Here is a 224617-nt window from a genome sequence, read left to right on the forward strand (position 1 = left end):
TTTCGATCCGTTCCAATCGTTGTCTTGTCAGATTCAGATGAACTGCCGCATGTCCTGCAGATGTTGGAACACGGCGCCCGCGGCTTCATCCCATCATCTGTCGGTGTCGCCGTTTGCATTGAAGCCCTTAGTCTTGCAATGGCAGGTGGCATCTTCGTTCCCGCCAGCACCGTGCAAGCCATGCGGCACCTGGTCAGCGACCCCGCGAGCGCCGGACCGAGGCCGATGTCGGGGATGTTTACTCCGCGTCAGGAAGAGGTCGTTGAAGCCTTGCGCAGGGGCAAGGCGAACAAAATCATCGCCTATGAGCTCTGCCTGAAGGAAAGCACTGTCAAGGTTCATATTCGAAACATCATGAAGAAGCTGAAAGCCACCAATCGCACCGAAGTCGCCTACAAACTGAACGACCTGTTTAAGGGTTCAGGCTCTCAGTCTCCTGCCTGATGCAAGCAGCGGAATACCCGTGGCACAAAGCCCGTCAGTTCGCACTGAGGGGCTTTTTCTTTAAGGTCTAAGCCTTTTGGAGGACGTCGCCTCGGGCTCAACCCTTTGGTTGATACCGTACGACACCATCTCCACCAAAGGGACGGTTAATAGATAATTTCCTTTTTATTACTAGATGTTAGGTTGTTATTACGTGACTTAGTGCCGCTTCGGGGCAGGGTCGCCCGCCAAGCGGGCTCAGTCTGCGCCTGCGTTCTGAACTGTTTGCACCGGCTCATCTCGATTTCAACTGCGGCAGGCCCGCCGCGGTGGGTGGACCTGTGCCGCAATTGGGGGATGAAAATCGCATGCCAGTCTTTCTTATCTCATTTGATCTGGACCGCATTGGAAACAACTACACATCGCTGCGCAAGAAGCTTGTCGGCCTCAACGCGCTTCAAGCGCAAGGATCGGTATGGTTTGCCAGACACGACGGAAGCGCCGAAGTTCTGCGAAACCACCTGCAGGAATCACTGGATAACAACGACCGGCTGTTTGTCGGGATGATCAACGATGACTGGTCCGCCTTCAACATGAGCGCCCCCGGCCGTTGGCTGCGTGAGCAGGTGGCGTCGGCGAGCGAATGATCGCCAGGTCTGGCCTGACGGTTTGGTGCGTCCTCACTGTGCTGGTGATCCGTGGAATTGGCCACTTCAATTGGCCGGCAAGGCTGCCCCAAGAGTGGACTGGCAGCCGGCGGAGATGCGTAGCAGCCTGGGACTGCTGAAGGCATCTGCGACAGGCGGTCAGCGGACCTGCCGCGAGATCTGGTGCTTGCTGGGGGGGTAGACATGACGCGCCGTGGACGCAACTGGTTGTTGGCTATCGTGGTCTCTCTGTCGATCTGGTTGCTCGTCGCCGACGGCTTGCTGTCGATCCTGCGTTGAGACAGCGTCGCGTGCCGTCATCACGACAGCCGCTCAGGATCTGGCTTATGGCTAGTCTGCCAGCACTGCGGCAGGACGTGGAAAGGCGACATGGCCCCTCGCCAGCAGGTCCGCCGCCTCATGCCCTTCCTCCAGCAGCCGCTGCAAATAGGCGCCATAGCTGCTCTTTGCATGCCGGTCTGCACAAGCCTCCAAGTCGAACCGGTCGATGAAGCCCATGCGGTATGCAACTTCTTCGGGGCAAGCGATCTTGAAACCCTGGCGCCGTTCAAGGGTGGCAACAAATTCCGCCGCCTCGAGGAGACTGTCGGGGGTTCCGGTATCGAGCCAGGCGAAGCCGCGCCCCAACCGCTCGACCGAAAGATTGCCCTGTTCAAGATAGAGACGATTGAGGTCGGTGATCTCAAGCTCGCCGCGCGGGGAGGGCCGCAGGCTTGCGGCAAGATCGACGACCCTCTCGTCGTAGAAGTAAAGCCCGGTCACTGCCCAGTTCGATCGCGGACGCAGCGGCTTTTCCTCGATCGAGCGCGCCTGCATGCCGGCGTCGAATTCGACCACGCCATAGCGCTGAGGATCGCTGACATGGTAGGCGAAAACAGTAGCGCCGGCACCCGGTCCCGCAGCGGCGGCGCCCAACAGCTCCGGCAGGCCGTGGCCATAGAAAATGTTGTCACCGAGGATAAGCGCCGAGCGGGATCCGGCAATGTGATCGGCTCCGATGATCAAGGATTGCGCAAGACCGTCCGGGGTCGGCTGTACCGCGTAGCGAAGATCGATTCCCCATTGGGCGCCATCGAGCAGAAGTCTTTGAAAGCTGTCCAGATCATGGGGTGTCGTGATGATCAAGATGTCTCGTATCCCCGCCAGCATCAGTGTCGTCAGTGGATAGTAAATCATCGGCTTGTCGTAGACCGGCATCAGCTGCTTCGAAACGGCCTGCGTGATCGGATAGAGGCGCGACCCGGTGCCACCGGCAAGGATAATTCCCTTCATGCGACGACCTCCTGCAGCGCTTCGCTCAAAATGTGATCGACAACAGCTTGCGTCGACCATTGCCAATGCGGCAGCGAAATCCCGTAGATCTGCGCGATCTTGTTTGCGTTCAGCCGCGAATTGGCGGGGCGCTGCGCGGCGGTCGGATAGTCGGCCGTGGCAATGGGATTGATCCTCGTGTCGCGCCCGGTGATGGCCCGACGGCATTCCATGATGGCCGCTGCAAATTCAGCCCAACTGGCATCACCGGCCGGTGCAAGATGATAGGTGCCGCGCAGCTCGCTGCTGACATCTTCGGTCAGACGCGTGGCGAGCGTGACCAAGACATTGGCAAGATCGATTGCAGATGTCGGTCCGCCGCGCTGGTCGTCCACCACAGCGATCTCGCTGCGGGTCGTTGCCAGGCGCAGCATGGTCCTGAGGAAATTGCTGCCATGGGGCGAATAGAGCCACGCTGCTCGCAAGATAACATGGTTGTCGGTGGCGGCCCGCACCCGCCGCTCACCCTCGAGTTTCGAGGCGCCGTAGACCGAAAGGGGCGCCGCGACATCCGCTTCGTCATAGCCGTCGAGTTTGAAGCCATCGAAGACATAGTCCGTCGACAGCTGGATGATGGGTACGCCAAGTTCCCCTGCAGCTGCGGCAACGGCGCCCGCGCCAGGACCGTTTACCCGAAGCGCCACCGTCGGCTCCGCTTCCGCCTTGTCAACCGCGGTGTAGGCTGCAGCCGAGACGATAACATCCGGATACGCCTGACGCACTGCAGGCAAGACCGATGAAGGATCCTCAAGGTCAAGCTGAGGTCTGCCAACCCTGACGACTTCGACACCACGGCTGGTCGAGACATCCTGAAGACACTGCGCCACCTGTCCGCTGTTGCCCGTCACCAGGATGCGCATCACACCACCTCCTTGAGAAGGCCAAGGCGCTCGTCTGCGCAGGCCGGCTGCCGCAACGGCTTCCACCACCATTCATTGTCGAGATACCAGCACACCGTCTTTCGCAAGCCGGAAGTAAAGTCGTGCCTTGCATGCCACCCCAGTTCGCCTTCAACACGGCTGGCGTCAATTGCGTAGCGTGCATCATGCCCGGGGCGGTCCGCGACCAGGCGGACCAGACGGTCATGAGGCGCTCCTTCGGGATGGAGCTCATCCATCAACGCGCAAATGGCGAACACCACATCAATGTTGCGCCGCTCGTTGTGTCCGCCGACGTTGTATGTTTGTCCCGGACGCCCCTTTGCGGCGATCAGCACCAGCGCACGGACATGATCCTCGACATAGAGCCAGTCACGGACATTGTCGCCCTGGCCGTAGACCGGCAGATCCGAGCCCTGCAAGGCATTGAGGACCATCAGCGGGATCAGTTTTTCGGGAAACTGAAATGGACCGTAGTTGTTGGAGCAATGGCTGACCACCACCGGCAGTCCGTAGGTCCGGTACCAGGCGATCGCCAAATGATCGCTTGCTGCTTTGGAGGCCGCATAGGGCGACGAGGGATCATAGGCTGTCGTCTCATGAAACCGATCGTAGTCCCCCAGCGACCCGTAGACTTCATCCGTTGATACATGGACAAAGCGGAAGCTTTTTTTGGCGAGCTGGGACAGCCCCATCCAATAGGCACGTGCCGCCTCAAGGATGGAGAAGGTACCGACGATGTTGCTTTGGATGAAGGCCGACGCCGCGGCAATGGAGCGGTCCACATGAGTTTCCGCCGCCAGATGAATGACCTGATCGGGACAAAAGGATGCGAACGCCGCCGCCATCTGCTCCATGTCGGTCACATCGGCGCGGAAGAAACGAAAGTTATGCTTGCCCGAGACCGAGGCAAGCGAAGCCAAGGTTCCGGCATAGGTAAGCTTGTCGATGACCAGGACTTCGGCGCCCACCTGGTCGACGAGATGGCGCACCAAGGACGATCCGATGAAGCCCGCACCTCCGGTCACGATGATACGCATCACGCGGTCACCTTCAAGGACTGGAAACAATTGGCGGCTCCATCGCGCAGGCGCGGCAACTCGGCATCTTTTGACGAGATATGGATCGCGCGGCCGCCCAGCGGCCAGGATATCGCCAAGTCCGCATCATTCCAGATGATGCCATCTTCCTCGGCGGGGCTATAGGGTGCAGTGACCTTGTACTGAACCACTGTCTGGGGCTTCAGACTCAGGAAACCATGCGCAAAGCCCGGCGGGATCCACAACTGCGCACCATCTTCTTCGCACAGCTCAACGGCGGTCCACTGACCAAACGTAAGGGAAGACGGACGGATATCGACGGCAACATCGAAGATCGCGCCTGCAACAACCCGAACCAGTTTCCCCTGGGCTGCAGGAGGACGCTGGAAGTGCAATCCTCGCAGCGTTCCCTGGCGCGACGACAGAGACTGGTTGTCCTGCACGAAATGGACGTTTGCTATCTCCGATCGAAACCATTCTTCCCGATAAAGCTCGCAAAAATAGCCGCGGTCGTCTTTGAACTGCCTTGGTGTGATCTTGACGACATCGCCAAGTGAGGTTGACTCGACATGCATCGCTTGCTCCTTACGCTGCTGACCGCGGTCGCCACGCCCTTGTCTGTCTCAGATGAGTTTGGGAGCAAGAACAGACCGTGCCGATGCGCCGGCCTACCTGTGCTCGGCGTGGAAGCTGGTCCATTGCGCCCTTACCTCGCAACGCTATCAAAGAGGTGCAGAGCAGCACGAGTTGACCGAAAGGCGATACCCGCACGTCTTTCGGATAGGGGCAGGTCAACGTCTTGGCTGCCGCAATCCAGCATCCCGCTGCTTGGCCACCAGGATTGGCCATCCCAGGAGACGGGATGCGGTTGCTGACAGGCGAGGCCGGATGCGGCGCCGTGAGACCATTCGTCGTTGAAGGAGAAACCCCGGCAGCTGTCCGCTGCAACGATCACTTTGGGAAATCGTAGCGATCGGTGATCTGCCAGAAGATACGATTGATCCCAACGAGGGCCTTGATGCAATCCTGGATGCGCGCGAGCTCGACATCATCGAGCGCCTCGACCTTGCCATATTTGACGGCATCTCGACTTTCAAAAATCCGCATCGATTGGGTGAGGCCGCTTTCGCCGTCGGCATCGAAAGAGTAGATGCAGTGATTGTATTTGTTTCTCAACTTGGCTTGCTCACCCAGGCGACGGGTGGCATCAAGAACGTCAGCGCGGCAGCTGGACTCCGTCCTGCTCAGTTTTGCCAGGCGCTCTACCAGATCCATGCGCGCTCTTGGCGTGTTCAATGTCAAAAAGATGACGATGGCCGTTTCCTTGTCAGTGCCGGCCAGCCCGGCGATCATATGGATCAGCAGGCTTTCTGTGTTTGTCCAGGTGTAGTTGAGTTGGCCCACCAGAAGCAGAACGTCCTTGAAGCGTGGCATTGGACGTCTTACCCGATGTTGCGGGGTGTCTGCGGCAGATGATCTTCCCTTGTATCTGTTTCGCGCAGAAAGATTGCGGCAGCCTCCGTCCGATTATGGACGCGAAGCTTCGTGATGACGTTATGGAGATGAATTTTCACCGTGTGTTCCGACAGTCCCAGCACTGCAGCGATGTTCTTATTCTGGCGACCGCGCGCCACATGCGCAAGGATTTCCAGCTCCCGGCCGGTCAGCCGCGACAGCACGCAAGGCCGCAGCGCGCCCTGATCGCCTTCGTCGGCACGGTCTGTATGATTCTGTCGTGACTGCAGCGCAAGGCGATCGAGGTTCAGACCGGGATAGTGGGTGCCGCCGTTCAACACGATTGCAAGGCTGGAGAGGAAAATGTCGAGCCTGACGTCAAGTGCCAGCACACCGCGCATCTGCCGCGGATCAAATCGTCGTAAAACTGCCGGATCGATGCCGCCTTCGCCTTGCGACAACAGGGCCACCCGCAACCCGGGAGAATGCGCGCGCAGCGCCTCGGCATAGTTTTGGAACCTGTTCACGAGCGACAGATCAATGAGGATCAACTGGACTGGCTCGGCCTCCTCCGCCAGCAGCCTTTCGAGCGCGTCAATGAGGTGCACATGAAGCCAAGGAAACTGGCGTTCGATCGCGGCGCAAAGGGGAGCAGAGACTGTTCCAGGCGGCGCTACGATTGCTACTGCCCGGGAGTCCGGACGTGATGCCGTCGCGGACCATATGGCGAAGAGGTCCTGTGCGGTGACAGTGGCCGTAGGCGTCATGATGGGATCCTCCCAAGGAATTCAGGGGCATCCATGCCCTGCTGACGGTGACGGTGGACGCTAGCTCACGAACCTCGCTTTTCAAATAGCTCCAACGGGGGAGGGCGGCGGGATAGGCGCAGGTGCCGGCGCAGGCTGCCCCTGACAAGCAATGCTCTGTCATACTCTTGTTTGTCCTAGCTATTTTCACCGAACTCCCTGACCAGGACCGACGTTGAACGCCCATGATCTGGAGCGACCATCACACTTACGGCGGGGCCGGTTCCACCAATGGTGTAACCCGTCCGAGCAAAGCCGGCAGATGCTCTAGCTCGAAGTGTCATCTTACCCGATCGCGCCCGGAGCCGCACAGTAGCTCCCATGGCTCGGCCAATCCCGAGGAGGGTGACCGTTCCGTGGTTCAACCAGCACAGGAGGAGTGTGCAACCGATCAGGCAAGAAGAGCCCCGGCGCACGTCGAGACGTGCCGTCGTCCAACCTCACCTCGCGCAGCAAAGACCCCAAGGAGATGAATGGTGGCCACGCTGTTGCGACCAACTGAAGGACCAATGCTATGTCGACCAGACGTACAAACAATGACACCCTCGTTGCTCCCTACTTCTTCGATGACGATCAGGAACAGCAGCAGCAGCAGCAGCAGACCGAGAACCAGAGCCAGGACCAGAGCCAGACGAGCGACCAGGCCCAAACAAGCGAGTCTGTCAACGAGAACCTCAACGGAAGCGCCAACCTGAACGGCAATGCCAACCTGAACGGCAACGCCAACTTCAATGCCAGTGACAACATCAACGAGAACATCAACACCGCCACGGTAGACGTCGGCGTCACTGTCGATATGGCGATGGAAGGCTATCTTCCCGATGACAATGACTTCGCCGAGATCGATGTGAGCGGCGGCAGTTCGGTGGACGGCGTCTTCAACATCAAGTTCGAGGATATCCTCGGTGGTGCTCTCGCAGGAGAGGGCAATGATGTCGGCAATGTCTTCAGCCAAGTGGCCAATATTCAAGACAACGACACACTCGAGAACGCTGAAGTCAGCAACGATGGCGACTTTTCGCTCGACATGACCGCTCACGGTGGGCTGGCGTTTGCGAGCGACGGCATCAATGCCGGTGGCGAAGGTGGCAGCAGCAGCGGCGATGCCGATGCCGACGGCGGTGACGGCGAAGAAGGCGGATCGGCCGATGGTGGTGGTGCCACAGCCGGTGACGGGACTGGTGGTGAGGCCATCAGCCTGGCAGCCGGTGGCATTAGTGCCGGTGGTTTTGCAGCTGGCGGCAACGCAGCCAGCGGCGACGCAGCCAGCGGCGACGCTGATGGTGGACGCGGGGAAGGCGGACGCGGTGGCAGCGGCGGCGACGGGCTCGGCCTTGGGCTTGGACTGGGTCTCGGCCTTGGTGCCGGCCTTGCCTTTGGCGGAAGCGGCGCCAATGGCGGCGACAACACCGCAGGTGACGGCGGCAGCGCCGGCAGCGGCGGAACAGCTGATGGCGGTGATTCCGGCGACGGCGGTGACGGTGGAGCGGGCACCGGTGGTGATGCCACGACGAGCGTCGGCGACATCATGGGCTTGCTGAACCCGCTGTATATTGACAGCGATGGCGGCGGCGACAGTGACGGCGGTGCAGCAGGCGATACCGATGGTGGCGCCGGCGGCGGCGGTGGCGCTGGCGGTGGCGGCGGCATGGGTGGCGGCGCTTCAGGTGCCGGTGCCGGGGGTGCAGGTGGCGCAGGCTCGGGTGCTGGAACCGGCACTGGTAGCGGCTCCGGCATGGGCTCGGGTGCCGGTGGCGACGGTGGCGACGGAGCCGACGGAACCGGGGGCGAAGCGACCTCCGGCGAAGCAATGAGCGGCGACGCGGCCGGCGGCTACGGCTGGGCCGGTGGCGGCGATGGCGGCGCGGCATTGAGCGGCGCCTGGGCCGACGGCCTTGGTGGTGACGCCTTCGGCGGCTGGGCCATGGGTGGCGCTGGCGGTGCCGGTGGTGCCGGTGGCGTGGCCATGACCGGCGCGGGTGGCGCTGGCGGTGGCGGCGGCTCCTGGGGCTCCGACAATGGCGACGATGGATATGTTACCGGTACAAGTTCCGCATCGGCGGATGCCGGTATCGACACCTCCGCGTTTAACCAGGACATCGTGATGGGCGCAAACCTGCAGCAGAACGCGATCGACATGACGATCGTCGGCGGCAGCCTCACCAGCACGACTGTGGGTGAGGATGACGATGGCGTCTAAGGGTTGGTCTTTTGCCCGACCTTGATATCGAAGCCGAAGGCCTGCGCGGGACATCTCGCGCAGGTCTCTCAAAGCGCACCTCATCCACCTGCGATGAAGTTGCCTAAGGAGTGCGTGCCGTGGCAGTCTTGGATCAGATTACCGAAGAAATTTCCCATTTTGTGGGATTCTTTCACCTCAGCCTTGAAGACGCCAGACTGCGCGAAAGCTACCAAGATTTTTCGTTCAAGACCACGCTGCAAAGTGCTGATGCACGCTTGATAGAAGAAGCGCCCTTCTCTGCGCCGCATGTCCTTGTCGATTACGATCCGGCGTTGAGCTATCGACCCATTGCTCCGGTTTTTCCCTCCGTTCCCGCAATTCACCTTCCGCCTGCACTACTAAAAGCTGCTCGCGAAGAAGTGGAAATCGATGTGCTCGCCGAAGAGATGCCTCCGCGCATGCAGATGGCGTTCTCCATGGGCGGAAAGGCTAAGGCGCCGGCCTTGGATCCTCCGGGGTCTATTGTCACCTATGCGCAGCAAATGGTCGTTCTAGCTGATAACGACGTCTTTTCGGTCGGTGGGCACGGGTTGAGCATCGCCGGAACTCCGGTACCCTTGGCGGACATACTCCCGCTTGCAGAGACAGTCCTTTCTGTTTCGCCTCTTCGGGAGCTTGAGGCGCCCGGTTCCGCTGTCGAATTGGTCAACTTCGTCGAGACGATCGCCGAGACCCTGGGGGACCTCGTCAATGATGCCGGTAGTGCTACCGGTTCCCATCTTGTCGCACAGGCGGTCACTCTGTCGGGAACCTACGTCAGTGGTTTGGCTGTCGAGCAAGCTCCTTCTTTGGACGATTATCACTCCTTCGACGACGAAGGAGCCGTCGTAGAGGCGTCCTGGGGAAGCGAGGAGAGCCAGCTGCCACAACCGCAAGTCAGGATCTCGATGGGGGACAACACGCTCGTTAACGATGTGCTCGTCAAAAGCCTGTGGACAGCCGCGAAGGTGACCGCGGTGCTGGGTGATCATGTGGAGGTGAACGCTATCGTCCAAATAAACGCCATCTGGGACGACGATAGCATTGGGACCGGAATTGCCGCCTGGCGTGCTCTCGGGAGCGCCAATGACCTCTTCAATATAGCAAGCTTCGACCGCGACGATGCCGCTGGATCGCAGACTGTCGGCACCAGCGGCGTCGACCTCTATCCATCCTATTGGAGTGTCACGACCATCACGGGCGATCTGATGATCGTAAATTGGATCGAGCAGATGATCTTCATGAGCGACGCCGACATGGGAATTGTTTCGGCATCGGGTGCCTACAGCACGATCATCAGCGGCGGAAACACTGCCATCAACCACACCACCATCGCCGAACTCGGCTTCGGCTACGACCTGATCATCATCGGCGGCTCTGTGTATGACGCCAACATCATCCAGCAGGTCAACGTTCTGTTCGATAGCGATGCGGTGACCACCACTGACGGATTTGCGCACGCGGGAGCGGGGAGCGTGAGCACCGCCAGTAACCTGTTGTGGAACCAGGCGAGCATCTACACGATAGGTGCCGCCGAACGGTTTGGCGAGCTGTCGGATGCCTATCGGGAGGCCGTTGCGTCGCTGGCCAACGGCACCATGACTCTATCGGACGAGATCCTTCAGGACCCTGCCTTCGCCGGGCTTGCCAGTCTGCGTTTGCTTTACGTCCAGGGCGACTTTATCAATGTGCAGTACATCAAGCAGACCAGCATCATCGGCGACGATGACCAGGTCCTCTTGGCGATGGACGCCTTGACACCTCAAGACGGAGCATCATGGGCTGTGGAAACGGGCTCCAATACCCTCGTCAACAATGCCGCTATTGTTGATCTTGATTCCTTCGGCAAGACCTATGTCGGCGGCGAGCAATACTCGCAGGAGACGTTAATCCAGGCAAACTTTATATCGTCGCAGCCGGAGCTTGGCGGCCAGGATCCCAGCATACTGGCAAGCGAAGCTGTTCTGTTTCTGGACGACACCATGCTTGCGGCTGATCCGACACCGGAGGGAGGCAATTATCTGCCTGCCGACTCTGGAGGAGGTCAGAATGACGGCCTGCAGACAATGCTGGCCTAACAGGAGAGTGCCCCGTGAATATGCGCCCGACCAATGCCTCTGCCCGTCACGAAACAGCAGTTCCCGGACCGTTTGTTCTGACACCTCCCGATCCCGAACTCGATCAGACGTACCGTAAGATAGAACAGGCCGTCGAGGCTTGCCTTGAGGCGGCAGGACCACATCCGCAAGATCAGCGGGAGAAGACACCGCAAGCGCTATCGCGGGCTGTCGCAGACGGCACGGCACAAGAATCGGAGGATCTGGACCGCGTTGCTTCTGACGATCCGTCAGGGTTGTTGCCGGAACTGGAACGTGACCTGCAGCAGGCAGCGGAAGAGGAGCTGGCCGAAACATCGGCAAAGGCGGCCGAGCCCATGGTCGCCAAAGCAGCAGAAGGGATCACGACCATAGACGGCGATTGTGGCCCGATCCTCGCCAAGGACGATCGCAGTAGCGGTGGCAAGGGACAATCCAACGGCGGCGGCCGGGGGTCTGGCAATGGCGGCGATACCTTCCACCGGCGCCTTGGTCCCACCGATTTCGATGCCAGCCTCAAGGCAGGTCTTAAGGCCGTTCGGCACAATATGGCGATCGTCATGCTCTTTACGGTCGCCAGCAATGTGCTGGTGCTGGCAATTCCCATCTACCTATTTCAGATTTCCGACAGGGTCTTTACCAGTCGCTCCATCGAGACCCTGGTGATGCTGACTGTCATCATAGTCGGCGCCATCCTGTTGCAGGCGATGTTCGACGCTCTTCGCCGCTTTATCCTGATGCGGACCGCCGTAGAGGTGGCGGTGCAGCTTGGCGCGCCAGTCCTCAGCGCTGCGGCGCGCGCATCCCTGCATGGTTCGGGGCGCGAATACCAGACGCTGGGTGACCTTCAACAGGTACGATCATTTCTCGTGTCGCGCACATTGCTATCTTTCCTGGATGCCCCGATTGCCCCTTTGTTCGTGCTCGCGGTTTTCCTTATTCATACCGATCTCGGATTCATTGTCGTCGGGACAGCGATCCTGTTGCTGATCTTCACGCAGATCAACCAGCGATTGACTGCAACACCATTTTCGGAAGCCAACACCGCGCAGGTGAAGGCAAACCTCCATTTGGAGTCCATGTCGCGCAACTCCCAGATCATCAATGCGCTCGCGATGATCCCCGAAGCTGTATGGATTTGGGGTCGCGACACCGCGACTTCACTTCGCGCGCAAGTCATTGCCCAGGATCGCAACATTGCGATCGCCGCGGTGTCCAAGGCCATTCGTCTCTTGACCCAGGTGGCGCTTTTGGGTTGGGGAGCGTATCTGTCTTTGCAGGGAGAGATCACGGGCGGAATGGTCATCGCCGCTTCGATCATTGCCGGCCGTGCGCTTGCGCCGATCGAAGGTGCCATCGAGGGATGGAACCAGTATAGCCAGGCGCGTGCGGCCTACGGGCGCATCAGCACGCTGTTACGCTCTTCACCGCTTGCCTTTGAACGATTGACGCTGCCAAAGCCTCAAGGGCGGCTCGACGTGGAGCGGCTCCTCTACGTGCCCCAAGGAACCAAACGGGTCGTCCTCAACGGCCTGTCGTTTGGGCTGCAGCCGGGCGACTCTCTGGCCATTATTGGAAATTCAGGGGCGGGCAAGACAACGTTGGGGAAGATGCTTGTTGGATCGATCCTCCCGACCTCCGGAAACGTGCGCCTTGACCTCATGGACCTGCGCAACTGGGACCCCCGGCAGTTTGGAGAAAACATCGGCTATCTGCCGCAGGATGTGCAGCTTTTCCCCGGCACCATCAAAGCCAATATTGCTCGTATGCGCGAGGATGCAGATGACGAGGCCATTTATCGCGCGGCGGTACTGGCTGACGTTCACGAGATGATTGCCAATCTCCCCCACGGATACGAGACGATTGTCGCAGCCGACGGCGCCCCGTTGTCGGGTGGCCAAAAACAGCGCGTAGCGCTGGCGCGGGCCTTCTTCGGCGAGCCACGCTTTGTAGTTCTCGATGAACCCAATGCCAACCTGGACAGCGCCGGTGACGCAGCCCTCCTGCAAGCGCTTCGTCACGCCAAGGAGAAAAGCATCACCGTCGTTACGATCACGCAGCGTCCTTCCCTGCTCGCCTGCGTCGACAAGATCTTGCTACTGGTCAACGGTACGGTGGCGCTGTTCGGCATGCGCACAGATGTGATCAACGCCCTTGAGGGCCGTGGCATTGCCGTTGATGCCGGCTCTTTCGGACATCAGCTACACTAGGGGAGGGGCGATCATGAGCAACACGACAAAACCACTCAACACCGACTGGTTTACCGAGGTTCCACGAGCGATCTGGAAGCAGACAATTGTCGGGCTTGTCCTGATCGCCATCTGCTTTGGCGGCTTTGGCACCTGGGCAGCCACAGCCCCACTGGCCGCCGCTGTCATTGCACAAGGAAGCTTCGTCGCGACCGGCCGCAATAAGATCATTCAGCATCTGGAGGGCGGGGTGATCAGCGAGATTCTTGTCAAGGAGGGCGATCGCGTCGACGAAGGTCAGGCACTGGTGCGGCTGGACGAAACCGCAGCAAAGGCAAAAAGCCGCGAACTCTTCCTGCGGAAGATGCGGTTGGAAGCGATTGCAGCGCGACTGACCGCGCAATCACAAGAGCTTGCCCGCTTCGAGGCGCCTTCGGTGTTTGCAAAGGCCGGGGACGACCCCGAACTCCAGTCTATCCTGTTAAGCCAGCAACTCAATTTCAAGGCGCAGCAGATCAAACTGTCTGGTGAATTGTCACTTCTGGGCCAGAACGTGGAGGCGCTGGTTTTTCGGGCGAGAGGTTACGAACGCCAGGCAGATGCCTATCAGCAGCAGCTAGCTTTGCTGACGACGGAGTACGAAAGCAAGGTTCGCCTTCACAAGAGAGGCGTCATTCGGGCCAATGATGTCAAAGCATTGCAAAGAGCGATGGCGGACGCTGAAGGCCAAATTGGGCGGCTTGAGGCTGAAGTTGCCGAAACCCAGGCACAGATCATCAAGGCCAAGCAGGAGATTGAGCGGGCTCATCAGCTTTATCGCGAAGATGCACTGGACCGTTTGCAGGAGATCCAGGGGGAAAGCGATCAGGTCCGTCAACAGCTTCGGCAGGCTGAAAATGTTCTCGAGCGCGCGATCATCCATGCTCCGGTGGCAGGGGTGGTGGTGCGGACACATTATCACACCACCGGGGGCGTTATCGAAAGCGGCAAAGGTATCCTGGAGATTCTCCCTTCCGGCGTGCCACTGATCATTGAGGCCCAAATTCCGCGCACGGCCATCGATCGGGTTAAGGTCGGGCAGGCTGCCACAGTGCGGCTGATCTCGCTTAACCAGCGCACGACGCCCGTTCTTCGTGGAAACGTTATTTATGTGTCGGCGGATGCGCTGCAGGATGGAGACAAGCAACTGCGGCAGGAGGTCTACGTGGCACGCATTGACGTCACATCTGATGAACTAGCGCGAGTGAACGGTTTCAAACCGACGCCCGGGATGCCCGCGGAGGTCATGGTGCAGACAGAGTCCCGAACATTTCTAAGCTACCTTGCCAAGCCAATAACCGATAGCATGTCGCGCGCCTTCACAGAGCGATGAGGCCGATCGGCGCAAACCGTCAGTGAAAGGTTGCCGAAGAGGTGTACCACCCGATCCCATCCGGTGATCCCTCTCGCTTCAGCCACTCAGAGATGATGTCCGCGGCATCGAGGAGATAGATTTGGATGAGATCGCGTGGAAGTGACGCGACCGTTCTCGGCGAAGTCAGTAGCGTAATCAGTTCCGCACGGGTTGCATCGTCTGGCGAGGTTTGGGACGGATGGATGTCCTGGATGAGCCCGATGGCGCGCGTCAGCATGACAGTCAGTTCTTTCTCGGAGATGCTGTCCAAAGAGGACGCCGTACGTACCAGTTCCCAGATGAAATCGCTGATACCCATCATCACCATCTCCTCATATCCCATGGATTGACACGGTTCTGACACAGGAAGTCAAGAGGGGTCGCGCTGATCCTTCAACGGAAAAGTCACGGCATTGGGTCTTTAGGGACGCGGTGTGCGCCGGCCGATTTTGCCGCAGACGCGACGGCTTCCTGCCGCGCTCAGCCCTTCCGCCAAATCACAAGATGTGCGGGACGATCAGGTCAAACCCTTGTGGTGGGACGGTCGCCACATGTTCAACCAAGGGAATAACAGGATGCTTTCGCTGTCACGCCAAGACGTGTGCTTCGATCGCCGCAGACAAGAACAGCTCCCGTGCTTCTTCGGCAGGCACGTGCCCGATGGTGGCGGCTCGGCATCTCGCCGTCGCGAGTTTATGGTAAGCGCCGTCGACACACGGCCAACGTTGCTCAAGATAGTAGCAGGCCTCCGTCGGACCATAAACCGGTTCAGAGCATCCGTAGCCAATTCTGATCACGACAGGGGTCCTCCAACGGGGACTGGAACGTAAAATTACTTCGACTGCCATTCCGCTTGCCCTCCGCAACTCAATGTCGGTCAGGACTATCCCACGGGAGTAGCGCCTCATCTAGACCCGTCCTGCTCCATCATTATGCTTAGATGCACTCCAAAAGGTTAGCGCCTCAGTTTGGGTGTTCTGGTTTTGTGAGTTCATGCTGAAGCGCGACTTGCGGGCAGGGTGAGGCTAACTGGCATGCCTCATCTGTGCGAGCAATTTGTTGCGGAAGACTTCTGCCGGTGTCCGGTAGCCGAGGCACTTGCGCGGCGTCTGATTGAGCTGGCTGCAGATCTCGATCAGGTCAGCGTCGGTGACTGACAAGGGATCGACTTCTCTCGAAAGCCATTTCCGCGCTCGCCTGTTGGTGTTTTCCACCGTGCCTTTTTGCCAGGGGGATTGGGGGTCGCAGAACCACGTTTGGGTGCCGATGCTTGCTTGGAGATAAGGCCAATCGGTGAACTCGGTGCCACGGTCGAAAGTGATGGAACGCCGGGCGAGGTGAGGCAGTGCTTGTAGCGCTTGCACAAGTCCATTCATGACTGGCCGGGACTGCCGATCATTGTTGCGCAGGAAGATTGCAAAGCGACTGACGCGCTCAACGAGCGAAGTCACATTGGCCTTGCCGAACTTCTGGCGAAACTGGATCAGATCGCATTCCCAGTGCCCGAACTGCTTGCGATCAGCCACGACATCCGGGCGGCGCAGGATGTTCAGTTCCGGGCTAAACCTCTGACCATGCTTGCGTCTAGCATGTCGCGGTCTGCGTCGAGCTCGATGCTCCGGCAAGTGACGCCACAGCTTGATGGCATGGCCGTCTGCCGAGTATGCGAACTTGTAGATCGTCTCGTGACTGACCGAGATCGGATGCCGTTCTAGGCGCATCCGGCCAGCGATCTGCTGCGGCGACCAACCATGCATGATCCTGTCGATAACGGACTGCCTGACGTGAGAGAAGCGCGCCAGCTTGCGGAGCTTGGCTCTTCGTCCGCAGGCCATGTCGTGTGCCGTTACGCAGTAGTAGCCACTGAGATCTCGGACGACCTTATCGACGAACATGTTGCGCTTGATCTCACGAAAGATTGTTGAACGGTGTCGTCCGAGCTTTTGGGCAATGATCTCAACACTGAGGCCCGCCATTCGCCAACGGGCGATCTTACGTCGTTCGTCCAAATCGATATGGGAGTAGGTGCGTTTCATTGCAGCTTCCTTGCGATTGACAACCCATTGGTATCATTCGCAAGTCGCACTTCATCCTTGAACCCACCCGGCTACAAACAAAGATCGCATAACTTTTGTTATGGAACTTCCGGGGATCACGGCCTCAGATATGAATAAGGCCCTCGGACAAAAGAAATTTAGATCAATGGCTGGGGCGCCAGGATTCGAACCTGGGAATGCCGGTACCAAAAACCGGTGCCTTACCGCTTGGCGACGCCCCACCATGGCTTATCCGTCAGCGGAGGAAGTAGCGCCGCCGAGCAAGCGCAGTTGCACTAGCAAAGCTTCGACGAGGATGCAATCGGTGGCGTTAGGTTTCTGTCGGTTCGGCAAAAATTGCCGCAAGTGTAGGAGGCAGCTACACTTCCTAGCCAATGTGGCAGGAATAGCCCGGCGCAAGCCTGCGTCGAGCTATTCCTGGCTTCTATGGGATTAGTTGAGCACCTGCACCACCGTGTATGTCTGCGGGTCTACGATGACCCGTTGCTCGTTGACGTAGGTGTAGGCGTACTGCGGTGCCTCAGGAACCGGCGTAAGGACGACGGTCTTCGGCAGAGGCTCCCCAACCACGATGTCCTGCTGGACCACGATCGGTTGGGCCGGCATCGGCTGCTCACGAACATAGGTAATGACCTGCTCCGGTGGCGGATCAATTGCTGAGCCAACGACCGCCCCAGCGATCCCGCCAACGGCCGCGCCGACTGGTCCGCCGACGATAGCCCCTGTGACTGCGCCGCCCGCCATACCGCTCGCTGTACCTTCTTGGGCGAAAGCTGCGGTTCCCATCAATGCGGCTGTTGCCGCTACGATAATGATTGTCTTCATGGCCATCTCCCTTTGGTTTGGCTGCCGGTCAAACGTGTGCTCGCAGCCTCCGTTCCCTTGTCAGACTTATGAGACTGATAGGTACGACTTAGGTCGGACAAACAGCCGCTGTAGACGATCACGCATCTTGGTTATCTGTTAAATAGCTCCAGGACTAGCCGCTGACCAAATCAGGCCGGCCGAGCTTTCAGCCCCCTATGAGGCGCAGCTGCGGGGTGCGCCCGCATCCTTTGAAAGAAGAGTATCTCTCTGCTTGAACTCATCAGACTACGGCAAGCTATGCGGCTATACGGCGCCGGACGCATCTGAATTACGGCCGCGGCTGTAACCAACCGAAGCGCAGTGAAAAAGAGGAACGAACCCAAATTGATGCGCGCCGCTCCCTGCTTGCAAATAGATCGCGACGGGTGAACCGTCACGTACCCCTCACTACGAGGACGCCAGAGCCACCCCTAAGAGCAGCCCCGCGACGAACAGAAGACCGGTATAGCCCAAAGTTGCATGCGATAAACCTGGCGCCGGCGGTGGGACTTGTGCTGCCCCTACATTGGAAAAGGCAGCAGCTTGGCCTTGTGAGGCACCCTCTTCCTGATCTGCCGTTGCACCTGCCTCATGCGAAGCGTCCAGTACCTGCCGTGGTGGTGCATCCACAACGACTTGCTTGCTGCTGTCTTGATCAATCGTCACGGTAAAGGTGACCGTCGCGGCATCTTGAAGGGCAAGCAATGTTGCCTCGGCTGCGGCTATCTCACTGTCCGCCTCGATCAGCGACTTGTGGCTCACCAAAAAAAAGGGCATCGGCAATTGATCTCGTATTATTAGAGGGTTGTATCAGCTCTCTTCAGGTAATGGGCTAGACGGACTCAGCTGGTGGGACGCCCGAGAATGCCCCAAGGTCTTCTGTCACACTCGCCGCTCTCTTTCCTTTAAAATTGCGCATCAGGATGCGCAGCTGACGCTTCCGAGCCACACAAAGTCGGGGTCCTTTAGAGCTCGCGCGCCATGAAAAGTCCAGCCCTTGACCCGAATGCGGACGATCCCACATAGGGGCCCGTTACGTAAGAGCCGAGCACCTATGCGTTCATTTTTTGAGACTACTTTTGGTTCAGCCGAGCTGGAAATTTTGGACACGGTGCTGATGGAGTGGTGTAAGAGGCACCGGCTTTCCAAGAATGATCCCGATGCGGGTCTGGCCGGGGCCATCTTGATCAACCTGTTTCGCGAAGGAAACGACACGGTTCCGGCATTGCGTAAGGCAGCTCACGCTCACAAGGGCCTTAGCAGTCTTGTTGCAGTCGAGCAGCGGCTCCGGCCGCCGGCTTCCGATTGAGTTGCAGGCCCACCGTCGAATGTCCCCGCCCCCCGCGATCAGCCCGTTGCAGCTCTAGCGATCCGCGCATCGATGGTGAGAGAGAAGCGCGCAAAATCGGCGGCCGCTGAGAGTTCAAGATGCGCCGCGATAACCGCGGCTCGATGGGCGCTGCGCTACGCACCGCACACAAGTGACTTGCAAGGCGCAGGGTTTTTGCCGACGTTGGAGAAATCCGCAAGATGTCCAGCGGCAGGGATAACCGCTAGTCCGCCCTAAATCGCAATAGCATTCGCCGCAGCTGGCGGTTCTGCTGGAGCAGTCTCTGAGACAGCAGCGACCTGAGGCGCTGGTTTTCTTCTTCAAGTTCAGCCAGATCATCGAGAGGCTGCTTGCCCACAGCTGAACCATGGGCCTCTGGCAACTTGGCTTTGTCGCGACGACCCGCCGATCTGCTGGGCCCGCGATCGCTCTTCTTGGGTTCAGTCGGACACGCAGCAACCTGTAGACGGAGCACAGGCTCGGCAGCCGGTGCAATCGCGGCATTTGCCGGTCCGGGCGTTTCTCTTTCCGCTTCGTTGTTTTCCACCGGCTGCACATCGGCAGGACCAAGGCTCTCGAGTATCCGGGGAGCTGTTCCAGTTGCTTGTCGCCGCTCCTCTGGATGATCGTGAGCGTCACGGTTTACAGCAGGATCAAACAGATGAGGAGCGTCCCGTTCTGCTTTGCGTACCAGCGCTTTCAGATCCGTGTTGCCCCAGATAGAGGTTGGCTCCGGACCTGACCGTCGCCGTCCCGATTTGAACTCAACCGTAAAATTTCGTTGTGGCGTCTTCATAGGTCTCCGCTCATGTCGCTTTGTCTCTCAGCTTGGTCGGTTAAACCGCTCCAGCATTTTCCGAAGCTGTTGGTTCTGCATGCGCAGCTTGTCTGCCAGATGCAGTCGCAGTTGCTGAACTTCCTCGTCAAGATTGGCCATCTGCTCGAGGAACGGGTTGTCGGCAGCCGCCGGCTGGGGCGCGACAGGACTGGAAACAGCTCCAGCTAGGCCTTTGTCGCCGCCGATGCTCTTCGGCCGGCCTGGCCCTCTCGTTCTGCGCGCCTGTGGAAGCGTCGCGTTCGACTCGACAGACGGCTCTTGTTCAACCTCGGCAACTGCCATGGTCTCCGCTTGAACAACCAGCGCCGAGGCATGCTCTTCTCCATCTGGAGACGAGGCCTGCGCAGCAACTGGCGAATCATCAGCATCATCGACAGCAGGATCTGGCACGTCGAAAACGGCTGGCGCCTGCTGATCATCGCTGCGGGCGGCCGAGGGCGGTGAGACCTCGCCGGCCGCCTCTGTCTCTTGGGCTGGAGATACGTCGCTGTCGGATGTGGGAGCGGGCGGTGACGTTTCCCCCCCCGCACGCGCATCTCTTCGCCGGGAAGCAAACCCGGCGAGGAATTTCCATGGTGACTTTTTCATGCGCATCATCCTTGACGGCCTGGCTGAACCTTACCGCAAATTCCGCTCGCCGACTGCACCTCAGTCAGGCGAGCGTCACGTGTAGAAAAGCAGCAATGGTCGCCGCTTCTAAACCGGCTCGCGCTGTTTTTCTAGCACCTAAACGAGATTGAGCCGCTTGCGCAGATCTGCGTTCTCCTGACGCAGCTTCTCGGCAAGCGTCTTGCGCAGCCGCTTGTTTTCCTCTTCCAGCTGGATCAGGTCTGCCATGTCATCCATGCCGCTGTCGCGCGTTGTTTCCGACTGCACGACCTGTTTGGAAGCTTTGCCTCGACCGCGGGCTGGCGCTGCCTTCTCGGATGTCGCGACCGTCGCACCGTTTTCTGCTGCCTGCGCCGCCGAGCTGTCAGCCTGGTTGCGGCGCTTTCTGCGTTTTACGGGAACCGCCTTGGCTGCATCTACAGCTGCTTTCTGGCGCCGTGGTGCACGTTGCTTCTTTGCAGGAGCCTCAGACGCAACATCCGTTGCTGCGATATCGCCGGCGGCGCCTGCATTGTTTTCTTCAGCCATTAAACTCTCCATCTGTGGGGAAATCCTTTTCGACCGAGGGCTGGATGGAAGTCAACATGCAGGCTCGCCCGTACTTGGAAGTAGTCTGTCTAGCACAAGTTGCAGATCGACGGAAAGTGCTGTGTCTATGTCTTCGGCACTATCACCTGCAACAACAGTTCTATGTCCGCACCGCACCTCTGATCAGTCTCACTGTCAGCTCTTCGCAAAGGCAAGTCAGGGCGGATTTGCTCCAGGAGCAGCGCTACGATGCTGCAGCAACGCACCCCATTGAGCATCTATCCAGACTTTTTATGATGTTTTCGATGGTCAAGCTTGTTCACCTTGACGACCAATAAATCGCCCGTAACGCATTAAGTCTCGCGATCATCTTGGGTCGTTTCTCGTCCTAGTTTCGATCTTGTGTGGGGTGACTTGCCATCCCGATGCCGCTTTGCCCTCTCGCCTCCACGACTTTCGGTGCGTTGCGGAAGCACCCGGTGATCTTGATCTGGCGAGGTTTCTGCCTCGTGTCTTCCAAGCGCCTGTTCTGCCTCTTTGGCATCGGGCTGTCGACCGCGGCTTGCCTGCTGCAGCGATCGACGTAGATCTATATTTCCCTCGCCCGCGCTGCGGTCATTGCGCCTACCGACGGTCTTCCTGCGAAGCTCCAGAAGGTCATTGAGTGCACGCCGCAATACACGATATTCGCGGGCCGCGTTCGCTACCGATCGACTGTCGGTGTGGTCCACCGGTCGAATAGCCCGCTCCACCTCAACCTTCTTGGGGTGGAGACTGCCCTGCCGCGCGCGTGGCCAGTCAGCGTCCACGCGCTCCGCTCCAGAGCGCCTGTGGCTTGGACCGTAGCTCATCAACCGCCCGATTTGTTCCTGAACCCATCGTCTACCGTCTCCTGCGAGCGACAGTTCGATGCCCTGCCAGGCTCGAAGAGCCGCGAACCGATACTCAACGCTCTTGCCTGCAAACACCACAGTATCGCGCCGCTTGTCGTTGTAGCGCAGCGTCGCTGCTTCGCTGGTTCCAACGTGAAGCGTCCTGCCAGCTGTTAGCGTGGGGCGGACACTTCTTCTGGAGTAGGCTGGTGCACTGGCACGATCGCGCCTGTCTGTCAGCTCCATGTCGATGCCGTAGGCCTGCGCCTTGTCTGCCATTAGACTGCGCCACTGCCTGAACAGGGAAATCGTCGTCGTGATCCTGTCGCCGCTGTCGGACCGCAAGGAAACGATTGCGTGCAGATGGACATGTGGGCGCCGGCCTCCAGATGATTCCTCTCGGGGATCACTGAGTGGCTCGTGAACTGAGAACGCATAACGGTGCCCGGCAAATTGTGCCGCGAGGAATGCGCGGCCGGCTTTTTCAAAAGCGCTTGGATCCGTGCCGGGGCGCGCCGACAAGACAAGATGCATGACATCCCGGGACTTGCGGCTATGCAGTTGGCCCCGCCACTCCCGCTGAACCAGCTCCCCCGCGGAGGCAAGACCTCCAATCAGCCTTCCGTCCTCATTCCAAACCTCACCCGGGAACCGTCGCACCAAAGCGCGTACGTGGCGGCTGCCATAATCGGTACCATTGCCGTAGCCGGTGAACCGAAACCTGACGGCATTCGCTGGTCGGCCTTCACCCAGCCGCCGCTGGACGATCTCGCTCGCTTTACCGTCACCCGAAAGTCTCTCGCCGGATCGACTTCGAAGTACCGTCACGCCGTCGATGCTTACCTGGCCATTCGCTTCCTTCGCGATCGCAAAGACAAATGACCGATCGCCCAGTGCCTGCATTAGCAGACGTCGCACTAACTCCTCAATGCCCCGCCGCTCCTCAGTCTGGATTTGAATTTCGAAGGTTCCGATGTCGCGGCTGGCAGACCTGTTCTTGAGAACAGGACCCCAATCGCGAGCGAGCGCGGCATGTTGGGGGGAACCGTACAAGGCCTGGCCTCCCTCGGTCTCAACACCGATGGCGCCTTGCCGAGATATATAGTTCAGCATCGCCTTCAATCGCCCGCCGCCGCCAAACGACGCCACCTTCACCACGGCCGGCTGGCCGCCGGCAGCAAGCTTGGAAAAGCGCACCGCCATCGGCCGCTCCGATGCCGATGTCCCGGTGGGCGATTCCCGTCCTGCATTCGCCCCGCCAGGGTACTGGCGCAACGACAAGCTTTTTCCCGCCACCGGTTGTGTAGTGTTGGCAACGGCCCGCCTGCGGCGTTCTTCCTCTTCGGTCGTCGGGCGCGGTCGGTGGGACAGCTCATGAAGAAGAGCAGCTCTTCGTTGCTCCCAGTCAGCCGTGAACACACCGTAGAACACCTCCATCACGACACCTGACGGCGGCGGCGAACGGCGCGCTGCGCAAAGAAGCTGATCTCGGTGCAAAGCGCGGCAACAACACGCTGCACATCCTCTATTACCGCCTGCTCCTGCGCGGTGCGCGCGTCTCCTGCATTCGATTGCGACCGCAAAAGCAGATGAAGGCTGGCGCGAACCGACTTGAGATCGGTCATTATCTCAAGCCAGAGCAATTGATCTTCTTCGGCGAAAAACGGATCGACCCCTGCCCCCTCTAGCATCAACGAACGCATAAACGCGGACACTGTCATACCTGCATCGCGTGCAGCCGCTTCGACCCGCACCCACTCTGCAGGATCCATCCGAAAGTGGATGACCTTGCTCTTTCGCATCCGTTGACGACGATCCACCATAAAGCTCTGCACAGGATCAGACATCGACCTCGCCTTCCACGCCGCAGGCAGACCAACGGCCGGTCCGTTGGGCGAAGCAAAATTGCATCACAATTTTGCGTATCCTGCCATACAAGTCCATTACCAAATCGGTAACGTATTATCAAGCGCGCGCGATGGCTTCAACAGGGCCTGCGGCGGTGGCCGCCATACCGCCTCTGCACCTGACGCCGCTATTGGTCGCAAATTGCTCCGGCTACGGGCATGGCAGCTTCACACGGATGTGCTGCTCTGTTCAAAAGAATGCAGCAGCCATGAGCTGTAAATGATCATCCGGCCGCTGCAAATGCTTTGTTGTTCACACAGCTACATCTCAACAATTGAACATGTTATGTTCTTTTTTCGTTGCAATCTTTGCATCATCTGGCAGGATCGGGTGATGATCGTCGCGTCGGAGAGCGGTTATGACACGGACTTATGCAGCCGTGAGCAACAAGGGCGGAGCGGGAAAGACCACGCTGGTGACCTTGCTGGCTGGCGAATACGCCTTGCGGGGCGAACGGGTTTTACTGATCGATGCCGACGCTCGCCGAAACCTCTCCGGTTGGTGGCGGTTGTGCGGCGAAAAAGACAATAGGCCGGACCGGATCGAGCTGGCATTTGCCGCAACGCAGCGTGCCATCGAAGAAACGATCAGCATGTCTGGACACGGCTTTGACCGGATTATCATTGATGCTCCCGGTGTCGACAGCGTGCTGCAGACAACCATAATCCGCTCTGCTCAGCTGGTGCTCTCTCCTGTACAACCGGCCATCAAGGAGCTCGAGGCGGCAGGACAGGCCGTGGCTTTGGTCAGCGAAATCAACGACCGCTATGACCTCCAGGTTTGCCATTTCAGCGTCCGCACGCGCATCACTGTGCCCGGCCGCAATCTCGAGGCCTACCGCTACATCAGGCCATTCGTAGCCGGCCTGGTCGCGGCCGACTACCAGACCCGCCTGCTCGACACGGAGCTTTTTGAACGCAACATCTACCGGGAGATCCAAAATGGCCTCGGCACCTTGCAGATGCAGGAGCTCACCGCGCCCGTACGCAAGGCCCGCCTTGAGGTTCAGGCACTGACCCTTGAAATCGAAGGCGCCGCCAGCCGCAGTGCGCCGGAGCTGTAACGATGGACGCGCGCCAACTCGAGCTCCAGAATTTTGCCATTGCCACCCGCAAGACCACGCCGGAAGCGCCGGTCAAACCTGCCGAAGCTTCGCCTGCGGACGCAACCGACCCACCGCATCAGATGCTGTCGCGACCGGCGGAACCGGAGCGACGGCGGCGCTCCGAGGAGCGCGCCGCTGCGCAACAAGAGGTTGCCAACAGCCTCAAGAACCTGAAGCGCGCCAACCAGCGCAGCATCAAGTTCTTCGTCAATATCGCGCTCGACTACGACCTGAAGGCACGCCTTCGCCGGGCGGCAACAGAAAACGATGTGAAGATGACGTCGGTGGTAAAGGCTGCGCTCGACTCTTACCTGACCGAGAACGGCTACTGAGAGCCGCAGGGCTGCAACTGCACCGCGTTGAACAGTACTCATCCCTCGCTGCCTGCACATCGCCAGACGGCAAGACTGGAGAACCCATGGCGCGGCAGTTGCAGATTGGAGCAGAGATTGTTGCGGAGGATGACGACCGTTTTGCCGGCTGTCTGGCACATGCCTATCATCTGCGGCGGCGCCCCTTGTGTCTTTGCCGCCCGGACGGGGTGGCACTGTATGTTGCTCGCATCGGTGCGCAATTCGTCGCCAAACGCATGCCCTTGACGGGCAAAGACCATCATCCCAGCTGCCCGTCGTTCACTGCCGCGGACGACCGGACAGGGCTTTGCACCGCGCTCCGGGCAGCGGTCACTGCAAAGGACGGCTGTGAACCCGTTGCCATCGACGTGGATTTCGCGCTCGCCACCGGCCGCACCTCCACGTCGACTGGCGCAAACGACACCAGAGGCAGTCGCAAGAGTGCGCTCAGGATGCGGCTGTCGTTGCTGGCCCTGCTGCACCTTCTGTGGCACGCTGCCGGACTGGCAGAATGGACCGGCTACTGGAACGGAAAACGCCGCTGGTGGCATGTCCATCGCTATCTGGTCAAGGCAACGCAATGCATATCCATCCGAGGTGAGCCTCTGTCGGAGCGCGCGTTCATTCCCGAACCGTTCAAGGTCGCCGACAAACTGGCGATCGAAGGACGCCGGTCGAAATCTCTGGCGCGGATCTTTCAGCGCGACGCAAAGCAAAAGATGTTGTTGATTGGCGAGGTGAAGGAGCTTCGAACCGCGTCCGAGAGACACGAAATCACGCTCCGGCACATGCCAGGCGTCCGGCTGCTCCTGGAGGCGCCACAGTCACGTCGGTTGCAGCGCGGTTTTAAAACGCCGCTGACCCTTTGGAGCAACGACCAAAGCCTACACTTGGTTGCCATTGCGACCGTCGAAGCTGCAACCGCAGGCGCGCTCATTATCGGCGATATCGCCGTGATGACTGTCACCGAGCATTGGCTTCCCGTAGAAGACGCCCACGAGCTTCAGCTTGTGAACAAGCTGGCGCGCAGGCGAAGCAAGCTGGTCAAAACCTTTGCTTCGATGCCCCAAAGCGGCACCCGATAGCAACGGTGACCCTGCCAGACGCGAGACCCCTTCCCTGAACGCTCTACCGTGTGCCTGTCGATGCCGGCACTGAATTTGAGACGCTTCTTGCTCAAAGTATCCTCGCCCACCCAGAGACACGAGCCTGGGTATGGCGTCCTCACGACCGTGCTATGCCGCCGCTGCCTTACGGCGGCGTCAAGCGAGCGTTGGTCGATGGCGAAGACGATTGATGAACCATCCGGCGAACGCACCCGTTGCCGCACCAGCCGCCTTCACCAAGGCATCATCCAGGTGGGGATGACGGGACGGCGACAGGAACTGCAAGACCTCGATGAAGCCAGCCCCCAAGATCCCCAGACATGCGCAAAGCAAAAAATGCCGGGGATAGCTGAGGGCGAACAGCATCGTCACGACCATGAACGCCAGGGCGCGATCGACGTCGACCGAGAGGATGTCGTCAGGGCGCAGCCCGATCGGCGAGATTGTCACGGCAACGATGGCGGCAAGTACACCCCAGGCGGCGCATTGGATTAGTCGGTCTGTCATCAGGCTGTCATAATCAATCGGTGACGCACCGGCAAGCCCTCTACGAGAGCCACCATGAACACGAGCGAGTAGGGGATCAGCCTGAGGCGAGCGACAAAACGATCCAGACCGGCCTGTCGAAGCAGGCGTAATCTGTGGACAGCGGCACCAGGCAGTCCAATCTTTGCTGCCGGCATGATGACAGCCGATAGGCCAGATGGAATGGTTAAAGCGAGAAACAAAAGGGAACTACGATGACCAACACCAATGAGATTGCGGACAAGATTGCCGCCGAGAACAATCTGACGAAGCAACAGGGCAAGGCCGTTGTCGAGGCTGTCTTCGCCGCCATCACCGAGTCCGCCGTCGCCGGCAGCGAGACCTCGATTCCCGGGTTCGGGAAATTCAAGGTCAAGGATACGCCCGAGCGCGACGCGCGCAATCCGTCAACGGGAGCGACCATTAAGGTCGCCGCCGCCAGAAAGCTCACCTTCGCGCCCGCCAAGGCGTTGAAGGAGACGCTGAACAAGTGAGGATTGACTGCCCCACTCGTGGGAGCGGGGCAGCCAGTTCCTGTGCATCAGCGGCGCACGTTGCGTGACCAGATGAGCTGCCGCTCACCATCGCCCAGCGCCTCCGCCAGCGTTGCGTAGATGGGTGCGCGAAAGCTTGGATCGTCGAGTTTGACCGAAATGTAGGCGCGCTCGCTGTCGCGGGCTTGTCTTTGCCAGCCGACCCCGATTTCGACGTCGCCAGTGAGGACCCGGAAGTCGGGAGCGCCTTTGGCAGCCCGCTCCGAGCGGACGATCTTCGCCTTGACGTAGAGGTTGAGCGTCTTGATGGTGCCGGTGAAACCAGTGTCGGTTGCTGTGAAAGAGCCGATCGTTGCCATGGTCCTGTTCCTTGTCGGTTGCTCGAGCTGCGCCTATCGCGGCTCGATGGCCGTCGCACGACCGGAAATGATCAACACGCACCCGAAGGGCCATAACGCAGTGGAGGACGGCGACCGCCTCGGCTTTGTTGTGGGCGAGGACGACCGCAGTGCGGGCGGGGGAAGAAAGCCGACCAGCCGTTGCGGTAAGACGATCAAGCCGTTTTCGGCGCGTTCCGGTCAGACAGAGCCATGAGCCCGAAGACGCACGGTTCATTCCGACTGCAACAGGACATGGCGACGCGGCTCGCCACCGTCGCCACCTCGCCGCGCTATCATCCTTGCTCGAAATACCGGGGGGAGGACCGGCACAGAGATAGCTGGTTGCCGCAACCGACCGCCAGAGCGCACTGGTCTATGTCCGGCTGTCGGCGGGCGATCCGCATCCATGGCGGCGCAGGTCTCCCCGGCCACCGTCATGCGGGCCGCTGGCGAAATCGTTGGCTCACTCGTGGCGGAGGAGCTGCTGGGAAATGTCTTCAACCATGACGTCGCGACAGACGCAAAGGCACGGTCAATGGCCTCAACCAGCCGCGCTCGAGGCGGTCAACTTGTCGATCTCCAGCACCAGTTGATCCTGACTGTAGGGCTTTGGCAGCCGCGCCACATCCAAGATCATCCCAGGCGGCAGTTCTGCGTAACCGGACGCGATCAGGATTGGGAGTTCTGGATAACGCGTGCGAGCAATCTTTGCGAGTTCTCCTCCATTCATCCCTGGCATCGAGAAATCGGTTATCAGAAGATCGAAAGGCGGTCCCTCGTCCAGGCAGTTCAGAGCCTGCTGCCCCGAATGCGCCTCGACCACATCGTGGCCCAGGTCGAGCAGCATATCGACCGAGCTCATCGCGATTAGAACATCATCATCAACGAGCAAAATACGTTTGGGGCCAGATTGCATGCCACCTCCTGCCGGCGGCGCGGTCATGAACTCCGGCCCAGTGTCGGCGGCCGTGGAAATCGGAATCAGCAGTTCTGCAGTGGTTCCTTTGCCAGGCGCGCTCTTCAACCACAGATCGCCTTTCAGCTGCAGCGCCAGACCGTGGATCATTGAAAGTCCGAGGCCCGTACCCTTCCCCAGCTCCTTGGTCGAGAAAAACGGCTCGACGGCTTTGCGCAGCGTCGCCTCGTCCATTCCATGCCCTTCGTCGGATACGGACAGCACCAGGTAGCGGCCAGGAGCCAGGTGGCCACACCCCACAGAAAGTTCCAGGTCATCCAATCGGATGCGGATCTTGCCGCCATCGGGCATGGCATCGCGCGCGTTGACGGCCAGATTGAGAAGCGCCAGCTCGACCTGATTGGCATCTGCCGAGACCAAGGGCAGGTGATCGGGCACCTGGGTGTCGATCACCACCGTCGACCCCACCGACCGCTGGAGAAGTTCCTCCATGCCGCTCACGAGGCGAGCGAGATCGACAGGCCCCACCTGCAGATCCTGCCGGCGTGCGAAGGCCAGCAGCCGTTGAGTCAACGAGGCGCCGCGTCTGGCGCCCTGCAAGGCGCCGTCGATCAATCGGCTTGCCTTGGCATCGCCGCTGAGGTGCTTGCGCAACAGCTCGAGATTTCCGAGGACGGCCATCAACAGATTGTTGAAATCATGCGCGACGCCGCCGGTCAGCTGGCCGATTGCTTCCATCTTCTGCGACTGGCGCAGCTGTTCTTCAGCCCTTTCGCGCTGGCGCACCTCGGCCATCACCGTCTCGTGGGCCTGCTCCAGTTCGCGGGTGCGATCGGCAACGCGGGCCTCCAGCATCTCATTGAGAAGCCGCTGATGTTCCTCGGCCTCCAGCCTGTCGGTGATGTCGGCCGAGACCCCGATCACTTTGACCGGCTTGCCGGCTGCATCCCTTGACACCTGCGCACGCGCTTCCACCCAATGGACCGAGCCGTCTTTCCAGATGGTACGGAAATCAGCCGCATACTCCAACCCATGTTCCAGTGCAGCGGCAGTCACCGCCTTCACCCGGTCGAGATCGTCGGGATGGACGGAACTCAACAAGTCGGCGTAGGAAAAATCGTTGTCTGGCGACCGGCCGAAGATCGCCTTGCAGGTCGGTGACAGGGTCAAGGTGTCGGTCGCAAGATCCCGTTCCCACGCGCCAAGCCGACCCGCCTCCATGGCCGTTCGCAATCGCCGTTCACCGTCATCCAGTGCCTGGATGCGGAGGCGAGCGTCGTACTGGCGCCGCCGGCCGCGCAGCGCCGAGCGGGCGACACTGACGAATGTAGTGGCATGAAACGGACGCTCCAGAAAACTGACATTGCCCAGCACCTCCAGAAGCCTCGCTGCGGCCGGATTGCGTTCCGGTCCTCCGCCCCGGTGGGTGAGGACGAGGAAGGGCAGATCAGACCAGCTGGCCTGGGCTTCAATCCAAGCTGAGAGCGGCTTCAGATCGGCCGACCGCAGCGCCTCCTCCGTGACCACCGCAACTCCGATGCTGTCATCGAGGCTGGCGACGAAGTCGCAGAGCGTGTCTGCGGTGACCGATGGCATTCCGGCTTCCTGCAGCAAGGATGACGCAATCTGCGCGTCACGTCCGAGCGGCGCATAGATCAGTCCGATGGGGTTGCCGTCAGATATGGCCGTGCTCTCCTTCTGGAGGATCCAGCAGCGATTGTGTATCGCCCACCAGCGTCGGCACTCCGCGAAGGACGCCCTGGAAGCCCGATATCGGCTCCCCCAGAATCAGCCCGCTCCGATCGATGCGATATTCGCGAATCGTGTCTTCATGTGCGCCGGTGCGCTTCTTGATGACGGAGATGGCCCGCCGCACCTTGCCGTAGGCCTCGAAGTAGCGCAGCAGGATCACCGTGTCAGCAATATAGGTAATGTCCACCGGCGACTTCATGTCGCCGACGAGCCCATGCTGCGCAACTGTCAGGAAGGTGTTGGTGCCTTGCCGGTTGAGAAACTGCAACAGCTCGTGCACGTGGAGAATCAGGGCATTTTCTTCCGGCATCGAGGCCTGATAGCCATTGATGCTGTCGATGACCACGACGCCGGCATCGAAGTCAGCAACCCGTTCTCTCACCCGCTGGGCGAACTCGCCCGGAGACAGCTCGGCAGCATCCAGCTGCTCGATATGCAGGCTACCCTGGTCGCGCATCGCCTCCAGGTCCAGCCCGATGGCCTTGGTCCGGGCAAACAGCAAGCCAAGCTCTTCGTCGAATACGAAAATGGCTGCCTTGCCGCCGCGTTCGATTGACGCCGCCACGAATTGAAGCGCAAAGAGGCTCTTGCCGGTACCGGCCGGACCGATCAGCAGGGTTCCAGAGCCACGCTCGACACCGCCGCCCAGCAAGGCGTCCAACTCCGCAATACCACTCGTGAGCGTCGTGCGCTGAAACGCCGTCTTGTGTTCTATCGCCCGCAATCGCGGGAATACTGTCACGCCACCGGTACGGATGACGAAGTCATGGTAGCCGCCGCGAAATGCCTGGCCGCGATATTTGACGATCCGCAGTCTTCGCCGTTCCGCACCGTAGTCGGGGACGAGCTGCTCCAGGTGGATGACGCCATGGACAACACTATGGACCGTCTTGTCCAGCGTGTCGGCCGTCATGTCATCGAGAAGCAGAACCGTCGCATCCGATCGCGAGAAGTAATGCTTCAACGCCAGGATCTGTCGTCGATAGCGCAGCGAGCTTTGTGCCAGCAGGCGGATCTCCGACAGGCTGTCGATCACCACCCGATGCGGCTTGACGCGCTCGAAGCTCTCAAAGATCAGCTTGGTCGTCTCGCCCAGTTCCAGGTCGGAGGAGTAGAGAAGGCTCTGCTGCTGGTCGGCATCCAGCAGGCTCTCGGGCGGAACCAGCTCAAAGATTTCGATGGCAGCGTTGATCTCAATTCCGTGGGAGCGTGCACTGTCACGCAGCTCTTGTTCACTCTCCGAGAGGCTGATGTAGAGACAGCGTTCCCCCTGCTCTGCACCCTGCGTCAGGAACTGCAAGGCGATCGTGGTTTTCCCGGCTCCCGGAGAGCCCTCCAGCAAAAAGACATGACCGCGGGTCAAGCCCCCGGCAAGAACATCATCCAATCCGGTCACCCCGGTCAGGGCCTTATCATCAGTATGTTTCGTCATGTGATCCTCAAACTGCAGGAATGACATAGCGCGTTGACCAGGTAAAGCGAGGGCACCAGACAACGCCCTGTTGCGACTTTTGTTCTTCTTTGGAAGACAATGGCGGCTCATGCGGCCCCCATTGCGCTGCCTCTGTTAACACGGAGACAAGACGAGGCGAGGACCGGCCGTGGCCACCGAGCGGTTATGGTGAGCAGGTTGCTGGTTGCGAAGACTTGACGACTGCGGGACCACATCTGGCCAGCGAGAAAGCTCTTGAAGGGAACGGTGGCTGCCATAGTTGTTTCCCTAGGGATTGGGGACCGGCGAGCTTCTGAAGGACAACGACATGGGCGGTAGAAGCAGTACTTCGATGGTGACGCGGCTGGTGTTCGGTCAGGCGCCGCTCCTTGCCGTCCTCATCGTCTCAAGTCTTGTCGGCGCCTACAGCGACGAGGGCAGTGAAGCCGGTTTCATGCTCGGCTTTTATGCCTGGAGTGTGCACTCCCTTTGCACCATTTACGCTCTGACCCAGTGGGGCGGCCTATGGAAGGCCTATGCGGTCGCCTCGCTTGTCGCTGCCGTGGGCCTCGACGCGGGAACGCCGTTGAGCGCTCTGGTCAAGATAGGCAGGATCCTGATCGCTGATGGCGCCCTCGGCTGAACTCTGCCAGTCAACCCTAACCTTGCCGGCAGGCCCGACGAGCTGACCAAGCAACCAGGCGTCTGCCCCAAACTGTGGCCGCTCGTCAAGCAGCTCCGCTGGCAGCAGCAGCCACCGCAGCCGCCGGCCGGCACGCCTGCCGTGTGCCCGACGGCAGGCTGGGCGAGATAGCATGAAATGAAGAGTATCGGAGACATCAGCATAGCGGCGCCCGATTTCGGGCAGGATGTCGGGAATTCTCGTCACGTCCCGCGCGGACAAAGGGATGCCGCAGGAGCCTCAGCATAGCGACCCGCAGGGAGAGGCGGGGCCGACTTCCCCCGCGCGGGGCGTTCCGCATGACCGTCCCGCTCACGTCCGGAGCTTATGGGATGCAGATTCTGACAGTCCCTCGCAATGCGGCCAATGGTATACCACGACTGGCGCAGACTGCCGCTGGGATGACCCGGGCTCAGCCGCTAGGTAACACTCGGCCAAGACGCAAATCCCGAAGAGCCCGCATGGGACAAAGGGGTACGCGAACCTTGGGTGCCGTCTCCGAATCAGCGTATGATCAAGGCGCCAGTTGCAGTGGAGCCGGGCCTTATGAAAATAGACGTACGGCGCGCCGTCTACGCGAAGGTTTCTGCACGGCTCAAGGCAAGCGGCACGCCATTTGACGATGATCCGCGTTTTCTCGCGGCCGTTGACGACTGGATCAACGGCATCATCGACATCGGCGAGCTCCGCGCTCGCTACCTCGACATCCAACGTAAGAAGAAGCCGTCACCGTCTGATCGCGGCGAAGCCTAGGCCACGGTGCGATATCGAAGACATCGGCAATGCCATGAGGCTCGGAAAGTCTGGGTGTTGGACCCTGACCAACACCCAGAGGGTGAACACAAGCCTGCGAAGAGGCTGTGCGAAGTGTCCTGCTACCAATCCCGGCCGGCGACGGGACCCGAGCCGTTCGTGCCCGTGTGGACACCGGCTTAGATGAGCGGAATGACCGTGCTGTTGCGAAACCAACTACCCCACGACACAAAGATGCTGTTGCTATTCTAGAAACATACGATTGCCTAGGAGAGACACAGACCGTACAAAATCAATGTTTGTAGCAGCCGGCGCCACGAGCGCCTCAGCTTGGAGAAGAGAGATGCAGCAGATCGATGCGGTGGATGCAACGTCGGCCTCCTGGCAAACGGTCGCCACCTATGTCCTGACGGTATGTCAGGAGCGAGACAAGGCATCCATCTACAGCTATCTGCAGGTTGCCACCGATCTGGTCGAACCCACAAGGAGGCTGGTCGCCGAGATGAACAGCGACGACTCCTTTACAATTGTCGCCGCGGGCGACGCCTTCCCCTGCGCCGCGCCAGCCCAGCGGCTCCTCTCGCCCACCCCTTCGACAGGAGCCGTTTCGATGGCTACGAGTGCCCTCCTCAAGGCATTAGGAATTCGGAATTGACGTCTGATGGCGTCGCATAGGCGAATGGCGCACCTTAGGGCCAGTGCTTGCGGCAAAGGCCGATCGCCTGCCAATGCCATTTTGCTGGCCGCAACCGGCCATCAGTGTCTTCGTTGGGCCTACTTCTGCAGTGTCTTTTGCGCCAAAGATCGTTGCGGATACCGTCGCGATCGCGTTCGTCTCAGCTGAGACATCGCGAAGCTCTGCCTTCACCACCGTCTAAGCGTCTCGCGAGCAGCTTCAATGTCTGATCACAGCGCAAAGGAAGTGATAGCGCAGGTCCGAGCGACCGTCGGTTGCCGGCCCGAGTTCGCTGAAAAGGTCGGCTTGTCCAGATCCGTACAGCCGGCTCGATTGCTTCCTCTACGATTGAACGACCGGCTTAGACACTGCGTGGGCAAGCGTCCATCAACCAAAGATAGGCAACCGCAAAGGCGGCCTTAAAGATGTTTGTCCTGCGATCAGCGCAACATACCCCCGCGGGTCATCCGAGAGTGTTTGCGACTGCACAACTGCAGCTGAGCCTTGTCCAAAGCACTATGTCCGCCGTCCTCACGACGTCTCCCAAAGCCCCGCTTCCGTTCCCACTGCTCGCAGAAACCCTGTGTTCTCAGCCGACTGCAGAAGCGGTGCCTGTAACGTCATGTGTCTGCGAAGACTTGACATCCGGGCAGTGACCGGTTCTGTTGGTCGGATGTCAGACCAATTCCGGACGGTGTTGTGAAGATCTCCCCGCTGCCCTCTACCAGTCGAGCCAGGCAGGTCACGGACGCCCTCATCGATTACGTGACGAGCGCGCAGCTGAAGTCAGGAGACCGACTTCCGGCAGAGCGCGAGTTGATGGAGGCGCTTGCGGTGGGCCGCTCAACGATCCGCGAGGTGCTGCGCCACTTTCAAGCGCTCGGCGTCATCGAGACGCGCAAGGGCAGCGGCAACTATCTGCTCAAGTCGGTCTCGCGGGCAACGATCCACATGCCATTGTCGCTCGACAGCACCAATCTACGTGATGGCCTGCTGCAGACACTTCAGGTCCGGCGCGCCCTCGAATGCGAAGCGGGCATGGTTGCCGCGCAAGTCCGCACCCCCGACGATCTTGCCGACATTGAAGCGAAGCTGACAGAGATGGAGCGCGTTCATCACGAGAAGGGCGCGTCGGGGCCCGAGGACCTTGCCTTTCACCTGGCCGTCTACGACGCCACCCACAACCCGCTGTTTCGACAGTTGCTGGAGCAGATGCGCGAGACCTTCGAGCGCTTCTGGAGCCATCCTTTCGAGCGCTTCGACTTTGCACGCCGATCCTTCCCGTTTCACCGCACGCTGTTTGAAGCCATTGCCGCGCAGGACGTTGAAGCAGCCAGAGCCGAGACCCTCAAGATCCTTGAGATCGTTGAGGAAGACATCAAGGAAATGTCGAAATGAATGCAGGCCATCCCGCTGATCTTGCCTCGTTGATCGTTGCCCACGACGAGGGCAACGCCTATGACGCGGTTGTTCCACCGATCGTCCAGACATCGCTGTTCACCTTCAGCGACTACGATCAGATGATCGCGGCCTACCGCGGCGAGATCGTCAGGCCGATCTATACGCGCGGCCTCAACCCGACGGTGCGCGCCTTCGAAGAGATGCTGGCAAAGCTGGAATGCGCCGAGGACGCGCTGGGATTTGCCAGTGGCATGGCAGCCATTTCCGCCACCGTCTTGAGTGTGGTTTCGCCCGGCGACCGCATCGTCGCCGTGCGCCATGTCTATCCGGATGCCTTCCGTTTGTTCGGGACAATCCTCAAACGGATGCAGATCGAGGTGACCTACGTGGATGGCCGCGACGAGATGGCGGTTGATGAAGCGCTGGCCGGCGCCAAGCTGTTCTACATGGAAAGCCCCACCAGTTGGGTCATGGAAGCGCACGACGTCGGTACCCTGGCAAAGTTGGCCCGGCGCCACGGCGTCGTTTCGGTGATCGACAACAGCTGGGCCAGCCCGATCTTCCAGCAACCGCTCACGCTTGGCGTCGACCTCGTCGTCCATTCCGCCTCGAAATATCTCGGCGGCCACAGCGACGTGGTCGCCGGCGTCGTTGCCGGATCGAAAGAGATGATCGCCCGCATCCGTTCGGAGACCTATCCCTATCTCGGTGGCAAGCTGTCACCCTTCGACGCCTGGCTGCTGATCCGCGGGTTGCGCACCTTGCCGATCCGGATGAAAGCCCACGAAGCATCGGCGCTTGAGATCGCACGACGGCTGCAGGCGCACCAGGCGGTCGATCAGGTCTGCCATCCGGGCCTGATGAACCAGCTGCCGCCGGGATTGCGCGGCACCTCTGGCCTTTTCTCGTTCGTCTTTGCCGATGGCGTCGACATCCGCGCCTTTTGCGATCGCCTCAAGCTCTTCAAGCTGGGTGTCAGCTGGGGCGGGCACGAAAGCCTGATCGTGCCGGGCCAAGTGGTCCTCCAGCAAAAATCGCAGCCGAATTCCGCACATGCCTTCGGCATCAGTGCAAGATCCGTTCGTCTCCATGTCGGTCTCGAGGGAACCGAGGCGCTATGGAGCGATCTTCAGGAGGCCATCGACGCAGCCACCTGACGACAGTCAACACCAACTGGGAGAAAGATCATGATCAAGACGCTGATAAGTGCCGCCCTGTTTACGTCGCTGCTCGGCAGCGCCGCCTTTGCCGAGACGCTCAAACTCGTCGAAGTCATCACCAGCCCCGAACGCACGCAGACCCTGCGGTCGATCGTGTCGACTTTCGAGGCGGATAATCCCGGCACCACCGTGGAGATCATCTCGCTGCCATGGAACGAGGCGTTCCAGAAGTTTGCCACCATGGTCTCGGCCGGAGACACGCCCGACGTGATGGAGATGCCCGACACCTGGCTGTCGCTCTATGCCAACAACGGCATGCTTGAAAGCCTCGAGCCCTATCTGGACACCTGGGACAACACCAAGGAGCTGACGCCCCGCGCGCTGGAACTGGGCCGAGAGGTCGACAACACCGCCTATATGCTACCCTACGGCTTCTACCTGCGGGCCATGTTCTACAACAAGAAGCTGCTTTCCGAGGCCGGCATCTCGGAGCCGCCAAAGACCATGGACGACTTCATGGCCGCCTCCGCGGCGGTGTCAAAGCTGCCAGGCAAATATGGCTACTGCATGCGCGGCGGCGCCGGCGGCCTGAACGGCTGGATGATCTTCGGCGCCTCGATGGCCGGCAACAACAGCTATTTCACCGAAGACGGCACCTCGACCCTCAACACGCAAGGGTGGACGAAAGGGCTGCAATGGATGGTCGACCTCTACCAGAAGGGTTACGCGCCAAAGGACAGCGTCAACTGGGGCTTCAACGAGGTGGTTGCTGGCTTCTACTCCGGGACATGTGCCTTCCTGGACCAGGATCCCGATGCGCTGATTGCCATTGCCGAGCGCATGAAGGCGGAAGATTTCGCTGTCGCGCCGCTGCCCAAGGGGCCTGATGGCAAGTCCTTCCCGACTATCGGCTACGCCGGCTGGTCGATGTTTGCCGACAGCGACAACAAGGATCTGTCCTGGAAGCTGATCTCCACACTGCAAAGCCGGGAAGGCAATTTGGAGTGGAACAAGCGCATCGGTGCGTTGCCGGCCTACACCTCGGCAGAGCAGGATCCCTTCTTCGCCGGCGAGCAGTTCAAGGGATGGTTCGAAGAGCTTGCCGATCCCGACACGGTGCCCACCGTGATGCCGACGTACCTGGAGGAATTTGCCTTCTTCAAGGACTCGCTGGCCATCAGCAGCTCGCAGGAAGCGCTGCTCGGCGACATCAGCGCCGAACAGCTCGCCGACCAGTGGGCTGACTACCTGACGAAGGCGCAACAGAAGCATATCGCCAAGCAATAGCAGGCTTGCACACGGCGGACACCGGCGGCCAGGCGCCGCCGGTGGCTTTCAACAGGAACGCGACAGCGCAAACGGGAACGACCGCGATGAACCGGGCTGCCACAATGGGAGGGTACAAGCGCAAGCCGTGGCTGAAGCGGCTGGCCGATGGCTCAGAACCATACCTGTACAGCGCGCCAGCGCTGATCCTGATCGTGACCGTGATGCTGGTCCCCCTCACGCTTGGGATTTCCTATGCATTCCGCGACATCCAGCTTCTCAACCCGTTCTCCGGTGGCTTTATCGGTCTCGATCATTTCAAGGCACTCGGCCAGGATACCGGCTTCTACAGGGCGCTGAAGAACACGCTGTGGTGGACCGGAGCCTCGGTCCTGCTGCAGTTCACCTTCGGGCTGATCCTTGCGCTTCTGCTCGACAAGCCCTTCTGGGGCCGCGGCGTGGTGCAGGCGCTGGTCTTCCTCCCCTGGGCGGTGCCCTCTTTCCTGGCGGGTCTCAACTGGGCATGGCTGTTCAATCCAGTGATCGGTCCTTTGCCACACTGGCTGTTTGCCCTTGGCCTCATTGCTGAGCCGACCAACCTGCTCTCGGATCCGCATTATGCCATGTGGGGGCCGATCATCGCCAACGTCTGGTGGGGGATCCCCTTCTTTGCCATCACTCTGCTGGCTGCCCTGCAGGCCATTCCGCGCGATCTCTACGAGGCCGCGTCGATCGACGGCGCCAACGGATTTCAGCGCTTCACATCCATCACCCTGCCGTTCCTTGCGCCGACGATTGCCATTACCGTTCTGTTGCGCACGGTGTGGATTTCCAACTTCGCCGATCTCATCGTGGTGATGACCGGCGGCGGCCCGGCAGACCGTACCCAAATCGTCGCCAGCTATATCTTCACCCAGGCCTTCAGACGTCTGGACTTCGGCTATGCCTCCGCCATCGCTCTCGTGTTGCTCGGCCTGCTGATGGCCTATTCGATGGTGATCATTCTGTTGCGCCAGTCGCTGATGAGCAAGGATTAGACGATGCAAGCCGGCCTCCTCCCGACGATCGCCCACCGGCTCGCCATTCTCGGCTATGTCGTCTTTTCGCTTTTCCCACTGTTCTGGCTGCTGAAGGTCTCGGTAACACCCAACGACCTGCTCTATTCAGAAGGGGTCAGGATGTGGCCGTCGGCCACGACCTTCGAGCACTATGCACACGTTTTGCGCCACAGCGCCTTTCCGACCTTCTTCAAGAACAGCGTCATCGTCTCGGGCTCGACGGCCGTGATCGTCACCTTGCTGGCCTCGCTGTCGGGCTACGCGCTGTCCCGCTTCAGTTTCCGCAGCAAATACTGGATCGTCGCCTTGATGCTTCTCACCCAGATGTTTCCGCTGGTCATGCTGGTCGCACCGATCTTCAAGATCCTGTCGCCGCTGGGGCTGACCAACAGTCTGACGGGGCTGGTGATCGTCTACAGCGCCTTTAACGTACCGTTTGCGACCTTCCTGATGCAGTCCTTCTTCGACGGCATCCCCAAGGATCTCGAGGAAGCGGCGATGATTGATGGCGCAACGCGGTTCACAGCGTTTCGCCAGATCATCCTGCCGCTGACACTGCCGGGCATTGCCGCAACCCTGGGATTTGTCTTCACCGCCGCCTGGAGCGAACTCCTGTTCGCGCTGATGTTGATCAACGGCAACGATGCGGCCACCTTTCCGGTCGGACTGCTGACCTTCGTGTCAAAGTTCTCGGTGGACTTCGGGCAGATGATGGCGGCTGGCATCCTGGCGCTCATCCCCGCCGGCTTCTTCTTCCTTCTCATTCAACGCTATCTGGTGCAGGGCCTGACGGCCGGCGCAGTCAAAGGTTGATCTTATGGCTTCTATCTCGATCAAGAACCTCAAGAAGGCCTATGGCACCTTCCTCGTTCTACATGGCGTTGATCTCGAAATTGCCGACGGCGAGTTCGTGGTGCTGGTGGGACCGTCGGGCTGTGGCAAGTCGACGCTGCTGCGGATGATTGCCGGTCTGGAGGGCGTCACCGACGGTGAAATCCAGATCGACGGTGCGCGCGTCAACGAACGCCATCCAAAGGACCGTGACATCGCCATGGTATTCCAGTCCTATGCACTTTACCCGCATATGACGGTCGCAGAGAACATGAGCTACAGTCTGAGGCTTCGCAAGGTGGCCAGCGATGTCGCCGCAAAGGCGGTCACGGCGGCCTCTCAGAAGCTTGGTCTCGAGCCGTTTCTAGCCAGGCGCCCGAAGGCCCTGTCGGGGGGACAGCGCCAGCGGGTTGCCATGGGACGGGCCATTGTCCGGCAGCCGAAAGCCTTTCTTTTCGATGAGCCACTGTCGAACCTCGATGCCAGGCTGCGCGAGCAGATGCGCGCCGAAATCAAGAAGATGCATGCCGATCTGAAGGCGACCTCGATCTATGTCACCCATGATCAGATTGAGGCGATGACGCTGGCCGACCGCATCGTTGCCATGCATGGCGGCATCGTCCAACAGGTTGGCAGCCCGCTCGACCTTTACGATCGCCCCGCCAATCTGTTTGTCGCCGGCTTCATCGGATCGCCAGGGATGAACTTTCTGGAGGGACAAGCAGAAAAGCACGGCATCCGTCTGAGAGACGGCACCTTCATGCCCATGGATGACGTGCCGGAGGGCCTGACCAGGGCGCAGGTCACGGTCGGTATCAGGCCGGAACACGTGGTTCTTGATGGACACGACAAAGGCATGCCGGCGCACCTGGATCTGATCGAGCCGACCGGCTTCGGGATCATCCTGCATCTGACGCTGAACGGCATGCCGCTGAAGGTGTTTACGCTGGATCGCGCTGTGCTGCAGGCCGGTCCGACGGTCGCGGTCACGCTCGCGCAGGAGCATCTACATCTGTTCGGACCGGATGGAGCAAGGGTTGGCGGCACGTCAACTCCAGCGACAGCGGCTTGAGGCGCTGGTGAATGACGGTCCAGTAGCGGCACCGGTGGGAAGCTCGCCGGGACACCCAAGGCTACAGGACACCAGAGCGTTCTTGCGGTTGATACCCCCGCGGCAACTGGTCACGAAACAGCCTCACGGTGAAATCGGCTGGATCAAGCCCGCCTCCTAGAACAAGCATGGGCTTGCCCTCGCCAGATTGATCAGTCGCAGGGTTCCGGCACGCGCTTTGAGAGCGCATGATGAGCAATCGTGACCGCCGCCAGGGGGGTGGCTACCCGCCGCCCCGACCGCTCGCGACCCACAGATTGGGCGGGCGCCCTGGTCGGCGCCACGCTTGCGGCGCTGGACCTTTGATGTCTACGGCCTGGGGTCTGCAGGCCCAGCCGGAAGAGACTCTTCCGTGTTGCCGCGATCCGGCGGAACTGGGGGGGCTGTCTCAGTTCCCGACATCACCCACCAAGCCAAGCCTGCGCCAATGGCTACGACGACAAGGGCCCAGATAAGGACTGTAGAACCACGTTTTTTGTCCATCTTCTGCTCTCCGCTAAGAACGACTGCAACTGGTACTCAGGGCTTGAAGTTCCTCACAAAGCCAAAATGGTGCTCCTTTGCACGCCTCGTCGGAGAGGGCAGACCACGTTGCGCCGAACTCTTGCTCATGATCACCAGCACTGACTTCAGCACCCGCGCCACTCCCGTCGCCGTTGCAGATGGTGCCGGGCATGCCTGCATCACCGCAGCCGCTAGCTTTCTTTAAGTTATACGGTCTGGGCGGTGCTCTTTGCACTCACCCTGTTTTGCAGCGGCTCACATCCCATCACTGCGGGAACGGATCTTGCGGGCAGAGCGGCATTGTCGCTAGGCCATCGAGGAACTCAGACAGCTCCCGAAGCTTGCGGGCTATCTCGTTCAGGGCGGCAACCTGTTGAGACGTCCTGGCCTCATCTAGAAGCCACACGTCACTCTCTGGTGCATCCAGATCATCCATTGGATCTTACCCGCTCCGGTCAAAAAGCGGCTTAGGTAGGACTTCATTAACCATCGGCAAGGGCCGAAAGAATCCTCTTCGCAGCGCGCTTCCGCACCTCCTTTTGAGGAAATTCGCGCGACATCCACACCTGCGGCGATTGTCTTCGACATCAGGCGCAGCTTTTCATGGCTCAGACCCGCTTCTTGTGTAGAAACTGAACTGCCCTTTCCGCTGCGGCGGGTGACATCGTGTGGTCCACGGTTGGCATGACACCCAGTTCAACGCTGAAGTCGCCTTGGCGATAATGGCTTGCGGCAACGGTTGAGGCCGCAGACGGGATCGTACGGTCGTCCTGTCCGTGGACGAGCCGGATCCGTCCTGGCGCTTTTACGTGAGAGCGGCATCGGCGCAAGAAATCCCGCAAATGACACCAGTGCTCCAACCTGCCACCGACCGGAGGCGACCGCGTCCCATGCAACAATCGCACCTTGGGAGACGCCGACGAAGGCGGCGAAAAAAGTCGCTTCTGCTGCCGGCTCTTGCTTTTGATACTTATTTGATCCCCGCCAGACCTTGCCGAAGAGTGTCAGGAAGCGTGTCCTCCATACTGTCCTCAAGTGCTGCGTGTTCCGCCTGCCAGACCTCCACGGCCTGCCGCATCAGTGCCACGCCCTCGGGTGTGATGCGCAGCCGGCGGAAGCGGCCGTCTTCAGGGTCAGGTTCCACCATCAGCAAGCCACGTCGGGCGAGCGGCTTGACGGCTGCGGTCAGCGTCGATGCGTCCATACCGAGAAAGGGCGCAAGACGCCCAATCGCAGGTGGCTGCGGTTGGTTCAGCGCCATCATGAGAGAGAACTGGCCGTTGGTCAGGCCAAACGGGCGCAGAGCGGCGTCGAACCGCCGGGCGAGCAGGCGCGCCGCGCGCTGGGTGGCCAAGCAGAGGCAGGTGTCGCGAACGTGGCGAACCGTCGCCTGAGGAAGACCGGGGGGGATTGTATCGCTCATATTATTTTGATATCAAAGTATCCGCGTGAACACAACGGCTCAATCTGCCGCAGGGGAGGATCCAATGACAGAACCAAACTGCATGCAGGGCGTCATCCCGTACCTGGCCATGAACGGCCAGGCGGGTGAGGCCTGCGACTTCTACGCTGCGGCATTCGGGGCCGAGGATCGTGGCAGGCTGCCCTTCCCCGATGGGCAGCCGGGCCTGATGCATGCTCAGGTCCAGATCAACGGCGGAATGTTGATGTTGACCGATCACAGCGGTGACGGTGCGCCGCCGTCCGCCAATTTTGGCCATCTGCAACTGGTCGTCGCCGATGGGCACCTGTGGTGGGGCCGCGCGGTCGCCGCAGGCTGCAAGATGGTCATGCCTTACGAACGGCAGTTCTGGGGCGACGACTGGGGGCTTCTTGAAGATCGCTTCGGGATCAGATGGGCGATACTGCAGACAGGTGCACGATCGGGACAATCACCCGAGCCGGAGGCCGTAGCATGACGATAGAGATCAGCGCCTTCGCCTGGGTTCCGCCCTTCGCGCAGGGCTTCGTCAAGGACATTCGGCCGCGGTGGGCGCTGGCAGAGGCCGGGTTCGACTACGGGGTACGCGCGTTGTCCCCGGGCGACAGCGACGCGCTGGAGTATCGGCACTGGCAGCCGTTCGGCCAAGTTCCCGCCTACCGCGACGCCGACGTCGAACTCTTCGAATCCGGCGCAATCCTGCTGCGGATCGCCGACCGCTCCGACGCATTGCGACCGCGCGATGCGCAGGAGGCTGCACAGACGCAGGCATGGGTGTTTGCTGCGCTGAATTCGATAGAGCCGAAGGTCGACAACCTTATCCTGCCGGGCACCTTCCATGCCGGAGAGGACTGGGTTGCCGGTTTCAAGCCGCATGCCGAGCGGCTGGTGGACCTGCGGCTCAAATCACTCGCAGGCTGGCTTGTCGGGCGCGACTGGCTGACGGGTCGCTTCGGGGTTGCCGACATCGCTATGGCGACGGTGCTGCGTGGCTTGCAGGAGGAACCGGTGCTGGCCCGCCACCCTATTGTCTTCGACTATCTGGAGCGCTGTTTGGCGCGGCCAAGCTTCGGGGTGGCATTGGCCGCGCAATTGGCAACCTTCGCCGAGAATGAAGCGGCATGAGCGCGCCCGATAGCGTGATCCGATACCGATATCGCATGGACAGCTACGACCACCACCCCAGGACATGATCGACCAGAGGGAGCCGGATGGCAGTTGGCTCGATACCGCTGGCTCGACCCTGCGCCGTTGGAGCAGGCCTGCAGAGACAATACACGCTGGCAACCACCCATTGCCAGCGCCGCGGCATGGCAATGCGGCGACCGTGACGATGCGTCTGGCTTCAAGGAAGGAAACGCCATGACAGCGAGAATCGTATTCGGAATGAACCAATCCCTCGATGGCTACGTCGACCACACGGCGTTTGGCCCCAGCGCCGCACTCTTTGCTCACTTCATAGAAGACGCCAAAACCCAAGTCGGTAGCATCTATGGTCGCAAGATCTATGAGATCATGCGCTATTGGGACGAGGATCATCCACAATGGGGAGAAGCGGAGCTCGCGTTTGCCACCGCCTGGCGAAGGCAACACAAATGGGTCGTTTCGCGGACGCTTGATGCTGTCGGGCCAAACGCTTCGCTGGTCAAGGGCAATCTTGAAGACGCAATCCCTGCGCTGAAGGCACAATACAGTGGCGATATTGAAGTTGCCGGCCCGGATCTGGCGGCAAGCTTCACGGCGCTGGGCCTGATCGACGAATATTGCATCTACCTGCATCCGGTCGTGCTGGGTCACGGGACGCCCTATTTCGCTAGAGGCCGCCCGCCCCTGCGGCTGATTTCTCATGACCTGATTGACACGGACGTGATCAGGTTGCGTTACAGGCCCGAATGACCTGCGATAGCCTCTCAGTGGCGAATGGAAGCGATCAGCAGTACAGCATCCCCATAGGAACGATGTAACAATGGTAGGAGCGGTACGATAAGCCGGATATGCCGCTGGCGTCAGGGTTAACTATGTCTGTTCAGTTGCTCTTAATCTGAACCTCTTAATTTAGAGGGCGTTAACGCGAGGGTTTCAAATGCACTATCAGGGTCCAGCTTTCGTGATTGCACTTTCCATCTTCCTTGCAGGCGCGCCGCTCGTGGCAAAGCACGCGGACAGCGACAGGCACAGTCGGACATTGACCGTCGCGTCCGCCTTCTAAGCACGCACGGTAGCTCAAGTCGGGACGGGTGACGGTGTCCTGAGTTGCACCGGGAAAGGTTTGGGTCGCGCGCGTGCGCAGAAAAACCTGTCAATCAGGGGCTTCAGGACAGACATGCCGCTTGCAGCCCAACGCGCTGGAGCGATTTCAGACAAAGCCACCGCCGAGCCTTCCCCACCGATGGAGGGTCAGAACATGCCGCATCGGCGAGCTTCCCGCAAGTTGCACGGTTTGCCGATCAACAGACCCTAGGCATCGCGCCGGTGATGCCTTGCATCTCGCCGTCGCAGTCGGGTGATCGGCCTGTTGCAACCACGCGTGCGTTCGACAGGATTCGCCTGCCGAAGTCAGACCTTCCCAACCGCCCAAGCGGCGCCCGCCGTACCGCCGCAAGGCAGCGGCCACGGGTGGTCGAAAGGTCCATCAACGGCCGGCTGCGGCCCGATCACAGGCGCTGGTGTAGGGGGTGTTGGCGGGTGCAGGCCGGCCCAGATAGTAGCCCTGCCCCAGATCAACCTGCAATCTCTGCATCAGCGCCAATTGCTCTTCAGTCTCTATCCCCTCGACCAAGATCTTTGCCCTGGTGTTGCGCGCCAGCACGACGATGTCTGCCAGCATCACGGATCCCTTGGACGTCTCGCAGTCGTGAAGAAACGACTTGTCGATCTTGACGCAGTCAAAGTCGATCAGCCGCAGCCACGAGAGGCCGGCAAAGCCGGTGCCGAAGTCGTCGAGCCAGATCTTGATGCCGAGGGCCTTGAGGTTGCTGATACAGTGCAACAGGCTGGAGTGGATCTCCATCTCCTGGCCCTCGGTGATCTCGAACGCCAACCTGTCGCCGCAAATGCCATATTCGCTGAGCGTCAGCGCTACCCAGGCAGCGAATCCTGGCATCTGCAACTGCTGCGGCGAGATATTGACGCTCACGACAGGAGCCAGATCCTTGGCCAAAATATCTGCGCAGACCCTGCGGATCGCCCATTGCCCAAGCTTGAGTATCGCACCGGTGCGCTCGGCAGCGGGAATGAAGGCGCTGGGCAAAATCGGCGTCCCATCCAACATCCGAAGCCGCATCAGCGCCTCCACAGCGACGGTCTGGCCGCTGAAGACGTCCTGTATCGGCTGATAGACCATCGAAACGAGATCCCGTTCGATTGCAATCTTCAGCAAGGCCGCGATGTTCTCGCTGTCGTCATTGTGGTTGGGATCGCCGGGATCAAACAGTCTGACACAGTTGCGGCCGGCGGCCTTGGCACTGTAGAGCGCCCGGTCAGCCTGGTGGATGACCTTCTCCAGTTTCGACGGGAATTCATCTTTGGTCAGCGCTGCGCCGACACTCACCGTCACGATGGCCGTTCCATCGCGCCGGTATTCGTGGCTTAGCGCGAGATCTTCAACAGCGCCGCGAACAACTTCGGCGAAGGCTACAAGGTCCTCGTCGCTTGTCAGATCGATGACCAGTATGAATTCCTCGCCGCCGTAGCGGCCAATGGCGGCGCCGTGACGGGCGGCCAGATCCTTTAGAGCCCCCGCCACGCGTACCAGGCAATGATCCCCATCCAGATGGCCATGGTAGTCGTTGTATCTTTTGAAGAAGTCGACATCCACCAGGACGACGGCAAACGGGCTTCCAGAACCCCGCCATTGGTTCCAGTGCTCACGCAAGGTCTCATCAATGGCACGGCGGTTGGCAAGACCCGTCAAAGGATCTGTGTTGGACAGTCTCAACAGGTCTTCCCCTCGCTCTGCCGCCTCCTCTTGCCGCGCTTTCGCCGCCATGGCGTTGAGAAACACATGGTAGCGCTCGTGGTTGAGCTTCCAGTTGACGTAGGAGGTAAAGACGAAACAGCAGAAGCAGAAGAGCCCGAAGATCAGCTTGTAGGCATGATAGTCCTGGGGAAATGACCACAGCGCGACGAAGAACAGGAGGACTATGGCCGCCGATGCCACCACGGAAAGCCGGAAGGAGAAATTGAAGAAGAGGTTGATGCTCATCATGAAGATCGCACCGAACACCATGTAGTAGGCCATGACCTCGATCTGGGACGTCATCAAGGCACTCGACACCCAGCCACCGTAGGCGAGGACAAGAGCCAGTGCTGCCGTGGCGTCTATCGCACCTGCACTGCCGCCGCGGCGTACCTGCCATTCCATACCCAAGAGCATGACGGCAGAAATGGCAAACCGCGTTACGACCGTGAAGGGGGCGACATCGGCTATCAGCATGATGTCGCTGATCGAAAACAGCAGATAGACCAGGACCGCAATCCACAGCCCCTGTCTCGTCGTTTGCCGTCGCAAATTCACTGCGTGCTCTCGGTAGAGAGCCTTAAGCATGACATTTGGCTGCCCACGCAGGTCGCGTGGCACATCAATATAGTTGGCGTCTGTCACTGTGTGCATCATGCACGATCCACCGCTTTCACTGCCGTGGTTGGTACTGTCGGGGTCGCCTAGGAGCAGTTGCATTATGTCACCTGCACCATCGTTCGACGGCATGGTCTATCAGACGAATCTAATGCTGGAGAAAGATTGACAAAACAGGCTTAACGTATCGCTTATAGCCTGCTTCGGCACGTCTTCCGGGTTAAGCATTTCGCCGGATATATCGAGCGCGATCCATCTCGTTCAGGGACAGCTGCGCCGCAATTTTCTGGCTTGCGGGAAATGCTGCTGTGATCCGCCGCCAAAGCTGCCGCTACCGTACGCAACGCTGCCCGGGGGATGATGTGCGTCGCCAATGGGAACGCGGCTACCGCATGGCAACCGGCGCTTGCTTTTAACGCCCCTCGGCGGCAAGCCATTTGGGCCGTGGCACGGCGTTGAGCAGCACGCGGGTATAATCGTGGCACGGGTGTGCGAAGATCGCCTCGGTGCCACCCTCCTCGACGATCTTGCCTGCTTTCATGACGAGCACCCTATCGGCGAATTGGCGCACGATCGGAAGGTCGTGGGTGATGAAGATATAAGACAGGCCGAGCGATTGGCGAAGCTCCGCCAGGAGTTCGATGACCTGCATCTGGATGGAGACGTCAAGCGCCGAGACGGCCTCGTCGCAGACGATCAACTCCGGGTCGCTGGCGAGCGCGCGGGCAATGGCGATGCGCTGTCTTTGCCCGCCTGAGAACTGATGCGGATAGCGCCCGCAATGCTCCGACTTAAGCCCGACACGCTCAAGAAGCTCCACCACCCGTTCATGCCATCGCGGCCTTTCGAGGATGTCACGGTGGATGGCCCAGGGCTCGGAAATGATCTGCGAAACGGTCATGCGCGGGTTCATGGAACCGAACGGGTCCTGGAAGACCATCTGCACCCGGCGGCGATAGTCATTGAGTGCCCGCCCCTGCAGCGTAAAGATGTCTTCCCCTGCAAGCAGCGCCCTGCCGGCCGTCGGTTCGCTCAACCGCAGCAGCATGCGCGCAATGCTGGATTTGCCAGAACCTGACTCGCCAACAATGCCGACGGTTTCCCCGCGCCCGACGGTGAAGCTGACGTCATCGACCGCCCGAAACTCCCGTTTCGCTGCAAACGGCCCTGCCGCCAGCGTGAAATGCTTGCTCAGGTGCTCGACGGTTAGCAGAACCTCCCGGGCCGCCGGTTGCCGTCCTGGCCGCACGGCGGGAGCGGCATGCGGCACAGCCGCCATCAGGCGTTTGGTGTAGGCATGCATCGGCCGGGTGAAGACGTCCTCGGCTCGACCGGTCTCAACCACCTTGCCGCCGTTCATGACGATGATCCGGTCGGCCATGGCCGCGGCCACCTCCAGGTCATGGGTGATCAGGATCAGCGCCATGCCGGTCTCCCGCTGCAGATCCTGGAGGAGCTCGAGGATCTGCGCCTGGACGCTGACGTCGAGAGCCGTCGTCGGCTCGTCTGCGATGAGGACATCCGGCTTCAGCGCAATGGCCATGGCAATCATGATGCGCTGCCTTTGGCCCCCGGAGAACTGGTGCGGATAATCGTGGAACCGTCGCGCCGCGTCGGAAATTCCCACGCGCTCCAAAAGCCCAACCACCTTGCTGCGCACGGATGCTGCGGTGCCACCACCTTGATGGCTTTCAAACACTTCCTCAATCTGGCGACCGACGGAAATCACCGGGTTCAGATAGGCAAGCGGATCCTGGAAGATCATCGCCATGCGCCGGCCATTGAGTTGCCGTCGCCCCTCCTGTCCCAGCGATGTCAGGTCGATGCCGTCGAACACCAGCGATCCGGCGACGATGTCGCCGGGAGGGCAGTCAATCAAGCCCATCACCGTACCGGTACTGACGCTTTTTCCCGAACCGCTCTCGCCCAGGATGACCAGCGTCTCTCCTTCGCAGACGTCAAAGGAAACGTCATCCACCGCTCGCACGGCTGCGTCCTCCGACAGAAAGTCCACAGTCAGTGCTTTGATCGTCAAGATGGGTTTGCCTGCAGCACTCATCGGGCAGCCTTTCGTCGCGATTGCAGACGCCAGCGCTGCTGTGGGTCGGCGACGGTGCGACCCCAACTGGCAAGGATATTGAGAGAAAGGGTAGTTAGCAGGATGAGGAGGCCAGGCCAGAAGGCGATCCACCACGCCGACGCCAGATAGCCTCGGCCGTTGGCCACCATGGCGCCCCAGGTGAAATCCGGGGGCTGGATGCCAAGGCCGAGAAAGCTGAGCGACGATTCCGCCAGAATGACCGTGGAAAAGTCGATCGCCGCGATCGTGACCAGCGTTGGCAGCACCAAGGGGGCGATGTGGCGCAACAGGATGCGGCTGGTGCTGGCGCCCATGGCGCGCGCAGCACTGACGAACATACGCTCACGCAGTTCAAGCACCTCGGCGCGTGCAGTGCGGATGAAGACCGGCAAGCGTGTGATCGCCAGCACCACGACAAGGTTGGTGACGCTGGGCCCCAGCGTGTAGAGGACGATGAGTGCAAGCAGCAGCGACGGAAAGCTCATGATGACGTCGGCGAGCCGTAAGATCACGTGGCTGTACCAGCGCTCCGAGTAGCCGGCCACCAGGCCAAGGGTGCCGCCGACAGCCATCGAACAGAAGACCGCGGCGGCTGCGATGCCAAGCGTCGTCTGTGCGCCAACGATCAGCCGCGCCAGGATTGGGCGCCCAAGCGTGTCGGCGCCCAGGACGTAGACAGGGCCCTGCTCCCACGTGAAGGGCGCCAGGTTTCGGTGCCTCAGCCCCAGCTTGCCTGCAAGGTCGCCAACCAGCAGAGGTCCAAGGAGGGCACACAGGATCAGGCACAGCAAGAACAGAGCGGCGCAAAGCGCCAGCTTGTCGCGCGTCAGGTAGATGGCGAGCTGCCGCAGCTTGCCAGACGGTCGGACCAATGACGGCGTAATCTCAGCCATGCGGCCTCCCTCAGTAGCGGATGCGCGGATCAAGGACCGCATAGAGAAGATCGATGGCGATGTTGACGGCGAAGATGGCAAGCGCCGTGACCAGAATGGTCGACTGCACGACAGCAAAATCCCTCTGGATGATGGAGTCGATCATCAGTTTGCCGATACCGGGCCAGCCGAAGATCGTCTCGACGACCACGGCGCCGTTGATCAGTCCTGTCGCCAGGTCGCCGGCAACGGTGATGACCGGCAGCAGCGAGTTGCGCAGCGCGTGGCTGAAGATAATCTTGCGGCGCTTCATCCCTTTGGCTTGTGCGGTCTTGATGTAGGGAGAGGCGAGCGCCGAGATCATCGTTCCCCGCACCACCTGCACCAGCAGCCCGAAGGGGCGCAGCATCAAAACGGCGATCGGCATGACCCAGTGCAGCGGCGTGCCGGTCCCAGAGGTTGGCAGGACACCGAAGCCGACGGCAAAGACCAGGATGCCGACGATGGCGATCCAGAAGTCGGGGGTGCTGGCGCCGCCTAGGGACAAGAGCCCCGCCACCCGGTCAAACAGGCTACCGGGCCGGGCCGCCGCCAGGGCACCGACGACGACGGCCAGCACCACGGAAAGAGACATGGCAACGGCTGCCAGCTTCAACGTGGCTGGAAACGCCTCCAGCGCCACCTCGATGGCCGACCGGTTCTGTCGCAGCGACTGACCGAAATCGAGCGACAGGAGGTTTTGCAGATACTGCAGGAATTGCAGATGAACCGGCTGATCAAGGCCATTGAGTCGGGCAAAGGCCTGGCGCGCCTCGATGCTGGAATCGAGCGGCAGGTAGAGCGCCGACGGATCGCCGGTCAGACGCGTGAGGAAAAAGACAAGCGTCAACAGGCCGATCATCGAAATCAAGCTGTGATACGCCCGTCGGCCGATAAAGCCGAACATCATACGAAGCCTCGGGTTTGGCTGGGACGGCAGCAAGCGCTGATTATCGCCAGCGCTTGCACGTCGTTATCCTGCTCAGTTGTTAAGGCCGATATTGGCGAGCGGGATCTCGCTGTTGGTGGTGATATCGGGCTTCCAGTCCAGACGCGCGCCCACGCGGGTGTAGCCGATCATGTGAAACATCGGGATGTCGAGCGCCAGATCGTCGTGAACCTTGGCAAAGATCGCCTTGAACTTCTGCGTCCGCTCGTCGCCGGTTGCCGCCAAGGCTTCTGCTATCTGCTCATCGAGGTCGCCGTTGTCGACCGTCGAGTAGCTTCCTGCCGAGGAATAGAAGATCGGGACGGTAAAGGCGGCGTCGCCCTTGTTGTTGTCGTGCATCATCTGTAGCAGATTGGGACCACGACCATCCGGAAACGGCTTTTGCAGGTAGCGCAGCCAGTCGTTGACATCCAGCATCGTCAGCTTGACGTTCAAGCCCACATCCTGCCACATCGCCGCCATCGCCTCCATGGCTTCTGATCCATTGGGATAGATGCCATTGCGGCCGATGAGCTCGATCTCGGTGTCGACGGGGACACCGGCAGCCTTTGCCTCAGCCACCAGCGCCCGCGCCTGCTCCGCATCAAACGTCCACGGCGCCAGCGTCTCGTTGTGACCATTGATGCCGGCCACCACCATCTGCGACGCCCGCTGGATGTCATCGCCAAACAACTGCGCCAGTCCCTCCCAGTCGATCGCCAGGTTGAGCGCCTTGCGGACCCGAACATCGTCGAGCGGCGCAAACCCGGTATCGATACGCATGGCGGTGGTTTCGGAGTTCAGGTAGGAGAAGTCCGTCTGCGGATTGGTGGCATCCTGGATGGCGATCGACGGCGTCAGATCGGCCTCCCCGGTTTCGACCATGGCAGCGCGGATCGACGATTCCGGACGCCAGACGTAGCTTGCCTTGGTGATGGCCGGCTTTTCGCCCCAGTAGCCATCAAAGGCTTCAAGCTCAACTGTCTCGTTGGTAAAGCGCGCCAGGGTGAAAGGGCCGGTCCCGATCGGATCGTTGACGGCCGTGTCGGGCGGCGTGTTGGGTGAGACGACCATGACGACGCTCAGCAGCGTCGGCAAGATCGGCTGCGGCGTGTCGGATTTGATCTCGACGGTGTGGTCGTCGACGGCCGTGACGGCCAGTTTCGAACTGCCGAATTTGGCGGTATTGCTGCAGGTGACCTTGCCGCCCGTCATCCGCTCGATGGAGCTTTTCACGGCGTCGGCATCGAGCTTCTCGCCGTCGTGGAAGCTGACGTTATCGCGTAGCGTGATGCGCCAGGTATTGGGATCGGTCTGCGTCCATTCTGTCGCCAGCCCAGGCGTCGGCTGACCGGTGCCGGCATCGATGATCGTCAGCGGCTCCACGACATTGCGGCTCAGGATCTGACCGACATTGGTGATAATGGTACCGCAGGGTTCAAGATTGGCCGGCTGCTCCGGCAGCACCACGGTGATCTGCGATCCGTCTTGCGCTGCAACCGAGCCAGCAAGACCGACTGCCGCCACCGCGCCTGCGATGACCCACGATTTGTTTTTAGCCATGACACTCCTCCCAAGTGAAATAGTGATTGATGGATGATCTGCGACGCCAAAAACATTTTGACGTCGCAGGCTGGACTAAGCGCGCGCCCCGTCGATCAGGCCGCGCAGGATGTCGCGCTCTTGCGCCGTCAGATCGACAAGCGGTGGACGCACCGGGCCGGATCCGAAGCCGACCAGGTCGACGCCTGCCTTGATGATCGAGACGGGATACCCGGGCTTGCGGTCGCGCAACGCCGCGAAGGGAAAGAAGAACGAATGCAGCAACCCCTCCATCACCGCCCGGTCACCGGCGCGCATAGCGCGATAAAAGCGCTGCGCAAGCTCCGGCACGAAGTTGAAGACAGCGGAGGAATAGGTTGTGACGCCGACGCCGTTGAAGCCTTCGGCAAAAAGCTCATGGGTCGGCATGCCGCCGATGTAGCAGAGGCGATCGCCGAGCTTGGCAGTGACGTGGCGCACCAGGTCGACCTTGCCGGTGCCGTCCTTGAAGCCGATGAGATTGGGGCAAGCTTCGGCCAGGCGCGCCACCGTGTCGGCATTGGCGACCGAATTGGCGCGGTTATAGAGGATGACGCCAAGCTCGGTGGAGTCGCACACCGCCTTGACGTGCGCGTAGATGCCCTCCTGCGGCGCTTCCGTCAGATAATGGGGAAGTAGCAGGATGCCATCGGCGCCCGCTTTTGCAACAATCGCTGCCGTTTCGACCGCAAGCGCGGTGCCATAGCCACAGCCGGCGATAATCGGCACCGTTCCCGAGACCTCCTTGGCCGCGCGGGTCACTTGTCCGACTTCCCGAGGCGACAGCGAGAAGAACTCGCCGGTGCCGCCGGCCGCAAAAAGCGCAGCAGCATCAAATCCCGACAGCCAGGCGACATGACGACGATAGCTGTCCAGGTCCAGCGTCAGGTCAGGGGTGAAGTGAGTGACAGGAAAGGACAAAAGACCCGACCCGACCTGCAGCTTTAATTCTTCCGGCGACAATGCGTCCTCCCGCAATCCAATTCGATGACTGCGAGATTCATATGATGACTTTTGGAATGAGTCAACCAGTCATTGACTCGTTTGCACCCGAATTCCAGGAGGTCAATGACCGGTAGCGCTTGATCCCGGTGACGAGATGGCGGCGCATGGCCTCGCGGGCGCGATCGGGATCGCGTGCAAGAATGGCTTCGGCGATATCGCGATGCTCCTGCAAGATCGGCAGGTCTCGGCTTGGAAGTGGATCAACGCCGCCCATCACCGTCTTGAACTTCACCCGCGGAATCATCCGACGCCCGACATGCTCCAGGAATGTGCGAAACCGTGCATTATTGGTGGCCGTGGCGACGGCCATGTGAAATTGGAAGTCGGCCTCGTCGGTGGGCTTGCCGTCTTTGACGAGCTGGGCGAAACGGTCGACCTGCGCCTGGATTTCCGCCTCTTGGGCCGGCGAACTGCGCGCTGCGGCCAGGCCAGCCGCTTCTACTTCGATACCGATGCGGAGTTCCAGCTCTTCAATGATGTCGGAGATTTTGTCGGTTTCGCCGGTAAACAGCGGCAAACCTGCATCGTTGGGGCGCATGGCCAGGACAAAAACGCCCGATCCCTGTCGTGATTCCACAAGTCCATCGGCACGAAGTGCGGCAATGGCCTCACGCACCACCGTGCGACTGTGTCCAAACTTATCGATCAGCGCCGGTTCCGTCGGAAGCTTGTCGCCAGGCGCATAATATCCCGCTTCGATCTGCGCCCGCAAAGCGTCCGCGACCTGGGCCGATAAGGAGCGGCGACCGCGGCTGTTCAATATCTCGGGCATGCGTTCTCCTGGTTCGCCCACGGACTCATCATCATATGTATCAAGATGACCTTGCCATCCTATTGGATCTCGCATGGCCGGTACAGAGGAAAAGCAGAAGCGGGAGGTGGCACCAAGTTGCAGGTGCCACGCACCAAACCGGGCCCGCGATGTTGAGAGGCGAGGACTTGCAGGAAGTGGGGACAGGAGCCGTCCCTGATGGCGCCACAGCGACGCGTCTTGCGCCGTTGCCGCAAGCGAGGCGACGCTAACGGTCGCCGGTGAGCGCCGGCCACAGTCGGCGGTTGAACTGGGCGGCCAGCAGGGGCGCTGCAGCAGCGCCAAGCATGCCAAGCGGCAAACGGCGCACAATTGCCCCCACGAGGATGGTCGTGGCAACCGATCCAACAATCTGAGACAGGCTTGGAGTGCCAGACGCTCCGGCCGCGCGGTCGGCACCGCGCAGCCGGATTGCGGTGATCTGCACGTCCAGTTCGCCAACTTGCTTCTGAAGCTCGGCAAGTTCGCGCCGTACGTCCCGGTTGCCGCCAGCGGCAGCGCCGCTCTCGCGAGCCGCAGCCTTGCCCCGTTCCGGGCTCACGCGTGGCTTTGGCTGCTTCGTGTCGTTGGCGCTGCTGGCATTTTCAGGTGTCATTGATCGCTCCACGTGGGTCCCTGCCGCTTTCCCTGTGCCATCTGGAACGCGAGAAAAAAGAAAAGGATGCATGCGACAGCGGTGCCTGTCCTCCTGATCAGCAGCCATGGCCAGCAGCCATCATCCTCCCGATCTGGCCAGGCAGCTTGCGGACCGTTGCGCGCGTAAAGCGATGCACTGGGGTCCCCGCGCCTCGTCGCCCCCGCCTGCCAGGCGCCGGGCCAGCCGCGCACGCGAGCGGATCGAGATGAGGTGCGGCTTTTAAACAGGCATGAGCGCCGTGCTCAGTGGCTTCGCCTTCAATTGAGGGCATCCTGCTCGAGGATCTGTCGGATCTGGGTGTCAGACGAGTGGGGCCTGCCTTCTCTGTCTCGTCGAGTAGACTTTGATTTCAGACTGGGCGACGGCGAAAACGGTGAGTGCAGGACCGGCATTACGCCGGGCGGTAGACTTCAGGCCGCGTGAGGTGCTTGTCCGGTTTTTGCGATCAGACTGAGCCCATTCTGCCAACCGATGACTGCAGTCACGTCTCGCGGCGCCCTCGAGCGCTCCTCTGGATGAGCCCGGACGCCGCATAGAACGCGCGTTTCTGCTCGTACATGGCCCGATCGGCACGCTTCATCAGCGCTTCCATCGTTTCTCCGTCTTCGCTGGTGGCAACTCCCAGAGATATGTTCAGCGGAGCGGTGGAGTAGAACTGGTTGTTGATCTTGAGCAGCTCCTGGATCGCTTCGGCCATTGCCGCTGCCGCCACGCGATCGGCGCCCGGCATCAGCAGCGCAAACTCGTCTCCACCGATGCGCGCGGCCCGATTGGGGGCTGAGACAGCGCCATTGAGAACCTCGCCGAGGCGTCTCAGAAGTGCGTCGCCGGCATCATGGCCAAGTTCATCATTGGTCTCCTTGAGACCGTTCAGGTCAACGACAATCGCCGAGACCGGCCGCAGAGATTTCCGTTCCAGCCGGTTGAGTTCCTCCATATAGAAGGCCCGATTGTGCAGTCGTGTCAGCACGTCATGCTTGCCCAGATATTCCAGGTAGGCCTCCGCCTTTTTGCGCGCTGTGATATCGGTCAAGGCAACCTGAACCAGTGACCAATCGTGCTCATGGCCGGGGAACACCGAGAACTGCAAAAGCACGTGTCGTTCGGAACCATCGAGAGCGTAGTTTAAGACTTCCCGCTGATGAAACAGGTTGCCATTCCAGAGGTCGATCAACTGTTCGCGAAACGGCTGCATCATTCCATCGCGGAAGATGTCGCCGAGCTGGCGCAACAGTGTTGCACGATCAGAGGCAGCAAACAGTTCGAGAGTTGCCCGGTTGACGTCGATGACGCGGATCTCGCTCATGCACTGCTGAACGAACTCGGGATGCACATCCAGAAAGACACGAAAGTCGATGATCCCACGGTGGCTTACATCGTCGAGTAGCGTCTTGATGGCGCTGAAGTCCTCCATCCACAGCGAAACCGGCGAATGCTCGAACATCGCCTTTGCATGATGGTGATTGGCTTGCTCCTGCCGTCTTGCATCCTCGCGCGCGGTGACGTCCTCCGTTGTGACCAGCACCCGTTCCCACGAGCCTTCATAGCCCGGAAGCACGACGCCACGCAGTTGGATATCCAGTCGCCGGCCATCGAGCGCGTAGTTCACCGCACTGCTGCAAAACGCTCCTCTGCCCTCCCATAGGTGCGTCAGCTCAGTGATGTGGGTGTCCAACATGTCGTCGCGAAATATGCGACCGAGGTTCAAGATCAGATGATCGAGATCTTCTGCTGCAAAAAGCTCGAGGGTCTTCTGGTTTACCGCCAAGACGCGGATCCTCTGAGAGCACATCGCCACCCGGGAAAGATCTTCTCGCAGGTATGATCCCAGATCCGTCACGCCGTCGCTGCGCCATTGCCTGAAAAGCGCATGCACCTCGCTGAAGTCTTCAAGCCACATGGCAACCGGCGCCAACTCAAAGATGCTGCTCGTGGCCAGAAGCGTTTTCATGAAGACCTGCACTGCGTTAGCCGCCCGAAGGGGGAGCCGAAGACGCCGCGACACTATCTTGAATTGGTAAACCTTTCATGCCTGAAACCGAAGTGCAGGAAAAGCGTGGGGCGAAGTGAGCTGCGGAGACAGGCGCGCGGCCATGCAATCAAGGGACCATTGGCGACCTTCACGGGCTCATCATCATCGGCATTTCGGAAGCAGGATGATGCCACGGCGTCTGGCGCAAGACGCGGCAACGAGACGCGCGTGGGATTGGCCGCAGGCCTAATGGAGACTGCGGCGAGCCACCTCCGCTACCGGATGTGTTCCAGCCAAGGGAATAGCTGTAGTTTTAGATCGTGCTGACGTTTTCAGCCTTCGCCTTGCCTGTCTTGCGGTCCTGGCCGACATCGTAGCTGACCTTCTGGCCTTCGCGAAGCGATCCGCCCGACACAACACCGGAGACATGAACGAAGACGTCAGCGCCGCCCCCATCAGGGGTGATGAAGCCAAAGCCCTTGTCTTCCGCGAAAAATTTTACCGTACCAGTTGCCATGTTGTCCTCGTTGACTGCTGCCCGTGATCACTTCAGTAGCGTGCAAGGCAGGCCACAGCAAGGTTGTAAATCACCGGTACCAGCACGTGCAAGCTGGCGCACGATAGACAGGCTTAAACCCAGGCGCCAGTTGGGAGACCCGGCATGGCACCTAGACCGATGGACACGAGTAGCGACGAAACGTTGACAAGGCGGAGGCAGAGCAGGTTGATATCCGTCGCAGGGTGTGATGCTACGGTTCAGCCTTACCAGCCAGACTGTGCTCGTGCCCCCTGGTAGCAGCTCCCCATCCAGCCGCACCTGCTCCTCCTATGTAGCAGTAAACATATCCTAACCAGTTTCCCGGATAGTCCCAGGGCTTCACTTTGTGAGAGACGTGAAGTTTCGGACTGCTCTACTTGCTCGACCAACCAATCTGGTCGAGCATTTTTCAGGTCCCCGCGGCCTTGTCGCAAAAGCTGCTGCCACTCGGGCGCCGATCTCACCTGCCAAAAGCCGCGTCTGGTCATGATCTTGGCGCAAGTAGGATTAACCCTACAAAGTAAGCTTACTTTGAAAGTCTCGTTGAGCCCGAAAACCGGACATGCTTTAACTTGACGATACAGGAGAGAACGAACATGGCTGAGACAATTCCGCAAAGCGTCTTTGATAAGCTTGAGCGCGAGTGGCGTCTGATCGATGCTGATCGTCCGCAGCCTGCACCAAAGGACGCCTCACCCCAAGGATTGCCGGTGCGCCGTCTTCGGATCGGGCGTGTTGACTGACCGTTGCGCCCCACCCACAGCTTTTCTGCTCCCTGGGCGGTTGCGCAACCAAGGAAGCCGACGCCGGTCCCGGTCGCTGACGAGACTGTGACCATGACAAATGCGGAGACTGGCAGCCAAACCGCTTTTCCGGAACGCCTGCCGCAAACTACCTGCGTTGCTGTAAATCAGCCTTCACCGACCGAAATGGCACGGGAACGGGCCTGATCGTGTGGTTTTTCTGTGAACGCCATGACTGCGCCAGCGATCACCAACGTCCAGATCGCGGCTGAGAAGATGAAAGCCGAGATCATGGTGCGCATTCTGGTCGTCATGACTGCTCCTGGACAGGTAAATTGATTCGCCGGCTGAGATTGCCACGACGTGACCTTGCGGGGCGTAAACCTGCAGTCACAATTGGGTGAGCTTTGGTCAGGATGTGTCCACCCTGCGCGAATGCGTCTTTCGAGGATCTTGCTGGGGAAGACAAGGAGGCCAACGTCGAGAGGTGGCGCTTCCAACGACCTTCGGGAGGCTCAAGGCCAGGAAGTTCCAGCGAGACGCTGGATGTAGTCGCGTAGGATTGGCCGGTTGTTCGTCAATCTCCGGACCGTGACCTCTTGATCCATTCAATCACCACAACTGCCCGAATATGAGGGTTCGCAGGGCTGCAGCAAATGCGGGGTCTTTTTGTTGGCGTGTGGTGTTGATCGTTGAAATCATGTCCGGACGGCTTCCTATCCTTGTCGGGCGGAAACCATGGCCCCTCACCGAGGCTTGTCGGTTCAGGCGCGCGGAACCTGAACCGACTGGCGAGGTTTAACTTCTTACTGAGTGAGAGGACGAACCATGAAGAAGATCAAAATCCCAAAAACGGTCGCCGGATACAAGGTTCCCAAGACAATCCGTAAGAACCCTGTCCTCAAAGCACTGCTGAAGAACAAGACGGGCCGCGACGTTTTGGCGAAGGCCCTGGTCGCAGGCGCAGGCGCTGCCGCGGCGGTATTGGTTGAAGACCGCAGAGACGTCGCCGGTGCCGCAAAGTCGGGCGGCAAAAAGAGTGCAAGAGCTGCTGGCATCGTCGGCGAGGCATTTCATCGTGGATCGGAAGCCGCGATGGACGTCGCCCGTGAAGCCGCTGGATCATTTCTGCCAAAGAAGCCGCGAAAGGACAATCCAAAAAACCCTCAGAAGGGTGCCGCCGTTCATTGAACTCGACGTCACCCTCCAAAAACAAAAAGCGACGACGACTCGAAAAACTGGCCCGCCAGCATACCGGCAGCGGCATCCTCGACCAGGCAAAGACTGCAGCTGGCGCCGAGATGGCCGGCAAGTTGGTTGGCGAGCATCCGCTTATCGCCGCGGAGCTGGTTCTTGCCGGCGCAGTTCGAGGCATCTCGGTTGCAGTACAGGAAATGGGGCATCGCATCGGACTGGGGATTAACAACGAGCAGACGAAGACGCTAGATAAAGAGCAGGCGCCCTGACAGCCTCGGAAAACGCTTCACGGGATCAGGTAACACATCAGGGAAGAGAACAAGCAAGACTTCACCGCAGCCGGACAGCGCGGGCGGTTGATGCTTCCTCTGCCGCGCCGCAAAAGATGGTGCCTCGCCAGTGGCGACCGTCGCGATTACATGCGCCTCGTCTGTCTGGGAGTGCGCGCCGGCGCCCCATGGGATCTTGAATCCGGACGCTCTGTCGGTATATGTGGCGAATGACCGATCATTCGTCCCACCTCGCTGAGCCGTCACGAATTCCGATGGACTCGTTAAGTGAGATCCTTCAGGACTTTCGCCTCAGCGGGGTCAACTACGGCCGATGTGAACTGCGTCCGCCCTGGAGCCTCGCGTTTCCGCAACAACAGCTGCTCCGTTTTCATTTCGTAAGTCACGGACCTTGCTGGCTATTTACCGACGCGCAAGGTTGGCAGGAATTGCGTGACGGCGATCTGGTGCTGCTGCCACAGGGCACCGAGCATCGATTGTCTAGTGCGCCGGATGTGGTCGCCGATTCCCTGGATGAGTGCCAGGTGAAAGATCTGGGTAGCAATGTCTGTGAAGTGGTGCAGGAAGGCGCTGGCGCCACCAGCACCCTGTTCTGCGGCTCAATGGCTCTTGGCGCCTATGCGCTCCACCCACTGATTGCTCTGATGCCTCCGATTATCAAGGGCTGTGACGTCGCTGGCAATGACCCGATCATCGGACCGCTGCTGGCGGCAATGACTTCGGAGGCCGCGCAGTTGCAGATGGGTAGCGCGACCGTGCTGTCGCGTATGGCGGACTTGCTCACAGCCCGGTTGATCCGCTGCTGGGTCAATTGTACCGGAACGTCGACGTCCGGATGGCTCGCGGCCATTCGTGACCCTCATATCGGGCGCGTCTTGGCCGCAATGCACCAAGACCCCGGCCGCAACTGGACCCTTGGAAACCTTGCTGCCGTGGCCGGTCAATCGCGCTCGGTTTTTGCCGATCGATTCAGCACCGTCTTGGGGGAAGGCGCAGCACACTATCTCGCCCGTCTCCGGATGCAGCACGCCCGCGAGCTGCTGGGAGCGGGCGGCCTTTCTGTTGCTGAGGTCGCTTCCCGTCTTGGTTACGAGTCCGAGAGCTCCTTCGCCCGTGCATTCAAACGGATCACCAATGTGTCTCCCGGCATGGTGCGGCGCACAAGTTCCGGACGAATGGACATGAATTTCGGATCTTGAGATACAGATAATCTGGGAATGATTGCATATCAGCTCTCCTGAACGCAGGAGACAGTGCGATGACGGACATAACAGCACAACCAATCGACGTGGATCCCGAGCTTGATGTCGCTGAGCCGCCCGTATGGAGTGCAGCGACCTGGCTCGCTGTTCTCTCGATGGCCGCGACAAGCTTTGCTCTGGTGTCAGCCGAGTTCTTGCCGGCAGGCCTGTTGACGCCGCTGGCCCACGATCTTGGCGTCAGTGAAGGAACGGCCGGCCAGGTTGTCACCGCCACCGCTTCGGTCGGCGCCGTTACTGCCTTGTTGAGCAATGTCCTCATCGGCAAGTTGAACCGCAAAACGGTTCTGGTGTGTCTGAGTGCGCTGGCGATCGGGTCGAACATCATTTCGGCCGTAGCGACGGAATTTTGGCTTTTGCTGCTTGGACGGGCCGGGCTGGGTATAGCACTCAGCGCTTTTTGGGCGCTTTCAGTTTCCGTCGTTGCACGGTTGGTGGGCGCCAGTGCCACAGGTCGCGGCATGGCGATCGTCACCCTGGGCGTCTCTCTCGCCACCATAGCGGCCCCCTCGTTGGGTGCGTTGATCAGCGACTGGCTGGGCTGGCGGACCGCGATGGCGATGACAGCCGGACTTGCCGCGATTGCCATGCTGCTGCAGTTGCTCAGCCTGCCGACGCTGCCTGCCAGCGCAAGCACCAGTCTGGGCGACATGCTTCGGCTGGTGCGGCGGCGCCATATCCAATTGGGCATGCTGGCGATCCTTTTGTTAATGACGGGGCATTTTGCCGGGTCAGTCTATGTGCGGCCCTTCCTGGAGCAGGTGACGCAGCTTGCAACCGGTCCAATAGCGCTGGTCCTGCTTGGTTTTGGGATCGCCGCTGTGATCGGCAATGTTGCCGGAGGTCGAATGGCCGATGCCAACGTCCGGACCGCCCTTGTGGTTACGGCTGTACTGATGACGCTTGCGGCGCTGGCCCTGGTGCTTTGGGGCGCAAACACTGGCGCTGCCTTTGGGTTTTCGATTGTCTGGGGGTTTGCCTTCGGTATGGCCCCGGTGGTGCTGCCGACCAACCTGTCGCGAGGGGCGCCTGACGCGCTCGAGGCAGCGGGCAGCCTGATGGTGGTCTCCTTCCAGGTCGCCATTACCATCGGCGCCTTGATTGGCGGTTATGTCGTTGACAGCTATGGGGCAACCGGACCTTTGATCCTGACCGCCGTGCTTGCTGCATTAACCGTGGTCTTGGCAATCTGGCAGCCGCGCAACTGAGGCTGCAGCCGTGAAAACGCTGTCGCATAGGACCTCGGGTGTGGGGAGCCGCGGGAGAACCATCGCCACACGGTAATGTGCCCCCAAGGGAGATGCATGGCATCTGCAGCCTTCCGTGTGAAAGGGATCGAACAGCGTTGTCTGGCTTCATGTTCGCACGGCTTGCAGTCCTCAGACCTCAGGCAGCGGACTAAAGAATGTTGCTGAAAAGGTCCGGCTCGTCCATATACCGGTGATGACGTCTGCTTCGAAGATCTTCGTCGGCCTTAACTCCGTTCGCAAAAGCGCAGCTCCAGATAGCGAAGCCCATGGCCCGAAATGCCAATGGGATGGCTGTGAAAACACGGGGAGGCATCGCGCCCCTGTCGGTCGCGGCGCAGAAGGATTGTATCTTCTCTTTTGTCTTGATCATGTGAGGGAATACAACAAGCGATATGACTTCGTCAGCGGGCCGTCTGATGCAGAGATTGCCCGCTTCCAGCGGGAGGCCGCGGCTGGAAGCCGCGCGACGTTGGGGAGCAGCGTCAGCCAAGCGGCGGAACCTCCCCTTCCCTCCACCGCGCGGTCCGGGTCTGCAAAGGCCGTCAACGCGCGCAAGACCGCCCAACAGCGTCAGCTACAAAGGGCCGAATTGAAGGCGCGAAAACTGAAGGTACTTGAAGCCAAGGCCATGGAAACCCTGGGGCTGCCGGAAGATGCGTCCCCGGAAGAAATCAGAAGGCGCTACAGGGATCGGTTGAAGATGCATCACCCGGATGCCAACCAGGGAGACCGCGCAGCTGAAGGCGAACTTGTGGCCGTCATTCAGGCGCACAAGATCCTGAAGCTCAACGGGTTTTGCTAAGCCTCGAGCAAGAGGAATAGATGCTGGATCATCGTTGAGTTGCCACAATCATCCGGGCCGTGCCGCCGAACGGGACACTTCCCTTTCCCTGTCGGCGGTGCCGGAGGGGTCGCGCTACCCGAAGCCGGCAAAGCGCTTTCATCGCCGGATCGGCATCTTCACAGAAACACACAACCGGACGATCGCCGATCAACCCTCCGACCAGCACTGGGCCGTCGAATGGGTCCTTGTTGCCTTTTCCGATCCGCCGGAATTCGCCGGTCACGAATTCCCCGGCGTTGAGCTTTTCCCAGAAGTCCTTGTAATCGGGCGAGCGCGCCAGATCGTCATCGACGAACATCCGATGATGCTTGCCCTGGACCTCGTGTCGCTGGTAGCCCAGCAAAGAGAGGAAATTGTCGTTGGCATCGATGATCTCGCCAGTGGGTTTGAATTCGATGACGCCCTGTACACGGGAGATGGCAGCCAACTTGGCCTCAAAGGCTGCGTTCCTTTGGTGAGCCTCTGTCGTATCTGTGGCCACTTTGACGACTCTGACAACCTTTCCTCGCCGATTGACCACCGGGTTGTAGGACGCTTGTATCCATACCTGTCGACCGCCCTTAGCAACCCGACGATACTCTTGCTGATCAAATTCTCCACGGCCAAGCTTCAGCCAGAATTCGCTGTAGTCGGCGGTACTTGCGTAGTTGGGATCAACAAACATGCTGTGGTGTTTGCCGATGATTTCAGAAGGCGAGTAGCCGACGACCTTGCAGAAGCACGCGTTAGCCCAGAGAATGTTACCCCGCGGATCAAACTCGATGATGGCGAGGGACTTGTCCAATGCGCTGAGCAGACCCGCGGCTTTGGAATTGAAGAAGCTGAGTCTACCTCGCATGCCGTTACGCCCTGGTTGCCGCTTGTCCGAGCCCCGTTGCTACTTTAGGCGTCTTTTATTTACGCACCTTTAATATGCAAAGCAGGCATCCCCGCAGATCATGGGCAATTGATCAAGACCCATACGGCCGCTTCGGGAGCTATACCGCTAGCGTCCAGGGAAAGCTGAGCCGTAATGCAGGAAGGGACAGAACAGACAAACGGACAAGCCGGATTAATGCAATGATCGGCCCTTGAACATCTTGAGAGCGTCGAGAAGACGTCAACGAGGTGATAGGCTTCTACTGGCATCCCAGTCGTGGGCGGAGGAAAATCAGATTTTCGGCTCGCCTTGACGCAGGCGGCTTTCGCGCAGCATTCCGCTGTCGTCGAGGATCGGGTGGGCGACGGAGACCAGGTGGGCGTTGATGCGCTTCAGGTCGCGCAGGATATCGAGGTGCAGAGAACTCGTCTGCAGGCTCTCGACCCGGCCATCGCGAAGACGTTCCAGATGCCGCTCGGCGGAAAGCTTTTCGGCCTTTCGTACCTCGACCTTTATCTCCATCAGGCGCAGTGCCAGGTTCAGATCACCTGTGACGATGATGGTTTGCGCCGTGTGCAGGTTCTCGATCGTCAGGTCGAAGAGGTTCTTGAGCTCGTGATAGCCCGCCTCGGAGAATTTCAGGTTGCTTGCCACCTTCTTGCGAACCTGCTCGCTCAGGCCCTTTTCGATGATGTCGCCAACATGCTCCAGATTGATGGCGTAGTCGATGATAGCGATCGAACGGCGGCCGTTGTCGCCACCGGCCGATTCCCGGTCAAGCTTCGACAGGTAGACCTTGATGTCCTGCTGCAACCGGTCAACCCGCTTTTCCAGTGCCTCGATCTCAGACAACGGCGCCAGATCATTGTTCCTGAATGCGCTTTCGACCCTGACCAGCATTCTTTCGACCAGATCGCCTACCCCTAAAACTTCCCGGGTGGCGTTGGCCAGCGCCACCACCGGAGTATAAAGCGCCTCCGGATCCAGGAACTTTGGACCGGTGTCGGGTTCGTCCTCTGCGGGGATCCAGCGCTCCATGGCGTCCGACAGGAGGCCGGAGATGGGCCAGGCCAGGAGGGCGAGCGCGATGTTGAAGGCGAGATGCGCATCGACCGGCAGGCCTTCCCGTTCCAACGGCAGCATTTCGAGCCCCTGCGCGCCGTAGCCGACAAGCGGCAGCGCGATCAGGCATCCGACGGCACGAACGACCAGGTTGCCGGTGGTGATACGTCGGGCCGACGCAGGGGCGGACAGCGTGGCCAACACGGGTGGAACAGCGCCGCCGAGATTGGCGCCGAGGATCAGCACGATGATGAGCTCGGTGGACAGGATACCGGTCGAGGCAAGCGACAGAACCAGCACGACAACAGCCAGGCTGGACGAGGAGATGATGGCAAGGCCCGCCGTCAGCGCGAACGCCACGGGCCAGGCGCCGCCAAGCAGCTTGACGAAGGCCGCGAGAGCCGGAGAATCGCGCATGGGCTCGGTGGCGGCCGAGAGCAGGTAGAGCGACAGGAGCATCAAACCGATGCCGATCAAAGCCGCGCCGCCACCCTTGCGCGCAGTCGAGCCACCCTTCTGGAGAGCGACGCCCGCGAGGATCAACAGCGGCGACAGCCATTCAATGCCGGTGGCAACGATCCAAGCGGTGACGGCGGTGCCAACATTGGCGCCCAGCAGCACGATCTGCGCCATGCGAGCCCGGATCAGGTCGCGCTCGACGAAGGATGCAACGGTCAGGGCAGTGGCCGTGGAACTCTGCAGTGCGATCGTGGCAACGAAGCCTGATACGAAGGAGCGGAGGCTGCTTTGCGTGCCGGAGGCGAGCCCTGTCCGCAGCTTGGTTCCGAAGGCCCGGGTGACGCCATCCTTCACCTGGGCGAGCCCGAAGAGCAACAGGGCGACAGCGCCGAAAAGATTGATGATGACGATCGTCGATTGCATTTCGTATTCCAGTCGATCGGCCAGGGAAAATCAACTGCTGGCTAAGGGATTATGTCCTATCCGCCGGATAAGGAAAGGTGCTTTACGGCCATTCGCGCCTCTGTTGCGTTCCCAGCCCAGGTTGCGTTCCCGAGTCTCGATCGAAAACCGCGCTCGCCAATCCAGCAACGAAAGCCTCACGCCTGGCACGGTGCAAGAGCAGCACGTCGGCTGATGCCATGAACGCCACCAAAGGGGATGCCCTGCTTCGGCACGAACGTCCTGGACCGGAAGCGGCATCGCTGTGCAGGCGAAGACTTGTTCAAGGTGGCGCGGGAAAAGGCCCCAGGCCCGTCCCCGGATGCCCTTTCATTCTCACGTCGCAAGAGTTCACGGGGTCAGGCAAGACGCTTGCCGACCTCGTCGAACATATGAATGTTGGTTTGGGCGGCCGCGATACGAAGGGTTTCGCCGATGCCAATGCGCGAGCGTCCCGGCACACGAAAGACGATCAGGCTGCCGTCGGCGAGTGAGGCATGGACGTAGCTCTCGGCTCCAACCAGTTCCACCGCGTCAACCTGCACCTGCCCGGTAAAGTCGGAAGGGGAGTTTTCGTAGGCAATCACGATGTCTTCGGGGCGGATGCCGACGGTCGTAACGCTCGCCGCGACGCCGGAGTTCGTGCCCAGCATCCAGCCGCTGCCCTCGACTGCCTTGCGCTTCAGAAGATTCATCGACGGAGAGCCGATGAAGGTGGCGACGAAAGTGGAAGCCGGGCGCTCGTAGAGCTCGATCGGTGTGCCGACCTGCTCGATGCGCCCGCCATTCAGCACCACCAGCCGGTCGGCCAGCGTCATGGCCTCCATCTGGTCGTGGGTAACGTAGACGCTGGTTGTAGCGAGCGACCGCTGCAGCCTGCGGATCTCGACGCGCATCTGCACCCGGAGCTTGGCGTCGAGGTTCGACAGCGGCTCGTCGAAGAGGAAGGCCGCAGGCTTGCGAACGATCGCCCGGCCCATGGCCACGCGCTGACGCTGACCGCCGGACAACTGGCGGGGCTTGCGCTCGAGGAACTGCTCGATCTCCAGGGCCGTCGCGGCTTCCGCGACGCGCCGGTCGATCTCATCCTTCGGCGTGTTGCGGTTCTTCAGGCCGTAGGACAGGTTCTGCCGAACGGTCATGTGCGGATAGAGCGCGTAGTTCTGGAAGACCATGGCAATGTCGCGCTCGGCCGGTTCCAGATTGTTGATGACGCGGCCACCAATCACGATTTCGCCCGAGGAGATTCCCTCCAGGCCGGCGATCATCCGCAGCAGGGTGGATTTACCGCAGCCAGAGGGGCCGACGAGCACGATCATCTCGCCGTCGGCGATATGCAGCGACACGCCCTTGATCGCCTCGATATTGCCGCCATAGACCTTGCGGACATCCTTGAGTTCAATTTCGGCCATTATTTTTCAGTCTCCACAAGACCTTTGACGAACCAGCGCTGCATCAGCACGACGACCAGAACGGGCGGGATGATGGCGAGGATCGCGGTAACCATGACGTAGTTCCACGGCGTGGACGCGTCGGTGAAATCGACCATGCGCCGCAGGCCGATGATGATCGTGTTCATCTTCGCGTCGTTGGTGACGAGAAGCGGCCAGAGATACTGGGTCCAGCCGTAGATGAAGAGGATCACGAAGAGCGCGGCGATATTGGTCTTCGAAAGCGGCAGCAGGATATCCTTCATGAAGCGGAAGGGGCCGGCATTGTCGAGACGAGCCGCTTCCACCATCTCGCCCGGGATCGTCAGGAAGAACTGGCGAAAGAGGAAGGTCGCCGTCGCCGACGCCATGAGCGGCAGGGTGAGGCCGGCATAGCTGTCGAGAAGGCCGAGATCGACGATCACCTTGTAGGTCGGCAGGATGCGGACCTCCACCGGCAGCATCAACGTGATGAAGATCATCCAGAAGAAGCCCATCCGGAACGGGAATCGGAAGAAGACAATGGCAAAGGCCGACAGGAAGGAGATGATGATCTTGCCGATCGCGATCGCCATGGCGACCACGAAGGTGTTGAAGAGAAGCCGCTCCAGGCTGACCCCCACGACCCGCTCGACGCCGCCGGACAGCGCTCCGGAATAGTTCTCGATGAACTGGTCGCCCGGCAGCAGCGACATGGGCGGGCGGATGATGTCGATCGACGTCATCGTCGAGGCGATGAAGGTATAATAGATCGGGAAGGCCACGATGATGATGCCGAGCACCAGCACGAGATGGCCGAGGAGTGTCGCAACGGGGCGATTTTCAATCATGACCGGTCCTCACCCATAATGCACCTTCTTCTCCACGAAGCGGAACTGGAAGGCCGTCAATGCGATCACGATGATCATCAGCACGACCGACTGGGCCGCGGATGAGCCGAGGTTCAGGTTCACGAAGCCGTCGTTGTAGACCTTGTAGACCAGCGTTTCAGTTGCTTTGGCCGGCCCCCCGCCGGTGACGGCGTGGATGATGCCGAAGGTATCGAAGAAGGCGTAGACCGTGTTGACGACCAGCAGGAAGAATGTGGTGGGCGCCAGCAGCGGGAAGACGATGGTCCAGAACCGTCTTGCTCCCCTCGCCCCGTCGATTGCCGCAGCCTCCAGGAGGGACTTCGGGATGGCCTGCAGGCCGGCGACGAAGAACAGGAAATTGTAGCTGATCTGCTTCCAGGCGGCCGCCGCGACCACCAGCGTCATCGCCTGGTTTCCGACGAGCAACGGGTCCCACATGATGCCATTGCGGCGCAGCAGATAGGCAAAGGTGCCCATGGCGGGGTTGAACATGAAGAGCCACAGCATGCCCGCCACGGCAGGCGCCACGGCATAGGGAATGATGAGGAAGGTGCGGTAGACGCCGCGCCCGCGCACCACCAGATCCGCAGCCGTTGCCAAAAATAGGGCCATGCCCATGGCGACGGCTGCCGTCAGCACGCTGAAGACAAGTGTCACCTGGAGCGAGTGCAGGTAGTTCGGATCGGTGAAGATCGCCTGGAAGTTTGCCAGCCCGACGAAGGCGCTGCGCAGTCCAAAGGGATCCTCGCGCATGGCCGACTGGTAGAGCGCCTGGCTTGCCGGCCAGAAGAAGAAGATCACCGTCAGAACGATCTGCGGGGCGACCAGTATGTAGGGAAGAGTCTTGTTGGGAAAGACGACGTTCTGCAAAGCAATGCCCCCGCCAGATGAAAAGACCGCCCGGACACGGATCCGGGCGGCATTGCGAGAGTGCTTTTAGTTGCCGAGTGCCTGCTGAATGGCGGCGTTGCCGCGTTCGACGGCCTTGTCGAGTGCCGCCTTGGCGTCCTGCTGTCCTGCCAACATGGCTTCGAACTCCTCGTTCATGATGTCGCGAACCTGCGGCAGGTTGACGAGGCGCACGCCCTTGGAATTCTCGGTCGGCTGCTTGCCCATCATCTGCTGGATCGGCGTCTCGCGGCCCGGGTTCTTTTCATAGAAGCCGGACTCCTTGGTGGCATTGTAGGCTGCCATGGTGACCGGGAGGTAGCCTGACACCTGGTGCAGGCGAGCCTGGATGTCCGTCTGAGACAGGAAATTGAAGAACTGGGCGATGCCCTTGTATTCTTCGTCGCTCTTGCCGCCGAAGACCCAGAGGCTGGCGCCGCCGGGGATGGTGTTCTGCGGTCGGCCTTCGCCTTCGTAGTAAGGCAGTTGACCGATTCCATAGTTCATGCCGCTCTTGACGATATCGCCGAGACCGCCTGAGGATTCCGTCAGGATGCCGCATTCACCGGAGAGGAAGAGGTTCTTGGCTTCGGAGGTGCGACCGCCGTAGCGGAAGACGCCGTCCTTGGCGAGATCGGCAATCGACTGGAAGTGCTCGACGAACTGCGGCGAGTTGAACTGCAGATCGACGTCAGTGTCGGCCAGACCATTCTCGTTATTGGCGTAGGACAGGTTGTTCCAGGCCGCGAAATTCTCGGTCTGGATCCAGGTCAGCCAGGTCGAGGTGTAACCGCACTCGGCAGCACCGCTCGTCTTGATGGTACGGGCGGCTTCCCAGACTGCCGGCCAGGTCTTGGGCGGATTGTCGATGTCCAGACCGGCCTTCTCGAAGATGTCCTTGTTGTAGTAGAGGATCGGCGACGACGAGTTGTAGGGGAAGGACAGCATGGTGCCGTCGGGCTTGGAGTAATAGGCAACGATACCCGCCAGATAGTTGGCCTTGTCGAAGGTGAAGCCACCCTTCTCGAGCACGTCTGCAACCGGCATGACGGCGCCTTCGGCACCCATCATCACGCCGGTGCCGACATCAAAGACCTGAATGATCGCGGGCGTCTGCTTGGCACGGAACGCAGCGATCCCGGCGTTTAGGGTTTCTGGGTACGTTCCCTTAAAGACCGGGACGATCTTGTATTCGCTCTGCGACTCGTTGAACTCTTTCGCCAGCGTGTCGACGACCTCGTTGTTGGCGCCGGTCATGGCGTGCCACCACTGCAGTTCCGTAACTGCTAGCGCGCTCGACGCTGAAAAAAGCGACATGCTGGCCGCGACTGCCGAAGCAGCGATAACGTTCGTGGACATGGTTCCTCCCCTTTGCCACTCACCTATGGTCTTGGGCCTCCCTTCAGCGATCATCCCGATGGGGTTGGCGCCGATATTTGAAGCCTCAAATCAACTAAACCTAATTTAGGTGTGATGACAATGGACTTTTGTCTGCCCCCAATTGGACAAGTGTGCCAGATGCGAAACACGGGCCGCGTTCGGCTTTGCGATGCTTGAAGCTTCGCCTTCGCTTCGAGCAATCTGGTATCCGTTGGCGCGTTCATGGCGTGATCAAGCGCTAAGTTTGATCCATTGGAGCGCGGAAGAGCGACCCTCACCCATCGGTTTGACGTCTCGTGCGAGACGCCGCACGTCAGTACCAGAAAATTGTGATATCGAATGAAGCATCATACCTTGATTTTGATGCGTCACAAAACATCATCTTGAAAAAGCAGAGATCTTGATGATATCGTAACCGACATCAGCTGGAAGAAGTGATGTGGAAATAGACATCGATGAGATATGAAACCCAAGAGATCGCGGACCGCCTACGCGAAGCCAGAGAAGCCAACCATCTCAGTCAACGCGAATTGAGCCGGTTGGCTGGCGTGCCGCAAGCGCAGATTTCGCGGATCGAATCCAACAGCGTTGATCTGCGTCTGTCGAGCCTCGTCGCGATTGCCAGCGCGCTTGATTTGGAAATTGCCCTGATACCACACAAGGCGGTGCCCGCGGTCAAATCAATCACGCGCCAAACGACCGATCGTACTGTGATCCAACCACCCGCGATCAGCAAAGAAATGCAGCAACTGCAAAAGGCGGTCCGTACTCTTCAGATTGATGCGCCGGCCCTGCCGGAACTGGATGAGCTGCGCAAAGCTACGGCATCACTCCAGCGCCTCCATATCGACATGCAATTTTTGGACAGTCTCCGCTCGCTGCGGCACACCATTGAACGCGCCAATATCACAGAGCAGGGTATCTTAGAGGCAGCCAACAGCATGAAGGCGCTCCGCAACCAGATTGCCCATTTCAAGCCTAGAAGCGAACAACGACAAGCCAACCGTCCAGCCTACTCATTGAATGATGAGGAGGAAGACGATGCCTGATGTCTCTGTTCTGAGCGTGCGCCTTTATGGCGAAGAAATCGGCACGATAACCTCTGTCGGAGGCGAAAAGACGCTTTTTGCGTTCAACGATGCCTATGTCGAGAACCCAGAAAGGCCGACCCTCGGTCTCCAATTCAAGGACAACTTTGGCGAGCTGATCACGGATTTTCGGCTGTATAAAATCAAGCTGATGCCCTACTTTTCGAACCTCCTCCCAGAGGGTCACTTGCGCCGGTACCTGGCTGAGAAGGCAAACATCCATAGTGACCGCGAGTTCTTCCTCTTGTGGGTGCTTGGGCAGGACCTGCCCGGCGCGATTACCGTCGTTCCAGAGGACGGCGATGAACGGCCAGACGAGGCACATAGCGTCCTTGAAGGTGAAGCCGCCAAAGAAGCGGCAGAAGATGCCATGCGATTTTCATTGGCAGGTGTGCAGCTGAAATTCTCGGCGGTACAAAGTGCCAGCGGTGGCCTGACCATTCCGACAAGCGGCGTCGGTGGCAATCGGATCGTCAAACTCCCCTCTCGCGAGTTTGGCAACGTCCCGGAAAACGAATTCTCAATGATGAGCCTTGCCAGGATGGTCGGGATCAACGTGCCAGCGATCGGGCTGATCGATGTTCGAACGATCGGCAATCTGCCGGACGGGATTGAGAAGATCGGGCAACAGGCCTTCGTCATCGAACGCTTCGATCGCAATGATGATGGCAGCGTCACTCATATCGAGGATTTCGCACAGGTCTTCAATGTCTATCCCGAGAACAAGTACAAGAGAGCCAGTTACCGCAATCTGATATCGGTGATTGCCTCGGAATCCGATCAGGATGATGTGACGGAATTCATCCGCCGCCTGACGTTCAATGTCCTAATCGGCAACGGCGATATGCACCTGAAAAACTGGTCGCTCATCTATCCTGATCGCAAAAACGCACGCCTCGCTCCAGCCTATGACTTCGTGTCCACGATCCCGTATATCGCGAACGACAAATCCGCGCTAACCTTCAGCCGGACGAAAGAGTTCACCGGGTATACGTTAGACGAACTGGCGTATCTGTCGGCAAAGGCACACCTGCCCAAGAAACTTGTGCTCGACACAGCCAAGGAAACCGTCGCGCTGTTCATGGAGCGGTGGGAGACCGAAAAGGCCAACCTTCCCATGCACCAAGATGTTGTCGGGACCATCGACAAGCATCTTACGACTTTACCAATTGTAACCGGCAAAGTGTGACTGTGTTTTGGCTGCAAGATGGCGCCGCGATCTTGTGGAGGTCTATCCCCGCGCAGGATGCTCGTCCTTACCGTCTTGACGAACAGCGTTAGCAGTCTCTGACACATGCTACGTTCGCGTGCTGGCATTGTAGAGCGAAAGAGGCCCATCACCAAGGGCAGCCCCCCGTAGTGCGTCGTCAGCGCATCGTGGCATCAGGCCTGGGACGGTACCCCAAAGCTCACCCTTGGCGGCAATATGTGATCGACCGATTGAACCGCAACGGCGTCAACCTCGCCTCCATCCACTCCATGCGCCGCCACTTCGATCCTGATTGGCCAGGGGTCGGCGAGTGGCTGGACGAGGTGACGCCGGCGTACAATCGCCTCGTCAACGCCCCGCGGGCCGTTGCCGACACGCAGGCCATCGTCTTCAGCGGCCAGATACCGCCGGATCTCGCGCAGATGCTGCGGATCGAACTCGGATCTTCGATCGGCCCGCTACGGACTACACCGACAGGAGAATTAAGTATTGCTGATGTGAAAGCCGGCATTTAAGCCTGTGAGAACCAAGGGCGGACGATCAACCACCCCAGATTCCCTTGGTGGAGAGGAAACGATAGGAACCTCTCACTTACATACTTTCAGATCGCATATCTTCATCCGGAGTGGTACCCGCCATCGACCGGCAGGGTGACGCCAGTGACAAAGGCTGCGGCCGGCGAGCAGAGGAAGAGGATCGGCCCGACCAGATCTTCGCTCGTGCCCCACCGTTTCAGGGCGGAACGATCCGCGATCTTCTTTTCGCTTTCCGCCACCGACCAGAGCGGCTTCGTCATTTCCGTCCTATGATAACCGGGGCCGACGGCATTTACGCGCACGCCATCGCGGCCATACTTGTGGGCCAAGGCGCGTGTCAGTCCGACGATGCCGGTCTTGCTCGCGGTATAGGAGGGCACGCTTTCATCGGCGAGATAGCTCAGCATCGAGGCAAAGTTGACAATGCAGCCTTTTCTTGCCTTCAGCAGGGGAAAAGCGGCGCGTGACAGACGCATGGCGCTGTTAAGATTGACGTCCATGACGTCGAGGAAGACCTCTTCTTCCCATTCCGCGTCGGGCCGCGCGATCCCTTGGCAATTGACCAGAACGTCGAGGTTACCGAGCCCGGCAAAGAAGCGCGTTACGGCTTCGCCGTTTCGAACATCAAGTTGCTCGAAGCGAAGGCTCGCCGGAATATTTCCCGAGGCCGCTGCCTGCAGCTTGTCCTGCGAACTGCCGGTGGCAATCACGCTGGCGCCGGCTTTTGCAAAACCCTCTGCAACGCTAAGCCCTATCCCGCTCGTTCCGCCGGAAATGACCACGCTCTTGCCTTGCATAAATGGACCGAATGCCGAAATCTCTTGCATAGTCTCTTTCCCATCACGCTTTCAGATAAGTGCCTTCAAGGCAGCGACGACCATCCCCTCGGTGACAGGAATAGGCTCGTTGTGAATGATTTCGCCAGGTCGGCAGGCACGGCTTGCGACAATCGCCAGCTTCTCCTCGCAAGCGTCGACTATGCCAATATCGGCAAGCCGCGTCGGCAGGCGCACGGATTGGCAGAAGTCGCGGACTCTTCGAAATTCCTTATCCTGTCCGTGAAGCTTCAGGCCCGCCAGAACGCCGATCGCGACTTTTTCGCCGTGCAGATGGTGGTGAACATCCTCGAGTTCGCACAGTCCATGGTGGATCGCATGCGCGGCCGCGACGCCGCCGGACTCAAAGCCTATTCCTGAAAGGAGAATATTTGCCTCGACGACCCGCTCCAGCGCGGGGCTCGCCTCACCGGCATCGCAGTCAGCCAGTGCCATGGCTCCAAATTCGAAGACCGTATCGCGGCAGGCCTTTGCAACTTCGAAGGCAAGGCTGACGCCGGGCATTTTCATGCAGTTGAAGGCACCACTGCGGCGGCAGGAATCCGCCTCGTAGAAAGTCGCGAGCGCATCGCCTATTCCGGCCGCAAGAAAACGGGCCGGCGCCTTGGCGATCAGCGCCGTATCGACCAGAACGAGGTCGGGGTTTCTCGGTAGGAACATGTCATAGGCGACGGTTCCGTCATCGTTATAGACGACAGCAAGTGCGCTGCAGGGCGCATCCGATGCCGCAATCGTCGGAAAGATAATGACCGGCAGGCCGAGATCGCGGGCTGCGGCCTTCGCCGTATCGAGCGCCTTGCCGCCGCCAACACCGATGATGACTTTTGCAGCGCTCTCACGCGCCGAGGTGGAGAGCGCAGCAATCTGGTTCTCGGAGCACTCGCCGCCGTGGCGGATCAGTTGGACTTCGATATGCCCTTCCATTGCCGAAAGGAGTGCGCCTTCCAGCATGTCATAGATGCCGCGATCGACAAGAACCGCGGCGCGACGGCCGAAACCGGCTGCCTGCGCGCCCAACATCCCGATTGCGCCGGCCGCCTGGATATAACGCCCCGGAAACCGCGCGCCGCGGGCGGTACCGGCATAAGATGTCACCAGCATACATAACCTCCGTCCGCAAGCACGATCGAGCCGGTCATCAGGCTGGAGGCTTCGCTGGCGAGGAACAGAATCACTGAGGCAACCTCGTCGGTGCGGCCGAGACGGTTCATCGGCGTGCCGCCGACCCAGTGGCGGTACATTTCCGGATCGTCATACACATATCTGTTCATCTCGGTGTCGATATAGGTCGGCGCCACGCAATTGACGCGCACGCCGCGTGCACCCCATTCGGCCGCAAGCGACTTCGTCAGGTGATGAACGGCTGCCTTGGAGGCGTTGTAATTTGCCTGTTCCTGCGGACGATTGACGATGAAGCCGGACATCGATCCGACATTGACGATGCTGCCGGCTGACTGCTCCAGCATGGTCTTGCCGAATGTGCGGCAGCACCAGAACACGCCGTTCAGGTTGACGTCGATCACCTTGTTCCAGACCGCGTCGGCCATGGTTTCAGCCGGATGATTGCTGATGGCGATGCCGGCATTGTTGACGAGAACATCGACACGACCGTGGCGAGCCAGAATGGCGTCGTGGACGGCTTTCACCCCTTCGACATCGGTAACGTCGAGCACTTCGCCCTCGACTTTGAAACCCTTGGCGCTGAGTTCGCTGACGGCCTTTTCCAGCAGTTCGGCGTTCATGTCGGTCAGCACGACCGTCGCGCCGGCCTCGCAAAGGGCTTCGACGGCGGCCCGGCCGATTCCTCTCGCCGCTCCCGTCACGACGGCGATCTTGTTGGTCAGCTTGAATCTATCGAGGTACATGGACGATTTCCTTTACGGGTGGTTTCAGTGCCGCGAGGCAAGCGCTCAACGCCAGCATCAGGTCATGGGGGTCGGCGATGATTGCGCCGTGCGAAAAAGGCGAGAGCGTCGCGGCCTGGCTCCGGCCAGGCGACTGCGGTGATGCCCGCGGCAAGACCAGCAACGCAGCCAGGAAGGTTGCCTTTCACGACGATGCAATCCACGGGATCGAAGCCGAGCAGTTCGGCGGCGCAGAGAAAGGCTTCCGAATGAATTCTACCGTCACGCGTGTCGTTGCGCTTCATGGTATCGCTCACGGCCGCAGCCGATGGCCGCAATGATTGCGAGGCGGCCATTTCCAGACAGCCAGCATATGTGCCGGCGGCATAGTCGCTGACGAAAAGCCCAAGCATCAGCCTGTCGCGCAGCAGCGCATGGCGTGTCTTGCCGGCCGTGCCGCTAGTCTGTTGCGAAAGCCCGTCCAGCACCCCATGGCCGTGGTTTCGAAGCACAGCCTCCATGTCGGCATCAGGGGCCAGCATGCTATCATCAAGCGCCCCGTCCATAGGTGAGAGTACGGCACCCATTGTCATTGCGGCAGCCTGTCGAGGTCATCGTAAAGCACCTGGCTGTGCTGATACAGCTTCTCGAAAAAGGACTGCATCGGACGATAGATATCCGCCCATGCCGGATCAGGGCGGATTTCCTCGTCGTAGGAGACATAGGCATCAGCTGCCGCCTGCAGATCCGAAAACTGTCCCATGGCGGTCGCGGCCATAATGCCGCAACCGACCAGACCGCATTCGGCTTCCCGCGGCACCAGGATCGGGATGTCGTAGACGCTCGCCTTGATCTTCAGCCAGAGTTTTGTCTTCGCGCCGCCGCCCGAAGCAATCACCCGCTCCAGCGGTGCGCCGGAAATCCTGTCGAGGATGTTGATATGCCGCTTTACCGCAAAGGCGACGCCCTCGAGGATCGACCGGTGCATATGCGCAAGGCCGTGGGTGGCCCCGATCCCAAAATATTGGGCCCGGGCGTTACGATGATCGCCCAGCCTTTCTCCGGCGAGATAGGGCATGAAGAACAGTCGTTCGGATCCGGCCGGCGCTTCGTCCGCCTTTGCGACGATATCCTCGTAGGAAAACTGCTTGTCGTGAAAGGCGCGGCGCGCCCAGCGCATGGCATCACCGCCGGATTCCAGCAGCATGAACGCTCCCCAATTGCCCTCCACGGTGCCGACATTGCAGACGGAGGGATCAAGCAGGGGCTGGCTGGCGATCGCCGTGATGATGGCAGATGTGCCCATGACTTCCGACCCGACGCCCGGCCGGCATACGCCGGAGCCGAGGAGTGCAACCGGATAATCGGCACCCCCGACCAAAACCGGCGTGCCCTCCAGAAGGCCGGTCTCCACGGCGGCCTGCGCCGTGACGGAACCCAAGATTTCCACTGGATTGCGCAACGGGGCAAGTTTTGCCTTATCAAGGCCGAGCAGCCTGACCATCTTCTGCGACCAGTCGCCGGTGCTCGGATCCATGAGAAAACTCGCACCGCCATCACCGCGATCCATGGCGATCTCGCCGGTCAGGCGCAGATTGATATAATCCTTCGGCATCAGCACGGCAGAGGTTCTGCTATAGGCCAAAGGATCATTGTCGCGCAGCCATTGCAGCTTGAAGCCCGGCCAGGCCGGGGTCGGCGGATTGGCGCAGTCGGCAAGGTAGGTGTCAGGATGGTTGGCCGTCTCGAAGGCCATCACATAATCGACCGTGCGCTTGTCGTTCCAGAGTGGTGCCGTCTCGCGCACCAGCTCGCCACGATCATCGATCAGAACCGTTCCATGCATCTGGCCGCAGGCGGCGATCACCGCAATCCGGCTTGCTGCATCCGGCACTTCGGCAAGCACCGAGCGCGATGCGGCGGCAACGCCGGCCCACCAATCCCACGGTCGCTGTTCCGACCATCCAAACTGCGGGACGATCTGGTCGTGTTCGCGGCTGGTGACGGCAAGGATCTTGCCGCGCGTGTCAAGCAGCGCCGCCCGGACGCTGCCCGTCCCGACATCGATTGCGAGAAAAAGGTCTTTTGACATGTCTTTGCTTGGGATTGGCTGCTTACTTGCGGAACCAGTTTGAGGCGTATTGCAGCAACATGGCACCGATGATGATGGATCCCATCAACACCTGCTGATGGTAGCCGGGCACGCGTGCAAGGTTCATCATATTGGCAATGATGCTGAGCACAAGCACCCCTATGAAGGTGTTGATCACGCCGCCGCGGCCGCCCATCAGGCTGGCGCCACCGATGACCACGGCCGCAATCGCATCAAGCTCGGCGCCAACGCCGATGTTGGCCGAGCCGATGCCCGTGCGGCTGGTGGAGACAATGCCGGCGGCGGCTGCAAGAACCCCCGAGACGACATAGACCGCGGTTGTGTAGAAGGCGACCGGGATGCCGGAGAGACGGACCGCCTCGACATTCGAGCCGATCGCTTTCACCAGTCGGCCGAAGCGGGTCAGGGACAGGACGATGCCGGCAATGGCGAAAACCGCTGCCATCAGCCACACCGGATAGGGTAGACCGGCCGCCGATTGCGACCCGAAATTGACGATCATCGCGCCCGCATCCCCCATCTGGATGGGCTGGCCGGAAGAGACGATCAGCGACAGGCCGCGCGCCACCGTCATCATCGCGAGGGTCGTGACGAAGGGGGGCAGTTTCAGGAATGCTATGAGACCACCGGAGGCCAAGCCGCAGACGCCGCCAGCCAGAAGTGCGGCGCCGACCGACATCCCCGTCCCCAGTTGCGGAATGAGCAAAGCACAGATCACGCTGCCCAATGCAGCAATCGAGCCGACCGATAGGTCGATACCACGCGTCAGGATGACGAAAAGCAGGCCGACGGCCATCAGGCTGGTGCCCGAGCTCTGGCGCAGCACGTTGATGAGGTTTCGCTGAGTCAGGAATACGTCCGACATCAGGGTTGCAACGATCAAAAGCGCGATCAGGATCGCCACCGTGCCGTAACGGTGCAGCAGATTGCCGATGTTGAGCGAGTGGGAGCGAGGAGCGGTTTCTGCTATGTCTGTCACGGCGTTACCCAATCATGGAATCGCAGCGGTCTTTAGCCCCGGTCAAGGAATCGACCATTGCGAGCCGCAGCAGGTTTTCTTCGGTATAATCGGCCGGCTGAAGCGATCCGGTCAGCTGCCCCTCGCGCATGACCAGGATGCGATCGCACAGCCCGAACAGTTCCAGATGCTCGGATGAGATGACCAGGATCGCGCGGCCCTCTGCGGCCAGCGACTTGATCAGCGAGTAGATTTCCGTCTTGGCACCCACATCGACGCCGCGCGTCGGCTCGTCGAAAATCAGGATGTCGCCATCGGCATGAAACCATTTGGCGAGCACAACCTTCTGCTGATTGCCGCCGGAGAGGCTGGAAACGGGGTCGTCGAGGCTGCCGGCCTTGAGGCGAAGGCGGGATGCGAGCTTCTCCACCGCCGACTTCTCGGCAGACCTTCGAACGAAGCCGAACATGTTGACCAGAGGCGACAGCCTTGCCATCGTCGCGTTGACGCGGATCGGGAAGTCGAGAACGAGGCCCTGTTCCTTACGGCTTTCCGGCACGAGGCCGATACCCGCCTTGATGGCATCACGGGGGCTCTTGATCTTTACCTCGCGGCCGCGGATGAAAATCTTTCCGGACTGAGCCTGCTCTGCTCCGAAAATCATGCGCACGAGTTCGGTACGGCCGGCCCCCACAAGCCCCCCAAGGCCGACGATTTCACCTGCGCGAAGGCTGAGCGAGGCGCTCTTGATGCGGCTGCGGTCTGAAAGATTATCGACCCTTATAATTTCGTCGCCCACCGTGCGGTCGGCACCCTCGCCAAACAGTGCCTCGAGCGAGCGGCCAACCATCATGCGAATGACGTCATTGATTTCGACGTCCGTCCGAGGGACGGTCGCAACTGTTGCTCCGTCTTTCATGACCGTGATGCGGTCAGCGATGCGGAAGACTTCGTCAAGCCTGTGCGAGATGTAGATAATTCCAACGCCGCGCTCGCGAAGCGTCGAGATGATCTGCAGCAGCCGATCGGCATCTTGGGTGGACAGCACGGCCGTAGGCTCGTCGAAGACCATGACGGCGGCATTGTGGGAGAGAGCCTTGGCAATCTCGACCACCTGCTGATGGGCCACGGACAGGTCGGCAACGGTGGCCGACGGTGAGATGGAGAAACCGAGGCTGGAGATCAGCTCCTTTGCCCGGCGATTGAGATCCCGCCACAAAATCAGCGAGGGGATTTTGGCGAGAAAGATGTTTTCGGCCACGGTCAGATCCGTCGCCAGCGCCATTTCCTGATGGATGATGGCGATACCCTTGTCCAGCGCATCCATCGGACCGCGAAACTGTTGTTGTTGGCCGGATACGACGACCGTGCCGGCATCCGGCGCGTGTTCGCCGCCGAGAACGCGCATGAGCGTCGATTTGCCGGCGCCATTTTCGCCGATCAGCGCATGAACCTCACCGGGCCGCAGGGTGAAATCCACGCCCTGAAGGGCTCGCACACCACCGAAGGATTTGCGGATACCGCTGAGATCTACCAGATTTTCCATAGCCGAATTCTGATCCCTGTGCCGCCGGGCAACTGCCGGCTGGGCATCGTGGGAGGCCTTGCGGCCTTCCGCGCAATGACGAGGGTGCGGCCGGCATCACGCCATGCCGGCCGCCTTGGGAGGAGGATGGCGCTTAAAACACCGCGTCCTTCTTCAGATAGTTGTCGACGTTGTCCTCGGTGATGGCAGTCGGCGTCGTATAGGTGATCTTCGACATTCCCTCGGGAAGCTCGCCGTCGATCGCCTTCTTGGCGAGGTCCACAGCGGTTGCGGCGACGATGGCTGGATCGTTGAGGCCGGTTGCCCCGTATGTGCCATCCTTGATGGCCTGGAGCGCTTCCTTCTGGCCGTCGGCGGCTGCGAGCAGAAGCACATCCTTTGTATCGCCGAGCGCCTTTTCTGCACCGAGAACCATCGAGTCATTTTCACCCAGAACGACATTGATATCCGGATTGGCCGTCAGGAGGTCTTCCATCGCCTTGAGGCCGCCTTCATTGGTCCAACCGCCCCAGCCCTGACCGACGACTTCAAAGCGCGCGCGGCCTTCGTTGCGCAGTTGGCCCTCGAGCAGGCCGGCCAGCACGCCAAGGCGCCGTTCCTGGCCGACTTCATTGCCCTTGTCGCCCGAGATGAGCGCAATCTTGAGATCCTTGCCCCTGGTGGCATCGGCCAGCCATTGGCCGACCAGAAGTCCGTTCTGCGAATTCGAGGACTGCACAAGCGTTACAAAATTGGCCTGTGGATCGATGGTCGAGTCGATCACGAAGACATGCACACCGGCAGCCGTCGCCGCATTCACCGCCGGAACGAGGCCCTTGCTGTCACGCGGGTTAATGATCAGGGCCTGGATACCCTGGGCTACCATGTCCTCGACATCCGCCACCTGCTTGTTGAGGTCGTTCTGGGCGTCAACCGAGAGTACTTCGCAGCCGAGTTCGCCCGCCTTCTTCTTGGCTGAAACTTCCTGGGCAGCAAAATATGGCGCGTCCAGCGTCTTCATCGAAATGCCGATCTTGCAATCGGCGGCCTGGGCTGCGGAGATTGCCAGCAGCGAACCTGCGGCGACCAGTGCAAACCGCAACGCGGCAGTCTTAACAGTCTTCATGATGTCTCCTCCTTAGGGGCAATCTGAGCTCCCACGACCCTGCTGGGTCCGCCATTTCTCAAAAGCCAAATGTAGCGTAATTACCAACTGATTGCGCGTCAACGCCGATTTCGTCCAAAAACCGGACTTTTTGATGCTGCGCCGCAGCAGGAATTAGGGCTTGCACGTTTCAATCGGTCATTTTATGTACTTTTACTACCTACTGGAGGGACCGAGATGTTGCGAGAGCCTGTTACGAGCGTGGTGGACATAATCGCCGGGGGGATGAGCGGCAATACGGGCCGTTACGAGAAGCGCTTAAGCGACCTGACGGGTCTTTATGCCGATGCCGATGCCCATCAAGCGCTTGTTGGATCGACTGGCGATCCGATCGTCTACGACGTGGAGGACTTCAAGCCCGGCACCCATAGCGGCGATCTGATCTACGGCGTTACCCGCATGAACCCGGGCCAAATCGGCCGTGAGTATTTCCTGACCCGCGGCCATATCCACGCAAAGGCGGACCGGCCGGAGATTTATTACGGCCAGAAAGGCCGCGGCCTGATGCAGCTCGAATCGCCCGAGGGCGAGACGCGAATCATCGAGATCGGCCCGCAGACGATTTGTTATGTCCCGCCATTCTGGATCCACCGCTCGATCAATGTCGGCACCGAGGATTTGGTCATGGTCTTCGCCTACCCGTCCGACAGCGGCCAAGACTACGGCATTATCGAGAACTCGAATGGCATGCGCCATCGTGTCTATGCGACCCACGCGGGCGGCTGGGAACTTGTCGAAAACAAAGCCTACACGCCGCGAAGCAGCGAAGTCGCCCGCGGCCTGATAAAGACCTATGCCTGATCAGCGCGACAGCCAGGAGTTTCCCATGAACGATCCAATCAACATCATCGCCGGGCTCGGCGTGGTCCCGGTCATTGCCATCGAGCGTGCAAGCGATGCGGTTCCGTTGGCCGACGCGCTGCTTGAGGGCGGCCTGCCGGTCGCCGAAATCACCTTCCGCACTGAGGCCGCCGCCGATGTGCTCGCTGCCATGCGCGATGCACGTCCTGAACTGTGCATCGGTGCCGGCACCATTCTCGACAAATCAAGCCTTGACCGCGCGATTGCATCAGGCGCCCGCTTCGGACTGGCACCCGGTTACGACCCGGATATCGTTGATGCTGCGAAGGCCGCAAACCTTCCCTTCTGCCCCGGCATCATGACGCCGTCCGACCTGACGCTTGCGGCGGCACGCGGTGTCCGCCTTGCCAAATTTTTCCCGGCTGGCGTTGCCGGTGGCCCGAAGGCGCTCGCTGGCATTTCGGCACCGTTTGCGCATCTTGGCATCCGCTTCATTCCGACCGGTGGCGTCACCGAGGCGACGATCGGCGAATGGCTGGCAATCCGCCAGGTCGTTGCCGTCGGCGGCACCTGGATTGCCAAGACCGAGGACATTCGCGAAGGCCGTTTTGCCGAAATCGCGAAGAATGCCAAGGCGGCAGTGAAGGTCGCCCAGGAAGCGCTGGAGAAACGCCAGTGACCTCTTATCAGCCGGCCACACAGCCGACGCTCTATTTCATCGGCGTGACCACGGGCAAAAGCTCGATCATGAGGGTTTTTCCTGCCTGGGCCAAATATCTCGGTCTCAAGGATGCCGTGATCAAGGGCATCGATTTTAAGCTGCATGACGATCCTGCAGCCTATCGCAAGGCGGTGGAATTCATCCGTGATGATCCGCTTTCCCTTGGCGCGCTTGTCACCACTCACAAAATTGACCTTTTTCATGCCTGCAGCGACCTCTTTGACGTGATCGACCAGCATGCGCTGCTGATGGACGAGACAAGCTGCATCTCGAAGCGGAACGGCAAGCTGATCTGCCACGCCAAGGACCCGATCTCCTCGGGTCTGGCCATCGATGGTTTTCTCGGCGAAAAATATTTTGCCGAGCACGATGCCGACCTGTTTTCGATGGGTGCAGGCGGCTCGACCATTGCCATCACTTGGCATCTGATGCGCAGCAGCCGTGGCCCTAACGTCCCGAGCCGAATGGTTGTCACCAATCGTAGCCAGCACCGGCTGGATGAGATCAAGCGCATTCACGCCCAGGTCGAAAGCGACATGCCGGTCGAGTATCTTCTGGCTGAGACGGCGCAGGCCAATGATGCGGTGCTGAAGTCACTGAAGCCCGGATCGCTGGTGATCAATGCCACCGGTCTCGGCAAGGATGCGCCAGGCTCACCGCTCACCGATGCGGCGCAGTTCCCGGAACAATCCGTCGTCTGGGACCTGAACTATCGCGGCGATCTCGTCTTTATCGACCAGGCTCGCCGGCAGGAAGCAGAACATTCGCTGCAGGTGGAAGACGGCTGGACCTATTTCCTGCATGGCTGGACGCAGGTGATCGCCGAGGTCTTCGACGTGACGATCCCGGCCTCCGGCCCGACTTTCGACGAGATTTCGAGGATCGCGTTAAAGGCTGCGGGGAGATAGGACATGAACCAGCGCATTCTCGTGACCCCTCGCTCGCTCACCGCCGAACCGCATCCCGAGGTCGAGCGTCTTCGCAATCTCGGCTTCGAGATCGTCTATTCCTCGGCCGGCGTCATGCCAACCGAGCAGGAATTGATGAGGCTCGTTCCCGACTGCGTCGGCTGGCTGGCGGGTGTCGAACCGGTGACGGCGAAAATCATCGCCGTAGCCGAACAGCTGAAGGTCATCAGCCGTAACGGCGTTGGCGTCGACAACTTGCCGATCGAGACCCTCAACCAGCGCGGCGTGCAGGTGATGGTCGCCGAGGGCGCCAACTCGCTCGGCGTCGCCGAGCTGACGATCGGCATGATTTTCAGCGCCATGCGCTCCATCCCGTTGACTGATGCTGGCATAAAATCGGGAGGCTGGCCGCGCGTTCGCGGCGCGGAAGTGCACGGCCGCACGATTGGCATCATCGGCTGCGGCGCAATCGGCCGTGAAGTTGCCCGCATGGCGATTGCAATCGGCGCCCGTGTCATTGCCTTCGATCCTGCGAGACCGAACCTGGACCTGCCCTCGGCGTCCTTCGCCTACGGCGAGATCGACGAGATCGTCGCGCAGGCGGATATTTTGTCCCTGCATTGCCCGCTTCCCCGTGACGGCAGCGCGCTGTTGACCAAAGAACGGTTGGCGATGTGCAGACATGGTCAGGTGATCATCAACACGGCCCGCTCCAAACTCATCGACGAGGCCGCCCTCATCGATGCGCTGGAGGATGGTCGTGTCGGCGCCTACGCAACGGATGTCTTCGATGAGGAGCCGCCGACCTCCCTGACGCTCGCTTCCCATCGGCGTGTTATCGCAACGAGCCATATCGGCGGCTTCACCAGTGAAAGCGTCGAGCGCGCCACGCGCATTGCTGCTGACAATCTCCTTATCGCATTGAGGGCATAACCGTGGCAGGCCGGCTGGTTGAGACCGGTTTATCTGGTGCCTTGGCCGAGCAGCTTTCCGGGCCGCCTGCCGAAGTTGTCCGTTTCTACTGGCTCGGCCAGGCCGGTTTCGTCCTCGAAATGGGTGAGCGGCGGCTTGTCGTCGACCCCTATCTATCGGACTCGCTGGCGGAGAAGTATCGCGGTAGCGCACGTCCGCATAAAAGAATGATGCCGCCACCCATTCTGCCCGAAAGCCTTGAACGGGTGGACCTCGTCCTCTCTACCCATGCCCATAGCGACCATATGGACCCCGGCACGCTTCCTCCCCTGCTGAAAGCCAATCCGCAGGCAAAGCTTGTAGCCCCCCGTGCCGTCCGTCAACAGGCGCTAGACCGCTCGGGTGTTGCGGCAGAACGATTGATACTCGTCGACGCAGGTCAGGTGATTGAACCGTTCCCCGGACTTTCGATCACGGCAACCCGCGCAGCCCATGAAACGTTGGAAACGGACGGCGAAGGGCATCATCGTTTTCTTGGTTATGTTGTCGAGGCCGCCGGCATTCGTATCTGGCATTCGGGCGATTGCATCCCCTTCGACGGCCTCATCGAGGAGGTCGCGCCCCTCGCCACCGATATCGCGCTTCTGCCGGTCAACGGGCGCAGGCCCGAACTCTCGGACAATGGCGTGCCGGGCAATTTTACGATCGCCGAAGCGATATCGACCGCCGGCGCCATCGGCGCCCATACTCTCGTCGCACATCATTACGGCCTCTTCGATTTCAATACCGAAAATCCGGCAAACATCGATGCCGCGGCAGCCTCAAGCCCGGCGACGGATGTTTTCCGTGCGAAGGTCGGCATATGCTACGAATGGCAGGGCGCGTGATGCCAAGCGGCCGGTTCCATTTCCATCACACCGGACTTGGCTTATGAGCGGGCTGGCACAGAAGGGCTAACTCGATGGATACCGAAGTCATACGCAATAGCGGCCGCAATATCATTGAGATCATCAGGACGATGCGCCCAGAGCTTCGCAAGTCCGACCGCAAGGTCGCCGACATCGTGCTCGACGATCCGCGCCGCATCATGAACGCGACGGTCGGGGAGACCGCGCAACTGGCGGATGTCAGTCAGCCGACCGTGCTGCGCTTTACCACGGCGATCGGCTGCAGCGGCTTTCAGGATTTCAAGATCAAGCTTGCCCAGAGCCTCGCCTTCGGCACGCCCGCGACCCATTCGGTGCTGCTCGATACCGACGAGCCTGAAATCGTCGCCGAAAAGATCTTCGATTATACGATGACCAGCCTCGACTGGGCACGTTCGCGGCTGAACAAGGAAGCGCTGCACAAGGCGATCGATATCCTTGCGACGGCCCGGACAATCGTCTTTTTTGGCTTTGGCGCCTCCGGCATCGTTGCACGCGATGCACAGCAGAAATTTCCGCTGTTCGGTGTGCCCTGCGTAGCGGAACTCGATTCCCACCAGCAGTTGATGGTGGCCTCGATGATGAAGCCGGGCGATGTCGCCTTCGTCATCTCCAATACGGGCACGACCCGCTCGATCATCGAAATCGCCCGGATCGCCCATGAGAACGGCGCGACCGTGATTTGTCTGACCGGTTCGGATTCGCCGCTCACCCATTATTGCGATGTCTCGCTGATCGTCGAGACGCTCGAAAACACCAACATGTACACACCGACGATTTCGCGAATCGCGGCATTGGTTGTGATCGACATTCTCTCGACCAGCGTGGCCCTACGACGATCGCCGGAGGACCAGGCCCGGATCCATCAGATGAAGCGGCAGTTGAGCGACATGCGAAAGATGCAGCCGATCTGATGGATCCAGCTACTCAAACCTATAGCCTTGGAGAAGAGGGCCGTCTGCCCCAGTGTGCTGCTTCACCGAACGCACCGTTGGAGCGCGCTGAAGGCTTTGGGGCTTTGGCTGAGCGCACATCATCCCACGCGCTGGGTTTCGCGCTTTATGGCCGGGTGCAGGCCCTGTCGCGACCTCCGAGATCTCAGTTGAACGCCTTGATAGGACCGAACCGACGGCCCCTTAGTTGAAGTTCTGACCATTCCATGGATTTATGACTTTCAATCCAACCGCCGCGAATGGACTTGTGTCTCTCGTTGCCACCACCAGACCCATCTCTGCAGCTGTAGCAGCAACCAATCCATCAGCCCTGCCGATCGCTTTACCGGATGCTCGCGCGTCCGCCATCAGTCCGGAGTAAAAAAGGGACGTGCTTAGGGTGAAGGGCAAAATACGCTCAACAAAATGTGGCAGCACCTCATCCTCAAGACGGTTGTGGAGGATGGTTTGACGCCGCCCGCCCGGCATGGACGCAATACCAAACCGAAGCTCCGCAACCGATATCGCAGAGATAAAGAGGGTCTCGATAGTTTGGGCATCCAGCCAAGCCACAACCTCTGCATCAGGAGCCGGCTTCCACGGCTCTGATATCACGTTGGTGTCAATCAAGATCATTCAAAAGTCATCGGTTCAGCTTGCGTCTTATCGCGCTCTTGCAGAGCTTCGACGTCACGGTTGGAAAGTTCGGCCTCACGACCGATCGACGCGAGCAATGAGCCGAGCTTTACGCGTTGAGACGGGCGAACAGCAGCCTCGAGGATATCGCGGATCTCCGCCTCCGTGCTATCATCCCCGTTTGCGACGTTGGACGGCACCACATCACTCGCAGGACTTCCAATGGGGCTGGCAAAGCCCCGCGTTCACGCCTAACCAAGGTGTACGGTACGTTGTCGCTCCAATAGGTGGCATCCCGCAATGGAACGGTGTGCTTCATCGGCGAACCTCCTGCTGGAATTCTTAGCTCGATCTGCTATATGACTACCTACATGGTCAGGAGGATGACATGCCGACAATCAATCTGGCAGATGCCAAAGCACATTTGAGCGAATTGGTCGACCGGGTTGAAGCGGGCGATTCAATCAACATCACCCGCCGCGGCAAGCCCGTCGCTCGGCTCATCGCGGTGGAAACACCGCGCAAGCCGATCGATGCGGCACTGCTTCAATTGCTGACGGCGGCGATGCCGCCCCAGTCCCAGAGTGCTGCCGATCTCGTGCGGTCGATGCGCGATGGCGATCGCTACTGATGCTTTATCTCGATACATCGCTGATCGTTGCGGCGCTCTCCAACGAAGCAACGACGCCGCGCGTTCAGGCCTGGCTGGCCGAGCAGGACCCGGCGGGGCTCCTGATCAGCGACTGGACCGTTACCGAGATGTCGTCGGCACTAGCGATCAAGCTGCGTACTGGACACATCACCCTCGAGCAGCGCGCCGCGGCGCTCGCCATGTTCAGCAAACTTGTCGCCGAGAGTTTCATCATGCTGCCCGTGATGGGCGGTCATTTCCGGGCGGCGGCAAGGTTTGTTGATCAACATGCTCTTGGGCTGCGTGCGGGAGACGCGCTGCATCTCGCTATTGCGTCGGAGCATGGCGCCACTGTGTATACGCTTGACCAGCGGTTGGCTGAGGCCGGGCCAGCGCTTGGTATCCCAGCACAGTTACTAGCATGATCCGGACCTTCTCCAGCTTGGCCAGTCCGTTCCGGAGCCGCCATCGCCGGTGACTGGCCGACGAGCAGAACGACGCGATCGTGGCGGACTATTTCGCGATGCTCGCTGACGACATCGCCGGCCCCCCCACCAGCAAGTCTGGACATAACCGCCTTCTGCAGGGATGATCGATCGTCCTCGCGGCTCGATCGAATACAATCATCAGAACATCAACGCCGTGCTCAAAGGCATCGGGGAAGTCTCTATCCCAGGCTATAAGCCGGTCTTCAACTTCCAGGCATCGCTCCTTGACGCTGGGGTGCGGCTGGCTCGATCGCCATCCGGATTGGGTCGCACCGGCTGCGTGCGGTCCAGCACCTTTCGCCGTTCAGGTAGCCGAAGCCGACACCGCTGTAGCGAATGTCGCCGCACGGCCGCGGCAGATCCGTTGCACCGGCCGATCGGCGATGTCGGGACGCGTGGCAAGAACCTGCAAATAGCGGTGAAAGCCGGCAATCCCCTTCGGATAGGGCTCGATGAATCATGGCGTTCCATCGGCACGTTCAAGCCGGCGTCCTGCGGCTCAGCAGCCACAGCAGATAGGGACCGCTGATCAGGGCGGCAAACAGCCCCAGCGGGATTTGATAAGGGTAAATCACCAGTCGGGAAAGCCAGTCGGCGGCAATCAGGATCGCTGCCCCCAGGATCAGCGATGCGGCCAGTTGGTGCCCCGGCTGCTGGAATCCTGCCATCCGGGCAAGATGCGGGGCGACAAGTCCGGTCAGGCTGAGCGGCCCGACGACGAGCGAGCCTGCCGCCGTCAACAGCGCCGCGAGCACCGCCAGCAACAGCCTGGTCCTTGCGACAGGTAGCCCGAGCGAACGCCCCACCTCCGGGCCGAGGGGCAGCAGCGAAAGCCAGCGCCCTGTCAGGAGTAGCGGCAGGACCAAAAGGCCAAGCGCGCCCATCGCAACGCCGGCTTGCAGCGGTCCGGCATTGTTGGTCGATCCTGAAATCCAGGTGAGCAGGATAAAGCTGCGCATGTCGCCCTGCGCCAGCACCAGTGTGATCAGCGCCATGGAGAGGGCACCAAGCGCAACGCCCGCCAGCAGCACACGCTCCGGCGAGAACCCTGTGCGCACCGTCAGCGCCATGATCAGCAGGAAGCTCGCAAGCGCGCCCAGTGCCGTGCTTGCCAGCATGACCGGGAGAGATGGAAACGCCACCAAGAACAGCGCCACCGTCAATCCGGCGCCACCCCCGGCACTGACGCCTAGCACCTCCGGGCTCGCCAACGGGTTGCCGGTGATCCGCTGCATGATCAGGCCGGCAGCCGCCAGCATCGCGCCCGCGCCGCCCGCCGCTATCAGCCGCGGCAGCCGGAACGGCAGAAGTCCGTAGAGATTGCTGCCGAGGCTGAGCGTCAGACCAGCTTCGGACGGGCCTACGACAATAGCCAGCGCCAATAGCACGGCAAGAACAACAACCAGCAGCACGATACCCCTGCCCGGTCGCGACAGCCGTCGGCCCGGCGGGACGGCCGCGACCTTCGCCGTCAGCACGCTGCGTACTTGCGGCAGAAGCAGAAGCAACAGCGGACCGCCAAAGAGGGCGGTCGCGGCACCCGCCGGCGCAAGATCGGAGAAACCCGCCCCGAGCATTTGCATCAGCGCATCCGCGACAAAGAGAACCGCGCCGCCGATGACAGCGGCGCCGGCGACCACCTCGCCGGTTGTCCGCGCCCCGCAGTAGCGCGCCAGCGCCGGCGCGGCGAGGCCGAGGAAGCCGATCACGCCGACCACCGCGGTCACGGATGCCGCAAGCCAGACTGCAAGCGCCAACACCGCAAGGCGGATGGCATGGATGGAGACGCCGAGACTGCGGGCAGCGGCATCGTCGAGCGACAACACCCGAAGTGGTCGCATCACCAGCATCGTCGCGACCATGCCGATGATCAGTCGGGGAAGCAGCGAGAGCACGCCACTCCAATCCTGCTGGCTGAGCGAGCCCGAGCCCCAGATGAAGATCGACATGGCGTACTCGCCGCGCGCCAGGACGACTGCCACGCTCGCCGCCGAGGCGATCATGGTCACGACCATGCCAGAAAGCGCCACCGTCAACGGGTCCAGCTGCCGCCGCCAGCTGAGCGCCAGCACCAGAAAAAGGGCGCCGAAGCCGCCGGCAAAGGCGATCAATTCGCGCGGCAGGAACAGCAGACCCGGCGACAGTCCGAGCGCCAGGGTCAGCGCCAGCTGCGCCCCGGCGGCGATCCCGAGGGTGGAGGCATCGGCAATCGGATTGCGCAGCACATGCTGCAACAGCGCGCCCGAAAGCCCGAGCGCCGCGCCGGCAAGAACGGCGATTGTCGCGCGTGGCATCAGGCTGTGCCAAAGCAGGATGGACGAGAGCGCCGCCGCCTCGGCCGCGGGTCCGGGCACCGGAGGCATTAGCAGCACCATCAGCAACAGCATTACGATGCAGGTGATCAAAAGCGCCATCGACGCAAAGCAAAATCTTGGCCAGGAAGGCGCGCTCATCTCAGCCGTTGCGGGCATACAGCAGACCTTCCGTCAGGAGATCGGCAAACCGTGCCGCCGCCGGTAGCGCGCCATAGGGGTTGACCGGACCGAGGGTGAGGACGCGCCCTTCCCGCACCGGCGGCAGGGCGTTCCAGAATGCACTTGCTGCAAGCGTCTCGACCACGTCCGCCGGCTGCGGCAGGATGAGGATAATCCACGCTTCAGGCATCGTCGCCAGCGTCTCGATGCCGATCGGCGCCATGGCCGAATAGGCGGTCGCACCGGTCCAGGCATTGTCCAGCCCGAGCCGCACCAGCACTTCGCCGAACATGCTGTCACTACCGAAGACACGGTAATGCCGCGCATCGCCGAGATTGATCGGCAGTACGGGCCTTCCGTCGCCGCCGGGCGCGAGGATCTGCCGCTGGCGCTCCAGCTGCGCTTCGATGGCCTCGATCAGCTGTCTGCTGGTATCGAGACCAAGGCGCTCGCCCATGGCTCGGGTCGCCTCCGATGAAAGAGCGAAAGCACTCTCTCCCGGCACATAGACCGAGTGCGTCTCCACCGGCGCGATGCGGCGCAGGGAAGGCTCGCTGGAGAGGTAGAAGTTGGAGTTGAAGATCAGCTCCGGTTGGGCGTGTATGAGCGCCTCGAAGCTCGGCATGCCGCGCAGGCCCAGATCCCGGACCTTCGGTGGAACCGGCGGCGCCACGGCCACCTCGCCAAATTGCCGGAGCTCCGCGCCGGCCACGACATTTGCTCCAATCGCCAGAAGCGTTTCCAGAAGCGCCCAGTCGAGCGTCGCGACGCGCGGCCCATGGGCTGCATCCGGCGCAGCATGCACGGCATTTGGCATCACGAGCGTGGCGGACAACGCGGCGAGAAGCTGGCGCCGCGTCCATGGAGAGGGCGCAGCACTCATAGCAGGTAGCTGACTGGCTGCTTGTGGTGCGGATGTCGAAACACGCCCATGCGAGTGCCGAAGATCGCCTGCAGTGCTTCCTCCTGCATGATCTCCTCCGGCGCGCCGCTCATCAGCACGCGACCGCCGTTGAGGGCGATGATCGTATCGCAGTAGCGGGCAGCCAGATTGATGTCGTGTAGCACGACAATCACCGTCAGCCGGCGTTCTTCGGCCAGCGCGCGCACCAGTGCAAGAACGCCCGCCTGGTGTGCAAGATCGAGTGCCGAAGTCGGTTCGTCGAGGATCAGGCAGCGCGCATTCTGCGCCAGCATCATGGCGATCCACGCCCGCTGCCGCTCGCCACCCGACATGCCATCAACGTGCCGATCCGCGAAGGAAAGAAGATCGGTGCGGACGATCGCTTCCTCGACGGCCTGACGGTCGGCGTCAGCAAACCGGCCGAGGGTGCCGTGCCAAGGAAAACGCCCCAGCGCCACCAGTTCGCGCACGGTCATGCCGTCCGCGCCGGGCGTGAACTGCGGCATATAGGCGACATGACGGGCAAAGGCGCGGTTGTTCCACGCCCGTGCCGACTGGCCGCCCCAAGCAATCTCGCCGGCGCTCGGCCTGACCTGCCGGGCGATGATCCTGAGCAGGCTGCTCTTTCCGGAGCCGTTCGGCCCGACAAGGCCGCAGACGGTGCCCGTTTTGAAATCGAGGTCAATGCCGGAGAGGATCGTCTTGCCGTCCACGCAGAAGCCCACGCCTCTCAGCGACAGGAAAGCCTCCGGCACGGACTGCTCAACCATGGATACCCTTGCCTACCATTTCTTGCTCAGCTTGAACGTCACGGTGCGCGCCTCGCCGTAGCCGCAGGCTCCAACGCCGCCGCAGCTTTCCACATAGTCCTCGTCGAGCAGGTTCGCGACGTTCAGCGAGGCGGTCCAGTCGTCCTTCCGGTAGCGGATCGCCGCATCGACGAGCGTCGCATCCGGCACCTTGAGCGTATTGGCCTCGTCAGCCCAGGATTGGCCCTTGTAGCGCAGGCCGGCACCGACGCTGAGCCCTTCGAGCGCTGCGTTGGCGAAGGCATAGTCGAGCCACAGCGACGCCGTCACGTCCGGGACGATATAGGGTGTTTTGCCGACCAGCGCCGGGTTCGGATCGTTTTCCGTCACCACGACATCCGCATAGGTGAACGAGCCAAGCATACGCCAATTCTCGTTGAGGTTCACCTTGCCCTCGAGCTCGACGCCCTGCGAACGGACCTCCCCGAGCTGGTCCTGCCAGGGCGCCACGGCCACCGAGACGACATTATTCTGCTTGTTGATGTGGAAGACCGAGGCCGTGAACGAGGCATCCAGGAAACCTGGCTCGAACTTGACGCCCGCTTCGAACTGCTCGCCCTCTTCCGGCACCAGCGGCCCCTGCAGGCCAAGACCCACCAGCGGGTTGAAAAACGTCGCGGCGCTGACATAGGCCGTCACGCCATTGTCGAACTCATAGGCAAGGCCAGCACGGCCACTCCATGCTCCCTCCGAGGAGTCATAGTCGTCGTTCGCCGCCAGGCGGTCGTCCATTTCCGTATGGACAAAGTCGTAGCGGCCGTTCAACGTGACGATCCAGCCGGCGCCGAAGCGGATCTGATCCTGGGCGTAAAGGCCCAGCTGGTTCATCTTCAGCTCCTGGTCGTAGAGCGGGTTGAGGCTCGGCTGCGGCAGTCCGTAAACGGGGTCGGTCGGACTGATCGAACTGGCGCCGAACAGCGAATTCTGCACGTTGTCGAGCCGGTAGTAGCGGTAGTCGATCCCGGCCAACACCGAGTGCTCCGCACCGCCGAAGTCGAACTGGTTTTCCAACCGGTTGTCCCAGGCGAGCGTGTCGGCCGACGTATCCCCCTCGAACCCGATGCGGTTCAGCTGGTAGTAGCCCGGAGCGGCGGGATTGGTGGTGTTGACATAGAGATAGGGGTAAGGCCCGTTCTCGTACTTGTCCAAATGGCCGTAGCGGAAGTTGGAGGTGAAGTTCCAGCCGTTGTCGAAGTCATGATCGAACTCGAAACCGAGCATCTGCTGGTCGTATCGACCAGTGTCGAGATCCGGCTCGCCGAAGAAGCCTTCCCGGTCGATACGCCCGAAGGGCGCGTCCACCACCGTCCCGACATAGGGCAGGAAGCCGTTGCTGGTATGCACCTGGTCGAGCGCGCCGGCATAGCCCCACAGCGTCAGGCTGGTGGAATCGTCCGGTGCGATCGTCAGCTGCGGCATCACGAAGCCGCGCAGGTCTTCGGAATAGTCCGAATAATTGTCGCCGCCGGCGATCTTGCCGGTCAGGCGATAGCTCATAGTGCCGTCTTTGCCGATCGCGTCGGATAAATCGAACCCGAAGAAGCCATTGCCGTTCGAGTTGATCCCTGCCTCAGTGTAGTAGAGGGGATCGTCGGTCGGCCGCTTGCGGATCATGTCGACGATGCCGCCGGCATTGGCCCCACCATAAAGGACCGACGCCGGTCCCTTCAGCACGTCAACCCGCTCCAGCATGAAAGGGTCGATCTGGAAACCGCCGAAGCCGTAGCTGAAGAGGTTCAGGTCGTCGAAGTAGACGCCGGTCTGGGTCGCGTTGAAGCCGCGGATGAAATACCAGTCGGTGTCCGGGTCGCTGCCATAGGGCTGCGCGACAATGCCCGGCGTATAGCGCAGCAGCTCGTCGACCTTGTTGGTGATGCCGCGGTCCTGGAATTCCTGCTGGCCGATCACGGACACCGACTGCGGGATCTCGCTGACAGGCGCATTGCCCTTGGAGCCGGCCGACGAAGTTTTCGCGACATAGCCCCTGACCGGCGCTACCGCTGAGGGTTCGCCTTCCCCCTCGATCACGATCGTCTCGAGCTGCGTTTCCTGCGCCAGCGCCGGCACCGCTGCCGTCATGACCGCCAGTGCCGCACCGGTCTTGAGGAAACCCGCCATCAACTTCATACGACCTGTCGTCATCAACAACCCCACCACTGCCGCAGCCCTTGCAGCCTACAATAACATGAGCCACTAACTCATATTTATGGGCACGGATTGAACGCATGTGCGACTTTTGAACGCTTCGGTCAATTTCGACGGATTCTCGCCTTACTTCTTGGCCTTTCGCCAATGGGCCGGCGTAGCGCCGGTCATCTGGCGGAAGATGCGCGTGAAATGCGCCTGATCGGAAAAGCCGGTTACGCTCGCCACCTCGCTGATGGACGGTCCTCCGGACAGCAGCAATTGCTGGGCGCGTTGAATGCGCATCTTCATCTGGCACTGGTGCGGCGCGGTCCCGGTCGAAGCCTTGAAGGAGCGGCTGAAGTGGGATTGCGACAGCCCCGTCAGCGCCGCCAGCTCCTCCAGCCGGATGCTGCGCAGGCAGTTTGCCTCGATGAAGTCGAGCGCTCGGCGCAACTGCCAAGCCGCAAGCGCGCTTTTCTGGCGCGGTTCGGAGCGGCCGAGCTTCATCGCGTCAATGATAAGCGCCAGGGCAAGCCCATCGCCATAGAGATCATGCAGCGGCTGCGGATTGGCACATTCGGCTGCGATCAGCTGCCCGAGCGTCAGAATCCTCTGGTCGCTGAAGAGCAGGAGCGGGTCACCAAGCTGCTTCGGGTCAAGGTCTTCCCCCAGCCGCTGCAGGATGGCCTCTGCATCAAAATGGATGTCGAGGTGGCGCATCGAGCGTACGCCGATCACATCGACCCAGAGGTCCATGGCCGCGGGCACGAAGGAAATCGGCCGGTTCTGGATATCCTGCGGCATGCCCGCTCCGTCTGCCGTCATCTTGACGAGCGGCTGCCCCTCGCCTTCCGCATCCAGCAGGATGAACAGCCGCGGGTCCTGCGCCACATAGTAGCCGCCCGCATAGGGAGCGCACTCCACCTGCGTCAGATCGGCGGTGATGCCGTTCCACTGGCGAGTGTGGATCTTGCCAACGACCGTAAATCCGTCGATGCGGTTGTTCATCCGAGGCTGAAAGGTCACCAGGCATGCCATAAGTGGAGCTTTAACTGAAGCTTTGATGCGCCAACCCATTGTCGCTGTCAATAAGGCGAGCACCGACAGATGGAAGCTCCTCGTACGATCCTGGTGCAACCAAGGTGAAGGAAGGAGAAGATGTATTCGTCTTGGGCATCTTTGCCCGCGGCCAGAACATCACCAAGGACATCCTGGAAGAACAAAATCAGAGACCAATCCAGCCGAAACGAATTAGCGAACTGCCTGACCGGCGTCTTCGCTCTTGAACGGATATGAACCATTGCTTCCTATAACGTCACAGCTTCCTATTGATTAATTTGCTTTCGGGTAGGCCTGATGTCGTTCAATAGCACCGTGGAAGCAGCATGAAGAGCTGTGTCAGACAAAGGTTGGGCCGAGCGCGACCTGATGCGAATGAGGATTGTCATAGGGCCTTCCTTTCGAACAGGCCTAACCTTTATTTCTTGAGAATGCCGACCATTCGATTGATAGCGCCCCAGTATTCCTTGTGCATGGTTTCAGCTGCTTCCGAGATCGCCAGCTTCCAAGCAGGTCCGCGATCCCATGCCTCTTCCAAAGCGTCAGCCAGTGATGGCCCATGGCCCGTGACCGGCAGGGCGTCGAATAGTATTCCTGCCTGTCTAAGGTCTTTATCCCGTTTGGCCTGGCCGCCGGCGTCATTCTGGCGACGGCCAGCAATGATAAGCTTGTGCACCGCGTACCTGCAAGGATCAGGGATAACAACTGAGATACCGGCACCGTGTAGCAAGATCGAACGAACGGGATCGCGGATCAAGAAATCCATGTATCTCAGCGGTTCGGCTGACGCACCACCGAGAGCGGGCATGTTGGCGGGCTTGTCCGAATATTCTTCGGCTCCCCTGTTTGTCGTCATGAACTCGACCCTGTAACCACTCTGATTCCGGAAGGCATGAGATCGAGAGCTGCCGCTGATATGCGGCACTGCGCGGAACGTTGGATCAAGCCCTTTTAGGAGATCGAGGATCGGCGGCAGCGAATCTGCCACCTCGGCGGAGATCGCGAAATCCTGGGCCAGGTCTGCATCACCTGTTAGGATCGCCGCCGAAGGCAGACGGATTCCAAGATATGCCGAGTAGCATTGAAAAGCGACAGTGCCGATGAGAACACCGCGCAGCCGGAAGAGACCGGCCTTTGCAAGCGCCTGTACGATATCGCCGGTAAAGCGATCAGCGGCAATCAAACCGGCTTCACGTGTGAGCGTAGAAACGTACTTGCGGCGTGCCTTATAGTCAGACTTCTCACCCTTGAAGGTTTCGACCCGTTCCGAAATCAGGGGGTCCTCGGCAGGCCCGACATACCGGCGCTTCTGCCCACCCTCACCGTCGGGTTGGTCGAAATACCAGTAACGCCGACCCTCAACTGCCACCGGCACGAATCTACCCGATGGGGGGAAGTCTTCCGCCCAATCATCATCAAATGCCCGTTGCTGCAGTTCCGCGACCATGGTGCGAAACATGAGGTCGATCTGCTTAATCACGGCGGCCCCTATATCGTCCTCACAAAGCTAGTATAGCTTTATCCTGTAAGCAAGCCTAGCTGCTTTACCCAGTGGACGCTGCCCGTGCCCGCTCCGCCAATGCAAGACACTACCCCCCGTGATCCTCGCTATACTGTTTTTTCATAACTGGTATATGACTGCTGTCGAGATACCCGCCTTGAATGGACTTGAACCGCCGTGCCCCGGGCACTTTAGCTACGCTTCTGCTCGCTCTGCCTTTTCTACAGCATAACGCGCTGTCAGCTAGCTGGGTGGAGTCCGCGGTCATCGTCTCATGACCGGTACGGTCGGATCCAATCCTCAGATATAGAACCGAATGTCCAACGGCGGCCGAGGCGAGCTCCAAGGTTTTGAGTCACTAAGAACACGGTCGCGCTGCATGATCGTTCGGCAACTGGTGTGGTGAGACCATGCTTCCGTCCAGGAAGCTCGAAGGCCGTAGAGCTAGCCAGCACGTGAAGAGCATCAGAATGAGATAGCTGTAGAGCTCAAGAACCTCTTCAAGGGGCACTAGGTGCAGATCTTCTGCTATTTGGCTCACACCCACCAGCCCCGCCGCTAAGGCTAACGGCCAGGAGAGCCGGGGGTGGATCGCTTTCATGACCGTCCCACGGGTGTGAAGCTCAAAAACCACCGCGGCGAGCACGAGAGACAGGGCGCCGGCGGCCATCAGGGAGCCGCGGGTCGTGGAATCCGCGCAGTAAAACAAGACGTCCCCCCGGCAACTCGGCATCTCGCGAAAGAGACCTATGTAGCTGATCAAGCCAATGGCTAGTGCTGCGAACCGGGCCAAGCACCTGCACAAGATCAACGCAATAACACTGGCAACGACCGCTGACCCTAAAACCACAGACTGCAGCAGTTCATGTGCAGCGTTCTCCGCGAAGATTTCAGGAAGAGCCATTCCGCGGGCGTTGCAAACTGCCCAGGTCGCTGCCGTGAGGCCGATGACACCAATTAAGGCATGCAACCATATGCGAAGATAAGGCCAGCGTGGCCCCTCGGTTCTGAGCCAGGCTGTAAATGGTGTCGGCATGTTCGTTCCCTATTATCTGGTGCAGCGATGGGGCTGACAAGGCTTGTCGAGTAGGTCGTCGGCTGCGGCACATAGGTCGTCCATGCAATATGACAAGTTTGCATTCAGATCAGCGCCGTTGCTAGCAAGCTCGTGCGCCGGGGCGATCATGCACCGGACACCGGGTAACATCACGGTCGTCAATTAACGCTCACTCCGTCATCGGTTTCGCTTCACGCCATGTGATCGGTTTAAGCCGACGACACCTCCTCAGACTCTGATGGCGTGCGCCTTGTGATATCAGCCGGCTTGGGAGCTGAAGCGAAACCGAGCGCTATGTGACGGAACAGACGTTCGCCTGGTCACGCTCCTGCCTCTGCAATGAGGCTATGGTGGGGTCGTCAACAGGCAGGCATCGCGGCACAGCTGATCGTACCGCGATGATGTAACTGGCTCAGAAGCGGTAGCCTATACCCAACATAGCGAAGGGCTGGATGTCATCCTTCACAATTGGGCTATCTTTGGCGTCTCCAAGGAGAAAACCTGCACCCGCTGCACCTGTGATCATCCATTGCTCAGTCCACAGGTAGGTTACAGTTCCCTTAAGATCCACACGCTTGACGCCCGCTCCCGCCTCGTATTCTTCCAGGCCTGACCTTGCGGATTGGGCCGGGCTTACCGAAAAATAGGATCTCATATGCTTGCTGTCGGCCCAGGTGCCGGACAGATCTGCAGAAAAGATAAAGCGCTCGTATTGATGCGACGCTTTTGCCCCGACGGTGCCGGTCATACCTTCGCTGCCGCCAAAAGTCTTGTCGAGCGAGGCATATATCTCGAACGGTCCGGTTTCATACGTCAGCAGTGCGCCGACGACACCGCCCATGTCGATGTCGCCGAGGCCGCGAAGATCATCGGAATCGTCCTCCTTTCGCCCCAACTCGACGCCGCCTTTCGCGGCAACCCCAAAGCCATTGTACTGCCACAGGTCCACCACCAGTCCATCCATTCCCAGATGTACACGATCGCCGAACTGAGCCGAGAGCATCGGAAAGGGCTGGATCTGGAACTCATCCGACCCTTCATATTCGGGAAGATATATCGCGCCGACGCCGACTGTGACCTTCCAGTCGTGCAGTTTTCCCCTAACGCCGCCGAACCGTCCCTCGTCGAACTGTTCTGGCGGCATGGCCTGGGCTTCTTCCATGACAAAATCGGCGGCCAGCGTCTTTGCCGGAGACAGCAGAGAAGCGACCGCAATAGCGATGACCGATGCTTTTACCGGCATCCATTGACGCCCGAGGTAAAAAGACCCCTCCGCCGGTGTCTCGCGTCCTTCTGGCATGGGATCAGGGCTCTTGAACTTCATCAAATAAATATCTCCTGTTGTGACCCGCGCAGGCATCGTCGATGCCTCTGCGCTGGACAGTGCGAGAGAAGGATTGCCGCTGCATTACATGTAAGTGGCCGAGCTCCTCCTTCAGCGTGTGGAAGAGCGACAGCGAGCCGCGCTACTGAGTAAAGCGGCTCGCCAGAATTATCAGGATTACAGTCGGGCCGCCGAGCAGCGCCGCGAAGAGGATCGCCGAGAGGAGCAGGCCACCCAATATACGCTTTATCCTTGTAGAGGTCTTCGCCATTGCCCTACCTCGCCACCTGTGGATCGACTTGTGAAAGAGGTTGAGGCGGCTTCTTCATTTTTCTCACGATGCTGTCGATGCAGGAGATGAGTACCGGAACAACAATTAGAGTGAGAACCGTCGAGCTCAGGAGCCCGCCGATCACCGCATGTGCCATGGGAGCCCTCTGGGCGCCGGTCGCGGACGTTGCCAGGGCAAGCGGGATCATGCCGAAGATCATCGCCAGTGTGGTCATCACAATGGGTCGAAACCGCACAGCGCCGGCATTGACCACGGCCTCTGCAACGGAAAGCCCCCTTTGCCGTTCGCGGTTGGCAAAATCTACCAACAAGATGCCGTTCTTCGTAACGAGGCCCATGAGCATGATAAAGCCGATCATCGAGAACATGTTGATGGTGCTTCCGGTCAGCAGCAATCCGATCAAAACGCCGATCAGTGACAGTGGGAGTGCCGCCATGATGGCAATCGGCTGCAGGAAGCTTCCGAACTGCGATGCAAGCACGACGTAGATGAAGATCACGGCCATCATCAGTGCCTTCAACAGGCTCGCGGCAGCTTTCCCAACATCCTCCGCTTCTCCTCCGAACTTAATCCGGGATCCGGGAGGGAGTTCCTGTCTGGCTATGACTGCCTCCAGATCGGCGGTGACGTCACCTGCTGTCCGACCTGAGATATCAGCAGAAATTAGAATTTCGCGCTGCTGATCGAGACGGCGGATCTCTGACGCAGCCGGAGCCAGTTCGATATCGGCTACCTGATCGAGCCTCACGACAGGGGGGCTTCCGCTATTGTTTCGGTCTGGCGTTTTGATCATCAAACTGCCGATAGCCGAGACGCTATTGCGTTGATCCTCAGGCAGTCGAACCACCACGTCATAGCTTTGACCCGATTGATCAGACCAGCGTCCGACCCTTTCGCCGCCGACAAGTGATGAGAGCATCACGGTTAGCTCTCCGAGGCCGATACCAAGATCGCTTGCTTGTTCAGGCTTGAGCCGTACCGAAAAGATCGGGCTTTCATCGCTGGCGCTCGAGTTGATGTCGACCACGCCTGGAATGTGGCGCATGCTGGCGATCAGGTCTTTCGCGGCTTTTTCCAGGACGATGCGATCATCGCCAAGCACGCTCAGTTGAATGGGACTTGCACCACCCCCAAGACCCGCCTGAATGAACGCTATTTTGATTCCAGCGATCATTGCGAGCCGCTGGCGGATAGGATCGGCCAGCATCAGAGGCGTCAGCTCGCGTTTTTCCTGGGGAACAAGGCCGACAGCCAGAGTCGCGTGATGTTTCCCAGGATTGTTTGCCGTGTTGATGCTCGAATAGATGGAGGCAACCTCGGGAAACTCGCGCAGGGCAGCTTCAACCTGCTCAAGTTTTGCTGTCGTATAATCCAGGGATGATCCTGCTGGAGCGGTCACCTTGACCTCAAATTCTCCCTCGTCTGAAGCTCCAACGAATTCCACGCCGACGAGTGGAACCATCAAGATGCTGACAATGAACACCGCGGTTGTCAGCAAGAGCGTGACGAGGCGAAAGCGAAGTGTCCAGCGGATCAATTTCCGATAGAGCGTGACAGTCTTCTCAAGCCCATTATCGAAGAGAGCAATGGTACGGCCGATTGGACCCCGCGCCGCGTTGGGGTCAGCATCGGGATCATGCCATATGCTGGAGAGCATGGGGTCCAGCGTAAACGCCACGAAAAGTGATATGACCACGGCTGCGGAAACGGTAACGCCGAATTCGTAGAAGAAGCGGCCAACCATGCCGTCCATGAAGGCAACGGGCAGGAAGACAGCGACAATGGTCGCCGTCGTCGCCATCACGGCAAGCCCTATCTCGTTTGTGCCATCGAGCGCCGCCTTGAAGTGGGACTTGCCCATGTGCAGGTGACGGGTAATGTTCTCCCGCACCACGATGGCGTCATCGACGAGAATCCCGATCGATAGTGTCAGGGCGAGCAGGCTGAGCATGTTGAGCGTGAAACCGAGGAAATCGATGACGGCGAGCGTCCCGATCATCGAAATTGGCAATGTCAGCGCGGTGATGACCGTGCTTCGCCATGAGTTGAGGAAGAGGAAAACGATGGCGACTGCAAGCGCCGCTCCTTCGATCAAGGTAGATTGAACCTCGCCGAGAGACTCCAAGATTGGCCTGGAGGCGTCTCTGATGATGACGAGCTGCACATCCCTTTGCGCCAGAACGGCGTTGAGCTGATCCAGTCGTTCGCGTATGTCCGATGCAACCTGCGCTGTATTTGCGTCCTGAATCTTGATCAGGTCGATCGCCAAAGCAGCCTTACCATTGTAGGCGGCTCTACTTTCCGGTTCCGCTGGTCCAGTCCTGACGGACGCAACGTCCGAAAGGTAGACAGGGGCGCCGGCGCGGCGAGCAACGATCAGGTCAAGAAAGTCTTTTGGGTCCATGACCCGGCCCTGGATCTGGATACTGCGTTCGGACAGCGCGGCGATGACACTTCCAGCGGGCCGGTTCCTGTTGCTGACTTTGATCGCCGCAATGACTTCGTCGACACCTAGGTCGAGGGCCTCCAGACGGGCCGAATCGACAAGGATATCGACCTGCTGTCTTTGACCACCAACCAAGATTGCCTGCCCGACGCCGGAAATGGTTGCGAGCTCGCGAATTACCCGTTCCTGAACAAGCTGGGTGAGGTCAGGCACGCCCGAGGACGCGGACATCACGGCGATCGAGAGGATTGGTTCGTCCGACGGGTTGAACCGCGAGACGATTGGCTTGTCGGCCTCCTCAGGTAGCTGCACATCGAGGGCGGCCACTTTGTCGCGGACGTCTTGCGCCGCAACCGGACTTTGCACCTCCAGTTGGAACATTGCCACGACGACGGATCGACCTTCGTATGACGTCGACGTTATCTCGTTGATTCCGCTGATCGTGCTGAGCGCCTCCTCGATCGGTTTGGTGACATCCATCTCGACAACTTCGGGCGTGGCGCCGGGGTACGCGGTGGTGACGACCACAACCGGAAGATCGACATTCGGGAACTGATCGACACCGAGACGCTGGTAGGAAAAGGCGCCGAACACCAGTATGACCACCATCATCATGGTGGCAAAGACGGGATGACCTATTGCGATGCGGGTGAGAAACATGACTATCCCACCTTTGCCACTGTGACCGGAAGGCCGGGCCGAAGCTCGGAAAGTGGCGACCTTACGATCATGTCGCCCGGCGCAAGACCAGAGACCTCAGCCATTTCGTCCTCCCACTGGGATATGATGGTCACCGGCTGGCGGACGAGAAAACCGTCCAGGAGTTTTAGGACGTAGACTTCTTTTTGGTCTCTACGAAGTGCGGCAACCGGAACGGCAATCGCGTCTTCAGCCTGCCGGACCAGTACCGACCCGTGGACAAACATGCCTCCCTTGAAGCGGTAGCCATCGTCTGGAAGACGAATATGAATCGCGACAGAGCGGCTGCCTTCGTCCACAACCGGACTGATCCGGGCAACTTCGCCCCTGATCACTTGGTTTTCGAAGCCGTCAATCCGAAGCTCGACGACCTGTCCAGCAGCGACCCGCAAAACGTCCTGTGTAGAGATGAGAACCCTGGCTTCCATGTCGGCAACGTCAACGAGCGTCAAAAGCTCAGCATCTGGGGCGGCCTGCGTGCCCTGATTGACCAGGACCTTCGAGACAACGCCGTCAAAGGGGGCGATGATTTGTGCGTCTTGCAGCGCTTTCTGTCCCACCTCGACTTGGGCGGCGAGGCCGTCCAGCCTTGCTTTGCGTGCGGCGACTTCGCTTCTCGCTTTGTCGAGCTGCTCCTGGCTTGCGACCTTTTTGCTGACGAGTTGCTCGATCCGGTTGAGCGACTGCATGGCAAGGAGCATTTCCGCCATGGCGCCTTCCCGATCTGCTTCTTTCTCTTTCAAAGCAGCCTGAAGGTCTTGCGGAGCAAGCCTGACCAGAACGTCACCCGCCCTCACTGTCTGTCCTTCGCGGATGTCGGAGTGGACAATCCTCCCACCCGTTGTCGCCCGCAGGACAGCATGACGTGACGGGCTAACCTCCCCTGTCACCCGAAGCCGCTCGACAAGTGCCGCCGGGCGCATTGTGGCTATGTCCATCGGCGACAGCTCGAACGATGACATCGCGCCGCGGACCTGAGCGGCCACAATGCTTTGAAGTCGCTCGTTCACATCATCCGTTCCCCGTGCGGGATCTATCAGAGCGACCGCCAAACAAGATCCCACGAATAGGGTCGCAGTTACTGCAAACAGTTTCTTCGATCTGGCTGACATCGTCGCGGTTCCTCATATTGATAGGGCACCGCGCCTTACAGCCGCATGGTGCTCTGTTTGTGGGTGCACGATGAGGTCCGACAATTGCAGCAGCATTACCCGGCATCTTTCTATCCGCGTAATGTTGCTGCAATCTCTTGGATGACTCTACTACCTGCGTGAGATGCGGAGCCCCGGATGAGACTTCTGATGATTGAGGACGAGAGGGAGCTGGCAACTGCTCTGGCGGCTGCGCTGTCAAAGCATGGGATCGTTACCGATCACACCATGTACCTCGCCGATGCCCATGAGCTCGTCCTTCAGAACGATTACGACGCGATCCTTCTGGATCGGCGCTTGCCCGATGGAGACGGACTGACATTCATCCCGAAACTAAGGCGTGCAGGCAATGACACGCCAATCATCGTACTCACGGCGAGAAATGAGCCGATGGAGCGGGTTGCGGGCCTGGATATCGGTGCGGACGATTACCTTGGAAAGCCGTTTCTAGTCGAGGAATTGATGGCGCGTGTCCGCGCCCTATTGCGACGGCCCTCTGGCGTGATCGATCAAGATATCAGGGCTGGGCGATTGTCCATCGACCCGTTGAACCTTACCGTCAAACTTGGGACCGATATGCTCGAGATCCCGCGCCGGGAGCTTTTGGTTCTCCAGGCGCTTGCCAAACGCAAGGGCAAAACCGTTCTTCGGGGCACGCTCGAACAGGCGGTCTACAATTACGAAGAAGAGATACAATCAAACGCACTGGATGCGCACATTTCGAGACTGCGCAAGAGGTTATTGGATGCGAACGCGGGCACCACAATCCATAATATTCGCGGTGTCGGCTACCTCCTTAAGGAAGAATGATGCGTGCTTACCGATCCACGAATCCATCTCTTTGGTGGCGCCTAAGCTGGCAACTCAGCCTGGTGATCAGCATCGTCATCGGTGGTGCTATTGTTGGGCTATCTGTGTATGGCACGATGGTGATGTCGCCCAATATCGCGATGGAGAGCGAGGTCAAGAACGCTGTTGCGGAATCGATTAGCCGGAACGGCAGCGGCCAGCTTGAACTCGAGGAGACCCTCCTACTTCGGACGCTGATGGAAGAAAACAACCGCCTTTGGTTTGTCGCCGCCACTGCCGACGGAGCGTCCATCTCTCGGGGAGTGATCCCCCCACCATATACTGCGATCGCCCCTGTAACCTACCTCATCAGGGCCGCTGATATTCGTGGGGCGGAAGGCATCAAGGAGATCGCATCAATCGATGATGTTGCCACGGCTCTCGGTGAAGTGCGTATACTATTCGGAGGCATTGCCGGAAAAGGCTCCCCCTTGCTAGCCTTGCTCGGGCGGGCCTATCCGATCTATGTGTCGCTGCTTGGGTTGGCACTCCCCGCTATATTTATAGCAGTCCCATGGATCGTGCGAAGCGCGCTTTCCCGGATCAGTGATGTCGCCGAGACGGCAGCACAGATCGACCCCCATCGCCAGGGCAGCCGTCTTCCTGTCGGAGGAATTCCAAGCGAAGTCGCTCCACTCGTGACCGCATTCAACGGAACCCTTGAAAGACTCGAGGTTGAGTTCCAGAAACGGCGAAGATTTTTGATCGATGCGGCTCACGAACTAAGGACACCGATCGCAATCATGCAAACCCGTATCGATGGCATGTCAGATGGTCCGGAGCGTACTCGAATGTTAAAGGATGTCGCGCGCCTTGCCGACACTGCCGAACAATTGCTTGACTTCGAGCGCAATGATCAAGCGGTCGACCTTAATGAGCAGGTCGATCTCATTGCGATCGCACGTGCGGTCGTGGCTGATTTTGCGCCTCTGGCGATTGCAGCCGGCTACGAAATCTCACTCAGTGATGAGGCTCCAATACTCCTCCGCAAGGGCAATACAATCGCGTTGACAAGGGTAATCGGCAACCTGGTCCGAAATGCAATCGACCATGCTGGGGGAAAGGGAACGATCGACATATCGGTTTCTGCGGGTGGTGCAATCGTCGTGAGCGATCAGGGACCTGGGATCCCAATTGAACATCAGGAACTGGTATTTGAACCATTTTACCGCGTTACCCCAAAAAGCCGGGGTGCCGGCCTGGGTCTGAGCCTTGTAAAGCAGATCGTTTCCAAACACGGCGGCCACATCAGAATTCGAAGCGATTCTGGAGGGACCGAAGTTACAGTCCAGCTGTGAAACGGCGGAAAATCGTGTCGCCTCACCAGCTCCGATCATCTTCGGCTCGAAACTCTCTCCTGATTGGATGACGTTTCTTGCCCGAAACGCCTCATGTAATGCTGCGGCAATCCTGCGCTCCGACTGTGCTCTGACATCCCTACCGGAGGCAGTGAACGTGCAAATCCGAAACCATCTTTATCACCATGGGGTCTACGGCCCGCCGAAGCGATTGCTTCCCGTCGTTCTGATAGGGATCATGACAGTCGCTGCCACCGGATGTACCGCCGTGCCGCTGAAAGAAAGCGGCACCCTGACCTCCTACAGCAGCCTGACACCGGTAAAGGGCAAGTTCGGTCAGAAACGCCGACAATACGTTGACGCACATCAATTGGCTCAGGCAAAGACGGTTCGGATTGTTCCAACGAGATTCTCCTTCGCTGCTGCGTCTCGCATCAAGTCTGAGACCGATCGCGCCTTGGTGTCCAACGCACTGGACCGTGCACTGTGCGTTGCACTGAGCGACAAGTATGAGATGGTGCCTGCCAGCCAACGGGCGGATCTGACAGTCCGTTCGGTGGTCACCGACATCGTGCCTACCAACAAGGGTGTCGCGGCGGCCGCGACCGTCGCCAGCGTTGGCGGTGGGTTCGCTATCCCGAGCGATGTCCCCCTTATCGGCATTCCGCGGATACCGTTCGGACTTGGCGGACTCGCCGTCGAGGCGGAAGCAATCGATAGTTCCAATGTGCAGCGTGCGGCAATGATGTGGAGCCGCGGAGCCAACTTCATCCAGGATGCGCCCCGCTACTCTGAGGTCGGCGACGCCTATGGCCTCGCAGTCAAATTTGCCCAAGACTTTTCCAGGACCATCATCACCGGCAAGGAGCCAAAGATGTTGGACATCTCCCTACCATCCAGACAGCGCGTGCAGTCCTGGCTCGGCGGCAAACCAAAATATGAAGCCTGCGAAACGTTCGGGCGGGCACCTGGGTTGGTTGGCAAGGTTGCTGCCAACTATGGCCTCCCACCGGAATGGACCGACAAACAGCCCAAGCGTTCCCCAGCCCCTTAGTCAGAAGATGGCATGTCATCGCCTGCCGGCAGGATAACGCTGGCAGGAAGTAACCGGCCTCCCCTGCCGGCCTGTGAGCGGAGCAAGGCAGACCTCCAGCCTTGCTCCGCTCACGTCCTTCGTGTTGGCAACGTCTCGTAAGACCGCAGAGCCCGCCGCGGCCGATCTCGTAAATGTCCTCCTCACTGCCGTGGCCTGTAATGCCCCCGCAATCCTCATGAATCATCATTGCCTCAGGGATGAGGACGATTTCCCGCAGAAAGGATAACCAATGTTTCCCTATTCCCGGAATTTTTGGACGAAACTCTTCTCAATACTAGCTTCGACCATGATTGCGACTTTGGTCCCTTCTGCAACATTCCCGCCAGATATGGATGCTCTGCGCGCAGCATTCCGGAGCATGAACTTCCGGTGGTTCTGGTCTTGATCGCGACGCAGCCAGACGCGACAGACCTTGCCCGCACCTCCATTTGACTAGCCAAGGATCATCACCATGTACTTGAGAGCAGGCATTCGCCTCTGGCTCATCTCGCTGAGCATGATCATTGTCCTTGCATCATCTGCAGGGGCTTGGGCAGCGCCTCTGTCGGCAGCTGTGAAGGACCAATGCGGAGCTGAGATCCGGTCCAAGTGCCTCAGGCCATGGCGGCTCACATCTGATGCTATCACCATGTGCGTCGAGAAAAACAAGACGACGCTGTCGCCAACATGCCAGGCGTTCTGGGTAACCGCCCATATGTGTCAGCTGGAGATGAAGACGGTCTGCAACGGGTTGAACCCCCTGACCATAGAGAGCTGCTTGAGGAACTTGCGGCAACAATTCTCACCGCTCTGCCAGGAAACACTGGACATCGAGTAGTCCAACCAGATTTTGGATTGCATTGGCATCCTGAGAGATCTGATCAGCTGCAGTGGGACTTGCCGCTATCGATGGGGCGGTATGCCGTGCATGCCGGTTCTGATGCAGGAAAGGTCGCCCGTTATTCGCGCTTGCTGGCTTCAAGCTAAATAACCACCAGTGCCGCAGGTTAGTGCCCTGCTACACGACATCCCTTTGAGGGATGTTCTGGATTAGGAGCGCCGGGCATTCGGCTTATGTAGCGACGTAGAATGTCAGCCTGATGGTCACGACCAAAGGCTCCCCTTGCTGCGCGATCTTCACGCTCGTTGCTGACCAACAACAGGAGCGCCAACCATGAGGAACAACCGCAGCATGGTTGGATTTATCATCGCACGAAGCATGTGGAGAAAAGCAAGGCGTGTCGAAAGCCCGTGTTCGCGTAATTGATCTGGAAACGGCCGGCAACGGCGCACACGACGTATGCGAGATCGGCTGGCAGGACGTCATCCTCGGTGCAGATGGTGTTTGGAGCGTCAACGACGAGCGCGGCGCGCTCTACGTCAATCCTGGCAGGCCGATTTCACCCGACACTATGGCGATCCATCATATTCTCGACGCGCACGTCGCCGACGCGTCCTATTGGACGGAGACCGCGCCACGTGTCTTGCGTCCATCCGGCAGGATTGATGCCTTGGCAGCCCACCGCGCTGCCTTCGAGCAGAGATACTGTAGGCCTCGCCTCACCGGCGGCATTCCCTGGATTTGCACCTGGAAATGCGCTTTGCGGATCTGGCCGGATCTGCCGCGGTTTTCCAACCAGATGCTGCGCTATGAGCGGATGCCGCAAGGTTTGGTCCACGAGATCGGCCTACCGGCGCACCGGGCCATGCCGGACGCCTACGTCACCGCCCATCACCTGCGCGATCTGTTGAATGCAGCATCGCTTGAACAGCTCCTTGGGTGGAGTGCCGAGCCGGGTCTTCTGCCGCGCGTGCCCGCCGGGCCGGATCGGGGCAAGAGCTGGGACCGTCTCGGCACCGAGACACTCGTTGAGTTTTTGCGCGATCGGGACATCGATATCCGCTTCAGCGCCCAGACGGAATTAACCATGCGGGGTGATGAAAGCGTGACCGAGGTCGTCGAACCGTCGCAGGGGACATTGCTATGACGGCAGGTGCGGCGACGCCCGTCTATCCCGACACGCCGGACGGCAGGTATTTCGTCGTGCGTGGCCGCCTGTGGCGAAAGAGCAATCCGGCTCTCGATGATGAGACAAGGCAGGCGCTTACCAAGGAATTGATGTCTGCGCGGCGGGCAGTCCGGGATGCGAAAGGCGACCCCGACGCTATGGCTGCTGCACGCCGCCAGGTCGATGATGCCAAGGTCGCGCTCGGCGAGCGCGGACCTGTCTGGTGGGAGGATGGCGAGCCGGACCTGAACCGGCATCTCGCCAAGAATACACCCTATGCCGCGTGGTTTGCCCAGCTGCAGATATAGGACAGCGACGGGATCGATCAGATCCGGGAACCGCCTGTCGCATCGATCTTCTGCCCTGTCGTCCAGCGCGCGTCATGCGATGCCAGGAAGGTGATGACGTCAGCGACGTCCTCTGCGCGGCCAACACGCGAGAAGACCGAGAGCGCTTCAGCGCCAGCGCGGGCGTCCGGCGAAGCCAGCCACTCTGCATTCATGTCCGTCTCAGTCACGCCCGGCAGCACCGCATTCACTGTAATTCCCCGCTGTGCAAACGCCGGCGCGAGCGCCAATGTCAGTGTCTCCAGCGCTCCCTTGGAAGCGGCATAAGCGGGATGTGTCGGCGCTGCGATCCGCGTAAAGCCGGTCGAGACATTGATGATCCGGCCATTGTCGCGAATATGGTCGGCAACCGCCTGGATAAGAAAGAACGGCACTTTGTAATTGATCGTCATGACCTCGTCGAACGCAGCTTCACTTGTCTGCTGCAGAGGTAGTGCAGGCGCAATCCCCGCATTGTTGACGAGAATATCGACAGCGGCCGAATCCGTCTCGGCTCGAGCTGCTTCGCGGAACTGTGCCCAGAGGCTGTCGACGGCGTCCTTGCCGTCTTTGAAGTCCGCTTTGACGGCAAGAGCTTTGACGCCAAGCTTCTCGATTTCGCGGACGGTGGAATTGGCCGCATCGGCATTTGCGGTGTAATGTACGCCGATGAGCGCTGCACCCTCCTTCGCAAAAGCAAGGGCTGTTGCCTGGCCGATACCGCGCGAGCTTCCGGTGACAAGGGCTATCTTGCCTGACAGTTTTCTGGACATGGATCACTCCGTTGCTGGATTTGATAGTGATCGCTATATTATACTCTCGGAACCGACTGTCAATGTTTTAATAGGGATCGCTATTTTAATGCAGAAACCAGTTCGCAAACGCGGCAGGCCACGCGTGCTTGATCGTGAGGTCGGGCTCGACATCGCGTCGCGCCTGTTCTGGGAACATGGCTACGAGGGAACCTCCACGGCCGATCTTACCAAAGCGATGGGTATCAACCCGCCGACGCTCTATTCCACGTTCGGATCAAAGGAGGAGCTGTACCGCCAGGCGCTCGACTTTAGCGTTGCCCGCGAAAGCAGGCGCCGCTCCGAACTCCTGGCATCCGATCTGCCGGTATACGAAGCTCTCAGCCTCTATCTCTACGATATTGCCGATGGCGACACCCAGCCGGACAAGCCGCGAGGATGCATGGTCTCGACAGCCGTCCTGCAGCACGCGCAAGAACATGCGTCCATTGCCCGAATGACGGCAGATCTGCGCGAAGCGTCGATACAGCTCCTCAAGTCCCGCTTCGACCGCGCCGTCAGCGAAGGCGAACTGCCGGACCAAGCCGACACTGACACGCTTGCCCGGTTTTATGGCGCGATCATCCAGGGCATGTCCGCCCAGGCCTGCGACGGCGCCTGCAACGAGCGGCTGAAGCGACTGATCGACGTCGCCCTTACGGCTTGGCCAGGAGAACGCCGCACCTCGACCGGGAATCCGGATTGAAAACACGCCACCCGCTCATTTTGACCGCAAGGGTCGCAGAAACGGACATCGAGCCGTTCGACCGGCTTCGACAGGCGCATTTCCCGCCCGACCGCAATGTTCTTCGTGCGCACCTGACGATGTTTCACCGGCTGCCGGGTGAACATTCTGGAAAGATCGTTGAACAGCTCGAGCGGGTCGCCGATGGATATCATCTGGTTTCAGCCGAGGTCAGTGGGCTCCGGCACCTTGGCGCCGGGGTTGCCTATGCGGTCACCAGCCCGCCACTGCAGGAAATCCACGCCAAGCTCAGGACCGAATGTCTTGCATGGCTTGGCCCGCAGGACAGGCAGAAATGGCAACCGCACATCACCATCCAGAACAAGGTGTCAAAACCGAAAGCGGATGCGCTCTACGATGATCTCAGCCAGGGGTTTCAGCCTCATCCGATCGAAATCCTCGGACTCGACCTGTGGGTCTATCTCGGCGGACCCTGGCGACACTCCAAATTCGTCCCGTTCGGTGAGACCGACCAAGCCGGCGGGGGCGACACCGTGAGACGTGGGAACGGGCTCAGGCCCTGAAGCGGTCGAAGGCGGTCAGATATTGGGTGGGCGGATCCGCTTCCGGATACTGATAGATCTCTGTGCGCAGATAGCAGAGCTCGCCCTCCAGGTCCGGCTCGTCTACCTCGATCCACCAGGACTTCAGCCGACCTTCACTTCCGTCGGACCAGCGATAGCCGCGTGCCTTGAGATGATCCTTGACATCGTAGGGACTGTTTTCTGCAAAAACGCGCACCCGCGATCGCTGGCTTGCCCTGTGCAGTTCGGCAAATGCCGTCGTTGGATGCGCATTGTCCGCACGTGCAAGGATTTCCAGCAGCGCAAAGCAGTCGTCGACAGCGCGATGGCCGTCGTGGAAGAAACCTGCCTGGCCGACCAGGTAGCCCAGTTTTGTCCCCTCGAAACCGCGCCGCCGCCAGTCGATCTCGGAGTTGGAACAGGCCCAGGCCTTGCTGGTGAAAACCGGCGAGAACGCTTCGCAGAACGGGCGATCGAAGCCGGCATTATGGGCAATGATCAGATCGGCTGGTTCGATAAATGACCGCAGCGCCTGCATGTCGATAACCTGGCCCGCCACCATCTCGTCGGTGATGCCGGTCAGTCTGGTGATTTCCGCGGGAATGGGCACGCCGGGTTGCTGCAGGCCGGTATAGGTTCCGGTGACATCGCCAATGGCGCCCTGTGCGTCGAAGGTAAAGGCGATGACGCCCACTTCGATGATCTCGTCCTTGCGAGGGCTGAGACCGGTGGTTTCCGTATCGAGAATGATGCCCTTGAAGGGAAACCCGGGGCGGATGGCGGTCGTGATCGGTCGTGGCTTGAGTTTTCGCAAGATGCGATAACGGCCGGTGGCGACAAGGTGGGCGACCATCTCATCTTCGTCGATCGGCGCACTGGCCGACCGCCTGATGCGCACATCTGCGGCGGGCAATGGTTGGGACATGCTTGGCACATCGGCAAACATATCGAACTGGGCAATTTCTCCGGCGGCGTCCGTTCGCGTCATATCCCAAGATTTATCATGCCCAGCCTTCGAGGTCATCTTGGCTGACTGCCGTTTTCCACAGACAGCGGCATCGTAAAGATTGAAAATCGCTCGCCGACCGGGCTTCCAATGGACAGCGCGATCGATCAGCAGCGTTTACGCGTTTATCGCCTATATCCACTCCGTCGAGAACAATCGAGCGAGCGAAAAGGCTGTGCCGATGAGTTTCGCATTGCTGGGCCGATCACAGAAAACGTTCAGACGGCGATCGAGAAGATGCTGGCGACTGAGTCGCGCCTGCGCGACGGCGACTGGATCGGGGATCATCGGATACCACTCGACGAGGAAGCTTGGGGCCGGCTCGACGGCCAGATCAACATCTGGCGTCTCAACGGACTTATTGCTTCACCATAACGCAGTGGGTCCCACTTTCCCTCTTGTAGGTCGATCGGACAGGTGTCATATTTTTTGCGACACTTGTCAATAGATGGAGCGGAAGATGGCCACAGCAAAGAACATTGAGAGTGCGATGCCTGACGAATTCGAAACCGTGATCGATCTCCTCGGTGGCAAAGATGTGTTTCCTTCGCGACCGCACGGTACTCTGGCCGCGCATCAGTTGATCGAGAAGGGCTTGCCTAGCACGGCACTGTCCCATTTGCTCGACAACATGGGCCTCCTTAGTGGAGAGCCTGCGCTTCAGCACGCACTTGGCATCAGCATGCGAACGGTCCAACGAAAGAAGGATTCGGCAGGTGTTTTGAACAATGTGCAAAGCGGACGTACTTGGAAATTCGCAGAACTGCTTGCGAAGGCGATCGACGTGTTTGGAAGCCAGGAGGAGGCCGAGCGGTGGTTGGATGAGCCGGCGATCGGGCTTGAGGGATACAAGCCAATTCGACTTCTATCGACACCGGCCGGCGTGGAGGTCGTCGAGACATTTCTAGATCGTTTGGCTTATGGAGTTTACGCGTGATCAACAGGGTGTCGCCAGTGTTCTCAGGGCCTATTGCGATCTGGCGATTGGACCAGGATCGTCATGCCGCGACATGGGACACAGGCGAAGGCGCATATCGGGTCGGCGGGCGATGGAACTCCAAGGGTGTGCGGGCGGTTTATTGCAGCTTGGATCCGGCGACCGCTATTCTCGAGGTGGCCGTGCACAAGGGGTTCCGTGCGCTTGACACGGTTGCACACGTTCTCACTAAGGCTGAGGTGGTGGATCCGTCACATATCTTTGTGGTGGATCCAACCATGATCCCGAACAAGAATTGGCTGCGCCCCTGTATTCCAAGCGCTGGCCAACAGACTTTTGGCAACAACCTGTTGGCGAAGCATCGCTATGTCATCATTCCCAGTGTGGTTTCAGTACACAGCTGGAACCTTATTTTTGACGCACCTAGGGCTGCAGGCTTTATTTCAAACGTTGAACAAGATCCATTCTCCCTGGACACCAGGCTTGACCCCGCCTAGTTCGCTCAAAGAGCGTACTCTCATGCGGTGGCCCCATCACACGCTGCAACCTTACAAATTCCAGGCTGCAAACAAAGCTGTCTCTTCCTTGAAGGAGAAGCGCTGCGAAACGCAGACGCTGTCTCGACGTGTCCACGCGATAGCTCAAGCGTCAGAAGGCTGCCGTCGTTAATGCAGGACTGACCTCAAGCTAAAGATATTCGAACAGCTGGCGGTCGTGAACCGCTATCATTGTTGATTTCCACTGAGAGCTGACCTGGCGGGGGTTCGGACGAAAACTTGGACCACCAGGAGGTAGTTCATGTGTTCCTATACAGACAGACTTCGAGTCGTTGAGCTTTACATCAGGCTTGGCAAGCGGCTTAAGGCGACCATTCTCCAGTTGTGCTATCCCACCAAGAATGCGCTCAGGGGCTGGTACCGCGAGTACGAACAGAATCTCGACCTGCGTGTTCAGGCGGTGGCTCGAGCGCCAAAGTACTCTGAGGCCCAGAAGCAGGCGGCACTTGAGCACTACCGTACCCACGATCGTTGTATCTCTGCGACAATGAAGGCACTGGGTTATCCCGGTCGAGGAACTCTAACCAATGGGTCCGTGAGGCGTTTGCGGAGACGCGAACATCGATGGTCGGTCGGTCCTGGCGTCCTGCCTATCCCGAGGCGGTGCGGCAAGCCGGCGTCATCGGACTATGTAGTGGAGATGAAAGTGCCCGACAGGTGGCCCACCGGCTGGGCGTCTGCAGGCCGACGTTGTACGACTGGAAAGACCAGCTGCTCGCTTTCGTCGCTTGCGCCCAAGCCGCCAGCCACCTATCGCGAAAAGCCTGCCCATATCCACGACCTCTCCCACCTCACCATCGAGGTGGAGCAGGCAGCTTCTTGAGCCGAGGCAGACCGCTGCCAGATAATTTTCAAGCCGAGGTCCGTGTGGCGAGATGGCCTGGACCGGACAACCTAGCCGACCGGCACCGGATGGCGGATGTTGCGCACCTCCATCAGTGCCGAGACGAACGCCCTCACCAGCCTTGCCTTCTGCATGTCGGGCCGAAACAACAGATAGCTCTTGAAGTAGACAGCCGGCTCGAACGGCCGCAGGATCAGGCCGCGCTCGGAAAAACCGTCCACCGCCAGCGGGTTGACGATCCCGACCCCCACTCCCTCCAGCGCCAGCGCGCAGGCGGTGATGGCAAACGGCGTCTCGATGACAAGGTTCGGCTTGGCGCCAGCATCCAGGCACAGTTGATCCAGTTGCAGTCTCGCCCGGTCTTCCGGCGATAGCGCGACATATTCGACGCCGTGGAGATCTTCCGGACGGATCACCTTCTTCGCCGCAAGCGGATGTCCGGGTGGAATGGCGCACAGCGCTGGAAAGCTCCCGAACACCTGGTGCTCGACGCCGGAGAGATCGACTTCGTCCGCAGCCAACCCGAGATCGAACTCCCCGTCGACGATATGATTTCGGACGGAAGCTGAACTCATGATGCTCAGCGTTACGATGGCGGACGGAAAGACCTCCCGGAACCGGCGCACGGCGCGGGGAACGATGGTCGAGCCTGTCGCGGCGAGGCTGGCGACCCGGATGTGGCCGGAACCGAAGTCGCGGATACGGGCTGCCGACGAACGCAGCCTGTCGAGACCGCGAAAGCTCGTTTCCACGTCGCGGTAGAAGATGTCCGCCTCGGGCGTCGGCACCAGCCTGCCCTTCACGCGGTCGAACAACGGAAAGCCGACCGTCGCTTCCAGCTCCCCGATCAGCCGACTGACGGCAGGCTGCGTGACGCCCATGAGTTCCGCCGCTCTCGAGGCCGTCCCCGTGATGATGACGGCCCGGAAGGCCTCGATCTGCCGGAAATTCATCGGCCCCTCCCATAAGGTTTACGCATAGACCTAGACGTTCTCGTCAATTGTCCTTCTACCATCCCTATGGCACGTTTTCCTTCGAAATCGGAACGAGGACATACGATGCACGACCGGACGCTCTGCGTTAAACGACCTGAAGTCTCCCATGAAGGCTTCGCTAGCCTCGCCACGCCCACCTACCGCGCCTCCACCATCGTCTTCAACAGTGCGGAAGCCTATGCCAACCGGTCCAAGCGCGGCCCCGACGGCTACACCTATGGGCTCCACGGTACGCCGACGTCGCGGACGCTCGAGGCGTCGATCACCGCGTTGGAACAGGGTCTTCGTACGGTCCTGGTGCCATCGGGCCAGGCCGCCATCACCGTCGTCTTTCTGTCGGTACTGATGCCCGGCGACACGGTCCTCATCCCGGACAGCGCCTATCCGCCGGTCGCGGGCTTCTGCGAGAACTATCTGAAGCCGCGCGGCATCTTTTACCGCATCTACGATCCCATGATTGGCTCGGGCATCGCCAGCCTCATCGACGACACCGTCAGGCTCATCTGGACGGAATCGCCCGGCTCTACGACGATGGAGATCCAGGACATTCCCGCCATCGTCGCGACGGCGAAATCCCGCGGCGTCCTGACCGGCTGCGACAACACCTGGGCGACGCCCCTCTATTTCAAGCCGCTGGCCCACGACATGGACTTCTCGTCTATGGCGCTGACGAAATATGTCGGTGGCCATTCCGACCTCTTGATGGGATCGATCGCGGTCAAGGACATCGCGCTCCACAAGAAGCTGAAGGACACCATGCGCATGATCGGCATGGGTGTCTCGCCGGACGACTGCGCGCTGGCACTACGCGGCATGGAAACCATGGGCGTCCGCATGGCCCATTCCGGCCGAGTTGCCCTGGACTTCGCCACAAAGATTGCGGACCGGGTAGAGCCGCAACTGGTGCTGCACCCCGCCCTCCCCGCAGCCGCCGGCCACGCGTTCTTCCAGCGCGACTTTGCCGGCGCGAGCGGCGTCTTCAGCCTGGTCATTCCCCCACACGCCGAGGCGGCCCTTCCCGACCTCTTGACGGCGGCCAAGACCTTCTCGATCGGCGCATCCTGGGGCGGCACCCACAGCCTTCTTGCGCCGATGACCATCACCCGTGCGACCGATCCGGACGCCCATTCAGGCACGATCCTGAGGATCAACATCGGCCTTGAGGACGAGGCCGACCTCTGGGCAGACCTCGAGCCGATCGTCGCGGCGATCGCGACAGCGCCCACCATGGCGAAGACGGCCTGAACGACATCACCCACCAAACCAATAAAAAAGGGAACGACGAACATGACAAATTGGAAACTCGGCCTTGCGGCGCTCGCCACCGCACTCTCCGCCAGCGCGGCTTATGCCGGCCCGACCCTCGACAAGGTCAAGGAGAGAGGCCGCATCGTCTGCGGCGCAAGCCAGGGCACCGTCGGCTTCGGCTCGCCGGACGACAAGGGCTATTGGACCGGCCTCGATGTCGAGACCTGCCGCGCCGTCGCCGTCGCGATCTTCGGCGACAAGGACAAGGTCGAGTTCGTCCCCTTGAGCGGCCAGCAGCGCATTCCGGCACTGCAGACCGGCGAGATCGACATCCTGCCGCGGACCCTCACATGGACGCTGCAGCGTGACGCGAACGGCATCAACTTCACCACCCCCACCTACTACGAGTTCACGGGCTTCATGGTCGCCAAGGCATCCGGCGTGACGAAGGTGGAGGACATGACGGGGGCGTCCGTCTGCGTGCAGACCGGTTCCACGACGGAGGTCGTCGTCAACGATGTGTCCACCAGGCTGAACCTCCAGCTGAATCCGGTCGTGTTCGACAATGTCGCCGCCACCCGTCAGGCCTTCTTCTCCGGCCGATGCGATGCCCTCATCACCGATGCAGCCGCCCTTGCGTCCGTCCGCGCCACCCAGTCCGACAATCCCGACGACTACGTGATCTTCCCGGCGACAAAATACATGGATGCCCTGACGCCGGCGGTGCGCCACGGCGACGACAACTGGATGGACATCGTGAACTGGTCAATCCAGGCGCTGCTCAATGCGGAACTCTACGGCATCACCCAGGCCAACATCGACGAGATGATGACCTCCGACGACCCGCGGGTGAAGCGCTTCCTCGGCGTCGAACCCGGCAACGGCAAGGCGCTCGGTCTCGACGACAAGTTCGCCTACAACATCGTCAAGCAGCTCGGCAACTACGGCGAGATGTTCGACCGCAATCTGGGTGCCGGCAGTGCGCTGAAGATCGAGCGCGGTCCCAACAGGCTGTTTTCCGATGGCGGACTGCTGTTCCCCATGGCCTTCCAGTAGCCCCTGGAGCCCATAATGATTTCCGCTGTTCTCGATAACAGACGGTTCCGAAGCTGGAGCGGGCAGATCCTTCTGCTGGGCGGCTTTGCCGCCCTCCTCCTCTGGCTTGTGAACAACACCGTCACGAACCTCGATGCCCGCGGGATCAGGGTGGGCTTCGACTTCCTGTGGCGCCAGGCCAATTTCCCGATCTCCGAAAGCGTCCTGCCCTACGATCCCTCCGACAGTTTCCTCTGGGCCTATGTCACGGGCGTCGGCAACACGCTGGCGATCTCGGTCCTTGCGATCTTGCTGTCGACGGCGCTCGGCCTGCTCGTCGGACTGGCACGGCGCTCGAAGCACCCGCTGACATCCGGCGTCGCCGGCGTGTTCGTGACGACGATGCGCAACATGCCGCTGATCGTCCATTTGCTGTTCTGGTATGCGCTGGCGACCACCGCGCTGCCCGCGCCGCGCGAGGCCTACAATCCCCTGCCCGGCGTCTTTCTGTCGCTAAGAGGCTTCTATATTCCCGCACTGGAACTGGATGCGTTAGCCTGGGCCGTGATCTGCCTCGTCATCGTCGTGACCTGGGGCGCCTGGCGTCTGCGCCACCACGTGGTCGCAACCGGTCGATGGTATGACCGCCATCCCATCCTGGCGCTCTTGGGGCTGACGGCGGCCGTTGGCCTCGGCGCGGCGCTGCTTCTCCAGCCAAATGCCGTGGTCAGCTTTCCCGAAATGCGCGGCTTCAACTTCACGGGCGGGCTGCGCCTTTCGCCGGAATTCGCCGCACTCATGCTCGGCCTGGTGATCTACACCTCCGCCTTCATCGGCGAGATCATCCGCGGCGGCATCGACGCCGTTTCGATCGGGCAATGGGAGGCGGGACGCGCGATCGGGCTGTCGGAACGGCATACACTGACCAAGATCATCATCCCGCAGGCACTGCGGATCATCATTCCCCCGATGACGTCGCAGTATTTGTCGACCGTCAAGAACACCACGCTCGCGCTCGCTGTCGGATACCCCGAGCTCGGTCTCGTCGTCGGGACAGTGATCAACCAAACCGGCCAGGCGATCGAAAGCATCGGGCTGCTGCTCGGCATCTTCCTGACCATCAGCATCGCCGTTTCGCTGTTCATGAACTGGTACAACGCGCATGTCGCATTGGTGGAGGCACGATGACCGTGATCAACATCGCCCCGGCGGTTGCCCACATCGCCCCGTCCGCTCCGCCAAGACCACCGCGCAAGCCGATCCTGCAGCTCTTCTTCGGCGACCTGGTGGCGTCGATCCTGACCGTCTCCACCGGCTTCCTGCTGATCCTGATGATCCCGGCTCTGAACTGGGCCGTCCTGGACGCGGTGTGGGCCACCGACGACCCCTCTACCTGCCGCGACGGCGGTGCCTGCTGGGCCTTCATCGCGGCAAAGTTCCGCTTCATCATCTTCGGCGTCTACCCGCCGGACGAGCAATGGCGCCCGCTTCTGGTCATGGGGCTCATCCTGGCGATGATCCTCGCCTCCCTGTCCCCAAGGCTCTGGGGCCAGAGACTGATCGTAACCTGGATTGCATCCGTCGCCGTCATGCTCACCCTGATGTGGGGCGGCGTCCTCGGAATGACGCCGGTACCGACCTCGAGCTGGGGCGGACTGCCGGTGACGCTGCTGCTCGCGTTGCTGTCGCTCGGGCTCGGCTTCCCCTTCGCCGTACTTCTGGCGCTGGGAAGACGCTCGTCTCTACCGATCCCGCGCATGCTGTCCCTGATGACCATCGAGCTGGTCCGCGGCCTGCCGCTGGTGGGGCTGCTGTTCGTGGCTTCCATCTTGCTGCCGCTGCTTCTGCCGGCCGGCTGGTCGATCGACAAGCTCGGTCGCACGCTGGCGGCGCTGACGGTCTTTGCCGCCGCCTATCTTGCCGAGGTGATCCGCGGCGGCCTGCAGGGTGTCCCCGCCGGCCAGATCGAGGCCGCCAAGGCTCTGGGAATCCCCGGATGGAAGGCCGTGTGGCACATCGTCCTGCCGCAGGCGCTCCAGAAGGTCATTCCACCTTTGACCAACACGGCAATCGTGATGGTCAAGAATACCAGTCTCGTCCTCATCGTCGGCGTCTTCGACATGCTGAGCGCTGCCCGCGTCGCCGCCACCGATCCGATGTGGCCCGCGCCCTATGTCGAGAGCTACGTCTTCGTCGCCCTGATCTACTTCCTGATCTGCTTTGGCATATCGAACTACAGCCGCTGGCTCGAAACTCGTGTGCAATCCCGGAGCTACCGATGACCGCCCATGACCCGAACGCCATTGAAGTCGCAGCCCTCGACAAATGGTACGGCAGCTTCCACGTGCTGAAAAACATAGACCTTAAGGTCGCGACGGGAGAGCGCATCGTCGTCTGCGGGCCATCGGGCTCGGGCAAGTCGACGCTGATCCGTTGCATCAACCGGCTGGAGGAACACCAGCGGGGAAGCATTTCCGTCAACGGCATCTCGCTCGGCGACAGCGTCAAGAACCTCGACGCGATCCGGCGCGAGGTCGGCATGGTGTTCCAGCACTTCAATCTCTTCCCGCACCTGACGGTCAAGGAGAACTGTGCCCTGCCCCAGATCCTGTCACGCGGTAAGCGGCGACGGGACGCCGAGGACATGGCCATGCATTTCCTCGGGAAAGTGCGCATTCCGGAACAGGCGGACAAATACCCCGGCCAGTTGTCCGGAGGGCAGCAGCAGCGCGTGGCGATTGCCAGGGCGCTTTGCATGACGCCGAAGATCATGCTCTTCGACGAACCCACCTCGGGGCTCGATCCGGAGATGGTGAAGGAGGTGCTCGACACGATGGTCACGCTTGCCGAGGAGGGCATGACGATGATTGTGGTCACCCACGAGATGGGATTTGCCCGCAAGGTCGCAGATCGGGTTGTCTTCATGGAGGAGGGTCGGATTGTTGAGGTGAATGAACCTGCAGCATTTTTTGATGCTCCTGCGCATGTTAGCACCAAGCGTTTCCTGGCAAACATCATGCACTAGCGCTGAGATTCGGCGCCAGCATATGACCGTTCGGAAGCCACCAAACGTGGATGGATGATCTGTGCCCTGCCTGGGATGGATCTTTCCGCCGAAAACCCGGCCACTGGCGAAGCAGACTGACTGCTCTCAGGAGCGCGAGCGAACCGCTCTACGACCGAAATGTCGGCGCAAAGCCGCCACAGAAGCGTCAGAAAAACTGCGGATGAGCTCGCTGGTTTTCGTCGACCTTTGCCAGCGTGCCGGAAAGATGCCGGCGTACCGCCTCCTGGGCACACGAAAGGTCTTGCGCCTGAAGGTGCGTGACAATCTCGCGGTGGGCGGCGAGAATGGTTGCGGCCTTGCCCGGATCCATAAGGTTGAGCTTGCGCAGCCGATCGATATGTCCGGAGCGCGACTGGACGAGCGTCCATAGGTCGGGGACGCCGGCCGCTTCAAACATCAAGCGGTGGAACTGCCTGTCGAGAAGAGCAAACCGCTCAAGGTCCTCGTCGATATTGACAGCGGTCTCCTGCAACTGCACCAGGCGCGCTGCTTGATCAATGGCAGGATGGGCGGGCTCCCTCGTCAGAGCCCGTACGACCTCAAGCTCGAGCGCCATGCGCAGGAACTGCGTTTCGCGCGCATGGCGCAGGTCGATCCGGGTTACCTCCGTCTTCGATTGAGGGTAGACCACCACCAATCCCTCCTTCTCCAGCATCTGAAGCGCATCGCGCACGGGCGTCTGGCTGACCCCATAGGCCTCAGCCAGCTCGTTGCGTGACAACTGCAGAGCCGGAGGCAGCTCGAGCGCAATGATGCGCTCGCGCAGTTGCTCGTAGAGCTGATGCGATGTCGACGTCCTGCGGATCGCGGCACCACTGGCCGGCGGTGCTGAAATCGGGGAGAGTTCTCGATGTGTCGGTATCGTCATTGTGATCCTCTGTCCGCCGTATATAGCGCAGCCGTTGACACTGCGAAACTAATATATTAGTGCCTGTGTTACGGGGATGGAGGTCCTCGATCGTTTCAAAGGGAGGATCAAATGCGCCTGAAACACGCTCTTCTTGCCGGGCTCGGCATTCAGATCCCCGTGGAAAGTCTCCGTAGCGTCCTAACCTCGCTAGTCAGTCCTTGCGGAAGATCACGCTGGCGCCCCAGCCGGTGATGACCGCGATGAGCACGCAGAAGAGACCGTAGAGCACCGGCTGGTTATGGGCTGCATCGGTGATCGCCTGCTCCAGGCCCGTCTTGACCACCCTCAGCGGCAGTTCCCGCTCGAAGATCAGTTCCCCGCCCTTGAAGAGATAGGCATGCACGGTGTGCACCCCGTCGGGAATCGAGGCGCCGTCGCTCAACAGCATCGGGGTGGGCATCAATCACCTGGCGCTGACCCCTCGCCGGGGCAAAGCAGGTCGACCTGACGCAACGGCAAAGTAGGTGGAACCGCCTGCGCCTCCTGCTTGCCGCCACTCTGCTTGCCGCCGCTCCCGCCGCGGCGCAAGTTCCCTTCGGCACGGCCTCGACCGTTCAGGAGGGGCTGGAAATCGGCACATCCACGAGCGAGATTGCCATTACCTCGGACTTTCGCGGTGCGGATCTCACGGTTTTCGGTGCGCTGACCAATGCCGACGAGCTGTTCCTGGCGATCGGCCAGTACGACGTGATCGTAACGCTGGAGGGAGGATCGTTTATCTCTTCCTCCGGCGTCATCGAAGTATCGACGTTTCCGGAATATCGTCTGGGGCCGTCATTCTCAATCATGGGCTTGTCTGCTTTATCCGCTTGTGGCAGCGTTGAATGAAGCCGGCATTGAAGGGCAGAGCTACCCGAAGCCCGCGCATACGTCGGCACAATGCTGGAGCGCACGCTCGCCGCCGAAATGAAGTCATCAGCCTTCGGGCAGCCCTTCAAGAGCAGGTGGATGCCTGCACTACCGACGACTGCGAAATGTGCCACCGTCATCGCGGCCTGCTCGCCACCACGGAGGGCTCGGCAGATGGCTAAGCTTACAAAGATCGAAATGCATGACGGCCGCCAGGTCCAGCTTCTGGTGAAACCAGAGTTGGCCGATCAATGCGACCAACACCACCCCGGCAATCCGGGCTGGATCCTCTTTTAAGCAGCAACCGGAAGGAGGGTCACGCTAAACTGTTCGTGATGAGCAAGTGCCAGCGCCCCAGACGAGGGATGGTCTGTAGACGTCGCCTCCTCATAACCAGCAGCTTATCCAACAAATTCACAGCCAGCACCATGGAGGACCTTATCCACCCATTGTCGGTTCACCGTTCCGACTTGGTCTCGACCATCTGCCTCGCTTTGGCTTCATGCTTCTTGACCGACGTCGCGAATTCGGATCGCGTCCTCTTTTTGGAACGCAGACGACCGCGTCAAGATCGCCCAGGATTAGATCGCCCGGCTGAACGACGGTACCGTTAGTAGCGATCGGAAAACCGATCTCGCCTGGTCCCGTGCGATAGGCGACCACGGTGGATTAAGGCGACGGTCAGCAACACACCCTTGTAAGGCCTGTACAAAAACGCCCCAGAAATCGCCGAAAGCAGCCACTCACCTGGCCTAGAGGGGGCCAAAAAAAACCCGCCGGTGCGGCGGGCAGTTGGGGAGGCCTCCATGGCCGATGTTCAAACATTCCGCCGTCCCGATAGTTGCAGCGGTCCCAGCCACTGGAGTGGTCTGTACGAGACGGAACATTTGCCGAGAGGCGCCGGCGCGGGCTACGGCGAGAAGAATGGCTTCCGATTGGCCCAGCGTAACGGCTATCGCGACCGGGACTGGGAGACGCGGGCGGGCACCGTCGAACTGCGCATTCCGAAGCTTCGCACCGGCAGCTATTTCCCGAGCTTCCTCGAGGCATTGAAATATCCGATGAAAATGGCAGGTACATCGCGACGATGACCGTCGCCGCTGCAATTTTCCTCAACCATTCCGATTTCGGAGGACACGTCCCAATAGACCTGAGGAAGTACCTGGACAGTGGTTACAACCCTTGCGACGAGGATGCCCGTCATTCGATGGCTTCGTTCGTTCCACGCTAGCGGCGTAGGCTTATCAGACTCGTCCGGCCGCGAACGCTACTGTCTGTAAAGATCCAGGTCCGTGACCGCAGTTACGGAATCGCTCTCAGGATCCAGATCGAATGTCCTGAGCCTCAGCTGATTGTCGCCGATCAATTCGATTTTCATCTCGGAAGATTGGTCTCCCCGAACTGGCTCCTCCCAGTTGACTGTGAGATCAAGCGTCTTTGCAGCACGTTCACCGATCACGGCTCCGACACCCTCAGGGCCTGAATAGCGCCCGGAGATCGAATTACCTTCGGCTTCGATGGTGGCCGACAGGTCCTGGGTTATGAAAACGAGAGCGGTACAACGCCCGTTCATGTTCAAGGAGGCGGCGCGTGCGTTAGTCTCCAGGCTGCACTTGACGTTGACCCGGTTACCGTTCAAGCGGACGTACTCGCCGTTTCCCCTCCAGCTGCCGGAAAACGGTTCCAGGCCTTCCTCAGCCGCCACCGATGTTACCGAGGCAAGCAGCACTGAACTTATGAGCATCTTGAGTTGCATCTAGGCATTCCTTCTCCCGGCCGAACTTCCGAAACTCGAAGCTGTTCCCCGCGCCCGGACGCAGGCTGACGGCGGAAGCTGGGGCTGCAGCAATCAAATTTGGCCCGAAGGTAGCTTCGGGTTTTGCCTCGAGACCTTCTGTGCAGGACTTCCGCCCCCACCTGGTCGCTGGGAAGAAACATCGGGCCTGGCGCTCCCCTTCGTTACCAAACGTGATCTTGCCAGCCCGACGCTCTAAACCGGGGGAGAAGGATCATGACCGGCCCCACCCTTAATTTCCACCGTTAGCAGGAAGGGGACTGGAACTTTCAAGTCAGATCCTTCCGAGCGCGAAGCTGGCTGCCCGGCTTCCCGACATCGGGAACACAAGATCCAGGAACCTTTCTGCCGTTGGCTGCGGCTCATGATTGGCTAATCCCGGACGCTCATTGGCCTCGATGAACACGTAGTCTGGTTCGGTGGGATTCTTCACCATAAAGTCGATCCCGACCACGGGTATATTGATGGCACGAGCCGCGGTGATTGCCGCGTCCACCAGACGAGGATGGACGATCTCGGTGACATCGTGGATCGTACCCCCGGTGTTGAGGTTGGCGGCCTTGCGCACGACCACCTCCCGTCCTTTCGCAAGCACATCGTCAAGCCTCAGATTGCTGAGCTTGAGACACCGCTCAGTCTCGCTGTCGATCGGGATCTTGCTCTCTCCTCCAGTTGCAGCGGAACGGCGCCGGGACTGCGCCTCAATGAGGCTGCGGATTGTACTGCGTCCGTCGCCCGAAACCCGCGGAGGACGTCGAACGGCGGCAGCCACCAACTTAAATTCGATAACAACCAAACGAAGATCCTCACCTTCAAAGCAGTGCTCGACAAGCACGCGGCCGCAGACCGTCTTTGCTTCGACAATGGCCTGTTTGACGGCATCCAGTTCGTCAAGACCCACAGCAACGGCGCGACCCTGCTCACCTCGGGCGGGCTTCACGACGACGCGCCTATGCTGGTTAAGAAAATTTGAGAGCGCCTCGTCATCCGTTGCCGTGATCTGCGCTGGAACACGAGCCCGGCCCGCTCGACCACGCGACGCGTAACTGCTTTGTCGTCGCAGATGGACACGGCCACTCCGGAGGTTAGTTCCGACAGGCTTTCGCGGCAGTGCACCGAACGTCCTCCTGCCGATAGTCGAAAGAAACCACCTTCGGCATCGGTAATGTCGACCTGCACACCGCGACGCCGCGCTTCATCGACGATCAGTCGGGCATAGGGGTTGAGCGCGCCATATTCCTCTAGCGGAGCGGAATAGAGGCGTTCGTGAATGAGTTCTTCCGCTCACGGCGAAAGCTGGAATCCGACGGAACTGGAGTTTCTCGTACAGTGCGACAGCGTAATGGTTATCATGTAAGACCGACAGGTCCATGAACCCCGCCCCGCGTGTCATGAAGTGTTCCGCAAGCCGCCGCACCAAGGTCTCACCTATCCTGGATGACGTGCCTGTGGATCTACCGCAAGGCACCAGAGCGAGGATCCACGTTCTGGGCCGTTGAAGACCCTGTGATGGTCGATACCGGTCACGGTTCCCAACACCTCGCCGGTCGCCTCGTCCTGCGCGACCAAATAGGTCACCGCCCGGTTGTCCCTATTGCCCCAGAAGAAGTCGGGCCAAACCGGTACCCATCCCTCGCGTACTGTAGATTCGGTTAGTCGCACAAGCGTCTGACCTGGAGGAGAGGCGGCGCACGCGGAACCCTTGCGCCTGTCTGCGGCTGCCGCGGTAAGTGGAAAGGTGCAGTCGGTAGGTGTGCGAAGGATCAAGAAAAATGTCTTGAGGGGCTGCCGAAAGCAGGACATGCGGATCACCCACGTAGATCGCGATATCTCGATGCTCGCGTGCCTCCTGGGGCAGAGCCGCCGCCAGCCGCGCCGGCTGGTCAAATGTCTGGGCAAACAGCAGTCATCCCCAGCCACAATCCACTTGTGCTTCGTCCTGGGGCGCAATCATGTCCGACCCCTTTGCATGGTGGGTGCAGCACGAGTGATCCGTCCGCCACTGCTTCAGCCGGTGAGCGACGGCCTTCGACGCGCGAAGCCGAACAGGTTTCTCGTCCGTCGTAGCGTTCCATTTTTATGACACCTCCTGAAGCTGCCGGACAGAATTGACCCCCCAGCATGTTCTTCCTCATGCAGAGGTCCAACCAGCCTGATATGTGGAGGTTCCAGCTTGGGAGGGTGCGGTGGCGCACAGATGCCACTTGCACACCGGGGCCACCGCGGCTGATGCGCTTGGGTTTGCATCAATGGGTGGGCGAGACGTCTACCGGCCCCCCAATATCCAGCGAACTCCGGTGCCGCTCTCATGAGACTGGCCCGCAGGCCCAGCGGCTCTGGACGGCAACGCCTCCTCAAATCTTGTGAAGTGCCGCCATGGACTTACATTCCGTCGACGCAGCAGATCAGGTCATCAGAAGACAGACCGGAACCCTCTGTGGTGCTTGAAGTGCTCTGTCGCATCGATGAGGTGAGTCAAGGTGCCCGTCTCCATGGGGGATGGCCAGCGTCGGGCACCATCTTCAAGACCGAGTGCGGCCATGCCTTTTGAACTTGGTAGGCAGTTGGAGTGGCATTCATGTCGTGCCCACCCTGAATGATCACGCAGGGAAGATGCTTGATGCCATCTATGTCGCGCAGGATCTGGTTATCTTCAAGGATCATCTTGTTCTTGAAATAGCAGGTGTCAATCCGGGCATGCCCAGCACGAGAGTTCTGCAGACCGCGTGTTCTGGCAGTCAGACTGGAACTTGTGTTGCCACAGTGTGTTTGCAGGCGGCAAATCGATGGAGGACATGACAATGGCCAATAAAACCCTCGAGGATCTCTTCTACGAAACCTTGAAAGACATCTACTACGCAGAACGCAAGATCATCACCGGCTTGCGTCGGATGGCGCGCGGCGCTCAGAGTGACGAACTCAAGTCGGCTTTCGAAAAGCACCGCGAAGAAACAGAAGGACAGGTCGAGCGACTGCAGGAGGTGTTCGAGCTAATCGGCAAGCGGGCGCGCGGCAAGACCTGCCCGGCGATTGAGGGCATTCTCGACGAGGCCCAGGAAGTCATGGAAGACTTCAAGGGGTCGCCAGCGCTGGATGCTGGTCTTTTGGCGGCAGCTCAGGCGGTAGAACATTATGAGATTACCCGCTACGGAACCTTGAGAACCTGGGCCACAGCTTTGGGTATGGATGATGCGGCGGCACTGTTGGAAGCGACCTTGCAAGAGGAAACCAAGACTGACGAATTGCTGACTGCGCTTGCCGAGAAGACGCTGAACGCGACGGCACAACAGGCCGCAAGCTGATAAAACGGTTTGGAGGAATGGGCATGGCACATTTCATGAGGCGCCTTGCTCTGGCCGACTGGCAATGGAAAAATTCATAAACAACCCTGACTGGGCACGTCTGCCACTCAAAGGACGGCGCCGAAGAAGAGATCCTCGGTCCCGAGGAGGCTTTGAACTTCCTGACCTATCGGTGGCCCTGCGATAGCGGCAAGCATTTTGACGCAGCCAGAGGGAAACGCCTGGCGGTCCTGCTAAAGCGTGCGCGCTGCGAAGAAGCACGAGAAGCTTTTGTGTCGGCTGCGTTGGAGGCAGGCGTTTATCGAAGGAGCTGAAAGCAGCGGACGCGGGGAAGCACATCCATGACGCGGCTGAGATGCTCGCGCCCAGACGTTGCTCCAATGCCCACCGATGAAGCCTGGGGATCTCGTGCGGGCTATGGGCGACGGGGAGCCTACGATCGTGACCTATCATTCCCTCACCGGGGAACTGCGGGAGGTTTGAGAATGCCGCGCCGAAGCGAGTTCGCAGGCGCGCCAGAACCGCACCCTTCTACTCGAGCGATTTCGTAATCATCCCCGGCGTCGCAAGAGGGGGACATCGTAGAAATCCTGCTCAGCTCAATAAAGCTCATTCTCAGGAAAAGAACGAGCTTCGAAATGCCACCGACGTTTTTGTCCTTCATGCCCGGACGGTGCTCCTGATGGAGCGGCCCAGGTGCGAGCGCCTGAACTGCCGGAATGCCCATAGCCGAAGGCAAGGCACCGGCTGCCCGAATGACTAATCGGATTTCCAGGTGCTGCATTTCTTCTTGCAACGCCATGATCTCGGACCAGCCCGGCTTCCACTCCCCTGGGAGAGGCCTGAAGTGGAACGGCCCGATATAGAAGGAGAACAGGATTGTTCTATGTCTCCGTACGCGGGGAGTAGGAGCTGTTCTGGGTGGCAGCCTACGGGCAGCCAGCGACTGAGGAACGAAAGTCAGCCACCGTACGGAGCCGGAACCGCACGAGGCAAACGTGGTTGTGGACTGGCTGAAGGAGGCCACCGACAATGACATATAAGACTTTGGCAGCGCGCGACGAGGCATGGTGGAAGAGACCCGTTTGGATCCGATTGGGGTAGGGCCCATGTGAAGCGATCCGTGGCCCTGGGCAGGCGCTGGAGCAACTTCTCTATCGATGGCCGGAGGAGCGAGGTCCACACTATCTGGCCGCGCAGGAACTTTGCCGTGGTGCAGTCGAAACGCATGCGCATTGCGAAAGCGCACGAGAAGCATTCAGGCGGGCCTGCGTCGAAGCCTTCCTGATAGACGGAGAAGGCCCTGCTTGCCCACCTTCTCATCAACCACGATTTGATAATCAAAAGGAGCAATGGCATGGCCTTAATGCCCCGCAGGTTTGAAAACAGAAATGACCCTCGTTGGGGCGTGTGGGACCGTCCGGTCCTCGTGACGACGGGGCGCCATAGCAACGAGCGTGTCTGCTCCCCCGCCGATGCGCTGAACTTGCTGGCCAACCGCTGGTCTGGGGCGCGGGCAGGCAGCTACTACATGGCGCGTCGGCAATGCTTGGTCTTCCTAAAAAGGGGGACGCCCGCCCAGGCGGTTCGCGACGCGTTCGTTGCAGCGGCGAACGACGCCGGGCTTCTCACAAGCCACGATCACTGACGAATTAATGGATGGGATCACCAGCTGGAACGCTGCGCTGATCCGAGAGTATTATGGCCGTAACGAAGGAGTTCAACATGGCAAATGCAAACCGGAAACATATGGGATCGGGGAGCCACGGCAAAGGTGACGGCACCGGCGCGATGACTGAGCTGCCGGAGGGGATCCTTCCCGAAAATATGGTCCTGTCAAATCGCGACAAGGCACAACACTCCCTGGAACGGGGACTGGATAGCAAAACGGTTCAGACGGAACAGTTCCAGGATCATGGCGCCAACCATGATCCCATCTGAGTGCCTGATCTTGGGGTGCGCCGCGGTGCGAACCTCTGGCGCTCAAGATCTGCGGGATTCACCTGAAGCGTAGCCAGGCACCGGCGCGCAGATCGGAATGTTCTGACGTGTTCGGCAACGTTTCTTCAGCGGATCATTGTCGCGTGACCATCAAAGATCGACCCAACACCCGCTCAGGCGTCATCGCACGCGAAATGGTGCTTCTGCAACCAGTGGTCGAGGGACTGACGGTAAAGGATGGAAAGACAGGCCTGCAGCCCTCGCGGGTGGTGCGAGACTGCGGAACACGGGCAAGGCCTGAACGGGTTGGGGAACCTCCTGAATCGAGCAGGTAGGCGGCGTCATGGCTCTTGCTATCGGTTGCGGTGGGAACGCGGAGGAGGAGGACGCATTCTCCGCGCTTCCGACTGAAAGAGTATGCCATCGCACTAAACTCAGAGGAGCGCCTGGCTGTTCGCGTGATCGCGTTAACCAAATCTATCGAAGCAGGTTTACGAGGAACATTCGGTTGTAGTGCCGGTTCGCGTGCTGTCCGCAACCTACAGGAAGGAAAGACAATGTTCTTCAGGACGAATAAGTTCCAGTACAATGCCCGCCCCTCCGCCCCAGATCCGGTGTACGCCAAGAAACTGCAGGAGGTGCTGGGCGGTCAGTGGGGCGAGATCAGCGTGATGATGACCTACCTGTTCCAGGGATGGAACTGCAGGGCACCGGCCAAGTACCGCGACATGATTCTCGACATCGGAACCGAGGAGATTGCCCACGTCGAGATGCTGGCGACGATGATCGCCCGGCTTCTGGAGAGCTCGCCGGTGGAAGTGCGCGAAGACGCGGCCAAGGACTCCATTATTGGTGCGGTGATGGGCGGTGCACGTGTGGAAGACGTGATCGTCGGCGGCATGAACCCCCAGCACGCCATCGTGGCGGGGATGGGCGCAACACCCACGGACAGCGTCGGGTATCCCTGGAACGCCCGCTACACCATCTCTTCAGGCAACCTGCTGGCGGATTTCCGCTTCAACGTGACGGCCGAGTCCCAGGGCCGCCTGCAGGTTTGCCGTCTTTACGAGATGACGGATGATCCGGGCGTTCGCGACATGCTGTCGTTCCTGATCGCCCGCGACACCATGCACCAGAACCAGTGGCTGGCGGCTATCCAGGAGCTGGAGGAAGACGGGCTTGAGCAGACGCCGGCGCCGATGAGCTTCCCGCAGGACAAGGAGATGTCCGAGGTCGCCTATCAGTTCTGGAATTGCTCGGAAGGTACACAAAGCCGCGAAGGCCGTTGGGCTGAAGGACCGACGCCGGACGGCAAGGGCCAGTTCAAGTATCTTGCCGATCCGCAGCCGCTTGGCGAAGAGGTGACCGAGCTTGCTCAGCTCGATCCGCGGCTCCACAGCACGCCAAAGAAGCCGATGCCGCCGATGACCTCTTAGCCCAACCACCGGGTCAGTACTTGCGAACAAAGCTCGTCGACCCGTGAGGTCGGCGGGCGTTCGGACTCTTTGCCGCACATGCGGTCACACCGCTCAGATGGATGAGGCAAAATGAGGCTAATCATCTTGGATGGAAATTTGAGCTACCTAAATTAGGAAACATGGACAAAGCGAAATTTCTGAAGGGGCAGCACAAGCGCATGCTCGCGTCAGGTCTTCCTGTCGAGCCGCGGTGGCGGGATTTCGATTATTTCATGGCTGACCTCTATGCAATGACCCCGGCAACGCAGGGTCACCGCTATCTCGGCGTCAAGAGCCGGCGCCTCGGGTACGTGCCAGATAATGTTGAATGGCATTTCCAGAGGTTCAGCCGCAGCCGGCAAAAATAGCCGTCGGAACACAACTCAGAAAGACGAGATGCCGTCGGTTGCCCGCCTGCGTCAGGTTGCGCGATTTCACTCGGCAGACGAAACGGAAGGCCAACGGTGGACTTCAACATCAACGGGGACGCATAAATGGAACACCCGAGGTTCATTGAGCGGTGGAGGCGCTTTTGGGAGCCGCCACCGCAGCATCGTGGCGGCAGCCGGCAGCCGACGCGGTTCGCGCGACGCGCGGGAATGTGGAGAGCCACACTGATCGTCCGCTCGTTGTGGCCCTGAATGGCACCTTGATACGGTCCGACCTATTGAGCGAGTGCGCCTTCTGCGAGCTAGGCCGCCGGCCACATTCCATCCTTTCCATGATCCGCGCTCTGGGTCACCGGAACGCAAGTCTCAAGCACATGCTCTCGCAGACCGTGGAACTCGATCCGGCGATGCTTCCATATGATCCGCAGGTGCTCAAAATAGTTCGACAAGCGTCTGAAGAGGGCCGCCCTGTGTACATTGCCTCGGCAAGCCATTCTCGGTTCGTCGAGGCTGTTTCTGATCATCTTGGCCTCTTCACCGGCTGGTTCGCCACCGATGCCGGCACAAACTGTGCCGGCGAGATCAAGGCTGAAATTTTGGTGGCCGCGTTCGGCGATGGTGGCTTTGACTACATCGGAAACGACGTGGCGGACCTGCCCACCTGGCGCCGCGCCGCCAAGGCCTACGCCATCCGTACACCGGCGCGGGTGGGCCGGCAGCTGTCGGCCGACTGTCGAGACGTGGAGCATCTTGCGCACGACCGTCCTTCGTGGCGCAGTTGGGCGCGCCTGTTGCGGGTCCATCAATACGCAAAGAATGCTTTGATTTTCGTACCACTTCTCGCGAACCATCTTTTCTCTTGGGCGAGCATGATGCCAACGCTATTAGCAGTTCTTGCCTTCTCGTTATGTGCATCGGGCGTTTACCTGCTGAATGACCTGGTCGATCTGCAAGACGATCGCGCGCATCGCACCAAGTGTCGTCGGCCTCTCGCCTGCGGCGAGATTCTTCTGTTTCACGCACTTTTTGCAATTCCGCTGCTTCTTATCGTGGCGTTTGCAGTCGCCGCTTTCGTTTCGCTGCCGTTCCTAGCAGTCTTGGCTGGGTATCTCATCTTAACCACCGCCTATTCCTTCTTCCTAAAGCGGAAGATGATCCTGGACGTAGTAGTCCTCGCAGGCCTTTACACCACCCGGATCATCGCTGGCGCGGTCGCCTTGTCCGTCGCAGTCTCACCGTGGCTACTGGCCTTCATGATGAGCTGGTTTCTGTCGCTGGCACTGGTCAAGCGCTACGTTGAGCTCATCGCCCGAGAGGAGGCCCGACTGCCGGACTCCAAGAACCGGGGCTATCGTAACGCCGACGCGGGAATGGTCGGCGCATTGGCGGCCGCAGCGGGACTCAATGCCCTCACTCTGTTCTTACTCTACATCGCCAGCGACGATGTCCAGTCGCTCTATACCCGACCAGATGTTCTGTGGCTGGTTGCGCCCTTCCTGGCCTGTTGGATCGGCAGGGTGTTGATGCTGGCGCATCGCGGGATGATGCACGATGATCCAGTTGTATTTGCCCTGAAGGACCGCGTCAGCCTGGCGACGTTCGGTGTCGTCGGTGCTTTGGTCCTTGGTGCTATGTGAGCTGCCCCTGTCGGAGCCATCCCCCATCGGCCGCCTGTGATGCATTCCGTCCCGTAGATGCCTTCTAGCGTCATTCACTCTCTGCCGAACCAACACTCGTTCCTTTTCCAGTCAAACAAGCTCCGCCGGCTGCGCATCCCAAAAATAAGGCGCTGCTTACGTACGATTACGGACCATCTACGGGCATCTGAAACATACTGAACTACTGCCGGTTTGAGCTCACAACTTGAAGCGAGGAACTGATGCGGCTTTTCCGATGTGACGTGAGCGGATTACCGCTCTATTTTGAAGACCACTTTAGCGTCGGCGCTAACAACGCTCCGGTCGGTTTTCTCTCCGATTCGCTTACTATCCAAACCTTGAAGGATGTGGGTGGCGGTCTTTATTCCACCGCCTCGCGCCCAAACGAGTTGTTCCGGTTCTGCGCCAATGCACATCTCGATGGGAGTAACTGGCTCGTATCTGCTGACGATCCGAACCCGCTCGCCATCCCGGCGAGATACAATCGAGCAATTCCGAACACAGACAGTTCCGAAGGATTGGAGCGCTTCCGGAAGATCGGTGCAGCGCAGCGTCATCTGTTTTACTCCATCCTCCGCTTTGGCCTTCCCTGCCCTAATCGGACGGACGATCCGAACAATGGGCTGGTGTTCGACTTTCTCGAAGACACCAAGGATGAGCAGGGCCAGCCGATCCCGGCCGTGACAGGGCACGAGAACGGATTAATCAGCTTGCGTGCAGCTGAAGCGGACGATGTCATCCGCGAGAAAGAACGCGTTTCGATGGGCGAGCCTTATCGGTCTTTGCTTGGCCACTTCCGCCACGAGATCGGCCACTTCTTCTTCCGGCAACTCGTTGATGGAAGCAGCATGCTTGATGAAGCCCGCCAGCTGTTCGGGGATGAACGAGCGGATTACAAAGCAGCGCTCCAAAAGAACTACCGCGACGGACCCCCAGCTGACTGGCAGCAGCGGTTCATCTCGACCTATGCAAGCTGCCACCCTTCAGAGGATTTCGCTGAATGCTGGGCTCATTTCTTCCATGTCGTCGACACACTGGAATCCGCCCGAGCATTCGGCCTTTCGATCAAACCACCACATCACCACGATCTTGACGCTGACGTAGGTTTTGACCCGTACCGTGCTAAGAGCGCATACCAACTCGCAGATGCATGGGTTCCAATCAGCCTGGCGCTGAACACGCTCCAGCGGTCGATGGGATCGCGCGACATCTATCCTTTCGTCATGCCGCCGCCAGTTGTCGAGAAAATGGACTTTATCAACCGGCTGATTACCGGCGCCCGGGTCAGCACCTCGGTTGAAGGACCTTCGAAGCAGTTTCATGCGCCCTTGAGGGAGAACCCAAGAGCGGTCATCGCTAGCAAGCTGTCGTCATTGACCGGCCCAGAACCGAGGAGCCCCATGGAGGCTTGATGTGAACGCGCCGCCTTACAACAGCCGGTTGTCGTGCAGTTAGGGCTCATCAGGAAGTGAGCGCGGAGGGTACGCCATCGTACTGTTGAGGAATGAGATGATAACGAAGGCGGTTAGCAGACCATTCTAGGGAGCAAAATCTAATGAGGCATGAGGTCGTCGAAGCGAATCTCCGCGGCGGTTGGCAGACGCCAGTGTGGGTGCGGGTGGGCAATGGAAGGGCGGAGCCCGTCTGGGGGCCAAAGCAGGCTCTTGACTGCCTTTCTTACCGATGGCCGGCGGTTCAGGGACGCCATTACCGTGGAGCCAAGGCCAACTGTATTGCGGCCGTTCGCCAACAACTCGCCTCCGAATTGGCGCGAGAAGCTTTTATTCGAGCCTCCATCGAGGCTGCCATGCTCAATGGCGACGCGTCGATCCTATCAGCCCACGTTGAGGCATTTTAAGCTTGGAGTAAACATGCAAGAGCAGTCCTTGGAGTTCCTGAAGACACTAGTGGCAGCGGCCTCTCCGAGCGGATATGAGGCGGATATCGGCCACATTTACCGGAACTATACAGAGCGATATTCGGACATAGTTTCCACCGATGCGCTCGGAAACGTGACCGCAGTCATGAATCCCGACGCGTCCGTGAAAATCATGCTCGCTGCTCACATGGATGAGATCGGCTTCATGGTGCACCATATCAGCGACGATGGCTTTCTGCACTTCAGCGCGGTGGGCGGTAACGACAGTGCCATCGCCGCGGGACAAAGGGTTTGGGTGCACGGTCGCAGTAGACTTGCCGGGATCATCGGTACCAAGGCGATGCATCTGCAGACACCCGATGAGCAGAAGAAAAAGCCGCTGCTTAAGAGCCTCTGGATCGACATTGGCGCGAGCACGAAGTCGCAAGCTGAAGAGCTTGTATCGATTGGTGATGTTGTGACCGCTCAAGCGGAGCTCCAGCAACTGATCGGAGATCGAGCGGTTGGAAGAGCTTTTGACAACAAAGCAGGCGTCCTCGTCGTCGCAGAAGCGATGCGGTTGCTGCGTCAGGAAGGCGGTCTTCATCCACAGGTCGGAGTCTATGGAGTCGCAACCGTCCAGGAAGAGATCGGGTCCAGGGGCGCAACCACCGCAGTGTTCAACATCCAGCCACAGACGGCCCTGGCCGTCGACATGGGTCAGGCGCTCGATATACCCAATCTCCTCAAGTCGGAATACGGGGAGTTCTATGTTGGGCGAGGCCCTGGCATCCCGCGCGGTCCTAATACCAATCGCGCCGTGTTTGACCTGCTGGTTGCCGCTGCCAGAAACGCCGATATTCCTTTCCAGGTCAATGCGTCGCCAAGCAGCAGCCCGACAGATGCGAGGGTCCTGCAGATTAGTCGCAGCGGCGTTGCTGCCGGTCTCCTCGAAATCCCGTTGCGGTACATGCACACGCCATCTGAAGTGTTGAGTCTCGCGGACGTAGAACACTGCGCGCGATTAATGGCAGCCTACTGTCGGAGTATAACACCTGAAACGTGTTTCGCCTGACCAGGTCGATGGGAATGGCTCTTTCGTTGGTAGTTTTCTGAAACCTCACAGGTGATGTCTTGGTCGATAATGCATTTGATCCACCCGTCTCGGAAGCCGGCCACCGAATCCAACTTTGGGCTCGCCTCGGGCGGACCGAGGTGACGTGGGAGAACCCTGCTTCCCAAGCGGTCGACGCGGCGGGGGCAAAGGTGTCGGCCTCGATTGGTCGCGTTTTCGAAGTGGATTGCTGGCAACTGGTGACCAATCCGGAACAGAGCGGCGGGATTCGGCTGCTGGTGCAGCGCGGCAAACGGGCAGGCAGCCTGTCGGTTGACGCCAGAGGTCGGCGCTACCCTCAGTCCAAGCCGATCGAAGCGGCGGGGCGACGATTCGACGAGATCCTTTGCCCTCTCCCGGACGCTGAGGGAGAAGCCGGTCGATGACCGCCATGGAGTGTCAGGTTGCCCGTACAACTGCCTTGCCGGACAGCGCCGTACAGGGAGCGGCGCAACCTGCCACGATCTCTGACGGAGAGCGTGTACCTGATCCCTGCAGCAGCACGCAGCTGTTCGTGCAAGCCACTCTTGCCTACCGCTTCCGTCGACCCGCTGAGGTACTACTGCTGTTGGAAGCGGCGCGCACGCAAGCCCAGGCGGTGTCTCACGAACAGCTAGTCATCGACCCGCCGGCGAGCGTCGCTCGCCTCGACGATTCCGTAACCGGAGAGCGGCGGGCTGTGTTCACCGCGGTCGGCGAGATGGAGGTTCGTTACGCAGCCGCAGTGGACGTCCGTCCGGAGCGGCTTGAGCTTGCCGGCCTTCCAGCCTCCCTTATCCGCGACCTGCCGTCTGGAGCCATCAACTTCCTGTTGCCAAGCCGCTACTGCCCCTCAGATCGCTTGCAAGATTTCGTCGATGCCAACTTTGCGGCTCCATGCGCGGGTGACCGGGTCCTTGCGATTCTGGACTGGCTGCGCAGCCACATTGCGTACAGGCCCGGCGTGAGCAATGCCCAGACGGACGCGCTTGAAACGCTTACGAAACGCGCGGGCGTTTGTCGGGACTTCACGCACCTCGCCATTTCGTTCTGCCGCGCTGCTAACATCCCCGCTCGGGCTGTGAGTGCCTACGCCTGGCATCTTGATCCTCCCGACATGCACGCTGTAACCGAAGTTTTTCTCGGGGGGCGCTGGCACGTGATCGATCCGACGGGGCGCGCGCCGGCGCAGACGATGGTCCGGGTCGCGACAGGGCGAGACGCTGGCGACATAGCTTTCATGACGGTCTTCGGTGAGGCAGAACTACTCGCGCAGACGTTCGCGGTGACGTCTCTCTCTGCAGAGGCTGCGCTGTGACGGCTCAGGTGGACTTTAGGTTCCGGAGGTTAAATGGCAACGCCCTATAACGAGATGGACGACTCTATTGGCGTCGCCCGCGAAGCTTATCAGCAGGTTCGGGCATGGCTGGAGGAAACCCCCTCCGCCCTTCTGCAGACCCGGTCCGCGCAGGCTGAGCTGTTGTTCCGACAAATCGGGGTTACGTTCAATGTTTACGGTGACGCGGGTGGGTTAGAACGGCTGATACCGTTCGATGTGGTTCCGCGTGTGATCAGTTCGGCGGAGTGGCCGCGGATCGAACAAGGCCTGGTGCAGCGGGTCGAGGCTCTCAACGCGCTCCTTTCCGATCTCTACGGCTCACAGGAGATACTGAAGGCCGGCGTCATCCCGGATGAATTGGTCAACCGCAACCCGCAGTTGGAGCTGGGTGTGATGGGGCATCGGCCAAACAAAGGTGTGTTCGTGCACATTGCCGGGATTGATCTGGTACGCACCGGGCCTGATGACTTTTATGTGCTGGAGGATAACGCTCGCACTCCCTCCGGCGTCTCATACATGCTCGAAAACCGCGAAGTGATGCTGCGGCTCTTCCCCGAGCTTGTCGCCCGCTCGAAGGTCGCTCCTGTCGAAACCTACCCAGACCTGCTTCTTGAAACACTGCGGTCGGTGGCGCCCGAGGGTGGGGAGGCCGAGCCGACCGTCGTGGTATTGACGCCGGGGCCATACAACTCGGCGTTCTACGAGCACAGCTTCCTGGCGGAACAGATGGGGGTTGAGCTGGTCGAAGGCGCCGATCTCTTCGTGGAGGATAACCTTGTGTACATGCGCACGATAGAAGGGCCACGCAGGGTGCACGTCATCTACCGACGTATCGACGACGCTTATCTTGATCCGCTGTTTTTTCGACCGGACTCCACCCTCGGCGTGCCCGGCTTGCTCGCGGCCTACCTTGCCGGAAACGTGGCTCTCGCCAACGCGGTCGGCACGGGTGTTGCGGACGACAAAGCAGTCTATAGCTACATGCCGGAGATCATTCGCTTCTATACAGGCCGGGACCCGATCCTGGCGAATGTTCCCACCTGGCGGTGCCGAGAGGCGGAGCATCTGTCGTATGTGCTGGATCATCTACCTGAACTCGTCGTCAAGGAGGTTGATGGTTCCGGCGGCTATGGCATGCTCGTCGGCCCGCACGCCACGCAGGCGCAGATCTCAGAGTTTGCCGCCAAGCTCCGCGCGCACCCTGCAGGCTTCATTGCGCAGCCCACGCTAGCGCTTTCTACGTGCCCTACCCTCCACGAGGGCAGAACCGAGTCCCGCCACGTGGACCTTCGACCCTTCGTCCTCACCGGGGCGGGCGGGGTAAAGGTGACGCCCGGGGGGTTAACGCGCGTCGCGCTTAAACCCGGCTCGCTGGTCGTGAACTCAAGCCAAGGAGGCGGCACCAAGGACACCTGGGTGGCGGGCTGCTGATGCTGTCGAGAACCGCGTCAAACCTCTACTGGACCGGCCGCTACGTCGAGCGGGCGCATTTCCTCGCCCGCCTGGTCGAGGCGACTAGCCGCTTGTCGTCGCTTCCGACCAGCTACGGCGGAGACCCCACCGCCTGGTCAGGTGCTCTTGCGGCGGCAGGGCTTTCCCATGCCTTTCAGGACGCGCATGGGACTCCCACCGAAGCTGTCGTGGTGAAGTTTCTCACAGTCGACACCAGCAATCCCGCTTCCATCTGCGCTTGCATCGATAAAGCCCGAAGCAACGCCAGAGCGGTTCGAACCGGGCTGACCCGGGAAGCGTGGGAGGCGCTGAACAGCGCCTGGCGTGAAATCATCAGCCGCGCTCAGGATCCGTCAAGTCCGCTGTCGGGTGATTTCACGGAAGCGGTGCAGCGTGCGGTGGCCACCTTCGACGGTGCCGCGCAGCGCACCATGCTACGCAACGAGCCCTACTGCTTTCTCCGCTTAGGGGCATCCGTGGAGCGCGCAGACGCCACCGCGCGTCTGTTGGACGTTAAGTACCATCTACTGCTGCCGAGGGACGAAACCGCGGGCGGCGGCTTGGATTACTTTCAGTGGGCCACCGTACTTCGCACGGTCTCGGCACTCACCGCCTACCGCTTGCTCTATCGGGGGGCAGTGAAGCCGTGGCTTGTGGCCGACCTCCTCATCTTTAACGAGCGGATGCCGCGATCGCTGGCCTCCTGCTACGCCGCGATCGTCGAGGTGCTCGACCAACTTGCCGAGACCACCGGACGGCACGGGCCAGCTCATCGGCACGCAACAACGGTCCTGCGGCAGCTACGGGAGACCAATGTTAGCACGTTGTTCGCCGCCGGCCTTCACGAGTTCCTGGCGGACTTCATCGCCGGCAACAATGAGTTGGGCACCGCGATCAGCAAGCAGTTCGCCTTCTGATGGTACGGCGAAACTTCAAGACAATGCCACGGTTATAACCGTGAGCGTACGATCTCCTGTAGCCTCTTGCGCTCTGGGACGCGCGTGGCCCTATCCGCTGACGGGGGTCGCGCGTTCCGACCTATTCCGTCCGTTATCAGACCAAGTCGACGCACCACAGAAACATCGCGCTTGGATAAGTTCCACATGATGGACTACGATGATCCTCAACCGCCCGGTTTGGTGGAGATCGCGCTACAGCTAGCGCAGCTAGAGCAGGTCCTGTGATCGATGAATCGAATGTGAGGTGACCGGCTGAGCCGAAGCTGATTCAACATCCACAGCAAGGAGGTGGATGATGGCGCAGGCATTGAGCGATGATCTTCGGTTTCGTGTGTTGAAAGCGTCTGCGGCGGGCATGTCCGCTCGACAGGCGGCCGCGGGGTTCGGAGTTGGGATCTGGACGGCGATCCGCTGGATTGCAAGGGCGAAGGAAGGTGAGCCGACCGCCCGGCCGCAAGGCTGGAGGCGACCGTCGGTGCTGGATGCACACGAGGCATTGGTGTGGGCCTGATCGAAGACCGTAAGGACGTGACGCTCGATGAAATGGTCGAGCTCTTGTCTGTAGAGCGGCAGGTGAAGATCAGCCGGAGTGCACTTGGGGCTTGGCTGCGAGGGCGCGGATGGACGTTTAAAAAAGTCCGCACATGCACTGGAGCAAGACCGGCCGGATGTCCTGAAGCGGCGGCGCATCTGGTTTGATGGCCAGCTCGATCTCGATCCGGAGAAGCTGATCTTCATCGACGAAACCGGCCTCTCCACAAAGATGGCACGCCTGCGGGGGCGTGCCCTTCGAGGCGAGCGTTGCCGAGCTGGGGTACCGCACGGGCATTGGAAAACGACGACCTTCACCGGAGCACTGCGCCTCACGGGAATGACCGCACCGTTCGTCTACGACGGTGCAATGAACGGCAACGTTTTCCCGGCTTACGTCGAGCAGGTGCTGATCCCAACCCTTCAGGCCGGGGACGTCGTCGTGATGGACAATCTGCCGGCGCACAAGACAGCTGGAGTTCGCGATGCGATCGAGCGTGTCGGTGCCAAGCTCATGTTCCTCCCGCCCTACAGCCCCGACTTCAATCCTATCGAGAATGCCTTCTCCAAATTAAAAGCCATGTTGCGAGGCCGGGCAGAGAGAAAGATCGATGCACTCTGGGACGCGGTCGGTGCTTTGACCCCTGCTTCACACCGACAGAATGCGCCAACTACTTCAGGGCCGCTGGATATGATCCGGATTGAACAGGATCTGCTCTAGCGTCTGCCCTGGTCCATTTAGCCAAGCAACCGCTCGATGGGTCGGCCGTGCTGGTCGAGGATCTTAGGGAGAGCCCGCCAGAACGTCCTCCATCGTAGGTTCATCTGACTTGCGGAAATATAACTCCACGAAAATTACCAACCGCCGACCCGACCACATCTCTCCCGCCGAACTCCAGATGCTTAAGCGGGTCTTCGACAGCGCCTGCGAGCGCAGACATTTCGCGAAGGCCGGCGGACGCGGAAACATGGCTGCGACGATCGTTGGGCTATATGAGAACGTCTGCGCGAAGAGCAGCAGTTGGCCAGCCGGATGAGGTAACGACGGATCGTCGATACTCTTCGCAGGAACCCAACTTCCGTTCGAGAAAACCCGCGCTCACAGTGAGCATTGTGCCTTTAATTTCAAGGTGGAGCGCAAAATGACGACGGTCCTGCAGTCTTGGGCGGGCCGAGTTTCTCTGTCGCAGATACGTGAGGTTGAATGGCGGCAACCAAGCTCCGTCACACTGGCTCCCGCGCGATCTGCGCGCCAGCAGAGTAAACGACAAGTAACACTAGATTAGCCTGATTCGCGGTCTGTATCGATGAACTTTGGCAGGATCAAAGGCACGGCTGCGAGAATGATCAAAACAATCGCGGTTGACAGGACAGCGGTTGCTTCCAAGCCCAGCCCCGCGATTACACCGATCCCGGCTGTCGCCCAGATATTGGCAGCCGTTGTAAGACCTTCCACCTGGCGCTGAGCTGAACGGACCATGATGGCGCCGGCGCCAAGGAAGCCAATTCCTTGCACGATGCCCTGCAATACGCGCGACAGATCTCCGATCTCCATACCGCTTTGTAGCGGGCCTATGACGAACAGCGATGCACCCACGGCCACCAGCATGTGGGTTCGCACGCCGGCGCTTCTTCCCTTACGTTCCCGCTCGTACCCAAGAATTCCCCCAAGCAATGCGGCGACTACGATGCGCGCCGTGATGAGAGTTATGGTGGACGCGTCTGGAACGTCCGAAAACTCCTGAACGAGCGTCGACCAGATTTCCTCTCCCACAGCAGCCCTCATGTCGTTTGCGAATTTGATAATCAGACGGAAGTGCCATACATGAACCACTCTGGCAAATTCAAGCCGGGGCCCTATCCCTATCAGGCATTGGTCCCCCCCTCCATCTCGTAGGTCGTCACCGTTAAAGGCAGAGCCGTTTCGCGAAGAGCTGGACGGATGCTGGCTCGATTCCCTTCTGTGTAGGCGCTCATTTCCATGCCCATTGATTTGGCCTGTTGAATGGAAAGAGGTCCGCATTGTCCGCTGGCTGCGGCAGGCGCGACATGTCCGGATAAGGCTGTAGACCATGGCACTCGCCCTGGCTCCTTCCACGGAGTCGCTGAACAGCCAACTCTTCTGCCGGTAGCGAAGATTCTGATATCGAGCACAAGCAAGTTGTTACTGGTCGGCATCCTGCCGTCTTCGATATTGCGCCTCAGGTACTCCCACTGGTCAGGGTATCGGACAAGGCATCGCCGATCTTGCTGTCGGACAAAACCTTCGGTGCGATGTCGTCATGCCATGCCATCGTCTCTCGCAGATGCGGCATCCTCCGACGCCTCGTGAGGAATGCCGCAACAACGATGGCCGTCATAGACCACTGGGCCGATGCGCGTTTACTAGATGCGGCCCAGCTCGCTTGGAGCACAAACTACGTCCTTAACCCACGGGTCACGAACCCCGGGTTTTGTCCGCTACCGCACGCGGCCGATGAGGTTGGAAATGAACCGCCCCGGCTTTACCGGAGACCGTTTGGTTTAAGTTATGCGGCCATAGCTGGTGCGTCCAGCATGGCGTAGTAGCGTTCTTCTGCCTCTGCAGGCGGGATATTCCCGATGGGTTCCAGAAGGCGGCGGTGGTTGAACCAGTCGACCCATTCGAGCGTGGCGAACTCCACGGCTTCGAAGTTGCGCCATGGTCCTCGCCGATGGATGACCTCGGCCTTGTAAAGACCGTTGATCGTTTCGGCGAGAGCATTGTCATAACTGTCGCCAACGCTCCCGACAGACGGCTCGATGCCCGCCTCCGCCAGCCGTTCGGAATAGCGAATGGACACATATTGCGAGCCGCGGTCGGAATGATGAACCAGCCCGCCACGTTTGACGGGCCGCCGATCATGAAGCGCCTGGTCGAGGGCATCGAGCACAAAGCCCGCATGGGCCGTTCGGCTCGCGCGCCAACCGACAATACGGCGGGCGAAGGCATCAATGACGAAGGCCACGTAAACGAAGCCCTGCCAGGTCGCGACATAGGTGAAATCGGATAGCCACAGCATGTTCGGCGCTGGAGCGAAGAACTGTCGGTTCACCCGGTCTAGCGGGCATAGAGCGGACTTGTCCGACCCGGTGGTTTTGACTGGCTTGCCGCGAATGACGCCTTGAAGCCCCATCATTCTCTTAAGCCGAGCGACGGTGCAGCGGGCGATGTCGTAACCTTCTCGCTGCAACTGCCGCCAGACTTTGCGCACGCCATAGACCTGGAAGTTCTCGTTGAACACCCGGCGGATCTCGACTTTCATGGCAATATCATTCCGTTCGCGGGCCGATAGGCGGTCCACGTCTGTGCGCTTGGCGATAACCTCATAATAGGTGGACGGGGCAATCGGCAGCAGTCTGCAGATCGGCTCGACCCCGAGCACCGAGCGGTGTTCGTCGATGAAGGAAATCATCGCTTCAGTGGGCGGTCGAGCTCCGCCTGGGCAAAATACGCCGAGGCTTTGCGTAAAATCTCATTCGCCTGACGAAGCTCGCGGTTCTCCCGCTCCAGAGCCTTCATCTTCTCTGCCATATCGCTCGGCAGACCAGCCCGCTTGCCGCTGTCGACATCTGCCTTCTTCACCCATTCATTGAGCGTGTGTGCTGAGCAGCCGATCTTGGCCGCTATCGATGATACCGCCGCCCAGCGCGATGAGTGTTCGGCTTCATGTTCCGTCACCATCCGAACGGCGCGGGCGCGGACTTCAGGAGAAAATTTGTTCGTCGTTTTGCTTGTCATAGACCCTACTTCTCACGAGTTGGGGCCTCCGGCAAAGCCGGCGCGGTTCAAACCGAGAAACTCAGGCGATGCAGGGCAATGAACGCGTACTTCACTTTGCATCCCTGGCGAAGTAAGCGGCCGCTTTTTTTAGAATGTCGCGCTCCTCAGTGACGCAAGCCAGCTCTCTCTTCAGCCGCCTGATCTCCTCGGCTTCGTCGCTAGATTTGGCGTTCAACGTGCCGAACTTCTTCTTCCACTGGTACAATGAATGCTGGCTGACACCGAGCCGCTGCGAAACCTCCGCCACCGGGTACCCACGCTCGGTGATCTGACGCACCGCGTCACGCTTGAACTCTTCCGTGAAATTGCCTTTGCCCATATAGGCCTCCTGCCTCAGATTTAGGGGAGAAGGCGTCTACAAGTCTAGGGGCTATTCAAAGCCGTATGATCTCGTCGGCGTAGCGTATGGAGTCAAAGGCGATCTCTTCTCGACCTGCGCGCCGGATGCATCACTGCCAAGAACGCCCAAGTGCGCGCTGATCTTGCGAAGGAGATGTTCAACGGCCTTCGCATCGTGGTTCAGGCTCAGAAGTTCCTCAGCTCGAAGGCGAGGGAGGTCGAGTCCGCCCCCTTCAAGATAAGGAGGAACGGAGATGAGTTCCACCTACTTTGCCGTTGCGTCAGGTCGACCTGCTTTGCCCCGGCGAGGATCGTTTATCTCTTCCTCCGGCGTCATCGAAGTATCGACGTTTCCGGAATATCGTCTGGGGCCGTCATTCTCATTCATGGGCTTGTCTGCTTCTTGGACCGTTTTCTCTGCCATCGTTGCTCTCCTAAGCTTCCGTCTGCCTAAACTGCGGAAAGTGGAAAAAGATGCAGCATCAGGATGCTCTCCCTCGCCGAATCTGATGGCGGCTCTCAACAAGATCAACGACATCCGGAACAGCATCATCGGCTGCCAAAAGATGAACTGGTCGGAGCATATCTACCGCTCGTGACAGCGTTGAATGAAGCCGGCATTGAAGGGCAGAGCTACCCGAAGCCCGCGCATACGTCGGCACAATGCTGGAGCGCACGCTCGCCGCCGAAAATGAAGTCATCAGCCTTCGGGCAGCCCTTCAAGAGCAGGTGGATGCCTGCACTACCGACGACTGCGAAATGTGCCACCGTCATCGCGGCCTGCTCGCCACCACGGAGGGCTCGGCAGATGGCTAAGCTTACAAAGATCGAAATGCAGGCTCTCGCCAACGGCATCGCGACCATGATTCGAACGTGTCCACGGGGAGGATGGCGGAAATGGCTTCGGCGAGCCGGACGGTGGCCACGTGGCCGCCCTTATCGTCGCAGATTTCGACGGTTTGCAGACGCAACTCCTGCCCGGAAGCTATGTGCTCCGCGACGATGTCCCGATAGCATTGCGGGCCTCATCCCTAGCTGTATTGAGGTCATCGAATTTGGCGCCCTCGACATCCCGGACAAGCTCATCCCGCTCTCTCAGGTGAAGGAAGTATTTCGGCATCATAGATCCTCCGTATCAACTCTGGCCGAACCGTGCGTTGCTGCCGAAGGTTCCTGTGCGGAAGTGCACCCTCCCTAGATCCAGCCGAGTACGGCGGAGGCTAGGATGATGACAGCATATCATCCGATTGCCGGTCGCTGCTCCTGTAGGCTGGATGTCGAAGGGCACGTCCTGAGGTCCTGGAGCGCAACCTCATGCAGGAGAATGAGAAGATCCTGCTTTACATCGTTGCCGAGCAGCAGGTCTGGATCGGTCGCCGCCAGAACGATGGTGCGACGCGCAATACGTTCAGCTATCGCGCTAGAGGGCGTGTATCTAGCCGCCCAACGCTGCAAGGCGATCATCTCTGGAATGCGAATACTTGACGATCCTGACGCAACCATCGGCGCTTCTCCACTGGTGTCGCAGGCGCGGGCACTTAGTAACCCTCAGCCGCCACTGCCCAAGAAGTCCGTTGGTGACGATGGGGAGAGTGTACGCACAAACTGGTGTGAGTCCACCCCGCGCATCCCAGTCGAATTTGCCGCTACGCGAGCAGGACGGCTAGACGACGAAGCTGGCGTCCAGAAGATCAACGAGCTGCTCGCCGCTCCCGCTCCCGTGCCGCATTTGTTAGTGCCCGCCGGCCTTAGAAACGACGTTCATCAACAGAACGCCTACGATGATGAAGCCCATCCCGATGACGGCCGCCAGGTCCAGCTTCTGGTGAAACCAGAGTTGGCCGATCAATGCGACCAACACCACCCCGGCACCAGACCAGGTAGCGTAAGCTATCCCGATCGGGATCACCTTCAGTGTGAGCGAGAGGAAGAAGAAAGCCACCCCGTATCCGATCACCACGATCAGGCTCGGAAGCAGCTGTGTGAACCCTTGCGAGGCTTTCAACGCGCTGGTGGCTACCACTTCACCGACGATTGCAATTCCGAGGAAGACAAAATTCAACATGGCGGACTCCGGGCTGCATCCTCTTTTAAGCAGCAACCGGAAGGAGGGTCACGCTAAACTGTTCGTGATGAGCAAGTGCCAGCGCCCCAAACGAGGGAGGGTCTGTAGACGTCGCCTCCTCATAACCAGCAGCTTATCCAACAAATTCAAGCCAGCACCATGGAGGACCTTATCCACCCATTGTCGGTTCACCGTTCCGGCTTCGGTCTAGACCATCTGCCTCGCTTTGGCTTCATGCTTCTTGACCGACGTCGCGAATTCGGATCGCGTCCTCTTTTGAAACGCAGACGACCCCGTCAAGATCGCCCAGGATTAGATCGCCCGGCTGAACGACGGTACCGTTAGTAGCGATCGGAGAACCGATCTCGCCTGGTCCCGTGCGATAGGCGACCACGGTGGATCAAGGCGACGGTCAGCAACACCCCTTGTAAGGCCTGTACAAAAACGCCCCAGAAATCGCCGAAAGCAGCCACTGACCTGGCCTAGAGGGGGCCAAAAAAAACCCGCCGGTGCGGCGGGCAGTTGGGGAGGCCTCCATGGCCGATGTTCGAACATTTCGCCGTCCCGATAGTTGCAGCGGTCCCAGCCACTGGAGTGGTCTGTACGAGACGGAACATTTGCCGAGAGGCGTGGGGCACATTTCAGCGCTCTATCCCAAGCCCAACCGGGCCTTGTTGGTCAAGTTCGCCTGAGCGCCTTCGACCTCGCATGGTAGATTCTCAGGGTTCTACCCGACATTCCTGTAGCTAACTCTTGGCTCGGCCGCACAAAAGGTCCTTCGATTTCATAATCAACCAGTTCGGCACGAGTGCAATCGGTGCTCACCGGAAGTCGCACCCGGAGCTCTACCGGGCCGAGGCCGTCATTGCCGTTTTCAATGACACGCGCTTATCAATCCCGCCGCGCCTCATGGCGCCTTCTGAACTGGCTGAAATGGAGGCGGACGAAGCTGACGACGTGGTCTCGACGAACGTCGCCGTCAATCTTTAGGGCGGTTTGATCGGACGCGACGGCATCAAGATCCGTCAACGGACCAAGGTTAGGCCATGGCCGTCATCAACAGGATCAATCAGCTCTGACAAGGCAATCGGCTTGCAAGCAGGCGGCAATGAACGCGGATCGGGCATCCTCAGCAGGGCAACCTCCAGACAATGCGCCCATGGCCGCCCGCCGAGCCTTCGCAAACGCAGGGCCGCGAGGGCCCGGCCATCGATTGCAAAGGAAGTCATATGCATCGGCGGGCCCCGATATGAGTTGCACGGAGGTGTTCCTCGCAGCTGCGGACACCGCCTCTGCCCAGCTCTGGCTGAAGTCAATTTTTACGATCGGATCGTCCTGCATCGATGTACCTCCGCTAAGGGGCGTGCTTTTCTCCTGAACGTCGGGTGCGCGGCCTGCGGTGAGGCAGTCGGCCCCAATCGATGGCCTATCGAAGCCGGTAACTCAGCTTTCTCAAGATCATCGAGCAGCCCGCTCCGCTCTTTGGTGTGCACCCGGAACATTGGCATGAGAAACCCTTCTCGGTGGCCAATTACCAACTTAACTGCTGAACCAGGTAGCAGTTTCCGTCACAAAACGTACGGAGACACTTTCATGCGAAGCGTTATCCGTTTTAGACTTAGACGGCTCGGCTTAAAGTGCGAGGAGTTTTGATGCATGGCAGATCATTCTCTTTGCGGCTGCAGTCAGGCCGCTACTCGGCATGCTTCTGCTGCTTGTTCCCTTCTGGGTGAGAAGCTGGGAAGCCGTCGGTGTTTTCCTGGCGATAGGATATGTATATGGTCTCGTGCCGTCGGTCGTGGGTGGCGTATTGTTCTCCATACTGCGCTATCGGTCTGGATCAGGATTTTGTTGTGCCGGTTTTTGCGGCGGAGGCGCGACTGCTCTCTGCGCAGTCGTAGTGGCGTACTCTAGGCCGGGCGCGTTTAGCGGGCTGGAGATTTCTTCGTCCCCGATCTTCTATATCGCTGGCATTCGTGGGGTCCTTCCGGCCCTCGGTACCCGGCTCTTGGCCCAATATTTTGCGCCAAATGCATTTGCGAATCCTTCGCCATGATGTCCGCAAAGGACCAACTGCGGACGATGTTCGAACTCTGTCCGCTAACGGATATGCGGGAAATAGCTTGACGTTGCCCCGCCGATCAGAGAAGCGCCGGCCGCAGGCTGGGAAAGCGGGAATTCTCGACACAGCTCAGCCGGAACAAGGGCACCCGCAGGAGCCTTAGCATAGCAACGCCAAAGCGGAAGGCGGGACCGACTGCCCCCGGATGAGCCGTTCCGCTTACTAGACCTCAAGGCTCCATTGTCCGGGCAACCAGCTTCGCGAGCTTTGCGGCTCACTTAGCTTCCTCGCGTATGTTCCTGCGTTGAAAGGAGTTGAACCGGCGACCTCGCTATTTCGCGTTTGGGGCCGCTTTCGGCCTGTCCGGTTCTGGCATCGACAATGACATACCTGCCATAGCAGCGGCGCCTCCACTGAGACCTGCCTACCAGCAGCGAGAGCCCTGCCCACCTGTACAACCAGCGAAGGATTCGGCTCAGGAGGAATCGCGACTTGTTGCTATATTCGGTTCATGGGACCGCGGCGGACGCGAGTTTATGGCGGCCCCTCCTTAGGCAGGATGGCATCAGGGGGAGTTTTCGAATGATACCCTTGGGATAGGTCAGCTCTTCTTCTCGAGCTGAGTTTCAACCTTCTTGCGGCTGTTTCCGACGTCGCGAACCGCTTCGTTGACGTCTTCCTTTGAGACACCTGTTTTGCTGGCTTCGTAGCGGACTTCGTAGTCCTGTCCCCGGCTACTCTTGCTCTGTCCTGGTTGCGGCCTCTGTTGGTCTGTGGCATCTACCTCTCCTTCAATCCGGTGGAATAACTGGTTTCGAATCGTGCGGCGCAAGCGGCGACGCGCACAGATCGCCAGTTAGATGGAACAAACTCAAGCAGTCAGAGCCAAAACGGCTCGGCTACGGCCCGCGGAGGCCCCGCAGCGGTGGCCAGGCATTGGAGCAACTTTCTCATCGGGGGCCTACCGAACGTGGGCCCTACTACCTGGCTGCGAAGGCTCTATGCCTGGCTGCCCTCGAAGCGAATGAACATCGTGGAGCGGCACGGGAAGCTTTCAAAAAGCATGCGCCGAGGCTTGCCTGGATGCTTCCGCAGGAATCGGCATGCCCCTCGCATCTCAACACCACCGAATTCCCTTGAGGTAATATTCCATGGCACTCACACACCGCAGGTTTAAAAGCAGACGCGATGCATCCAGGGGCGCGGGGGATGTCGCTGTTGTCGTCAAGATCAGTTCGCACGAGAGGAAGAAGATCAATTCTCCTTCCGAGGCACTGATCAGATGGCAAAGGGCTGGCCGGCAGAACGGGCAAGCAGCTATTAGCAGTCGCGCGTCACATTGCATTAGCAGCTTATTCTCCAACTCTGACACGCGTTTCCAATCTGACACCAACCGCCGCATTGCTGTCGGTCACGAAACTTTCGCTGTTGTTGGCCAGTTCGAACGGAAAGGAGTCCAGGGCGATGACACCAATAATAGACTTTCCGCGGTGCTGGGAGCGTGACAACGTCAATCGAGGACACCTAGGCACCGCGAACGGAGGAGAACTTCGCAGACCTCCGCAACCGGCAGATACTCCCCTTGAGCAAAACAATCATGAATGCCAGAAATATTCGCAGGCACGCGTCGTCGGCGAACAAGGCCATAAAATTGTAGATCTGGTGAAGCTTCGGCGGCATAGCGTTCTGAACGCCGTCCGAGGCAGAATTTTCCAGGAATCGCCCTTAGGTTCTCTCAAGGAGGGGGAAGCCTGCTTCACATCCGACTATACCGGGACGGCTGAAGCGGCCATTTTGCATCTTCCAGTAATCTGGCTTGTTCGGGAAGGCAGGCATTATCGCTCATTTCGCTGCTGTGCTCCCGACGGGACTGGGAAGCTAATCAAGGAGTGGAATGTCGTCGAAGAAGCCGTCGGGATGAAAGCCAAGGGCAGCCTATTGTGGAGGCCAATCCATCGCTTCGTGTCAAACCTCACGAACCCGGAGGCGCGCCTGAAGGAGATCGACGCGCAGCTAAAAAATCTCGTTTCCCGAAACTGGCGCAACCGATGAATGTACTGTCATGAACGACGTCGTCATCAATGCGTCCGATCTGGCGAGAGCGCGGCAGCTCAATGCGATCCTACGGGTGCTTCCTCGTTTCCACACGGATCGCCGCTGGAACGCGCGCTTGGTGAACAAGCTCCTCACGCTGCACGGCACGATACCTCGCCTGCGGCGACAGCGCTCCAAGGTGTCTGTTACATCTATCCCCGGCACCTCCTCCTCGATCCGGGTGACCCATCCGAGGAGCCATTCCCCCGGGCTTCTGCTTCATTTCCACGGCGGGGCATGGATTATGGGATCTGCACACCTGGAAGACCGGCTGGCGGGCATAATCGCCAATGACACCGGCCTTATTGTTGCAGCGGTGGACTTTCCCAATGCCGTCGACGACGATCTGGAGCGAACGCTTCGGGATTGTATCGCTGTCACCGAATGGGTGGTCAAAAACCTTGAGACATTTGGTGTCGGCAGCATCCTGATGTCCGGCGAATCGTCAGGAGCGCATCTGGCGCTGGAGTCGTTGCTGCACCTGCGCTCGATGGGCACTTATGATGTCGTGCGCGGTTTCTACGCCGTCTGCGGCGCCTTCAATCTTGAAGGATCTGACAGCCTCCGCGACAGCACAGGCAGCACCCTGTTGATCGATGGCCCGTCCGCGCTCAGGAACCTTCAGCGGCTATCTCCGTCCCTTCCTTCTCATCTGCGCCGTGGGCCGTTGCACGCCGACTTGCGGGAACTGCCTCCCGCTCTTTTCATCGCGGGGCGACTTGATCCCATCGTTGATGACAGCATCGAAATGCACGCGAAATGGCTCAAGGCCAACAGCAATGCCCGCCTCGCAGTGATCCCCGAAGGGGCACATGGGTTCAACCGTTTGCCCACACGACTGGCATCGAAGACGAATGCCTTTGGAAGACGATGGCTCATGGCACAATCGACTGGAGCTTGTGGAGACGGAACCTTCAACGGCGCGAGTTAACGCAGATCCATCTGCGCGATCCCTCGGAGTCTGTCCAACGACGTCACGGAAGCCCACGAGCTTCCGGTATGCTTCGTTCACCAGTTCGAAGACATGTTCCTCGCCGCGCATCAGAGCAACGAAGCCCGGAGCTTGTTCGAACATCCCACGCAGACGGTCAACCTCGCTGCTGCGCCATTGCTCCGCCACAACCCTGTCGGTGGTCTCTATGACAGTCGCCAGAACGCCGATAGGACGACCGTCTGCTCCAGGAACCGGCGAGTAGTCCAGATCGAACCAGGCGTCGTCCGGCCGCCGCGATGAAGTGCCAGATGCTGATCCCGGTAGGCTAGGTTCTCACCCGCCATTACCTGGCTCATCACATGATCGTTGAAGGCTGCCGTCTCGGGCCAGCCCTCCCTCACCCTGCTTCCAAGAAGGCCGGGATGGCGCCCCCCGGCGATTTCCGACTAGGCGTCGTTGTAGATCATCACGCCTTCTTCGCCCCAGAGCGCGACCATTGGCCGGGCAGAATGCAGTATTGTCGCGGTGATTGTTTTCACCGATTCCGGCCACGAAGCCGGCTGTCCGAGCGGCGTGGATGCCCAATTGAAGTCCCTGATCAAGCTGGAAAGGCCGCCGTTATGGCCAAGGAAGTCGAAGTCGGAATGAGCCATTGAAACCAGGTCGCCATTTGCGGAGAGAATTACCTAGTACGGACGACGCAACAGGGGAAGCGTGTAGATCTAATTGAGCCTTGTCATCCGCCTCTTGATCAGTCTTTCAGACGGGCCAAGGAGCAGCCGACCGTCTAGGCGGCCATCTTGATCAAGGTCTGCGTCAGGTCGTCGATGTTGTAAGGTTTGGAAAGGAAGATGCTCCGCTCGGGCAGCTCGTGGCGCAATGGCCGCTGCTTGCCGGAGACGACTACGATCTCGACAGGCGGCCAGCGGCGGCGGACCACCGCCGCCAGATGAAGACCGTCCATGCTTCCTGGCATGTCGATATCCGTCATCAGGATTCTGATATCGGGGGCCTGCTCGAAGAGCTGCATGGCCTCGTCCGCATTACTCGCTTCCAATGGCTCAAAACCGGCGTCCTCGACCACTTCGGCTGCCAACAACAGGAGAAGAGGCTCGTCCTCTACAACAAGCACTTTGCACGTCATGATCTGCCCGTCACCCTCCGCCCGAGGCGGCATAACGGACGGCATGTCCATTAGGTTCCCCTAACATCTACAACTTGTATGCATTGTTGTCTGATCGCCGCAAATCGCACCTGAGCGGTTAGGTTGACGTTTCTTTAGAATTATCCATAGCGCCTTTGCGCAAGCTGCCAAGATGAAATCGCTCCCCTGCCATCCGGACTCGCTCGGATGGTCGCGCTCGTGTGCGGCGTCTCCCACGACTGAAAAAGGCTGGTCAGAAATGTCCGAGTTGGAAGTTCACGAGGAACCATCTCCTAGCCCGGACTTGAAGCCGGTTGACGAGGAGCTTGCCTATCGCCTCCGCCAGCAGCGGATCGCCGCGGACTTCGGCTACCTGGCCTTGAAAACGCGGAACCTGACCGATCTGCTTCAGGAGGCGACACGACTCTGCGCCGAAGGAATGAACGCAACCTATGCCAAGTTTCTCCGCCACCTAGGAGACGGCGCCGGCTTTCTGGTCGAGGCCGGAGTGGGCTGGAGGGAAGGCGTCGTAGGTAACGCGACGGTCGGCGATGACTTGGAAAGTCCGGCCGGCTACGCCTTCCATGCCGGGAAGGCGGTCATCTCCAACCACCTCTCCAATGAAGAGCGATTTAGAACCCCATCCCTCCTGGCCGAGCACGGCATCAGACGCGCCCTCAACGTCATCATTCTATGTGAAGAGAAAGCCTATGGTGTGCTCGAGGTGGACAGCCCTGGCGAAGGCAAGTTTGACGAGGCGGACGTCGCGTTCATGGAGAGCTTGGGCGCAATCCTCGGCGTCGCGATCCAACGTGACGAGAGCGACCAGCAGCTCCGCGAGGCGATCCGGCATCAGGAAGTTCTGACCCAGGAGGTCAGTCATCGCGTCAAGAACTCGTTGAGCATCGTCGCAGGCCTTCTTTCGATGCAGGCTCGCATGTCGCTTAACGAGGAAGTGGCGCTAGCGCTGCGGGATGCGGGCCACCGGGTGCAGACGATTGCCTCCGTCCACGACAGACTGTGGCGGAACAATGCCGTGCATTCGGTTGAGCTCGACAGCTTCCTCGGCGAGCTATGCGAGCAACTGGTCGCCGCCACAGCCGGTATTACCGTTCGCTGCCGTGCCGATGGAACCAAGGTCCGCACGGAACAGGCGGTGACGCTTGGCCTTCTCGTCAACGAGCTCGTGACGAACGCCATCAAGTACGCCTATGACGGGGGTCAGGGGGAGATCGAAGTCGAACTCGCCAGTCTCCCAGAGGACTTACTTCAGCTTTGCGTCGTCGACCACGGCCAAGGGCTGCCGTCGAACTTCGATCCTGCCGGAAGGACAAGCCTGGGGGTCAGGCTGATCGGCTCTCTCAGCCGCCAACTCGGAGGCGAGCCGGAATGGCGACGCATGAACAGGGGCACAGCCTTCGTCCTCCGGTTCAAGCCGGCGACGCAAGACTGAGGCTCCACAGCTAGCGGTCCACTTGTTGCTGACCACAAAGCCGCTATATCGATGCAGATACCGTCCACCTAAAGACATTCATGAGCAATATGACACCGCCGAACACGACGCCGCGCGAGCGGTTCCTCGAAGCCATTCTGCAAAGCGCGATCGAGTATGCGATCTTTTCGCTCGATTTGGATGGGCTGATCACGAGCTGGAACGAAGGCGCGATCAGAGTGCTGGGATGGACAGCAGAAGAAGCTATGGGTCTTCCCGGATCGATCATCTTCACCGAAGAGGACAAGAAGGCCGGAGCCCCGCAACAGGAAATGACCACCGCGCTCCAGGAAGGCGGAGCGCTGGACGAGCGATGGCACTTAAGGAAGGACGGCTCCCGCTTCTGGGCCTCAGGCCAGTTGATGGCGCTACGATCCGACGACGGGACTGTTGAGGGCTATGTCAAGATCCTGCGCGACAGAACGGATCAACGGGAGACCGAGGACCGGCAGCGAATCCTGATGCACGAGCTCAACCATCGCATGAAGAACACCCTGGCGGTGGTTCAGGCTATCACGGCCCAGTCGTTTCGCAGCGTTTCGTCTCTGGAAGAAGCATCGGCTTCAATCACCGCACGGATTGGGGCCTACGCTAAGGCGCATGACATTCTTCTGCAGCGGGACTGGGTCGGCATGACCATGAGGGCGGTTGTCGAAGCGACAGCGGCGAACCTGGCGCTCACCGGGTCGGAGCGTTTGCGGATGCGCGGGCCGACGATGGAACTGGGGCCACAGGCGGCCCTTTCCTTCTCGTTGGTCTTTCACGAGCTTGCAACGAACGCGCGGAAGTACGGCGCGCTGTCAGGCGATGAGGGTTCTGTCGACGTCGTCTGGTCGCTTTCGACAGCCGGCGGCTCACAGCGGTTTCAGCTTTCATGGATCGAGATGGGAGGTCCCACAGTGGTGCCGCCGCAACGGAAAGGCTTCGGCAGCAGACTGCTCCAGTCCAGCCTTCGTGCTTTCGGAAATGCCAACGTAGAATTTCCGCCGGAGGGCGTCCGTGTCAGGTTTGAAGGGGACGTGGAGGCGCTCCAGAACAGAGCCTGATCCATCAGATCCTATGGCCTCATTGGATCAAAGCGCTACAGGAATTCTTGTGAGTTTCTGCGGTGGCGCAACCTGTCGCCCCTCGTGGCGAGCCATGGCGTAAGCCACGGCTTGCGCGATGGTCTCGTTGTCGTACGTTTTCGTCAGCACCGCGACGCCTGAATTGCTGGTCAGGACGGCTTCTGGATTCGCAGTGGTGAAGACGACGGTGACTCCATGCTGTGCCCTCAAGATTTCTGCGATCTCTGGACCGGTGACACCATCGGCAAGCCGCACGTCCACCAGCGCGACCTTGGCGCTGTCAACGCTACGCAAAGCATCCTTCTTGTCGCGAGCCGGCCCCAGAACCTCGTGCCCGAGATCCTCCAGAATCGACTCAAGGTTCATGGCGATCATGAGTTCGTCTTCAACGACAAGAATACGCATACTGTCTTCAGCCTCCAGGGTTTGGTGCCAAACTCATATTAGCATGAGCTGTTCCAGCGAACCGCTCTAAAGGCACAGCGGCACAGCCGCACAGCGCCGAGCGCCTCGCACCGTACGCTCCCAGAGGGAAACTCCCGATGAGACGTGGCAAATTGCTGCATCGAACCCTATCATGCCGTGATGAGCGAAAGCATCACACGCTACTATTTCAACGTCCTCACCCCGTCTGGGGTCATCCATGATATCGAGGGCACTGAACTTTCGTCGCTGGAGGATGCTCGCGCAGAAGCCATCAAGGACGCCCGGGACCCCATGAGCCGGGCCGTCCTTCAGGGTCGGGACATCTCGGATCAAAGCATCGAGATCTGCGACGATGCCGGCGACGTGCTGAAAGTTGTGGCTTTCAGAGAAGCCATCTCCGAGGTAGCCCCTCGTCACTCTGCGACCGGCACTGTGCAGAACTGACCTGATCTTTCGTCCGTCACGAAATGTTACCCTGGACGCCAGCGATTAGCCTCTCATACTCCCGCTCCGGAATTCCGTAGCAGCCGCCAGCAAGCCTCTCCAGCTTTGGCCGATTCAGGATATGTATGTTGCCCCGCGTGGCTTTGATGATACCGAGTCCTTCGATCATATGGATCTGGTCGGTCACGCTGGACCGCCTGACCCCGAGCATCAGCGAAAGGAACTCGTGTGTCAGCGGCAAGTCCGGAAGACGGATTCGATCGTGACACATCAGAAGCCAGCGGGCCAGGCGTTGTGGCATCTGGTATCTGGCGTTCGCCAAGGCGGAATGGGCAAGCTGCAGTTCGCACGACAGGACATATCGGAGCAGAAGGTCTGAAGCCTCAGGATGCTGGCGCAACACTTCTTCCAGGAAGTCTGCTGAAACGGCCAAACCGGATCCTGCTACCTGCATGAAGGTCTTGTTCGGCGTTCGCTTCGTTTTCAGGAGAAGGTGCACGCCGCTCATACCCTCGTAACCAAGATGACCCACTTCGATCGTCTCGCCATCGGAAGCTTTCGCAACGATGGATCCCAGGCCGTCCTCGAGAAAGACAACGTAGCTGGCGGGAACGTCAGGCTCGACAAGAACATGACCTACTGGAAGATCGACTTGTTCAAGCTGGCCCGATAGCGCCGAAAAGCAGCTTTCCGAGATTGCCTTTAGAAGTCGGTTGTAAACTTGAGCTCGTTCGATGGGCACGACACCGTCCTCCGTTCGGGGAAGAGCCCGGTCCCATGCATGCCGCAGATCGCAGCAGGCAATGTGCAGACCATGAGCTATCAGTGCGCAGCGCGCTATAATCTATCTTGGGTTTGTACGGTTCTGACATTGAGGCGTCCGCCTGCGGCTGGGGCAGTGTCCGCCATGCAAGCCTCCGCTCAAGACGTGACTTCAACAACCGTCGTCAGCTCAACCGTCAGAACGAGGTTGCCAGTCTCTCCTATCACGCGGATCACCAACCCTTGCCCGTTCCAGAAGGTGTCGTCTTCGGCCATCATCGTCGCGGCTGTCTTTACTGCCAAAGGAAGAACCAGATCATCGGATGCAACTTCCGTCCCGACCTCGTCCAGGTAATCAAGGTCATGATGAATATGGAAGAAGTAGCGTACCATAGCACCCTCGTTAATGGTTCTTGAACATAGGCTTCGCCCCATCTACCGTCCGTCCAACAATGTTCCCTTCAGTCTGTGAAACAAGATCGCCGGCTCGATCTGCGACCTCGCCATCGCGCCGCTCCGTGCGATTGAGGTGCAGGTAGCCGGACTCGTAATTGGCAGCTTTGCGCAGCCGCTGCGTGTCCAGGACTGTGAGGACCTTGTTCTTGAACTCGATCAACCCAGCGGCTCTCAGGTCCTGCAATGTCTTGTTCACGTGTGGAGGAGTAAGGCCCGCTGCATCAGCAAGATCATCCTGAGTGATTGGAAACCAGAAGCTGTCGTCGGTGGTTTCGCCCACTATCCGGTGGCGAATGAGCAACTCGTAGAACAGATGCGCGATCTGCTCGCGAGCATCCCTGCGCCCGTGATCAATAATCCATTCGCGCAGGATGCCGGAATCGACCATCGTTCCCCACCACAGTGCCTTGGTGATGTTGGAAGACTCGGTCAGCAGTCCTTCAATCACTTCGGCTGGGATAAGGACACATGTGGTATCCGTCATGGCGATGATGTTGTGATCCATGGCTCGCAGAACGAAGACTTCAACGTCGCAGAGATCTCCCGGCACCAGGAACGCCATGATCTGTCGCCGGCCGTCAGGAAGTATTTTGGAGCGAGCGGCCAGTCCGGTCACTAACAGATGGATGTTGCGGACTTCCCTGCCCTCTTCGATGATCACGTCACCGCGGGAAAACGCCGTCGTCGGGTAGCTAAGAAGCTGGTCGAGGCGCTGTCGGTCGTGCTGGTCGAACCGAATGAACTGCTCGAGTTTCATTGTCAGAGAGTTGTCCATGACAAGTTCCTCCAAAGGCGATAACGCGGTGGCAACGCCAGCGTTCCGGATTGGAAGCCGCAGAGTCAGAGGCCCATGACCTTAGCTCAGAAGGGCTTCTGGCGCACAGACGAGGTGATGCGGTGGCCTGGAGCAATGTCTGCTTACGGGCAGGCGCGATAACGACCTCTATGGCCTATGTGACGGCGCAAAACCGCCACAGCGATACGCGCCTTCGCCTTGAGGGGGATCTGAACCAACGTCCACCCGCCTTATGGCGTTTTTTGATTGGCAACAGGTTCTCTGGCGAACCTGCCAGGGGAGCAGCCGATCCTTCTGCTAAACGCTGTGCTGAAGGCGCTGGCGGATTCGTAGCCGATTTCGTCCGCGATCCGGTCGAGTGATTTCCCGCCCCTCAATAATGCCTCCTTGGCGATAGCAATACGCCAACGGGCCAGATATTCGATTGGAGCACAACCAATAACCTCATGGAAGCGCGCGGCGAAGGCCGATCGCGACATTCCCGCTATCCCTGCAAGATTGGCTACCGTCCACCTCGTTCGCACGTCGTCGTGGATGGCACGCAGAACGCGGGAAATGGCGGGATCGCGCAGACCGTTCAATAGGCCCGCTGATGCTGCATTGTTGACGATAATATTCCAACGCAATGCCTCTACCAGCAGCGTCTCCAGCAATCGCTGGATGATCAGTTCCTTGCCGGGGTAGTGGGCGATGCACTCCTCCGACAGCAGTTCGATCAGGCGGCCAAATCGCGTCGCGCGCCCGGCTGAGGCGGAAATGTGGATATGATCGGGCAGCAGCGCGAGCAGCAACGGCGCGTTGACACTCTCAATCGAGAAGCTTCCGCCCAGCGCCGCGAATTCAGGCTCCCCTTCTTGCTCGCCGTGACGGACAGCTTCAGCCAGAGGCTCAGCGGGAATGCAGGGTGCGCCTGGTTTGCTGCACAGCGAGAACGCCGGCGTCGTCGGCAAAAGGAGAAAATCGCCTTCGGCAATCCGAAGCGGCTCCCGGTCACCTAATGTGACCCATGCTTCTCCTGCCAGAACGACAGTGAACCCGGGTGCGTCATACGGTCTATAGCGAACGCCCCATTGGCCGCGCCCGGAGATGGGCTTTGCTATCGCGGTGCTTGGCTGCAAGAGGGTTATGATATCGCTGAGAGGGTCCATGTTTGGACGATCCGTGATTGTTTATGGATTCAGGATTATGGATCGTATCGTGAGGGCTGTCTATTGTCACCTTACCCAAGCCAAGGAGACATCTATGACCAAGACCATCCTCATTACCGGGACATCATCGGGCTACGGCAAGGCCACTGCCGAACACTTCCTTTCTCGTGGGTGGAATGTCGTCGCGACCATGCGCCGCCCGGACCCATCGCTGTTTGCCGAAACGGACCGGCTGCGGGTGTTGCCGCTCGATGTCACCAGATCCGAGAGCATCGCCGCGCTAATGGGCTCTATCGGTTCAATTGACGTGCTGGTGAATAACGCTGGCCTTGGCGGTGTCGGTGCGTTCGAGGCGATGCCGATGTCGCTCATCCGCCAGCTTGTCGAGACCAACACGATTGGTGTTATGGCAATGTGCCAGGCCATCATCCCGCAGATGCGCGAGCGGCGGTCCGGAACGATCATCAATGTCACGTCGAGCGTTACCTTGGGAGAATTCCCACTCGCAGCAGCCTATACTGCGACCAAACAGGCCATTGAAGGCTTCTCGGCATCGCTCGCACATGAACTTGGGCACTTCGGGGTCCGAGTGAAGCTCGTCGAGCCCGGTTATGCACCAACCACCCAGTTCGGTGCAAATGCCATTGTTCCAGTCTCGGAGCTGCTTCCCGGTGGATATGCTGACTTCGCACAGCCAATTCTCGAGGCTTTCGCGAAGCCCGCACTTACCACCACGGAAAGCGATGTTGCAGAAGCAGTCTGGCAGGCCGTTTACGATACCGAAAACCAGCTTCGCTTCCCTGCTGGAGCAGACGCTGTTGCGCTTGCTCAGACCCGCTGAGGCAGGATGTTGCATGGGCGGCAGTGGCTGGATCCGCCATGCTTTCTGCTGCCTGCGTGTCCTCCCGTCTAGTGATTGGCTGACGCGCGGCATAACGGATATTTATGGCAGTCTTTTACTCGGTTGGGGCCAGAAGACCGGTTTGCACCCTTCGCCACTCTCGGCAATGGTATACCTGTCTACTGCCAAGCTCCCTCATCGTTCTTTTGACGACGTCCTGACAGCAGTCGGCATCGAGGTGGGGCTTGCACTGAATGCCACGGTGGCACAGGACTGAAGCTTTCAAATCCTAGCGCGTCATAGAACTTCCGCTGATATGATGCTGTTCTAACCTTCCGGCGGATCGTACCCGTCGTACACCTTCGGCGGCGGCTTCGACCCGGAACCTATGGCTTGCGGGCCCACCCGCCTGCGGAGCGGGCGGACCGGTGCAACTGCGGCAGAGCTTGCCCGAGCGGAACAAGCGGGACCAATAGCCCTATAAAAGATGTCACGGCCGCGATTGCGAGCCAGCGCGGTGGAACGCAAGCGTCAGAGGTCCAGCCGTTGTGCAAACCGACTTTCCTCTCTTTGCCTCCCCTCCGTTCAATCAGTTGCAGCTCAATGATTTTGACGCTATATTGCGTCATTATTATTGGCATTTGGATGGAATGAGCGTTATGAGCATCGCCCAATACGCGGATGGCGGACTGTTCTCGCCGCGAAAGATCGCCGAAGCCCTGCGCACCACGAGCGACGAGATCGCCCGTACGGCCGGACTCGGCAAGGATGCGGTCCAGCGGAAGGACCGTATCAGCTCCGACAAGACGCAGCGGCGGCTGCGCGAGATGACCGAGGTTGTCAACAAGGTCGAGCCGCGTTTCGGCTCGGCGCTGATGGCCTATGCCTGGTATCGCTCCGAACCGCTACCCGGCTTCTCTGGTCTGACGGCGATGCAATTGGTCCGTGATGGTCGCGCCGATGACGTGCTCGACTATATAGATGCGGTCGACGCCGGCGTTCACGCCTGATCGGGTCGATGCATTTTCGAGGGGTACTCTACCGGGCGCTGAATCCGATCTATGCGAGCAAGCCGTTATCGGGACGCGGTGCGGAACTCTACGGCGGCCGTTTCAATCGGAAAGGCGCCCCCGCGCTATATCTGTCCCTGTCGGTCATGACGGCGCTGCGAGAGTCCAACCAGGTCGGCAGCCTCCAACCAACGACGCTCGTATCCTATGACGCCGATATCGAACGTGTTTTCGACAGCCGGGACGATGCGGCGCTGCAGGCGGAGGGAATGGATGGCGCAACCCTCTCTGACGCCACCTGGCGCGACCAGATAAAAACGGCCGGAGAAGCGAGGACGCAGAGCTTCGGGCGGAGGCTCGCTGCCGCGGGCTACCATGGCTTGTTGGTCAGAAGCTTCGCACCAGGTGCGACAGAGGAGGATCTCAACCTCGTCCTGTGGAAATGGAACGAGACGGCTAGCTGCCGTCTCACCTTGATCGATGATGAAAACCGGCTTTCGCCCTGGGATCGGCCAGCACCCACCTTGCCGAACGACACTTGACCAGCAAGTCGCGGAGGGCATCATGCATAATCCCGTGGTCGGCTACTGCATCAGCCGCGGCGAATTGAGGGAGCACCTCGTCCGTGGCGGTGCCGGTATTGGCCTTCGATGGGGTCGGCGGTCGCTGCGCTGAACATTGCCGCTCCCGCCTTCCGCACGCGGGAGAGCGACCTTCAACGTTTTGTGGCGCTGCTTCGCGACGCCAGCAAGCAGATATCGACCGGGCTTGGCTGCTAGGAGATGATCGCATGGGGTTTTTATTGCCTGTCAGACACTGCGATCCTCATGTCCAGGATGGCCTGCCGCCGATCGCGACGGATGACGCCGATCGCCCGTTTCAATGCCGCGGGAGGATGTCGTCTTTGTGGTGCATTATCAAACGCGTCGTTATGCCTTTTGCCAATTGCCTGGCTTGGCAAGACTTCAGATTATTCGCCCTGCCCTTGCGAGCGCGCCTCCGCCAGCGATGCAGCGATTGCGGCGATGGAGCGAAACAGGACGAGCGGATCGTCCTTCGAGGGCATGAAACCTCGGCGCTGCCAGAACTGAGCCGCTTCCTGATCGACTGCATTGACCATCAACGCTCGGCCACCGATCAAAGCAGCGGCCTGGACGCATCGCTCAAGGGCATGTTTCACCAGACCTGTACCGATGCCTCTTCCCGCCCACTCCCTGTCCGTCGCAAGCTGGCCGAGGAGAAGGCAGGGAACCGGATCGGGCGCTTGCCCGGTGCGGATTGAGCGCGGCAGGATCGCAGGAACGACAGCGGTCGGCGCCAAGCCATAATATCCGACGACGCGCCCCGCCTCGTGGACGACGAGAACCGCCGTAAAACCTTTTTCCTGATTGGCAAGCACGCGCGTCTTCAGCCAATAATCGAGCGCCGGCTTGCCGCAGGAAAATTCGGAAGCATCATGCGCGGCCGTAAGCGCTTCTGGAGCCGATAATACCACAGCTTATTGCTTCGGCGTATAGCCGGCTTCCCACAGAGCGGGCCGCCTGGCCAATTTCACCATCTCGGGAACAGGAGCGGCCGGCAGGGACAAGACAACCATGAATTCAGCGAAGCCTTCCGGGCTCATGCGGATGAGCCCGTGTTCCATAACGACTTCTTCTGCGGCGCGCACAGCGGCCTCCCGCACGAAATCGGTTCGTGAGCGGCCGCGCAGGCTTGCCGCACGATCGATCATTGCGACGTCTGCTTCAGGCAAGCGCATTGAGATCGGGTATTCCTTGCGTTCAACAGTGGCGGCCATGACTTGTCTCCTTACGAAGAAAATAGCGATTTGTAGCGCCAAATGCAATACGACACTATCAATCTGTTGACGACTTGTCTTCCAGTCTTTCGCGCGCCGTTCTGCACCAAATCTGCTAGCTCGGGCAGTGACCTATGCTTCCGGAATGCCGGATTTGGGGCCGGATTCACACTGTCGATGTGGGCCACGACCCAAGCGTCTGGACAATTTGCAATGTGCTTTCAAACTTGCCCGAAGCGGACAGGCTCTCCACGAAGCACGATCGCTCACGCATAGGCAACCCATCCCCGAAAACTGAGCGCATGGTAAAACTGCGTGGTGCCCGTGAAGCCAGCTTCTTGCAGATATCCCAGCTCTTCTTCCGGAGACCTGATGAAGGTGTTTTCTCTCACGCCAATTTTGGCTGCGTTACGTCTGTCTGCATCCATCTGCGCAGGCGCGCCAAATTCGATATGCCTGTCAATCCATGATGATAAGAGGGCTCGCTGAGAGGGAAGCTGACGTGAGCCAGAACGAGCGCCGATCCGGGTCTTAGACGCCGACGAATGCCACGAAGCGTGATCTTCCTATCCTCCGGCGAGATATGGTGGAATACAAGCAGGCAAACGGCACCATCGAACGGCCCGTTCGGCGCCACCGAGATGTCGCCGGTGTGCAGGGTCATACGCTTTGTAAGGGTTCCGATCGTCTCTCGTGCCAACGCGAGCATGTCTGATGATGGATCAACACCATCGAAGCTCCAGCCTGCCTGCTGCTCCGCCAATGCCTTCAGCTCAAGACCGCCGGCCGCGCCGACCACCAGCACCCGCCCGTCCGAGGGCATGTGTTCGGCCAGAAGCAGTCCCGTCATGCGGTGAAGCCCATCAAGCCCCGGAACGTTGCGTCGAGCGCCTGCAATGTAGTCCATCTGACGTCCACCGAACCTATCCATGATGGATGGTTCCGAACATCAATGACCTGTGCGCGCCCACGCCCGCCAGATTTCCGTCGCCGACAGCGAGTGCAACAGAGGCCATGGGGCGTGCAGCGTCCCCGCAAGCGAAGACTCCAGACATGCTGGTTTCCTTCGTCGCATCGGTCTTGATGGTGGAGCCGAGAGGACCTTGTTCCATGTCGAGGCCGAGCTGCTGTGCGATTGAGCTGGAAACCTCGAAAGGAGCAAGTGCGAACAAGCCGGAGAAAGACAGGGTCCGACCGTCGGCAAGCTGCACATCAGCTTGATCGCGCAGCGCCTTCACGGGAGAACGCTCGATGACAACGCCACGCGCTGCAAGGGCGTGAAGCTGATCTGTATCCGGCTCGAATGCCTGGTTGAGAAGCAGGGTTGTCGGCCCCCAATTGGGAAGCATCAGCGCATGGTGCATCGAGAGCGCCGAGCCGGCGATGACGCCGATCTTGCCCTGGTTGAGTTCGTAGCCGTGGCAGTAGGGGCAGTGGAACACGCTTTTGCCCCAACGCTCCTTCAACCCCTCGATGTCGGGAAGAATGTCGCGTACGCCCAACGCCAGGATCAGCCGGCGCGAATGGTAACGGATGTCGCTAACCTCGACGTCAAACGACGTCTCTCCTGAACCCACCTCCATGGTTCGCCGTACGCTATCTGCACGACCCGAGACCCATTCCACCGTCTTGTATTCCATCACCTGAGACAAGGCTTCTGCTACGATTTCGGCCGGGTCGACATGATCTTGAGTAATGAAGCCATGCGAGTGGGATGCGAAGCGATTGCGCCGAAGGCCTTCGTCGATAATCACGACCTTTCGACGCGCGCGGCCGAGTTGAAGGGCGGCCGACAGCCCGGCGTAGCTGCCTCCGATGATGATGACGTCGTAAATCGTGTCGCTCATGATTTCTCCTGAATCTCGCAACAACATAAGTGTCGTGAAAAGACGGGTCAAGTCTCATGTATCGGGAATGACGGTCGTGCTAGAGTGGGTGGTGAAAGCACGGGAGGGAGCAGAGGATGAGGCAGGACAGTCGGCTATCGCGCATGCTGCATGTGTTGATTCATATGGGGCGACATGACGGGCCGATGACATCCGAGATGATCGCGCAGATGCTCGACGCCAATCCTGTCGTAATCCGGCGCACAATGGCGGGGCTGCGCGAAGAAGGTTATGTCAGCTCCGTGAAAGGTCATGGTGGCGGCTGGACGCTGGCTCGTCCTCTCGAGAAACTGACACTTCTCGATATCTACCGGGCAGTTGGAGAGCCGTCCATCTTTGCGGTTGGACCTGCACATGACATGCCAGGTTGTCTTATCGAGCAGGCGGTCAACAAGACGCTAACGGACGTCTTCAACGAAGCAGAGGAACTGTTGCGCAGAAGGTTTGCAGGAGTGACGCTTGCCGATATCGCCCGTGGTTTTCCTAGCGTTCGCGAACAAAATCACGGTCAACGATGTACGTCTTAAACTGCGCTTGAAGCCATATTGTGCGGCCAAGATTATTTCATGTGCCGTGACGGCTTCTGGCCCAGATCAGAAACATGCTCAGCGACCGGAAAACCGTTGCTTTTTGCGCTCCTGACGGATCAGCATGCCGAGGCTTTTTGTATCTTTGATCTTGTCCATAATCACCCGATCGGGACGATGATGTCATCAAACGGTACAAAGGGAATGCAAAGAACCGATCGGGATGATTTTAGAATTACTGGCGCCAATAGACCAAAAGATACCCGTTCGGGATGAAAAACCACAGAGTGTTGATTTCCACTGAGAGCTCTCAGTGGAAATCAACACCTCGCCTTCTAACCCCGCGACAGTCGTGGGATATCCGCTTCCATTGCGGTGATCCAACTTTTCGCCACTTCTTCAGAAACCATCTTCAAGTACGTGTTGCCCGAATTTTAAGGCAGCCTTTGGCGCTCGTCGTCGTGGCCCAGGTAGGCGTAAGCCCGCCGTTTGCCCGGACCGCCGTAAGGTTGCTACGCTCCACCGCAGACGTCGATCAACTTGCAGGAGAACCAGCGGCGAGAGAACAGGCGCCTACCGTGATGGCAATCAAGTTTCGGGTGCAGGCGCCGGCTAGAACTCACCCTGCCCCTTCGCCCTTTCGACGACGGAACTGAACGGCGCCATGAGGCCCTCCCGCCACCCGGTATGCGTTGGCCAGCACCTTGTAGTGCTCTCGGCCGCCCACGATGGAAGGCACCACGGCGCTGCAGCTTGCTCTCTGCGGCTGTTCTGCAAGATACTGCCGTGAGTTGCTGCGCCGCAGTGTAAACGGTCCCCCCTCGCCGAAGACCCGCTTAACCGTCAACGACAGGAGCAAGCTGCACTCTCCCCCGTCTCCGACGTTGAATCTCAATGCTAGGCGCTGGGTACCGCCATCTACCGCTGTAGGCTCGGCTTTTGGTGATCGCTTTGAGAAACTGGACGCAGCAACAGCCTTAGCAAACTCCGGACAATGGCGTCCCAGAATCTGTTGATGAGAACCCAACGCAGTATCCGCATCGAGGCCTTAGCTTGTCTATCGATTTAATCTAGGCTTTCGCCTTTAGGCGCGAATCGTAGAGCCACCTGCGAACCTTCGTGGCTGAAATTTTACCGGCGTCTGGGTGGCCAGGATTGACGAGCACATTCGACTCGTCAGGTACAATAACCGAAGGAACGAACAGACATGCCGACCGACGTTCCGCCAGCCAAGTCGAGCCATAAGCCATACTGGCGCGTCCCGCTGGTAGCGCATCCCATCCTACCGGCGCCGATTTGGCATCCAGCCGCTCACTTCCGTCCCAGAGGTCTTGAGGGATGTCGATTCTGACGAGGTAGCGGTTTAAAGGTAAGGTAGACGCAGCAAAATGCACGAGCGTTTCCATCGCGGCGAGCGAGATGTTTTCCGAGCAGTAGAGCACAGAGAAGCCCGGCGCATTCCATCGCCCCCCCGTAACCTTCGCGCCCGTTCCTGTCAGGTCGTCCGCTTCATAATCTGGAGTGTCCGTCGCGATCCGCCAAGCTGCGGGCATCAGGAGTAGGCCCCACTTTGCATCCTGGCGAGTAATTGCGACACCATTGCCTGCCCTTCGAGCGTATCAATGAAATCGAGTGGACGGGCACCCCCAAGAGCCGGTACGGATTGCTGTAGCCAGCCGGCCAGCCAGCTTGCCGCGTCAAACCCTTGCGTATCACCAGATTGCTTCACTATCTCAGTAACTTGGCCCACGAGCTTGGAAAGGCCCAACACGCGCTCACTATCCTCTGGGGATAGGTTTTCCTGCCTACTCACCTTGCGGTTCAATGTGGCGATTGACATCCTGAGGCTTTCGAGAAGCACACTCTGAGGTATGCCAAGCCGCTCCTGCAGATGCTTCACGTCTCGTGCGCTGATCCCTTCGCGAATCATCTCAATCCGCTGCCAAGCCGGTGCTCGGAAGATTTCCTCGAAGTCGGAAACAGAAACAGTCTTCTTCCGCTTACCGCGACGCTCGGATTCTGAAGTCTCGCCGAAAAGCGCCCGCAGGAGCTTTTCCTCCGGGGTCATCTGATCGAAATCGGACTTGACTTCGCGGTTCGATGCATCTCTTGCTGTTGCTGGTTCCATATGAATATCACGACGATGCTTGCCGTGCTCCTTTGAGCATCAATATAGCTCAAATGATTAGATACTCAAGCGCCGTTGCCGCCGACTGTGCGATCTGGCAAACGGCGGTCTTAAGCGGGGTCGAACCTACGACCCGGCTGTTGTTCCGAGTCACCATATAGCGAATGGGAGAGATCTACCACTTCGTTGATGGTCACTTTCGGCGGTGGTTTTGGAGTCGTTGCAAAGGACGAGCCTGCCGTAGCAGCCATGCCTACGCCAAGTGCAAACCCCGAATTCAGCAAGCCGCGACGTGTCGCGTTAGCACAAATTGAATGAAGGCATCCTGCAGGGCACATGACCGGTAGCTCCTATCTGGGTTGATAACTGTCCTTCTTGCAGAGCAATGGCCCTATGAGTTCCAAGCCCCGCTTTGCCGCGTAATCTTATCGGCTCACACTTGTTACCCTGCTTAACGCATCTCTCTTGCGATCAGCGTCTCCAGCGCCTGCACCGCCAGCGGATAGCCCTGCGCGCCCAGTCCGGCCATGACTGTCGTTGCCGTCATCGAGACGTAGGAGCGGTGGTAGATCGCTTCGCGCCGATGGACGTTGCTGATGTGGTACTCGATGATGGGTCCCTTGAACATCTTGAGAGCATCGAGAAGCGCCAGAGAGGTGAAGGTGAAGGCGGCCGGATTGATGATGATGCCGGCACCCTCGTCGATTGCCTCGTGGACCCAGTCGATCAGCTTTTCCTCGCTGTTGGTCTGGCGAAATTCCACCGGGCGCTCGCCGGCGGCCTCGCGGCACAAGGCCTCGACTTCTGCAAGCGTGGTCGTCCCATAGATCTCGGGCTCGCGCTTGCCCAGCCGATTGAGGTTCGGACCATTGAGAATGTAGATCGGCTTCATGAGCTCTCCCATCAGCCCTGATAGCCGAGCAACCGCGGCAGCCAGAGCACGCTGTCGGGCACGAAGGTGATGAAGGCGAGGCAGACCACCATCCAGAACAGGAAGGGTGCCGCATCGACGATGATGTCCTTGATCGGTGCGCCGGAGATCTTCGCCACGATGAACAGCAGCAGCCCGTAGGGCGGCGTCACCAGCCCCAGCATGATGTTGACCACGACGACGACGCCGAAGTGGACGAGGTCGATGCCGAGCGCCTGCGCTGTCGGGATGAAGACCGGCACGATGATCAGCAGGATCGCCGTGCCTTCCAGGATGCAGCCGAGGATGAGCAGGATCACGTTGACGAGGATCAGGAAACCGGTCGGGCTGAGGTCCCAGGCCGTCAGCATGATGCGGATGCTGTCTGGGATGTTCTCGATCGTGATCACGTAGTTGAAGACCAGTGCGCCGGCGATCAGCATGCCGATGGATGCCGTCGACTTGGCGCTGGCGGCCAGCGACCCGTAGAAATTCCGGATGCTGATGCTGCGGTAGAGAACGACCGAGATGATCAGCGCATAGGCTGCCGCGATGGCGGCCGCTTCCGTCGGCGTCGTGATGCCGGAATAGATGCAGCCGAGCAGCACGACCGGCATCATCAGGGCCGGGAAAGCGCGCACGGTGATGCGCGGGATCTCGCGCATCGGCACAGGCTCCTCCACGGGGAAATTCCGGCGCCGGGCCGTGATCACCACCTGCACCATCTGCAGGCTGGCCATCAGGAGCCCCGGCACCATGCCGGCGAGGAAGAGGTAGCCGATCGAAGCATCGGACACGAGCGAATAGAGGATCATCGGGATCGACGGCGGGATGATCGGGCCGACGACAGCCGTTACGGCGGTCAGCGCTGCCGCAAAGCTTGGCGTGTAGCGGCCCTCGCGCGTCATCATGCTCTGCATCATCTTGCCGCTGCCGGCCGCATCGGCGATCGCAGAGCCGGACATGCCGGCGAAGATGATGCTCTGCACGATATTGACCTGCGCGAGGCCGCCGCGGAAGCGTCCGACGAGGACGTTGCAGAAATTCAGCAGGCGCTCCGTCATCGAGCCAACGTTCATGAATTCGGCCGCGAGAATGAAGAGCGGCACCGCCAGGATGACGTAGTTGGAATACATGCCGTTCAGGAACTGCTCGGCGACGATCCCCATGTCGGCTCCGACAAGCAGAAGGTAGAGGATCGAGCCGCTGATCATCGACAGGCCGATCGGCAGGCCCAGGAAGGCCAGGACGGTGATGACGATGAGGGTGATGGAGAAGGGACTTGCGAAATTCATACGCCCGAGCCTGCCTTGGTTGGATCGAAGGCGTCCGGTGCACTGCCCCTGATGGCCTGGAAGGCGAGCCACAGGTAGCGGATGATCGTGGCGACCGCGAAGATGATGTAGCTGGAATAGAGGTAGTCGAAGCGGATCTTGAGATAGGCCGTGCTTTCCACCTTCATGAAGGTGACGTAGTCGATCACCGCGGGCAGCGATATGCCGAACAGGAACACGAGAGCTATCGCGCAGATGATCTGCATGATCCGGCGGCTCTTGTCGCTGGCGCCGCCCCAGATCAGATCGAAGCGGATTTCATCGACTTCGCGAACGACAAAGGCCGAACCGAAGAGCACGATCCAGATCCACAGCGCCACGCTGACCTCATGGGTCCAGCCGATCGACATGTTCAGCGCATAGCGAAAGACGATCTGCAGGATGAAGACGACGAACATCGTCAGGAGCATCAGGCACAGGAGGTTTTCCGCGCGCCGTCGCAGCCATCCACCGATGGCCATCAGTCTTGGGGGCATGTCCATTTCTCCAGGAGGCAGCGAGGCGGATCTTCCGATCCCGCCTCACCGCTCTTTACAGTCCACGAGCGAGAGTGGCTGCGGCTTTAAAGAGCCGCCACTTTCTCCAGGATACCTTCAGGCCAGGACTTCGCCAGATCGGAGTTCAGGTACTTCTCCTGGGCAAACTTGCGGAAGGCTTCCAGATCCGGCTCGTAGATGTCGAGGCCGGCGGCGCGGAACTCCTCGAGCAGGGCCTTTTCCTGCGCAACATGCTTGTCTTCGCTGAACTTCATGGCCTTGTCGGCTGCCGCCTGGAAGGCCTGCTGCTGTTCCGGCGTCATCGCTGCCCATGACTCGTTGGAAATCACGAGAAGGTCATATCCGATCAGGTGCGACGTCAGGGCGATCTGCGACATGACTTCGTAGAACTTCATGTTCTTGACGTTCGGCAGCGGGTTGTCCTGGCCGTCGATTGCGCCGGTCTGAAGCGCGGTATAGACTTCCGCATAGGCGACCGGGACGGGATTTGCGCCAAGAGCCTCGCCGAGGAACTGCCAGGCATCGCCACCCGGCATGCGCAGCTTGATGCCGGCCATGTCCTCAGGCGTCATGATCTTCTTTTCCGGCTTCAGTCCCACCTGCCGGGCACCGAAATAGGTTGGGCCGAGGATGTGGACGCCGAGCTGGTCTTCGGCCATCTTCTTGAATTCCGCGCCGACGTCGCTGTTGAAGAAGGCGCTCAGATGGGCTGCGTCCCGGAACAGATACGCCGAGGTCAGCACCGACCATTCCGGGATCTGCTTGGAAATGTCCTGGGGGGCGATATTGCCCATCTGCAGGTTACCGCGCTGGATGGCGACGAGCTCGGTCCCCTGCTTGAAGAGATTGCCGCCGTAGTAAGGCTCAAGGGTGAAATCATCCTTGATGTCGTCGGCCAGCATCTTGGTCATCTCGGCGCGGATGTCCTGCTCCGAGAACACGGCCGAGAACTTGAGCGTCGGCTTGTCCTGGGCGAACGCCGGAACGGTGAATGCGGCTGCAGCCATCATCGTTGCGCCGATGAGATACCGGCGTGTGAGATTGAAGTTCATGGTTTCTCCTCCTGTTGTTCTTTCCACCATCCGCTCCGCGGACAATGACCTCCAGATCAATGATCGTTCCTCCCGATCAAGGTGACACCAGATTGTACGGAACGGTTCGTTTAGTCAATCAGCTGGTGACAACAATGACGCATGGCCACCTCCTGTCAAATCAATTATCTCATATATTTTTGTTTCTATCGGTTATATATATGAATGTCGCGGAGAATGAAATGCGCCCACTTGAACCAGAAACGAAGGAAACGGCGGGGGATATCGTCTTCCGCCAAATCAGGCAGGACCTGATCTCGGGGGCACTCACTCCCGGATCGAAGATCAAGCTGGAGCAAGCCAGGGAGCGCTATTGCGTCAGCGTTTCCACCTTGCGGGAAATTCTTTGCCGGCTGACCACCGAAAACCTGGTTGTCGCCGAAGGGCAACGCGGGTTCCACGTGAGCCCCGCGTCGAAGCGGGAACTTCTCGAGCTCGCCGACATGCGGATCCTTCTGGAAACCCACGCTCTCGAGCTTTCATTCGCCGCTGGCGATCTCGACTGGGAAGCGCGTCTGGTCGCGGCACACCACAAGCTCTCGTCGGTGGAGAGGGCGCTTCTGAGCGGCGACACGACCCGCACCGTCGACTGGGTCCGCTTCGACTGGGAATTCCACCAGGCGCTGGTATCTTCGTGCAATTCCGCCACCTTGATGGCGAGCCTATCTTCCGTCTTCGACCGCTTCCTGCGATACCATTTGCTGGCCCAGAGTTTTCGCGGCAAGCCTGTCGTGGACGACCACAGTCGATTGTTCGATCTTGCCATGAACCGCGATCTCGAGGGCGCGCAGCAGATCCTGAAGAGACACGTCCAGAACGGGGCCGATCACGTGCTTGCCAGCGGCCGCATCCCCTGACACGGCCGCTTCACGAGATCAAAGCGCGTTGATCCTCTCCAGCATGCCGGTAGGCCATGCGGCAGAAAGGGGCGACTCCATGTACTGCTTTTGGGCGTACTCCCGGAAGGCGTTCAGGTCCGGCTCGTAGACGTCGAGCCCCTGCTCTTCGAAGAACGCGACCAGTTCCGATTCCTGCTTCAGATATTCCGCGGTGCTCCACGCGAACGCCGTCTCGGCAAGTTCTCGCATCCGCTTCTGCTCGTCCTGCGCAAGTGCGTCGAACACGGACGATCCGATCAGCAGAAGGCCGAAACCCACATTGTGGCCGGTGAGGACGATCTGATCCGTCACCTCGTAGAATTTCATCAGCTTGTCGTTGGGAAGCGGATTGTCCTGCGCGTCGATGGCGCCAGTCTGCAGCCCGGTGTAGACCTCGGCGTAGTCCATCGCGATCGGGTTCGCCCCAATGGCCTGGCCAAGGAACTGCCAGCTCTCCCCCCTGGCATACGCATCTTCACTCCGGACAGGTCCTCGGGCGTGGTGATCTTCTTGTCGCCCTTCAGATTGACGTGTCGGGCGCCGTAGTAGGCCGGCGCCAGGATCTCAACCCCGAGCTTTTCGCGAGCGATGGCTCGGAAGTCATCCCCGACATCGCTTTCAAACACCGCCTTCAGATGCGCCGCATCCCGGATGACATAGGCTGCACCCAGGATGTCGAATTCCGGAGCCTGCTTGGCAAAGTCGGAAGGTGGCAGCATGGCCATCTCCAGATTTCCGCGCTGCACGGCCACCAGCTCCGTTCCCTGCTTCAGCAGGGTCGAGCCGAAGTAGGGCTGAAACTCGTAGTCAGGACCCAGTTCCTTGGCGAAGATGTTCACCAGCGCCTGCGACCTCGGCGCATCCGCCGTCGTCACATCGGCGAAACGAAGCGTCGTCGCCGCCCGCGCGACCATTGGCAGCCCGGACAAGCCGACTGCGGCAACGGACCCAAAGATGATTTGCCTTCTCGATAGACCGTTCATGTCATTCTCCTCCCTTTGTAAAAGCACGCACCTCACGCGGCGAAGCGGTTCTCCGGCAACCCCTGAGCGAGCCCGTGGACAGCGAAAACGGCGCCCGCCAGTGGCTCCGACGCCAACTGCTCCTGAGATAAAAACTTGCTGGCGGTGGTGATCACCAGCGTCCGAAGGTCGTCTCCCGCAAAACAGACGCAGGTGGGATTGCTGACCGGCAGCTCGATGACGGTATCGATCACACCCTGTGGATCGTAACGCACGACGCGGCCGCCGGCGAAAAACGCCGTCCAAAGCCCTCCATCGGCATCGAAACACGCGCCGTCCGGTCGGACTCCTGACGCGGAATAATCTGCAAAGAGCTGCCGGTTGGAAATCTCGCCATCCTCCGGATCCATGTCGAAGACCCAGCTTTGATATCGCCGGGTATCGGTGAAATGGAACCGCAGGCCGTCGGGTGAAAATGCAATGCCATTGCTGACAATCACCTCCGAAAAGATCTTCTTCACATCACCGGACGCGTCCACGCGGTAGAGCGATCCCAGCGGCCGGTGAAGCTGATTGTCCATCGTCCCGATCCACAATCGCCCCCGGCGGTCCACCCGGCCATCGTTCAGACGATTGTCGAGATCGGCCTCGACGGTCGCGACCAGTCGGGAATTGCCGCCGTCGGCGGCCTGGAGCACCAGATCCAGATCTCGCGCGACAAGATGATCGCCGGCAGAGGTCAGGGCCTGACTGCCCAGAAAACTGATGCCGTGCTGCGGGAATATCTCGTGGAAGTTGGAGGACGGGTCGTAGCTCTGCAGCTTCGGGTTTTCGATATCCACCCACCAGAGCTTCCGCGTCCTGTCGCACCATAGCGGCGTCTCGCCGAGACGGTCGCTGGACCGAACAAGGCATTCGACGCGTGAGGCCGGGATGATCCTTGTCATGCGACCGGCATTCCTTCCGGCCGGATCTGTTTCTTCAGCGCCGCAATCCGGAAAATGGCATTCGCAGCGCCGTAGCCACCGTAGCCGCTGCGCTGGACGATCTCGAAGAAGAAACCTTCGCCGTAGGTGCCGCTGTAGAGCTGGAAGTACTCGCCGTGTTCGTCGCGGTCATAGAGGATGTTGTCAGCCCTCAGCCGCTCGGTCAGCTCCGGGTCGAGGCCGAAACGGGCTTCGACATCGCCATAATAATTCGGTGAGATCGGCAGCGCCTTGAAGCCATTGGCACGAAGTGCTGCGGCCGTGGCGAAGACGTCTTCGGTGCGGAAGGCAATGTGCTGGATCCCGGATCCGAAGGTCTCGGCGATGAAATGGCCGGCAAGCGTGCGGCGGTTCTCCGCGCCGTTCATCGTGATCCGCAGCGTTCCCTCAGTGTTCTGGATGACCTGGCTGCGCACCACACCCGATGGATCGATGATGTCGACCATCGGCGACTTCTCGGTCTTGAAGATCGCGGTGTAGAACAGGAGCCAGGTCAGCATCTCCTCGTAGGCCACCGTCTGGGCCACATGATCGACCGCCAGCAGATGCGCCGGTTCCGGAGCGGCTTCGTCTTCGACGGGTTGGAAGTCGATCTCCCACATGCGCCCCAGGTTGGACGCGGCGTCAACCAGATAGATCAGCGCTCCTCCGACGCCGCGGATGGCCGGAACCTCGAGTTCACCGGGGCCAACAGGCTGGCTGAAGGGCTCGGCACCGAGCGCCACCGCCCGCGCCATGGCTGCCGCTGCATCCTCCACCTGCAGGGCCATGGCGTAGGCCGAGGCACCGTGAACGGCGTAGGCGGTGCTGGCGAAGCCGATCTCTTCCCGGTTGATGAGGATGCGGACCTCCCCCTGCTGGTAGACGCTGACATTTTTCGTCCTGTGCTTGGCGGTCTTTCGAAAGCCGAGCGACTGCAGCATCACGATCAGCGACTCGGCATCTGCCTTGCCGACCGAGAACTCGACGAAGGCGACGCCCGCAACGGACGCGCGGTCCGGCATCGACGGCACCGTCAGGCTTGCGGCGTCCGGCTTTCGCCGCACCTGGTCCCCCAGATAGACCAGCGAGCGGTACCCGTCGGCGGCAATGGCCCTCGGCGAGCCGCCGCGGAACTGGTCGTTGAAGATCTCCAGGGAGAGATAGCCGTCATATCCGGTGGCCGCGACGGCCGCGACGAAGTCGGCGACCGGTAGATCCCCCTCGCCCGGCATGTTGCGGAAGTGCCGGCTCCAGTAGAGCAGGTCCATGTCGATCAAGGGCGCATCGGCCAGTTGCACGATGAAGATCTTGTCCTTCGGCACCGAGCGGATGGACCCGATGTCGATCTTGCGGGCAAGCGTATGGAAGCTGTCGAGGATCAAACCGATGTTGGGATGGTCCGCGCGGCGGACGATCTCCCAGGCGTCACGATGGTCGAAGATGTGCCGTCCCCAGGCCAGCGCCTCATAGCCAACCTTCAGGCCGCGCCTTGCCGCCCTCTCCCCCAGTTCGTGAAAGTCTGCCGCGGCACGATCGATGCCGCCGAGAGAGACGGGCGACACGTTGGAGCAGACGAGAACCAGGTCTGTCCCCAGTTCCTGCATGATGTCGAACTTGCGCTCGGCGCGATCGAACGTCCGCGACCGGTGCGGCTCCGGCATGCCTTCGAAATCCCGGAACGGCTGGAACAGCGTGATCTCCAGCCCGTGATCGCGAACCATGCGTCCGACATCGCGCGGACTGCCGTCGAAGGCGAGAAAATCATTTTCGAAGATCTCGACGCCGTCGAAACCGGCCTTGGCGATTGCCTCCAGCTTTTCGGGAAGCTCGCCGCTAATCGAGACTGTCGCGATGGAGGTCTTCATCGGGACACTCCGGCAGCCATGGCCGTCTGTGCTGGAGCCTGGGTCAGTTCGGCAAAGTGCCGCCGCATTCGATCCGAGTCCGGTATGATCTCGGTAAAGAGCTCAAAGGCCTTGACGGCCTGATAGACCGCCATGCCGCCGCCATCCAAGACCCGGCACTGGCGCCTTTTGGCCTCCGCCACCAGCGCGGTCTCCAGCGGAAAGTAGACGATCTCGGCCACCCACAAGGACGACTGCAGCAGATCGGCAGGCAAAGGCAGGCCCGGATATTTGACCATCCCGGTTGGGGTCGCATGGATCAGACCGGAGGCCGCCGCCATGGCCTTCGGCAGATCGTCGCCTGCCTCGACGGCCGCCTCGGGGAAATGCCGCTGCATCGTCTCCGCCAGCGCCGCCGCACGGGAATTGTCCTGGTCGACGATCGTCAGTCGGGTCGCGCCGGTGCGAAGGATGGCGAAGGCTGTCGCCGCACCAGCGCCGCCTGCGCCGAGCTGAACGACAGCACCGAGATCGGCACCGGGCAGCCCCAAGCGGAAACTTTCGGCAAAGCCCCACCAATCGGTATTATGACCATGTCGCTTGCCGTTGCGAAGAACGATGGTGTTGACGGCGCCCAGAACTGTCGCCTCGTCCGACAGCGTGTCGAGGACGCCGAGCACCGCCTGCTTGCAGGGATGGGTGACGTTCAGGCCGCCCAATCCCCTCGCTTCGGCATCGGCGATCAACTCGGAAAGCTGATCCACGCCGAGCTTGATCTGGTCGAGATCGAGAAGGTCGTATCGGTAGTCAAGCCCTTGCGCGCGCCCTTCGGCGACATGCATGGCGGGCGTGAGCGATGCCTGAATTCCCTTGCCGATGAGGCCGGCGCAAAAGAATGATCCCTGGATTGCTTTCATTCCACATTCGCCGGAGCCGAGGACGCGCGTGGCGTCTCGACGCGCGGCGCTCCTCCCGAACAACCGACGGCATAGGTACCGCACCGATTGACATATTGTACGAACTAGTACGTGTCAATTCGGGAAGCCATTGAATAGGAGAGCCAAGCTCAATATGAAGAGGCAATAGAGCTATGGTTCTCCAGGTCCGATGATGGAAACAACTGTGACAAAGCCGATGCCACGTGAGAGCCGCAAAAACGACCCGGAAAAGACGAGGGACGACATCCTCACCGTCGCGACGGAGGAGTTTGCGGAATTCGGCCTTTCGGGCGGACGCGTCGACGCCATCGCGGAGAAGACGCGCACATCAAAGCGGATGATCTACTATTATTTCGGCAGCAAGGAGGGGCTATACTTGGCGGTGCTGGAGAAGGCCTACCGCAAGATCCGCTCGCTGGAGGCCGATCTGGAGCTGGCCGACATGCCACCTATCGACGCGCTACGGACGCTGATTGCCAGCACCTTCGACCACGACGAGAACAACCCCGAATTCGTGCGGCTGGTCAGCATCGAGAACATCCATCACGCCAACCACATGAAGCGGTCGTCGGAGATCGGCGAGCTCAACCTGTCGATCGTCAGGACGATCAGCGATATCCTGGAGCGAGGTCGCAGCCAGGGCGTCTTCCGGCGTGAGGTCGATGCCATCGACCTGCACATGCTCGTCAGCGCCTTCTGCTTCTTCCGCGTTTCGAACCGGCATACCTTCGGCACCATCTTCCACCGTGATCTCTCGGCACCCGATCTTTATGCGCGCCACAAGCAGATGATCTCCGATGCGGTGCTCGCCTATGTCACTCAGCCCAGATGAAGAGCAACACATGTCATTCGCGTCTGGCCACCCATGATCACCCCGGAATTACTACGAAATCGCCCGTCGGCACTACGAACTGACACGACCCGATCCGGTCATGGCAGCGCCGCGGACATAGGAACGGCCTGTTCCCGGTCAAGCTGATCGCGTCAATGCTACTGTCGCCCTGGTAAAATACGAATCTCCGGCCCCGCGAAAGCGGAATCTTCCCCTCCGCCGCCTTGAACGGATACGAACCGCCGACCGTCAGCCAGATCAGTTATATCTGCTGCAATTTTCGCTTCGAATGACCGGCCTTAGGCCGCCCGAAGCGGCCAAAATACGTACGGACAGCCACAGGAAAAAGAGTGGTAATCGTGATGTAATGAACATCGAACTATTCAATCATTTGGCTGACCACACTCAGGCGAACGGCGCCAAAAAGCTATTCCGGATAACCACCACTTGATAATTTGTCCCCTATGGGTTACATAGCTTCATGTTCACGATTGGGCGCACCCGTGATTATGCGGACTGGATCAAAACGCTGAAGGACTTTCGTGCCCAAGCTCGAATTGCCGACCGCATTGATCGTCTGGCTGCAGGAAATCCTGGGGGATGTAAAGCCAGTGGGCGAAGGCGTGAGCGAACTCCGCATTGCTTATGGGCCTGGTTATCGGGTCTATTTTGTCCGCGACGGTCGATCGTTTATGTTCTTCTCTGTGGTGGCGACAAGAGTACGCAAGACAAAGACATTCGACTAGCTAAAAAACTAGCACAGCAATTGAAGGAGTAATCGCATGCCACTTAAGACGTTTGAGTACGACTCCGCGGAATTCCTTGGAAGTGAGGAAGCGATTGCTGAGTATCTTTTAGCTGCCAGCGAAGATGGAGACGCAAACCATATTGCTCGCGCTCTTGGTGTTGTCGCGCGCGCGCGCGGCATGTCAGATCTTTCTCGGAATACCGGACTTACAAGACCTGCTCTCTACCGGGCATTAAGTGGGGATGGCAATCCAGAATTTGGGACGATCGCAAAGGTAGCTGACGCACTTGGCTACAGGCTAAATCTTGTTTTGAAATCCGACAGGGGATCGACCGCCGCAGTGAAGTGAACGGCATATTCGAGCATTGGCTCGACGTTTTTTTGCTCCGTGCCCGAGCGAGGCAGCCCGTTTTTCATGGTTTAAGCTCTTCAAAGGAGCTGAACCAACGACGCCTTGTCCGGATAGACTAGGCGCTTGATATCTCGCCCAGAACCATGGTCCTCGCGATCCGTGCCACTTGCCTTAAGGGGTGACGGGTGCGATCGATCCCACGCGACTGTGGCCGCCCGGTCGGAGCGGCCAGTGCCAGCGATCAAGCCGCAACCACGGTGCGGGCCTCATAGTCGGCGGTCCATTGCAGCGCTGGCCGCTCGCGGCAACGCTCAATCCATGCCTTGACCACGTCGCTGTCCGGCGTCGCCGCAGGATACCAAGCAAAGGGCGAATGCAGCAGCAGATCGACAGCTGTGTATCGCTCTCCCATCAGATAGGGCCTATCTTTAAGTGCGGTTTCGACGCGTGCGGCAAGTTCCGCCGGGCTGCGGAAGGTGAAATCCACAAAAGAATGGGAAATCCCGGCTGCCTGCATGATCAGCACAGGTTCGACCACGCCGGCATACCAGGCAAGCCAGCTGAGATACTGACCGCGCTCCGGATCGCCGGCAACAGGCGCCATCTTCTTCTCCGGGAAGAGATCCGTCAGGTACTGAATGATCGCGATGCTCTCCCAGATGACGACCCCGTCATGGTCGAGCAGCGGCACCTTGCCTTCCGGATGTGGGTTCTTCGGATCTTTGCGGCCGCTGCCATCGCCGCGGCTGATGTCGACGATCTCGATCGCGACCTTGTCGATGGCGTCTAGTTCGCGAAGCAGTGTGACAATACGCGTCGAGCGCGAGCGGGGAGCGTGAAAGAGCGTCAGCATAGTCTGTATCCTCGGTTGCGTGTGGCAATGCGGATCTTGTACACTCCGCCAACTGCCAGTTTCCGTCAGTAGGCTTCTTCTATTTTCAAAGTCATGGCTCGTAGTGATCGTCTGTTCCGCCTGCTCCAGGCGCTTCGCAATCTCCCCTCCCCGGTCACCGCCGCGCGCCTTGCCGAGGAGACCGGCGTGTCATTGCGTTCGCTCTATAGGGACATCGAGAGCCTGCGCGCCGCGGGCGCCGTCATCGATGGCGAGCGCGGCTTCGGCTACAGGCTGACGGAAGACATCGCCTTGCCGCCGCAGACATTCACACGGCTTGAAATCGAAGCCCTGGTGCTCGGCCTCGCCGAGGTGCGGCATATGGGTGAACCGGCTCTCGCGGCGGCCGCAGGTGCCGTGCTTTCGAAAGTCACAGCAACGCTGCCCGACCGACTACAACGCCAGGCACTGCATGCCGCCTCCCAGGCCTATCGTTTCGAGCGCCGCGATCCGCCGGTTGTCGATGTCGGCCTTCTGCGCGAGGCTTGCTGGCAAGAATGCGCCGTGGTGATAAGCTATGTGGACGCGGAGCAGCAACGGACCGACCGGCAAGTGCTGCCGCTGGCGATCGTCTATCTGGAGAGGACGCTGGTGTTACTTGCCTGGTGTTGCCTGCGCCAGAATTTCCGCAAGTTCCGCGTCGACCGCATCGCCGACGTCCAGATGACGGAGGAGAGTTTCCGTCCGCGCCGGGTTCAGATGCTCAGGGACTTCGTTGCCATTCTGAACGCCGGTGTGCCCGAAACATCAAAGATGATCTTGAGCAGCCAGTAACCAAGACGCCGATGCGGCCGGTGTGGCCACGTACCGCATTCGGACTGCTTTTCGCGGATGCAGCAGATGGCCGAACGGCCGCGCTGAGGCGCAATGCTGTCACTGCGAGTGGGCAGCATAAATTCGAGCGAAAATGCCTTGCCCGCGTCTTTGCCTTGACGGGAATCGAAGCGCCGACCCTCACCCGAGAGTTGGTCCGATATTGAAACTAATTCATTTGACACAATTAGGAAGGCAGTGTGGCATAATCCAATGATGGAACTTCATGCTCACTTCAGCACGATCTCTCGTTAGATGCCGGCGACTTAATTGGAGATCTGCAACGGCTCGTGTTGATGACGGAGCGACACTCAAGGATGCGACGCGTTTTATATGACATTCGAGAACGATGAGTTCATGCAGAGAGATCATTGAACAAGCGGCGCAGCCGCATTCGAGCCCGGCACGCCATATAGTTTCTTCAGCGCTGCTTGATTTCGAGCTCATAGCCGCCAGGGTCTTCGCCTAATGAACTCAACCGATCGAGCGCCGATGTTCGCTTGGCGTCCGATGGGCATGCCGACAACCAGCTGACACTGAATGTCTACGGGCATCTGCGTAAAGACAAAGAGGCAGAACACGCACAAACCGCCGAGGACTTGGCTACTGAGCTTATCCCCGCGCAGGGCGCCTGGTTATCGATAATCATGACATTGCCGGTTGTGGTAGTGTTTTTCATTGAAAGTTATCGTTTTTCATGAAAAGGTTTATGTGTAATCGCTTTTCATGGATAGGTATTGAAATTCATGGCCCGCGCGCCCCAGAGGCCATTTTCAGGCTCCGTAACTGTTTTTCACGAGAGATGGCTACCTGAGGAAGCGATCCCTGCAGGATACGCCGCCTTAATCGAAGCCTATGACCTTGCTGTGCCGGTACCGCGTACGCTGGCTGCGATAGGTCCGCGCCACAAGGTTTATGAAGCCGATGGCTGGCACATCTTCACGCCCCGGCACCAACCCGCCAATACGCTGGACGCGCAGCTCACCTTTGCCTTGCGCTATGAAGGGCTCGATCTTGCGGTACTAAAAGCCTTGTTCCGGACGACCGGACCTGACCCCGTTGCAGAGATCGTGCGCGCGGCCCCGACGGGGTCCTATGCGCGCCGTATCTGGTTTCTCTATGAATGGCTCCTGCAGGAGCAGCTAGACTTGCCCGATGCGGCCACGGGCGCATATGCGCTCGTCGTTGATCCTGAGCGACAATGGACGATCACCGGCTCGAACTCCACCCGCCATCGTGTGAAGAACAATCTGCCAGGCACTCCTGATTTTTGTCCGATGATCTTTAAGACGCGGGAACTGAATGCATACGTTGACCGCAATATCGCTGCGCAGGCGCGCGCGCTCGTTGCGAATGTCCCTGCCGATTTGCTGGCGCGGACTGCAGCCTTTCTTCTACTGAAGGATTCGCGATCCAGCTTCGAGATCGAAGGGGAAGATCCGCCCCAGGATCGCATCCAGCGCTGGGGGCAGGTCATCGGAGAAGCCGGGCGCCGCTCGATCGATCTTGATGAGCTGTTACGCCTGCAGCGTATCGTGATCGGCGATGCGCGCTTCGTGCAGCTGGGCTTGCGCACTGAAGGCGGCTTTGTCGGCGAGCATGACCGGAATACCGGTGCGCCGATCCCTGATCATATCAGCGCCAAGCACCAGGACCTCGAAAATCTGATGAATGGCCTGACCGCCTTCGACCGGCTGGCGGCCCCAGAGCTTGATGCGGTTATTGCTGCTGCGGTGCTGGCCTTTGGCTTTGTCTATATTCACCCGTTTGAAGACGGCAACGGGCGTCTTCACCGTTTCCTGATTCATCACGTGCTGGCCGCACGGGATTTCAATCCGCCAGGCATTGTGTTCCCGGTATCCGCCGTGATCCTCGATCGCATTGATGATTATCGGCGGACATTGGAAAGCTACTCCCAGAGATTGCTACCTTTGATCCGCTGGGCGGCGACGGAGCGTGGCAATGTTGAAGTGCTCAGCGAGACCGCTGATTTTTATCGCTTCTTCGATGCGACCCCGCATGCGGAATTCCTGTTTTCGTGTGTAGCACGGACGGTCGATGTCGATCTGCCGGCGGAGACAGCCTTCCTTGCCGGCTACGATACATTCAAAAAGCGCGTGTCCGCCCTTGTCGATATGCCTGACAGGATCATGGACCTGTTATTCCGCTTTCTACGGCAGAACGATGGAACGCTTTCTAAACGCGCACGCGAGCGCGAATTTGCCGGACTCACGGATGCAGAGGCCGCAGAAATACAGGCCATATATACCGAGATTTTACCTACACTTGGTGGAGGCCAATAGCGGCATCAACTGAGCTATGGGGCAATACATAAAGGGGGAACTAAATGGCTTTGGATATCAATAGGACTTATCGGGCGATCATCAACGCCGCGCGGAAGCAACGCTTTATTCCTACGGGGAGATCGCGGAAGCGAATGATGAGCCTTGGAATAAAGCCTACCGGGTAGTGCCGCAGCAACTCGGTAAATTGATGGAGATCGCTCATGAGCGGCAGTGGCCCTACCTAAGCTGCCGCGGAGAGGCCGCAGACCTCTTGACTGGCTACACGACACCCCACGCGCGAAATCTCCCCCTCCCCGTCATCTCGCGGAGGCCAGGCTCCAAAACCATCCGCCGCGCCGCCTGCGGCGTCACCTCGAGCGTCTTGGCGACCATGCCGGCGGACACCAGCGGTTTTGCCATCACTCCGCGCCGCAGATTCCGCTGGTGAGCAAGAAGCTTAGGCTGCCGGGGTTGGACGAACTGGGGCTGGTAGCTGCTCTCTCTCATCTGCGAAGGCGGGCCCATTGAAGCCCGTTGCGGACATTGAACCCCAATCTCAGGCATCACCGAAAGTGCTGACTCCGAGGCGCTTAGAGCGCCCCGGAGTCAGCAGACTAGAACGTCAGCCCACAGGCCCGGCGGATAGCCACCTGAACTGGAGACGGAGGCAGGGCCGGATCACTGAATTGCGGTATCTTATGATCTGCTTCACTTGCTAAATGTGCCAATTGTGGTTCGAGCCAACCGCTTGTAGACTCGCAGGCGAGATCTGCGGCCGCTCCGGCACCCTCGATAGCAATTGGGATATTCAAGCGCCAGCGATGAAATCAAGCCTCGATCATATGCCACTGCGTAAGCAGCGCGAGCTCTCCCGCGTGCTGGACATCCTGCACGAGGAGTTCGAGGATGCCCTGAAAGAAGGGACGGCGGACTTCAAGAAGCGAGGGAGGATCCTCAAGATCATCCTGTTCGGCTCCTATGCCAAGGGCGGTTGGGTCGATGAGCCTTTTACGATGAAGGGCTATCGCTCCGACTTCGACCTGCTGATCATCGTCAACAACCGAAAGCTCTGCGATTTTGCCAAGTACTGGCACAAGGCCGCCGACCGGCTTATCCGCGACAAGGCGATCGAAACACCGGTCAGCTTCATCGTCCACTCCCGGCGCGAGGTGAACACCTACCTCAAGGAAGGACAGTACTTCTTCTCCGACATCCGCAAGGAGGGGATTATCCTCTATGAGCTCGATGATGAACCACTTGCAGAGGCGCAGCAACTTTCGCCGACTGAACGTCTCAAACTGGCGGAAGAGTACTTTGCCGAAAGATTTGCTACTGCGCGCAATCTCGGTACGCTCGCGATGACTGCCCGGCTCGGCGGCATGTTGAAGGAGGCAGCATTCCTTCTTCATCAGTCTCTCGAGCAGGGTTACTCATGCGTCCTGCTGACCTTGGCCAACTACGCTCCCCCTTCCCACAACGTGAAGTTCCTGCGCTCCCTGGCGGAGGAGCAAGATCGGCGTTTGGCCGACGCCTTTCCGCGTGAACAACATCGAGAACGGGCTTGGTTCAACACGCTGAACGAGGCTTACGTCAAAGCGCGGTATTCTAGGCACTTTGAGATCAGCGAGGAGGCATTGCTGTGGCTGGGAGAGCGGACTGCTGTTGTTCACGAGTTGGTGCAACTGGTATGTGAAGAGCACATCGTGCGGCTGCGCAATGAGATAGCGCCATAGCTCTATTCCTTTGATGACTCAATGAAACTATGGGGTTGGCCAATTGAAAGTCACATGCGGCGATTTGAAATCTGATTGGCAATGTTTGAAATGCACAGGACTTACGGCATGTTGATCCACTGCTTCGTCATCACTATTCCCGAGCCTTGCAATCGAGCCAGGAGCGTTAGGTGAATGCAGGATCTCTGCGCTCGTAGAGTGCTCCCGGCTGGGTCAGGACGACCCAGACGATCCGGGCCATTTTGGCGGCAAGTGCGACAACAGCTTTGTTTGGGTGCATTCGGGCTTGGAGACCATCCAGCAGCTTCCCAGTCGATCCTTTGTTCGGTCTAGGTGTCGGAAGCAGGATCGCGCACCATGGACGAGCAGTTTACGGACATCTCGGTTGCCTCGCTTGCTGATACCCAGAAGCTCTTGCTTACCGAAGGGTTCTTCTTGCAGGAGCATCGAGAACGAGATCGCTCGCGATCGTTGGTCCAGGAGATACGCGCCACCGTAGGCAAAAGTCAGCAGGCCGTCGTCAAGCCGGCCGAGCACGCCCGCCTTGGTGTCGCGAAAATAGCCGTCCAATACCCGGGTCACGATCGCGGGCCCTGGCGACGCCCGACCGAAACAACGAGGCCCAAACCAGCCAGGACTTGCATCGCACGGCCAATCTGGCAGCTCTCTTTGCCGGCCTCGAGTTCACGCAGAAAACGTACGCCCACACCAATCACCCCTGCGAGTTGCTCCTGGGTTAACCCTTGCTGTTTGCGCTCCTGACGGATCAGCATGCCGAGGCTTTTTGTATCTTTGATCTTTTCCATAATCACCCCTATCGGGATGATTATATCACCAGACGGCATGAAGGGAAGTCAAAAGAACCGATCGGGATGATTTTAGGATTATTGGCGCCAACGGCCCGAAATAGACCCGCTCAGGATGAACCTTCAGCGCAAGACTTACCCTGGTGCTCACTGCTTGAAGCAGTTCTCACGGTGCCATCTCAGGAGCTGGGGATGTGGCCGCTCGAAGACCCGGCCAGGCACGATGGCCTTCCCGGTCTTGTTGAGGAGTCCTTGAATGCTTCAGGATCATTCCCCTGACGCGATATCAGGATATCAAGATCGTCCGAAAGACCAATCAGACCGCGATCAAACATCCAGTGTGCGGTGCCCGAAAGAGTAATTCCGTTGGAAAGAATGTCAGGCCCGCTCGCTTCCACCGGCCGGAGATATGCGGCGTCGACCTCCGCCCGGCCACCACCGTTGATGAGTTTCAATTCCGTGATGGCGCATCGTTTGTCATAAGCGTGAAGAACGAGCCGGCGAAACAGCCGATTTCGAACGATCCGCGACGAGAGTTGCATTACACGATCACGCTCCTGCTCAAATATGAACGGCGCTTGCGCTTCATCCGCAAATCCCTCAACCGTATGCGTCACCCCTGGCTCATCCAGCCGAGGGAGTTCAGGCTCATCCTCGTCTATGCCAATAGATACGACGCGGTTGAAATCTGCTGCGGATATCGGTCGGACTGCAGCCTGTGCTCTGCCCGAAATGCGCCCCTCTTCATTCAGCACGCCTCGCTCTATGACACCGTCTGGTCCGCTGAACGGAACGGGATTGATGAAGTCGAGATAGCTGCCGTGTTCGATCAGCGCCAGATACATGCCGGGGGCCTTCGGATCAGGAATGTGTTTCGGCGTGCAAAATTGGCTCTGACTCAGTTTTGATGCAGTTGTAATGATGATGCTTTGCTGGTTTCCACAAAGGGATCAGCCTGATGAGCACCAAGTTTCGCCCCTCCGATTTGGTACCGGCTGGTTTCATCGCCGAATGCATCACCCAAATTGACGATGAGACCTGCATCTTGCTGTCGCGAGCCGGCGCTACCGCGTCATGTCCGGTATGCGGACGAATCTCGCGAACGGTTCGAAGCCGGTATTGCCGCCAGGTCGCGGACCTCCCTCTGTCGGGAAGGCGTGTCCGACTTCTCGTCCGCACACGGAGGTTCACCTGTGACGCGGTGCTCTGCGGCAGACAGATATTCTCCGAGCGGTTCGGCGATGTGCTCCCTGCCTACGCCAGACGAACCGGGCGTCTCGAGCATCTCGTCCACCATTTGGCGCTTGCGCTTGGAGGACGCCCGGCGGCCCGTTTTGCCCAGCGGCTGATGCTTCCCGTTAGCAACGACACCCTCCTGCGAGTCATCCGCAGGCAAGGGTTACCGCAATCGATGCCACCCTCGGTGATCGGCATCGACGACTGGGCCTGGCGGCGCATTCATTGCTATGGCACGATCGTCTGTGGCCTGGAGCGCCGGCGGCCGATCCGTCTGCTACCAGACCGTGAGCCAGCAACGGCAGAAGCCTGGTTGCGGGGAAATCCCCAGCGGCATCGATGTTCGCCGTTGCGACCACCTGTAGTTCCAGCGCGTTCAACCTTTTCTGACGGTGCCCCCGCCGCCATAGTCGCTTCTAGCGGTAGGCGGAGAATCCTACAGTGCGCGAACGACACCATCGCCTTAATGAGGATCGAGCTAGGGGGTTGCCTTCAAGAATTATGCGCAGTCGCAGTCGATCGGCATCTGGTGACCATCCTTCCTTTGAGCAGAAGGTTTAGGCTACGGAAGAGTTCAACGTCTTGTGGCAGATAAGGCTCGATACTAGCGGACCAGTAATGTGTGGCAATGTTCTGGCTGTTGCGGATCACATGGTAGGCGATCTTCGGATTGCCTCCTTCGAATGTGTCGGGATCGGCGCCGCACGTCAGGCAATACATCCTCTGATGAATGACGCTTGCGAAATATTCCAGCGGCGGCGTCGAGCCCTCCTCTCCCATGGCTTTCAATTCCGCTGCGGCCCGCGCCGTGGCGGCCTCCAGCGACAAGGCGATGGCATCGGCGAGCGTCCTGTCCGCCCGCATGATGATCTCCGCGATCCGTCGCTCTGTCGGCGTGGGTACCGGGCAATTGTCAGTCACCTGTCACTCCGTGATCGCTTGATGGTCGGGCTCTGCCGCCCCCTGTTCCCTTGTCCGGGTCAGGAGCGACACATAGTCCTTCGCGCTGCTGATAAAGAGCGCATCCGTTTCCGAAACGATTCCGAGCTCTGCGGCTCGTGCATCGATCGCCGCCTCCAGCCGCTCCACAAATTGTGGGTCGGATAGCCGCGCCTGATTCGCCAGGGCCTGCACGACCAGCGTCATCGCATAATGTTGCGCGGAGCGGATAAGCTCGCGACGCTCGCTCCTGTCCCTTTCGAGATCCTCGCTCCGCTCCCTCTTTCTCCGCATGGTCGCGCGGTCTTCGCCTCCCCTTTCCCAGTGGCGCGCCACGTTGCGCCCCGCATAGAGGATCTTCCAGGCGATCTCCGGATCTCCACCCGCCGCCGTCGCGGGGTCAGCCCCGCAGAGGCGCTGAAACAGATGGCGCATGACGCCATCGGCGAAATAGTCCTGCCGGGAGTTGGGGTCATCGGCACCCCGAAGATGATGCCCCGCACTCCGTGCCGCATTTTCGATTGCATCGTGGACAGCCGCTATCAGGATCCTGTCCGCATCCCGCAGCGGATTGCTTTCGTCAGCCATGTCGTCCTCCCTTGCCGCCGACCGCTTCACTTGCGGAGGACGTCCTGCCACTCTGGATGCCGCTCGATCTGCGCTTTCGCAAAGGGGCACAGGGGAATGATCGAGACCCCGTCGCGCCGTGCATCCTCGATTGCCTGTCGAACAAGGCGCTCACCCACCTTTCGGCCCCGCAAGGCGGCAGGCACATCCGTATGGTCGATGATGATGAGTTGCGCGCCGGCGCGGCTATAACTCATCTCCGCTTCGACGCCGTCGATTACGAGGCGGTAGCGACCCTTGGAAGCACCATCCTCCCGCTCGACCTCGCCGGCAACCGCCGATGGCACAGCCTGTGGCGGCCTGGCCTTCAGCGCACGCACCTTGCCCCGCTCGCCATGGCTGCATTCGAGCAGATCCCTGTCCCAGCCACCCAGCCCAGCGGCCGCCTCATAGGTCGAGATCAGGAAGGAGAGAAGCGCTGCATCCGGATCGCTGGCCGTCTGCACCGCCTCATAGGGCAGGATAAACTCCGACAGACCCTCATGCCAGAAAGCTGCATCCGGCTTGACGGACGCCGCCCGGAAGCCACCCGGCGCGGGATAGGCATAGGCGTAGAAGGCCGGATAGTCTATGCCGCCGCCGCCCGGCCAGAAGCCCGCCGACGACACTTCGTGATCATAGGCTTCCTGCGCCACGTCATCCGGCAGGGCGGGAACACCGCCGGGATGAATGGGCGCGGGACGACCGGAGAAACGTGTGACGGCCAAGTCGAAACTCCCCCAGAAGAGGTGCACAGGACTGGACTTGCCGAGAAAGGATGTCCGAAACGTCTTGAAGACACCGTCGATAGCCATCAGGGCCTGATGAAATCTCCGAACGGCTTCGCGATCGTAAAGCCGGTCCCGATGATCCTCCTCGAAGGGCACCGGATCCGCCACCTCATTCGGCTGACCGTGGAATACCGGTGTTCCACCGAGCTCGGAAATCAGTCGAATGAAGGCCGCATGGAACTCAGCGACCGTCGTGTCGTGCAGAGCGAGCGAGGCCTTGCGCCCGTCGCCGCTCGTGCCCAAGACGCGGTGATCGTGAAAATCGAACGCGATCTCGATGCCGCGGCCGTCAGGGATGAGCGAGGATGTCAGACCGGAAGGCGTTACATAGAAAGTCGCGTTCCATGAATGGTTGAGCCAGGGGGTATGGGCCAGTCGATATTTGCCGACCACTTGCAGGTAGAGATGCAAGGCCGAGCACGTTTCACGCCAGCCAAGATAATCGAGGGTAGGCCATTTGCTGCTCATGGGATATCCAATCTTAGAAAAAGGGCGAAGGGATGACGGCCTGGGCGAACCGGTCGCGCATGCCGGGGCGGTTGCGCCCGGACCCTCAGTCCGGAAGCGGGATGTGCTCGTCGCGGTCATCGGCCGGCAGATCGAAGCGACCGTTGCCCCAATTCTCGGCCCGCCATTCCACCTTGGCCGCTTCGATGCGCTCCTTGGATGACGCAACGAAATTCCACCAGACATAACGCGGGCCGGAAAGCGTCGCACCGCCGAGGATCATCAGACGCGCGTTGCGCTCGCCTGCCGCGACGGTGATCTTGTCGCCCGGACGGAACACCATCATCTGCGGCGCTTCGAAGCTCTGACCGGCGATCGAGATCGATCCTTCGACGATATAGATGCCCCGATCCTCGTGGTTGTCCGGCATCGGGAAGAGCGATCCGCTCTCCAGTGTCACATCGGCATAGAACGTCTCGGAGAACATGGTGGCCGGCGCTACCTCGCCATAGGCATTGCCGAGGATCAGCCGCACCGTGGTTCCGCCGTCCTCGATGACCGGCAGGGACGCCTTGCCGTGGTGCTCGAAGCTCGGATCGACATCCTCGTGGCTGTCTGGCAGGGCGAGCCAGGTCTGGATCCCGAAGAGGCTGTTCGGGCCGGTGCGCGCAGTGGCGCTCGTGCGCTCCGAATGCGACACGCCGCGGCCCGCGACCATCCAGTTCAGCTCGCCGGGCCGGATCACCTGATTGGCGCCGGTGCTGTCGCGGTGATGAAAATCGCCGCGATAGAGATAGGTGACCGTTCCAAGGCCAATATGCGGATGCGGCCGGACATCGATCCCCTGCCCCGTGAGCAGTTCGGCCGGTCCGGCCTGATCGAAGAAGATGAACGGACCGACCATCTGGCGCTTTGGCGCCGGCAAGGCACGGCGCACTTCGAAACCGCCGATATCGCGCGCACGGGGAATGATCAGGGTTTCAATTGCATCACTGCTGACCTCATCGGGACAGCCTGGTTCGATTGCCGGGTTCCAACTCATGTCTGGTCGCCTTTCCTTGTTTGCCAGGCGCGGATTTGCACGCGGCGCCCTGCTTGCTGCTCGTGTCCCGGAACTCGCCATGCAGCCGATGCCGGGGTGATGATAGTCTCGAGATCCGGCGCCGGGCTGTTTGCCTCCCTGCAGGACCTCTTCGGGCTCAAGCCCTCGTTTGATGGGCTCTGTCACCGCTGAGCGGTTCGGGACCGGGCCGGACATGCAGATGGCCCGCCCCCGACATCGCATCGCCCTGCACCTGTTCGGACAGGCGCTCATAGTCGCGGCGACGGACGTCTTCGGCCGCTTCCTCGACCTCTATCTCGGCAAAGCCGAGCGCACGCAGGCCGGCCGCGCCCATCTGGTAGGCGGATTCAACGGTTTCGCGGATCTCGAAATCCACGCCGGCGCGAATCAGTTCGACGGCGTGACCGCGATCGTAGCTGCGCACCAGTATCTTGACCTGGCGGAATTCGTGCTGTGCCAGCTCCACGATATGGAGGGCAGCCTTGGGGTCATTGATGCAGACGATCAGCGCATCGGCCGTACCGGCGCCGGAATGGTGCAGCGTATCGAGGCGTGTGCCGTCACCGAAGAAGACCTTGAAGCCGAAACGCTCTGCTTCACGGATCCGGTCGGGGTTGGAATCGATGACCGACAGGTGGACGCCCTTTGTCAGGAGGAGTTGCGAGGCGATCTGTCCAAAGCGGCCAAAGCCGATGATAAGCACCCGGCCGCTCAGATTGTGCGCGCCTTCCACACCATGCATCTGGGGCGCGCTGCGCAGGAAACGGTCCGCCGCAATCATCAGGAGCGGTGTCATCGCCATGGAGAAAATCACCACCGTCGTGAAGACGGCATTCGCACGCGCATCGATGACGCCGCCCGTCGCGGCTGCCGCGTAAAGCACGAAGGCGAATTCGCCGCCCTGCAGGAACATCGAGGTTCGATGGATTGCGTCGTGAACGGAACTGCCGAAGACACGCGCAACGCCGAAGACCACGGCGCCTTTTGCCAGCGTGAAAGCGCAGAGCATGGCCAGAAGAAGCAGCCATTCGGCGGCAACAACGGAAAGGTCGAGCGACATACCCACCGCTAGGAAGAAGAGCCCCATCAGCAGGCCGCGAAACGGCTCGACATCGCTCTCGATCTGGTGCCGATAGCTCGAGCTCGACAGCATGACACCGGCGAGGAAAGCGCCCATCGCCATGGAAAGCCCGGCCATATCCATGAGCCAGGCAGCGGCGAGCACCACCAGCAGGGCGCCGGCCGACATGACCTCGCGGGTCCGCGCCCGTGCCAGGAGGGCGAAGAACGGGTTCAGCCCCCACTTTGCCACGCCGATCAGTACAAGCAGAGCGCCAATGCCCAAGAGGATGCTCGTCCACCCAGCCTGGCCGTCCGATAGGGGAGAGAGGAGGGCCACGACTGCCAGAAGCGGCACGATCATCAGATCTTCGAATAGAAGAATGGAAACGGATTGCTGCCCCTCAGGCGTGGAAACCTCGCCACGATCCTGAAGCACCGACATGATAACGGCTGTCGAGGAGAGGACGAAACCGGCGCCGGCAATAAAGGCGACGGGGGCGGACAGGCCGAAGACCAGCATTCCCGTCAGGGCAAGCGCGGCAATGCCCAGCGCCACCTGCAGCAGGCCGAGGCCAAAAATCTGCCCGCGCATGGACCATAATTTCTGCGGGCGCAATTCCAGTCCGATCACGAACAGGAACATAACTACCCCAAGTTCGGAGAAATGCAGGATGGAAAGCGTATCGGTAAAGAGGCTGAGCACCGATGGGCCGACCAGGACACCGGCGGTAAAATAACCGAGCACAGAACCCAGGCCGAGACGGCGAAACAACGGCACCGCCGCAACGGCCGCTCCCATTAGAACAATAGCAGGACCGATCGTCTGTCCCAGGCTCACGTCAGCCATGCACTCACCTTCAATTCGGCCGCCTCAACGACCGACATCAGCCGACGGCGCTTTTTCGCTCCTTCGACGTTTCTAGGTTGAACATCCCGCCGACGCCGACAGGATTGGTAGCCTTGCAGCAACTCGCTGGATAGTCGCGCAAACTGCAATAGGCTGTCTCGAAAAACGCAACGCCTAATGGGGGCTATCCGCGTTACCCTTTCTCTAAGACACGCCGACGGCCGGTTGCACCTGGCCGGCTGCAAGGGACAGTCCGCATTCATCGACAGAGAGGTTACCATCACCCAGTCTCCAATCAAATCTGCAAATACGCAGCCAGGCAGCGACGCCGATGAGCTCCGTCTCCCGGACCGGTTCACCCGTCGCCGCTCATTCCTTGCCGATACGGTGGCGCTCCTGATTTTCTTCACGGCAACCGGCGCGCTCAACGAGCGCTTCATTGCCGGCATGAGCTGTGAGGAAGTCTGCAATGCCCGGCTCCTCGGCGCCGTACTCATGGTTCCGGTGGCACGGCCCTAAGGCTTGTGGCGGGATTGGATGATGACGCACGCCGGCGAGGCCACGATGCCGCAGCTCTTCTGGGACAGCCTCTCCCTGATGACGTTTCAGGTGCCGATCTATGCGGCCATCATTGCCATCAGTGGCGCCGAAGGCGGCGGCCTGCTGAGCGGCATACTCGGCGCGGCCGTCATGATGCTGGTGCTTGGCCGCCCCTATGGCGCCTTTCTCACACGGTGCGACGCCTCTTCGGTCTTCCGAAGGGTGGCTCGAAGCCGATGTCGCTAAACACCGAGACCGGATCGCCTTGATCACGCTTGGTCGCTATCGGAATCGTTGCCGGCAGGGGTGATGCGGACGACCACATGGATGGCCGCGAGCCATCGCTGTTTGCGGCACCGTCCCCCGCCGTCGCTTCAAAGACCGCCCTTGCTCGTCGGGGTCGGCGTGTTCAGCAATTGCTGCTCCCAGAGATAGGCAATGCCGCTGCCGCTCATGTGAGAGATCAGCACTTCCGTCAGTTCCTCGACATGCTCGGTACGTGCCCAGTCCCGTTGCCACTCACCCGCCAAAGCCATCCACGTCATCATGTTGACGCCGGCCGCGATCATCCGCTGGATAGCGACCTGATGCGATTCCAGTGAACTTCCGCCCGAGGCGTCGGTAATGACGGTCACGTCCCACCCTTCGCCGGCCGCCTGAATGGCCGGCATCGCCACGCAGACTTCCGTCCACAGACCAGCAATGATCAGTTGCTTGCAGCCCGTCGCCTTGACCAGCTCGACCACTTTCTCGTCCTCCCAGGTATTCACCCAGGTGCGGTCGATGACCTCCTGGCCAGGGAAGACATCGGTGATATGCTTGAAGATCTTGCCGCCGCGATCGGCGATCACGCTGGTGAGGATGGTCGGGACGTTGAAGGCTTTTGCCAGCTTGGCCAGGGCCGTAACGTTGTTGACGATCGCTTGCGGATCGTGGCTATTGAGGTTGGTCAACTGATAGGGCTGGTGATCGATCAGAACGAGGACCGAATCCTCGGGCCGAAGCAGGGTATCGAGGCCGTTACGAAAGGTCATGGAAATATCCTATGTTGGCGGTTCGTCGGGCGTTCGCAGGCTGACTGCATCGGAGGGCTCTCCTACGCGACCAGCCAAACCTGACATTCTCTTACCCACGCCGGTAGCCGCAAGACGTGTGACGCGATGTTGCAGGAAGAGGAACACGAATTGAACATTGAGGATCTGAGGATATTCGTCGAAACCGCAGATGCCGGCGGCGTATCTTCAGCGGCGCTGCGTCTAGGTATGTCTAAATCGATGGTCAGCCGCAGGATCGCACAACTGGAATCAGAGCTTGGCGTGCAGTTACTCGCCAGAACCACCCGTGGCATTGCGCTGACGGAAGCTGGTGCAACTTTCAGGGAATACGCAGCCCGGACTTTTGCGGAACTGGACGTGGTCCGGGAAACGATTCTTCCAGCAGGAGAGCTTCGAGGCCGTATACGCGTCGCCGCACCGCTCACATTCGGCCCGACGCATTTTGCTCCCGTTCTGTCTCAGATGGCACGCCTGCATCCACGTCTGCAGATAGATTCCTCCTATACGGACCGCTTTGTCGATCTTGTGGAGGAAGGTTTCGACTGTGGAATACGCGTCGGGTATCTGCCGGATTCAACTCTGGTGGCGCGGCGCATCGGCCCCTTACTTGGCGCGCTGGTCGCGAGCCCGGCCTATATCGAGGCGCATGGCGCTCCCGCCACGCCGGACGAAATCGTCAATCACGAAGCCGTTCTTCGCCCCAATGAGGCTTGGCAATTTACGGTGGACGACAAGATCGTTACGGTTCGCCCTCGGGGACGCTTCGTCGCCGACAACGCCGTGTCGCTGGTGGCGGCTGCACTCGACGGTTTGGGACTCGCCTACGTTCCAGAACTGCTGGTTGCCGATCATATCTCGTCAGGCGCCCTTGTGCCGATTATGAAATCTCATCCGATTCCGCCTGCCGCAATCTTTATCGTGCGACCGCCTAGCCAGTATCCGTCACGGAAAATACGGGTGCTCACTGACATGCTGATCGAATGCTTTGGAGCTTCCTCTCCTGGACGCGATGCGTAGGCCTCAGCGAAGGATCGCCGCCTTGAAAGGACTTGAACCGCCGACCCGGCGATATTTTACCGAAGCTACTGATACGTAAGAAGCTTCTGCAGGGAATATGGAAACTGCGCAATAAGCTCCCAAGTGAGTGGCGGCTCATTCAAACATGCGTTATTTCATCGGAACATTTGAGCCGCTACACCCCTCCAAACGATGGACCAACACAGGGTAGATTTCTTCAGTTCACATCATAGAGCCTATTGCCTCCTCTCCTCAACAAGTGAGGCAAAGTAAGAGGCTCCAAATGGAAGCGCCTCATCATTGAAATCGAACCAGGCGCTGTGAAGGATGCGACCGTTCATATCAGAGCCGTTGCCGATCCACCCATAGCAGCCGGGTCGGTCTTCGAGCATAAAGGCGAAGTCTTCGACAATCATCGTCCGCGGTGGATTCGTCTCAACCTTGTTGAACACCGACAATCCGGCCGCTTCTGCGGACAGGGTGGCAGCCGTCGTATTGATCAGGGTTGGATATTGCTGCGCGTATGTGATCTTGCATTCAGCGCCAGTCGATATGCAGATGCCTTCGACGATACGCCGAACCGCCGATTCCGCTGCCGCGCGCGCTAAGGGAGAGAACGCTCTTACGGTCCCCCGGATTGTCATCATGTTCGGTAAAACATTGTAGGCATCGCCACCGTGAATTTGCGTGGCGCTGACCACGAGCGCGTCAAGAGGGTCGACGTTTCGTGCCGTAATCTGCTGAAGCGCGACGAGGATGTGTCCAGCCGTCAGGACAACATCGGCGCCTTTGTGGGGCTGAGCCGCATGCATTCCCATGGATGTTACCTCGATTTCGAACGCATCGCCGGACGCCATCATTGGTCCCGCCTTGACGGCAAAGGTGCCGACCTCCATCCCGGGCCAGTTGTGCAATCCGTAAATCTCGTCGCAGCGAAAGTTCTCGAAAAGCCCTTCACGGATCATGCGCGCTGCACCGCCGTCTTCCCCGCCCATCTCCTCGGCTGGCTGGAAGATGAACACGGCACGACCTGAGAAATCTCGGGTCTCGGCCAAATAGCGGGCGGCGCCGAGAAGCATCGTCGTGTGCCCGTCATGACCGCAGGCGTGCATGACCCCCCTATTCGTCGAGCGATGCGCGAAGTCATTGCGCTCCTCGATCGCGAGCGCATCCATGTCGGCCCTAAGCCCAATAGAACGCTCACTTTCACAGTTACCATGAAGCAGGCCGACAACGCCTGTGCCACCGACGCCCGCGGTTACTTCGATCCCGTAGGAGCGTAGATGTTCTGCTACGAAGCTGGCAGTTTCATGTTCTTCGTAGGAAAGCTCGGGGTTGGCGTGAAGATGTCGCCGCCACCGGGTCATTTCGTCGTGGAATTCTGCGATCCTGCTTTTGACCGGCATCTTCACTCTTTCCCTATTCGTATATCGTCGTGAGCAAGCTGCAGATGCTCGCGCAGCGCTGCAATGGCGCCGGTCTCGTCGCCATCCCGACAGACCTGAAGTAACTTTCGGTGCTCGGCAGCCGACTTTCTGGGGCGGGCAGCGATGGAGCTTGCAATCACCTCGGCGAGAGCCGATGCCTTATTCAGTTGCTCAATGGTCCGCAACAGCGTCTGCCGGTTTGAAGGACGATAGAGAGCGTGGTGAAAATCCCAGTTCAGTGCCGAAAGCCTCGAAGGCTCCTCTTCTGCGTCCGCGGCGTCGAGTGCCATCTCGGCTCTGGCAAGATCGAGCTTCGTGATTTTCGGAAGGCTGGACCGGAGTGCCAGCGGTTCCAAGACAAGCCGCATCTCGAACAGGTCATCGACCATTCCCCGGTCCAGCTCTGCGACCCGCGCCCCCTTGTAGCCGATGGTTTCGACCAGCCCCTCTTCGGCAAGCGCTTGCAGGGCATGCCGCAGCGGTGTGCGGCTTACGCTCAGCTGCTTGGAGAGCGCTTCCTGTCGCAGGAGCTGGCCGGGCCGGAGAATATCGTTCAGGATCATCGTCCTGATCTTAACGATAATCTTTTCTGCCTGCGTCTTGTTGGTATCCGATATCATGATTGTATCCAACAACGGATCTACCACGCATGTCAACTCGAAATCGGCATGAAAACCCGGGCGACGACGCATCCTCGCCTGCAGGCCTATTTTGCCTCAGATCTCGATGACAATCTTGCCGAAGTGCAATCCAGACTCCTCGTATCGGAATGCATCCGCCAGCTCCTCAAGCCTGAAACTACGATCTAGAACCGGCTTGACACCGTGAGTGGCCAGAAATTCAACCAGGTCGGCCTGGTCCTGCCAGCTGCCGTTGAGACAGCCCTGGAGCCGGATCTGTTTGGCGAACATCGGGATCATCGGAATCGTGGCCTCAATGCCGCCGAGGAGTCCGATCATCGCGATATGGCCGCCGATCTTCACCGCTTCAATCGACTGCGCCAGCGTAGCCGGCCCGCCAACGTCGATTATGTGATCGACGCCCTTGCCGCCGGTCCACTCAAATGCAAGTCGACCCCATTCCGGGTTTTCGCGATAGTTGATGACTTGATCCGCGCCGAGCGCACGGAGCCGAGCAAGCTTGTCCGGGGAGGAGGATGTCGCAATGACTTTAGCGCCAAGCGCCTTAGCAATCTGTAGCGCGTAGAGTGATACGCCGCCCGAACCTTGCACCAACACCGTTTCACCCGCCTTGAGAGGGCCGTTCACCAATAATGCCCGCCATGCAGTGACGCCGGCGGTCGTCACGGTCGCTGCCTCTGTCATGCTGTAGCCGCGCGGCACCCTGGTAAACAGGCCCGCCGACGCAGTGAACGTTTCGCACGCGACCCCGTGCACGCCATCTCCTGGCGTCTGCGAAAAGTCGGAAACCTGCGGCGGTCCCGAACGCCATTGCGGAAAGATGCAAGTAAGCACAGCGTCACCGGGTAAGAACTCCGTTACTCCACTCCCAACTGCTTCAACGATCCCCGCGCCGTCTGCGAGTAGGATGCGACCGTCTTCCGTCGGCGCCCTGCCGCTGGCGATTCCGTAATCGTGATAGTTTATGCAACTGGCCTTCATGCGGACGCGCAACTCATTGGCAGCCGGTGCGCGCGCATCTTCGATGTCCGCAAGGCGAATTCGATCGAGGCCGCCGGGCGCGTCAAGAATCATGGCTCTCATTTTGATTTTCCTTGAGATTGGTTGGTTAGGGCTTGAAACGAAGAGGTGACGTAAACTGCACGCGAAGTGGTCTTTCAGCTAAGCTTGCGAAGCAGGTGCGCCTGCGGACGGGCTCCTGGGGCGGGACCGCCTCCGATGCCAGCGGCACTCGATGCTGGAGGGATGCCGCAACTCACTGTGTGAGGCTATATGGGCTTTCTCCACATTTGGGATCTCCAGCATGATCTGGAAGCGCGCTGTTCGGTCGACACAATATTGAGTCTGCGGTCTCCGCAACCCTTTACGACCCGTTGGTCATCGGTGAAGTTCTGGAAATCGTTGCGCGTCATCATCTCTACTCCATGGCGTGTGGATGAGGCCTGTTCGCTCGCCGGGAGCAGCACGTCTTGGCCTTGGCGTCTCAACCTCTCCGCTCCACAATGTCGACGCTTCCCTGCTCTTAAACAACGCCGGATCCGATCCGATTTTTGCCCAATCGGATCATCGCCTTGTTCCCGTGCACGGTTTAAGTTAGGTTCAGTTCATGCAAAACTTGCTCGAAAGAATGCGCGATCGCGTACTGAGTCATTTCACGGGGTCGCAGATGGCGACCTCTATTCCGCGCGTAAGCGTCGCAATATCACACGGGGTCGGCGACCCAGAGAACACGATGTGCGGACCGGGCATCTGTTTGGTGCTTCAGGGGACCAAGCAACTGGTAATCGGCAACCAAGCACTGCAGCAAGATGCCGGGCGATCTTTCGCCTCGCTCGTCGAATTACCCGCCACGCGGTGTCTATTCGAGACAGCGAGCCGAGAGCCGTATGTGGCGGTCGGTCTTACTGTCGATCCCGTCTTGCTCGGCGAACTGCTAGCTGATTTGCCTCCGTCGTCGCCGCACTCCGAACCGTCGAGCTTCAGCATGGCGGACGGAACGCCAGAGCTTCTTCAGGCCTGGAGCCAGCATCTGGCGCTCGTGGATGCCCCCGACGATATCGCCGCACTGGCAAGACCGCGGGAGCGAGAACTGCTGTACCGCTTGTTGCAGAGTGGGCACGGCGGCGTCCTGCGGCAGTTTGTCTGGGAGGAAGGCGGTTTGGCGCAGATACGAAAAGCCGTTGCCTGGATGCGGGGCCACTTTGATCAATCCGTCCCCATTAAGGCGCTTGCCGAGATCGCGGCTATGAGCGTCCCGTCCTTCAATCGGCACTTCAAAGCCGCCACCGCCACCAGCCCTCTTCAATATCAAAAAGCGTTGCGGCTGCAGGCTGCGCGACAGTTGCTTTTCAAGGGGAACGATGTGACGCGAACGGCGCAAGCGGTTGGTTACGACAGTGTCTCCCAATTTAGTCGTGAGTATGCGCGAAGGTTCAACTGCTCACCAAAACAGGATGCGTTGAGGATGCGGGAGGAGCGCGTGGGACCGCCAGTTCCCATGATTTGACGGCGTTGTGTGATTAGGAAGCTCCTGACTTGCAGAGGGGTTGAGCACATGCCACTTGCTGCGAGCAGGAGACCTCCCGTCACGCTAATCGCCGTCCGACCTACCGGCCCACCCCTAGAATCGCGAGCCGGGCATGCGGCCGCTGCTCTTCTTTGATGGTCGCGCGCACGGATTGACGCGCCCGCGACGGCAGTCTGACGTTAATCCACCTAACGAAGCGCCACCTCAGCCTTATCGTCAACAAGGGCCGCTTCGAAAAGCAGCTTGCCGTGACCGCCCAACCAGTCTTCGAGTGACGTCAAATGGCCAAATTCCCGCTCGAGTGCCGGGATATCAGCCGCTCCTGCCAGCAGACCAGTATCTAGAAGTTCTGTCAGACGACTGAGGAATGGGTTTTGGGCGAGAAGATCGTCGGAAAAACGCCTATAAGCGATCGCTCGGCCGGCAGCTGCGGTAAATGCCCGCTGCAGGTCCTTGCCCGTCACAGACGCACTGGCCAGCTCGATGGTCTTCCCCGCGTATTGATCCGGGGCGACTAGGATTTCGGCGTTGATCCGGCCAAGGTCATATATTGTGATCATCTGCATGGACTGCTCTGGCCGCATGATGAAAGTAAATTCGCCTAGCGGCAGGCCCATACCGGGCAGAAGCATCATTTCCATGAAGCTCGCGGGACGGGTGATCGTACACATAATCGAAAGGCTTTGCACATAGGCTTCGATCTGAGACTTGCTATCGAAATGTCCCATTCCCGTCGGACCCTTCCCCGCTGCCCCGCCGGAAGAATAGACGAGATGTCGAACGCCCTGCCGAAGCGCACTGTCCGCTATCGCTTTGCCTTGCCAGACTTCCTGTTCGTCGGTGATTTCACCTGCCGGTGAACTGGTCTGTACACTGAAAACGCCGGCGATGCCGGCCATCGCTCTGTCGATCGAAGCAGGATCAAAAAGGTCGCCAATCGCCAAGGAGATACCTTCAGCAGCCAAAGCCTTCGCCTTGCCGCTTTCCGGATCGCGAACAAAGGCTCGTACCTTTCTCCCCTTCGCTTTCAGTGCGCGCGCAACAGCCCCTCCTTGTTGTCCGGTCGCGCCGAATACGAGGAATTCTGCACTCTGATCCATATCGGTTACCTTTCGTAATTATTGAAGGTTACCAACTGGGACTAATTGAAAATCTGCGCAAGACGGCACATTCTTGGCCCTCGGTTACATAACGATAACTATTGAAGGAGTTTGTTTGTGCAGCGTGAAATCAACGGCCGCCCTGTCATCGAGACCTCAAGAGGACCTGTCCTGACCCCCTGCGCGCCCGGCAGCGTGCTGGCACGTCTTGGTGACAAATGGACTATTCTGGTCGTATCTATGCTCGCCCTAACGCCCGACGCGCCCATGCGGTTCGGCGCGATCCGACGTGGCATTCCAGACATTTCGCAAAGGATGCTGACCCTCACTCTCCGTAGCCTCGAACGCGACGGTCTCGTGGCACGTCACTACTATCCCGAAGTGCCGCCGCGAGTAGAATACGAACTGACGACGCGGGGCAAATCCATGCTGCAGCCCTTGGCCACGTTCACGAACTGGATCAGGGATACGTGGCAGGACATCGAAGCGTCGCGGGATGAATTCGACCATCGTGAGCGAAGCGGAACGAGCGCACCTTTGCCTTGGACGTGACGATGGCGCGAACTACAACTGCTTCAGCCATTGGCTCTCGGTGCATCGGACTTCGCAGTGGCTTGCATGTCATTCAGGACGCTGTAGCCGACAAGCATCGCTAGGACCGCTTAAGTTGATCCTGTCGCGCTTCACCTTAACTTCCTCCCGGCCTCATGCCTTCTCGTTCCGTCGGAAACCGTAACCTTCAGACGTGATTTCAAGCTGGAGCGTCTGCGATGCTCATCGTTGATTTCTATTGGTCTGCTGTCAGACGCTGTCGATCAGTCCAGGATGGAGGCATCCCGACCTGTGAGGCTGCGAGGCCTATCAGACCGGGCGACCGGCCGAAACTCTCACAGGCCGGAAACCTCGCTTTCCCGCCAAGACCTGACTTAATCCTCTGCCCGGACGGTATTTTGGGCATCCCCTTGAACGGTGTCTTTCCGCTGACGAGCATCTTGGAAAAATCACCTCCAAAGCTCGCCGCAAGTGAATAAGCGTCGCCTATCTGCGACACTCGCGAGCTGGTGGTCACGAAGTTCGCTCCTTTAGCCCAAACCATCGCTCCGACCTGCTTGCCTTCTCTCGTCGTGGCTTCGGCCTCGATGGAAAGGCCTCCAAGACCAAAAGGCAACCTTGGAACGGGTACAGGGGAGAAAAGACTGGCTCCGAGCGACGTCGCTGTAGACAGGCCGGCCATTGTGGCGTTGGTCGGCACGATTTGGGTAATCGTTGCGTGAACAATGAGATCGGCATCCTCCTTCGTGCTTACAACCTCGAAACGATCGCTGACACCGACGCACATGGCACGGCTGATCACATTCGCCACCAGAGCTCGATCTGAAGATTTCTCAATGGAATGCACTGCTGCGCCTGAAACCATCGTTGGCTCGATGTAGATTGTTTCAAGGGCGCGGAGATCGTCCGAAGAGACCTTGAAATCTGCCTTGGTGGATCGTCCATGGTTTGATGTCAAACCATCGTAGGATTTCAAGGAATTCGCCCTTTCAAGCGGCACAGCAGCACATCCTCCAAGAATTGAGAAAAGCGACAACGAAAGGAGACCAGATGCAGTCGCTCGATAGCATGGTCGGACAGCTGCGACGCCAAAGCGGGAATATGACATTTCATTCTCCTGTGGGGTGGGGAAAGCCGATGCGGCTCGTCGTGCCAAGCGCAGGAATGAGAGCGACCGCTTGAGCCACTCGTGCGCCTTATCGTTCGTCCGAATCGGATGTTTTGGGAAAAATGGAGAGCAGCGTGACCGCAGCGAAACCCGTCAACGCGAGCGCGCTTAGGATCGCTGCCCATCCGATAAAGTTTTGCTGCTGAATCAAAAATCCGCCGGCGATCGGCCCGATGATGTTGATGAGAGACGCAAGCGATTGAGCCATTCCCATCGCGACACCTTGGGAGCCGGCGGGCACGATGAGAGTCAATGCGGCGACGAGGGTTGGCCTCGCCAAAGCCAAGCCCGAGGCGACCATAAGGACGCCAACTGCAAGGCCCAGGATCGTATCTCCGAAACCGATGAGCGCGAAACCGGCTGCGAGCAACGCGAACGAAGCTGCGGCGAGCGTTCGCTCTTGGAACGTCGTCCTGATGGCGCGCACTATCACAACCTGGATCAAGATGTTTGTCGCACCAGCCGCAGTGAACAGGAGCCCTATCTCGGCGGGACCAAATGGCTCGCCATCCCATTGGTATCGCGCATGAACCACAAGCGCGAGTTGTGAAGCGAACAGACTGAACGCCAGGTACAATATGGCAAGTGCCGCTAAAACCGCCTTGACGCTCGGTAGGGCGATGAGATCGGCCATCCCACGAAAAAATCTCTTCAATGACAGAGATGTGGTTGGGCTGTCGTCCACGGCTCGTTCATCACCGTTTAATTGATCGCTCGGCCGTTGCCTCTTCCTGAAGACACGGCTGCAGGACCGTGTGGCGAGACACCCCCGATCATCCGTCGGAAGGAGCGTCGAGGTCGCTATGATGCTGGTGAGGGAGAATGCCGCAGCAACCAGGAATGGCACGGCCAGGCCAATTGGGGCCAGTGCACCACCAAGGGCTGGACCGACCATGGTGCCTAAGCCCATTGCCGCGCTCACGAACCCGATCGCCTGCCTACGGGTCCTGGCTTCGCTTCTATCTGCGACATAAGCGATCGCTATGGCAACGTTTGCTGCGGACAGGCCACCGAGGATGCGGGCCACGAAAACAACGACGAGGTTGGGCGCCACGGCAAGCAGAAGGAAACTTGCGCAGGTGCCGATCTGACTGACCAAAAGCAACCGCTTGCGCCCCACCCTGTCGGAGGCGTTCCCCAGGATCGGTCCAGCAAAACATTCGCAGATAGCAAAGCTCGCGAATAGAAAGCCGATCGTCAGCGGCGTGGCCCCGAAATCGCGTGCGTAAAACGGTAAAAGAGGCAGGATGAGACCTGCGCCGGCGGTGTCGATGACGACAACCGCGAAGATCGGTAGGAGCGCGTTTTTATTCGCTTCTTCCGGCCGCAGCTTTCCAACTTCATCGGACATCTCAGGTCTTCCTTAATGTGCATTATACACATATTATGAAAAGCCCATCTCATGTCAACCGAAACTGTGCATAATGCACATTATTTGGAAATCACCCCCACTATTCGAACGGACTAACGGCGCCTCTAAAGAAATCACTGCGCAACGGGTTCTGATAGTTTCAACGGAAAGACAGGCGTATCCTTCCACAATGCCGCGGACGTCATTTGCTCGTAGCCAAGTCTGTACACGGCATTCATGTAATTCCGGTCGAGCGGATTTAGCATCGAATAGGGAATTTGGACCTCGATCGACGCCACACGAAAGTTCGCTCCCGTCCGGCGCGCGTGGTTGTAAAGCGCAGTCAGATCGCTCTGCGCCTGAGACTTCAGGAAGGTCGAATACGCTCGTGCCAGGGAGGACACGGTCCTGTTCGGCGTGACATCAAACTCCGGGATGAGCGCGTTGTTGACGATCACGTACAGATTGACCTTTGGCTGAACGGGCCTCCCAGAGAAAAGCGCGTTTTCAACGAGAAGAGGTGGTGTCAGGATTTGAGAAGTTGATCCTCCGTCGGAGTGCGATTCCTGAAACTTTCGTCCGTTCGATGTCGCTTGGATCATGACAGGAGGAAAGACACCTGGGACACTTGCCGAAGCGACGATAACATTTCGAAACAGCTCCAGTGCGTCGGAATTCCCGCTCGCAGCGATGGCGCCCATGTTCCAGATGACGCCGCGCTGGGTATCCAGATTTGTCGTGAGAACAAGCAGCCGTCGACCGTTGCGATGTTCGGCGGCAATCTGGTTGAGGACATTTGACGTGATGGAGCGTTCGACATGCTTTTTGAGCGGCCCGGGTTTGAGCAGACTTGAGCCGAACACCCCGAAAGGGCCGTTGAACGCAACAAGATCCTGCGCGACGCCGCTGGTAAACAGATGCACCAGTGTCTTGTCGTAACCGGGACCCAGGAAGGCGTACGGCGCAATCAAGGCGCCTGTGCTGACGCCGGTTACGATATCAAAGTGCGGACGCGTGTTCGTAGCAGTCCACCCCGCAAGTACGCCGACACCAAAAGCGCCGCTGCCGCCACCACCCGAGATCATCAGGATATCTTTGCTATCGGACTGGGTCTTAACCATCCAGTCGCGATGCCTTGCAAGACCTTCGTTGCGTGGGGAATAGCGATAGGCGCGGATCTCACCATATCCTGCGATCGAAGCATCGTCGGCCTCACGGGCGTTAAAAGCGCGCTCTGGCGTGTGTGTGCAGCCGGAAAGAACCAAAGTAGCGGACAAAAGAGTTATTAATGTCCGCATCGACGCCCTGATCACGAAGCGAACAGCCAACGCCCTCGAGTAGATCCGAAAGACCGCATTATGCGCGGCGGAACTCATTATCAGATCTCCCGCAAACTTCATGACGATTTGGTTTTCCGAGATGTTTTGGCTTGTCATGAGTTTTCTCTCGAGCCGAGTCCATGAGGAGTGCTGCCGTTGACCCGCAACTGAATGCTCATTCGTGCGCCTGCCCCTCTGCCTCCGGGTCAGTGAGCGGCAGGCGTGTCCAAGCAATCACCGCGGCAATGGCAACGAAAGCGACGATTGCTCCGGTCCAGACACCATAGAGTGCCTGGCCAATGAGAAAGCCGGCGATCAAAGGAGAGACGGCCTCCGTAGCTGCAAGCAGCGATTGGGCAGTTCCCAGCACGATCCCTTGACGTCCGCGTGGAGCATGGACGGAGAGCGCCGAGATAAAGGTGGGGCGCGCCAAGGCGTCGCCAACACTTATGCAAAGGATGGCAAAGACAAGAACCGGAAGCGTCATCGCAAAGCCGACAGTGATGTAGCCGACGGAAACTATGACGCATATGAGAACGATCAGCAGGCGCTCTGTAAAATAACGCCCGAGCCATTGCAGCAGAAACAACTGGACAATGATGTTAATCGCACCGTCGGCGGCCATTATGTAGCCGAGTTCGCGCGGCCCAAAAGAATTGCCTTCACTGATAAAGGTCGCTTGGAGATAGTTGGCAATCTGAGAGCCATACATACCATAGGCAAAGAAGTAGCAAAGCAGCACGACTACAAGCATCCGGATCAAGCGAGAACTGACGATCGACCTGAACGAAACCTTATCGGAGGGAGCCCGGCTTTGGGCAGACACATCGACGTCCACGCATACTGCGTGGCTGCCCTTGATCCATCCAGCTGTCACGACGAAGCTAGCCGCGGAGAAGGCCATGGCGGCGAAAATCGGAACGATTAGCGAGATCCCGGACAAATAACCCGTCAGTCCGGCTCCGACGATACCTCCAAGACCGACGGCGGCATTCAGGATACCTATGGCCTGCCGGCGGTTGGCAGGGGAACTGTGGTCTGCGGCGTAGGCGGCGGCAGCGGTGAACGTCCCTCCCGTAAAGCCGAACAAGATGCGCGCCAACACGACGGGAACTACCGCCTCTGCAAGAGCGAGCAAGAGGAAGCTGGTAAAAGCAGCGGCCTGAGTTGCAAGCAGGATTTTCTTACGTCCCACACGATCTGAAAGCTGACCGACAAGTGGCCCTGCCACAAATTGTGTAAGCGCTTCTGTGGCGATTACTATACCGAAGACAAGCGGCGTTCCGCCCATCCCCTTGAGATAGAATGGCAAGATGGGCAACACAGCGGCCGCACTTGCCGCATAGAGGCTGACGCTGAGAAAGACCGGTAGCATCACGCGCCACGCAAGTCTTGGCGTTGCTTTATCGTTCTCTGCTGTAGTTGCGTCGACGTCCATCTCGCGACTCCCTGCTGTTGACCGCACTTGTGTCGCGGAGGCCCAGATTTGCTGCGCAGCGATTTGCCGTCTCACCTGGGAATGTGTAATATGCACATAATTGAGATATGCGAGGCCAGTCAAGATAAAAGTGTATAATACACATTACCTTCGCATTTCTGGCTGCACATTTGTCTTAAGAACGGATTTGGCGAGGGAAGCTTGGAGGCCTTGCCTGTCCTATGACTTCCGGATTCGCCGGGCTAAGGTTTGTTTCCTGGGTTCGTCGAGCCGAACGAGATGCGGGTTCCGTCAACGCCGCTCACACGAGCGAAGTGGTCTAGAGCCACCCGTCAGGTGGACTTTACAGCTTGTCGGCCAGCCACCCCGCGATGGATGCTCTACTGATTGCGGCGCGGTTGGGAACTCCCGGATTGCCTCAAGGACAGTCGTGCTCGCCGACGGAAATCCACGCCTGGAGTGAGGGCGGCATCCGTCGGTGCCCGACCACTTGACGGCGTCCTCCACCAGTTCCACTTCAGTCCCCTATCTCTCGGTGCCAGGCTGCCCGCTCATACCATCGGCGAACATCCGCATCAGCCGGATCAACTCGTCAAAGTCTTGGCGTGGCCAATCCCGGAACAGGGAGAAGGCCATCTTTTCCCTCGCCGCATCGAGGGCATCTGTTGCTTCCTTTCCCCTCGGCGTGATGACCGCCTCACGCACCCGCTTGTCGGCCGAGCTCGAGCGGCGCTCGACGAGTTCAAGCGCCTCAAGACGCGCAACCTGACGGCTGACGGTGGTGTAGTCGCGCCCAATACCCTCGGCCAGTTCTACAACGCCGATCGGCCCCCGCCGCTCGATCGTAACGAGAAGAGGAAAAAGCGCTCGTTCGAGTGTCAGTCCGGCCATTTCCAGCAGCTGCGCGTCACGTTCAGGACGGTTCATAAGGCTGCCGATGTCGACAAGCGAGCGGTGCAGCTGGGGCAGCATTTTCTTGATGTGTGTATTTTGCACTTTTTCTGTTGACACGCCGGCACCTCCTGATGATATGTGCATCATACACACTTGGAGGCGACAATGGAAGACGAGAACACCCTCGCGGTTCTGATCTGTGGTGCTGGCGCAGCCGGCCTGACACTAGCTATCGACCTTGCACGGCGTGGCGTGCTGTTCCGCCTCATCGAGAAGATGGATCAACCCTTCCCGGGCTCGCGCGGCAAGGGCATCCAGCCGCGGACCCAGGAAGTGTTCGAGGATTTGGGTATCATTGACCGGGTCGTCGCAGCAGGCGGCCCATATCCCCGGATGCGCGAGTATCACAGCGACGGTAGTCATACCGACAGGGACATCGCCGAACGTGACGATCCAACGCCGACGGAGCCTTATCACATGGCGCTGATGATCCCGCAGTTCCTGACGGAGGAGCTCATGCGCGAGCGGCTCGCGCAGCTCGGCCACCGGGTTGAGTTCGGATACGAACTTGTCGGCTTTGAGCAGGATGAGCAGAGTGTCACGGCGCGTTTGATCGGTCCTGCCGGCGAGGAGTTCGTCCAGAGCCGCTACCTCATTGGAGCTGACGGCGGCCGCAGCTTCGTTCGGGGTGCGCTTGGCATCAATTTTCCAGGCAAGACGCTGGGCGTGCGGGCAATGGTGGCGGATGCCGCGCTGACCGGCCTCGACCGCGGGGTCTGGCACCAGTTCAATAACGGCAATATGGAGCGCATGCTCTCGATTTGCCCGCTCGCCGGAACCGATCTTTTTCAGATCCAGGCAGTCGTTCCCTCAGAAGGTGAAGTGGACCTTTCCGATGAGGGGATCGTGGGAATGATCCGCGAAAGGACGGCGCGCAATGATGTGAAGATCCAATCAGTGAGCTGGGCTTCCGCATATTCCATGAATGCCCGGCTTGCCGATCGTTACCGGATTGGTCGCGTACTACTCGTCGGTGACGCTGCCCACATCCACCCGCCGACCGGCGGTCAGGGCCTCAACACCAGTGTTCAGGATGCCTATAACCTGGGGTGGAAGCTGGCGGCGGTGCTCGGCGGCGCCCCGGATCAACTGCTCGACAGCTATGAAAGCGAGCGGCGCCCGGTCGCGGAAACGATGCTCGGGCTTGCATCTGGCCTTCTCGATGCAGCAAAGCGCGGGGAGATGCGACGCGGTCGCGAATTGCGCCAGCTCGACATCGGATATACGGAGTCCTCGCTCACGCTCAATCTACCTGGACGCAGGAGCCCCTTGCTTGCCGGAGATCGCGCGCCCGATGCTCCGCTTCGTGGTGCGGCCGGATGTTTACGGCGCCTCTTCGACTTGTTCACCGGCTCACACTGGACACTCATCGGTTTCGAGGCTGAGCGTGATATCATCAGTGGACGAAAGGGCCTGCACATTCACCGGGTCGGTCCGGGGTGCGAATTGCAGGACATGGCTGGCCATTTCCACAATGCCTATGGACTAGCACCCGGCGAATGGGTGCTGGTTCGACCTGACGGCTATATAGCCGCGATCGTAACCCCGGATGAGACCTCCATACTCCAGAAGTTCTTCTCGAAGGTGGGACTGACGGACACCGACGGTTTACGCCACTGAGTTGATCGGAAGGCAATGGCAGATTTCGATCCTATGAAGGCGGACGGTTCCGGCAGGATATCGTTGGCGAAAAGTAACGGGCCTCGCGTTCCGGCCTGAACGGAGTAAGGGCGGACTCCACCCCTGCTCCGTTCAAGTCCTTCACGCATCGGTCGCAGCGCCGAGCTCGAAACCGTCTCGTCCGTTCTCGTAGAATACCGTCGGCACTGCCGTGGCATGTAATCCCTCCGCGGCTTCTGATCACGAAGAGGCGCCGCTGAACAACCGAGAACGTTCGCAGTTTACCTGATCAGGCCCCCTTCCCCGTCCGAATAATTGACCTTTATCCATCGAAAGGTGCTGCCATCTTGCAAGACATTGCCGATCCCGGGAAAAGCGATATGTGCACCGGCGACAAGATAGCCTTCCGCTACCGCCTCGGCGAATGCAGCTTGGCGAGAGGCGACGGCCGAAGGATGGTCGACATCGAACTCTATGGTCACGCCTGGCTGATCAAACTGAACAATATCACCGTGGGTGATGTCACCCCAGAACACGATCTTCCTGCCTCCGCTTTCGACGACGATGGAGCTATGGCCCGGGGTGTGTCCGGTACGCAGGATGGAATTGAAGCCTGGGACGACCTGCTGATCATCTTTGAAAAAGACGACTTTATCGCGCTGCAGGTAGGGCCGCAGGCATTCTTCTGCCTCAACAAACAGCTGCTCCGTCACGCCTTTGGGCCGAGCGCCAGCCGGCGTCATTATCCAGAAGTCGAAATCCCTTTGGGGAACATGGAGGGTGGCGTTCTCGAACACAACCTTCCCGTCGCTTATCAGTCCGCCTGAATGGTCAGTATGAATATGGGTCAGAATCACATGATCGACCTGCGATGCCTTGTAACCTGACGCTTCTAGGTTCTTGAGCAGGTGTCCTGCCTCCGGCCCCAAAAAGATTCCGGTGCCTGCGTCGATCAGCACCAGGCGTTCGCCGTCATTGATCAGAAAGGCATTGACGGAGGTATCGGTGGGGATTTCACGAAATGCATCTTGCAAAATACGCTTGGCATCCTCCTGTGGAATGCTCCTGTACATCTCCGGCAGCGGAAGCGGCAACGTGCCGTCCAGCAATGCGGTCACTTCTAACTTGCCAACAGATGTCCTATAGAACCCAGGAGCCTGGAAGCTCTGCCTCGGCGCTGCCGCGAAGGATGACGGCGCTGCGCCAGCAGTAGCGGCAAGGGCGGCAATTGCTGACGCACCCTTCAGGACATGTCTTCTCGTAACGTTGTTCATAGCGGATTCCTTCAACAATTTTGGCTGGTCCGGCTCGGGCGGGAGAGAGCCAACGCCTTCTGACAGGTCGAAGGTAGGAGGACGGAGCGCAGGCAATTAGCCTTTCTTTTTGGATCGCGCTGTAAACAATCCAGTTATAATCCACCGCCAGTACGGTCCTCGCTCGGGGCGTGCAACACCTCGTTGAGATGGTCGGCGAGATAGTCCAAAAAGGTTTTCACCTTTAGAGGCTGGACGCGGCCGCCGGCTCTAACAGCGTACAAGGTGGCATCAGGACCGGACCACTCCGGGAGAATGCGGACGATCTCCCCACCCTGCACCGCATGCTGAACAAGGTATGGGTTGGTGAGCTGGATCCCCTGACCTCTAACCAGAAATTCGTACAATGCTTCCGGGTCTGTGGCGACGACAGCGGGATTGATGGGATAATCTTGGACCTCGCTCTCCGATTTTAACGGCCAGGAGTGGTGTAGCCGGCCGTAATACAGCTGCGTTACAAGGCAATCATGATCTTTGAGCTGCGACGGGTGCTCCGGCGTGCCATTCTTCTGAAGGTATTCCTTTGAAGCGTATAGCGCCGTTGGTATTTCGAGGAGGCGACGGGCCGCGAGGTCCGAATCCGGCATTTGCCCGTGCCATAGGCGGCAAGCCACATCAATGTCCTCATGCACGATGTTCTTGACATCGTGGTCGAGCAGCAATTGCAGCTTCACGTCGGGGTAGGATGCGCGAAAAGCAACAAGTAGTGGCGCCAACGCTTTGGTGACCAGCCAGTGAGGCGCGGTCACCCGCAACCAGCCTGAAGGCTTGTCATGAACCTGATCAACTGCATTTTCGGCATCCGACATCAGACGCCCGAGGAACTGACAATGATCGAAATAGACGGACCCGGCCTCTGTCAATCGAATGCTCCGCGTCGTTCGGTGGAGGAGCTTCGCTCCCAACCTCCGTTCCAGGTCCTGAACTTTCTTGCTGACCCGCGCCTTGGACGTTCTTAAGCTGTCCGCTGCAGCAGTGAAGCTTCCCCGCTGCACCACCTCGAGAAATGCCAGCGTATCACTTAAGTCCCGAAGCATCAGCATCTCCTGGCCAGCTCGCGGAGGTTGGTCAACCCGAGCGGCAAATGAACATTCAAGACGAGCGCCTAGAAGGCGACCGGCAGACATGTAAAGGACTTGGCTGCTGCCCGCGACGCTAAAATTTATGCGACGAGAGCAAAGTAGGTAGAGGTGGCTCTGTCGGCTCGGACGTTGCTCACTCCGCGGAGCAAGCTTGCAGAGCTGGACGAGGCGGAGATACTTGATCTCCATGTTGTCGTCTCCGCCATGAGCCCGCTTTCGCGGGATAGGACGGCGTTATCTTGATCGGCAGCTTGATCGTTCGCGGCTTTGCCCCGGAGAGGATGCCGCCTCGCAACTCTTTTTCGCAAAGGCTTGTAAGTCATACGGCGCTCTTTCCGCCTTGCACGAATTCGAACCAGCGTGTTTTTTCAAAGACCTCGATCAAGTATGTGGCATGCTTGTCTATGCCCCTGTGGCACGGTGCCGGAAGACGAAACAGTGACGCATAACAACCAGCCGAAGTTAAACACTTCAACCACTGCTGAGCTATCCTCATCGAGTTGTCCGATCCATCAGGCGGTCATGACCCAGCCGCGAAACGAAAGGGCAGCGTAAAACAGGACGGGCTTTTGGAAGTTTGCCTCACGGAAGCAGTCTTCTTCCTGTGATGAAGTCAGGAGCGGCAGTCGCTCTGCCATTGCCCTGGCCGATACCGCAGTTTCGCCAGTAGGAGAGTCAAAGCCTGCGGCAAATGCCGCGGATCTCGCCAACCAGGTTTCTGCTTGTCCGTCGGCAGCCGTATGATGGGCCGTGACAAAAACACTGCCTGGCTTAAGTCGTTTCCGTATCTCCTGCAGGGTTTGCAGCCGCTCACTTCTGCCGAGGAAATGCAGTGTCAAAAGGCATGTGGCGCCGTCGAACGGACCAGCGGGTGCATCACTTGATGTGCCGAGAACGAGGCTCGTTCGCTCCGCGCAGATCGAGGTCGTTTCGCGAGCAATATCCAGCATGGCTCGCGAGGGATCGACGCCGGTAAACCGCCAGTACGGTCTTGCCTCTGCCATGGCCCTGATTTCCATGCCGCCACCGGCACCAACGACCAGCATATGCGCAGCTGCAGGCGCCTGTTCGGCAAGAAGCAGAGTCGTCATCTTGTGAAGATCTGCCAGACCCGGCACCCTGCGTGGCGTGTCGTGGGCATAGTTGCTCACGGAAGCTGGGTTCAGGAAATGGTTGCGAATGTCGCTCATAATTCACCTAAGTCATGTATCAGTTGACGATCTATAACTCACTGTCGTTTCATGCATCAATAGATGTTACATGAATATCCAAGAAAGGAACTTTTCTATCGAGGCAAGCAATAAAACAGAGGTACAAGGCCGTCGGACGTACTGCATGTGCTTCTGCACATCGCGCAGGTGAAGGAGCCTTTAAACATCTGAGGTTCTCGCCTAAAGCATGGGAACCGATCCGGCAGCATTTCGCAGGGCCATGGCTGGATTACGCAAGGCGGGCCACGTCAATTCTCGCAAGGGCACGGCGATCGAAGACTGGTCGCGCGCGGCGCGGCACCTCCGCGGCCAAGAATGAGACGAGCTATACCCCTGGAAGCAGTCAATTTTTCCGGCAGTCCCCTCTCTAGGTCGCTGCCCTTTCAAAGAGTGATTGGATCACCTCACGCAGCCAGCGCTGCGCGGGGTGAACGTCGTTGCGCCTGTGCCATGCCATGTCGAACTTCGCAGTGCCAAGTTCCAATGGCGGCTTCAGGACGTGAAGCTGTTCGCGATACCCGGAAGCTTCGACGACGCCCTTCATCAGCGTCGCTATCAAGTCGGACGAAGCGACGAGCGGAGGCGCTGCGTACATTTGTGGCAGGGTGAGCGCAAGGCGCCGCCGCAACCCCAGCTTACCGAGCGCGGCATCGACCATCCCGAACCGCTCGTTCTCGGGGGAAACAAGCAAGTGCGACATTTGAAGAAAAGCGTCGAGCGTCAACTCTGCGTCGGCGTACGGATGGTCTTTGCGAAGGACGCACACGAAAGTCTCCTCAAACAGACGTTCGCTCAGAATGCGACCGGCCGGCGTGTGCGGAACACCGACGGTCAGGTCTGCCTCCCCTGAATCCAGAAGTGAGAGAACCGCGTCGCGGTGGTCAAAGTTGCGGATCCGCAGAACGATACCCGGCGCCTGAGTTCGCAGGACGGCAAGCAGTTTTGGCAGGACAACAAACGCCGCGTGTTCTGACAAGCCGATCGAGAGTGTGACGGTTGACTTAGAGGGGTCGAAGACCTGCGTAAACTCCAGCGTCCGCTGGATTTCCGCCAGCGCATGGCCAAGCGGTTCGGCGAGGTCAAGCGCGCGCGGCGTCGGCTGTAAACCGCCTGAGCCACGAATAAATAACTCATCCTGCAAAAGGGCCCGAAGACGCGATAGCGCGGCGCTCATGGCCGGCTGTGTGCGTCCGATTCTTACCCCTGCACGCGTCACACTGCGCTCGGCCATAAGCGCATCGAAGGCGACAAGCAGGTTCAGGTCAATTCCATGTAGATCCATTCCGCGGATGTTACGGTATACGCGATATCGATTTCAAGCATGAAAACATGCGACGTAGTGTTGCTCATCGTCAACCAGGAGATTTTGATATGAGCAACAAACAACCATCATTCAGCGGAATAAGCGTCGCCGATCTACAGACGCTTCGCACCTTCTACAGGGCTTTTGAAGGAAACCCTTCCCTTCTCGACGAAAGCGTCGTTCTCGATTGGCAGGACATCCCGCTTGCTCCCGGGCAGGCAGCGGGCCGAGACGGATTCAAGCCCATGATCGCCGCATTCTCCGAGGCATTCGCTGACCCCAAGATCGAGATAGTCGATGTGATCGGGGGGGCAGACAAGGCTGCGGTCCGCGCAGTGATAACCGGACGTCACGTCGCAGATTGGTTCGGGGTCGCCCCGACCGGCCTCGAATTCTCGCTTCCGATCCATGAATTCCATGCTTTCGAGAACGGCCGGATTACCCACACCTGGCACATGGAAGACTGGATGGGCTGGTTCGCCCAGATGGGCGCTTGGCCTGTCAAGAACTAGGAGCTGACAATGCAACAGATCATTCTCTCAGACTATGAGCAAACCCCTCTCCTGCAGGACATAGCTACTCCGGAGCCGAGAAACGGTGAGGTGCTCGTCCGCATTGCAGCCGCGGCCCTTAACCCACTCGACGTCAAGCTGCAGCGCGGTCAGGTGCACGCCTATTTCCCGCTCACCTTTCCGTCGACCCTGGGCACGGACCTCGCCGGCACGATCGAGAAGACGGGTTCACTGACCTCGCGGTGGCGGGCCGGGGACCGGGTTCTGGCACGGCTTGACCCGACCAAGGGCGGCGCCTTTGCGGACTACGCCATCGTGCCGGAAGACCAACTGGTGCTTGTTCCGGAAAATCTGAACTTTAACAGCGCAGCCGGATTGCCAACCGCTGCAGGGACAGCATGGCAGGCTCTCGTAGAGATGGCAGATCTTCAGGCCGACCAGACCGTGCTGGTGCATGCGGGTACCGGGGGTGTCGGTAGTTTCGCCATTCAGTTCGCCAGAGGGCTTGGCGCCCGGGTTATCGCAACCGCGTCGGAAGACGGTGTGGAGATCGCGCGCGAACTGGGTGCCGATCAGGTGATCGATTATCGATCCGAGGACTTTGCGCGCAAGGTTACCGACATCGATGTCGTGCTGGACACGATCGGCGGGGAGACACAACAGCGTTCATTCGAGGTGTTGCGCAGTGGCGGTAAGCTGCTTTCGACAGTCTCTCCGCCCGACCAGGCACTCGCGGCCGCCCACAAGGTCGAAGGTGGGTTCGTGTTCCATACATCGAACGCAAAATGGCTCTCGGATCTGGTCAAGGCGATGGGCGCAAAGGGGCATACGGTGCTGGTCGACGGTATTTTCCCCATCACCTCGTTCGCAGAAGCCTTCGGGCGCCAGGCCTCTGGCAGGGCGCGCGGCAAGATACTCTTGAGTTTCTGATCTTCCTTATGGCAACAACGAGCCGGGCGGTGTTTTTCCCCCGGCTTATTCTCCCTCAGTTCTCAGCGCCCCGAACGGTGATTTCCGCGAGAACAGAGGACGGACCGTTCAAAGGGGCAGTGGCTTCGCTCATGCAGACCGATCCACATCGAGCGCCGTCTAAAGCCAGGCAATGTCAAGTGCTAGCTCATGTTGCCCGTCGGTATTGACCATTTTGAGGACGGGCTCTTGGGGGGGGGGGCGGCGTCTCGTCCTGCCCCTTTTTTGACCCACCCTGGTGCCAACCTGCTGTTACATTTAGGAGAAGCCAATGAATAGCCGGTTCGGTATCCTCGTCGTGCTGCTCACCGCAACCCTTTGGGCTTGTTCAGCGGAACCGGACAACAAGATTACAGGATCCGACGCCACCGATATTGACGAAAGACCAATGGATGAGGTGCCGGTGCAAACAATCCTCAGCGGCGGCGATAGGCAATACAGCTATAAAAATGGTTGCGTAGTTGTCCTTGAGCAAAAACGCGCAGTGGTGAAGTCGGAGGGAGCGCGCTGCCAATCGCACCATCGCGACATCTCGCTACTCTACGCGTCTGGAGATTGACGGCAACCGTTCGAGCCATCCTGGTAAAAAGAGGGCGCTCCCGAAAGGGTTGAACGACCTTGCCTTGCGATTCCCCGGCTGCGCTTGCTGCAGCAGTTATCACCCAAATATGGCCTCGGACAATGTGCGGGACGAGTTCCTTAACGCCTTGAAAGGAATCGAACCGGCGACAGGTTTGCTAAGGTGGCTTCAGTGTCTGAAAGCACGTACTGTCAAAGCTGGATAGGACTGCGACATTGTTAGCCAGTTAAAATAGATGCATGCAAAGCAACCGTGGACGAGCTCGTTGCGCGGGTCGTCAAAGATGATGCTGAACGCAAAGCCGAGCGTGATCGCCGCTATGCAAACCGCAAAGCACGTCAGGGTTAAGTCTCGGTCGGCGAAGACGAGAGACGGACGAACATCTGGGCATTGGGCCTGGATGTGGAGCCTCAAGACGCTCCCAATTTATCCCTGACCGACGGCCGCGTCGAGTTCGGGAGCAACAGCGTCGAGCGGACTATCCAGCCGATATCCCGCCGGCAGGCTCGTGGGCACATTCGGCGCCACAGCACTCCATTATTCAATTCGTAAATCGCTCTCCGCGTCGAACAGATGAATATGCCCCTGTTGAAAATCCAGTCCTACGGTTTGGCCGCCGGTTAGTGGCACACGTCCGTTCACCACGACCACACATTCGGGCGTGGTCGCCGTGGTGAGGTAGGTCGTTGATCCTGTGGACTCGACCAAGGCAACTGGCGCTTTCAACAACCCTTTTCCATCCTCGGCAATACTGAGATGCTCCGGCCGCAGACCGACTACCAGCTTGCGGTTGGCAGTGATGACACGGTCGAGAGCAATAGTCTGCGGCTCGCCAAGATCCAGGATGAGGCTTTTTCCATCCGGTCCGGTCGTTGCCGGAATGAAATTCATGGCCGGAGACCCTATAAATCCCGCAACGAACCGGTTGACCGGGCGGTCATAGAGTTCAAGCGGCTGACCCTGTTGCTCAATCACGCCCTGGCGCATGACCACGACGTGATCGGCCATTGTCATGGCCTCGATCTGGTCATGCGTGACATAGACCGATGTTGCGCCGAGCCGGTCATGCAGTGCTCTGATTTCCTTGCGCATATGGACACGCAAGGCCGCGTCGAGGTTGGAAAGAGGCTCGTCGAACAGAAATGCTTTGGGATTGCGGATAATGGCCCGGCTCATTGCGACGCGTTGCCGCTGCCCGCCGGAAAGCTCGCGAGGATAGCGATGCAGCAGATCAGACAGGCCGGTAACGGCGGCCACGTCCTCCGCCGCCTTCTTCGCCTCCGCCTTTTTGGTGCCGCGGATGCGCAGGCTATAGGTGAGGTTCTTCTCGACCGTCATATGCGGATAGAGCGCATAGGACTGGAACACCATGGCCAGATCCCGCTTGCGGGGCGGGACATTGTTCATGTGCTCGCCAGCAATGACCAGATCGCCTTCCGAGATTGTCTCAAGCCCTGCGAGCGAACGCAAAAGCGTTGATTTGCCACATCCGGACGGCCCCACAAGGGCGACGAAAGCGCCTTTGCGAATGGTGAGGTCAATGTTCTTCAGCGCGTGGTAGGCACCGTAATATTTGTTGACGCCCGACAATTCGATTTGATTGGTCATTTAAGAGCTCCCGATGTGAGGCCGGAAACGATGCGGCGCTGCAGAAGGACGAAAATCGCAAGGATTGGAGTCACGTACATCGTGGCATAGGCCATGATGTTGTTCCATTCGCTGGTGTTTGGACCCATGAACGAGTTGAGACCAACGCTTGCGGGCTGCAATTCGATGCTCTGGATCATGGACTTCGAATAGACGAACTCTCCGAATGCCTGCATGAAGATGAGGATGGCGCTGACAAGGATGCCGTTGCGGGCAAGCGGCAGCACGATGTTGAAAAATGCGCCGATGCGGGAGTTGCCATCGACCAATGCGGCCTCCTCAAGCTCCATCGGCACCGCCATGAATGTCGCCCGCACCAACACCACGAAGAACGGCATGCTCTTTGCCGCAATCGCCAGGATGACAGCAAAACGCGGATAGTCCAGCAATCCGACTTGGGAGAACCCGACAAAGATGGGGGTGATCATCAAGGATGCGGGCAAAACCTGGAGCATCAGGATGAGAAAAAGACCCACGTCGACCCAGCGGTTACGGTAACGCGCAAGCACATAGGCGCAGCCAGTGCCGAGAACTGCGATCAGAGCGACCGATCCGAACGCGATGAATGTCGAGTTCCACAGGTAACGCCCCATGTTCCGGCTTTCCCAGACATAGACGAAGGTGTTCCACTGCGCTGTCGATGGCCAGAAGCTCGGCGGCGTCGCGAACATCTCCGAACCCGTTTTGAGCGCGGTGACGTACATCCAGTAGAGCGGAAAGAGATAGATCGCCGCCATGATGATGGCGATGGCGAGCATCAGGCGGTTTCGGCTGGTTTCAGTCATCCGCGCACCTCATGACGGGTCGAGCGTACATAGACGATCGCCGCAAACATCACGAACACGGTCATGATGACCGAGATCGTCGCGCCTTTGCCAAAGTCGTATTGCCGGAAGGACAGGTCCCAAGCCCAGTATTGGGCGACATTGGATGAGTTGTTCGGTCCGCCATCCGTTATTGCGGCGAACAGATCGAACTGTTGCAGGGTGAATATCAGTCCGAGCGAAATGATCGCACCGATGGTGGAGCGCATCATGGGCAGAGTGATGGTCCAGAAGCGCTGCCAGGCGTTTGCGCCGTCCAGTTCAGCGGCTTCATAGAGATCGCCTGGAATGGCGGAAAGACCGACGGAGAGAAGGATCATATTGAACGATGTGCCAAGCCAGATATTGGCCAGGACAACCGCCCACAGAGAGAAATCGGGGTCGGAGCGCCAGAAGATATTGCTGTCAATCAGGCCGCTTTCACGCAGAAAGAAGTTGAGGACGCCAAAATCCCCCGAGAGTATCCAGTTCCAGATTGCACCGACGACCAAACCCGGCATGACCCATGAAACTAGAAAAAGACCTCGCAGCCACGACGATCCTGGAAAATTGATCCAGAAAAACAGTGCAAGGCCGAACCCGATTAGAAACTGGCCGGCAATCGAGCCGACCACGAAGATAACGGTGTTGTAGAGAATAGGCAGGGTTTCGGGCTGTTTGAAAAGGTCGATGTAATTCTTGAAGCCGACGAAGGGCCTGATGATGCTTCCCAGACTGAACATGTCCACTTCCTGAAAGCTCATCAGGATATTGTAGAGCAAGGGCAATCCGGCGAGAAGAAACAGGAAGCCAAAGGGAATTGCGACGAGCCCGATGTCGAAGCCGCGGCCATCCGTGATGCTGGAAAGTATCCTTTTCATGGAAACCCTATAAGAGCCGGTGTGGAGCTGTCCGCTCTTGATGAACGAGACAGCTCCTTGCGGGAGGAAAAGGTGGATGGCACGAATGCCATCGGCTCCTGAGAAAGGCAGTCTTGCCTCAGCCTTCGATAAGCTTGATCTTCTCGGCAGCCTGATCGAGCGCGGCTTTCGGCTCCATCTGTCCGGTCAGCGCAGCCTGGACGGCATCCTGAATTGCCTTGGAAATCTTCGGCCATTCAGGCGAAGGACCGCGTGGCTTGGCATATTTCAGCTGTTCCACGAAGGTCTTGAGGGCCGCATCCTTGAGCGCATTCCCGGTCGGCGGGATCGGCAGGTCGGAACGGGCGGGGATCTGACCGAAGTCCTTGTACATGGTGACATCCTTGGAGGCGAAGAACTCAAGCGCCTTGAACGCCTCTTCGGGATGTTTGGTGTTGGAGAAAATCGCCCAGTTGTAGTCGCCCATAGCGGAAGAGCGTTCGGCACCTTCCTGCGGCACTGGCAAAAGCGCGGTTCCCCAGTCAAACTTGGCATCGGTCACCATTCTGTCGATTTCCCAAGGTCCGGATATGGCCATCGCCGCATTGCCCGCATTGAAGGTTGCCGTGGAATCCCACTGGCTGCGGGTCAAGGTATCGGGAGAGGTCATTTTGCCATCCAGCAGTTGCTTCCAGATCGTCAACGCCCTGACGGCGCCTTCGCTGTTTATGGACTTGTAGGTGGCGCCGCCCATCTGTGCCCAGGGCAGGAACTGGAACGTGCCCTCCTCATTGGCCTTGGCCGAGAAGGTGATGCCGTAAACGTTCTTTGATGGGTCGGTGAGCTTCTTGGCGGTCTCGAGCAACTCATCCCAGGTCTGCGGCGGCTTTTCCGGGTTGAGGCCCGCGGCTTTGAACAGATCCTTGTTGTAGTAGAGCGCAATCGTATTCGTCGCTTTCGGCACTCCGTAATATTTTCCGTCCCAGGTGGCGGAGGCAAGGGGGCCGGGGAAGTAGTTTTCCGGCTTGATTGTCGTTGAACCGGCAATCATATCTGTTAGGTCCAGAAATGCCTCGCGAGATGCAAACATGGCATGATTGGGATTGTCGATCGCGATGATGTCAGGTGCTTTGCCGGTCGAATAAGCACGCATGGCTTCGCTGACCACATCGTCAAACTGAATCTGACGATACTCGATCTGGATGCCGTTCTTCTGGGCGTTGAATTCCTTGATGAGATTGGGGGCAGGCTGAATGTCGCGATCAAGCGACCATAACGTCAGCTTTACGTCTTCTGCCTGTGCAGTGAGCGCAAAGAGTGATGCACTTGCTGCCAGCGCTGTTGCGATGGCAATCGAATAATTACGGATACCCATAATTTCCTCCTTTGTGGTTATCCAGAATGTCCATTCTCGCGGCCCGGCCTCCTCCTTGCCGTGCTGCGTTGAACGATTTACACCGGGTCGACGACGAAGCTGCCGCCGCGAGCCTGTTTCAGGTGGTTGAGCCCGTGAACCTGCCCGGTCATTTCCAATGCGTCCCGATAAACCGGATCGTGCCAGCCTTCGATGTCGATCGAGCCGGACCAGCCGGCCAACCGTAGCTCGGAGATGATGTCGGTCCAGTTGCTATCGCCGAAACCAGGCGTTCGCATGAACACGAAGGGATGTTTGCCAAAGATGCCATGTTCACGAATGACGTCCCACCGAATGGTCGCATCCTTGCCGTGGACGTGGAAGATTTTCGAAGCCCATTTGCGGATCTGCGGCAACGGGTCGATCAGATAGACCATCTGGTGGCATGGTTCCCACTCGAGCCCGATATTGTCATCGGGCGTCTCGTTGAAAATCAGTTCCCAGGCGTCCGGATTGTGGGCGATGTTCCAGTCGCCGGTTGCCCAATTGCCGTCCATAGCGCAGTTTTCAAAGGCAATTTTCACACCCTTGTCCGCCGCACGCTTGGCCAGCTCACTCCACACTTGGCGGTAACGCGGCAGGCTGTCGGGCAGGGGCTTGTTGCGGATGCGGCCGGTGAAGCCGGCAACGCACGTTGCGCCAAAATGGTGGGCGTTGTCGATGCAGTCTTTCCAACCCTGCAACGTCTGAAGGTCCATGTCGGTCTCTTCGAGCGGGTTGCCGAACATGCCGATTGTCGAGATGGTGATGTCGCGATCACCAATCGACTCGCGGCAGCGCTTGCCGAGTTCGGCAATGTCCTGACCATTGGTCGTCTGCCAGAAAAAAGGCTCGAAACTTTCAAACCCCATGTCCGCAATCTGCGAGATACGTTCCGCCGCCTGCCCCTTGGAGGCGCTGACCATGGTGCCGATGCGAATGGATTGTTCCTGTTGGTTGCTCAATGTCACGGTCCCTATGCTGAAATGTCGACGGGTTGGCCAGACTTGGCGCTTTCAATGGCGCCAAGCACCATGGCCAGGCTTTTGATATTGTCGTGATTGACTGTTTCGGGCTCGCGCCCGGTGCTGATGGCATCGAGGAAGTCGGCGATCACGCTGGCGTGGCCGTGGGTATCCTCATCTCTGGCCGGAGGAGGCACATCAATGGACGTAAAGCCGGGGAGTAGACCGGGATCAGTTCCGGCAACGGCGGCTTTGAAAGTGTCGTCGCCATCCCAGGTCAGCATGCCTTTCGAGCCGACAATGCGCCAGGCGCTTTCCCAGCTGGTACGCTCACCTTCCGCACACCAGGAGCCTCGATAGGTAAAGACAACATCGTCCGAGAAGCGGAAAATCGCGTTGGCCGCAGCGCCATGGGCGTACCATGACCCGGCCGGATTGGTCTCAAGGCAATAGACCGACAGGGGCGTCTTGCCAGACACGAAACGTGCGGCATCAAACGTATGGATCGCCATGTCGAGAAGGAGAACATTCTCCATCTTTTCCCGGAAGCCACCGAAATGTGGACCGAGGAAGAAATCGCAATGAATGCCGGTGATCTGCCCAATCGCGCTGCTTTCCACCAGACGCTGCATGCGGCGCACGCCGGCAATGAACCGCCTGTTCTGAACGACGGCATGAACACGACCCGCAGAGCTGGCGGCACGGCGCAGATCCTGGGCTTCCTCCATGGAGGTTGCCATCGGCTTTTCGCTCAAGACATGGCAGCCTTGGGCTAAGCCGGCCATGACCACCGAATGGCGTGCGGGTGGGATGACGATGTCCAACAGAATGTCTGCCTTGGTCTCGGCGAGAACGGTTTTCAGATCGGTGCCGACAACCGCATCTTGAAGATTGAATTCAGTCGCCAGGGCCTCGGCTGTCGCATGGTCGAGATCGACGAGGCCAACGATTTTCATGGCATCTTTGATGTGGCGGGTGTCCTGGACTGCTCGGAGCCAGCCTTTGGCCATAGCTCCGCACCCACACAAAACGGCATTGTATGTCACTGAATTTTCCTCCTTACGTAAACCGAAACTCCTCTTTCGGTCTTCCGTAAACGTTTACGGGAGTATGGACAGGAGCCAGATTTTGTCAATACTGTTTTGGGCTACGCATTTGGGTCCGCGGAAAGGCAGTTCATGAAGGGCATTCGCCAACTGGCAGATTATCTAGATATTTCAATAGGAACTGTGTCCCGCGCCTTGAACGGAAAGGCGGATGTGAATGAAGAGACGCGACGCCGGGTTCTCGAAGCCGCCGCCAGACTTGGCTATGTCGCCAACCAATCGGGGCGTTCTCTGCGCAAGGGTTCAACTGGCGTCATCGGCTTTATGATGCAGACGGGTCCTGAAATTACCGGCCAGGGCGACACGTTCTTCATGAGTGTCTTTGACGGCGTGCAAACCGTTTTCGCCCGTCATAAACTCGATCTCGTCGCACTGCTTTGTTCATCCGACGAAGACCCGGACGCCTATCTCCAGCGCGTCGTCGCTCGCGGCTTTGCAGATGCCGTCATTCTCTCAGCCACCCGTCTCCACGATGCGCGTTTCGAACTGCTCGCCCGTCACGATATTCCGTTCATCACTTTGGGGCGAAGCCAGACCGATGTCGGCCAGCCTTGGATCGATCTCGATTTCGAGGGCATGGCAGAGGTTGCCATTGAGCGGCTCGTGAAAAATGGTCACCGGCACATCGGCCTGATCTGGCCGAATGGCGATCTCAATCTCGGCCACCTGTACGTCCAGCGATCCCATGAGGTTCTCGCCCGGCACAATCTGTCGCTTTCGCCGGAGCACATTTTTCGTGCCACGCCGAGTG

217 protein-coding genes, 1 tRNA gene, 17 pseudogenes and 1 other annotated feature (2 of these 236 only partly in view) are annotated in these 224617 nt (G+C 59.5%); of the genes and pseudogenes, 108 read left to right on the forward strand and 127 right to left on the reverse strand.

The features are described 5' to 3' along the window. On the forward strand, positions 1 to 444 hold the 3' portion of the coding sequence (locus M1E10_RS02235; RefSeq protein WP_499173384.1) for a response regulator transcription factor. It extends 345 nt beyond the left edge of the window; only the last 444 of its 789 coding nucleotides appear in the window; the start codon falls outside the window, past its left edge; its stop codon occupies positions 442 to 444. A 347-nt stretch (positions 445 to 791) separates the two neighbouring features. After that, positions 792 to 1070, forward strand: a complete 279-nt coding sequence (locus M1E10_RS02240; protein ID WP_499173385.1) for a hypothetical protein — start codon at positions 792 to 794, stop codon at positions 1068 to 1070. 351 nt (positions 1071 to 1421) lie between these two features. On the opposite strand, the gene rfbA is transcribed toward M1E10_RS02240, so the two are convergent. The 6 genes from rfbA to M1E10_RS02270 form a co-directional block, all read right to left on the reverse strand. Next, on the reverse strand, positions 1422 to 2363 hold the full coding sequence (rfbA, locus tag M1E10_RS02245; RefSeq protein ID WP_499173386.1) for a sugar nucleotidyltransferase: 942 nt from the start codon (positions 2361 to 2363) through the stop codon (positions 1422 to 1424). Next, on the reverse strand, positions 2360 to 3262 hold the full coding sequence (gene rfbD, locus M1E10_RS02250) for an SDR family oxidoreductase (RefSeq protein ID WP_499173387.1): 903 nt from the start codon (positions 3260 to 3262) through the stop codon (positions 2360 to 2362). Before rfbD ends, rfbA begins: the two co-directional genes overlap by 4 nt. After that, positions 3262 to 4320 carry a dTDP-glucose 4,6-dehydratase gene (gene rfbB / locus M1E10_RS02255; protein ID WP_499173388.1) on the reverse strand — a complete coding sequence of 353 codons (1059 nt, stop codon included), beginning with the start codon at positions 4318 to 4320 and terminating at the stop codon, positions 3262 to 3264. Before rfbB ends, rfbD begins: the two co-directional genes overlap by 1 nt. Continuing rightward, entirely contained in the window at positions 4320 to 4895 is a 576-nt protein-coding gene (gene rfbC, locus M1E10_RS02260) for a dTDP-4-dehydrorhamnose 3,5-epimerase family protein (RefSeq protein WP_499173389.1), read from the reverse strand. Before rfbC ends, rfbB begins: the two co-directional genes overlap by 1 nt. A gap of 376 nt (positions 4896 to 5271) precedes the next feature. Further along, positions 5272 to 5754, reverse strand: coding sequence for a hypothetical protein (locus tag M1E10_RS02265; RefSeq protein ID WP_499173390.1), 483 nt, complete (start codon positions 5752 to 5754; stop codon positions 5272 to 5274). Between the two features lie 8 nt (positions 5755 to 5762). Beyond that, positions 5763 to 6542, reverse strand: a complete 780-nt coding sequence (locus M1E10_RS02270) for a helix-turn-helix transcriptional regulator (RefSeq protein ID WP_499173391.1) — start codon at positions 6540 to 6542, stop codon at positions 5763 to 5765. A 553-nt stretch (positions 6543 to 7095) separates the two neighbouring features. Between M1E10_RS02270 and M1E10_RS02275 the strand changes: the two genes are divergently transcribed. The 4 genes from M1E10_RS02275 (at position 7096) to M1E10_RS02290 (ending at position 14459) form a co-directional block, all read left to right on the forward strand. Beyond that, a complete protein-coding gene (locus M1E10_RS02275; RefSeq protein ID WP_499173392.1) occupies positions 7096 to 8781 on the forward strand; it encodes a hypothetical protein in 1686 nt (561 codons plus the stop codon). A 119-nt stretch (positions 8782 to 8900) separates the two neighbouring features. Then, on the forward strand, positions 8901 to 10880 hold the full coding sequence (locus tag M1E10_RS02280; protein WP_499173393.1) for a hypothetical protein: 1980 nt from the start codon (positions 8901 to 8903) through the stop codon (positions 10878 to 10880). Between the two features lie 14 nt (positions 10881 to 10894). Then, a complete protein-coding gene (locus M1E10_RS02285; RefSeq protein ID WP_499173394.1) occupies positions 10895 to 13108 on the forward strand; it encodes a type I secretion system permease/ATPase in 2214 nt (737 codons plus the stop codon). Positions 13109 to 13121: 13 nt separating this feature from the next. Further along, a complete protein-coding gene (locus M1E10_RS02290) occupies positions 13122 to 14459 on the forward strand; it encodes an HlyD family secretion protein (RefSeq protein ID WP_499173395.1) in 1338 nt (445 codons plus the stop codon). A gap of 19 nt (positions 14460 to 14478) precedes the next feature. Here M1E10_RS02290 and M1E10_RS02295 read toward each other — a convergent pair whose 3' ends face one another. From M1E10_RS02295 to M1E10_RS02320, 6 genes are all read right to left on the reverse strand, one after another. Continuing rightward, entirely contained in the window at positions 14479 to 14802 is a 324-nt protein-coding gene (locus M1E10_RS02295; protein WP_499173396.1) for a hypothetical protein, read from the reverse strand. 265 nt (positions 14803 to 15067) lie between these two features. Further along, positions 15068 to 15388 (reverse strand): DUF982 domain-containing protein, encoded by a 321-nt coding sequence (locus tag M1E10_RS02300; protein WP_499173397.1) that lies wholly within the window; start codon positions 15386 to 15388, stop codon positions 15068 to 15070. Positions 15389 to 15505: 117 nt separating this feature from the next. Continuing rightward, a complete protein-coding gene (locus M1E10_RS02305; protein ID WP_499173398.1) occupies positions 15506 to 16516 on the reverse strand; it encodes an IS30 family transposase in 1011 nt (336 codons plus the stop codon). Positions 16517 to 16683: 167 nt separating this feature from the next. Further along, positions 16684 to 16758 (reverse strand) — tRNA-Gln (locus M1E10_RS02310). Between the two features lie 211 nt (positions 16759 to 16969). Continuing rightward, positions 16970 to 17368, reverse strand: coding sequence for a DUF1236 domain-containing protein (locus tag M1E10_RS02315; protein ID WP_499173399.1), 399 nt, complete (start codon positions 17366 to 17368; stop codon positions 16970 to 16972). 423 nt (positions 17369 to 17791) lie between these two features. After that, complete coding sequence (locus tag M1E10_RS02320; RefSeq protein ID WP_499173400.1) at positions 17792 to 18160, reverse strand: hypothetical protein; 369 nt, start codon at positions 18158 to 18160, stop codon at positions 17792 to 17794. A gap of 277 nt (positions 18161 to 18437) precedes the next feature. On the opposite strand from M1E10_RS02320, the gene M1E10_RS02325 reads away from it, so the two are divergent. Further along, the gene (locus M1E10_RS02325; RefSeq protein ID WP_499173401.1) at positions 18438 to 18692 is read left to right on the forward strand and encodes a hypothetical protein; all 255 of its coding nucleotides are present in this window, start codon (positions 18438 to 18440) and stop codon (positions 18690 to 18692) included. A gap of 244 nt (positions 18693 to 18936) precedes the next feature. Here the strand turns inward: M1E10_RS02325 and M1E10_RS02330 are convergent, their stop codons facing one another. From M1E10_RS02330 to M1E10_RS02350, 5 genes are all read right to left on the reverse strand, one after another. Beyond that, positions 18937 to 19509, reverse strand: a complete 573-nt coding sequence (locus M1E10_RS02330) for a hypothetical protein (RefSeq protein ID WP_499173402.1) — start codon at positions 19507 to 19509, stop codon at positions 18937 to 18939. A gap of 27 nt (positions 19510 to 19536) precedes the next feature. Then, entirely contained in the window at positions 19537 to 20139 is a 603-nt protein-coding gene (locus tag M1E10_RS02335; protein ID WP_499173403.1) for a hypothetical protein, read from the reverse strand. A gap of 138 nt (positions 20140 to 20277) precedes the next feature. Continuing rightward, positions 20278 to 20688, reverse strand: a complete 411-nt coding sequence (locus M1E10_RS02340; RefSeq protein ID WP_499173404.1) for a SyrB-like regulator — start codon at positions 20686 to 20688, stop codon at positions 20278 to 20280. 353 nt (positions 20689 to 21041) lie between these two features. After that, positions 21042 to 22997 carry a relaxase/mobilization nuclease domain-containing protein gene (locus M1E10_RS02345; RefSeq protein ID WP_499173405.1) on the reverse strand — a complete coding sequence of 652 codons (1956 nt, stop codon included), beginning with the start codon at positions 22995 to 22997 and terminating at the stop codon, positions 21042 to 21044. Next, positions 22997 to 23407: a plasmid mobilization protein gene (locus M1E10_RS02350; RefSeq protein ID WP_499173406.1), complete on the reverse strand. Its 411-nt coding sequence runs from the start codon at positions 23405 to 23407 to the stop codon at positions 22997 to 22999. The genes M1E10_RS02345 and M1E10_RS02350 overlap by 1 nt, the downstream gene beginning before the upstream one ends. Positions 23408 to 23826: 419 nt before the next feature. On the opposite strand from M1E10_RS02350, the gene M1E10_RS02355 reads away from it, so the two are divergent. The 3 genes from M1E10_RS02355 to M1E10_RS02365 all read left to right on the forward strand — a co-directional run bounded on the left by M1E10_RS02355 (position 23827) and on the right by M1E10_RS02365 (position 26011). Beyond that, complete coding sequence (locus tag M1E10_RS02355; protein ID WP_499173407.1) at positions 23827 to 24531, forward strand: ParA family protein; 705 nt, start codon at positions 23827 to 23829, stop codon at positions 24529 to 24531. A 2-nt stretch (positions 24532 to 24533) separates the two neighbouring features. Further along, a complete protein-coding gene (locus M1E10_RS02360) occupies positions 24534 to 24905 on the forward strand; it encodes a hypothetical protein (RefSeq protein ID WP_499173408.1) in 372 nt (123 codons plus the stop codon). 86 nt (positions 24906 to 24991) lie between these two features. After that, the gene (locus tag M1E10_RS02365) at positions 24992 to 26011 is read left to right on the forward strand and encodes a DUF1173 family protein (protein WP_499173409.1); all 1020 of its coding nucleotides are present in this window, start codon (positions 24992 to 24994) and stop codon (positions 26009 to 26011) included. A gap of 177 nt (positions 26012 to 26188) precedes the next feature. Here M1E10_RS02365 and M1E10_RS02370 read toward each other — a convergent pair whose 3' ends face one another. Then, complete coding sequence (locus M1E10_RS02370) at positions 26189 to 26539, reverse strand: VanZ family protein (protein WP_499173410.1); 351 nt, start codon at positions 26537 to 26539, stop codon at positions 26189 to 26191. 233 nt (positions 26540 to 26772) lie between these two features. Between M1E10_RS02370 and M1E10_RS02375 the strand changes: the two genes are divergently transcribed. Beyond that, on the forward strand, positions 26773 to 27051 hold the full coding sequence (locus M1E10_RS02375) for an HU family DNA-binding protein (RefSeq protein WP_499173411.1): 279 nt from the start codon (positions 26773 to 26775) through the stop codon (positions 27049 to 27051). A gap of 47 nt (positions 27052 to 27098) precedes the next feature. Here the strand turns inward: M1E10_RS02375 and M1E10_RS02380 are convergent, their stop codons facing one another. Then, entirely contained in the window at positions 27099 to 27410 is a 312-nt protein-coding gene (locus tag M1E10_RS02380) for a DUF736 domain-containing protein (protein ID WP_499173412.1), read from the reverse strand. Between M1E10_RS02380 and M1E10_RS02385 the strand changes: the two genes are divergently transcribed. After that, positions 27409 to 27645 carry a hypothetical protein gene (locus M1E10_RS02385; protein WP_499173413.1) on the forward strand — a complete coding sequence of 79 codons (237 nt, stop codon included), beginning with the start codon at positions 27409 to 27411 and terminating at the stop codon, positions 27643 to 27645. The genes M1E10_RS02380 and M1E10_RS02385 overlap by 2 nt on opposite strands. A gap of 327 nt (positions 27646 to 27972) precedes the next feature. Here the strand turns inward: M1E10_RS02385 and M1E10_RS02390 are convergent, their stop codons facing one another. Together M1E10_RS02390 and M1E10_RS02395 are read right to left on the reverse strand one after the other, a co-directional pair. Next, positions 27973 to 29943, reverse strand: a complete 1971-nt coding sequence (locus tag M1E10_RS02390; RefSeq protein ID WP_499173414.1) for a hybrid sensor histidine kinase/response regulator — start codon at positions 29941 to 29943, stop codon at positions 27973 to 27975. A gap of 79 nt (positions 29944 to 30022) precedes the next feature. Further along, positions 30023 to 31531 carry a P-loop NTPase family protein gene (locus tag M1E10_RS02395; RefSeq protein ID WP_499172534.1) on the reverse strand — a complete coding sequence of 503 codons (1509 nt, stop codon included), beginning with the start codon at positions 31529 to 31531 and terminating at the stop codon, positions 30023 to 30025. Positions 31532 to 31859: 328 nt separating this feature from the next. Here M1E10_RS02395 and M1E10_RS02400 point away from each other — a divergent pair, with 328 nt between their 5' ends. From M1E10_RS02400 to M1E10_RS02440, 9 genes are all read left to right on the forward strand, one after another. Next, on the forward strand, positions 31860 to 32174 hold the full coding sequence (locus M1E10_RS02400; protein ID WP_499172535.1) for a hypothetical protein: 315 nt from the start codon (positions 31860 to 31862) through the stop codon (positions 32172 to 32174). Positions 32175 to 32723: 549 nt separating this feature from the next. After that, on the forward strand, positions 32724 to 32966 hold the full coding sequence (locus tag M1E10_RS02405) for a hypothetical protein (RefSeq protein ID WP_499172536.1): 243 nt from the start codon (positions 32724 to 32726) through the stop codon (positions 32964 to 32966). A 343-nt stretch (positions 32967 to 33309) separates the two neighbouring features. Continuing rightward, entirely contained in the window at positions 33310 to 33621 is a 312-nt protein-coding gene (locus M1E10_RS02410) for a hypothetical protein (RefSeq protein WP_499172537.1), read from the forward strand. A gap of 720 nt (positions 33622 to 34341) precedes the next feature. Next, the gene (locus M1E10_RS02415; RefSeq protein ID WP_499172538.1) at positions 34342 to 35040 is read left to right on the forward strand and encodes a FadR/GntR family transcriptional regulator; all 699 of its coding nucleotides are present in this window, start codon (positions 34342 to 34344) and stop codon (positions 35038 to 35040) included. Next, positions 35037 to 36200 (forward strand): PLP-dependent transferase, encoded by a 1164-nt coding sequence (locus tag M1E10_RS02420; RefSeq protein WP_499172540.1) that lies wholly within the window; start codon positions 35037 to 35039, stop codon positions 36198 to 36200. Before M1E10_RS02415 ends, M1E10_RS02420 begins: the two co-directional genes overlap by 4 nt. A gap of 33 nt (positions 36201 to 36233) precedes the next feature. Beyond that, positions 36234 to 37490: an ABC transporter substrate-binding protein gene (locus M1E10_RS02425; RefSeq protein WP_499173443.1), complete on the forward strand. Its 1257-nt coding sequence runs from the start codon at positions 36234 to 36236 to the stop codon at positions 37488 to 37490. 86 nt (positions 37491 to 37576) lie between these two features. Then, positions 37577 to 38506, forward strand: a complete 930-nt coding sequence (locus tag M1E10_RS02430) for a carbohydrate ABC transporter permease (RefSeq protein WP_499172541.1) — start codon at positions 37577 to 37579, stop codon at positions 38504 to 38506. Between the two features lie 3 nt (positions 38507 to 38509). Next, on the forward strand, positions 38510 to 39340 hold the full coding sequence (locus tag M1E10_RS02435) for a carbohydrate ABC transporter permease (RefSeq protein WP_499172542.1): 831 nt from the start codon (positions 38510 to 38512) through the stop codon (positions 39338 to 39340). Positions 39341 to 39344: 4 nt separating this feature from the next. Beyond that, the gene (locus M1E10_RS02440; RefSeq protein WP_499172543.1) at positions 39345 to 40430 is read left to right on the forward strand and encodes an ABC transporter ATP-binding protein; all 1086 of its coding nucleotides are present in this window, start codon (positions 39345 to 39347) and stop codon (positions 40428 to 40430) included. A 1513-nt stretch (positions 40431 to 41943) separates the two neighbouring features. On the opposite strand, the gene M1E10_RS02445 is transcribed toward M1E10_RS02440, so the two are convergent. Beyond that, positions 41944 to 42396 (reverse strand): MarR family winged helix-turn-helix transcriptional regulator, encoded by a 453-nt coding sequence (locus M1E10_RS02445; RefSeq protein WP_499172544.1) that lies wholly within the window; start codon positions 42394 to 42396, stop codon positions 41944 to 41946. Positions 42397 to 42460: 64 nt separating this feature from the next. Here M1E10_RS02445 and M1E10_RS02450 point away from each other — a divergent pair, with 64 nt between their 5' ends. The 3 genes from M1E10_RS02450 to M1E10_RS02460 all read left to right on the forward strand — a co-directional run bounded on the left by M1E10_RS02450 (position 42461) and on the right by M1E10_RS02460 (position 44310). After that, entirely contained in the window at positions 42461 to 42892 is a 432-nt protein-coding gene (locus M1E10_RS02450) for a VOC family protein (protein ID WP_499172545.1), read from the forward strand. After that, a complete protein-coding gene (locus tag M1E10_RS02455) occupies positions 42889 to 43539 on the forward strand; it encodes a glutathione S-transferase family protein (RefSeq protein ID WP_499172546.1) in 651 nt (216 codons plus the stop codon). The genes M1E10_RS02450 and M1E10_RS02455 overlap by 4 nt, the downstream gene beginning before the upstream one ends. Positions 43540 to 43776: 237 nt before the next feature. Further along, positions 43777 to 44310: a dihydrofolate reductase family protein gene (locus tag M1E10_RS02460; RefSeq protein ID WP_499172548.1), complete on the forward strand. Its 534-nt coding sequence runs from the start codon at positions 43777 to 43779 to the stop codon at positions 44308 to 44310. A gap of 736 nt (positions 44311 to 45046) precedes the next feature. Here the strand turns inward: M1E10_RS02460 and M1E10_RS02465 are convergent. The 10 genes from M1E10_RS02465 to M1E10_RS02510 all read right to left on the reverse strand — a co-directional run bounded on the left by M1E10_RS02465 (position 45047) and on the right by M1E10_RS02510 (position 57432). Next, positions 45047 to 47029, reverse strand: a complete 1983-nt coding sequence (locus tag M1E10_RS02465) for a putative bifunctional diguanylate cyclase/phosphodiesterase (RefSeq protein ID WP_499172550.1) — start codon at positions 47027 to 47029, stop codon at positions 45047 to 45049. Positions 47030 to 47402: 373 nt separating this feature from the next. Further along, on the reverse strand, positions 47403 to 49049 hold the full coding sequence (locus M1E10_RS02470; protein WP_499172551.1) for an ABC transporter ATP-binding protein: 1647 nt from the start codon (positions 49047 to 49049) through the stop codon (positions 47403 to 47405). Further along, a complete protein-coding gene (locus tag M1E10_RS02475) occupies positions 49046 to 49963 on the reverse strand; it encodes an ABC transporter permease (protein ID WP_499172552.1) in 918 nt (305 codons plus the stop codon). Before M1E10_RS02475 ends, M1E10_RS02470 begins: the two co-directional genes overlap by 4 nt. A gap of 10 nt (positions 49964 to 49973) precedes the next feature. Next, positions 49974 to 50888: an ABC transporter permease gene (locus tag M1E10_RS02480; protein WP_499173444.1), complete on the reverse strand. Its 915-nt coding sequence runs from the start codon at positions 50886 to 50888 to the stop codon at positions 49974 to 49976. Between the two features lie 75 nt (positions 50889 to 50963). After that, positions 50964 to 52472: an ABC transporter substrate-binding protein gene (locus M1E10_RS02485; protein WP_499172553.1), complete on the reverse strand. Its 1509-nt coding sequence runs from the start codon at positions 52470 to 52472 to the stop codon at positions 50964 to 50966. A 75-nt stretch (positions 52473 to 52547) separates the two neighbouring features. Further along, positions 52548 to 53453: a 5-dehydro-4-deoxyglucarate dehydratase gene (gene kdgD / locus M1E10_RS02490; RefSeq protein WP_499172554.1), complete on the reverse strand. Its 906-nt coding sequence runs from the start codon at positions 53451 to 53453 to the stop codon at positions 52548 to 52550. Positions 53454 to 53514: 61 nt separating this feature from the next. Further along, positions 53515 to 54267 (reverse strand): FadR/GntR family transcriptional regulator, encoded by a 753-nt coding sequence (locus tag M1E10_RS02495; RefSeq protein ID WP_499173445.1) that lies wholly within the window; start codon positions 54265 to 54267, stop codon positions 53515 to 53517. A 247-nt stretch (positions 54268 to 54514) separates the two neighbouring features. Then, a complete protein-coding gene (locus tag M1E10_RS02500; RefSeq protein WP_499172555.1) occupies positions 54515 to 54901 on the reverse strand; it encodes a hypothetical protein in 387 nt (128 codons plus the stop codon). 523 nt (positions 54902 to 55424) lie between these two features. After that, the gene (locus tag M1E10_RS02505) at positions 55425 to 56894 is read right to left on the reverse strand and encodes a sensor domain-containing diguanylate cyclase (RefSeq protein ID WP_499173446.1); all 1470 of its coding nucleotides are present in this window, start codon (positions 56892 to 56894) and stop codon (positions 55425 to 55427) included. 334 nt (positions 56895 to 57228) lie between these two features. Beyond that, entirely contained in the window at positions 57229 to 57432 is a 204-nt protein-coding gene (locus M1E10_RS02510) for a cold-shock protein (RefSeq protein ID WP_499172556.1), read from the reverse strand. A 617-nt stretch (positions 57433 to 58049) separates the two neighbouring features. Between M1E10_RS02510 and M1E10_RS02515 the strand changes: the two genes are divergently transcribed. After that, positions 58050 to 58196 carry a hypothetical protein gene (locus tag M1E10_RS02515; protein WP_499172557.1) on the forward strand — a complete coding sequence of 49 codons (147 nt, stop codon included), beginning with the start codon at positions 58050 to 58052 and terminating at the stop codon, positions 58194 to 58196. A gap of 167 nt (positions 58197 to 58363) precedes the next feature. Here M1E10_RS02515 and M1E10_RS02520 read toward each other — a convergent pair whose 3' ends face one another. After that, positions 58364 to 58498, reverse strand: coding sequence for a hypothetical protein (locus M1E10_RS02520; protein WP_499172558.1), 135 nt, complete (start codon positions 58496 to 58498; stop codon positions 58364 to 58366). A gap of 526 nt (positions 58499 to 59024) precedes the next feature. On the opposite strand from M1E10_RS02520, the gene M1E10_RS02525 reads away from it, so the two are divergent. From M1E10_RS02525 to M1E10_RS02545, 5 genes are all read left to right on the forward strand, one after another. Further along, on the forward strand, positions 59025 to 59387 hold the full coding sequence (locus M1E10_RS02525) for a hypothetical protein (protein ID WP_499172559.1): 363 nt from the start codon (positions 59025 to 59027) through the stop codon (positions 59385 to 59387). Next, a complete protein-coding gene (locus tag M1E10_RS02530; RefSeq protein ID WP_499172560.1) occupies positions 59384 to 59662 on the forward strand; it encodes a hypothetical protein in 279 nt (92 codons plus the stop codon). The genes M1E10_RS02525 and M1E10_RS02530 overlap by 4 nt, the downstream gene beginning before the upstream one ends. A gap of 230 nt (positions 59663 to 59892) precedes the next feature. After that, the gene (locus tag M1E10_RS02535) at positions 59893 to 60882 is read left to right on the forward strand and encodes a cupin domain-containing protein (RefSeq protein WP_499172561.1); all 990 of its coding nucleotides are present in this window, start codon (positions 59893 to 59895) and stop codon (positions 60880 to 60882) included. A gap of 59 nt (positions 60883 to 60941) precedes the next feature. Continuing rightward, entirely contained in the window at positions 60942 to 62150 is a 1209-nt protein-coding gene (locus M1E10_RS02540) for an MFS transporter (protein WP_499172562.1), read from the forward strand. Between the two features lie 235 nt (positions 62151 to 62385). Beyond that, positions 62386 to 62994: a J domain-containing protein gene (locus M1E10_RS02545; RefSeq protein ID WP_499172563.1), complete on the forward strand. Its 609-nt coding sequence runs from the start codon at positions 62386 to 62388 to the stop codon at positions 62992 to 62994. A 28-nt stretch (positions 62995 to 63022) separates the two neighbouring features. On the opposite strand, the gene M1E10_RS02550 is transcribed toward M1E10_RS02545, so the two are convergent. From M1E10_RS02550 to ugpB, 6 genes are all read right to left on the reverse strand, one after another. Beyond that, positions 63023 to 63874, reverse strand: coding sequence for a PAS domain-containing protein (locus M1E10_RS02550; RefSeq protein ID WP_499172564.1), 852 nt, complete (start codon positions 63872 to 63874; stop codon positions 63023 to 63025). Between the two features lie 312 nt (positions 63875 to 64186). After that, positions 64187 to 65839, reverse strand: coding sequence for a Na/Pi cotransporter family protein (locus tag M1E10_RS02555; RefSeq protein ID WP_499172565.1), 1653 nt, complete (start codon positions 65837 to 65839; stop codon positions 64187 to 64189). A 377-nt stretch (positions 65840 to 66216) separates the two neighbouring features. Beyond that, the gene (locus M1E10_RS02560; RefSeq protein ID WP_499172566.1) at positions 66217 to 67269 is read right to left on the reverse strand and encodes a sn-glycerol-3-phosphate import ATP-binding protein UgpC; all 1053 of its coding nucleotides are present in this window, start codon (positions 67267 to 67269) and stop codon (positions 66217 to 66219) included. After that, positions 67269 to 68117, reverse strand: coding sequence for an ABC transporter permease (ugpE, locus tag M1E10_RS02565; RefSeq protein ID WP_499172567.1), 849 nt, complete (start codon positions 68115 to 68117; stop codon positions 67269 to 67271). Before ugpE ends, M1E10_RS02560 begins: the two co-directional genes overlap by 1 nt. Positions 68118 to 68126: 9 nt before the next feature. Further along, positions 68127 to 69008 carry an ABC transporter permease gene (ugpA, locus tag M1E10_RS02570; protein ID WP_499172568.1) on the reverse strand — a complete coding sequence of 294 codons (882 nt, stop codon included), beginning with the start codon at positions 69006 to 69008 and terminating at the stop codon, positions 68127 to 68129. A 66-nt stretch (positions 69009 to 69074) separates the two neighbouring features. Then, the gene (ugpB, locus tag M1E10_RS02575; protein WP_499172569.1) at positions 69075 to 70385 is read right to left on the reverse strand and encodes a type 2 periplasmic-binding domain-containing protein; all 1311 of its coding nucleotides are present in this window, start codon (positions 70383 to 70385) and stop codon (positions 69075 to 69077) included. Between the two features lie 476 nt (positions 70386 to 70861). Between ugpB and M1E10_RS02580 the strand changes: the two genes are divergently transcribed. The 3 genes from M1E10_RS02580 to M1E10_RS02590 all read left to right on the forward strand — a co-directional run bounded on the left by M1E10_RS02580 (position 70862) and on the right by M1E10_RS02590 (position 73219). Continuing rightward, positions 70862 to 71455, forward strand: coding sequence for a helix-turn-helix domain-containing protein (locus M1E10_RS02580; protein WP_499172570.1), 594 nt, complete (start codon positions 70862 to 70864; stop codon positions 71453 to 71455). Then, positions 71448 to 72683 (forward strand): type II toxin-antitoxin system HipA family toxin, encoded by a 1236-nt coding sequence (locus M1E10_RS02585; RefSeq protein ID WP_499172571.1) that lies wholly within the window; start codon positions 71448 to 71450, stop codon positions 72681 to 72683. The genes M1E10_RS02580 and M1E10_RS02585 overlap by 8 nt, the downstream gene beginning before the upstream one ends. 239 nt (positions 72684 to 72922) lie before the next feature. Next, a complete protein-coding gene (locus M1E10_RS02590) occupies positions 72923 to 73219 on the forward strand; it encodes a hypothetical protein (protein WP_499172572.1) in 297 nt (98 codons plus the stop codon). A 101-nt stretch (positions 73220 to 73320) separates the two neighbouring features. On the opposite strand, the gene M1E10_RS02595 is transcribed toward M1E10_RS02590, so the two are convergent. The 8 genes from M1E10_RS02595 to M1E10_RS02630 all read right to left on the reverse strand — a co-directional run bounded on the left by M1E10_RS02595 (position 73321) and on the right by M1E10_RS02630 (position 81642). Then, positions 73321 to 74067: an SDR family NAD(P)-dependent oxidoreductase gene (locus M1E10_RS02595; protein ID WP_499172573.1), complete on the reverse strand. Its 747-nt coding sequence runs from the start codon at positions 74065 to 74067 to the stop codon at positions 73321 to 73323. 21 nt (positions 74068 to 74088) lie between these two features. Then, positions 74089 to 75177: a glycerol dehydrogenase gene (locus M1E10_RS02600; protein ID WP_499172574.1), complete on the reverse strand. Its 1089-nt coding sequence runs from the start codon at positions 75175 to 75177 to the stop codon at positions 74089 to 74091. Continuing rightward, positions 75168 to 75941: an SDR family NAD(P)-dependent oxidoreductase gene (locus M1E10_RS02605; RefSeq protein WP_499172575.1), complete on the reverse strand. Its 774-nt coding sequence runs from the start codon at positions 75939 to 75941 to the stop codon at positions 75168 to 75170. Before M1E10_RS02605 ends, M1E10_RS02600 begins: the two co-directional genes overlap by 10 nt. A 62-nt stretch (positions 75942 to 76003) precedes the next feature. Continuing rightward, complete coding sequence (locus M1E10_RS02610; protein WP_499172576.1) at positions 76004 to 76462, reverse strand: hypothetical protein; 459 nt, start codon at positions 76460 to 76462, stop codon at positions 76004 to 76006. A gap of 47 nt (positions 76463 to 76509) precedes the next feature. Further along, positions 76510 to 78012, reverse strand: a complete 1503-nt coding sequence (locus M1E10_RS02615) for a xylulokinase (protein ID WP_499172577.1) — start codon at positions 78010 to 78012, stop codon at positions 76510 to 76512. Between the two features lie 22 nt (positions 78013 to 78034). Further along, positions 78035 to 79012, reverse strand: coding sequence for an ABC transporter permease (locus M1E10_RS02620; RefSeq protein WP_499172578.1), 978 nt, complete (start codon positions 79010 to 79012; stop codon positions 78035 to 78037). A gap of 4 nt (positions 79013 to 79016) precedes the next feature. Then, on the reverse strand, positions 79017 to 80537 hold the full coding sequence (locus M1E10_RS02625) for a sugar ABC transporter ATP-binding protein (protein ID WP_499172579.1): 1521 nt from the start codon (positions 80535 to 80537) through the stop codon (positions 79017 to 79019). 133 nt (positions 80538 to 80670) lie between these two features. After that, positions 80671 to 81642: a type 1 periplasmic-binding domain-containing protein gene (locus M1E10_RS02630; RefSeq protein ID WP_499172580.1), complete on the reverse strand. Its 972-nt coding sequence runs from the start codon at positions 81640 to 81642 to the stop codon at positions 80671 to 80673. A 216-nt stretch (positions 81643 to 81858) separates the two neighbouring features. Between M1E10_RS02630 and M1E10_RS02635 the strand changes: the two genes are divergently transcribed. The 6 genes from M1E10_RS02635 (at position 81859) to M1E10_RS02660 (ending at position 86863) form a co-directional block, all read left to right on the forward strand. Further along, positions 81859 to 82482 (forward strand): glucose-6-phosphate isomerase, encoded by a 624-nt coding sequence (locus tag M1E10_RS02635; RefSeq protein WP_499172581.1) that lies wholly within the window; start codon positions 81859 to 81861, stop codon positions 82480 to 82482. A gap of 25 nt (positions 82483 to 82507) precedes the next feature. Continuing rightward, the gene (gene eda / locus M1E10_RS02640; RefSeq protein WP_499172582.1) at positions 82508 to 83161 is read left to right on the forward strand and encodes a beta/alpha barrel domain-containing protein; all 654 of its coding nucleotides are present in this window, start codon (positions 82508 to 82510) and stop codon (positions 83159 to 83161) included. After that, positions 83158 to 84111: a shikimate dehydrogenase family protein gene (locus M1E10_RS02645; RefSeq protein WP_499172583.1), complete on the forward strand. Its 954-nt coding sequence runs from the start codon at positions 83158 to 83160 to the stop codon at positions 84109 to 84111. Before eda ends, M1E10_RS02645 begins: the two co-directional genes overlap by 4 nt. A 3-nt stretch (positions 84112 to 84114) precedes the next feature. Beyond that, positions 84115 to 85044, forward strand: a complete 930-nt coding sequence (locus M1E10_RS02650; protein WP_499172585.1) for a Rossmann-fold NAD(P)-binding domain-containing protein — start codon at positions 84115 to 84117, stop codon at positions 85042 to 85044. Between the two features lie 2 nt (positions 85045 to 85046). Beyond that, positions 85047 to 85910 (forward strand): MBL fold metallo-hydrolase, encoded by an 864-nt coding sequence (locus M1E10_RS02655; protein ID WP_499172586.1) that lies wholly within the window; start codon positions 85047 to 85049, stop codon positions 85908 to 85910. A 74-nt stretch (positions 85911 to 85984) separates the two neighbouring features. Then, entirely contained in the window at positions 85985 to 86863 is an 879-nt protein-coding gene (locus M1E10_RS02660) for a MurR/RpiR family transcriptional regulator (RefSeq protein WP_499172588.1), read from the forward strand. Between the two features lie 222 nt (positions 86864 to 87085). Here M1E10_RS02660 and M1E10_RS02665 read toward each other — a convergent pair whose 3' ends face one another. Next, positions 87086 to 87517, reverse strand: coding sequence for a type II toxin-antitoxin system VapC family toxin (locus tag M1E10_RS02665; protein ID WP_499172589.1), 432 nt, complete (start codon positions 87515 to 87517; stop codon positions 87086 to 87088). After that, the gene (locus tag M1E10_RS02670) at positions 87514 to 87717 is read right to left on the reverse strand and encodes a hypothetical protein (RefSeq protein WP_499172590.1); all 204 of its coding nucleotides are present in this window, start codon (positions 87715 to 87717) and stop codon (positions 87514 to 87516) included. The genes M1E10_RS02665 and M1E10_RS02670 overlap by 4 nt, the downstream gene beginning before the upstream one ends. Before the next feature lie 188 nt (positions 87718 to 87905). Here M1E10_RS02670 and M1E10_RS02675 point away from each other — a divergent pair, with 188 nt between their 5' ends. Beyond that, positions 87906 to 88148, forward strand: coding sequence for a type II toxin-antitoxin system Phd/YefM family antitoxin (locus M1E10_RS02675; RefSeq protein WP_499172591.1), 243 nt, complete (start codon positions 87906 to 87908; stop codon positions 88146 to 88148). Continuing rightward, the gene (locus M1E10_RS02680; RefSeq protein WP_499172592.1) at positions 88148 to 88573 is read left to right on the forward strand and encodes a type II toxin-antitoxin system VapC family toxin; all 426 of its coding nucleotides are present in this window, start codon (positions 88148 to 88150) and stop codon (positions 88571 to 88573) included. The genes M1E10_RS02675 and M1E10_RS02680 overlap by 1 nt, the downstream gene beginning before the upstream one ends. Before the next feature lie 542 nt (positions 88574 to 89115). Here the strand turns inward: M1E10_RS02680 and fhuB are convergent. The 9 genes from fhuB to M1E10_RS02725 all read right to left on the reverse strand — a co-directional run bounded on the left by fhuB (position 89116) and on the right by M1E10_RS02725 (position 104440). Continuing rightward, positions 89116 to 91050, reverse strand: a complete 1935-nt coding sequence (gene fhuB, locus M1E10_RS02685; protein ID WP_499172593.1) for an iron ABC transporter permease — start codon at positions 91048 to 91050, stop codon at positions 89116 to 89118. A gap of 40 nt (positions 91051 to 91090) precedes the next feature. Then, positions 91091 to 91993 (reverse strand): TroA family protein, encoded by a 903-nt coding sequence (locus tag M1E10_RS02690; RefSeq protein ID WP_499172595.1) that lies wholly within the window; start codon positions 91991 to 91993, stop codon positions 91091 to 91093. After that, entirely contained in the window at positions 91990 to 92769 is a 780-nt protein-coding gene (locus M1E10_RS02695; protein ID WP_499173447.1) for an ABC transporter ATP-binding protein, read from the reverse strand. The genes M1E10_RS02690 and M1E10_RS02695 overlap by 4 nt, the downstream gene beginning before the upstream one ends. A gap of 27 nt (positions 92770 to 92796) precedes the next feature. Next, positions 92797 to 94965: a TonB-dependent siderophore receptor gene (locus tag M1E10_RS02700; RefSeq protein ID WP_499172596.1), complete on the reverse strand. Its 2169-nt coding sequence runs from the start codon at positions 94963 to 94965 to the stop codon at positions 92797 to 92799. Between the two features lie 129 nt (positions 94966 to 95094). Further along, positions 95095 to 95976, reverse strand: a complete 882-nt coding sequence (locus M1E10_RS02705) for a helix-turn-helix domain-containing protein (RefSeq protein WP_499172597.1) — start codon at positions 95974 to 95976, stop codon at positions 95095 to 95097. Between the two features lie 451 nt (positions 95977 to 96427). Next, positions 96428 to 97486, reverse strand: a complete 1059-nt coding sequence (locus M1E10_RS02710; protein WP_499173448.1) for a nucleotidyltransferase family protein — start codon at positions 97484 to 97486, stop codon at positions 96428 to 96430. Between the two features lie 1493 nt (positions 97487 to 98979). Then, on the reverse strand, positions 98980 to 99891 hold the full coding sequence (locus M1E10_RS02715) for a MipA/OmpV family protein (protein WP_499172598.1): 912 nt from the start codon (positions 99889 to 99891) through the stop codon (positions 98980 to 98982). Between the two features lie 275 nt (positions 99892 to 100166). Next, positions 100167 to 103289 carry an efflux RND transporter permease subunit gene (locus M1E10_RS02720; protein WP_499172599.1) on the reverse strand — a complete coding sequence of 1041 codons (3123 nt, stop codon included), beginning with the start codon at positions 103287 to 103289 and terminating at the stop codon, positions 100167 to 100169. Between the two features lie 2 nt (positions 103290 to 103291). After that, positions 103292 to 104440 carry an efflux RND transporter periplasmic adaptor subunit gene (locus M1E10_RS02725; RefSeq protein WP_499172600.1) on the reverse strand — a complete coding sequence of 383 codons (1149 nt, stop codon included), beginning with the start codon at positions 104438 to 104440 and terminating at the stop codon, positions 103292 to 103294. Positions 104441 to 104617: 177 nt separating this feature from the next. On the opposite strand from M1E10_RS02725, the gene M1E10_RS02730 reads away from it, so the two are divergent. From M1E10_RS02730 to M1E10_RS02750, 5 genes are all read left to right on the forward strand, one after another. Then, positions 104618 to 105289, forward strand: a complete 672-nt coding sequence (locus tag M1E10_RS02730; RefSeq protein WP_499172602.1) for a response regulator transcription factor — start codon at positions 104618 to 104620, stop codon at positions 105287 to 105289. Beyond that, positions 105286 to 106626 (forward strand): sensor histidine kinase, encoded by a 1341-nt coding sequence (locus M1E10_RS02735; RefSeq protein WP_499172603.1) that lies wholly within the window; start codon positions 105286 to 105288, stop codon positions 106624 to 106626. Before M1E10_RS02730 ends, M1E10_RS02735 begins: the two co-directional genes overlap by 4 nt. 238 nt (positions 106627 to 106864) lie before the next feature. Then, on the forward strand, positions 106865 to 107680 hold the full coding sequence (locus tag M1E10_RS02740) for a DUF3313 domain-containing protein (RefSeq protein WP_499173449.1): 816 nt from the start codon (positions 106865 to 106867) through the stop codon (positions 107678 to 107680). 1259 nt (positions 107681 to 108939) lie between these two features. Further along, positions 108940 to 109689, forward strand: a complete 750-nt coding sequence (locus M1E10_RS02745) for an exonuclease domain-containing protein (RefSeq protein WP_499172604.1) — start codon at positions 108940 to 108942, stop codon at positions 109687 to 109689. Then, positions 109686 to 110018 carry a hypothetical protein gene (locus tag M1E10_RS02750; protein ID WP_499172605.1) on the forward strand — a complete coding sequence of 111 codons (333 nt, stop codon included), beginning with the start codon at positions 109686 to 109688 and terminating at the stop codon, positions 110016 to 110018. The genes M1E10_RS02745 and M1E10_RS02750 overlap by 4 nt, the downstream gene beginning before the upstream one ends. 17 nt (positions 110019 to 110035) lie before the next feature. Here the strand turns inward: M1E10_RS02750 and M1E10_RS02755 are convergent, their stop codons facing one another. Continuing rightward, positions 110036 to 110809 carry a Rossmann-fold NAD(P)-binding domain-containing protein gene (locus M1E10_RS02755; protein WP_499172606.1) on the reverse strand — a complete coding sequence of 258 codons (774 nt, stop codon included), beginning with the start codon at positions 110807 to 110809 and terminating at the stop codon, positions 110036 to 110038. A gap of 88 nt (positions 110810 to 110897) precedes the next feature. Between M1E10_RS02755 and M1E10_RS02760 the strand changes: the two genes are divergently transcribed. Together M1E10_RS02760 and M1E10_RS02765 are read left to right on the forward strand one after the other, a co-directional pair. Next, positions 110898 to 111533 carry a TetR/AcrR family transcriptional regulator gene (locus M1E10_RS02760; RefSeq protein ID WP_499172608.1) on the forward strand — a complete coding sequence of 212 codons (636 nt, stop codon included), beginning with the start codon at positions 110898 to 110900 and terminating at the stop codon, positions 111531 to 111533. Beyond that, entirely contained in the window at positions 111530 to 112096 is a 567-nt protein-coding gene (locus tag M1E10_RS02765) for a 2'-5' RNA ligase family protein (RefSeq protein ID WP_499172609.1), read from the forward strand. The genes M1E10_RS02760 and M1E10_RS02765 overlap by 4 nt, the downstream gene beginning before the upstream one ends. On the opposite strand, the gene M1E10_RS02770 is transcribed toward M1E10_RS02765, so the two are convergent. Further along, the gene (locus tag M1E10_RS02770) at positions 112086 to 113021 is read right to left on the reverse strand and encodes a 3'-5' exonuclease (RefSeq protein WP_499172610.1); all 936 of its coding nucleotides are present in this window, start codon (positions 113019 to 113021) and stop codon (positions 112086 to 112088) included. The two genes, M1E10_RS02765 and M1E10_RS02770, sit on opposite strands and share 11 nt — an antisense overlap. Before the next feature lie 171 nt (positions 113022 to 113192). Between M1E10_RS02770 and M1E10_RS02775 the strand changes: the two genes are divergently transcribed. The 4 genes and pseudogenes from M1E10_RS02775 to M1E10_RS02790 all read left to right on the forward strand — a co-directional run. After that, entirely contained in the window at positions 113193 to 113477 is a 285-nt protein-coding gene (locus tag M1E10_RS02775) for a hypothetical protein (protein ID WP_499172611.1), read from the forward strand. Positions 113478 to 113562: 85 nt separating this feature from the next. Continuing rightward, the gene (locus M1E10_RS02780) at positions 113563 to 114039 is read left to right on the forward strand and encodes an Xre family toxin-antitoxin system antitoxin (protein ID WP_499172612.1); all 477 of its coding nucleotides are present in this window, start codon (positions 113563 to 113565) and stop codon (positions 114037 to 114039) included. After that, positions 114036 to 114536: an RES family NAD+ phosphorylase gene (locus M1E10_RS02785; RefSeq protein WP_499172613.1), complete on the forward strand. Its 501-nt coding sequence runs from the start codon at positions 114036 to 114038 to the stop codon at positions 114534 to 114536. Before M1E10_RS02780 ends, M1E10_RS02785 begins: the two co-directional genes overlap by 4 nt. 301 nt (positions 114537 to 114837) lie before the next feature. Next, a pseudogene (locus tag M1E10_RS02790) lies at positions 114838 to 115367 on the forward strand (IS3 family transposase); the annotation flags it as partial. A gap of 123 nt (positions 115368 to 115490) precedes the next feature. On the opposite strand, the gene M1E10_RS02795 reads toward M1E10_RS02790, so the two are convergent. Continuing rightward, positions 115491 to 116393, reverse strand: a complete 903-nt coding sequence (locus M1E10_RS02795) for a LysR family transcriptional regulator (RefSeq protein WP_499172614.1) — start codon at positions 116391 to 116393, stop codon at positions 115491 to 115493. Positions 116394 to 116498: 105 nt separating this feature from the next. Here M1E10_RS02795 and M1E10_RS02800 point away from each other — a divergent pair, with 105 nt between their 5' ends. Genes M1E10_RS02800 through M1E10_RS02820 form a run of 5 tightly spaced genes read left to right on the forward strand, consistent with a single transcriptional unit; the run spans position 116499 to position 121743 of the window. Next, positions 116499 to 117680 (forward strand): PLP-dependent aminotransferase family protein, encoded by a 1182-nt coding sequence (locus M1E10_RS02800; RefSeq protein WP_499172616.1) that lies wholly within the window; start codon positions 116499 to 116501, stop codon positions 117678 to 117680. A gap of 42 nt (positions 117681 to 117722) precedes the next feature. Continuing rightward, a complete protein-coding gene (locus M1E10_RS02805; protein WP_499172617.1) occupies positions 117723 to 118739 on the forward strand; it encodes an amino acid ABC transporter substrate-binding protein in 1017 nt (338 codons plus the stop codon). Between the two features lie 15 nt (positions 118740 to 118754). Next, positions 118755 to 119906 (forward strand): amino acid ABC transporter permease, encoded by a 1152-nt coding sequence (locus M1E10_RS02810; protein WP_499172618.1) that lies wholly within the window; start codon positions 118755 to 118757, stop codon positions 119904 to 119906. Next, positions 119903 to 121000 (forward strand): amino acid ABC transporter permease, encoded by a 1098-nt coding sequence (locus M1E10_RS02815; RefSeq protein ID WP_499172619.1) that lies wholly within the window; start codon positions 119903 to 119905, stop codon positions 120998 to 121000. The genes M1E10_RS02810 and M1E10_RS02815 overlap by 4 nt, the downstream gene beginning before the upstream one ends. Then, the gene (locus tag M1E10_RS02820; protein WP_499172621.1) at positions 120997 to 121743 is read left to right on the forward strand and encodes an amino acid ABC transporter ATP-binding protein; all 747 of its coding nucleotides are present in this window, start codon (positions 120997 to 120999) and stop codon (positions 121741 to 121743) included. The genes M1E10_RS02815 and M1E10_RS02820 overlap by 4 nt, the downstream gene beginning before the upstream one ends. Positions 121744 to 121930: 187 nt before the next feature. Here M1E10_RS02820 and M1E10_RS02825 read toward each other — a convergent pair whose 3' ends face one another. Continuing rightward, complete coding sequence (locus M1E10_RS02825; protein ID WP_499172623.1) at positions 121931 to 122653, reverse strand: GntR family transcriptional regulator; 723 nt, start codon at positions 122651 to 122653, stop codon at positions 121931 to 121933. A gap of 193 nt (positions 122654 to 122846) precedes the next feature. Next, positions 122847 to 123065: pseudogene (locus M1E10_RS02830) on the reverse strand (TIGR02186 family protein); the annotation flags it as partial. A 128-nt stretch (positions 123066 to 123193) separates the two neighbouring features. Between M1E10_RS02830 and M1E10_RS02835 the strand changes: the two are divergent. The 3 genes and pseudogenes from M1E10_RS02835 to M1E10_RS02845 form a co-directional block, all read left to right on the forward strand. Beyond that, a pseudogene (locus M1E10_RS02835) lies at positions 123194 to 123403 on the forward strand (TIGR02186 family protein); the annotation flags it as partial. A 315-nt stretch (positions 123404 to 123718) separates the two neighbouring features. Then, positions 123719 to 123841 carry a hypothetical protein gene (locus M1E10_RS02840; RefSeq protein ID WP_499172624.1) on the forward strand — a complete coding sequence of 41 codons (123 nt, stop codon included), beginning with the start codon at positions 123719 to 123721 and terminating at the stop codon, positions 123839 to 123841. A gap of 605 nt (positions 123842 to 124446) precedes the next feature. Further along, positions 124447 to 124599 (forward strand): annotated as a pseudogene (locus M1E10_RS02845) (transposase); the annotation flags it as partial. Between the two features lie 212 nt (positions 124600 to 124811). Here M1E10_RS02845 and M1E10_RS02850 read toward each other — a convergent pair. Together M1E10_RS02850 and ngg are read right to left on the reverse strand one after the other, a co-directional pair. Then, complete coding sequence (locus M1E10_RS02850; RefSeq protein WP_499172626.1) at positions 124812 to 125300, reverse strand: hypothetical protein; 489 nt, start codon at positions 125298 to 125300, stop codon at positions 124812 to 124814. Positions 125301 to 125613: 313 nt separating this feature from the next. Beyond that, a pseudogene (gene ngg, locus M1E10_RS02855) lies at positions 125614 to 127245 on the reverse strand (N-acetylglutaminylglutamine synthetase). Positions 127246 to 128140: 895 nt separating this feature from the next. On the opposite strand from ngg, the gene M1E10_RS02860 reads away from it, so the two are divergent. After that, the gene (locus M1E10_RS02860; protein WP_499172627.1) at positions 128141 to 128641 is read left to right on the forward strand and encodes a YciE/YciF ferroxidase family protein; all 501 of its coding nucleotides are present in this window, start codon (positions 128141 to 128143) and stop codon (positions 128639 to 128641) included. Positions 128642 to 128727: 86 nt separating this feature from the next. Further along, positions 128728 to 128955: a DUF982 domain-containing protein gene (locus M1E10_RS02865; protein ID WP_499173450.1), complete on the forward strand. Its 228-nt coding sequence runs from the start codon at positions 128728 to 128730 to the stop codon at positions 128953 to 128955. Between the two features lie 143 nt (positions 128956 to 129098). Here the strand turns inward: M1E10_RS02865 and M1E10_RS02870 are convergent, their stop codons facing one another. Further along, the gene (locus M1E10_RS02870; protein ID WP_499172628.1) at positions 129099 to 129443 is read right to left on the reverse strand and encodes a hypothetical protein; all 345 of its coding nucleotides are present in this window, start codon (positions 129441 to 129443) and stop codon (positions 129099 to 129101) included. Positions 129444 to 129760: 317 nt separating this feature from the next. On the opposite strand from M1E10_RS02870, the gene M1E10_RS02875 reads away from it, so the two are divergent. The 14 genes and pseudogenes from M1E10_RS02875 to M1E10_RS02940 all read left to right on the forward strand — a co-directional run bounded on the left by M1E10_RS02875 (position 129761) and on the right by M1E10_RS02940 (position 142023). After that, positions 129761 to 130024, forward strand: a complete 264-nt coding sequence (locus tag M1E10_RS02875; RefSeq protein ID WP_499173451.1) for a DUF982 domain-containing protein — start codon at positions 129761 to 129763, stop codon at positions 130022 to 130024. Continuing rightward, positions 130008 to 130289, forward strand: a complete 282-nt coding sequence (locus tag M1E10_RS02880; RefSeq protein ID WP_499173452.1) for a DUF982 domain-containing protein — start codon at positions 130008 to 130010, stop codon at positions 130287 to 130289. The genes M1E10_RS02875 and M1E10_RS02880 overlap by 17 nt, the downstream gene beginning before the upstream one ends. Positions 130290 to 130366: 77 nt before the next feature. Then, on the forward strand, positions 130367 to 130582 hold the full coding sequence (locus M1E10_RS02885; RefSeq protein ID WP_499172630.1) for a hypothetical protein: 216 nt from the start codon (positions 130367 to 130369) through the stop codon (positions 130580 to 130582). Positions 130583 to 131139: 557 nt separating this feature from the next. Next, on the forward strand, positions 131140 to 132018 hold the full coding sequence (locus M1E10_RS02890; protein WP_499172631.1) for a manganese catalase family protein: 879 nt from the start codon (positions 131140 to 131142) through the stop codon (positions 132016 to 132018). Positions 132019 to 132179: 161 nt separating this feature from the next. Then, positions 132180 to 132407 (forward strand): hypothetical protein, encoded by a 228-nt coding sequence (locus tag M1E10_RS02895; RefSeq protein ID WP_499172632.1) that lies wholly within the window; start codon positions 132180 to 132182, stop codon positions 132405 to 132407. A 233-nt stretch (positions 132408 to 132640) separates the two neighbouring features. Then, the gene (locus M1E10_RS02900; RefSeq protein WP_499173453.1) at positions 132641 to 134065 is read left to right on the forward strand and encodes a UbiA family prenyltransferase; all 1425 of its coding nucleotides are present in this window, start codon (positions 132641 to 132643) and stop codon (positions 134063 to 134065) included. Positions 134066 to 134307: 242 nt separating this feature from the next. Then, entirely contained in the window at positions 134308 to 135498 is a 1191-nt protein-coding gene (locus tag M1E10_RS02905; protein ID WP_499172633.1) for a zinc-binding metallopeptidase family protein, read from the forward strand. 143 nt (positions 135499 to 135641) lie between these two features. Next, on the forward strand, positions 135642 to 135944 hold the full coding sequence (locus M1E10_RS02910) for a DUF982 domain-containing protein (protein WP_499172634.1): 303 nt from the start codon (positions 135642 to 135644) through the stop codon (positions 135942 to 135944). A gap of 13 nt (positions 135945 to 135957) precedes the next feature. Beyond that, positions 135958 to 137019 carry a zinc-binding metallopeptidase family protein gene (locus M1E10_RS02915; RefSeq protein WP_499172635.1) on the forward strand — a complete coding sequence of 354 codons (1062 nt, stop codon included), beginning with the start codon at positions 135958 to 135960 and terminating at the stop codon, positions 137017 to 137019. 59 nt (positions 137020 to 137078) lie between these two features. After that, positions 137079 to 137444, forward strand: coding sequence for a hypothetical protein (locus tag M1E10_RS02920; protein ID WP_499172636.1), 366 nt, complete (start codon positions 137079 to 137081; stop codon positions 137442 to 137444). Beyond that, the gene (locus M1E10_RS02925; RefSeq protein ID WP_499172637.1) at positions 137441 to 138355 is read left to right on the forward strand and encodes a transglutaminase-like domain-containing protein; all 915 of its coding nucleotides are present in this window, start codon (positions 137441 to 137443) and stop codon (positions 138353 to 138355) included. Before M1E10_RS02920 ends, M1E10_RS02925 begins: the two co-directional genes overlap by 4 nt. Before the next feature lie 33 nt (positions 138356 to 138388). Beyond that, on the forward strand, positions 138389 to 139807 hold the full coding sequence (locus M1E10_RS02930; protein ID WP_499172638.1) for a circularly permuted type 2 ATP-grasp protein: 1419 nt from the start codon (positions 138389 to 138391) through the stop codon (positions 139805 to 139807). After that, positions 139807 to 140745, forward strand: coding sequence for an alpha-E domain-containing protein (locus M1E10_RS02935; protein ID WP_499172639.1), 939 nt, complete (start codon positions 139807 to 139809; stop codon positions 140743 to 140745). Before M1E10_RS02930 ends, M1E10_RS02935 begins: the two co-directional genes overlap by 1 nt. A gap of 337 nt (positions 140746 to 141082) precedes the next feature. Next, a pseudogene (locus M1E10_RS02940) lies at positions 141083 to 142023 on the forward strand (IS630 family transposase). A gap of 577 nt (positions 142024 to 142600) precedes the next feature. Here the strand turns inward: M1E10_RS02940 and M1E10_RS02945 are convergent. The 4 genes and pseudogenes from M1E10_RS02945 to M1E10_RS02960 all read right to left on the reverse strand — a co-directional run. Continuing rightward, positions 142601 to 143092, reverse strand: coding sequence for an MgtC/SapB family protein (locus M1E10_RS02945; protein WP_499173454.1), 492 nt, complete (start codon positions 143090 to 143092; stop codon positions 142601 to 142603). 264 nt (positions 143093 to 143356) lie between these two features. Continuing rightward, positions 143357 to 143609: pseudogene (locus tag M1E10_RS02950) on the reverse strand (IS66 family transposase); the annotation flags it as partial. A gap of 237 nt (positions 143610 to 143846) precedes the next feature. Further along, positions 143847 to 145078 (reverse strand): IS3 family transposase gene (locus M1E10_RS02955; RefSeq protein ID WP_499172640.1). Its coding sequence is split into 2 segments (ribosomal slippage): positions 143847 to 144787 and positions 144787 to 145078, totalling 1233 coding nucleotides; the frame shifts between segments, so codons are not numbered across the junction. Beyond that, positions 144678 to 144794: a sequence feature (AL1L pseudoknot), on the reverse strand. Its footprint overlaps the gene before it by 117 nt. A gap of 50 nt (positions 145079 to 145128) precedes the next feature. Further along, a pseudogene (locus M1E10_RS02960) lies at positions 145129 to 145439 on the reverse strand (transposase); the annotation flags it as partial. Positions 145440 to 145713: 274 nt separating this feature from the next. On the opposite strand from M1E10_RS02960, the gene M1E10_RS02965 reads away from it, so the two are divergent. Beyond that, a complete protein-coding gene (locus M1E10_RS02965) occupies positions 145714 to 146058 on the forward strand; it encodes a hypothetical protein (protein WP_499172641.1) in 345 nt (114 codons plus the stop codon). A gap of 64 nt (positions 146059 to 146122) precedes the next feature. Continuing rightward, on the forward strand, positions 146123 to 146275 hold the full coding sequence (locus M1E10_RS02970) for a hypothetical protein (RefSeq protein WP_499172642.1): 153 nt from the start codon (positions 146123 to 146125) through the stop codon (positions 146273 to 146275). 169 nt (positions 146276 to 146444) lie between these two features. Here the strand turns inward: M1E10_RS02970 and M1E10_RS02975 are convergent, their stop codons facing one another. Next, entirely contained in the window at positions 146445 to 146582 is a 138-nt protein-coding gene (locus M1E10_RS02975; protein WP_499172643.1) for a DUF6894 family protein, read from the reverse strand. A 191-nt stretch (positions 146583 to 146773) separates the two neighbouring features. Here M1E10_RS02975 and M1E10_RS02980 point away from each other — a divergent pair, with 191 nt between their 5' ends. Beyond that, the gene (locus M1E10_RS02980) at positions 146774 to 146944 is read left to right on the forward strand and encodes a hypothetical protein (RefSeq protein WP_499172644.1); all 171 of its coding nucleotides are present in this window, start codon (positions 146774 to 146776) and stop codon (positions 146942 to 146944) included. A gap of 247 nt (positions 146945 to 147191) precedes the next feature. Here M1E10_RS02980 and M1E10_RS02985 read toward each other — a convergent pair whose 3' ends face one another. From M1E10_RS02985 to M1E10_RS03000, 4 genes are all read right to left on the reverse strand, one after another. Further along, positions 147192 to 147524, reverse strand: coding sequence for a DMT family transporter (locus tag M1E10_RS02985; RefSeq protein ID WP_499172645.1), 333 nt, complete (start codon positions 147522 to 147524; stop codon positions 147192 to 147194). A 232-nt stretch (positions 147525 to 147756) separates the two neighbouring features. After that, the gene (locus M1E10_RS02990) at positions 147757 to 147918 is read right to left on the reverse strand and encodes an RraA family protein (protein WP_499172646.1); all 162 of its coding nucleotides are present in this window, start codon (positions 147916 to 147918) and stop codon (positions 147757 to 147759) included. A 671-nt stretch (positions 147919 to 148589) separates the two neighbouring features. Further along, entirely contained in the window at positions 148590 to 148865 is a 276-nt protein-coding gene (locus M1E10_RS02995) for a DUF982 domain-containing protein (protein ID WP_499172647.1), read from the reverse strand. A gap of 1322 nt (positions 148866 to 150187) precedes the next feature. Continuing rightward, a complete protein-coding gene (locus tag M1E10_RS03000; RefSeq protein ID WP_499172648.1) occupies positions 150188 to 150418 on the reverse strand; it encodes a DUF3606 domain-containing protein in 231 nt (76 codons plus the stop codon). Between the two features lie 104 nt (positions 150419 to 150522). Between M1E10_RS03000 and M1E10_RS03005 the strand changes: the two genes are divergently transcribed. The 3 genes from M1E10_RS03005 (at position 150523) to M1E10_RS03015 (ending at position 152611) form a co-directional block, all read left to right on the forward strand. Beyond that, positions 150523 to 150726, forward strand: a complete 204-nt coding sequence (locus M1E10_RS03005) for a DUF982 domain-containing protein (protein WP_499172649.1) — start codon at positions 150523 to 150525, stop codon at positions 150724 to 150726. A gap of 324 nt (positions 150727 to 151050) precedes the next feature. Further along, positions 151051 to 151638, forward strand: coding sequence for a hypothetical protein (locus tag M1E10_RS03010; protein ID WP_499172650.1), 588 nt, complete (start codon positions 151051 to 151053; stop codon positions 151636 to 151638). Between the two features lie 10 nt (positions 151639 to 151648). Further along, positions 151649 to 152611, forward strand: a complete 963-nt coding sequence (locus M1E10_RS03015; RefSeq protein WP_499172651.1) for an alpha/beta hydrolase — start codon at positions 151649 to 151651, stop codon at positions 152609 to 152611. Between the two features lie 449 nt (positions 152612 to 153060). On the opposite strand, the gene M1E10_RS03020 is transcribed toward M1E10_RS03015, so the two are convergent. Together M1E10_RS03020 and M1E10_RS03025 are read right to left on the reverse strand one after the other, a co-directional pair. Next, complete coding sequence (locus M1E10_RS03020; protein ID WP_499172652.1) at positions 153061 to 153267, reverse strand: hypothetical protein; 207 nt, start codon at positions 153265 to 153267, stop codon at positions 153061 to 153063. Positions 153268 to 153401: 134 nt separating this feature from the next. Beyond that, positions 153402 to 153758 carry a response regulator gene (locus M1E10_RS03025; protein WP_499173455.1) on the reverse strand — a complete coding sequence of 119 codons (357 nt, stop codon included), beginning with the start codon at positions 153756 to 153758 and terminating at the stop codon, positions 153402 to 153404. A gap of 259 nt (positions 153759 to 154017) precedes the next feature. Between M1E10_RS03025 and M1E10_RS03030 the strand changes: the two genes are divergently transcribed. Continuing rightward, positions 154018 to 155211 carry a sensor histidine kinase gene (locus M1E10_RS03030; RefSeq protein ID WP_499172653.1) on the forward strand — a complete coding sequence of 398 codons (1194 nt, stop codon included), beginning with the start codon at positions 154018 to 154020 and terminating at the stop codon, positions 155209 to 155211. Between the two features lie 80 nt (positions 155212 to 155291). Next, positions 155292 to 156296, forward strand: coding sequence for a sensor histidine kinase (locus M1E10_RS03035; protein ID WP_499172654.1), 1005 nt, complete (start codon positions 155292 to 155294; stop codon positions 156294 to 156296). Between the two features lie 27 nt (positions 156297 to 156323). On the opposite strand, the gene M1E10_RS03040 is transcribed toward M1E10_RS03035, so the two are convergent. Beyond that, positions 156324 to 156722 (reverse strand): response regulator, encoded by a 399-nt coding sequence (locus M1E10_RS03040; protein WP_499172655.1) that lies wholly within the window; start codon positions 156720 to 156722, stop codon positions 156324 to 156326. Positions 156723 to 156902: 180 nt separating this feature from the next. Between M1E10_RS03040 and M1E10_RS03045 the strand changes: the two genes are divergently transcribed. Then, entirely contained in the window at positions 156903 to 157187 is a 285-nt protein-coding gene (locus tag M1E10_RS03045; protein ID WP_499172657.1) for a DUF6894 family protein, read from the forward strand. A 16-nt stretch (positions 157188 to 157203) separates the two neighbouring features. On the opposite strand, the gene M1E10_RS03050 is transcribed toward M1E10_RS03045, so the two are convergent. The 4 genes from M1E10_RS03050 to M1E10_RS03065 form a co-directional block, all read right to left on the reverse strand. Continuing rightward, on the reverse strand, positions 157204 to 157929 hold the full coding sequence (locus M1E10_RS03050) for a Crp/Fnr family transcriptional regulator (RefSeq protein WP_499172658.1): 726 nt from the start codon (positions 157927 to 157929) through the stop codon (positions 157204 to 157206). 179 nt (positions 157930 to 158108) lie between these two features. Continuing rightward, complete coding sequence (locus M1E10_RS03055; RefSeq protein WP_499172659.1) at positions 158109 to 158342, reverse strand: DUF6894 family protein; 234 nt, start codon at positions 158340 to 158342, stop codon at positions 158109 to 158111. A 10-nt stretch (positions 158343 to 158352) separates the two neighbouring features. Beyond that, positions 158353 to 159180 carry a Crp/Fnr family transcriptional regulator gene (locus tag M1E10_RS03060; protein WP_499172660.1) on the reverse strand — a complete coding sequence of 276 codons (828 nt, stop codon included), beginning with the start codon at positions 159178 to 159180 and terminating at the stop codon, positions 158353 to 158355. Positions 159181 to 159431: 251 nt separating this feature from the next. Then, positions 159432 to 160349, reverse strand: a complete 918-nt coding sequence (locus tag M1E10_RS03065) for an AraC family transcriptional regulator (RefSeq protein ID WP_499172662.1) — start codon at positions 160347 to 160349, stop codon at positions 159432 to 159434. Positions 160350 to 160443: 94 nt separating this feature from the next. Between M1E10_RS03065 and M1E10_RS03070 the strand changes: the two genes are divergently transcribed. The 4 genes from M1E10_RS03070 (at position 160444) to M1E10_RS03085 (ending at position 162742) form a co-directional block, all read left to right on the forward strand. Then, positions 160444 to 161190, forward strand: coding sequence for an SDR family oxidoreductase (locus M1E10_RS03070; protein WP_499172663.1), 747 nt, complete (start codon positions 160444 to 160446; stop codon positions 161188 to 161190). 13 nt (positions 161191 to 161203) lie between these two features. Then, complete coding sequence (locus M1E10_RS03075) at positions 161204 to 161467, forward strand: hypothetical protein (protein WP_499172664.1); 264 nt, start codon at positions 161204 to 161206, stop codon at positions 161465 to 161467. Positions 161468 to 161849: 382 nt separating this feature from the next. Then, positions 161850 to 162200: an MbcA/ParS/Xre antitoxin family protein gene (locus M1E10_RS03080; protein WP_499172665.1), complete on the forward strand. Its 351-nt coding sequence runs from the start codon at positions 161850 to 161852 to the stop codon at positions 162198 to 162200. An 8-nt stretch (positions 162201 to 162208) separates the two neighbouring features. After that, complete coding sequence (locus M1E10_RS03085; protein ID WP_499172666.1) at positions 162209 to 162742, forward strand: RES family NAD+ phosphorylase; 534 nt, start codon at positions 162209 to 162211, stop codon at positions 162740 to 162742. Positions 162743 to 163170: 428 nt separating this feature from the next. Here M1E10_RS03085 and M1E10_RS03090 read toward each other — a convergent pair whose 3' ends face one another. From M1E10_RS03090 to M1E10_RS03105, 4 genes are all read right to left on the reverse strand, one after another. Continuing rightward, entirely contained in the window at positions 163171 to 163695 is a 525-nt protein-coding gene (locus M1E10_RS03090) for a GNAT family N-acetyltransferase (protein ID WP_499172667.1), read from the reverse strand. Positions 163696 to 163698: 3 nt separating this feature from the next. Next, positions 163699 to 163998: a type II toxin-antitoxin system TacA family antitoxin gene (locus tag M1E10_RS03095; RefSeq protein WP_499172668.1), complete on the reverse strand. Its 300-nt coding sequence runs from the start codon at positions 163996 to 163998 to the stop codon at positions 163699 to 163701. Between the two features lie 388 nt (positions 163999 to 164386). After that, positions 164387 to 164905 carry a class I SAM-dependent methyltransferase gene (locus M1E10_RS03100; protein WP_499172669.1) on the reverse strand — a complete coding sequence of 173 codons (519 nt, stop codon included), beginning with the start codon at positions 164903 to 164905 and terminating at the stop codon, positions 164387 to 164389. A 16-nt stretch (positions 164906 to 164921) separates the two neighbouring features. Next, positions 164922 to 165845 carry an NAD(P)/FAD-dependent oxidoreductase gene (locus M1E10_RS03105; RefSeq protein WP_499173456.1) on the reverse strand — a complete coding sequence of 308 codons (924 nt, stop codon included), beginning with the start codon at positions 165843 to 165845 and terminating at the stop codon, positions 164922 to 164924. A gap of 116 nt (positions 165846 to 165961) precedes the next feature. Between M1E10_RS03105 and M1E10_RS03110 the strand changes: the two genes are divergently transcribed. Next, positions 165962 to 166411 (forward strand): Rrf2 family transcriptional regulator, encoded by a 450-nt coding sequence (locus tag M1E10_RS03110; RefSeq protein WP_499172670.1) that lies wholly within the window; start codon positions 165962 to 165964, stop codon positions 166409 to 166411. 1070 nt (positions 166412 to 167481) lie between these two features. Here M1E10_RS03110 and M1E10_RS03115 read toward each other — a convergent pair. The 6 genes from M1E10_RS03115 to dctP (M1E10_RS03140) all read right to left on the reverse strand — a co-directional run bounded on the left by M1E10_RS03115 (position 167482) and on the right by dctP (M1E10_RS03140) (position 172332). Further along, the gene (locus M1E10_RS03115) at positions 167482 to 167964 is read right to left on the reverse strand and encodes an RES family NAD+ phosphorylase (RefSeq protein ID WP_499172671.1); all 483 of its coding nucleotides are present in this window, start codon (positions 167962 to 167964) and stop codon (positions 167482 to 167484) included. Then, positions 167964 to 168539 (reverse strand): Xre family toxin-antitoxin system antitoxin, encoded by a 576-nt coding sequence (locus M1E10_RS03120; RefSeq protein WP_499172672.1) that lies wholly within the window; start codon positions 168537 to 168539, stop codon positions 167964 to 167966. Before M1E10_RS03120 ends, M1E10_RS03115 begins: the two co-directional genes overlap by 1 nt. A gap of 451 nt (positions 168540 to 168990) precedes the next feature. Beyond that, positions 168991 to 169431 (reverse strand): type II 3-dehydroquinate dehydratase, encoded by a 441-nt coding sequence (locus M1E10_RS03125; protein ID WP_499172674.1) that lies wholly within the window; start codon positions 169429 to 169431, stop codon positions 168991 to 168993. Between the two features lie 11 nt (positions 169432 to 169442). Next, positions 169443 to 170744, reverse strand: coding sequence for a TRAP transporter large permease (locus tag M1E10_RS03130; RefSeq protein ID WP_499172675.1), 1302 nt, complete (start codon positions 170742 to 170744; stop codon positions 169443 to 169445). Continuing rightward, positions 170741 to 171259 (reverse strand): TRAP transporter small permease, encoded by a 519-nt coding sequence (locus tag M1E10_RS03135; protein ID WP_499172676.1) that lies wholly within the window; start codon positions 171257 to 171259, stop codon positions 170741 to 170743. The genes M1E10_RS03130 and M1E10_RS03135 overlap by 4 nt, the downstream gene beginning before the upstream one ends. An 86-nt stretch (positions 171260 to 171345) precedes the next feature. Further along, complete coding sequence (dctP, locus tag M1E10_RS03140; RefSeq protein ID WP_499172677.1) at positions 171346 to 172332, reverse strand: type 2 periplasmic-binding domain-containing protein; 987 nt, start codon at positions 172330 to 172332, stop codon at positions 171346 to 171348. Positions 172333 to 172553: 221 nt separating this feature from the next. Between dctP (M1E10_RS03140) and M1E10_RS03145 the strand changes: the two genes are divergently transcribed. After that, complete coding sequence (locus M1E10_RS03145; RefSeq protein WP_499172678.1) at positions 172554 to 173228, forward strand: GntR family transcriptional regulator; 675 nt, start codon at positions 172554 to 172556, stop codon at positions 173226 to 173228. A gap of 18 nt (positions 173229 to 173246) precedes the next feature. Here M1E10_RS03145 and dctP (M1E10_RS03150) read toward each other — a convergent pair. The 4 genes and pseudogenes from dctP (M1E10_RS03150) to M1E10_RS03165 form a co-directional block, all read right to left on the reverse strand. Then, positions 173247 to 174232: pseudogene (gene dctP / locus M1E10_RS03150) on the reverse strand (TRAP transporter substrate-binding protein DctP). Positions 174233 to 174264: 32 nt separating this feature from the next. Beyond that, a complete protein-coding gene (locus M1E10_RS03155) occupies positions 174265 to 175158 on the reverse strand; it encodes an SMP-30/gluconolactonase/LRE family protein (protein WP_499172679.1) in 894 nt (297 codons plus the stop codon). Continuing rightward, positions 175155 to 177044: a bifunctional sugar phosphate isomerase/epimerase/4-hydroxyphenylpyruvate dioxygenase family protein gene (locus M1E10_RS03160; RefSeq protein ID WP_499172680.1), complete on the reverse strand. Its 1890-nt coding sequence runs from the start codon at positions 177042 to 177044 to the stop codon at positions 175155 to 175157. The genes M1E10_RS03155 and M1E10_RS03160 overlap by 4 nt, the downstream gene beginning before the upstream one ends. Then, complete coding sequence (locus tag M1E10_RS03165; RefSeq protein ID WP_499172682.1) at positions 177041 to 177940, reverse strand: shikimate dehydrogenase; 900 nt, start codon at positions 177938 to 177940, stop codon at positions 177041 to 177043. The genes M1E10_RS03160 and M1E10_RS03165 overlap by 4 nt, the downstream gene beginning before the upstream one ends. A gap of 217 nt (positions 177941 to 178157) precedes the next feature. Between M1E10_RS03165 and M1E10_RS03170 the strand changes: the two genes are divergently transcribed. The 3 genes and pseudogenes from M1E10_RS03170 (at position 178158) to M1E10_RS03180 (ending at position 179890) form a co-directional block, all read left to right on the forward strand. Next, complete coding sequence (locus M1E10_RS03170; RefSeq protein WP_499173457.1) at positions 178158 to 178793, forward strand: TetR/AcrR family transcriptional regulator; 636 nt, start codon at positions 178158 to 178160, stop codon at positions 178791 to 178793. Between the two features lie 481 nt (positions 178794 to 179274). Beyond that, positions 179275 to 179499, forward strand: a pseudogene (locus M1E10_RS03175) (type II toxin-antitoxin system RelE/ParE family toxin); the annotation flags it as partial. 76 nt (positions 179500 to 179575) lie between these two features. Next, the gene (locus M1E10_RS03180) at positions 179576 to 179890 is read left to right on the forward strand and encodes a helix-turn-helix domain-containing transcriptional regulator (RefSeq protein WP_499172683.1); all 315 of its coding nucleotides are present in this window, start codon (positions 179576 to 179578) and stop codon (positions 179888 to 179890) included. A gap of 244 nt (positions 179891 to 180134) precedes the next feature. On the opposite strand, the gene M1E10_RS03185 is transcribed toward M1E10_RS03180, so the two are convergent. After that, complete coding sequence (locus M1E10_RS03185) at positions 180135 to 180746, reverse strand: glutathione S-transferase family protein (RefSeq protein ID WP_499172684.1); 612 nt, start codon at positions 180744 to 180746, stop codon at positions 180135 to 180137. Positions 180747 to 180839: 93 nt separating this feature from the next. Here M1E10_RS03185 and M1E10_RS03190 point away from each other — a divergent pair, with 93 nt between their 5' ends. Together M1E10_RS03190 and M1E10_RS03195 are read left to right on the forward strand one after the other, a co-directional pair. After that, positions 180840 to 181559, forward strand: a complete 720-nt coding sequence (locus M1E10_RS03190) for a helix-turn-helix transcriptional regulator (protein WP_499172685.1) — start codon at positions 180840 to 180842, stop codon at positions 181557 to 181559. Between the two features lie 785 nt (positions 181560 to 182344). Then, on the forward strand, positions 182345 to 183901 hold the full coding sequence (locus tag M1E10_RS03195) for a Fic family protein (protein WP_499173458.1): 1557 nt from the start codon (positions 182345 to 182347) through the stop codon (positions 183899 to 183901). A gap of 261 nt (positions 183902 to 184162) precedes the next feature. On the opposite strand, the pseudogene M1E10_RS03200 reads toward M1E10_RS03195, so the two are convergent. Next, positions 184163 to 184306: pseudogene (locus M1E10_RS03200) on the reverse strand (helix-turn-helix domain-containing protein); the annotation flags it as partial. 398 nt (positions 184307 to 184704) lie between these two features. On the opposite strand from M1E10_RS03200, the gene M1E10_RS03205 reads away from it, so the two are divergent. Beyond that, the gene (locus M1E10_RS03205) at positions 184705 to 185616 is read left to right on the forward strand and encodes a nucleotidyltransferase and HEPN domain-containing protein (RefSeq protein ID WP_499172686.1); all 912 of its coding nucleotides are present in this window, start codon (positions 184705 to 184707) and stop codon (positions 185614 to 185616) included. Positions 185617 to 185782: 166 nt separating this feature from the next. Here the strand turns inward: M1E10_RS03205 and M1E10_RS03210 are convergent. From M1E10_RS03210 to M1E10_RS03225, 4 genes and pseudogenes are all read right to left on the reverse strand, one after another. Further along, positions 185783 to 186039: pseudogene (locus tag M1E10_RS03210) on the reverse strand (IS110 family transposase); the annotation flags it as partial. A 45-nt stretch (positions 186040 to 186084) separates the two neighbouring features. Then, positions 186085 to 186198, reverse strand: a pseudogene (locus M1E10_RS03215) (hypothetical protein); the annotation flags it as partial. Further along, positions 186195 to 186422, reverse strand: coding sequence for a helix-turn-helix domain-containing protein (locus M1E10_RS03220; RefSeq protein WP_029620520.1), 228 nt, complete (start codon positions 186420 to 186422; stop codon positions 186195 to 186197). The gene M1E10_RS03220 and the pseudogene M1E10_RS03215, both read right to left, overlap by 4 nt. 147 nt (positions 186423 to 186569) lie before the next feature. Further along, a pseudogene (locus tag M1E10_RS03225) lies at positions 186570 to 187348 on the reverse strand (HNH endonuclease). Between the two features lie 32 nt (positions 187349 to 187380). Between M1E10_RS03225 and M1E10_RS03230 the strand changes: the two are divergent. After that, positions 187381 to 187983: pseudogene (locus M1E10_RS03230) on the forward strand (transposase family protein); the annotation flags it as partial. A gap of 167 nt (positions 187984 to 188150) precedes the next feature. On the opposite strand, the gene M1E10_RS03235 reads toward M1E10_RS03230, so the two are convergent. From M1E10_RS03235 to M1E10_RS03255, 5 genes are all read right to left on the reverse strand, one after another. After that, on the reverse strand, positions 188151 to 188579 hold the full coding sequence (locus M1E10_RS03235) for a hypothetical protein (RefSeq protein WP_499173478.1): 429 nt from the start codon (positions 188577 to 188579) through the stop codon (positions 188151 to 188153). A 3-nt stretch (positions 188580 to 188582) separates the two neighbouring features. Next, complete coding sequence (locus M1E10_RS03240; RefSeq protein ID WP_499172687.1) at positions 188583 to 189185, reverse strand: hypothetical protein; 603 nt, start codon at positions 189183 to 189185, stop codon at positions 188583 to 188585. A gap of 26 nt (positions 189186 to 189211) precedes the next feature. Further along, a complete protein-coding gene (locus M1E10_RS03245; protein ID WP_499172689.1) occupies positions 189212 to 190462 on the reverse strand; it encodes a DUF5996 family protein in 1251 nt (416 codons plus the stop codon). An 85-nt stretch (positions 190463 to 190547) separates the two neighbouring features. Next, on the reverse strand, positions 190548 to 191483 hold the full coding sequence (locus tag M1E10_RS03250) for a pirin family protein (RefSeq protein ID WP_499172690.1): 936 nt from the start codon (positions 191481 to 191483) through the stop codon (positions 190548 to 190550). A gap of 157 nt (positions 191484 to 191640) precedes the next feature. Then, positions 191641 to 193413, reverse strand: coding sequence for a monovalent cation:proton antiporter-2 (CPA2) family protein (locus M1E10_RS03255; RefSeq protein WP_499172691.1), 1773 nt, complete (start codon positions 193411 to 193413; stop codon positions 191641 to 191643). A 177-nt stretch (positions 193414 to 193590) separates the two neighbouring features. Between M1E10_RS03255 and alaE the strand changes: the two are divergent. Then, positions 193591 to 194199: pseudogene (gene alaE / locus M1E10_RS03260) on the forward strand (L-alanine exporter AlaE). 128 nt (positions 194200 to 194327) lie between these two features. Here alaE and M1E10_RS03265 read toward each other — a convergent pair. Further along, entirely contained in the window at positions 194328 to 194987 is a 660-nt protein-coding gene (locus tag M1E10_RS03265) for a hydrolase (protein WP_499172692.1), read from the reverse strand. Positions 194988 to 195137: 150 nt separating this feature from the next. On the opposite strand from M1E10_RS03265, the gene M1E10_RS03270 reads away from it, so the two are divergent. Further along, on the forward strand, positions 195138 to 196025 hold the full coding sequence (locus M1E10_RS03270) for a LysR family transcriptional regulator (protein ID WP_499173459.1): 888 nt from the start codon (positions 195138 to 195140) through the stop codon (positions 196023 to 196025). A 236-nt stretch (positions 196026 to 196261) separates the two neighbouring features. On the opposite strand, the gene M1E10_RS03275 is transcribed toward M1E10_RS03270, so the two are convergent. Genes M1E10_RS03275 through M1E10_RS03285 form a run of 3 tightly spaced genes read right to left on the reverse strand, consistent with a single transcriptional unit; the run spans position 196262 to position 199176 of the window. Continuing rightward, on the reverse strand, positions 196262 to 197431 hold the full coding sequence (locus M1E10_RS03275) for a M20 aminoacylase family protein (RefSeq protein WP_499172693.1): 1170 nt from the start codon (positions 197429 to 197431) through the stop codon (positions 196262 to 196264). Positions 197432 to 197433: 2 nt separating this feature from the next. Continuing rightward, positions 197434 to 198144, reverse strand: a complete 711-nt coding sequence (locus M1E10_RS03280; protein WP_499172695.1) for a GntR family transcriptional regulator — start codon at positions 198142 to 198144, stop codon at positions 197434 to 197436. A 24-nt stretch (positions 198145 to 198168) separates the two neighbouring features. Further along, positions 198169 to 199176: a zinc-dependent alcohol dehydrogenase family protein gene (locus tag M1E10_RS03285; RefSeq protein WP_499172696.1), complete on the reverse strand. Its 1008-nt coding sequence runs from the start codon at positions 199174 to 199176 to the stop codon at positions 198169 to 198171. A 583-nt stretch (positions 199177 to 199759) separates the two neighbouring features. Here M1E10_RS03285 and M1E10_RS03290 point away from each other — a divergent pair. Beyond that, positions 199760 to 200599, forward strand: coding sequence for an AraC family transcriptional regulator (locus M1E10_RS03290; protein ID WP_499172697.1), 840 nt, complete (start codon positions 199760 to 199762; stop codon positions 200597 to 200599). A 209-nt stretch (positions 200600 to 200808) separates the two neighbouring features. Here M1E10_RS03290 and M1E10_RS03295 read toward each other — a convergent pair whose 3' ends face one another. Beyond that, positions 200809 to 201720, reverse strand: a complete 912-nt coding sequence (locus M1E10_RS03295) for an NmrA/HSCARG family protein (protein WP_499172698.1) — start codon at positions 201718 to 201720, stop codon at positions 200809 to 200811. A 117-nt stretch (positions 201721 to 201837) separates the two neighbouring features. Here M1E10_RS03295 and M1E10_RS03300 point away from each other — a divergent pair, with 117 nt between their 5' ends. Then, positions 201838 to 202272 (forward strand): winged helix-turn-helix transcriptional regulator, encoded by a 435-nt coding sequence (locus tag M1E10_RS03300; protein ID WP_499172699.1) that lies wholly within the window; start codon positions 201838 to 201840, stop codon positions 202270 to 202272. A gap of 235 nt (positions 202273 to 202507) precedes the next feature. On the opposite strand, the gene M1E10_RS03305 is transcribed toward M1E10_RS03300, so the two are convergent. The 5 genes from M1E10_RS03305 to M1E10_RS03325 all read right to left on the reverse strand — a co-directional run bounded on the left by M1E10_RS03305 (position 202508) and on the right by M1E10_RS03325 (position 208520). Then, positions 202508 to 203380, reverse strand: a complete 873-nt coding sequence (locus tag M1E10_RS03305; RefSeq protein ID WP_499172700.1) for a DUF3313 domain-containing protein — start codon at positions 203378 to 203380, stop codon at positions 202508 to 202510. Positions 203381 to 203468: 88 nt separating this feature from the next. Then, positions 203469 to 204791 carry an MFS transporter gene (locus M1E10_RS03310; protein WP_499172701.1) on the reverse strand — a complete coding sequence of 441 codons (1323 nt, stop codon included), beginning with the start codon at positions 204789 to 204791 and terminating at the stop codon, positions 203469 to 203471. A gap of 134 nt (positions 204792 to 204925) precedes the next feature. After that, positions 204926 to 206227, reverse strand: a complete 1302-nt coding sequence (locus tag M1E10_RS03315; protein WP_499172702.1) for a patatin-like phospholipase family protein — start codon at positions 206225 to 206227, stop codon at positions 204926 to 204928. Between the two features lie 58 nt (positions 206228 to 206285). Next, positions 206286 to 207644 carry an MFS transporter gene (locus M1E10_RS03320; protein ID WP_499173460.1) on the reverse strand — a complete coding sequence of 453 codons (1359 nt, stop codon included), beginning with the start codon at positions 207642 to 207644 and terminating at the stop codon, positions 206286 to 206288. 429 nt (positions 207645 to 208073) lie between these two features. Next, on the reverse strand, positions 208074 to 208520 hold the full coding sequence (locus M1E10_RS03325) for a MarR family winged helix-turn-helix transcriptional regulator (protein ID WP_499173461.1): 447 nt from the start codon (positions 208518 to 208520) through the stop codon (positions 208074 to 208076). Positions 208521 to 208607: 87 nt separating this feature from the next. Between M1E10_RS03325 and M1E10_RS03330 the strand changes: the two genes are divergently transcribed. Then, on the forward strand, positions 208608 to 210122 hold the full coding sequence (locus M1E10_RS03330) for an FAD-dependent oxidoreductase (RefSeq protein WP_499172703.1): 1515 nt from the start codon (positions 208608 to 208610) through the stop codon (positions 210120 to 210122). Positions 210123 to 210403: 281 nt separating this feature from the next. Here M1E10_RS03330 and M1E10_RS03335 read toward each other — a convergent pair whose 3' ends face one another. From M1E10_RS03335 to M1E10_RS03350, 4 genes are all read right to left on the reverse strand, one after another. Further along, positions 210404 to 211396 carry an MBL fold metallo-hydrolase gene (locus tag M1E10_RS03335; protein ID WP_499172704.1) on the reverse strand — a complete coding sequence of 331 codons (993 nt, stop codon included), beginning with the start codon at positions 211394 to 211396 and terminating at the stop codon, positions 210404 to 210406. Positions 211397 to 211530: 134 nt separating this feature from the next. Further along, positions 211531 to 212472, reverse strand: a complete 942-nt coding sequence (locus tag M1E10_RS03340; RefSeq protein ID WP_499172705.1) for a LysR family transcriptional regulator — start codon at positions 212470 to 212472, stop codon at positions 211531 to 211533. Positions 212473 to 213029: 557 nt separating this feature from the next. After that, a complete protein-coding gene (locus tag M1E10_RS03345) occupies positions 213030 to 213707 on the reverse strand; it encodes a class I SAM-dependent methyltransferase (RefSeq protein WP_499172706.1) in 678 nt (225 codons plus the stop codon). Between the two features lie 388 nt (positions 213708 to 214095). Beyond that, positions 214096 to 215010: a LysR family transcriptional regulator gene (locus M1E10_RS03350; protein ID WP_499172708.1), complete on the reverse strand. Its 915-nt coding sequence runs from the start codon at positions 215008 to 215010 to the stop codon at positions 214096 to 214098. A gap of 47 nt (positions 215011 to 215057) precedes the next feature. Between M1E10_RS03350 and M1E10_RS03355 the strand changes: the two genes are divergently transcribed. The 4 genes and pseudogenes from M1E10_RS03355 to M1E10_RS03370 form a co-directional block, all read left to right on the forward strand. Continuing rightward, positions 215058 to 215543 (forward strand): ester cyclase, encoded by a 486-nt coding sequence (locus M1E10_RS03355; RefSeq protein ID WP_499172709.1) that lies wholly within the window; start codon positions 215058 to 215060, stop codon positions 215541 to 215543. A gap of 9 nt (positions 215544 to 215552) precedes the next feature. After that, the gene (locus tag M1E10_RS03360) at positions 215553 to 216473 is read left to right on the forward strand and encodes an NADP-dependent oxidoreductase (RefSeq protein ID WP_499172710.1); all 921 of its coding nucleotides are present in this window, start codon (positions 215553 to 215555) and stop codon (positions 216471 to 216473) included. Positions 216474 to 216783: 310 nt separating this feature from the next. Then, a complete protein-coding gene (locus M1E10_RS03365; RefSeq protein WP_499172711.1) occupies positions 216784 to 217071 on the forward strand; it encodes a hypothetical protein in 288 nt (95 codons plus the stop codon). Between the two features lie 282 nt (positions 217072 to 217353). Then, positions 217354 to 217440, forward strand: a pseudogene (locus M1E10_RS03370) (DUF6481 family protein); the annotation flags it as partial. Positions 217441 to 217629: 189 nt separating this feature from the next. Here M1E10_RS03370 and M1E10_RS03375 read toward each other — a convergent pair. From M1E10_RS03375 to M1E10_RS03400, 6 genes are all read right to left on the reverse strand, one after another. After that, positions 217630 to 218700 carry an ABC transporter ATP-binding protein gene (locus M1E10_RS03375; RefSeq protein WP_499172712.1) on the reverse strand — a complete coding sequence of 357 codons (1071 nt, stop codon included), beginning with the start codon at positions 218698 to 218700 and terminating at the stop codon, positions 217630 to 217632. Continuing rightward, positions 218697 to 219524: a carbohydrate ABC transporter permease gene (locus M1E10_RS03380; RefSeq protein ID WP_499172713.1), complete on the reverse strand. Its 828-nt coding sequence runs from the start codon at positions 219522 to 219524 to the stop codon at positions 218697 to 218699. Before M1E10_RS03380 ends, M1E10_RS03375 begins: the two co-directional genes overlap by 4 nt. Beyond that, positions 219521 to 220423, reverse strand: coding sequence for a carbohydrate ABC transporter permease (locus M1E10_RS03385; protein ID WP_499172714.1), 903 nt, complete (start codon positions 220421 to 220423; stop codon positions 219521 to 219523). Before M1E10_RS03385 ends, M1E10_RS03380 begins: the two co-directional genes overlap by 4 nt. A 118-nt stretch (positions 220424 to 220541) precedes the next feature. Further along, positions 220542 to 221777 carry an ABC transporter substrate-binding protein gene (locus M1E10_RS03390; protein WP_499172715.1) on the reverse strand — a complete coding sequence of 412 codons (1236 nt, stop codon included), beginning with the start codon at positions 221775 to 221777 and terminating at the stop codon, positions 220542 to 220544. 77 nt (positions 221778 to 221854) lie between these two features. After that, positions 221855 to 222721, reverse strand: a complete 867-nt coding sequence (locus tag M1E10_RS03395) for a sugar phosphate isomerase/epimerase family protein (RefSeq protein ID WP_499173462.1) — start codon at positions 222719 to 222721, stop codon at positions 221855 to 221857. A 50-nt stretch (positions 222722 to 222771) separates the two neighbouring features. Then, on the reverse strand, positions 222772 to 223806 hold the full coding sequence (locus tag M1E10_RS03400; RefSeq protein WP_499172716.1) for a Gfo/Idh/MocA family protein: 1035 nt from the start codon (positions 223804 to 223806) through the stop codon (positions 222772 to 222774). A gap of 132 nt (positions 223807 to 223938) precedes the next feature. On the opposite strand from M1E10_RS03400, the gene M1E10_RS03405 reads away from it, so the two are divergent. Then, positions 223939 to 224617 carry the 5' portion of a LacI family DNA-binding transcriptional regulator gene (locus M1E10_RS03405; RefSeq protein ID WP_499172718.1) on the forward strand. Its footprint extends 338 nt past the window's final position, so 679 of the gene's 1017 nt are visible here — the first part of the coding sequence; the start codon lies at positions 223939 to 223941; the stop codon falls past the right edge of the window.

It is taken from the genome of Rhizobium sp. PK7-22, from assembly GCF_056530405.1.

What these genes read in the sequence shown, in the direction of transcription:
- M1E10_RS03010 (WP_499172650.1), top strand. Translation starts at nt 151,051, where the DNA reads ATGACACCAATAATAGACTTTCCGCGGTGCTGGGAGCGTGACAACGTC.
- M1E10_RS02615 (WP_499172577.1), bottom strand. Translation starts at nt 78,012, where the DNA reads ATGTCAAAAGACCTTTTTCTCGCAATCGATGTCGGGACGGGCAGCGTC.
- M1E10_RS03170 (WP_499173457.1), top strand. Translation starts at nt 178,158, where the DNA reads ATGCCACGTGAGAGCCGCAAAAACGACCCGGAAAAGACGAGGGACGAC.
- M1E10_RS02385 (WP_499173413.1), top strand. Translation starts at nt 27,409, where the DNA reads ATGGTCCTGTTCCTTGTCGGTTGCTCGAGCTGCGCCTATCGCGGCTCG.
- M1E10_RS02440 (WP_499172543.1), top strand. Translation starts at nt 39,345, where the DNA reads ATGGCTTCTATCTCGATCAAGAACCTCAAGAAGGCCTATGGCACCTTC.
- M1E10_RS02770 (WP_499172610.1), bottom strand. Translation starts at nt 113,021, where the DNA reads ATGTCCCAACCATTGCCCGCCGCAGATGTGCGCATCAGGCGGTCGGCC.
- M1E10_RS03275 (WP_499172693.1), bottom strand. Translation starts at nt 197,431, where the DNA reads ATGCCGGTCAAAAGCAGGATCGCAGAATTCCACGACGAAATGACCCGG.
- M1E10_RS02405 (WP_499172536.1), top strand. Translation starts at nt 32,724, where the DNA reads ATGATCAAGGCGCCAGTTGCAGTGGAGCCGGGCCTTATGAAAATAGAC.
- M1E10_RS03030 (WP_499172653.1), top strand. Translation starts at nt 154,018, where the DNA reads ATGTCCGAGTTGGAAGTTCACGAGGAACCATCTCCTAGCCCGGACTTG.
- M1E10_RS03145 (WP_499172678.1), top strand. Translation starts at nt 172,554, where the DNA reads ATGCGCCCACTTGAACCAGAAACGAAGGAAACGGCGGGGGATATCGTC.
- M1E10_RS03185 (WP_499172684.1), bottom strand. Translation starts at nt 180,746, where the DNA reads ATGCTGACGCTCTTTCACGCTCCCCGCTCGCGCTCGACGCGTATTGTC.
- M1E10_RS03255 (WP_499172691.1), bottom strand. Translation starts at nt 193,413, where the DNA reads ATGGCTGACGTGAGCCTGGGACAGACGATCGGTCCTGCTATTGTTCTA.
- M1E10_RS02725 (WP_499172600.1), bottom strand. Translation starts at nt 104,440, where the DNA reads ATGTCAGCCAGATCGAAGAAACTGTTTGCAGTAACTGCGACCCTATTC.
- M1E10_RS02755 (WP_499172606.1), bottom strand. Translation starts at nt 110,809, where the DNA reads ATGTCCAGAAAACTGTCAGGCAAGATAGCCCTTGTCACCGGAAGCTCG.
- M1E10_RS02410 (WP_499172537.1), top strand. Translation starts at nt 33,310, where the DNA reads ATGCAGCAGATCGATGCGGTGGATGCAACGTCGGCCTCCTGGCAAACG.
- M1E10_RS02475 (WP_499172552.1), bottom strand. Translation starts at nt 49,963, where the DNA reads ATGGCTGAGATTACGCCGTCATTGGTCCGACCGTCTGGCAAGCTGCGG.
- M1E10_RS03035 (WP_499172654.1), top strand. Translation starts at nt 155,292, where the DNA reads ATGAGCAATATGACACCGCCGAACACGACGCCGCGCGAGCGGTTCCTC.
- M1E10_RS02305 (WP_499173398.1), bottom strand. Translation starts at nt 16,516, where the DNA reads ATGAAACGCACCTACTCCCATATCGATTTGGACGAACGACGTAAGATC.
- M1E10_RS02275 (WP_499173392.1), top strand. Translation starts at nt 7,096, where the DNA reads ATGTCGACCAGACGTACAAACAATGACACCCTCGTTGCTCCCTACTTC.
- M1E10_RS03335 (WP_499172704.1), bottom strand. Translation starts at nt 211,396, where the DNA reads ATGAACAACGTTACGAGAAGACATGTCCTGAAGGGTGCGTCAGCAATT.
- M1E10_RS03360 (WP_499172710.1), top strand. Translation starts at nt 215,553, where the DNA reads ATGCAACAGATCATTCTCTCAGACTATGAGCAAACCCCTCTCCTGCAG.
- M1E10_RS03310 (WP_499172701.1), bottom strand. Translation starts at nt 204,791, where the DNA reads ATGTCCGATGAAGTTGGAAAGCTGCGGCCGGAAGAAGCGAATAAAAAC.
- M1E10_RS02435 (WP_499172542.1), top strand. Translation starts at nt 38,510, where the DNA reads ATGCAAGCCGGCCTCCTCCCGACGATCGCCCACCGGCTCGCCATTCTC.
- M1E10_RS03100 (WP_499172669.1), bottom strand. Translation starts at nt 164,905, where the DNA reads ATGGACTACATTGCAGGCGCTCGACGCAACGTTCCGGGGCTTGATGGG.
- M1E10_RS03020 (WP_499172652.1), bottom strand. Translation starts at nt 153,267, where the DNA reads ATGGCTCATTCCGACTTCGACTTCCTTGGCCATAACGGCGGCCTTTCC.
- M1E10_RS02895 (WP_499172632.1), top strand. Translation starts at nt 132,180, where the DNA reads ATGGACAAAGCGAAATTTCTGAAGGGGCAGCACAAGCGCATGCTCGCG.
- M1E10_RS02290 (WP_499173395.1), top strand. Translation starts at nt 13,122, where the DNA reads ATGAGCAACACGACAAAACCACTCAACACCGACTGGTTTACCGAGGTT.
- M1E10_RS02265 (WP_499173390.1), bottom strand. Translation starts at nt 5,754, where the DNA reads ATGCCACGCTTCAAGGACGTTCTGCTTCTGGTGGGCCAACTCAACTAC.
- M1E10_RS02540 (WP_499172562.1), top strand. Translation starts at nt 60,942, where the DNA reads ATGACGGACATAACAGCACAACCAATCGACGTGGATCCCGAGCTTGAT.
- M1E10_RS02810 (WP_499172618.1), top strand. Translation starts at nt 118,755, where the DNA reads ATGATTTCCGCTGTTCTCGATAACAGACGGTTCCGAAGCTGGAGCGGG.
- M1E10_RS02735 (WP_499172603.1), top strand. Translation starts at nt 105,286, where the DNA reads ATGATGCGTGCTTACCGATCCACGAATCCATCTCTTTGGTGGCGCCTA.
- M1E10_RS02515 (WP_499172557.1), top strand. Translation starts at nt 58,050, where the DNA reads ATGGCTGAGACAATTCCGCAAAGCGTCTTTGATAAGCTTGAGCGCGAG.
- M1E10_RS02470 (WP_499172551.1), bottom strand. Translation starts at nt 49,049, where the DNA reads ATGAGTGCTGCAGGCAAACCCATCTTGACGATCAAAGCACTGACTGTG.
- M1E10_RS03280 (WP_499172695.1), bottom strand. Translation starts at nt 198,144, where the DNA reads ATGCGTCGTCGCCCGGGTTTTCATGCCGATTTCGAGTTGACATGCGTG.
- M1E10_RS03180 (WP_499172683.1), top strand. Translation starts at nt 179,576, where the DNA reads ATGCCACTTAAGACGTTTGAGTACGACTCCGCGGAATTCCTTGGAAGT.
- M1E10_RS03290 (WP_499172697.1), top strand. Translation starts at nt 199,760, where the DNA reads ATGGCGACCTCTATTCCGCGCGTAAGCGTCGCAATATCACACGGGGTC.
- M1E10_RS02380 (WP_499173412.1), bottom strand. Translation starts at nt 27,410, where the DNA reads ATGGCAACGATCGGCTCTTTCACAGCAACCGACACTGGTTTCACCGGC.
- M1E10_RS02995 (WP_499172647.1), bottom strand. Translation starts at nt 148,865, where the DNA reads ATGCAGGACGATCCGATCGTAAAAATTGACTTCAGCCAGAGCTGGGCA.
- M1E10_RS02430 (WP_499172541.1), top strand. Translation starts at nt 37,577, where the DNA reads ATGAACCGGGCTGCCACAATGGGAGGGTACAAGCGCAAGCCGTGGCTG.
- M1E10_RS02925 (WP_499172637.1), top strand. Translation starts at nt 137,441, where the DNA reads ATGACCGCCATGGAGTGTCAGGTTGCCCGTACAACTGCCTTGCCGGAC.
- M1E10_RS02715 (WP_499172598.1), bottom strand. Translation starts at nt 99,891, where the DNA reads ATGAAGTTCAAGAGCCCTGATCCCATGCCAGAAGGACGCGAGACACCG.
- M1E10_RS02270 (WP_499173391.1), bottom strand. Translation starts at nt 6,542, where the DNA reads ATGACGCCTACGGCCACTGTCACCGCACAGGACCTCTTCGCCATATGG.
- M1E10_RS02915 (WP_499172635.1), top strand. Translation starts at nt 135,958, where the DNA reads ATGCAAGAGCAGTCCTTGGAGTTCCTGAAGACACTAGTGGCAGCGGCC.
- M1E10_RS02450 (WP_499172545.1), top strand. Translation starts at nt 42,461, where the DNA reads ATGACAGAACCAAACTGCATGCAGGGCGTCATCCCGTACCTGGCCATG.
- M1E10_RS03305 (WP_499172700.1), bottom strand. Translation starts at nt 203,380, where the DNA reads ATGTCATATTCCCGCTTTGGCGTCGCAGCTGTCCGACCATGCTATCGA.
- M1E10_RS02975 (WP_499172643.1), bottom strand. Translation starts at nt 146,582, where the DNA reads ATGATGCCGAAATACTTCCTTCACCTGAGAGAGCGGGATGAGCTTGTC.
- M1E10_RS03155 (WP_499172679.1), bottom strand. Translation starts at nt 175,158, where the DNA reads ATGACAAGGATCATCCCGGCCTCACGCGTCGAATGCCTTGTTCGGTCC.
- M1E10_RS02510 (WP_499172556.1), bottom strand. Translation starts at nt 57,432, where the DNA reads ATGGCAACTGGTACGGTAAAATTTTTCGCGGAAGACAAGGGCTTTGGC.
- M1E10_RS02485 (WP_499172553.1), bottom strand. Translation starts at nt 52,472, where the DNA reads ATGGCTAAAAACAAATCGTGGGTCATCGCAGGCGCGGTGGCGGCAGTC.
- M1E10_RS02970 (WP_499172642.1), top strand. Translation starts at nt 146,123, where the DNA reads ATGCTGGAGCGCACGCTCGCCGCCGAAAATGAAGTCATCAGCCTTCGG.
- M1E10_RS03365 (WP_499172711.1), top strand. Translation starts at nt 216,784, where the DNA reads ATGAATAGCCGGTTCGGTATCCTCGTCGTGCTGCTCACCGCAACCCTT.
- M1E10_RS02850 (WP_499172626.1), bottom strand. Translation starts at nt 125,300, where the DNA reads ATGCAACTCAAGATGCTCATAAGTTCAGTGCTGCTTGCCTCGGTAACA.
- M1E10_RS03040 (WP_499172655.1), bottom strand. Translation starts at nt 156,722, where the DNA reads ATGCGTATTCTTGTCGTTGAAGACGAACTCATGATCGCCATGAACCTT.
- M1E10_RS02330 (WP_499173402.1), bottom strand. Translation starts at nt 19,509, where the DNA reads ATGAAGACGCCACAACGAAATTTTACGGTTGAGTTCAAATCGGGACGG.
- M1E10_RS02760 (WP_499172608.1), top strand. Translation starts at nt 110,898, where the DNA reads ATGCAGAAACCAGTTCGCAAACGCGGCAGGCCACGCGTGCTTGATCGT.
- M1E10_RS03045 (WP_499172657.1), top strand. Translation starts at nt 156,903, where the DNA reads ATGAGCGAAAGCATCACACGCTACTATTTCAACGTCCTCACCCCGTCT.
- M1E10_RS03350 (WP_499172708.1), bottom strand. Translation starts at nt 215,010, where the DNA reads ATGGATCTACATGGAATTGACCTGAACCTGCTTGTCGCCTTCGATGCG.
- M1E10_RS02375 (WP_499173411.1), top strand. Translation starts at nt 26,773, where the DNA reads ATGACCAACACCAATGAGATTGCGGACAAGATTGCCGCCGAGAACAAT.
- rfbB (WP_499173388.1), bottom strand. Translation starts at nt 4,320, where the DNA reads ATGCGTATCATCGTGACCGGAGGTGCGGGCTTCATCGGATCGTCCTTG.
- M1E10_RS03390 (WP_499172715.1), bottom strand. Translation starts at nt 221,777, where the DNA reads ATGGGTATCCGTAATTATTCGATTGCCATCGCAACAGCGCTGGCAGCA.
- M1E10_RS02340 (WP_499173404.1), bottom strand. Translation starts at nt 20,688, where the DNA reads ATGGCTGAAGAAAACAATGCAGGCGCCGCCGGCGATATCGCAGCAACG.
- M1E10_RS02885 (WP_499172630.1), top strand. Translation starts at nt 130,367, where the DNA reads ATGGCAAATGCAAACCGGAAACATATGGGATCGGGGAGCCACGGCAAA.
- M1E10_RS02910 (WP_499172634.1), top strand. Translation starts at nt 135,642, where the DNA reads ATGAGGCATGAGGTCGTCGAAGCGAATCTCCGCGGCGGTTGGCAGACG.
- M1E10_RS03120 (WP_499172672.1), bottom strand. Translation starts at nt 168,539, where the DNA reads ATGGAACCAGCAACAGCAAGAGATGCATCGAACCGCGAAGTCAAGTCC.
- M1E10_RS03110 (WP_499172670.1), top strand. Translation starts at nt 165,962, where the DNA reads ATGAGGCAGGACAGTCGGCTATCGCGCATGCTGCATGTGTTGATTCAT.
- M1E10_RS03135 (WP_499172676.1), bottom strand. Translation starts at nt 171,259, where the DNA reads ATGCCCCCAAGACTGATGGCCATCGGTGGATGGCTGCGACGGCGCGCG.
- M1E10_RS02500 (WP_499172555.1), bottom strand. Translation starts at nt 54,901, where the DNA reads ATGACACCTGAAAATGCCAGCAGCGCCAACGACACGAAGCAGCCAAAG.
- M1E10_RS03340 (WP_499172705.1), bottom strand. Translation starts at nt 212,472, where the DNA reads ATGCTTCGGGACTTAAGTGATACGCTGGCATTTCTCGAGGTGGTGCAG.
- M1E10_RS02465 (WP_499172550.1), bottom strand. Translation starts at nt 47,029, where the DNA reads ATGATGCACACAGTGACAGACGCCAACTATATTGATGTGCCACGCGAC.
- M1E10_RS02460 (WP_499172548.1), top strand. Translation starts at nt 43,777, where the DNA reads ATGACAGCGAGAATCGTATTCGGAATGAACCAATCCCTCGATGGCTAC.
- M1E10_RS02240 (WP_499173385.1), top strand. Translation starts at nt 792, where the DNA reads ATGCCAGTCTTTCTTATCTCATTTGATCTGGACCGCATTGGAAACAAC.
- M1E10_RS02680 (WP_499172592.1), top strand. Translation starts at nt 88,148, where the DNA reads ATGCTTTATCTCGATACATCGCTGATCGTTGCGGCGCTCTCCAACGAA.
- M1E10_RS02980 (WP_499172644.1), top strand. Translation starts at nt 146,774, where the DNA reads ATGCAGGAGAATGAGAAGATCCTGCTTTACATCGTTGCCGAGCAGCAG.
- M1E10_RS03380 (WP_499172713.1), bottom strand. Translation starts at nt 219,524, where the DNA reads ATGACTGAAACCAGCCGAAACCGCCTGATGCTCGCCATCGCCATCATC.
- M1E10_RS02665 (WP_499172589.1), bottom strand. Translation starts at nt 87,517, where the DNA reads ATGATCTTGATTGACACCAACGTGATATCAGAGCCGTGGAAGCCGGCT.
- M1E10_RS03105 (WP_499173456.1), bottom strand. Translation starts at nt 165,845, where the DNA reads ATGAGCGACACGATTTACGACGTCATCATCATCGGAGGCAGCTACGCC.
- M1E10_RS02505 (WP_499173446.1), bottom strand. Translation starts at nt 56,894, where the DNA reads ATGAAAACGCTTCTGGCCACGAGCAGCATCTTTGAGTTGGCGCCGGTT.
- M1E10_RS02625 (WP_499172579.1), bottom strand. Translation starts at nt 80,537, where the DNA reads ATGGAAAATCTGGTAGATCTCAGCGGTATCCGCAAATCCTTCGGTGGT.
- M1E10_RS02820 (WP_499172621.1), top strand. Translation starts at nt 120,997, where the DNA reads ATGACCGCCCATGACCCGAACGCCATTGAAGTCGCAGCCCTCGACAAA.
- M1E10_RS03285 (WP_499172696.1), bottom strand. Translation starts at nt 199,176, where the DNA reads ATGAGAGCCATGATTCTTGACGCGCCCGGCGGCCTCGATCGAATTCGC.
- M1E10_RS03375 (WP_499172712.1), bottom strand. Translation starts at nt 218,700, where the DNA reads ATGACCAATCAAATCGAATTGTCGGGCGTCAACAAATATTACGGTGCC.
- M1E10_RS02775 (WP_499172611.1), top strand. Translation starts at nt 113,193, where the DNA reads ATGGACAGCGCGATCGATCAGCAGCGTTTACGCGTTTATCGCCTATAT.
- M1E10_RS03160 (WP_499172680.1), bottom strand. Translation starts at nt 177,044, where the DNA reads ATGAAGACCTCCATCGCGACAGTCTCGATTAGCGGCGAGCTTCCCGAA.
- M1E10_RS02635 (WP_499172581.1), top strand. Translation starts at nt 81,859, where the DNA reads ATGTTGCGAGAGCCTGTTACGAGCGTGGTGGACATAATCGCCGGGGGG.
- M1E10_RS02480 (WP_499173444.1), bottom strand. Translation starts at nt 50,888, where the DNA reads ATGTTCGGCTTTATCGGCCGACGGGCGTATCACAGCTTGATTTCGATG.
- M1E10_RS03345 (WP_499172706.1), bottom strand. Translation starts at nt 213,707, where the DNA reads ATGAGCGACATTCGCAACCATTTCCTGAACCCAGCTTCCGTGAGCAAC.
- M1E10_RS02420 (WP_499172540.1), top strand. Translation starts at nt 35,037, where the DNA reads ATGAATGCAGGCCATCCCGCTGATCTTGCCTCGTTGATCGTTGCCCAC.
- M1E10_RS02345 (WP_499173405.1), bottom strand. Translation starts at nt 22,997, where the DNA reads ATGGAGGTGTTCTACGGTGTGTTCACGGCTGACTGGGAGCAACGAAGA.
- M1E10_RS03240 (WP_499172687.1), bottom strand. Translation starts at nt 189,185, where the DNA reads ATGGCTGACGAAAGCAATCCGCTGCGGGATGCGGACAGGATCCTGATA.
- M1E10_RS02985 (WP_499172645.1), bottom strand. Translation starts at nt 147,524, where the DNA reads ATGTTGAATTTTGTCTTCCTCGGAATTGCAATCGTCGGTGAAGTGGTA.
- M1E10_RS02365 (WP_499173409.1), top strand. Translation starts at nt 24,992, where the DNA reads ATGGCGCGGCAGTTGCAGATTGGAGCAGAGATTGTTGCGGAGGATGAC.
- M1E10_RS02560 (WP_499172566.1), bottom strand. Translation starts at nt 67,269, where the DNA reads ATGGCCGAAATTGAACTCAAGGATGTCCGCAAGGTCTATGGCGGCAAT.
- M1E10_RS02905 (WP_499172633.1), top strand. Translation starts at nt 134,308, where the DNA reads ATGCGGCTTTTCCGATGTGACGTGAGCGGATTACCGCTCTATTTTGAA.
- M1E10_RS02780 (WP_499172612.1), top strand. Translation starts at nt 113,563, where the DNA reads ATGGCCACAGCAAAGAACATTGAGAGTGCGATGCCTGACGAATTCGAA.
- M1E10_RS02880 (WP_499173452.1), top strand. Translation starts at nt 130,008, where the DNA reads ATGCCCCGCAGGTTTGAAAACAGAAATGACCCTCGTTGGGGCGTGTGG.
- M1E10_RS03250 (WP_499172690.1), bottom strand. Translation starts at nt 191,483, where the DNA reads ATGAGTTGGAACCCGGCAATCGAACCAGGCTGTCCCGATGAGGTCAGC.
- M1E10_RS02690 (WP_499172595.1), bottom strand. Translation starts at nt 91,993, where the DNA reads ATGAGTGCTGCGCCCTCTCCATGGACGCGGCGCCAGCTTCTCGCCGCG.
- M1E10_RS02525 (WP_499172559.1), top strand. Translation starts at nt 59,025, where the DNA reads ATGAAGAAGATCAAAATCCCAAAAACGGTCGCCGGATACAAGGTTCCC.
- fhuB (WP_499172593.1), bottom strand. Translation starts at nt 91,050, where the DNA reads ATGGCGCTTTTGATCACCTGCATCGTAATGCTGTTGCTGATGGTGCTG.
- M1E10_RS03085 (WP_499172666.1), top strand. Translation starts at nt 162,209, where the DNA reads ATGCATTTTCGAGGGGTACTCTACCGGGCGCTGAATCCGATCTATGCG.
- rfbC (WP_499173389.1), bottom strand. Translation starts at nt 4,895, where the DNA reads ATGCATGTCGAGTCAACCTCACTTGGCGATGTCGTCAAGATCACACCA.
- M1E10_RS03115 (WP_499172671.1), bottom strand. Translation starts at nt 167,964, where the DNA reads ATGCCCGCAGCTTGGCGGATCGCGACGGACACTCCAGATTATGAAGCG.
- M1E10_RS02585 (WP_499172571.1), top strand. Translation starts at nt 71,448, where the DNA reads ATGCCTGATGTCTCTGTTCTGAGCGTGCGCCTTTATGGCGAAGAAATC.
- M1E10_RS02400 (WP_499172535.1), top strand. Translation starts at nt 31,860, where the DNA reads ATGGGCGGTAGAAGCAGTACTTCGATGGTGACGCGGCTGGTGTTCGGT.
- M1E10_RS02580 (WP_499172570.1), top strand. Translation starts at nt 70,862, where the DNA reads ATGAGATATGAAACCCAAGAGATCGCGGACCGCCTACGCGAAGCCAGA.
- M1E10_RS02315 (WP_499173399.1), bottom strand. Translation starts at nt 17,368, where the DNA reads ATGGCCATGAAGACAATCATTATCGTAGCGGCAACAGCCGCATTGATG.
- M1E10_RS03330 (WP_499172703.1), top strand. Translation starts at nt 208,608, where the DNA reads ATGGAAGACGAGAACACCCTCGCGGTTCTGATCTGTGGTGCTGGCGCA.
- ugpE (WP_499172567.1), bottom strand. Translation starts at nt 68,117, where the DNA reads ATGATTGAAAATCGCCCCGTTGCGACACTCCTCGGCCATCTCGTGCTG.
- M1E10_RS03355 (WP_499172709.1), top strand. Translation starts at nt 215,058, where the DNA reads ATGCGACGTAGTGTTGCTCATCGTCAACCAGGAGATTTTGATATGAGC.
- M1E10_RS02890 (WP_499172631.1), top strand. Translation starts at nt 131,140, where the DNA reads ATGTTCTTCAGGACGAATAAGTTCCAGTACAATGCCCGCCCCTCCGCC.
- M1E10_RS03070 (WP_499172663.1), top strand. Translation starts at nt 160,444, where the DNA reads ATGACCAAGACCATCCTCATTACCGGGACATCATCGGGCTACGGCAAG.
- M1E10_RS02550 (WP_499172564.1), bottom strand. Translation starts at nt 63,874, where the DNA reads ATGCGAGGTAGACTCAGCTTCTTCAATTCCAAAGCCGCGGGTCTGCTC.
- M1E10_RS03095 (WP_499172668.1), bottom strand. Translation starts at nt 163,998, where the DNA reads ATGGCCGCCACTGTTGAACGCAAGGAATACCCGATCTCAATGCGCTTG.
- M1E10_RS02535 (WP_499172561.1), top strand. Translation starts at nt 59,893, where the DNA reads ATGACCGATCATTCGTCCCACCTCGCTGAGCCGTCACGAATTCCGATG.
- M1E10_RS03055 (WP_499172659.1), bottom strand. Translation starts at nt 158,342, where the DNA reads ATGGTACGCTACTTCTTCCATATTCATCATGACCTTGATTACCTGGAC.
- M1E10_RS03295 (WP_499172698.1), bottom strand. Translation starts at nt 201,720, where the DNA reads ATGGATCAGAGTGCAGAATTCCTCGTATTCGGCGCGACCGGACAACAA.
- M1E10_RS02720 (WP_499172599.1), bottom strand. Translation starts at nt 103,289, where the DNA reads ATGTTTCTCACCCGCATCGCAATAGGTCATCCCGTCTTTGCCACCATG.
- M1E10_RS02930 (WP_499172638.1), top strand. Translation starts at nt 138,389, where the DNA reads ATGGCAACGCCCTATAACGAGATGGACGACTCTATTGGCGTCGCCCGC.
- M1E10_RS03315 (WP_499172702.1), bottom strand. Translation starts at nt 206,227, where the DNA reads ATGACAAGCCAAAACATCTCGGAAAACCAAATCGTCATGAAGTTTGCG.
- M1E10_RS03165 (WP_499172682.1), bottom strand. Translation starts at nt 177,940, where the DNA reads ATGAAAGCAATCCAGGGATCATTCTTTTGCGCCGGCCTCATCGGCAAG.
- M1E10_RS02800 (WP_499172616.1), top strand. Translation starts at nt 116,499, where the DNA reads ATGCACGACCGGACGCTCTGCGTTAAACGACCTGAAGTCTCCCATGAA.
- M1E10_RS03195 (WP_499173458.1), top strand. Translation starts at nt 182,345, where the DNA reads ATGGCCCGCGCGCCCCAGAGGCCATTTTCAGGCTCCGTAACTGTTTTT.
- M1E10_RS02795 (WP_499172614.1), bottom strand. Translation starts at nt 116,393, where the DNA reads ATGAATTTCCGGCAGATCGAGGCCTTCCGGGCCGTCATCATCACGGGG.
- M1E10_RS03130 (WP_499172675.1), bottom strand. Translation starts at nt 170,744, where the DNA reads ATGAATTTCGCAAGTCCCTTCTCCATCACCCTCATCGTCATCACCGTC.
- ugpB (WP_499172569.1), bottom strand. Translation starts at nt 70,385, where the DNA reads ATGTCCACGAACGTTATCGCTGCTTCGGCAGTCGCGGCCAGCATGTCG.
- M1E10_RS03065 (WP_499172662.1), bottom strand. Translation starts at nt 160,349, where the DNA reads ATGGACCCTCTCAGCGATATCATAACCCTCTTGCAGCCAAGCACCGCG.
- M1E10_RS02660 (WP_499172588.1), top strand. Translation starts at nt 85,985, where the DNA reads ATGGATACCGAAGTCATACGCAATAGCGGCCGCAATATCATTGAGATC.
- eda (WP_499172582.1), top strand. Translation starts at nt 82,508, where the DNA reads ATGAACGATCCAATCAACATCATCGCCGGGCTCGGCGTGGTCCCGGTC.
- M1E10_RS02700 (WP_499172596.1), bottom strand. Translation starts at nt 94,965, where the DNA reads ATGACGACAGGTCGTATGAAGTTGATGGCGGGTTTCCTCAAGACCGGT.
- M1E10_RS03015 (WP_499172651.1), top strand. Translation starts at nt 151,649, where the DNA reads ATGAACGACGTCGTCATCAATGCGTCCGATCTGGCGAGAGCGCGGCAG.
- M1E10_RS02630 (WP_499172580.1), bottom strand. Translation starts at nt 81,642, where the DNA reads ATGAAGACTGTTAAGACTGCCGCGTTGCGGTTTGCACTGGTCGCCGCA.
- M1E10_RS03025 (WP_499173455.1), bottom strand. Translation starts at nt 153,758, where the DNA reads ATGACGTGCAAAGTGCTTGTTGTAGAGGACGAGCCTCTTCTCCTGTTG.
- M1E10_RS02355 (WP_499173407.1), top strand. Translation starts at nt 23,827, where the DNA reads ATGACACGGACTTATGCAGCCGTGAGCAACAAGGGCGGAGCGGGAAAG.
- M1E10_RS02860 (WP_499172627.1), top strand. Translation starts at nt 128,141, where the DNA reads ATGGCCAATAAAACCCTCGAGGATCTCTTCTACGAAACCTTGAAAGAC.
- M1E10_RS03265 (WP_499172692.1), bottom strand. Translation starts at nt 194,987, where the DNA reads ATGACCTTTCGTAACGGCCTCGATACCCTGCTTCGGCCCGAGGATTCG.
- M1E10_RS02295 (WP_499173396.1), bottom strand. Translation starts at nt 14,802, where the DNA reads ATGATGGGTATCAGCGATTTCATCTGGGAACTGGTACGTACGGCGTCC.
- M1E10_RS02445 (WP_499172544.1), bottom strand. Translation starts at nt 42,396, where the DNA reads ATGAGCGATACAATCCCCCCCGGTCTTCCTCAGGCGACGGTTCGCCAC.
- dctP (WP_499172677.1), bottom strand. Translation starts at nt 172,332, where the DNA reads ATGAACTTCAATCTCACACGCCGGTATCTCATCGGCGCAACGATGATG.
- M1E10_RS02300 (WP_499173397.1), bottom strand. Translation starts at nt 15,388, where the DNA reads ATGAGGCGCTACTCCCGTGGGATAGTCCTGACCGACATTGAGTTGCGG.
- M1E10_RS03125 (WP_499172674.1), bottom strand. Translation starts at nt 169,431, where the DNA reads ATGAAGCCGATCTACATTCTCAATGGTCCGAACCTCAATCGGCTGGGC.
- rfbD (WP_499173387.1), bottom strand. Translation starts at nt 3,262, where the DNA reads ATGCGCATCCTGGTGACGGGCAACAGCGGACAGGTGGCGCAGTGTCTT.
- M1E10_RS02605 (WP_499172575.1), bottom strand. Translation starts at nt 75,941, where the DNA reads ATGTACCTCGATAGATTCAAGCTGACCAACAAGATCGCCGTCGTGACG.
- M1E10_RS03205 (WP_499172686.1), top strand. Translation starts at nt 184,705, where the DNA reads ATGAAATCAAGCCTCGATCATATGCCACTGCGTAAGCAGCGCGAGCTC.
- M1E10_RS02600 (WP_499172574.1), bottom strand. Translation starts at nt 75,177, where the DNA reads ATGCTGGTGACATCTTATGCCGGTACCGCCCGCGGCGCGCGGTTTCCG.
- M1E10_RS02455 (WP_499172546.1), top strand. Translation starts at nt 42,889, where the DNA reads ATGACGATAGAGATCAGCGCCTTCGCCTGGGTTCCGCCCTTCGCGCAG.
- M1E10_RS03080 (WP_499172665.1), top strand. Translation starts at nt 161,850, where the DNA reads ATGAGCATCGCCCAATACGCGGATGGCGGACTGTTCTCGCCGCGAAAG.
- M1E10_RS02390 (WP_499173414.1), bottom strand. Translation starts at nt 29,943, where the DNA reads ATGCCATCGGTCACCGCAGACACGCTCTGCGACTTCGTCGCCAGCCTC.
- M1E10_RS02555 (WP_499172565.1), bottom strand. Translation starts at nt 65,839, where the DNA reads ATGCAATCGACGATCGTCATCATCAATCTTTTCGGCGCTGTCGCCCTG.
- M1E10_RS03325 (WP_499173461.1), bottom strand. Translation starts at nt 208,520, where the DNA reads ATGCTGCCCCAGCTGCACCGCTCGCTTGTCGACATCGGCAGCCTTATG.
- M1E10_RS02650 (WP_499172585.1), top strand. Translation starts at nt 84,115, where the DNA reads ATGAACCAGCGCATTCTCGTGACCCCTCGCTCGCTCACCGCCGAACCG.
- M1E10_RS03245 (WP_499172689.1), bottom strand. Translation starts at nt 190,462, where the DNA reads ATGAGCAGCAAATGGCCTACCCTCGATTATCTTGGCTGGCGTGAAACG.
- rfbA (WP_499173386.1), bottom strand. Translation starts at nt 2,363, where the DNA reads ATGAAGGGAATTATCCTTGCCGGTGGCACCGGGTCGCGCCTCTATCCG.
- M1E10_RS02520 (WP_499172558.1), bottom strand. Translation starts at nt 58,498, where the DNA reads ATGCGCACCATGATCTCGGCTTTCATCTTCTCAGCCGCGATCTGGACG.
- M1E10_RS02740 (WP_499173449.1), top strand. Translation starts at nt 106,865, where the DNA reads ATGACAGTCGCTGCCACCGGATGTACCGCCGTGCCGCTGAAAGAAAGC.
- M1E10_RS03190 (WP_499172685.1), top strand. Translation starts at nt 180,840, where the DNA reads ATGGCTCGTAGTGATCGTCTGTTCCGCCTGCTCCAGGCGCTTCGCAAT.
- M1E10_RS02350 (WP_499173406.1), bottom strand. Translation starts at nt 23,407, where the DNA reads ATGTCTGATCCTGTGCAGAGCTTTATGGTGGATCGTCGTCAACGGATG.
- M1E10_RS02495 (WP_499173445.1), bottom strand. Translation starts at nt 54,267, where the DNA reads ATGCCCGAGATATTGAACAGCCGCGGTCGCCGCTCCTTATCGGCCCAG.
- M1E10_RS02335 (WP_499173403.1), bottom strand. Translation starts at nt 20,139, where the DNA reads ATGAAAAAGTCACCATGGAAATTCCTCGCCGGGTTTGCTTCCCGGCGA.
- M1E10_RS02815 (WP_499172619.1), top strand. Translation starts at nt 119,903, where the DNA reads ATGACCGTGATCAACATCGCCCCGGCGGTTGCCCACATCGCCCCGTCC.
- M1E10_RS03395 (WP_499173462.1), bottom strand. Translation starts at nt 222,721, where the DNA reads ATGGTCAGCGCCTCCAAGGGGCAGGCGGCGGAACGTATCTCGCAGATT.
- M1E10_RS03075 (WP_499172664.1), top strand. Translation starts at nt 161,204, where the DNA reads ATGGGCGGCAGTGGCTGGATCCGCCATGCTTTCTGCTGCCTGCGTGTC.
- M1E10_RS03220 (WP_029620520.1), bottom strand. Translation starts at nt 186,422, where the DNA reads ATGGAAAAGATCAAAGATACAAAAAGCCTCGGCATGCTGATCCGTCAG.
- M1E10_RS03060 (WP_499172660.1), bottom strand. Translation starts at nt 159,180, where the DNA reads ATGGACAACTCTCTGACAATGAAACTCGAGCAGTTCATTCGGTTCGAC.
- M1E10_RS02545 (WP_499172563.1), top strand. Translation starts at nt 62,386, where the DNA reads ATGACGTCTGCTTCGAAGATCTTCGTCGGCCTTAACTCCGTTCGCAAA.
- M1E10_RS02750 (WP_499172605.1), top strand. Translation starts at nt 109,686, where the DNA reads ATGACGGCAGGTGCGGCGACGCCCGTCTATCCCGACACGCCGGACGGC.
- M1E10_RS02935 (WP_499172639.1), top strand. Translation starts at nt 139,807, where the DNA reads ATGCTGTCGAGAACCGCGTCAAACCTCTACTGGACCGGCCGCTACGTC.
- M1E10_RS03385 (WP_499172714.1), bottom strand. Translation starts at nt 220,423, where the DNA reads ATGAAAAGGATACTTTCCAGCATCACGGATGGCCGCGGCTTCGACATC.
- M1E10_RS02360 (WP_499173408.1), top strand. Translation starts at nt 24,534, where the DNA reads ATGGACGCGCGCCAACTCGAGCTCCAGAATTTTGCCATTGCCACCCGC.
- M1E10_RS02825 (WP_499172623.1), bottom strand. Translation starts at nt 122,653, where the DNA reads ATGACGATACCGACACATCGAGAACTCTCCCCGATTTCAGCACCGCCG.
- M1E10_RS02595 (WP_499172573.1), bottom strand. Translation starts at nt 74,067, where the DNA reads ATGCAAGAGATTTCGGCATTCGGTCCATTTATGCAAGGCAAGAGCGTG.
- M1E10_RS02320 (WP_499173400.1), bottom strand. Translation starts at nt 18,160, where the DNA reads ATGCCCTTTTTTTTGGTGAGCCACAAGTCGCTGATCGAGGCGGACAGT.
- M1E10_RS02395 (WP_499172534.1), bottom strand. Translation starts at nt 31,531, where the DNA reads ATGACGAAACATACTGATGATAAGGCCCTGACCGGGGTGACCGGATTG.
- M1E10_RS02840 (WP_499172624.1), top strand. Translation starts at nt 123,719, where the DNA reads ATGGCTAAGCTTACAAAGATCGAAATGCATGACGGCCGCCAGGTCCAG.
- M1E10_RS02730 (WP_499172602.1), top strand. Translation starts at nt 104,618, where the DNA reads ATGAGACTTCTGATGATTGAGGACGAGAGGGAGCTGGCAACTGCTCTG.
- M1E10_RS02325 (WP_499173401.1), top strand. Translation starts at nt 18,438, where the DNA reads ATGCGTTCATTTTTTGAGACTACTTTTGGTTCAGCCGAGCTGGAAATT.
- M1E10_RS02965 (WP_499172641.1), top strand. Translation starts at nt 145,714, where the DNA reads ATGAGTTCCACCTACTTTGCCGTTGCGTCAGGTCGACCTGCTTTGCCC.
- M1E10_RS02805 (WP_499172617.1), top strand. Translation starts at nt 117,723, where the DNA reads ATGACAAATTGGAAACTCGGCCTTGCGGCGCTCGCCACCGCACTCTCC.
- M1E10_RS02370 (WP_499173410.1), bottom strand. Translation starts at nt 26,539, where the DNA reads ATGACAGACCGACTAATCCAATGCGCCGCCTGGGGTGTACTTGCCGCC.
- M1E10_RS02870 (WP_499172628.1), bottom strand. Translation starts at nt 129,443, where the DNA reads ATGGCGTTGCAAGAAGAAATGCAGCACCTGGAAATCCGATTAGTCATT.
- M1E10_RS02610 (WP_499172576.1), bottom strand. Translation starts at nt 76,462, where the DNA reads ATGCTGGCCCCTGATGCCGACATGGAGGCTGTGCTTCGAAACCACGGC.
- M1E10_RS02675 (WP_499172591.1), top strand. Translation starts at nt 87,906, where the DNA reads ATGCCGACAATCAATCTGGCAGATGCCAAAGCACATTTGAGCGAATTG.